Origin of the sequence: Rhodococcus baikonurensis, from assembly GCF_040489275.1 — a bacterium.
Lineage (GTDB): Bacteria > Actinomycetota > Actinomycetes > Mycobacteriales > Mycobacteriaceae > Rhodococcus_F > Rhodococcus_F baikonurensis.
On the sequence record NZ_JBEUOQ010000004.1, the window covers coordinates 228,038 to 458,723 of the forward strand.

Here is a 230,686-nt window from a genome sequence, read left to right on the forward strand (position 1 = left end):
AATGCGACGCGGATGTCGTCGGCAACGATCGCCGCTCTGGCCGCCCGTATCTCGTGGAGAAACAGCTTGAGCCACAACTCGCTGGTCTGGTGCTGAATGATGAACAGAAGTTCGTCATGGTGTTCGGGCTCGCTCACCGGGTGCTGCGAATCCAGAAGGGTGTCGAGTCCGAGGTAGGCCCCGTAACTCATCTTCTCGGAAAAATCGGTGACGACGTCGTCTTCGATCTTTCGTGTGCCGTCAGTTGCCGACATCTTCGGTCTCCTTCTCAGAATTTCGCCGGGGTCTGCGGAACGATCATGGCCACCAATGCGGCAGCGCTCGTCGCTCCGACCAGGACTCCGAATGCAGCCATGTACGAGAACTGGTCCACCATCCATCCCATCACGAGCGGAGTGATGAAACCGGCGAACTGACCACACCCGTTGATCAAACCCATTCCGGAACCGAGGAATTCGGAGGGAAGCGCCCGCAACGGCATCGCGAAGATCGACATCGAGCACAGACCGCTGATGCCGAGAGCCAAGGTCTCGTAGAACGTGAACATCGCGACGGTGTCAGCAGTCGTCATCAGGAACAACAGGACGGCCGACGTGGCCATACACGGAACCAGAAGAATCCGAGCCCGGTCGTGGAAGTACTTGTCCACCAACCGCCCGCCCACAATCGTGGCCAGCGCCGTGACGATGAAGGGGATCGCGGCAAAGATTCCCGTGTCGATCAGCGAGAGTCCCTTGTCGTTGAGCAGATAACTCGGCACCCAGGTCATCAGCCCGTACGCGGACATGTTGGCCAGACAGAACAGAATCGCGAACTTCCACACCGACGCGGACTTGAACACCGCGGCGCGAGAATGCTCACTCGCCAGGGGTTGCAGCGCAGCCTCCGGATCTTCCGAGATTTCGGTGTCCAACGGCGCCGGCAGCACCAACCACACCACCGTGCCGATCACGGCGCCGACGATCGCCACCAGCCAGAACGCGTCACGCCACCCCACGGCCATGAGGACCGGCGCGATGATCAGCGGTGCGATGCCGGGGCCGAGGTTGTTGGCGCCGAGCATGAAACCCATCGCGGTCGCTCTGGTTTTCGGACGCGTCCGCTCAGCCAAAGCCTTGAACGACGCCGCCGGAAAGAGCCCCTGGCTGATGCCGAACATCGCACGCATGACCATCAACGAGATGAGCCCCCACGCGAACCCTGTCAATGCTGTGAACACCGACCACAGGATCAAAGCAACGATCAACAGCGGCCTGGGTCCGAAGCGGTCGGCCAACATTCCGCCGGGAACCTGCCCGAGCATGTAGAAGATCGCGAAGACCGAGACCACGCCACCCAACTGCGTACTGCTGAGCGAGAATTCGTCGCCGATCATCGGAAGCGCAAGCCCGATCATGACGCGATCCACCATGTCGATCAACCAGATAGTACTGAGCAGCCCCACCGTAACGGTGGTCGTGCGACGAATCGACTTGTTGTCCATCATGTTTCGAACCGAACCGTCGACCCGCGATGATTCTTCCACTGTGACGCGTTCCGCCTTCATCAAGCCTCCCGAATTGTCTTGTGCCGCATGGACTGGAACATTGAAAGACTGATGAAGTGTGACAGCGAACACGTCTACCGCATTGGTCCGTTTCACCAATACCCGAAGCAACGTTTGGTTGTTCGGAACATGTTCTGCCCCAGGAGATGACAAATGCCGCCGACGCACACGGCGTCGGCGGCATTTCGCGATAGAGTCGCTACTTCATTACGTGCGATTGGCGACTGCGATAATCGTCGAGACACCTGCGGCTGCAAGCCGAGCATTGACAGTGATCAGACCGAGAATGTCGTCTACGCTACCGAGCGTGTGCGAAATCGTGCGGTCCGAAATCCGTCGCGAGCCGGGAACAGCCTCGGCGAGTTCGGCTCCCGTCGTGGTGGGGTGAACGATCTCGAGGGTCCATTCGTCACGCAGCTCGACCGGCTTCAGTGTGTCGGCCTTGCGCACTGCACGCTCGGCGCCTGCTCGGATCTGCTCGCACGCCAGCGAAGGCGGCAGCGAATTGGTTGCCGACCATCCGTGCGCCTTCTTGACCTCGACGGTCTCGGTTGTCGGCGAGGCCGCATCCACCAGGCCACAGATGATGTCGTCACCCGTCACCAACCCGACGGGAACGCCCTGCGTGGCGGCATAGAGGGTGTTGACGTCGGTCTCGGAGACGGACTTACCGTCGAGGCGGACGTCGGCGAACAAGCTCGAGAACGTGTGCGCCAGAACGCCGGGGCCGCCGGCAGGTGCGTGGTAGCCGACAAACAGTGCGACGTCGTGATCGGACGTCAGCCCCTCCGCCATGCACTGCATCTTCGGTGTTCCGAAGATCAGACGCGCCCGCGGATCCAGGTCTGCGTGAAGCAGGTTGTCCATCGTTCCGTGGCTGTCGTTGACCAGGACGCTCGTCGCACCGGCGTCGAACGCACCCGCGATCGCAGCGTTGGTCTCGGCGGTCATGAGCATCTGCGCACGGTGGTAGCCGCCACCGCCACGGATCGTCTGATCGAGCGTCGCGATACCCGCGATACCCTCCATGTCCACCGAAATATAGACGTGCATTTCCTGTCCTCCATCGATCTCAATCGGCCGAATTGATAACTTCGCTTTCACCTTCACACTCGGCTGCATTCGTTTCTTGTCCGGTCGAACGGTGAGTCGGCCTCCATTTGGGACGTTCACACCAGATTCCGCTACCCGAGCCGTGAAACCATCGGGACATTCGCCGGGCCAGGCGGTTCGACCAACGACAGGAGTGCAGCGCTGATGCAGGTCCACGACATCGTGTTCACCGGCGGCCGCGTCGTCGATCCCGCATCGGGGACCGACGAGGTTCGGGGTATCGCGATCACCGGCGGCAAGGTCTCCGCGTGGGGTCACGACGCGATCGAAGCCCGGCAGACGATCGACGTGACCGGTCAGGTGATCTGCCCCGGATTCATCGACCTGCACAGCCACGGGCAGGAAATCGCCGAGCAGCGACTTCAAGCGTTGGACGGAGTCACGACGGCCCTCGAACTGGAGGCCGGCGTCATTCCCGTCGCGAAAGCATATGCGCGAGCCGGTGCCGAGGGACGCCCGATCAACTACGGCTACGCGACGTCGTGGGCGCACGCCCGAATGATCGAGCTCTCGGGAGCCGATCCCGACGGCGACATCAGGACTCTCCTGCACCATCTCGGTTCCCCGAGCTGGCAGGGCGAGCCCACCGCCTCCCAGCGTGCACACATTCTCGAACTCCTCGAAAACGATCTGGCCGCAGGCGCTCTCGGCATCGGCGTCGTCGTCGGGTACGCCCCGAAATCCGATCCGGTGGAGTACTTGCAGGTGGCGGATCTCGCGGCCCGAGCCGGTGTCCCCACCTACACCCATGCGCGCCCGCTCATCTCGGCCGATCCGTCGAGCCCGGTGGACGGCGCCGTCGAAATCGCCCGTGCAGCAGCCGAAACCGGTGCACACATGCACTACTGCCACGTCAACAGCACCTCGGGGATGCACGTCGACCACGCGCTGTCGGTGGTGGCGCAGGTCCAAGCAGCCGGATCACGCGTCACGACGGAGGCGTATCCGTACGGTTCCGGGTCGACGGCCGTCGGAGCTGCGTTTCTCGATCCGGACAAGCTGCACCTGATGAATCTGACACCACGGTCGCTGACATTCGTGCCCACCGGTGAACGTATCGCGGACCGCAAACAGCTCGAACACCTTCGGGCCACCGACCCCGGTGGGCTGGTACTGGTGGAGTTCCTCGACGAAAACGACACCGTGCAGCGCGAATTCCTCGAACGGGCGATGACTTTCGACCGCGCCGCCATCGCGAGCGACGCGATGCCACTGACCTGGCCCGGCCGTACACCCGCCGATGCTTTGCAGTGGCCATTGCCCGAAAAAGCACTCGGTCATCCCCGCGGCGCCGGCACCTACGCACGCGCGATTCGTACGCTGTATCGCGAGCGTCAACTGCTGTCGTTGTCGGAGATCATCGCGCGCTGCTCGTTGATCCCCGCGCAGATCCTCGAGGAGTCGGTTCCCTCGATGGCGACGAAAGGTCGGATCAGCCCCGGTAGCGACGCCGACATCCTCGTTTTCGATCCCGAGCGGATCACCGACAACGCCACCTACATCGACGGCACCCGTCCCTCCAGCGGAATCAGCCGCGTGCTGGTCGGCGGAGTACCCGTCGTCGAAGGCGGTGTCGTGGTCGAGGACGCGCTGCCCGGTCGCCCGGTACGCCGCTCGTAGCCGAATCACGTTCTGACCTGCATAGTTCTGACAGAAAGTCACCACACATGAACACATCGTCTGCAATCAACGGCACAATCGATGCCATGACGGATTTCGCGAACCCCCCGATCGGTTGGCAGCACAAGGCCTTCGGCACCGACCTCGAAGGTCGCGACGGTTCAGACCTCGAGCCGCTGGGGATCTCGGCACTCGACGGCAACCTCCTGCTGCCGGTGATGACACTCAACCGTGCAGCGATCGCGCACAACATCGACCTCATGGCGCAGTTCTGCTCCGATCACGATGTGGACCTGGCGCCCCACGCGAAGACCACGATGAGCCCCGAACTGGTTCGTCGGCAACTCGACGCCGGGGCATGGGCTATGACGGCGGCAACCGTTGCGCAGGCACGCATCCTGCGTGAGTTCGGTGTGGACACCATCGTCATCGCCAGCCAGGTTCTCGATCCCGCCGGCATTCGGTGGATCTGCGACGCCCAGGCCACCGATCCCGATTTCTTCGTCACCACCCTCGTCGACTCCGTCGAGAGCGTCCGGTTGATGGAACAGTTGATCGCGAAAGTCTCACCGGCCAGCCGTATCCGGGTTCTCGTCGAGTTGGGCTACGACAGCGGGCGCGCCGGCGCTCGCACGGTCGAGCAGGCACTCGATGTTGCACGCGCAGCGTCGCAGGCTCCTTCGTTGATTCTCACCGGAGTCGAGGGGTTCGAGGGCATGATGCCAGGAGCCTCGGTAGCCGCCCGCCGTATCTCCGTCGATTCGTATCTCAAATCCGCGCGGGTGTTCACGGAAATCTGTGTGGCCGAGAACCTGTTCGAGAACAACTCCGCGAAGGCTCCCCGGCCGCTGGTCACTTTCGGCGGCAGTGCATTTCACGATCTAGTGGTGCGCGAACTGGCCGGGCGGTGGGCACTCGACAACGGCGTACGCGTCGTACTGCGCAGTGGTTGTTACATCACCCATGATCACGGTCTCTATGCCGAGACTTCGCCGTGGGCGGACGGTCCGCGAACTCTGCAGGGAGCCGCAGAAGTCTGGGGTGTCGTGCTGTCGATTCCGGAACCCGGCCGCGCGATCCTGGGTTTCGGGCGTCGCGATGTCGGTTCCGACGCAGGCTTTCCCATCGTCCTGTGGCACCGACGCGACGGATCCAACCGCTCGGCGCGAGAACTGACCATCACCGCGCTCAACGACCAGCACGCGTACGTCGACGTTCCGGCTGACTTCGACGTGACCGTCGGCGATCTGCTCGGTTGCGGAATCTCGCATCCGTGCACCACTTTCGACAAGTGGTCACTGATTCCCGAGGTCGACTCGGAATACCGCGTCGTCGGCACGGTGCACACCTACTTCTGAGAAACAGCTCCCTTAAGTCCTCGTCAGTCGTCCTTCGGGTCACGCGGCAATTCGACGCGGAACGTCGTTCCCAGCCCGAGGGCCGTCTCGACGCCGACGGTTCCGTCGTGCGCTGCAACCAAAGCCGAGACGATGGACAGGCCGAGACCGGCGCCCCCGGTCTCGCGGGTGCGAGAGGTGTCCGCGCGATAGAAACGCTCGAAGATACGCGCGGCATCCTCGTCACTCAAACCCTGACCGGTATCCGAAACTTCGACCACCGCGGAGTTCTCGGTCGTACCGACACGAACGGTGACCTGCGCATCGGGCGGCGTGTGTTTGATCGCGTTGCCCACCAGATTGGCGACGACCTGACGCAGTCTGGCCTCGTCACCGTGCACCTCGGGCAGCCCTGGGCCGCCGGTCATCTGAAGTTTGACAGTTCGATCCGGTGCAATCGCACGCGCCGCCTGCACCGAATCAGCCGCAACTGCAAGCAGATCCACCGGCTTGTTCTCGAGCGGTCGCTGTTCGTCGAGCCTGGCCAACATGAGCAGATCCTCGACCAGAAGTCCCATCCTCGACGCCTCGCCCTCGATCCGGTTCATCAGCGTTTCCGTATCGGTCATGGCCCCTTGGCGATACAACTCGGCGAATCCACGAATAGTCGTCAAGGGTGTGCGCAACTCGTGGCTCGCGTCGCCGACAAATCTACGCATCTTCTCCTCGGAACGCCGTGCTGATTCCTCCGAAGCCTCGGTCGCCGCAAATGCGTGTTGAATCTGCGCGAGCATTCCGTTGAGCGCCACGGACAGTCGGCCGACCTCGGTGCGGTCGTCACGCTCCGGAACGCGGCGATGAAGGTCGCCGGCGGCAATGGCAGCGGCAGTTTCCTCCACCTCGACCAGCGGACGAAGGCTCCGACGAACCACGAAATACGCTCCGCCGCCCAGGATCAGCAGGACAACCAGGCCGATGCCGAGTTGCAGACCGACCAAGTCGTCGACGGTCTGCTCGTTATCCGTCAGTCGCACACCGATAGTCGTGGTCGTGCCGTCGCGGACCGTCGTGAGAACTCGCCAGTTCACGTCCGAACCGTCACTCGATCCGACGGTGATCGGGCCGTTGGTGGAATCTTTCGACAGGTCGGGTTCCGTGGTCGTCGACCTGTCGTTCAGAATGATCACCCGTCCGTCCGGGGTCACTGTCCGGACGAAGAAGGGGCTGGGTGGGCGGGTGCCCGGGCCGACGTCACTGGGCGGCTGTAGATCTCTGGTGTGCGGCTTCGCCCAACCGTCGACCGCCTCGTACAGCGTTTTGTCGGTCCGCTGGGTCAGCGAATTCTCGAGAGCAGAAGTGACCGCCACGCCCGACGCCAACAAACCCAGCGCGGCCAACACCAGCAAAGCTGCAACCAGTGTGAAGCGCAGCGGCAGTGAATGGAGACGGAAACGACCCCGCTTCGGAAGCTGATCGTTTTCCGCGGCGGCGATCATTGCCGCGGTTCACGCATCACGTAGCCGACCCCACGCAATGTGTGAATCAGCGGTGTCTCCCCCGTATCCACCTTGCGACGCAGGTAGGACACGTAGGACTCGACAACTCCGACCTCCCCGCCGAAGTCGTAGTTCCAGACGTGGTCGAGAATCCGCGGCTTGCTGAGGACCGTCCCGGCGTTGACCATGAAGTAACGAAGCAGTGTGAACTCGGTGGGTGAGAGTGCGACCAGTTCGCCCTTCTTCCAGACCTCACGGGTGTCGTCGTCGAGTTCGATGTCGGCGAACTTCACGCGCGGCGACTGCTCCGGCGCGACACCGCGACCGGCACGGCGCAGGATGACCCGCAACCTCGTCACGACCTCTTCGAGGCTGAACGGCTTGGTGACGTAGTCGTCCGCGCCGAGGGTCAGACCACTGATCTTGTCGTCAAGCGAATCCTTCGCCGTCAGAAACAGGACCGGCGCGTCCACGCCGTCGGCGCGGAGGCGTCGAAGCAGACCGAAGCCGTCCATCCCGGGCATCATGACGTCGAGAACAATCGCGTCGGGACGGAAAGTACGTGCGACGTCCAGGCCTTGGGCGCCGCTCGAAGCAGTTGCCACCTCGAAACCCTGGAACCGGAGGCTCACGGAGAGCAACTCCACGATGGTGGGTTCGTCGTCTACGACGAGGATGCGGGCTTCAGGGGTCTTGTCGGTCACGAGAACCATCTTCTCCCTTGGCACTGGAATCCCGCTGTATGTTCCCTGGGAGCTTCCTGTGAACGGCCGAGTGCAGGTGAAAAGCTGAGTGCAGGTGAAAAGCTGGGGCGCAGGGCCCACGAACCGGAAGGACGCGGCATGTCACTGCCTCCACTGTGGAACAGAGACTGCTTGACCTGGCGCATTCCTCTGTTCACCAACAACACCGATCCCGGCGAGGATCCCGGCTTCGCGCCACCGGAGTCTTGGGCACAAGCCCTTGCTGCTGTTGCCCAAGATCTGCGTTGTCTGCGATTCGGGCCTGAAGTGGTTGTCGATCGTCTGATCTGGGAATTTTCGATCAACAGCGACTACAACGTCACGATCGGCTGGCAAGGCGCACGCGACATCGGCGGATTCAGCCACTTCGACGCAATGCCGATGGACGACGCAATGCCGATGGACGACGCAATATCGATGGACACTGCATTCGCGGACGCTGCGGTGTGGGTCGCCGATATCGTTCAGACCAAATTGGCCGGCTACGACTTCGTCCAGTGGCCGAGCCGAGGGCGCCATCTGCTTGTTCCTCGACGTCGAGACGGGGAACCGGTGTGGATGGATCCGCACGGTGACGTGACGGTCGGTCGCATCGGAGAGTTGTGCAAAAATGCGACCAACTATGCAGCAACCTAGCTCAGTTCAAATCGCTCAGCTCTATGGTCCGGTGGCGTCTGCGTTGGTCGGCGGCGTGGTGGCCGCATACGCAGTGGCCGAGTCGCGAGTGGACGACTTCTCGTTCTCCGACGACGGCGTTACCTCGGTGGTGATCACGCCGCAGTGGGCGGGAGCAACCGCCGCGGTAGTTGCCGCGGTCGGCGTTGCGCTACTGCATCGCTGGGGACGTGGCGGATTCGCGAGTGTCTTCGCTGCGGCCGGCGCCCTCGCCATCGCGCTACCGACCTTCGTTTCGATCTCCGCCCAAATGTCGGTGACTCTGAATGCAGTCGGGGCCGGCGCTTTCCTCGCGGCGGCGGCATTTCCGGCGAAGGGGCACCGCGGAGCACAAATCGCTCTCGCACTCGGGGTGATCACGACGACCCTGTACTTCGGCGCCGCGGACTTGTGGCGCGATCGCGTCGCGCGATGGTCACTCACACTTCCAGGTGATACCTATCCCGTGCCGTCCACGGTTCCCGTCTGGATTCTGCTCGCTGCAACTCTTCTCGTGGGCGGGGTCGCTTCAGTCGCACGCTCAGAGCAGGCACCGGACGACGTCGACACACGCCTGGTGACGCTGGGAGTTGTTCTGCCTCTGGCATTCTCGGCTCTCTATGTGTGGTTGGGCTCGCCGTCGACATCACATGGGTTCTGGTTGACTGCAGTGGGGATCGCGGTTGCCGCAACCGTCGCACTGGCTTGGCAGTTGCCCCCACTCGACGGTCGTTTCATACTCGTCGGACTGGCAGTCAGCGCGGTTTCGGTCGGCACGATCCGCTTTTCGTCCGACTGGACTTGGGCGATACCCGCGAGCGCTGCTGCCCTGGCGCTGGGCGTCGTCGTCGGCTGGAAAAGGCCGATGCCCCAACTCGGGCTGGGACTACTTGCCGTGACCACACTCTCGGGACTGCTGGGTGCCGCCCCGACCATGGTTGCCCACATCCTCGTCCTCCCGCTTGCGCTGGGACTGGCCGTCGCGTCATGCGTGCCTGTTGCGGTCGGAGCAGTTTCGAGCGGGGCCGTACTGCCCTTCGCTCTTACGTTGTTCTCGGTTTCAGCGACCTTCTTGGACCCGGCCGCGCAGGAATTCGGGTGGTCGAACGGTCCGTTCGCCGAACACGGCCCTGCCACGGTGAACACGTCGATTCCACTGGCCGTTCTCGCCGCGACGGCGACGATCGTGGTGGCCATGACGACCATCCATCTGAAGAGAGTTCGAACGGCGGTGGTGACCTAAATCGCCAGCTGATCGGGTCGGAACGCAGAATTCTGTTGCTATGGTTGGTTGGTCAACGACGACATCCGGACGAGCGCACCGTACCCGGCCAGCGAAAAGACGGTGCCTTGGGAGTTGTTCACCATGGCATGGATCGTGCTCGTCATTTCCGGACTTTTCGAAGCTGTCTGGGCTACCGCACTCGGTAAGTCCGACGGATTCAGCAAGATGTCACCCACCGTCGTCTTCGTCCTCGGCCTGATCGTCAGTATGGCTGGTCTGGCCTACGCAATGCGCACCCTTCCCATCGGGACTGCGTACGCGGTCTGGGTGGGCATCGGCGCTGCCCTCACCGTCGGATATGCGATGGTCACCGGCGCGGAGTCCACGTCGGTCGTCAAGATACTGCTGATCCTGGGCATCGTCGGTTGTGTCGTCGGTCTGAAGGTCCTTCACTGACCGGCGATCCTGGTGAGTGTTTGTGTGTTACCGGTTACAGTTAACGCATGAAACTGCTGGAGATGCTCACGCTTCCCCTACGCGCGGGCATTGCAGCCGCAGAGATCAGTTTGGGAATCGCGGAACTGACGGTCACGACAGTTCGTATCGCCGTCGGTAACACCGGCGCCGTGACAGCGGGTGCTGCCGGCCTGGCAAGCCCCCGCGGACCCATGCAGATGATCCAGCAGTTGTCATCGCTTACTGCAGACGATCGGCCCATCGGGCAGGCCTTGGCTCCCGGTGGGCCGCTCGATCGACTTCTCTCACCCGGCGGTCCGGTCGACAAACTGACCGCACCCGACGGCACTCTCGAACGACTACTCGCTCCCGGCGGACCACTCGAAAGACTTCTGGCCCCGGGCGGCCCGTTGGATCGAGTGCTCGCCGAGAACGGCGCTTTGGAGCGGCTACTCGCCCCGGACGGATTACTCGATCGAATGATGGCCGAGGACGGTCCGCTGGAACGCCTGACGGCACAGGACGGTGCCGTCGAACGCCTGACGGCAAAGGACGGCGTCATCGATCGCGCACTGGCCGAGAACGGCATCCTCGAAACACTCCTGGCAGAGAACGGCGCCTTCGAGCGGCTCATCGCCGAAGGCGGCCCGCTTGACCAGATCGTTGCACTGTCCGACACCTTGACTTCCCTCGCCCCCAACCTCGAGCGAATGAGCGCAAGCATCGAGGTACTTCAAGAAACCGTCGGAATCCTCAGTGCTGCAGTCGGTCCACTCGGAGAACTGGCCGGCAAACTTCCCAATCGGTGGCTCAAGAGCAAGAGCGAGCGCCCAGGGCCGGACCTTCCGATCGAGTCGGCATAACGAAGGGTTACTCGCCGATTACGCGGTCAGTTGTTGATCACGATATTGAGATTGATGATGATTCCGCCGAAAGTCAGGATCGTGTTGGCCAAGCCAACTGTCATTCCGCTGTTCAGAGCCGCGATCAGTCCGTTCATCGTCGTATCCCCTTCACTGTCTACGGGTTACGCGTACAAGATTGTGCGCTGGCGCTGACAATAGGCCAAGTTCGCGACCTGCGCGCCATTGCGGAGAAAACTTGTACCCCGATCGCAGTTTTCACGTTAACTGTTGCAGGACAACATAATTCCAAGATCGGCGCACTACCCGCTAACGGCCGAATCAAACATCACGATTGGGCATACGGAGCCCACTCCGCATAACCGTCCGTCTCATCAGACACTTGTCCACCCAAACAGAGTGCACAACAGTTAGTCCGGTGCAACAATAAGACGAATCGGACATGCCTGCGACGTGATGGGGAAGGGTGGTTGAAACAATGACGGCGCCGCGCATTGCCAGGGAACACCGCGGCCCCACCGGGGGCCGAAATTCCGCGTCGCAGGACAGCCTGGACGCCGCCTCGGACGCCTTGCAATCGCTCTATGCGCACCTCGATCCACACGCTCAGGCAGAGCAGTTCCTCGAACAGGTCTGCAAACACGCCGTCGACCTCATCGCCGACGCGGACATGGCCGGAATTACCATCGGCGGTTCGGATTCGACGTTCCGAACCGTAGCCGCCACCCACCAACTTGTTCGCACCGTCGACTCGATTCAATTCCGACTGGACTACGGACCGAGTGTGACGTCCTCACGCACAGGAACGGTTGTCCGCGCACATGCCAGCGAAGCTCACAGCCGGTGGCCTCAATTCGCAAGCGCGGCAAAGGCAGTCGGCGCCGTCAGTTTCTTGTCGATGCCGTTGCCCGGTAGAGATCGCCCGCTGGGGACCCTCAATCTCTACAGCCACGACCTCCGAGGTTTCACCGGAGCCGACGTCGCACTGCTTCAACTGTTCGCCGTGACCTCGGCCTACGCACTGCACAGCTCGCAGCGCCTCGACATCGCCAGAAAGCACGCGATGGACCTCGAGCGAGCACTCGAATCGAGAGGCGTCATCGAACAGGCCAAGGGCATCATCATGGGCACTCATCGCGTCGACGCCGACCGAGCCTTCCGCATCCTCATCCAGGACTCGCAGCGCAGCAACGTCAAACTGCGAGTGATCGCCCAGCAGTATATCGACGGCGCGATCGACCCGCGTCAGGCTACGAACAAGCCTGAGACCAACTGATCCGGGCCTGCTGAACCGGGCCGGCAAACACAGAGGCACCCACCAAATTCTCGGTGGGTGCCCTCTTCGATGGAGCCTCCTGTCGGGATTGAACCGACGACCTTTCGCTTACAAGGCGAGTGCTCTACCACTGAGCTAAGGAGGCGAAGACCGACGCGTTCCCGCGACTGACTTTGCGGAGCCATCATATCCAAGCCGTCACGGTGGCCGCGCCCGGGTCACGTTAGATAGCGTGGGCCCCATGCGCAACTCCCACTCCGCCCCCTGATGGCGAAATTCACCGAAGTACTCACACGCCTGACGGGTAACCGCCAAGCCACCGTCGACACGGTCACGTCGGCTCCCGCACCGCTTCAACCGATCGACCTCACCGACGACGCCGTCGTCGCAGAAGTCCTGGACCTGGCGGTTCGGGTCGGCGAAGTCCTCCTCGCATCCGGGACCGCGGCTATGGACACGGCGGAGCAGGTGCAGTTCATCGCCGCTACCTACGGCCTTGCCCAGTGTGACGTCGACGTCACCTACAACTCGATTGTGCTCTCCGCCTATCGCGGCCCGACGCGACCGCCGGCGAGCACGATGCGCATCGTCCACTACCGCTCGATGGACTTCACACGTTTGGCGGCTGTCGACCGACTGACGCGTCGTATCCGTCGTGAGGCGATCACCCCGGACCAAGCGCACGACGCGCTCACAGCCATCACGACAGCGCCCCACCCGTACAACCGATGGACCGCGACCATGGCCTGGGCTGCGATGGCGGCTTCGGTCTCCGTCCTGCTCGGCGGCGGGTTTCTCGTTGCCACAGTCGCGTTTCTGACGACGATGGTGATCGACCGCGTCAACCGCGTACTGAACCGTTTCGGGTTGCCGTTCTTCTTCCAGCAGGTTGTCGGTGGTCTCATCGCGGCTGCGCCCGCAGCGACGCTCTATACCTTTCAAGACCAACTGGGGATCAGTATCCGGCCGTCGTTGGTGATCGCGGCCGGAGTGGTCGTCCTGCTGTCCGGGCTGTCGTTGGTGGGCTCGGTCCAGGACGCGATCATGGGTGCGCCGATCACGGCTGTCGCGCGATTCTTCGAAGTGGTGATGATGACGGGCGGCATCATCGCAGGCGTCGCGATCTCGTTGCGGATGACCGGAATGCTGGGTTCGACGCTTCCGCCGATCAACGTGGAAGTCTCCACCATCACCCAGTTGCCGATCCTCATGCTCTCCGGTGCGTGTGCTTCAGTCTTCTACGCGCTTGCCTGCTATGCCGAGCGCCGTGCACTGACCGCGGCGTTCCTGGGCGGCGCGGCCGGCAGTGGTGTGTCGATCTTCGTGCAGACACTCGACGTCGGCCCTGTGATCGCCGCCGCGATCGCCGCAACCGTGGTCGGTCTTGCCGGTGGTCTGATGGCACGCCGCGCCCTGACGCCTCCGCTGGTTGTCGCGGTCGCCGGCATCACTCCCCTGCTCCCCGGTCTGTCGCTGTATCGAGGCCTGTACGCATTGCTCAACGACCAGGTACTGATCGGCCTGACTGCCTTGCTGTCGGCCTTCGGTATCGGCTGCGCCCTGGCCGCGGGCGTGACGCTCGGCGAATGGGGAGCGCGCACGCTGCGTCGTCCCCGAATCCTGATGCGCGTCGACTCGCTACGCCGGCCGATGGTCCGCAAGCGCAGGCGCAGGGTTCCCGTCACCGAGAAGTAGAGAGATACGAGCAGAAAGAGCTGGGCACCTGACGGTGCCCAGCTCTTTCGGTTCACTCGGGGGTTTCCGAATGGTGAGAATCAGCTCTCGACTGCATGCTTTCCGCCGGCAGCCTGATCGGCTTCCATGGCCTCGCGCAGGCTCTTCGGACGCATGTCGGTCCAGTTCGCCTCGACGTATTCGAGGCACGCCTTGCGGCTGTCTTCGCCGAACACCACGCGCCAGCCGGCGGGGACCTCGGAAAACGTGGGCCACAGCGAGTGCTGGTCCTCGTCGTTCACCAGCACGTAGAAGCGGCCGTCTTCGTCATCGAAAGGGTTAGTGCTCATCTCGCCTCACTCGTTACGTACGTGTCTTGTGCGCCCAGACTAGCAAGCGCACCAGTTCGGTTCTGGTGGCTCAGTACCGACGCCAGAATCTCCCCCGCCCGCACTGCCACGTTCGACAGCAGCGACGACGTCAATCCGTGAGTCTGTTCTGTCCCACCCTGCAGATAGATACCGCCTGTCACGTCCTCCGTTACAGCCAGTCGATAATCCCGACTGACGTTACGCGGAACGGACGAATCCGGCACGAGTTCACCCAACAAATTGTCCAGCGGTGCCGGGGTGAAACCCGTGGCCAGAATGAGTGCGTCGCACGACAGCGTGTCGGTCAAGCCGTCGAGGTTGCTACGGACGGCCAGTTCGATGCCGGATTCCGTCTCGACAGCGCTCGTGATCTCCGAGGCCCGACGCATGAACAGTCGCCGCGGCCCACGAACCATCTCCTGATACTCGGTGGCATACAGCTTGTTGATCAGTTCGATGTCGACGACCGAGTAATTGGTACTGCGGTGCAAATCGAGCAGTCGACGTCGTTCCGCGGCGTCGGCGCCGTGCAGCTGATCGACGGCTTCGGGATCGAAGATGCGGTTCGCGTACGGACTGTCGTCTGCCGGGCTGTAGCCGTAGCGGGCGAAAACACTGTGAACTTCGGCGGTCGGGTAGTTCGTGTGCAGGTAGTCGACGATCTCTGCGGCACTCTGGCCGGCGCCGAGAACGACAAACCGGTTGTGTACGGGCTCCGGCATGGCTTCGAGGTGAAAGAGGAACTGGTGATTGTGGAAGCACCGGGACGACGGCGTTGCCCACTCCGGGATCCGCTCTTTCAGCCCGGCTCCGACGACGATGTTGCGCGCGATCACCGTGTCACCGTCGGCTGTGCGAACCGCAAAGCGATCGACCACGCCGTCGGAGTTCTTGATGCCCTCGACCCCGTCGACGGTTGTCCCGAACTGCACGTCCGCGTCGACTCGTCGAGCTGCCCAGCACAGGTAGTCGTTGAATTCGTGGCGTGTGGGGAAGAAGGTCTGGTGGTTGACGAAGTCGACCAGTCGACCCTGCTCGAACAGATACGAGAAGAAGCTGTATCCGCTCTGCGGGTTGCGGAAGGTCACCAGGTCCTTCGGAAACGCGATCTGCATCGTGGCACCGTCGAGCAGCATCCCGGGATGCCACGCGAACTGAGACTGCTTTTCGAAGAACCGCGCGTTCACCCGATCAACGGCTGCACAATTTGCATTGTGTTCTTCGACAGCGATGGCCAACGCGAGGTTGGCCGGCCCGAACCCGACGCCGACGATGTCGACAATGGCAGGTTCGGCGCTGGAGTCTCTCGGTGATTCACTCATTACAGGTAGTCCATCCCCGACGGGACGACCTGATACGGTCGCCAATCGATGTCCCGAAGTAAGTAGCAAAGGCTACCCTTAATGAGGTGAGGGTATCAATACTGTGAGCCCTCGTATAGCGGTCGACCCCGCGGAGCGATGCGACGTATGTCATAGTTTCGCCGCCTCCCTCACGTCGCCCCCGTCGACGATGGCCGCAGCCTCGATCACGTCGACCAGCTGACCTGCCCATTCACGGACTGCGACCGCGTCGACGCGGTCGGCACGGAACCCGAGAGTTGCAAAAACAGGCCCTTCGCCAACCGGCTCGTAAAAACTCAACGTCACATCCGCATCGGGTACTCCCACCGGAATCGGTACGAGAGAACCGAAGTCGCCGAGCCCGTCCAAATCCGCCTGTTGGTGATGGATCACCATCACCTGAGGTCTCATGGACGCCGGATTACCCAGAGCCTGCTCGACATACACATATGAGACGTCCTGATTGCTCAGCGCTTCCAGATTCCCCTCCCTCACCCGAGCCAGCAATTCTGCGAACGTCGGACTACCGGACGTATCCGTGCGCAGGAGAACAACATTGAAGAAGGATCCGATCATCGGTTCGAGACGGGGATCCGACCTACCCGCAACCAGCGAACCGATCGGAAGATCGGTACCGGCCCCAGCCTTCGTGAGAACGGCGGCCAGCGCGGCTTGCAGGACCATGAACATGCTCGTGCCGGTGCGCGCGGCCAGTGCGTCGATCCTGGCGTGCAGATCCGCGTCGATGTCGACAGAGACCACGTCGCCCCGAGGTTCCGAGTCATCTTCCGGCAACGGAAGATTCACACTGGTCGGTATTCCGTCGAGCGCATCCTGCCAGTACGCAAGTTGCTTCGACGCACGGCTGCCCACGTCCAGGGGGTCTCCCAAGAGTTCGTCCGACCACACGGTGTAGTCGGCGTACGTCAACGCAAGCTCGTCCCAGACCGGTTGATCTCCCTGCGACCTGGCTGCATAAGCAGAGACCAGATCTCCCAGCAGCGGCACTACGGACCACTCGTCGACGGCGATGTAGTGCATGACGAGAAGCAGTGTCCGAGAACCGTCTTCACCGAGCACGAGGTGCACTCGCAACGGCGGTTGCTCACGCAGATCCATCGGAAGTTGAGCCAGCTCGAACACCGCTCGGCCCAGGTCGCCGGCACCGACATCGACGACATCGACAGTCGGCCGAACCGATTCCCTCGCCACGACGATGCCGTCGACCTCGACGAATGTGGTCCGCAGGGGTTCGTGCCGCGATGTCACATCGTCCAATGCGTGCCCGAGAATCTCCGGATCGATCTTCGATTTCAGGGTCAGTGCCAGAGCATGGCTCGCTTGCGGATGTGCGCCGGCAGAACGGAACAACTCCCACTGACGACGTTGCGGCGCAGACAGACCCATGGTCTCCGGACGCCTCACCGCCGGTGCCAGGACCGGGCGTCCACCTTCCGAACGCGCAACGACTGCCGCCAAATCGGCCACGCTCGGTGCGTCGAACACGTCTCGAATACTGATGTCCACTCCGAATGCTTCACGAATGCGACCGACCAGTTTCATCGACGCCATCGAGTGCCCACCGAGTTCGAAGAAACTGTCGTGGACTCCGACGCTCGGGAGTTGCAGTATGTCCGCGAAGGCAGCCGCAACGGTGGACTCCACGACAGTGCGAGGAGCAACATCACCTGCCAGCTCCGACCAGTCCGGAGCGGGCAACGCCTTGCGGTCGAGCTTTCCGTTGGGTGTCAACGGCAGCGGGCCGTCGAGGGCGACGACCATCGTCGGAACCATGTAGTCGGGCAACGACACTGCAGCGAGATTGCGCACTGCCGTCGTGTCCACCACCACGCCGGGCTCGGGTGACACGTAACCGACCAGACGCGTGATTTCGCCCTGCCGATCCGCGACGACCGTTGCCTGCTTCACCGTCGGATGGGCACTGAGGGCTCCGATGATTTCGCCCAATTCGATTCGGAAACCACGGATCTTGACCTGATCGTCCACACGGCCGAGGAAGTCGATGTTCCCGTCAGCCCGCCACCGCGCTCGGTCACCGGTGCGATACATGCGATCGCCTGCGGTGAAGGGATCAGCAATGAATCTCTGGACCGTCAGATCGAATCGGCCCAGATAGCCTCTCGCCAGGCCGCGGCCCGCGATGTACAGCTCGCCGGATACTCCCGGCGGAACCGGACGCAGTTGATCGTCGAGCACGTACGCCTGTTCGTTGGGGTCGGGGATTCCGATGGGCACGGCGCCGTTCCAACCTGGCTCCGCCTGCCACAGTGTGTTGTTCACCGTGGCTTCGGTGAGTCCGTACGCGGCAAGCAAATTCAGCCGCTCTGCCCATCGCCCGATCAGCTCCGGCGGCACCGTCTCGGTTCCGACCAACACGGTGCAGCCTCGCGGTACTTCACATCCTGCCGGAAGGGCTGCCAGCAACGAGGGCGGGATGATCGCGTGGGTGACACGATTGTTCGTCATGAATTCGGTCAGCGCCGGGCCGGCAACCCGGGCGCTCTGCGGCACGATCACCAGGGTGCTGCTCGTGCACAGAGCCATCGCCAGTTCGAATACCGCGACGTCGAAGCCGACCGAAGCGAACTGCATCACCACCGAACCCGGTACCAGTCGCATCCGAACCTCGGCTGTGGCAACAAGACTCGGAATACCGTCGTGGGACAGCACGGCTCCCTTCGGCTTGCCGGTCGAACCCGAGGTGTAGATGACGTAAGCAGCGTGGCTGACGCCAACTGGTGGCCGGGGAGTTTCCACGATCGCTGCCTCGTCCAGTTCTGCACGGATCAGCGGATCGTCCAGGAGGATTCGCTCGACGCCGACCACATCCTCGATTCGAGAACTCTCCTCGGAGGTGGACAGCAGTACCGAGGAGCGAGAATCGGTGAGCATGTACGTGATGCGCTCGCTCGGGTGACTCAAGTCCAGGGGTAGATACGCTGCCCCCAGCTTGAGCACGGCGAGGACCGACGCGACCATCTCCACCGAGCGCGGGACGGCAAGTCCCACCACGTCTTCGACCGAGACCCCGCGCCGATACAGCACACCGGCTATCCGATCACACTGCTCGGAGAGTTCGCGGTACGTGGCCTGCCCCGCTTCGTCGCGCACCGCAATCGCCTCGGGCGTAGCAGCGACTCCACGCGCGAAAGCGTCGTAGAACGTCTCTTCCGGCACGTCGACGGCGGTGTCGTTGAACGCGGTGACAACCTGTTCGAGTTCGCCTGGCAAGAAGATGTCGATGTCACCGATCTCGATGTCGGCCGATTCCACGACTGCAGAGATCACCGATTCCAATCGGTTCGAAATTCGCTGTGCGGTTTCGCGATCGAAGAGGTCACTGCCGTATTCGAGCCGGACGTCGATGCATCCTTCGTCGCCCAGGTACTCGGTGAAGTTGAACACCAGATCGAACTTGGCCGTGTACTCCTCGAGTTCGAACGGATCCCCGCCCGTCTCCTCGCGGCTGTGATAGCCGACCATGACCTGGAACAGCGGGTTGCGTGCCAGGGTGCGCGACGGATTGAGGCGTTCCACCACAGTTTCGAACGGAACGTCGGCGTTGGCGAAGGCCTCGAGATCTCCCTCCCGAACGCGATCCACCAACTCCCGGAACGTCGGGTTACCCGACGTATCCGTGCGCAGCACAATGGTATTGACGAAGAAGCCGACCAAGTCGTCGAGCCCCTGTTCACTACGTCCGGCTACCGGAGCGCCGAGGGGAAGGTCCTCACCTGCTCCGAGCGCAGTCAACAACGCCGCCGACGCCGCGTGCAGGACCATGAACATCGAACTCTGGCTCTCGCGCGCCAGACTCCGCAATGCAGCAGTTGTCTCCATGCCCAACCGTGTCACCACTGCCCCACCGGAGAAACTCGGTCTGGCTGGTCGACTCCGATCGGCGGGAAGCAACAGTTCTTCGGGGGCGCCGTCCAAACTCTTCGCCCAGAAGTCCAACTGCGTGCTCAGGACGCTCGACGGATCGTCGGCGCTGCCGAGTAATTCCCTTTGCCACAGGGTGTAATCCGCGTACTGCACCGGAAGCGGTTCGAAAGCTGGCTCCTCGCCCTGAATCCGAGAGGAGTAGGCAGACATCAGATCCCGAAGGAACGGTCGATCGGACCATTCGTCCGTTGTGATGTGATGCAGAACGATCACGACGACTACTGCATCGTCCACCCGGATCAGACGGGCACGAATCGGAATCTCGTTCGCAAGGTCGAACGGACGGCCCACCGCCGCTGCAACCTCACCGGCGACGCCGGCTTCTCCTGAATGAACTGTCTCGACCGGAACCGTCGCCGATTCGAGAATTATCTGTTCCGGCGTTCCGTCGACCAACCGGAACACAGTACGCAAGGATTCGTGTCGTTCGACCACGTCGTCCAGCGCCGCGGCGAAGACGTCCGCGTCCAGTGCACCGTCCAAGCGGAGCACGATCGGGAAGTTGTAGGCCGCGGAGTTCTCCTCCATCTGTCCGATCAGCCACAATCGCTGTTGAGCGGCAGAAAGGGGGAGGTGGTCCGGTCGCGGCTTCGCGACCAGCACCGGTCGCGTCGATCCCTGCTCGGCCGCAATACGTTCCGCGAGTTCCGCGACCGTCGGTGCTTCGAAGAGATCACGCATGGTCAGAGCGTTGGGAATGGCGATCCGAGTCCGGCTGATCAGTTTGGTGGCCAGAAGCGAGTGACCACCGAGGTCGAAGAAGTTGTCGTCGACACCGATGCCGTCGACGTCCAGCACGTCGGAGAAGAGTTCGCAGAGGACCTCTTCCGTACGGTTTCTGGGCGCGATCGCTACCCCACTGCGCTCCCCCAGCACCGAATCGGCCGTGGGCAGCGCCTTGACGTCGAGCTTTCCGTTGACGGTCATCGGCAATGTCTCCACCTCGACGACCACGGCCGGAACCATGTAGTCGGGCAGGAGAACGCGCGCCCGCGCGCGGTAGTCGTGCGCGACGCCGAGGCGCACCGGTGTCACGTAACCGACGAGTCTCTTGACTCCACCCGCCCCGACGTCGACCACCACCGCTGCTTGCCGCACGTGTTCGTCGGATTCGAGAACGGAGACGATTTCGCTCGGCTCGATCCGGTGACCTCTGATCTTCACCTGATCGTCGGTGCGGCCGAGGAAGTCCAGGTTGCCGTCACCGCGTCGCCGCACCAAGTCACCGGTGCGGTACATACGTTCTCCGGTCCCAGCCGGATCGGCGACGAAGCGCTCGGACGTGAGCGCGAAGCGTCCGAGGTAGCCGCGAGCCAAACCAGCTCCGGCAATGTACAGTTCGCCGGCAACTCCGTCGGGGACCGGTCGCAGCCAGCTGTCGAGAATGTGCGCCGTGGTGTTCCAGATCGGCTTACCGACGGTCGGGGTGTCACTGTCGGCAGTTCCGCCACCGAGGGTGTTGATCGTGTATTCCGTCGGACCGTAGAGGTTGTAGCCCACGGTTCCCTCGGTGTCGCGCAGCCGGTTCCACACCGAATCCGGAACGGCTTCACCACCGAGCAGGACCAGTGGCGGGCGGTGGTGCCCCACACCGTCGTCGAGAAGTCCGCTGTCGATCAGGTGCGTCGCGTAGGTCGGTGTCACGTTGACGACGTCGATGTCCTGAGCGTCGCAGTATGCGACGAGCGCCTCGGCATCACGACGCAGATCCTCGTCGCAGATGTGCACCTCGTGGCCTTCCACGAGCCACAGAAGTTCCTCCCACGACATGTCGAAGGCGAAGGACACGGTGTGCGCGATCCGCAGGCGCCGGCCCGCCGCGGCGATGACCGGTTCGAAGATCGCCTCGCGGTGGTTGAACTGCATGTTCGTCAAGCCGCGGTATCCGGTGACCACGCCCTTGGGCTTGCCGGTCGAGCCGGAGGTGTAGATGACGTACGCGGGGTGGTCGAGTCGATGCGGTGCCCCCGGGGCGAATGCTCCGAGTTCCGACGCGGAGAGCGCCCGTGCCGAGATCGTCAGTCTCCTTGCCGCAGTGTCCGGCTCGTCGATCACGATAGTGCGGACGTCCGCGCCGTCGAACTTCGGTGAGGCGGCAACGGTGGTCAGCAACACGACGGGCCGCGCGTCGTCGATCATCACGGCCAACCGTTCGGCTGGATGGTCGAGTTCGAGTGGTAGGTAGGCCGCGCCGGTACGCAATACGGCGAAGAGCGCGACAACCATGTCCACCGATCGTGGTAGACCAAGGGCCACAATTCTTTCCGGACCGGCCCCGTAGTTGATCAGCAACCGCGCCATCCGGTTGATCTCGCCGTCGAGATCGGCATAGGTCATCCGACGCTTCCCGAACACGAGTGCCGTGTCGTTCGGTTGCACCGACGCCACCTCTTCGAACAAGTCGGCAATGGTGCGCTCCGGCAACTCTCGGATCTGCGTCTGCTGCGCCACTACAGGCGCGGGAGTCGCAACAACCGAACCTGTCATGTCCTGCGACCAACTCTGCAGCAGGTCGACGAAGTGACCGAGCAGGTCCTCGGCTCGACGCGCGGTCACCAGATGCGGATGGAACTCGAACTTGACGTTGACGGTGGTACCCGGTGTGACCACGACGGTCAGCGGATAGTGCGTGTGATCGATACTGTCGCTGCCGCTCACGTCGTGAGCGGCATTGAGTGCGTCGACTTGTTTCTCGTCCACGAAGTTCTGCAGGACTATCAGCACGTCGAACAGTTGACGATGCTCGGACAGACGTTGAATCGAGGCCAAGCCGAGGTAGTCGAACGGCATCAGCGATAGACGATCCGCCTGCGTGCGGCGAAGAAGTTCGTCGACGCTCTCGTTCGGATCCAGTTGCAGCCGAACGGGAACGGTGTTGAGGAACATTCCCACCACGGTGTCGATTCCCGGTACCTCGGGAGGCCTTCCGGCAACGGTGGAGCCGAAGACGACATCCTGTCGACCGGTGGCCGACGCCAGCACCAGGGCCAGCGCTGCGTTCAGTACCGTGTTGAACGTGACGCCGGACGCGGCGGCACGCTCACGCAGGGCGCGCGAAAGCGATTCCGGCAGAACCACATCTCGGCGATCCGGAAGCTGACGTTCGGCGTCCGGCGCCGGCACGGCGACAAGCGTCGGCTCCTCGAGGCCTGCCAGCGCTCCGCGCCACGCCTCGTCGGCGGCAACACCGTCGCGATCGGCCAACCAGGCGAGGTACGTCTCGAACGACCCCTCGGGTTCACCGAAGGCGCTGTCGTCGCCACCGGTATCGTAGAGCGCCAGAAGCTGGCTGACGACAAGGCCGTTGGACCAGCCGTCCCACAGCAGGAACTGCCGGTTGATCACCAGACGATCGTGCCCGCCGGGCAGATGCAGCACGCTCATACGCCACAGCGGCGGTGCTGTCAGATCGAATGGAGTAACTCTGTCCAGGGCAGCGATATCCTCGGCGCGCTCACGAGCCGCCGAGTCGTCGAGTTCACGGAGATCATGGACGGCAACGGGAACGTCGAGTCCCGCGCTGAAGAACTGCACGGGCTCGTTCAGTCCTTCGCTCACGAACCCCGCTCGCAAGGTGGGATTTCGTCGTTGAAGTGTCCGAGCAGCCTCAGCCAACCTGTCCACGTCGAGCGTGTGCCCGAAGTCCATCGAGAACTGTGCCGTGTAGATGTCCCCGCCAGTGCTTTCACTGCTGTCCGAGTATCCGGCCTGGAAGTACAGGCCTTCCTGCAACGGTGACAGCGGCAGGATACGGCTCACACCTGCCGGGCTCGCATCGGCTATCGCGTCGATCTCGGCCTGACTCAGGTCGAGCAAGGTCACATCGGACGGAGTCAGGAAGGGCGGACCGTCGTGACGTGCGGCCGCAGCCGCCAGATCGCCGAGTGCCGAAACCCAGCCCTCGGAGAGTGCCAGCGCGTCAGTATCGGACAAATCTTCACTTGCCCAGGCGAAGTCGGCGCGAAGCTCCGAATCGACACTCACGACATTGACGATCAGCCGGTACGGGCCTCCCATGTCCGCGTCGGGATCGGTGGACATAGCGTCGGATTCCGCCGCCAGAGACCATGCTGTCGATCCAGGAGCCGTCGCACGTCCCAGATAATTGAACAGCACCTGAGATTCGGAACGCCCCGCCAATATCGTTGCCGTGCGGGCATTCACGTACCGCAGCATCCCGTATCCGATGCCGCCGTCCGGTGCACTTCGCAGGCTCTCCTTCACCTCACGCAAGGTATCCACCGGATCGGTTCCGCTGTGCAGTCGCATGGGCGCGATGGTGGTGAACCAGCCGACTGTTCGCGACAGATCGTTTCCCGGCGCCAACTCCTCCCGGCCGTGCCGTTCGAGATCGACCAGCAATTCGTACTCACTGCGGCCGGTGGAGCGACGCCAGCGATCGACGGACATCGTCAGCGCTGCCAACAGAACATCCGTTCCCTCGGCACCCACCATTGCCGCAACCGATCCAAGTGCTGCCTCGGAGATTGCTCCGTCCACCGTGACCGTGCGCCTCGAGCCTCCGGATACGACGGCATCGCCCGCGGCATCGGGGATCAACTGTGCGCCCGGAGCGGTCACGGTCAGCCAGTGATCGAGTTCGGCGAATCGATGAGCACTGTATGCGTGTTCGGCCACCGTGCGGGAGAAGGTACGCAGCGAAGTTCCGACGGCATCCAGTGCGGCGGGCTCTCCGGCTTCGACTGCCACCCAGGCCATCGCGAGATCCTCGAGCAGGGTTCCCCAGGAAACCCCGTCCACGACCAGGTGGTGCGCGACTATTGCGAGCCGGCCCAGATTCTCCGCGCCACAATCGAACCAGACCACCGAGACCATCCGCCCTGCAGACGGATCCAATCGACTGGTCGCTGCTTCGGAGTGCTCCGCAATGAGCGTTCGCAAATCGCCGTCGTCCAGTCCTTGCGCGTCGACTCGGGCGACCACGTCCGCTGCCCGGACACTGCCGGGTTCCTCGACCCGCGCCGACCACATGCCGCGGTCATGTCGGATCAAGGTTTGGCGAAGCCCGTCGTGGTGATCGAGCACCGCCTGCAACGCACCGGTGATCGAACCGAGAGATGTTGCCGGAGAGTGGATCAGAACTGCCTGGTTGAAGCGATCGGTACCACCCGCCCATTCGGACAAGCGGTGAACCACCGGCAGCGGTACCAGCTCACCCACACCGATGTCGGCCGAGGCGGTGGTAACCGAGGTGGCGTCATCACCCACCGTTGCGGCGATCGCGGCGGGAGTGCGCAATTCGAAGATCTGACGCGGGGTCAGCACTACCGAATCACGACGAGCCAGGTTGACCAGTCGGATCGCCAGGATACTGTCGCCGCCGAGAGTGAAGAAATCGTCGCGCACCCCGACACGGGGCAGTCCGAGAACCGTCGCGAAATGCCCGGCGAGAAGGTCTGCGACGCCCGAGGAAACTACTCCCGTCGAGTCGCTCACCTGTGCCGCGAAATCCGGTGCAGGTAGTGCTTTTCGGTCGAGCTTGCCGCTCGGGCTCAGCGGCAGTGACTCGAGTCGCACAAAGGCGCTGGGCACCATGAATTCCGGTAGCACCGACAGCAACTGAGCGCGAACCGCAGCATCATCAACATCGCCGACCAGATAGGCAACCACCTGTGCGCGGTTGCCAGGGCCGTCTGTTCGGACGATCACGGCACTGGCCGTGACTCCGGGGCACAGCGCCAACTGTGCTTCGACTTCACCGAGCTCGATGCGGAATCCACGAACCTTCACCTGCTCGTCCACGCGGCCGAGGTACTCGAGGACGCCGTCGGCATTCCACCGCACGATGTCACCGGTCCGGTACATCCGCGAACCGCCGTCGCTGTACGGATTCGCCACAAATCTTTCGGAGGTGAGTCCCCCACGTCCGTGGTAAGCACGCGCCAGTTGTGGTCCCGCCAAATACAGCTCACCGGTGGCACCGGCCGGGACGTTCTGCAGGTAGGGATCGAGAACGAACAGGCCGGTGTCGGCTGCGGGCACGCCGATCGGGACACTGACGGCGTCTGCCGGAGTTTCCTGCACGGACGGCTGCCAACTGACGTCGACGGCGGCCTCGGTGGGGCCGTAGAGGTTGTCCACCAGAACGTTCGGCAGGATCTCGGCGACCTTGCGTGCAACGTGAACGGGCAGTGCCTCACCGCTGCAGTTGACGATCTCGAGGGAAGAGCACAGTGCTGCTTTCGGCTCTGCAAGAAACACTTCGAGCATCGACGGAACAAAATGCACTCGGGTCACGGACTGTTCGACGATGACGTCGGCCAGATAGCCCGGGTCCTTGTGCCCGTCCGGCTCGGCCATCACCAGGGTTGCCCCCACCAGGAACGGCCAGAAGAATTCGGGAACGGAGACGTCGAAGCTGGACGGGGTCTTCTGCAGCATCCGGTCGGAAACGTCCATCGGACGTATCTGCTGTGCCCAGAGCAATCGGTTGACCACACCCTCGTGGGTGACGACAACACCTTTGGGACGACCGGTCGAACCCGAGGTGTAGATCATGTACGCGGCATCCGCGGGTGATCCTGGGGCACTCAGCGGATCGGCTGGGAACTGCGCCGACTCCGATACGGTCACCCGCGGAACCGAACCCGAATCGAGTGAAGAGTCTTCCGACACCACGACGCACACCGGATCGGCGTCACCGAGCATGTACGTCAGCCGCTCCGCCGGGTAACCGGTGTCGAGCGGAACGTAGGCGCCCCCGGCCTTTCCGATGCCGAGTATCGCGACCATCAGTTCGATGGAGCGCGGCAGGGCAACGGCCACCAACGATTCGCGTCCGACGCCACGTTCGCGCAGCAAGTGCGCGAAACGATCAGCGCGAGAGTGAAGTTCGGCGTAGGTCAACGACTCTTCACGGAAGATCACTGCGGTGGCTTCGGGCGTACGCCCGGCTTGATCACGCAGCAGCTCGGTCAGCGTTGCGCGCGGCCGATCCAAGGCCGTGCCGACGCTCCCCGGCTGTGCGGGTGCCAGCGCGATCCGGCCGATGACCTGGTCGAGATCGCGAGAGAGCTCGGCGAGTACGACTGCGAGAGCTTCGGCCAGCGACGCAGCGGCATCGCCGTCCACCTGAGCGGCGTCGTACTTGAGCTCCAATGCCAACCGATCGCCGGGGACGACGATCAGCGTCAGCGGGTAGGCCGGCCGCTCGTCGAATCGAATTCCCGTCAGTCGCACCGAGTTCGTCGGATCGGCGATAGCGGTGTCACCGAGTGGATAGTTCTCGAACACGACCAGTGATTCGAAGTTCTGCTCCAGTCCGCCGGTCCGCCGCAGTTCGGGTAGACCGAGGTACTGATGGTCGAGTAGTTCCGATTGTTCCCTCTGCCAACGAGAAAGTGCTTGCGAGGCTGTCTCTGCCGGATCGAAACGCAATCGCGCCGGCACAGTGTTGATGAACAGGCCCACCATGGTCTCGATGCCGGGCAGGTCTCCACCGCGTCCCGATACTGTTGATCCGAACAGCACGTCGGTTCGGCCGGCCATTCGGCCGAGCACCAGTCCCCAGGCGCCGTGCACGAGCGTGCTCAGTGTCAGTCCGTGTGAGCGTCCGTTGGTCACGAGTGCGCGCGTGTCTCGGTCGGTCAGTTCGACTCGGGTAGCGTGGATCCCGCTGCTGCCCGCACTCGGCGCGGGAAGTTCGACCGCGGGCCCGGGAGAGTTCAGAGCTTTCCGCCACACCGCCGCCGAAGCGTCGTGATCGTGACCGGCCAACCATTCGAGATAGCTACGGTACGGCGCCGGGTTCGGGAGCACGACGCCGGAATCGGCAACGCTGTACGACGCCATCAGCTCCCGCAGCATCACCGGGACCGACCATCCGTCTGCGACCGCGTGGTGAATCGACTGCAGAAGAAGGAACTTCTCCGAGGAGGCACGGACCAGCGTGTAACGGACGAGCGGCGGATGCGCGAGGTCGAACCCGCGCGCGCGGTCGACTGAGAGCAGTTCGTCCACGTCGGCGCCGGCATCCGTGACTACTGTCATCTCCACGACGACGCTCGGGCGCACCACCTGCACCACTCGACCGTCGCCCAGGACCGAGAATCCGGTGCGCAGCGCCTCGTGCCGATCCACGACGGACTGCAGCGCACGGCGCAGCGATGCGCTGTCCACGGCACCAGTCAGTTCCACAACCTGTTGCACGACATACTGATCCGATCCCGGATCGGCAAATGCCGAATGGAAGTAGATCCCTTCCTGCAACGGAGTGAGCGGGAGAATCTCGTCCGCCTTCGGCAACCCGTCCACGTCGGTCTGAGTGAGCGCCACCAGAGGGTAGTCGGACGGTGTGGCTCCGCCGAAAGCGGCGAGCCCGGCCACGGCCTTGAGCGAGTCCAGCCACAGCCGCGCAAACCTGTCGATGTCGCTACGCAGGAAGATGTTCGACGCCCAGGTCAAGGTGGCTCGCAGTCGTGGACCACCCGCAGCGTCCTCGGCTACGACGTCGACCGACAGTGCGTGCCCCAACGGCATGGACGGATCGGCAGCACCGTCCACCGACACCGGGAACCAGTCCCCCTCTGCAGCTGCAGTGCGCCCCAGATAGTTGAGCACCACCTCGGGTGCTGCGACGCTACGCAACTGACCCGAGCCGCCGAGGTATCGCAATGCTCCATATCCGAAGCCGGCGTTCGGGATGCGTCGAAGTTGCTCCTTGACGTTCTTGAGAACCCCCGCCAACTCGCCGCTCGCTTCGAGGTCCGGAGCGGCTGCACCGATCTCGAGTGCCACCGGGAACACTGTGGTGAACCATCCGACAGTTCGTGTCAGGTCGACGTGGGCAGCGCCGTCGCCGCGAACGACGTCCTCGTCGCGTCCGTGACCTTCCAAGTCGATTGTCACCGATCCGGCACCGCTCCACTTGGTCAGCGCAACGGCCAGTGCGGTGACCAGTACTTCGCTCACGTCGGCCCCGAATGCCCTTGGAACACTGCCCAACAACCGATCGGCGAATTCCGGAGACAGGGTGATCGATCGCGCCGCAGCGGTGCGCGCGAGGTCAATTGCCGGGTCGAGTGCCCGACGGCCGAGGGGTGACTGTGGTGCCGACGTGACCGAGTCCCAGAACTCGATTTCCGAGTCCAGTCGCCCGGCTCCGACCGCCTCCGAAACGAGTTCGGCATACCGTCTCACGGAGGTACCGACCGGAGCGAGTGCGGGTTCGTCGCCATTCATCGCTGCGATACCGGCGCGCGCGAGGTCTTCGAGGATGATGCGCCAGGAGACACCGTCGACCACCGCGTGGTGGATGGCAAGCAACAGTCGCCCAGGACCTGTCGCAGTAGTGAAAAGAACAGCACTGACCATCGTTCCGTCAACCGGATTCAGACGCCTGACGGCTCGCTCGGTCTCGGCGACTATCAGCGGCCCGCATTCTTCGAGCGGCACCGGTAGCGCCCGGGTCTCGAAGACCACAGCGGCTTCGTTTGTGGCCGGAACAAGCAGCGTTCCGTCGGGAGTCAATTTCGCACGAAGCGCATCGTGGCGTGCCACGAGGATGTCGAGCGCCGCCGCGACGTGTTCGGACGTCAAAGCCGACTGGGTCTGAATCAGCGCTCGCTGATGGAAGGTTCGTACTGCGTCCGGTGTCCCGAGGACCCTGGCAGCGATGGGCGTCGTGGCAACGTGACCGATCGGTTCGTCCGCAAGATCGACGATCTCAGCCGTTCGGCCGGATTGGGCACGCGCCATGGCCTCGGCGGTGCGCAGTTGGAACACCTCGCGTGGACTGATCGACAAACCGGCTGCACGAGCCGCGGTCACGAGCGAGATCGCGACGATGCTGTCCCCGCCCAGTGCAAAGAAATCGTCGGTCACGCCGACCGAATCGAGACCGACTGCCGACGCGATCAACGTGCAGAACTGTTGTTCGACTTCGTTTCTCGCAGCGACATGCGCGCTCAGTTCGGCTAGATCGGGCTCGGGAAGCGCTCGACGGTCGAGTTTGCCGTTGGCCGTGAGCGGAAACTCGTCGAGGACGGTGACGGTGGTCGGGATCATGTAGTCGGGCAGCTTGCTCGCCGCCCACTCGCGAATGTCCCGCGAGTCGATCGCACGGTCAGTCCCCGACGCTGCGCTCACGTAAGCGGCGAGATACTTTGCCCCTGTGGGCGCTTGACGCACCAGAACTGCCACATGCCGCACTCCAGGGTGCGAGATCACCGCGGCTTCGACATCTTCGAGTTCGAGGCGCATGCCACGAATCTTCACCTGATTGTCCGTGCGTCCGAGGAAGTCGAGGGTGCCGTCCGGGGCCCATCGGGCCAAGTCACCGGTGCGGTACATCCGGGATCCGGCCAGATCACCCGTGACAAAGGGATCCGCGACAAAGCGAGATGCGGTCAGCGCCGACGCGCCGACGTATCCGCGTCCCAGCAGGAAGCCCGCGGCGTAGAGTTCGCCGCCGGTGCCGACCGGAACCGGCTGCAGGTCGCCGTCCAACACGTACAGGCGAGTGTTGGGGTTCGGCCGACCGATGGAGGTCGCGATTCGTTCCGCGTCCTCTCGGTAGATCACATGGGAGACACCGATGGTCGCTTCCGCCGGCCCGTAGCCGTGATACAGCGTCGTGGACAGTTGGGCGCGGAACCGGTCGAAGAGTTCAGGCGTGAGAACCTCACCGCCGCACCACACGTGCTTCAACGAATCGAGCTGATCGGTCTCGTTCGCCAGGTCCAGCAGTATGTCGAGCATGGACGAAACCAGGTAGACGAAGGTGACCGATTCTCCGGCGATCAGGTCGAGTAGGTATTGCGGGTCGCGTTCCCCCTCGGGCTTCGCGATCACCAATCGACCGCCGGACACGAGCGGGAGCAGGATCTCGTTGATCGAGATGTCGAACGAGAGTGGGGCTTTGAACAGCGAGGCATCGCTCGATCCGAACCCGAGAACCCGCTCTCGCTGCCACAGCAACCGTGCGCAGATCGCCTCGTGGCGGATCATGGCGCCCTTCGGGCGTCCGGTCGAACCGGACGTGAAGATGACGTACGCCAATTGGGCACCGTGAATACGAACGTCGGGCGTCATGATCTCGGACAGGACCGACGGCCCGTCCTCGTATGCCCACGCGGTCAGATCGACCGGAACGGAGTCGTCTACACCGTCCGAGGTGAGCACCAGTGTGGCGCCCGCGTCGGCGAGTACCGATTCGCGGCGTTCCGCAGGCCATGACGGATCCAGCGGAACGAAGGCACCACCGGCACACATGACGGCCAACAACCCCACCACCATCTCGGCGGATCTCGGAAGCCCGATCGCCACAACGGTTTCGGTCGCAACACCGCGAGAGATCAAGTGCGCGGCGAGCTGTGATACCCGACTTTCGAGTTCGCCGTAGGTCAGCCGGACGTCCCCGTCGACCACGGCGACAGCGCCCCGATCGGCAGAGAAGCTGCTGCGCAACAAATCCGGCACCGTCGTGACGGGTTGCGGCTCTGCGGTGTCGTTCCACCCGTGGAGCACGAGTTCTCGTTCCGCGAGCGACATGGGGTCGAGTGCCGAGATCGGAAGCTGCGGCTCGGCTACGAATCGATCGAGGAACTGTTCGATTCTCGCGGTGTGATCGGCCAACTCCCTGTCGAATCCGGCCGGGGCGCGGACGTCGATCTCGATCGGCTCCCCGTCCTGACCGCCGCGCACACTCAGATCCAGGTCACTGACTCGACCGGTTACCGAATTACGCACGCGCACCGGGCATCCGCCGAAGGTGAGTGTGTGTTCGAACATCATCGAGTTGATGCCGGGACCGAAGACCTGACGGTCGGGATCGATCGCCCGAATGTCGCGAGCGAGATCCTCTCCCCGGTAGCGCCCGTGCTTGAGAATCGAGATCAGGGCGGTGTCGAGTCGAGTTGCCAACTGGCCGATGGTTTCCGAGCGTTCTACTCGAATACTCAGCGGAAGAATCGTCGACGCCATCGAGGGAATGCGACGCATGTTGCGCCCCACCCGAGCCGCCATCGGTACCGAGACGACAACGTCGTGCTGTCCCGTGGTTCGTGCGATGTACGCGATCAGCGCGGCCATGGGCAGGCGAGTTCGCCGAATCCCGGCGTCGGCCGCATAGCGATAGAGCTGTGCCGCACGATCGGCATCGAGCGTGAGCACTGCCGAGATCGGGGGCAGCGAATCATCGACCTGCCCATGCAGAATCCGCGTCGCTTCCGGTCCTGATTCGACTCGCTGCACCCAGTACTGACGGTCGAGCTCGAACCGCGGAGAGTTCCGGTAGTCCTGATCGGCTGCAACCACTGCATCGAGTGACCATCGCGGTGCGTCAGTCCCCAGATTCGGATTGTCGTATCTTTCTGCGACGTCGGCGACGATGAGCGAGATGCCGTAGCCGTCGACCACACTGTGGTGATAGCGCTGATACCAGATGACTCGGTCGTCGGCCGTCAGCAGAAGTGTCTGACGGAAGAGTAGATCGTCCGCACCGAAGACCCGGGCCATGTCGGTGTCCATCCACGACTGCGCTGCCGAATCGGGATTCGCCTCGGCCCGAAGGTCGAGAATTTCCACGTCCCAGCGTGCATCCGGAATCGGCACCTGGATCAGCTGGTTGTCGGCATCGACCTCGAAGTGCACGAACAGCGCTTCGACGCGTCCGACGCTGGCCTCGATCGCCGCTGCCGCGCGCTCGATGTCGATCGTGCCGTCGACCTCGACGACAAGTCCGATGTTGTAGACCGGACTGCTCGGATCGACGTTCTGAGCAACCCACACCTCACGCTGAGCGGCCGTCGCCGGGAGCGCTGCGTCCAGATCGGCACCGCCCGATACCGCCGGGTGAGCTACCTGAGAGTGGTCAGACATCAAGAATCCGATCATCGTCGTTCATGCTCATCGAACGACGAACACCCTCGCAAGTTTAGGGTAGGCTACCCAGGAACGTGAAGGTGCGCTCCCCCCCCTGGTCAGACCTGTTCCCACGGACCGAATTCGAGCAAAACGTCAATTGCCGTCTTACCGTCCTGCGGCCGAACGACATGTTCGAGGGCATAGACCCTCGATCCCTCCGCAGCGCGAGCGAGATCGGAAATACCGGGCAGAATGGTCGGTTCGGGTGGACCGCCCACACCACGATGGAAGTTCTCGATGGAATGCCCCAAATAGAGGACCCGTCCGCCGGGCGTCAGCCACTTCCCGACGCGATTCAAGGTTGCGGCCAGATGGTCGACCTCGAGGTGAAGAAAGCTGACCAACACCAGGTCGACCAGCCCTTCCGGCTGCCACTCGGTCGCGTCGCCGACCTGCCAGTCGACAGCCTTGTCCCCGTCACTCGCCCGTGCCAGATCGATCGCCACCGACGAGTAGTCGACCGCAGTCACCGACCAACCTTGCGCAGCCATCCACCGCGCGTGACGGCCGTCGCCGCAGGCCAGATCGATCGCGGTGCCCGGTCTCAGATCGGAAATTCTTGTTGCGACGGTTCCCGCCGGGTCGACTCCCCATGGCTCCGTCACCGCTCGGTATCGCTCGTCCCAGTCGCGTGCGTCCATGATTGCTCTCCCATATCCGTTTCACCGTCACAGATCGGACGGTGCCCCCAGCAGCATAGAGAACCCTCGAATGTGACAGATCGATACCCCTGGGGGTATACAGGTGACGGACAGGAATACCCCCACCCGTATCAGGAGCGAAGATGTCAGCGACCAGAACAGTCACCGCAGACCCACCCACCCGAACCGGCGGCATACTCGCGCGCCTCGGTCGATCGATGGCGGAGCACACCGGCCTCGTTCTCGGTGTCTGGTTGATCGCGCTGGTTGCCCTCGGCGCCGCAGCACCCAGCGTCTTCACCTCCTTGGCCGGCGCAGGTTGGCAGGCGAACGGATCCGAATCAGTGCAGGTACGCGAGTTGGCCGAGCAGCATTTCGGTGGAAACTCCTCCGCCGCAGTGCAGGTGGTCGTTCACTCGGACTCTCTGCCCATCACGGATCCGTCGATGCAGCAAACGCTGGCCGCGGCAACTGAAATCTTTTCCGCGGACCCACGTTTCGGTGAAGTCGTCACTCCGCAGCCCGGAATGACCATCAGCCCGGACGGACATACCGGCATCATGATCGCGGGCGCAAACGCAAGTACCGACGAGATGGTCAGTGCGGTAGACGAACTCGGCAAGGAACTCACTGCATTGTCCACGGACACCATCGAGGTGTACCCCACCGGCGCGTCGGCTTTGTGGAGCGATTTCAACAAGGCCAATCACGAAGCGATGATCAAGGCCGAAATGATGTCATGGCCCGTCACTCTCGCGATCATGGTGTTGGCCTTCGGTTCCCTTGTTGCCGCGGGACTTCCACTGCTGCTGACGCTCGCGGGGCTGGTCGCATCCGCGGGTGGGCTCGTGATCCTCAACGAGATCACGCCGATTTCCGTGTGGGCCATGAACTTCGCGATGATGTTCGCTCTCGCACTCGGCATCGACTACGCACTCTTTCTCGTCGCCAGGTTCCGGGACGCATTGCGAACCAATGCGGATCCGCGGACGGCCGTGGCTCAAACCATGGACACCGCCGGCAAAGCTGTGGTCCTATCCGGCCTCACAGTTCTGGTCAGCTTGTCTGCGGTGCTCATCGTTCCAGCCCCGGCCGTACGCACGATGGCTGTCGGAATCATGCTCGCTGTGATCTTCGTCCTCGCCGCAACACTCACCCTGCTACCGGCCGTGCTCGGCAGGATCGGCGCCAAGGTCAACGGCGGTTCACTACCGTACGCAAAGCGCCAGCAGCACCGCTCCCCGATGTTCGCAGCTTGGGCATCACTGCTGCACAAGCACCCGTGGCCTTTCGGCATCGGCGCCTTCATCGTCCTGATCGCACTCGTTGTTCCGGTCTTCGGCCTGAAGGTGGCAATGCCCTCCATCGCCGTGGTTCCCGAGGACGCCCCAGTTCGACAGGGCTATGAACTGGTGCAGCAGCAATTCGGTGACGGAGCGCCCGGAATGCTGCAGATCGTCACCTCCGCCGACGATGCAGCAGACACCTCGCGTGTTGCCATGAGCGTTGACGGCGTCGCCATGGTCACCCCGGCGCAACAAGCGGCCGACGGATCCGATCTGGTTATGCTGCAAGCAGTTCCCACTGTCGATCCGTCGGATCCTGCGATGGACACCATCCTTGCCGACCTTCGGTCACAACTGCCGGAATCGGCGCTCGTCGGCGGCGCTCCGGCCGAAAATCTCGACCTCCAGCAGGCACTCGACGACTACCTTCCCATCGTCGTGGTCGTGATTCTGACGCTCGGATTCCTGTTGCTGCTGATCGCCCTCCAGGCACCTCTGATCGCCTTGATCGGCACGCTGGTCAGCCTGCTGTCCACCGGGGCCGCATTCGGAATCGCGAAGCTGATCTTCCAGGATGGTCACGGCGCAGGCCTACTCGGCTTCGATCCCCAGGGTTTCCTCAACGGGTGGGGTCCGGTCTTCTTCTTCGCCATGATCTTTGCCATCGCGATGGACTACACGGTATTTCTGCTCTCGAGCGCCAAGGAGCACTACGAACGCACAGGTGACCCCGCGATCGCACACATCGACGGCCTGGCACATTCAGGTCGGGTCATTGCGGCGGCAGCGGCGGTGATGGTTGCGGTCTTCTTCACTTTTGCGCTCGCAGATCCCTTGCCACCCAAGGAAATGGGCATCATTCTCGGTGTAGCCGTCCTCCTGGACGCAGTGCTCGTCCGCTTGGTGCTGCTGCCCGTTCTCCTGCGTCTCACCGGCCGGGCAGCCTGGTGGGCGCCGGTATGGCTACGTAGCGTCCTGCCGAACATCAGCTTCTCGCATGGCTGATCGTGTACCCGACATCACTGTCCTACTGATACCCCCAGGGGTATGATGGGGACAAGAGAAATCAAAGCCGGCGACAGTGACAGCCCACGACGAGGAGTGCGCAATGACAACACCCACAGAACCGATAGCGATCGCAACCAAGGTCACCGGAACCTTCGACGACGTCGTCACCCGCACGCGTGGCGCTCTCGCCGAGCAGGGCTTCGGCATCCTGACCGAGATCGACATGCAGGCAACACTCAAGGCGAAGCTGGACGAGGACATGGAAAAGTACCTGATCCTGGGTGCCTGTAACCCGCCGTTGGCCCATCGGGCAGTTTCGGTGGATCGTCAGATCGGCCTCCTGCTGCCGTGCAACGTCGTCGTCCGCGAAGATACGACTACCGAGAATTCGTTCTTCGTCGAAGCGATGAACCCTGCTCTCATGGTTCAGGTTTCCGGCGAACCCGGCCTCGAGTCCGTGGCAGCCGACGCAGCCGTCAAGTTGCGCGCGGCCGTCGACTCGCTGATCTGACACCGCAGTCGGATCAAACACTGAATCAAGCAGTGACATGCCCCCAGGGGTACCCTTGACCGCAGCACGAACACTCGAGAAGGGGCCACCATGACCGGCGACGAAGAGAGCATTGCGCTCGTATTGAACAGACTGCGTCGTGCCCACGGCCAACTTGCCGGGGTCATCTCGATGATCGAGAACGGCCGCGACTGCAAGGACGTCGTCACGCAACTCGCCGCCGTGTCCAAGGCGCTGGACCGAGCAGGGTTCAAGATCGTCGCTTCCGGGCTGCGTGAATGCCTGAGCGGTGACAGCGCGGAAGGTCAGGAACCGATGACCGAGGCCGAACTCGAGAAGCTGTTCCTGGCACTGGCCTGAAACATGAGAAGGGCCTGACCTGCAGTTAGCAGGTCAGGCCCTTTCTCGCGTGCGGAAAACTACTTCGCCAGGAAGTCGATCAGCACCTTGTTCACGGCCTCCGGACGCTCGAGGTAGCCGTAGTGCCCGGCGTCGGGAATCTCTTCGTACGACGCCGTCGCAATGCAGTCCGCCACCTCGCGGGAGAGGTAGGGCGGGATCATGCGGTCGTCGGCGAAAGCGACGGACAGGCACGGGCGCATGATCGACTTGTACGCACCCCGTCGATCGAAGGCGCGGTCCATACCGAGCTGTGCGCGAACACCCGGTGACGTTGCGCCGCCGGTGAACTCGAAGATATCCATCCAGTCGCGCGCCGAGTGATCGTCTGCCAGCGTGGCCGGCGAAAGGTTCATCACCGCGGTCACTGCGGCACGGTACTTGGCCGGCAGAGCGACGCCACTGTCGAACAACTGGCGCTCGCCCTCGGTCAGGACCTGCTGGAAATGATCCATCCGGGCGTGGCCGGCGAGGAACACTGCTTTGCGAACCAGATCGGGCCTGGCGAGCGTCAGTTCCTGCGCCACCCGGGCGCCCATCGAGGTGCCGATGACATGGGCCGGACCGCCACCGAGGTGCTCGATCAGTCCGGCGGTATCTGCGACCATGTCGGGCATCGTGATGCCGCCGAGGCTCTCGCCGGACGGTGCGATTCCGCGGTTGTCGAAGGTGCAGACTCGGTAGCCGGCGGCCACCAGCGCCGGGGTCTGGTGCAGATCCCAGACGCGGCCGGGGCTGCCGGTCCCCATGATGAGCACCACCAGATCTCCATCACCCTTGACCTGGTAATTGATGGGGATTCCGTTGATTGTGGCGACCGTCATGTCAGCCTTCCTCCTCGTACGTGTGATCAACAATTTTGGTTGGATAGCCTAAGCTGATGGGCGGTCGTGTGACCGCAACCCCAGCCCATGCTCGTCCAGGAGGACCCCCGTTGAGAGTCGCTACGCTCGGATACCAAACCTGGGGCCACCGTACCCTGCAGGCCTTGATCGACTCCGATCACGAGGTCGTGCTTGCAATCACACACCCGAAGAGCGAACACGTCTACGAACAGATGTGGGCGGACTCGGTTGCAGATCTGGCGGCCGAGAACGGTGTACCCGTTCACGTGGCGAACAAGCCTGACGACGCCTTCAAGGCCGCGCTGGCCGAAGCAGCTCCCGACATCATCGTCGCCAACAACTGGCGTACCTGGTTGCCTGCGGAGGTCTTCGACGCACCCAAGTACGGCACCCTCAACATCCACGATTCGCTGCTGCCCAAGTACACGGGATTCTCCCCGCTCATCTGGGCTCTGATCAACGGCGAAGAAGAAGTCGGGCTCACGGCGCACCTGATGGACGAGGAACTCGATGCGGGCGACATCGTGCTGCAGCGTTCGACGACGGTCGGCCCGACCGACACCGTCACCGATCTGTTCCACCGCACGATCGACATGATCGGCCCCATCACACTCGACGCCCTGGATCTGATCGCATCCGGGCGGACGGACTGGACGCCGCAGGACCGATCGCAGGCCACGTTCTTCCACAAGCGCGCACCGCAGGACAGCCACGTCGACTGGTCCTGGCCCGCCGAGGTCATCGAGCGTTTCGTCCGGGCACAGTCCGATCCGTACCCCAACGCTTTCGCCGAGTTCAAGGGCCAGCGCATCCGCATCCTGAAGGCGTCCGTCTCACGCGGGCACTACGGCGGAACCCCCGGCCGAGTGTTCATCCAGGAAGACGACGGCATGGTGATCGTCGCGGGCCCCGACGCGTGGTCGGGCAAGAACAAGGGACTGCGGATCGAGCGCGTCCGACTCGACGACGGCAGCGAGTACACCGCCGCCGAGTTCTTCCCCCACGGCGGCGGGTACCTCACCTGATCGTCTGAACGCTCTCAGTCGCGCCCCTCCCAGGCCGCCCACAGTTGTGCGTAACGCCCGCCCGCGGACACCAGTTCGCGGTGCGGGCCTTCTTCTACGATCTGTCCGTGTTCGAGCACGATCACTCGGTCGGCGCCCGCAGCCTGCGTAAGCCGGTGTGCGACAACCAGAGTGGTGCGGCCCTCCGTAGCGGCGTCGGCAGTCGCTTCCAGTTCCCGCGCTCCGGCGCTGCCCGCCTCCGCTGTTGCCTCGTCCAGTACGGCGACGGCGGGATCGGCCAACACCAGTCTCGCCAAAGCCAACTGCTGCGCCTGCGCCGCTGTCATCTCGTGCCCGCCTTCGCCGACTATGGTCAGCATTCCCTCGTCGAGAGCCTCCACCCACTCGTACGCGCCGACCGTCCGCAGTGCCGCGGCAACGTCCTCGTCCGAGGATTCGGGAGCCGCCAATCTCAGATCCTCGATCAGAGGTCCGGCAAAGACATGAACCTCCTGACTCACGATCGCGATGTGGCGTCGTAGGTCATCGAGGTCGGCAAGCGGGACACCGCCGATCGACACCCGGCCCGACGTCGGAGTGATCGAACCGGCAACGATCGCCGCGAGCGTCGTCTTTCCGGCTCCGGTCGAACCGACGAGCGCCACGCGCTCCCCCGCACGCAGTGTGAGGCTCACTCCGTGGAGAACCTCATGACCACCGTCGTAGCTGTGCCGAATGTCATCCAGACGCAGCGAACCGTCGGCCGGAACGGAACCTGCATCCGTCGAAGGCTCCGTTTCCTCGATCTCGACGACGCCGACCAGTCGCGCGAGGCTTGCGCCGGCCGACTGCACTTCGTCGAAGGTGTAGAGCAGTGAGCCGATCGGGTTGAACAGGCGATGGAACAGCAGGGCAGCAGTCGTCGTCTGGCCGACTGTCACGACGTCCTCACGGACCAGCAGGAATCCGACGACGAGAATCATGGACAGGCCCACGAATTCGGCGCGGTTACCTCGACCGGCGAACCTCGTGAACAGGCCGAACACTCCGACTGCCAGATCGCGCGCTTTTGCCGACGCCGCATCGATCTGCCCGAGGTGTTCCTTCTCGAGGCTGTACGCGCGGACCGTCTTCGCACCCTGGAGACTGCTGATCAGCGCTTGTGAACGAGCGCCCATCGCTACCCGCTCGGCAGCGTAAACGGGAGCCGATCGTGGCAGGTACCACTTGAGTGCCAGCGCGTACATCGGCAGCGCGACCATGCCGGCCAGACCGAGTCGCCAGTCGAGTCCGAGCATGGTCACCATGCTCAGAGCCACGAGCAGAACCGCCGCGATCATGCCGGGAACCACATCGGACACGGCCTTGGCGATCACCGAAACGTCGTCGCCGACTCGTGAGAGCAGATCGCCCTTGCCGACCTTCTCGACGGTCTGGATCGGCAGGCGCAGTGCCCGGTCCACGGTCCGCTCGCGCAGATCCGCCAGGATCGTCTCGCCTAGCCGCTTGATCAGATAGGCGGCCACACCGGTGAACACGCCACCCACGATTGCGGCAGCGGCGATGATCACGACCACCCCGACGATCGTCGACGTGGGCGCGTTGTCCCGGACCCGGTCGACCAGGACACCGAAGACGTAGATCGGCACCAAGGCCATCGCCGACGCCGAAGCCGCGACGATCAGGACCAGCAGGCTCTGCATCCGGTGCTCGGCCAGCGCTGCCCGCAACCACTTCCAGGTCTGGCGACCACTCGCGATCGGCAACAACTCACGCTCGGTCACCTTCTCCGCGTTCTCCCCGGCCGGCATACCGGTTGTCATGTCCGTGGCCGTCACCGCAGCACCGCTCCTCGGTAGTTCGCGTCGCCGCGAGAGAGTTCGGAATGTGTGCCCGTCGAGGCGATCACTCCGTCGTTCAACACGATCACTCGATCCGTCACGGCCAACAAGGCCGGGCTGCTGGTGATCAATACCGTCGTGTGGATGCCGCCGGCACCCTCGTGCCGCAGTTCTGCGATTCCTTCGGCGATCGACGCCTCGGTCACCGCGTCCACCGCCGTCGTCGGATCGTGCAGGACCATCACAGGTGCCTGTGCCACCAAGGCCCGAGCCAGGGCAACGCGTTGCCGCTGACCTCCCGACAAACTCGCGCCCCGATCGGTCACTTCGAGATCGAGACCGTCCGGATGTGCGTCGACGACATCCGCCGCTGCCGACGCCACCAGAGCGCTCTGGATGTCGAGACCGGCAGCATCACCGGCGCCCGCAGTCACGTTCGACGCGAGCGATCCGGAGAACAGATCGGTGATGTGCGGCTCCACCAGCACTGTGCGGCGCGCCAATCGCAAGTCCATGTCGGACAGGCTGATTCCGCCAACCCTCACCACTCCGCGATACGCGTCTTGCGCCAGCTGGCCGGACAGGACCGCGACAAGAGCGTCGGCGTCCTGCGGCTGGTAAGCCACGACGCCCAGCAGTTCCCCAGCGGGCAGATGCAGATCGATGCCCTTGAGGGACTTGTACTCGACTCCGTCGAGAGTCAGGTCGGTGCCTTCGAGCTCGGTCTGCGAACCCGCTCCCCGCAGCGGCTCCGCGTCCAAGACCAGTGCCAGTCGATCAGACGACGCCCGCGCCACTGCGAAGTATCCGGGAATGGACGCAAGCAATCCGAGCGGTTCGATGATGAACTGCGCAAGCCCCACCACGGTGATCAGTTCACCGACCGTGATCCTGCCCTGCAACGCGAAATATCCCGCGAAACCGGCAACACCGACTGCGAGCAACGCACTGATGGTCGCGGCGACGCCGGTGTAGATACCCGTTGCCTTCGCCGTGCCGATCGTGGAAGCGAGCGCCTGACGGCTGACGGTGCGGTAGCGCGCCGACGCGGTCTTCTCGCCGCCGATCCCGCGCAGCGGACGCAATCCGCTGACCAGATCCGTAGCCATCGCCGACGCTCGCGCGATCGACGCCTGCTGACCGGTGGCCCTCGACGTGATGAGCGGCGCCGCCAGTTGCAGCAGACCGAGAATCACCGGCGTTCCGATCAGAACGGCCAGTCCCAGCCAGAGGTCGATCCACACCAACGCCACCGCCGACGCCACCGCAGCGGTCAGGGCGGCGGCGGCGCGCGGAACGATGTCCGCGATCCACGACGTCTGCTCGGCGTCCGATGTCGAAACGGTCAGCAGTTCACCTGATCGCAGATCGGTGCGCACCCCACGCGGATCGAGGACACGGTGCGCCACCTCGAGCCGGAGCCGATGAGCCTCCTGCTGCATCGCAGTGACGATGAACCGTGCACCGAAACGCCACGCGGCCGTCAGAACGAGAAACAGAGCCGCGAGACCCACGATGGAGACGATCAGGGCCGTGGTGTCCGAAGTCTCGACCGCACGGTCGATGATCACACCGATGGAGATCGGCACCGCCGTCTCGGTCAGTTGGTGCAGACAGACCAGAACCGTGCCGATAGCGAGCGGGCCACGGTTACGGACGAGGACGCGTCGCAAAATCGCAGCACCGCTGTGATTGCCACTATCCGGCTCGTCCGAGTCGACGGTCACACTCGAGGGGGTCGAACTCATGGAACTCCAAGCATCGATGGAAGCGATAAAGTTGAGTACAGAGATAAGTAAGTCGACCCTAATACATGAGCAACTAGCGTCGACACGCCCAGTTCTCATAGAGTCGCGAGTAAGAACCATTGCTTGCGCCGTGCAGGCAAGCACGAGAGGAACATGATGGCTGAGAACACGACCGTCGAAACCGAGATCGCGGACGAGGACCTCGAGCCCGTAGCGGACGAAACTGCTCGTCAGGCACAGCGCGTCGTCGCTGCCTACGCGGAAGATGCCGACGAGTGCAGGATGCTGCTCTCGATGCTCGGTATCTCCCCCGCCGCCAAGCTCGACTGAATCTTTCCCTCACCGACCGAGAAGGAACCACGTGCCTGTCAGTCCGGATTCGACCAGTTCAACCCTTTCTGACAGCGCACCTGCTTCTTCGACCGGTGACGCCGTGTCCGGGCAGGCTGAGTTCGTCGTCGTAGCGAACCGCCTGCCCGTCGACCTGGAACGGCTTCCCGACGGCACCACCCGATGGAAGCGAAGCCCCGGCGGACTGGTCACCGCTCTCGAGCCGATCCTGCGCAGCAATCAGGGCGCCTGGGTGGGCTGGGCGGGCGTGGCGGACGCCGATCTCGACCCCATCGTCGAAGACGGGCTCGAGCTCTACCCCGTGCCGCTGAGCGCCGAGGAAATCAACGAGTACTACGAGGGATTCTCCAACGCCACCCTCTGGCCGCTCTATCACGACGTCATCGTCAAACCCGAATACCACCGCGAATGGTGGAACGCCTACGTCGAGGTGAACCGGCGGTTCGCCGAAGCCACTTCCAAGGCAGCGGCACAGGGCGCAACCGTCTGGATCCAGGACTACCAGCTGCAGTTGGTACCGAAGATGCTGCGGATGCTGCGCCCCGACCTCACCATCGGCTTCTTCCTGCACATTCCGTTCCCCCCGGTCGAGTTGTTCATGCAGATGCCGTGGCGCACCGAAATCGTCGAAGGCCTCCTCGGCGCCGACCTCATCGGATTCCACCTCCCAGGTGGCGCACAGAACTTCCTGTACCTGGCCAGACGCCTTGCCGGGCAGCAGACTTCACGCGGAACCGTCGGCGTCCGCTCCAAACTCGGTGTGGTGCAAGTAGGTTTCCGTAGCGTCCGCGTCGGCGCCTTCCCCATCTCCATCGATTCCGGCAAGCTCGACGAACTCTCGCGCACCAAGGCAATTCGGGACCGCGCCAAGCAGATTCGCAAGGAACTCGGAAACCCCAAGCACATCATGCTGGGCGTCGACCGCCTCGACTACACCAAGGGCATCGACGTCAGGCTCGCCGCGCTCCACGAACTTCTCATTGAGAAGCGCATCGATCCCGCCGACACGGTCATGGTGCAGCTGGCGACCCCGAGCCGCGAACGCGTCGAAAGCTACGTACAGATGCGCGGAGACATCGAGCAGAAGGTCTCCCGCATCAACGGCGAGTTCAGCGAAGTCGGCCGCCCTGTCGTCCATTACATCCATCGGCCGATCCCGCGCGACGAATTGGTCGCGTTCTTCGTCGCCGCCGATCTCATGTTGGTCACGCCACTGCGTGACGGCATGAACCTCGTCGCGAAGGAATACGTCGCCTGCCGCAGCGATCTGGGCGGTGCATTGCTGCTCAGCGAATTCACCGGTGCCGCAGCCGAACTCCGTCAGGCTTTCCTGTGCAACCCCCACGACCTCGACGACGTCAAGGATTCGATGGAGAAGGCCCTCAATCAACCGCGAGAGGACGGCCGACGCCACATGCGCGCGTTGCGTCGTCAGGTCCTGACGCACGACGTCGACCGCTGGGCTCGCTCGTTCCTCGACGCGCTCGCACACGGCGGTGCTGCAGGCCCGGCGCTGATCGCTCCTGCTGAATCCCGAGAGCCTTGAGGCCAGTACGACAAGGCTGGGGCCGCGGAGAGTAAATCTCCGCGGCCCCAGCCTGTTTCATGCCCGGATCCAGCCCTTGGTGTGTTTGATCAGAAGGGTTGGACGTTGTTCACGAGCCAACGCCCGTCCTGCTTCTCCAGACTCATCTTGACGCGACTACCACTGGCGACGGCTTCAGGTGATTCCGAAGACGTGGTGATCTGATTGAGGAACAGCATGGTTGTCGCGCTGTCCGCCTCCGCGTCGAGAACCGCAGCGCCCTGGACGACTACCTGAACGGTCAGCGACTTTTCCTTGGCTCCCGGAATGATCACCGATTCGATCAGATTGGTGAACGTGCCCTGGAAATCGCCCGTCAAACCGTCTGTGGCCGCGTGCAACTGCTGGTCGACGTTGTTGTAGTCGTACTGGAACATCGCAACCGCCTGATCGGAAGAGGCCTGTGCCACTTCGTCTCTGGTCTGATCGATCGCTGCCGTGTCACGCGTTCCGCCCGGACCGAAGTAGAGATACGCCGACACTGCTGCCAACGCGATGGCCACTGCGCTGATGACGCACAGAACGATGGCGAGCGGTGAGACGCGCTTGGGCTTGGACGTCTCTGGGATTACTTCTGGGGTCATGGCACAAACTCCACATTCGAGGCAAGCAACTGCCCGTCGACGTCGCACATGGTGATTCGGAGTCGGTAGTTGCGTTCAGCGGGCGCTTCGTCGCCGTTCTTCTGCATCGCACGCACCGCGACCAATGAAGTCCCGCAATCACCGTCGGACTTCTCGAACCCGGCCTCGAGCACCTCGCCGTCGGTCTGAACTCCGGCCTGCCCGAGAACGTTGACAAACGAATCCTTGCGTCCGTCGAACTGCGACTTGAACTCGTCGGTAGTGCCGGCGAGAAACTTGTCGAGGTCGGCGGCCGCTGTATCCGCGTGCAGCGTCGTCAGATTCAGTGCGGTGGTCCGGGCACCGGCCACGTAGCGGGCTCGGTCCTCGTCGGCGTTGGACGCCTTGTTCCGGTCGACGAGGAGAAACACCGTCAGGGCCGCAAGAGCTACAGCGATCACCGAAGCAACGGCGATCCCGACTACCAGCCCAGCCTTGGGCTTCGAACGAACAGGAGTGTCCACAGCAGTTTCTGAGGGGGTTTCGGCGGTGCCGGCCGGCTCGGCCTTGGTCGCGACCTGATCACCGCTGACGACCTTCTCCGGTGGAGTATCGGGCTTGCCCAAATCAACTGGGGCCGCCGCCTTCTGCTCGGCCGACTTCTGCTCAGCCGACTTCTGCTCAGCTGGCTTCTGTTCGGCCGACTTCTTTTCGGTGGGCACTACTACCGCGGCAGCGTCTGCATCCGCACCCGTGGGTCCGGCGCTGCGAGACGCGCGACGGCGCACCCGCTGCCCGGCCTGTGGATCTTCGTCTGTCATCAACCCTGCTGACCCTTCATGAACTGTTCGAGACTGACGTCGCCGCCGCCGAGGTTCGGTTGCGAGTACGTCCTTCCGTCCGGCCCGATGTACGTGCCTGTAATCGGATCGTACCGACGAGCCGAGACCGAAGGCGTCGACGTGTACGAGCTCGGGGTCGCGGTAATCGGTTCCGGAGGCCCGGATTGCGGGTTCGTGCCCAACGGGACGTAGCCGGAACGGCACTGTTCGACCGTCGGCGCACGACGTCCCGGATACTCCTCGCAGGGAAGGTTTCTCGCGCCTCGCACCGCGATCGGCGAATCCTGGGCAACCTGGCAGAAAAGATCCGACGGTGTCTCGATCGGTGATTCGTCCTTCGGACTGCGCCACTGCTCTGCGGGCAGGAATCCGGTAGTGCACGGCGGCGGGTCGTTGACCTCCATGTGGAAGTCCACCAGAGCGCCGTCCGCAGCCGGGCCGGAGCCTGCCACCGTGACCAGCGCTGCGGCCAGCGGCGGGTAGATGACCAGAATCTGCTCGATCGCGTTGTTGTAGATCACGCCGACCTGTCCGACGGACACGAGGTTCGCCAGAAGAATCGGCAATGTCGGCTGCATGTCTTGCAGAAGAGCATTCGCCTCCGCCGCGGCCGCCGGCCCCTTCTGGATGACGGCACGCAGATCAGGATCGCTGGCTCGGAGCTGATCGGTGAACGTCACCAGATTGCTTGTCCACGAACGGATGGCGTCGCTGCTGACCACCTGAGTGTCCAGGAGTGGACCGGCCTGCTCGATCAGGGTCTTGGTCGCGTCGGAGTTGTTGTTCGCCTCCTCGACGAACAGCCGAGCCGAGTCGATCAGCTTCTGCAGATCCGGGCCGGCACCGTTGAACGCCTTGAAGGATTCGTCGATGACGGTCTTGAGCTTGGTGTCGGAAATGCTCTGCAGCAACAGATCTGCCTGATCGAGCATCGCGCCGACATCCTGCGGGATGCTGGTTCGGTCTTCGGGAATCACCGATCCGTTTTCCAGATGCCCGTCGACCACGATCGCTCCGGAGCTGTCGGTGTGCGGAATCAGATCGACGAACTGCTCGCCGATCGCCGACACACTCTTGACCGCGGCGTCGACGTCCGACGGAACCTTGACGCCACTCTCGAGAGACAGTCGCGCATTCACACCCGTCTCCGAGAGCTCCACCGCGTTCACGACACCGATGGTCTGACCGCGGTAGGTGACGTTCGAGTTCTTGTACAGCCCACCGGTCGCGGGCAATTCGACGGTGACGTCGTATCGGCCGATACCGACCATCGCCGGAACACGCACGTACTGAGTGGCCATCACGATCAAACCGACGACCGTCAAGACGGCGAAGATGATCAGCTGGATGCGGACGAACTTTGTGAGCATCATGGTGCCGGTGCCCCCTGGGGAAGTCCTGGAATGTTGATCGGCGGAAGTCCCGGAATCTGAATGGTATTCGGATCCGCTGACTTGTCCTCTCCTGCGGGAGCCTGTCCGGCAGGAGCCTGGGCGGGCGGTGCGGCAGGCTTGAGCGGATCACTCAACGGGTTGCCTGTCTGCCCGGCGAGCCCGGCCTGCTTGCCCAACACACCTTCCGGCCCCGAGAGCGTTCCGGCCAACGGAGTTCCGGTGAGGAAGTTCGCATCTAGTCGGGGCAGCGAGATGTCGATGGTCATCGCCAAGTTGGCGTAGTCGCCGCGGATGACGTTGTCGATTCCGTTCTGTGGGAACGGGAACGTCAGGAGAACGCCGAGAACCTGGGTGAGAGCGTTACCGGAATCAGCCAACGCCTTCAGGGTCGGTGACAGCGCACGAACATTGGTCGCGAAATCGTCACCACTCTCCTGGATGACACGGCTCGCCACCTCGCTGAGACCTCCGAGCGAGGTCAACGCGTTGGTGATGTCCTGACGCTGAGCGACAAGAACCTCGAGTGCCGGCGGAATACCTTCGAGCGCTTTGTTCAAGGTGTCGTGCTGTGCCTGGACCGTCGAGGACAGGCGATCGAGTCCTTCCATCGCCGAAACGATGTCGCCTCGTTGCTTGTCCAGACTGCCGACCAACTGATCGAGCTGAGGTAGGAGGTCGCGAACGGAGTCTTCACGCCCACCGAGAGCGGCGTTGAGTTCCTTCGTGATGTCTTGAACCTGCGCGAGACCGCCGCCGTTGAGAACAACCGACAGAGACGACAGCGTCTGTTCCGTCGTCGGGTAGGCGCCCGCCCGCTCGATCGGAATCAGGTCACCGGCTTCGAGTCTGCCCTCGGGCTCTTCTCCGACCGGCGGCGCCAACTCGATGTGCTGAGAGCCGAGCAAGCTGGTCTGGCCGATTTTTGCCGTCGCGTTGGCAGGTAGCTGAACGTCAGGATTCAGCGACACCGTCACCAGAGCGTGCCAGCCCTGTACCTCGATGTTCGAAACGCTTCCCACTGCCACGTCGTCCACCCGGACGGGCGAATTCTGCGACAGCGTAGTCACGTTCGGCATCTCGATCTGGACCTCGTACGCGCCTTCGCCCCGGCCCTGAGTGCCTGGCATCGGCACGGAGTTGAGCCCGTTCCATTCACAGCCGCTGGCGCCGAGAGCCACTGCCGTGGCCAACACGGCAACCGTGGTCTTGCGAGCTACCCGCATCAGTTCCCTCCGCCCATGTTGAAGAGTTCGGCGAGATCCTTGGGAACACTCGTCATAGGAGCACCTGACATCGGTCCTGCGACGGTTTGCGGCTGATTCTGACTTGCCGCTTCCAATCCCGGTTCGGTGTAGACGATCTGATCCGGGAAAGCCTGCACGCCCGCGACCGGGTTGAACAGGAATCCGGGGTAGTTGCCGATCATGGTGCTGAGCACCGGTCCGAGGTACTGCTTGCACAGATCGGCACTGTTCTGGGAGTTACCACTGTCGATGCCTTCGATGGAACCACAGATCCACTGGATCGGATTCTTGAAGTTACTCAGCGCAATTGCGCCGGTCATGCTGCCCTGAGCGGGCTTGTAGATCTGGTAGAAGTTGGCGAGCGACGTCGGTCCGGAGTGCAGAACCTGCTCGATCTCCGGGCGCTTGTCCGTCAGCACCTGGGTGGCATCGGCCAGACGCGCGACCGATTCGCTCAGTCCCTCGCTGTTGTCCTTGACGAACCGCTGAACGTCGCCCACCGCCAGGTCGAGATCGCTGAGGGCAGTACCCAACTCGTCGGAACTGCTTGCGAGAACGCTTGTCACCGAAGCGAGGTGACCACTGAACTGCACGATCTGCTCGTTGCTCGAGGACAATGCGGTGACGAACGCCTGCAGGTTCCGAATGGTGGAGAACAAATCGGTCCGGCCTTCGGACAGCGTGTGCATCGTGGCCGAGAGTTCGCGCAGCGTCGACCGAATGGACTCACCGTTGCCGTCGAGGTTCGTTCCCACAGTGTCGATGAATCGGCCGAGGGAACCTTGATCGTCCAGACCTTCCGGTCCGAGGGCGTCCGACAGTTTGGTCAGTTCGGTCTTGATCTCGTCCCACTCCACCGGAACAGCCGTGCGCTCGATCGGGATCTCGCCGCCGTTGGGCATCTGTTCCCCGCCGGAATACACCGGAGTCAACTGCACGAAGCGTGCGGACACGAGGCTTTGAGCAACGATGAGCGCCTTGGCATCTGCCGGAACGTCGACGCTCGAGTCGATCTTCATCTCGACGTAGGTGTCTCGATCACGCGGTTCGATCTTGGTCACCTTGCCGACGTTGACACCGAGCACTCGCACGACGTCGCCCTCGTACAGACCGGTGGTCGAGACGAAGTGCGCGGAGATCTTGGTCTTGCCCAGGCCTGGGACGAAGAGGTATGCCGCGCCGGCGACGAGCAGCGCGACCAGCACACCCGCTCCGATCAGCACCCACTTCTTGCGTGGGTTGGTGGAGCCCTGTGGATCCTGTGAAGTCATGGTCTCGGTCATTCTCCCGGCCCCCTGATCGTCGGTGGAATGCCGGGGAAGAAGTCTTCCAGGTCGCCCGGAACCTGCTCGGGCGCGACGCTGGTGTCCACCAGGGTCTTCCACCAGTTACTCGGCAGAATGTTGATGATGAAGGCATCGAAGAACGGGCCGCTGGCCACGGTCTCACCGAGCGCGGTGATGTACGGTCCGAGGCCGTCGAGCGCCCCGGCGATGTTGTCCTTGTTCTGCTGAAGAACCTCGGCGACGGAATTCAGTTTCTCGAGGGTCGGCCCCATCTGGGCCTCGTTCTCCTGTACCAGCGCTGACAGTTGGCGTGAGACTGCGCCGGTGTTGACGATCAGTTCGCTGATCGCGTCACGCCGCAAGCTCAGTTCGGCAAACAACTTGTTGCCGTCGACCAGCAACGAATCGATCTGACCGCTTCTGTCAGAGAGGATCTTGGTGACATCTTCGGCCCGCGAGAGCAATTGGAGCAGGCTCTCGTCGCGCGAGTTGATGCTCTGCGAGAGCCTCGTCATTCCGTCCAGCGCGGTGCGAAGTTCTGGCGGAGTATCGGCCAGCGTGTCCGAGATCGCGTTGAGCGAATCGTTGATCTGATCCGTGTCCAGCTCGGACACCGTGGTCCCGAGGTCGCCGAGTGCGTCGTTGAGCGAGTACGGCGAGTTGGTGCGTTCGACCGGAATCGGCGTGTCCGTCCGCAACAGTCCGGATCCTTCCGGCCGTACCGCCAACGACTTTCGGCCGAGAACCGTGTTGGTCTTGATGTCGGCCGCGGTCTGCTCGCCGAGGGCGACACCGTCCTGAACGGTGAAGGTGACCAGCACCTTCTGGTCGTCGAGTTCGACGTCACTGACCTTGCCGACCTTCACTCCGGCCATGGTCACGTCGTCGCCGGTGACCAGGCCGCCGGCATCTTGGAAGTACGCCGAGTAGCGAATGCCGCCGTTGATGAACTGGAGCTGATCGTATTGCAATGCGGCACCCACGGTTGCCACCGCCAGGACAAGACCGATGACACCGATCTGTACCGGATTGCGTTCACGGGTAGGGGTCATGAGACTTTTGCGCACCTTCCCGTGTCCTGCACTGCCGTGGGCAAGATGATCGTCGTTCCGTCAGGTCCGGAGAACTTGAAAGTGTTGGCGCACAGATAGAACTGGAAGAACGCTCCGTACGTGCCCACTCGGATCAACTTCCGGTAGTCGGACGGCAGACGATCGAGAGCGGTGTTGATGTCGTCCTTGCCCAGGTCCAGCTGCGTCATCGTTCGGTTGGTCTCCCCGATCAGCGTCTGGATGTCCGGACGTGTCGCCTGCAGCAGCGAAGCGAGATCCCCCGTGGCACCGGCGATCTCGGTGATCGAGTTACCGATCGGGCCACTGTCCTTCGCCAATCCACTGACCAACTGCTGGAGCTGATCGATCGTGGTGGAGAACTGATCGCCCTTGTCGTTGATGGTGCCGAGTACGTCGTTGAGGTTGGTGATGACGTCCCCGATCAACTGGTCTCGGTCCGCCAACGTACTGGTGAACGAACTGGTGTTACCCAGCAACGAAACCAGCGTTCCGCCCTGGCCTTGCAGGACCTGCAGCAGCGCCCCGGAGAGGTCGTTGACCTGCTGAGGGTCTAGCGAGCGCAGGAGCGGCTTGAATCCGCCGAGCAGAAGATCCAGATCGAGCGCGGGTGACGTCTGGTCGACTGGAATCGATCCACCCGACGGCAGCGTCTCGGTGGACCCGGCGCCCTCGAGCAGTTCCATGTAGCGATCGCCCACCAGGTTCTCGTAGCGCACAGTCGCTTTGGTGCTCTTCATCAGCGAGTACTTGGTGTCGACGTCGAATTCGACCTCGGCCTGGTTGGAGTCACCGATGGACACTCCGGTCACCGACCCGACCGGAACACCGGCGATACGCACCTTGTCGCCGGACTTGAGTCCCGAGACGTCCGAGAAGGTCGCGTGAAATCCGTTGCTGCTGCTGAAGCGCACCTGACTGAAAACGATCGCCAGTCCGGCGAAGATGACCGCCATGACGACGGTGAAAATCAGCAGCTTGACCGTGGTCGGTCTCATCACTTCCCGTCTTCCTGCTCGTAGGAGTCACCGAAGAGGTACTGGAAAATGGTCGGCACGGTGACGCGCAGTTCGGTGTTGGGAACGAAAGGCACGTTGCCGGTGTTGGTGACTGCGAACGGTGCATGCCCGTCGACCTTCGGATCGAATTCGGGCAGACCATAACAATTGGGTCCGCCGGAGGCCGCGACCTTGGGGAGAGATTGTGGGTTCTGGTACGCCTCGGCGCCGTACATGAAGCTCGCACTCAGCATCAGCGCCGCTTTGTCCCCGGTGCCTGCCAGTGGCTCGAACTTGATCCGGCCGTCGTTCAACCCGACGATGAAGCACGTCAGACCAGACGAGTACTTGTCGAGCAGGGTCGTTGTCGCGGTCAGAGTGTCGAGGGCGGTGGTCAGGTTCTGCTCGTTGTCGGTCAACAACGCGTTGCCCGTGTCCGCGAGGCCGGTGACGTTGAGCAACAGCAAGTCGAGGTTTGCCTGCTCGGCCACGATCGATCCGCTTGTCGCGGTGGCATTGTCGAGGATGCGCATCAGATCCGGTGCCACGTCGGCGTAGAGATTGGTGACATCGGCGGCACCGACCAAGTCTTCCTGGAGCTGCGGCAGAACCGGATTCATCTTCTTCAGATAGGTGTCACCGAGCTCGAGAACCTCACCGAGCGACTCGCCGCGCCCGTTCAAAGCGGTGGAGATCGCGCCGAGTGTGGCGTTGAGCTTTTCCGGTTCGATCTTCGCGAGTACGTCCGAAAGATGTTCGAAGACACTGTTGAACTCGACGGTGACGCTGTCCGAGGCGATGACAGCACCCTCCTGGATCGGCTGGGTCGAGGGATCGTCGGGAATCACGATGTTGACGTACTTCGCACCGAACACCGTGGTGGTCTTGATTTCCACCCGGGCGTTCGACGGAATCTTCGACATCTGGCCGGGATCCATCGCCAACTTCAGGTTTGCCTGGTCTCCGACGAGGGAGATCGATTCGACACGGCCGACCTGCACTCCGCGCAGCTTCACCTTGGCATTCGGTTCCATGACCAGGCCGGCACGCGTGGACGTCACGGTGATGGGTGTGCTCTTGGTGAACCCACCCGAGAACATGGTCAGGGCAACGGCGACGATCGCCACGAGTCCGAGGACGAGGCCGGCTGCGGCCAACTTCTTGTGCCATCTGGGTACGGTCATCGCTTGCCCGCCTATCCCGACAGGTTGAAGTTGCCGGACCCGCCGTAGATGGCGAGTGAGATGAGCAGGGTGACCGTGACGACCGCGATCAGCGAGGCGCGCACTGCGTTACCCACCGCGACGCCGACACCCACCGGGCCACCGGTTGCGTTGAAGCCGTAGTAGGTGTGGATGAGCATGACGGCCAGCGCCATGACTATCGCCTGGGCGAACGACCACAGTATGTCCGTGGGTATCAGGAAGGTCGTGAAGTAGTGGTCGTAGACGCCGCCGGACTGGTTGTAGAGGAACACCGTCGCAAAGCGGCTGGCGACGAAGGATGCGATCACCGCCAGTGAGTACAGCGGGATGATCGCGATCATGCCGGCCATGACGCGGGTGCTGACCAGATACGGAATCGACGGGATCGCCATCGTCTCGAGGGCGTCGATCTCTTCCGAGACGCGCATCGCACCGAGCTGCGCGGTGGAGCCGGCGCCGATGGTCGCGGCGAGACCGATTCCGGCGATGACCGGCGCTGCGATGCGAACGTTGATGAAGGCGGCGAAGAAGCCCGTCAGCGCTTCGACACCGATGTTGCCCAGCGAGCTGTAGCCCTGAACGGCGATGGTGCCACCGGTGAACAGTGTCAGGAATCCGACGATCACGACTGTGCCACCGATGACGGCGAGCGCACCGGTGCCCATGCTGATCTCGGCGATCAGTCGCAGAGTTTCACGTGGATAGCGCATCAGCGCCTTGGGAGCGTGACCGAGAGCCTTCGCGAAGAACAGCGCTTGATCACCGATGCTGTCGATACTGCGAGAGATCGAGCCGATCTGTCGACGTGTGCGCGGGAAGCGTCCCGCTGCGGCCAACGCCATCAGATCTCCTCCCGTTCGTCGTTTGTCGTTCTGTCCACTTCGATCTCTCCGACTGCCGTGTGCCTCATCCGGCCGTCAACTTGATACCGATGGTCGTGATGAGCACGTTGACGACGAAGAGCGCCATGAACGCGAACACGACGGTCTGGTTGACCGCGTCGCCGACGCTCTTGGCGCCGCCTTTGACGTTGAGTCCGAGGTAGGCCGCAACCAGGCCGGCGATCATGCCGAACAGTCCTGCTTTGACCATGGAGAGCATGAGCTCACCGAATCCGGTGAGCAGTGTGATGCCGTTGACGAAGGCGCCGGGGTTCACGTCCTGGATGAACACGGAGAAGACGAAACCGCCGAGGATGCCGATGGTGCAGACCAGTCCGTTGAGGAGCAGCGCCACTCCCGTCGACGCGAGTACCCGGGGAACGACCAACCGGTGGATGGGATTGATACCGAGCACCTTCATGGCGTCGATCTCTTCGCGGATGGTTCGGGCCGAGAGGTCTGCGCAGATGGCGGTTGCGCCGGCGCCGGCGACGATCAGCACGGTGACGATGGGGCCGACCTGCGTGACGGTGCCGAGAGCAGCTCCGGCACCACTGAGGTCGGCTGCACCGATCTCGCGCAAGAGAATGTTGATGGTGAAGCTGACAAGCACCGTGAACGGGATCGCGACCAGCACCGTCGGAACCATCGACACTCGGGCCACGAACCAGGCCTGATCGATGAACTCTTGACGCTGGAAGGGGCGGGAGAAGACTGCCCGCAGGGTTTGGGCGGACATCTGAAAGAAGCCACCGACCGCTCGTAATGGCACCTCGACGAGGTCTACCATTCGCCCTCCTCGTCCTTGGTTGCCGCAGTACTGTCTGTTCTCATAGTCCAGCCCCCGACAGCTTGTGACTCAGGTCATATTAACTAGAACGTGTTCACCTGTCAAAAACAAGTGTCCAACTCTAAGAAGTAGCCTCACGGCGCCGATCCGAAACCGGAAGATCCGGAACATGGGAAGCATCCCTTTTCGGCGTGATTTTCGCCGAAATATCCTGGAAATTAATACTTTTGAATGATCGACGCTTCTCGGATCCAAGTTCGAGATTCAGCTATGCGAGAGCCTTGACCGGGCACGCCGATCGAATATCGCATCGTCCACAGGAATGCAAAATTGGAACACAGTCCAGTTTTTTCGAGACCGTTGGTCTCGTTTCAGAACGCAGGCAGATTACCGCGCCCACCGACTCGTGAACACGCTATTTCTACCAGGAAGTGGACACGTAGACCCGCCTATGTGTGAACGACGGTTCTACGTGTCGCGAGCACTGGTCAGCCCAGCGCCCTCAGGGCCGCCGATGCCGAGAACATCTTTGCCGGGTCACGGTCCGCGAAATAGTCACCCATCACTGCTGACAGCGCTTCCGGCGACCAGGAGTCACCGTCTGCGTCGAACCGTTGCTCGACGACGGGCGCCGCCATCAGCGCAACGATCGGGCCGTACACCACGAACACCTGACCGTTGACGGCGTCGGCTGCCGGTGATGCCAGATACGAGACGAGCGATGCCACGTGCTCGGGCGAGAGTGGATCGATGCCGTCGGCCGGCGCGTCGCCGAACACACCTTCGGTCATCGACGTCCGCGCCCGCGGGCAGATCGCGTTGGCCCGAACGCCGTAGCGCGAGAGCCCACGTGCGGCCGACAACGTCAGCGCCGTGATTCCGGCTTTTGCAGCGCCGTAGTTGGGCTGCCCTTCCGGTCCGAGGAGACCCGCCTCCGAAGAGGTATTGACGATGCGCCCGTACACGGGCGCCCCGGCTTCCTTGGATTTCGCCCGCCAGTAGGCAGCGGCGTTGCGGCACAAGAGGAAATGGCCGCGAAGATGAACTTCGAGTACCAGATCCCAGTCTTCGTCCGACATGTTGAACAGCATCCGGTCGCGCACGACACCGGCATTGTTGACGACGATGTCGACACTGCCGAACTGCCCCTGCGCTGCTTCCATCAGTGCGTCCGCAGTAGAACGCTCACCGACGTTGCCTGCCACGAATTCGACCTTGGCGCCCAGGCCGCGGATCTCTTCGAGCGTCGCTTCGACGGCCTCGTTCGGGGCCAGATCGTTGACGACCAACGACGCACCGGCCTTCGCCAGACCGATAGCCTCGAACTTTCCGAGCCCCGATCCGGCACCGGTCACGATGGCGACCTTGCCTTCGAGACTGGTTTCTGGGCTGTTCACAGCATTCATCGAAGCGCTCTCCCGGTTCTCTGCGGTCGTGTGTCGAGTTACCCGGCTCGATTGCCGTGACCCACGAGTTCGCAACTTTAGAACGTGTTCTTGTTTTGGGCAACCATCGTCACGGATGTTCGGTCAGCGCCGCACGCGGGCACTGAGCGATCGCGGAACGGACATCTTCCCAACGATCCTCCGGCGGACGCGCAGAACTGATCACGAGCTCCTCGTTGTCGTCGAGGTCGAAAATATCGGGCGCGATCCCGACACACACACCGTTTGCCTCGCAACGGTCCAGATCAACCCTGACCTCCATGGCGATTCCTCTTCTCTACTCACAACTACTGGCGCGAACACGGATACGAAACGAGTGCCGCAGGGCTGTGCCGCACACCGTTCCTGGCGATAACACTAGAACCTGTTTCAGTCGTGTGCAATGATTCGAAAAAGTACCGAGAACGGACGTCGAACGATCCGCTGGACACAGCGAAGGCGCCCCTTGTCGCCGATGTACGCATCGATAGAACCTGTGTCAATCGAATGGTTGGCGCTTTGATTCGTATCTCTATGGAGAGGTAACCATGCACATCACCTACACCCCTGAGCAGCAACAGCTCCAGGAGGAGTTGCGTGCCTACTTCGCACAACTGATGACTCCCGAGCGGCGTGAAGCGCTAGCCGCCACGACGGGTGAGTACGGCGAAGGCAATGTGTACCGCGAAGTCGTCGCGCAGATGGGCCAGGACGGCTGGCTCACTCTGGGTTGGCCGAAAGAGTACGGCGGGCAGGAACGCTCCGCGATGGATCAGCTGATCTTCACCGACGAAGCCGCCATCGCCGGTGCGCCCGTGCCATTCCTGACGATCAATTCCGTAGCGCCGACAATCATGCATTTCGGTACGGACGAGCAGAAGGCCTTCTTCCTGCCCAAGATCTCTCGCGGTGAGCTCCACTTCGCGATCGGCTACTCCGAGCCCGAGGCAGGCACCGACCTGGCGTCTCTGCGCACCTCGGCTGTCCGTGACGGCGATGACTACGTCATCAACGGGCAGAAGATGTGGACGAGCCTGATCCAGTACGCCGACTACGTGTGGTTGGCCTGCCGTACCGATCCGGAAGCCAAGAAGCACAAGGGAATCAGCATGCTGATCGTCCCCACAACGGCAGAGGGCTTCTCCTACACCCCGGTTCACACCATGGCCGGCCCCGACACCAGCGCCACCTACTACCAGGACGTACGCGTTCCGGCGTCGTCGATAGTCGGTCAGGAACACGGTGGCTGGGCACTGATCACCAACCAGCTCAACCACGAGCGTGTTGCCCTCACCTCGGCGGGACCGATTCTGACCGCGCAGCGTGAGGTCCGCGAGTGGGCACAGAACACCAAGTTGCCCGACGGCCGACGCATGATCGACCAGGAATGGGTGCAGATCAATCTCGCTCGCGTGCATGCCAAGGCCGAGTACCTGAAGTTGATGAACTGGGAAATTGCCTCCGCAACCGATCATGCTCCCGGACCCGAAGCCGCGTCGGCCAACAAGGTGTTCGGTACCGAATTCGCCACCGAGGCTTACCGCTTGCTGATGGAGATCCTCGGATCCTCCGCCACGATCAGGCAGAACTCCCCCGGCGCTCTTCTGCGTGGCCGCATCGAACGTATGCATCGTTCTTCGCTGATCCTGACGTTCGGCGGCGGTACCAACGAAGTGCAACGCGACATCATCGGAATGACAGCTCTGCGGCTTCCCGCATCGAAGCGATAAGGACCAACGATCATGGAATTCACCCTTACCGAGGCCCAGCAGGACCTGTCCGGTCTGACACGATCCGTCGTCACCGAACTGGTCACCAATGACCGCCTCCGTGAACTCGACGCCGCCGAAGACCGCTTCGACGCCATCTTGTGGAACGCTCTGGCCTCGGCCGGCGTCCTCGGCGCAGCTCTTCCGGAATCGGTGGGCGGCGACGGATTCGGTGTCCTCGAGCAGTGCAGCATCCTGGCCGAACTCGGGCGCGGTGTTGCAGCCGTTCCGTTCCTGACGTCCATCGTCGGATCGGCCGCGGCGATAGCAGAATTCGGCTCGGACCAGCAGCGAGACGAATGGGCGAGCGCTGCCGCCGCCGGCGAGAAGATACTGACTGCGGCCCTCGCCGAGGAATACAACGACGACCCGGCCCACCCCGTCACGCGTGCCGAGAAGACCGCCGACGGCTGGCGCATCGACGGAGCGAAGATCACCGTCGACAGTGCGCCGCTCGCCGATCTGTTCCTCGTCCCCGCCATCACCGAGGACGGCGTCGCGGTCTTCCTCGTCGAACCCTCCGACGCGGGCGTGCGCATCACCAGGCAATCGACCACGGATTTCTCGAGTGCGGCCCTGGTCGAGTTCGATTCGGTGCAGATTCCGGCCGATCGTGTTCTCGGGTCGGTTGCCCAAGGATCCGACATCGCGGCGTGGATCGTCGAAAGAATTCAGCTAGGTTCCAGCGCCTACCAGTACGGGGTGCTCGATCAGGCACTGAAGCTGACCGCCGAATACGCCTCCGAGCGTGTGCAGTTCGGCCGTCCGATCGGTAGTTTCCAGGCCGTGGCACAGCGCCTCGCCGACGGATACATCGACGTCAAGGGCGTCCGTCTGACTCTCTGGGCCGCAGCGTGGCGTCTGAGCGAAGGACTTCCGTCCGACGGGGCAGTGCAGACGGCCAAGTTCTGGGCTGCAGATGCGGGACACCGAGTCGGGCACACTGCTGTTCACGTTCACGGCGGCGTGGGTCTGGACGAGGACCATCCCGTTCACCGCTACTTCCTCGCGGCCAAGCATCACGAGTTCCTGCTCGGCAACGCAACGGATCAGCTTCGCGCACTGGGCAAGGAACTTGCCGCAGTTCCTGCCTGAGTGCGTCCCACCGAGTGGAAATCCATGACCTGGTCCGAGACGAATCGATGATGATGCAGCTATGAGTCAGAGCCCCACTGTTTCCGATCTACTCCTCGGAGTCAGCGAGATCGACGACCGCGGTATCCGTTTCGAGGACCAGGTCATCACCTGGCGCGAGCACATTCAAGGCTCGTTCGATCGAGCAGCGCTGCTGGACACGCTGCTCGATCCAACGCGCCCCCGGCATTTCGGTCTTCTGATGGAGAACGTCCCCGAATTCTCGCTATTGCTCGGCGCAGCATCGTTCTCGGGTTCGGTTGCCGCCGGACTGAACACGACCAGGCGCGGCCCGGCATTGGCGCGAGACATTGCGCTCTCCGACTGCCAGGTCATCTTCACCGAGAACAACCAGGCGCATCTACTCGACGACGTCGATCTCGGCGACGTCCGGGTGATCAACGTGGATTCTCCGGCCTGGACGGAATTGTTGGCGCCCTTCGCCGATACGCCCGCCTACGCGTCGACGGCGCAACCCGACGATCTGTTGATGCTCATCTTCACTTCCGGAACCAGCGGTGATCCCAAAGCGGTTCGGTGCACGCACCACAAGTTGGCCTCTCCCGGGGTCATGCTTGCCGATCGCTTCGGGCTCGGCGCCGACGACGTCGTCTACATGGCGATGCCCATGTTCCATTCCAACGCCATGATGGCGGCGTGGACGGTCGCGCTACACGCGCGTGCGGGAATTGCCATGCGACGCAAGTTCTCCGCTTCGGGTTTTCTGCCCGACGTTCACAAGTACGGAATCACGTACTCCAACTACGTCGGAAAGCCGTTGTCCTTCATCGCTTCCACCCCCGAGGTGCCGAACGAGCGGGACAACACCTTGAAGATCATGTACGGCAACGAGGGTTCGGCGCCCGCCGTCGCCACCTTCGTTCGGCGCTTCGATGCCCGCGTCATCGACGGGTTCGGGTCCACCGAGGGCGGTATTTCGATCTCCGCGGCGCCGGTTCCCCGGGCCGGCGCCCTGGGACTGCTCCCGGACGGCGTCAAGATCCTCGATCCCGAGACCGGAGCACCCTGCCCGCCTGCCGTCTTCGACGCCGACGGCCGGATCACCAACGCCGACGAGGCCACCGGTGAACTGGTCAACGTCACCGGCCCAGGCACGTTCGCCGGGTACTACAAGAACCCGGAAGCCGACGCCGAGCGAATGCGCAACGGCCAGTACTGGAGTGGCGATCTGGCGTACACCGATGCCGACGGCTACGTCTACTTCGCGGGACGCAGTTCCGGTTGGCTACGCGTGGACGGCGAGAACATCGGCGCCGCACCCATCGAACGCTCCCTGGTCGGTTACCCGGGCTTCGCGCAGGTGTCCGTGTACGCGGTCCCCGACAGCGACGTCGGCGACCGCGTCATGGCGTCGGTGATTCCGGTCGGCGACGTAGACAATTTCGACCCGGTCGCCGTAGCCGAATACATCGACTCCCGGCCGGAACTCGGTCCGAAGCAGAAGCCGACCTTGATCCGAGTGTGCAGTGAGTTCCCGAGAACGGCGACGTTCAAGGTGGTCACTCGAACGCAGAGTGCCGAACGCTGGAACACCTCCGATCCGGTGTGGATCCGCCGGCGCGGAGAATCCGACTTCCAATTACTCACTCCCGAACTGGCACTCGGCCTCGAGAAGACGCGAGAGTCCGTCTAGTCCGGTGTCTCAGTAGCGCTGAGCAAGCGGTTTGTGCGCCGACACCGTTTTGTAGAACTCGGTGAGCCGAAGCTGTGATGCCGCTGCCTCGTCGATTACCACCGTCGCGTGTGGATGCAACTGGAGGACCGATGCCGGGCACACCGCGGCCAGGGGCCCCTCGACGGCAGCGGCAATCGCAGCGGCCTTGTGCTCGCCGGTCGCGATCATCACCAGATGCCGTGCTTCGCAGATAGTTCCGAGGCCCTGGGTGATCACGTGCCGTGGTACGTCGTCCGGACTCTCGAAGAACCGGGCATTGTCGGTTCGAGTCTGTTCCGTCAGCGTCTTGACCCGCGTCCTCGAATTCAGCGAGGACGTCGGTTCGTTGAAACCGATGTGCCCGTTGCCGCCGATGCCCAGGAGTTGTACGTCCACCGGACCATTCGACCCAATCGCCCGGTCGTAGGCTGCCGCGGCGGCAAATGGATCCGGCGCGGTTCCGTCGGGGCTGAATACCCTTGACGCGTCCAGGTCCAGGTGATTCACCAACTCGGTTCGAATCACCTGGGCATACGACTCCGGGTGACCTTCCGGCAGACCGACGTATTCGTCCAACAGGAACGCCTGCAGGCCGACAAAACTCAACCCGTCCTCGCGGTGACGGCGCGCGAGTTCGCGGTACACCGAGAGCGGTGAAGACCCCGTCGCCAGGCCCAAAGTCCGTGCACCTGAATGCACCGCGTGTTCGAAGATGTCGGCAACAACGGTGCCGGCCGCCTCCGCACTGTCGACAATGACAATTTCCATCGGTTGATTCCTCAGCTTTCGGTGTAGTTCATGAGCCAGGTGTCATGAGCCAGTTCCCAGCGGCCATGACGGCGCGGGTTTCGAGTTCGGGACCGGTGACGATCAGATCGGCGCGGCAACCCGGCACGAGATCGCCGACAATTCCGGCCAGCCCCACCAGCGAAGCAGGCGTTGCCGTCGCTGCGATGACAGCCGAAAGCAGATCGACGCCCGCGTGATTGACCGCCCGGCGGACTATGTCCATCAACCGACTCGTCCCGCCGGCGATGGCCGTATCGCCCTGGCCGGCCAATCGCGCCACGCCACCGACCACGTCGACGTCGAGAGGCCCGAGTGGGTAGCGGCCGTCGGGCATTCCGGCGGCAGCCATGGCGTCGGAGACCAACGCGATCTGATGCGGACCGACAAGATCGAACACCGTCGCTACCGTCTCGTCGGCCAGATGTACTCCGTCCCCGACCAACTCGACCACCATCTGTCCTCTGGCGGCCGCGGCAAGACACGCCGCCACTGCGCCGGGAGCGCGATGATGCATCGGAGCCATTCCGTTGAACAGGTGAGTGGCGCTGAGCGGTGCATGCGCCGAGTGTGCGATCGAACGGGTCGCGACCGGGTTGGACGCATCTGTGTGTCCGATACTCACGACGGCACCGTGACGTTCCATCAGTGAGGCAAGTTCGTCGAAGTGCGCTGTCTCCGGAGCGATAGTCATCGAGCGAATGTGCCCGCGGCCGGCTTCGAGCAGCGACTCGAGCAGAGCCGGGTCGCCATCGAGAATGCTGTCGGGATCCTGGGCGCCACAACGGAGTACCGAAAGGAATGGACCTTCCAGGTGAATTCCGGCCAGCGTGCCCTCGTCGACCAGTCTTGCCAGGAGTTCGATGCGAGTGCGCAGGATCTCCGGCGGCGCGGAGACGAGCGAGCCGATCACCGAGGTCGTGCCGTTCGTCCGATGGTGATCGGCAGCCGCGGTTGATCCGAACTCGTCTGCCTCGGGGAAACCGAACCCGCCGGCGCCGTGGCAGTGAACATCCACCAACCCCGGAATGATCGTTGTCCCCGCAGCCGCCCGTTCGGGTAACGGGTCGGTTCGCTGCGACGCCGGCCCGGCCCACACCACACGATCACCGGCGATCTCGACAACCCCGTCCGAGAGCAGTCGACCACCGGTCACCAATTGTCCACGCAGAATTTGTCCACGAAGTATCACGACATCACCTGCGGTACAACGGGAACTTCGGTATCTGCGATCGACAACTCACGGAGCACGGCGTCCGCGAGCACGTAGTGCCCATGTTCGTTCGGATGGAACGCGTCAGCCAGGAGCGCCGGCGGTGGGCCCTCGGGAGAATGGGCCGTCCACTGCGCGTAGTGGTCGACGAACACCACGCGCGTCGAGGCGGCTACTTGCCGCACGACCTCGACGTACTGAACCAATCCTGCTCTGGTGGGCGCGTTCTCGACGTCGATCGGCGGCGGCGTCTGCAGGATCGGCACCGCGCCGATCGCTCGCGTCCGGAATATCGTGTCCGAGAGGTCGTCTCGAAACCGTTCCAGTCCTTCGTCGCCGTCCAATGCGTCATTCGTACCGAGCATGATCAACACCACCGAGGGGTCGAACACTTCGATGCGGTGCGCGAAACCTGCACGCACGTCGGAGGATCGATTGCCACTTATTCCGGTGTTGACAAGGACGTGATTGAACAGGGAAAGCTCACCACGGACGCGCTCGGCGCAGTGTTCGACGTAGCTTCGATGACCGTCGGTGTGCGTCAATCCCTGAGTGATGCTGTCACCGGTGAAGACCCACCGGATCGGCGTCAACGAGTCTACGAGCAAAGTCTCCAGTCGGATCCGTTCAGCAGTCTTGGACTTCAGAGCCTTCGACGTCGGCGTCATCCCCTCTGCCTTTCGGCGCCCGATACTGCCGCCGCGAACTTCGACGTGATGAACGCCGGGTCCGTGATTGCGGTTCCGACAACCACCGAGTCTGCACCCAGGGCGATGGCGCGTGCCGCATCCTCCGGGCTGTGGTAGCGCCCTTCGGCGATGAGGACCGCATCTGGAAGTGCCTGCCGCAGTTCCGAGATCAGCTCGAGATCCGGACCTGCCAGCCGTCTGCTGTTCTCGGTATATCCCGCGAGTGTGCTGGAGATGACGTCGGCGCCCGCCGCAGCGGCAGCGATACCGTCTTCGAGAGTCCCACAGTCGGCCATGACGAGGCCGCCGCGATCATGGACCGCGTCGACGGTGTCGGCGAATGTCAATCCGTCCGGACGCGTTCGCAGAGTGGCATCGGCGGCCACGATCTGCGCACCGGTATCGACAACTTCGAGAGCTGATTCCCTTGTCGGCGTGATGAACACGCCCTCGGAACCGATCTTCGTCAAACCGATCACCGGTACCTTCACTGCCGACACGACTGCGGCGACATCCGGGGTTCCGCCCACACCGCCACAGCGGATCGCCACTGCTCCTCCGTCGACCGCGGCGCGGGCCATCCTCTCGATAGTCCCGGTGTCACGCAGGGCATGGCCGTGTCCGGCCTGACAGGACACGATCAGCTTTCCGCTGATGATCGTGAGCAACTCTTCGACAGTCACGGTGTTACCTCGATTCGTGTTGCGGCGGCCAGGAGCGCAGCTCCGACGAGCGGCGCATCGGTGCCCAGACGGGCTGGAAGAATGGCGGTTTCGGCAATGGGACCCATCGCTTCCACCCGGAAAGCGGACGTCAGCGGCGACAAGAGGTCGGCTCCGATCTGAGCTGCGCCGCCGCCGATGACGATCACCTCGGGATCGAATGCGGTGGCGACGCCAGCCAGGACTCGGCCGAGCAGAGTACCGGCGTCGGCGACCACGGCACGGGCGATCGGATCGCCCGAGTGCATGAGCGCCACCACTGCCTGCAACGGTTGAGTGGGCACGCCCGCCCGCGCTGCGTACTCGGCTGCCATGGCCGGACCGGACGCGACTGCCTCGAGGTGATCGGTTCTGCCGCAACCGCAACCTATCGCCCCGGAGACCGGAACCAGCAGATGCGCGAGTTCGCCGGCTGTTCCGTGGGCACCGTGGTACAGCTGACCGCCCACGGTCAACGCGCCACCGATTCCGGTACCGATCGAGACGAACAGTGCAGAGGTTCGACCGCGACCGGCGCCGATCATGTTCTCGCCGTGGGCCATCGCGCGCACGTCGTTGTCCACCGTCACCGGTAGGCCTGAGTGCGCCTCGAGTTCTCCGCGAACCTCGGCGCCACTCCATCCGGACAGAATGTCGGAGGCGAAGACGACGCGGCCACGCACCCGATCGATGATTCCCGGTGCACCGACTCCGATTCCGGCTACCGTGTGATTCGCCCTCAGACGGTCGACCAACGCGGTAGCGGTCCCGAGAACGGCTTCCCTACCCGCCGTCGGTGTTGCGGCACGAACGGTGTCGATCACGTCTCCGTCGGACGTCACCACCGCGGCAGCCACTTTGGTGCCGCCGATGTCGATACCGATCCATCGCTTCTGCCCAGATGTCATGTCAGAGGAGCCCGGCCCGTTCGAGAACGACCTTGATCGTTGCGGTCTCGGACTCGTCGAGCGAGAGCATCGGGGCGCACATCGTGTTGCCGGTTATGACGCCGCGCAGGGCCAGAGCCGTCTTGAACGCGCCCAGACCCGCGGCACCGGCACTGACGCGACCCGGTGTCGGCGCCTCGACGATGGAGAACAGATCGGTGAGTCGATCCTGCTCGGCCTTCGCTGCGGCCCAGTCTCCTGCCTGCGCGGCGCGCCACAGTCGCACGTAGCCGTGCGGGTCCACGTTGGCCAGGCCGGGCACTGCGCCCGAAGCACCCATCAGCAGGCATCCGTCGACGACTACCTCGTGCCCGGTGAAGACGGCAAAGTTTTCGAGCTCGGCCGACTGACGGAGCAACATACGGAAACTGACGTCGTCGCCGCTCGAATCCTTCACTCCGGCGATGACTCCCTCGCGGCCGAGTTCGACCAGCATTGCCGGGTTGAGCTTGCTGTGGACACGAACCGGCACGTCGTAGGCGAACAACGGAAGATCCACTGCGGCGTGGATGGATCGGAAATGCGTTGCCGTCTCGGCCGCGTCGGTGATCGCATAGAACGGCGCCGTCGCGACGATGGCATCCGCACCCGCTTCACGCGCCTGCTCGGCGACGGCGATGACCCGGTTGGTGGTCATGTCGTTCACTCCGACGAGGACCGGGACCTGCCCGCCGACGTGACCGATGGCCGTCTGCACCACCTGGGCGCGCTGAGCGTCGGTGAGGTAACCGACCTCACCCGAGGAACCGAGGACGAACAACCCGTCGACTCCGGCTTCGATCTGCAGTGAGAGCAGGCGTTCGAGCGACGTGGTGTCGACCTCGCCCTCGAGCGTCAGGGGTGTGACGATGGGCGGGACGATTCCGCTGAAGGTGGTGGTTTCCGTGCTCATGGGGTCTCCATATGTTGGTTGTCGGATTGAGTTGTGGGTGCGGCGGTCAGGGAGAACTGTCAGGGAGAAACGGAGACCGGCTGACCGCTCGAGGCGGACAGATAAGCAGCGTCGATCACGCGCATCGACGCGCGGGCGTCTGCCACGGTGTAGTCGGGTTCGGTCCGTGTGGGGAGTCGATCGAGCACGTGAGAGAGAAAGCTCGACACCGCGTTGTCCGACCCGAAGCCGCCGATGGGTGATGCGGTCACGTCTCCCGAGGCCGCGAAGTGTGTCACCGCGGGTTTGTCGTCGTCGGAACTTGCGTATCCGTGGGAGCCGAGGACCCGAACCGTCGCGGTATTCGCACCGAAACCCGGTGCTGCGGGGATTCTTCCGACGGTCACCGTCGCAGTGACGCCGTTTTCCAGAGCGAGCGAGATCAACGCTGTGTCTTCCACACCGAATTGCTGGTGGGCGCCGCCGTAGAGCGTGCTCGTCTCGGCGTACACCTCGGTGACGTCCAGACCGGTGAGGTATCTGAGGTAGTCGGCGGCGTATCCGGCGAAGTTCACCACTTCTCCCCCGCCGGACAGCGCCGGATCCACCACAAGTTCGGGACGCTCCACCGAGGTGGCGAAATGTGTTCCGCTTGCCAGGAACTCGATGTCCACGTGGCGCGGCAGTCCGAGACTTCCGGCATCGATCCAGCGGCGCAGTCGTCGCAGCGCAGGTGAATGAGTGCGGTTCACCACCGTACAGATTCGCCCGTTCGACCGTGCGGCTTCCTCCACCGCCGCGGCCTCCGCCTCGTCGACGCCCACCGGCTTGTCCACCAGGACGTCGAGTCCCGCGTCCAATGCGGCAATCGCAAGCCGTGCATGCCTGGTCGGCTCACTGCAGATGATCGCCAGGTCTATCCGTTCGGGGTCGAGGAGCTCGCCGAGTTCGTCGATCCACTCGATGTCTGCGGCCTTTGCCATCGCGATCCCGTCCTCACGAATCCAATCGGGGACCGAGGATTCGTCGGAGGCCCCGACCACGCTCACTCGAGGATCGGAACGCAACAGGTCCGCGTAGGAACCGGCATGCCTGACGCCGCTGACAAATCCGACGCGGATCGAACCGGTGCCGGTCATCGGTGTTCTCCGATCGAGATCGCACGGCCGGTGTCAAGTGATTGCTGGGCAGCGATGGCAGTCGCGAGAGCTGCACGCACCTGCCAGTTCTCGACTATCGGGCTCGCGGAACCGTCGAGTGTGGCGATCCAGTGACGCATCTGATGCGACATCGCGTCCTCGATCGACGACGGCGGCGCGTTGGTCGTGTCCGTCATCAGTCCCGGGTCGTCGCCGGTGTCGTGCGCGAGCGTGCCGGAAGTTCCGGACACCACGATCCGGCGCACCATCTTGCCCGATTGTGGTAGTGCGTAAGCCAATTCGATGAGTGCCAGCGATCCGTCCTCGAAGCGAACGGTCAGATGGAAGCTGTCGTGCACGGGCATCCCCGCTGCGAAGGTGGGGAAACTACGAGCGAACACGCGGATCGGACGACGACCGATCAGCCACGTCACCAGATCGAGTGCGTGGGTTCCGTTGTGAACGGGGTGACCACCCGAGCGTTCCTTGTCGTGTTGCCAGCCTCGCCAGCCCCCTGGCCAGACATGCCCGGTGTACCAACTGAGGTGGATCAACCGGGGGTCCCCGATGGCGCCTTGTGCAACCGAGTTTCCGATCGAGGTGATCGACGGCTGGAATCGTACGGTCTGTCCGACCATCAGGGACGTGCCGCCACCTTCGGTGGCCTCGACCATCGCGTCGAAGTCCGCGACTGTCAGCGCAGCCGGCTTCTCCACGTGCACATGCTTTCCCGCACGGCCGGCGGCTATCGTCACAGGCGCATGGTCGGGAGTGGCTCCGACGACGTTGACCGCGTGCACCGTCGGGTCTGCGAGAATCTTCGCCAGATCGGTACTGGCCTTCGCGCCCGGCGCCAATGCCGCAACCGATGCGGCCCGGTCCAAGTCACTACCGAATACGTAGGCGACTTCGACCGCTGGAATGCGCGCCAGAGCGCTGACGTGATCCCGGGCGATTCCGCCACTGCCGATGACGGCTACACGCACGGTCACTTCGCACTTCCCGACAGCGCTGCCGGTTCGCCGCCACCGAGTCGCACCTGTTCGGCGACGACGAGTGCGCGTTCGCGTGCGTATGTCAACGGCGAGTCGGCATCAGCCTTGCCGTCGAGAACTGCTGCCATCTCGTCGATTTCGTGGCGAATCGCAGCCTGCATCCACAGCGAGGATCCACCGTTGCCCGAGTTGTACTTCTGCGTCCTGCTGGCAGCGTCGATCAACGATTGGTTCTCGGCGTCGAGGTCGAAGATCGGCCACGACTCTTCGACCCGTCCCCCGCGCAGTCGGCTGACCCGGCCGGTGTGGAAGTCCGCGTGGACCGAGCCTTCGGCGGCATCGACCGTCAGCTCCCACGAAGAAGTGTGTGAACGCGTCGAGATGGTGTGTCTGCCGATCGCGCCGCCGGCGAACGACACCACTGTGTTGCGGAAGCCGTCGTCCGCGGTGGCGATGCTCGACACGGCAGTCACCTCGCCGCCGAGCCAGCACATCAGGTCCAGTTCGTGAATCTCGTGAGTCAGTTCTCCACCCGTCCGGCTCTTGTCGAGCTTCCACCACTGTGGATCTGCGCCGCCGGTGTCGATCCATCGTGAGCGAGACGTTTCGATCGCAGCGACCTCGCCGAGCTCTCCCGAGGTCAGCAGGTCCGCCAGACGTCGTACACCCGGCATCATCCGCATGATGTGACCGACCATCAACGGCGAACCGCTCGCGTCGGCGCTCGCGATCATGTTCTGCGCATCGACCAATTCGACGGCGAGTGGCTTCTCCACAAAAACTGCCTTGCCGTGCTCGAGTGCCGCGATGGCAGGTTCGGCGTGCGCGTGATTGGGCGTCGCGACGACAACGAGGGCCAACTCCGGGTGAGCGGCCACCACGTCGTGGTCGTCTGTCGGGGTTGCCGAGAACTCTGCGGCGACGTCCTTAGCCCGCTCGAAGTCACGGTCGCACAGCATCGCCAGTTCGAAACGTGGATGGGCAGCCAGCTCGCGAGCGAGGGAACTACCGAAGAATCCGCAACCGACCACACCGACTTTGTATCGGGTCATGAAGTCTCCAAAGATTGGATGAGGGATGTCCTATGTTATACGGGCGGCGCCTTCACCCGTCAATTCGACTTCGGTAACACAGTCTTCATCCATGCAGGTAAACGCACTATTTTTGATTCCAAACCTCTCGGAACTCGAAGTTCCGCGGCGCGAGTTCCGAAGATTCTCTAGACGCTTTCTGATCCACAATGTAAGTTACGCAACATCGGACGTCGAACATAGGACATCCCCTATCCACTCCCCCGATGTCCCGCTCCCCGCCTTGGAGGCCGCCTTGAAGAACGAACGACCGCTGAGCTCCGCGTTCACCCGCCGAGACCTGTTCCGGTACACCGGGCTGTTGGGAGCTGCAGCAGGTATCACCGCGACTCTCGCGGCTTGTGGCGGCGGCCCGTCGTCGACCTCGGTAGTCGGCGGTTCCGCGAGCACCGGCGATCTGACCACCGCCATCGGATACGGCAACGACCAGAGCTTCGACCCGATGCAGACTGCATCCGGTTTCCTCATGGCGGCCGTCAACCACGTCTACGAGGGACTGCTCGAAAACGATCCCGGCACCGGTGAGACGTATGCGGCGCTCGCACAAGCCGTCCCGACCGACGCCACCGCCTCGAGCTGGACCATGAAGATCCGCGACGGTGCAACCTGGCACGACGGCACTCCGGTCACCTCGGACGACGTCGTCTTCACCTTCGATCGCATCCTCGATCCACAGCAGAACGTACTGATCCGCTCCTTCTTCTCCTCCTGGTTGCAGTCCGTCACCAAGGTCGACGACCAGACGGTGACCCTGAACTTCAACTACCCGTTCAGCGCTGCCGCACAGCGTCTCTCGATCGCCAAGATCATGCCCAAGCACGTCTTCGACGGTCATTGGGACGAGGCCAAGTCCGGCGCGCTGGTCGTCGGTTCCGGTCCGTACAAGCTCAAGAGCCACACCCCCAAGAGCAACACAGCTTTCGAGGCCTACGAGGCGTACAACGGGCCGCGTCCGGCCAACTTCGCGACGATGAACTGGCTGTCCATCGTCGACACTTCCTCACGCATCGCACGCGTCTCGGGCAACAATGCCGGTGCACAACTCGCCGACAACATCCCCGTCGCCAACGTCCCCACGCTGACCTCCGGCGGGCGCACCGTCGAGGGCAACCCGGGCATGAACCTCATGTACCTGCTCTTCGACACCACTCAGGCACCGTTCGACGACGTTCGTGTTCGCCAGGCGATGTTCTATGCGATCAACACCCCGAAAATGATCGAGATCGCCCTCGGCGGCAAGGCAGCACCGGCCACGAGTTACCTGTACGAGCGCAACCCCGACTACGCGCGGGCGTCCACCGTCTACTCGTACGATCCGGACAAGGCCCGCTCACTCCTCGCTTCCGCCGGTGTCAGTGGCCTCGACCTGACGCTGCTCTCCACCAACGTCAGCTGGTTGGCCGACTGCTTGCCGACCATCAAAGAGTCCTGGGACGCAGTCGGATTCAACACGACGCTCGAACCGCAGGACACCAGCGCCATGGTGAGCAAGCTCAACAGCGGCCAGAAGTTCCAGATCGCTGCGGGTACGTCCAACCCCCAGGCATTCGGCAGCGACGTCGACCTCCTCGTCCGCTACACGTACAGCAAGGGCGGCTTGTGGACGAAGACCTACGCCAAGTGGGACGACACCCCCGAGGCGCAGAAGATCTACGCCACCATGGACGAAGCCACCCGCGAGACCGACCCGGCAAAGCGCAGCACCCTCGTGCAGTCGTACCTGAACCAGATCGCCGAAAATGCTGTCTACTACCCGGTTCTCCATCAGGAACTCCTGACTGCGTGGGATCCGAAGAAGATCGCCGACGTCACTCCGCTGCCGTACCCCGGCGTCAACCTGCTTCAGGCGAAGCCGGCCTGATACCCGTGTGCTCGGCCGTTTCCCACAACTGAGAGATCCCCCGATGGCAAGAGTCCTCCCCATGCTGATCAGGCGATTACTGATACTGATCCCCCTGATCCTCGGCATCATCGCGTTCGTCTTCATCGTGATGCAGTTCGCGCCCACCGATCCCGCAACCGCGGCGTTCAACGGCGGCAACCCGACTGCGGAACAGTTGCAGCAGTTCAAGGAAGAGAACGGACTGCTCGATCCGCTTCCTCTGCAATACGTTCACTTCGTGACCGATCTGGTCAGCGGCAACATGGGTGACAGTCTGATTTCCGGTACCCCGGTGTTGGATTCGATCTCCACCGCTCTGCCACTGACCATTCAGCTCACGGTTCTCGGACTGGTGATCGCCATCGTGCTCTCGCTGATCTTCGGTGTCACCAGCGCACTGTTCCGCGATCGTTGGCCGGATCAGGTCATCCGAGTGATCTCCCTCGGTGGTGTGGCAGCACCGTCATTCTGGTTGGCACTGCTGATGATTCAGTACCTTGCTGTCCAACTCGGATGGTTCCCTACCGGTGGCTACGTCAATCCGAGCGACTCCGTCGGTGACTGGCTCTGGTACATGGCGCTCCCTGCGCTGTCTCTGTCACTGCCCGTCGCGGCGCAACTGACGCGAATCATCCGCACGTCCATGGTCGAGGAGCTGGACAAGGACTACGTCCGTACCGCAATCGGCAGCGGCCTGCCCTATCACGTGGTGATCGGACGGAATGTGTTGCGTAACGCGCTGATCAACCCGCTCACCGTTCTGGGCCTGCGTGTCGGTTACCTCCTCGGCGGCGCCGTGGTCATCGAGCAGATCTTCGGTCTTCCCGGAATGGGTCAGCTCATGATCAACGGCGTCACCAACGGTGATCCCGCAGTCGTTCAGGGTGTTGTCATCGTGATCGCGGTCGGCTTCGTCGTCGTCAACCTCGCCGTCGACATCCTCTACCTGCTCGTCAATCCACGACTTCGGAGCGCAGCATGATGAGAAGAAAACTCACCGAGAAGCTTTCGCGACCCGGTATCACCTTTTCTCGCTTCCCCCTCTCGGCCTGGCTGTCGATGGCGGTTCTCGCGATCATCGTGCTCGCCTGCCTCTTCGCGCCGCTGATCACGCAGTACACCCCACTCGAACAGGCGGTCGGTACCGCGGGCCCCAGCGCCGAGCACTGGTTCGGTCAGGACAGTCTCGGCCGAGATCTGTTCAGCCGCTTGCTCTACGGCGGACGCTGGTCGCTGACCATCGGTCTCGGCTCCACCTTCCTCGCACTGTGCGCCGGCGCTCTCATCGGATCGGTGGCCGCAACGAGCCGAAAAGGCGTCGACGAGACCATCATGCGTGTGCTCGACGTAGTCATGGCGTTCCCGGGCATCGCGCTCGCTGCCGTACTCGTCGCAGCCTTCGGTGGTTCGATCCCGGTTCTGATCGTCACGATCGCGTTCCTCTACACGCCGATGGTGGCCCGCGTCGTTCGCGCGAACGTTCTCGCTCAGTACGGCGAGGACTACGTCGCGGCCGAAAAGGTCATCGGTGCAAGAACTTCACACATCGTCGTCAAGCACGTCGTAGCCAACTGTGCTGCGCCCGTTCTCGTCTTCTGCACTGTCATGGTCGCCGACGCCATCGTGCTGGAGGCCAGCCTGTCGTTCATCGGCGCCGGTGTCCGTCCCCCGGATCCGTCGTGGGGATCGGTGATCGCCGACGGCAAGAACATGGTCCTTCTCGGTGGTTGGTGGGCAACGGTATTCCCCGGACTGCTCATTCTTCTGACGGTGCTCTCCCTCAACGTGCTCGCCGAGGGCCTGACCGACGCGATGGCAGATCCGAGTCTGAAGAAAACCAAGAAGACGCCCTCCGCACTGGAAGCAGCGCAGACTGCCGCAGCGGAGGAGACCTCCAACGAGCTCATTCTGGAGGACGAAGCTGCAGTCACCGAGACCCCGGAGTTGATCGACGACTTCGCCGACTCCAGCGTCGTGAAAGATGTTCTGAAGCCGGCCGCCGAGCCGACCCCTCTCGAAACTCACCTGAAGATCCTGGCGGAAACCGAGCGGTCTCGGTCCGATCGTCTTGTGTACGAGGGCGATGCAGCGCCCCTCCTCGAGGTCCGCAATCTCACGATCCGGTTCCCCGAACGCTACGGAGACACCGCGATCGTCGACAACGTGAGCTTCACCGTCCGCCCGAACGAGACGATGGCACTGGTCGGCGAGTCCGGTTGCGGAAAGTCGCTCACTTCGCTGGCGATCATGGGTCTACTGCCCAAGACAGCAGTGGTGACCGGCGAGATCCTGTTCGACGGCGTCAACGTCCTCGAACTGAACAACCGGGAGCGAAACAAGCTGCGCGGACACGACATGGCGATGATCTACCAGGATGCGCTGAGTTCTCTGAACCCGGCGATGCTGATCCGCGCGCAGTTCAAGCAGCTCACCAAGCGTGGCGGTACCCGCACAGCCGAGGAGTTGCTCGAACTCGTCGGACTCGATCCGGTGCGCACTCTCGCCAGCTACCCACACGAGCTTTCCGGTGGTCAGCGTCAGCGCGTCCTGATCGCGATGTCGCTCACCCGTAGTCCGCGGTTGATCGTCGCGGACGAGCCCACCACCGCCCTCGACGTCACCGTCCAGGCCCAGGTCGTGGACTTGCTCAACGACCTTCGGGAAAAGCTGGGATTCGCGATGGTCTTCGTCAGCCACGACCTGGCCCTCGTCGCCTCCCTCGCCCACAAGATCACGGTGATGTATGCCGGTCAGGTCGTCGAGTCGGCGCCGACGAGTGACCTGCTCGTCGATCCCCGCCACGAATACACTCAGGGCCTTCTCGGTGCCGTTCTCTCCATCGAGGACGAAGCGCCGCGACTGCATCAGATCCAGGGAACCGTTCCGTCACCCGGAAGCTTCGCGCCGGGAGACCGTTTCGCCGAGCGTTCCACCCGCCCGGATTCCGATCCCCTCCGTAAGCCGGAGATGGTCCGTATCGACGGGACCGAGCATTTCTTCGCGAACCAGTCCGCGACTCCCGCACACGCAGAATCGGAATTGGAATTGGAGAGCGTGCGATGACTACAGCTGAAGCACCCATCCTGGAACTGAAGAACATTCACGTCGTCCACAAGACCCGTTCGGGATCACTGTTCAAACCCGGCACGGTTCACGCGGTCAACGATGTCAGTATCGCGGTACGACGAGGGGCGACGATCGGCATCGTGGGCGAGTCGGGTTGCGGTAAGTCCACTCTGGCCAAAGTCATGGTCGGACTCCAGAAACCGACGTCGGGCGACGTGGTCTTTCGCGGCCGACGGGCTCTGACCCGATCGGCGGGCGTGCGCAAGGAGTTCGGGCGGGCGATCTCGATAGTGTTCCAGGATCCGGCTACCGCACTCAATCCGCGAATGACGGTGGCCGACATCCTCACCGATCCGCTCGACGTCCACGGCATCGGCAACCGCGCGAGCCGAACAGCCCGCGTTCGCGAGCTGGTTGGTTTGGTGGGGCTCCCTCAATCCGCACTCGAAGTCATCCCGAGTCAGATCTCCGGCGGTCAGCGTCAACGTGTCGCGATCGCGCGTGCGCTCGCGCTCGAACCCGACGTCATCGTCGCCGACGAGCCGACGTCGGCTCTCGACGTCTCGGTGCGAGCGCAGATCCTGAACCTGCTCAGCGACATCAAAGCTCGACTGGGGCTCGGCATGGTGTTCATCTCGCACGACATACAAACGGTGCGGTACGTCTCCGACACCATCGTCGTCATGAACGCCGGGCGGATCGTCGAGCAGGGAACGGCGCAGGAAGTATTCGACAACCCGTCGGACGCGTACACGGCCAAACTGCTGGGTGCGGCGCCCAGTCTCCTGCAACGCACCGTTGACGTGGGTTGACCAATGGAGCGGATGACCGGACATAGGATGAAGGACGTTCGTATCAGAAAAGGGGAATCGATGTCTGTCCGGAGTGGCACACAGGGCGCTCGTTTCAGCGCGCAAAACCGCATGCGCGCACTTCAGACGGACATCATGAACTTGATCCTCGAACGCAGACTCTCCCCTGGCGACCCGATGCCCACCGAGGCCGAACTGTCCGAGGAGTTGGGAATCGGCCGGAACACGCTCCGCGAGGCACTCAAGGTTCTGCAGGCCTTGGGCGTCGTCGAGATCCGTCACGGCTTCGGAATGTTCGTCGCCCCGAGCAACTTCGACGCTCTCGCCGACGGCCTGACCTTCCGCGGCCGGTTGTCGTTGCAGGGCACCGGGCACGAGGCGATGGAACTGGTCGACATTCGTCAAGCACTCGAGACCGGATTGATCGGTGCGGCAATGGCCGAGATGACGTCGGCCGACCACGCCGACCTCGACGAACTCGTCACCGGTATGGAGGTTCGTGCCGCCGCCGGGAAAAACTTCTCCGACATCGACGCGACCTTTCACTCCCGCCTGTACTCCCCGCTCGACAACCAGGTCCTCGCTCAGTTGATGGACGTCTTCTGGCAGGTGTACAGCGAGATTCAGCAAGCCATCGGGCATTCGGACACGCCACTGATCGACATCGCGTCGAAGCACCGTGCGATTCTCGACGCGATCCGTACGGGTGATGCCGTCGAGGCGGCGCACACTCTCGATGTGCACTTCGGTGGCCTGCGCGAGCGGATCGCCAGTCTCCATGCGTCCGAAGCGCAGTAATCTCGAAACACGTGATTTTGCTCCGCTGCCTCACCATCGCGCCCGTTCTTCCGGCAAAATTACGGGTATGAAGAACCCGAACCTGACGCCTTCGCGCGTTCTCGCAGTTGTCCTCGCTGCCGCCCTCGTCATTTTCGTGATCGCACGTCGCCGCGACGACGGCGCCCTCAGCCGCGGAGAATGGTTGTCGGACAGCGTCGGACCGGACGACCTCGCCGGCTGAAACGACGTATGCCCTCGGCCGAAACTCGGCCGAGGGCATACGTACGTGTCATCTACTACTTCATCGAATCCAGTCGGGTTCGCGCGTCCTCGAACCCTGACACCAGCTCTGCCATGACCTCGGCGACGGGGCGGATCTCGTTCATCCGGCCCACGATCTGGCCGACGGGCATTGCCACAACTTCCGGGTTCTCCGATGCAGCGATTCTCTGATGAGCGTCGCTGACCAGCAGGTTCTGCAGCGGCATCGGCAAGGGCGCCGGTGCTCCCGGGTTCGACCAGGCTTCCGTCCACTTGGTCTTGAGCAACCGAGCGGGCTTACCCGAGTAGATGCGCGAACGTACGGTGTCGGCCGACGTCGCGCCCAACAGTGCACGCTGAATAGCGGACGGGCCCTCGCCCGACGCACTGCCGAGTTTGTATTCGGAGGTGGTGAGCCAGTACGAGCCCATCCACACTCCGGACGCACCGAGTGCGAGTGCAGCAGCCACCTGACGGCCGCTGCCGATACCGCCGGCAGCCAGTACAGCAGCTGAATCACCCAGTGCATCAACGATTTCCGGGACCAGAACCATCGAAGCGATCTCGCCCGTGTGACCGCCGGCCTCGTAGCCCTGCGCGATCACGATGTCGACGCCGTTCTCGACGTGACGACGTGCGTGCTCGACGGCGCCGGCCAGTGCTGCTACCGGAACGCCCTTCTCGTGCGCCTGATCGATGACGTCTTTGGGCGGCGATCCCAGCGCATTCGCGATCAGCGCAATCCGATGCCCCAGAGCAACATCGACATGGGACCGCGCCACCGAGTGAAGCCATCCCAGTACGCCGGTCGCATGCTCGACGTCGTCGGACAGCGGCGGCACCCCCAGTTCGTCCAGCGTGCGATTGACGAAGGCGCGGTGCTCCTCCGGGATCAGCTTGTCGAGATCGACGGCACCACCCTCGGTCGGCACCTTGGCCGGCATGACGATGTCGACGCCGTACGGCTTCCCGTCGGTGTTCTCGTCCATCCACGTCAGTGCAGCTTCGAGCTCTTCCGGGTCGTTGAACCGGACGCAACCGAGAACGCCCAGACCGCCTGCGCGACTGATCGCGGCGGCGACGTGCTCGGAAGGAGTGAATCCGAAGATCGGGTATTCGATGCCGAACTTGTCGGCCAGATCCGAACGCATCAGGCTTCCACGCTTTCGTTTGCGGACGCCACAGGAGCGCCGTTTCCGTTGTGATCGTCAGCCTCGCGCGATTCCGTCTCGGCCTTGGCCCAGCGGTAGTCTGGCTTGCCTGCCGGATTGCGCTTGATCTGGTCGACGAACCACACGCTGCGCGGAACCTTGTATCCGGCAATCTCTTTGCGCGCTGCGGTGGCGATGTCATGCAAGGTCGGTGACGTGCCTTCACGTACCTGAACCACTGCGGCAACCCGCTGACCGAAGCGCTCGTCGGGGATACCGACCACCAGCACGTCGAAGATGTCCGGGTGCGCCTTCAAGGCGCCTTCGACCTCTTCCGGGTACACCTTCTCGCCGCCGCTGTTGATGGACACCGAACCGCGGCCGAGCATCGTGACCGTGCCGTCGGCTTCGACCTGCGCGTAGTCGCCGGGGATCGAGTAACGAACGCCGTTGATGGTGCGGAAGGTTTCGGCCGTCTTGACCTCGTCCTTGTAGTAACCGAGCGGAATGTTGCCCTTGCGAGCGAGCATGCCGCGCTTGCCCGATCCGGGTTCGACCTCGTTGCCGTCGTCGTCGAGAACCGTTGTGGAGGCGTCGATCTTGACCGTCGGGCCGCCGGTGTGCTTCTGGCCCTTGCTCAGCACTGCCAGTCCACCGAAGCCGGTCTCGGACGCGCCGATGGAGTCGGTCAGCAAGCGGTTGGGCAGCAGTTCGAGAAACTGCTCCTGGATACTCGGCGAGAAGAGTGCAGCACTGCTGGCCATCACGTAGAGCGTCGAAAGATCGTACGGCTCACCGGTCGCCGGGTTTCCGGCGATCAGTGCGTCGAGCATCGGGCGGCCCATCGCGTCACCCGTGATGAAGATCAGGTTGACCTTGTGCTTGTCGATGTTCTGCCACACCTCGTGGGCGTCGAATTCCGGGTGCATCAAACAGGTTCCGCCGCCGAAGAGGCTGTGGAACACCGCAGACTGCGAACCGCCGTGAATCATCGGGGGGATCGGGTAGCGGATCATGCTCGGGTTGGCAGCGCCGACCTTCGCCATCTCGTACTCGTCCTCGACCGGAACGCCGGTCACGAAGTTGATGCCGCCGCCGAGCACACGCCACCAGTCCTCGTGACGCCACATGACGCCCTTGGGACTTCCGGTGGTGCCGCCGGTGTAGAGCATGAAGATGTCGTCGTTGCTGCGCTCTTCGAAATCACGCTCACCCGAGCTCTGCGCGAGTGCGTCCTCGTAGCCGATGCCGAAAGCACTGAAATCCAGATCGGTGCCGTCCTCGACCACGATGACGGACTTGACCTTGGGAGTGTTCGGCAGGACGTTCGCAACCTTGTCCGAGTAGCGGCGCTCGTGAATGAGTGCCACCATGTCGGAGTTGTCGAAGATGTACTGCAACTCGTTCTCGACGTACCGGTAGTTGATGTTGACCATCACGGCCCGGATCTTGAAAACGGCGACCATGGCCTCGATCGCCTCGATGACGTTCCGGCAGTAGATGCCGACCTTGTCACCCGGCTGAACGCCATGTTCACGCAGGTAGTGGCCGAGGCGGTTTGCTCGGTCCTCCAACTGCGCATAAGTCATCTCGCGGTTGTCCGAGACCAGCGCAACGCGGTCCGGAACGAGGTCGATTGCGTGCTCTACGAAGTCTGCGATGTTAAGGGCCACGAGTTCAAAGTAGAACGTGTTACCGTTTCTGGCAAGACCCAATTTGAGAGCCAGCTCACAGACCCGCCAGGAGCCATCAGTGTCCACTTCGACGACCGAAAAATCAGACATTTCGGAAACCGCGCCGCATTGCCTCGTGGAGAAGCGCGGCCACGTTCTCATCGTGACCATGAATCGCCCCGAGCGTAAGAACGCCATCACCGGCGAGATGATGGCGATCATGGTCGACGCCTGGGACCAGGTCGACAACGACCCCGAAATCCGTGTGGCGATCCTGACCGGAGCAGGTGGCGATTTCTGCGCCGGCGCCGACCTCAAGAACATGTCCGCCAAGCCGCCGGGAGATTCCTTCGCGGGCGGCGGCGTCGACATGTCCAAGATCGAAGGCCTCCTCAAGGGTCGCCGGTTGACCAAGCCGCTGATCGCCGCGGTCGAGGGTGCAGCCATCGCCGGCGGAACCGAAATCCTGCAGGGCACCGACATCCGCGTCGCAGGCGAGAGCGCAAAGTTCGGCGTCTCCGAAGCCAAGTGGGGGCTCTTCCCACTCGGCGGTTCCGCAGTGCGTCTGGTGCGCCAGATTCCGTACACGATCGCGGCGGACATCCTGCTCACCGGTCGTCACATCAAAGCGCCCGAAGCCAAGGAGATCGGGCTGATCGGCCACGTCGTCCCGGACGGCCAGGCCCTCGACAAGGCACTGGAGCTCGCCGACCTGATCAGCGCCAACGGCCCCCTCGCCGTGCAGGCGATCCTCAAGACCATCCGCGACACCGAGGGCATGCACGAGGAAGAGGCCTTCCAGATCGACGCGCAATTGGGCATGAAGGTGTTCATGAGCGCGGACGCCAAGGAGGGCCCGCGGGCTTTCGGTGAGAAGCGGGCACCCCAGTTCAAGGGCATCTGAGTAAAGGTTGTCTGACCCACCCCGTCTGACCCACCCCCTCTGACCCACCCTGTCTGACCCACGCCCTTTTCGAGCGAACGTACCTTTCGGCGCCTTCAGTGCGCCGAAAGGTACGTTCGCTCAGCCGGTTTCGTCCATTTTCACCCACCTCGACCTCGCGAACACCTGAGGCCGAGGACGGGATTGCGCCAATCTGTAGTGCGCACGCAGGTCCTCGATCACGCGATCAGGGTCCGTTCGCAGTGCACTGGGCACCGTCGGCAACACGATGATTCCCGCATTCTGCATTCGCGTCCGACGTTCCACCGTGCGCTTGTAGTCCGTCGGCGCGGCATGCCATTCCAACGAGTCGATGTCCCACGCGAAGGCAACCGAATCGATCCATCCGTCCGGAATTGCGATGAAGTCTCCCTTCGCATCCCGGATCTCATGGTTGAACAACATTTCCGGCAGACCGCTCCGCTGCCACAGTTTTCGCGCGTGAACCTCCGGAACCGAGTGGACGTTCGCGTTCACTTCGCGCAACACGACCCGAGGTAGCGCGGACCCCCGACTGCTGCCCGCCTCGAGTTCCTTCGCAAGTTCGCGCACCGAGACGTCGCCACGCTGAACGACCTCGGCAATGAGTGCCCGTGTGGGATCGAGGGCCCTGCACCGCCTCGCAGCGTCGAGTAGTGCCCTCGGCAGCGGCGCACAGCGCAGACCGTTGTGAATCTCCGACTCAGGCAGTCGAACAGTGCGCTCCACCGTGACGAACCCAACCGATTGAACACGACGGTCGATGGGGATGAGCACCTGCACATCCCCGGAATGCATCCGATATCCGTACTCCGACATGGCAGATCGCCCGGTCAGCAGAGACTCGTCACCGCTCAACATGAGCGCAGCGATCGATCGTTGACGCGGCGTCGGCTGACCATTTCGGAGCAGGATGACTCCTGGCAAAATGCGCTGCCAGGGTCCACCCACTCGGCACCGGGTGTGCACGGCGGAGTTGGACACGCCCAATCGCGCCAACTCCGCCGTTCGGATCACTCCGCTTCTACTGACGCGGTAGATCGCGTCCAGATCATCGCCCCACGTTCCACGCCGCATGGTTGCAGCATGACTCGAGTAGCAGCGCGGGCTCCGGAGGCGACCTGGGGTTTTGGTGGCCCTGTGGATAACTTTCGGCGAGCGAACGGCGCGTTCAGCGCCTCAGATGCGCTGAACATGCCGTTCGCTCGAAAAAAAAGGGGGGTCCCGCTCGAAAAAAAGGGGGCGCCCCGCTCAACCACCCACCGCGGCCGCGAGCTCTCGCACATGGTCGGCGTCGCGGCAGGTCACCAGCAGCATCGTGACTCCGGCTTCCTCCCAACGCTTCACGTCGGCGCGCACCTCGTCGACGTTGCCGATGATCATGGTCTCGGTGACCATCTCGTCGGGGACGACGGCAGCGGCTTCCTCCTTGCGGCCCGACATGAAGAGACGACCGATCTCGTCGACCTCCTTCTCGTAGCCCATCCGCTTGTAGACCTGCGCGTGAAAGTTCAACTCCGGGGCGCCCATTCCGCCGACGTAGAGGGCGGTCATCGGCTTGAGAGCGGCGATGGCGCCTGCTCGGTCGTCGGTCACGATGACCTGGCACGTGGCGGCAACCTCGAAGTCTTCGCGGCTACGACGGGCCCCGGCGCGAGCAAAGCCTTCGTCGAGCCACTTGTTGTACATCGGGGCCAGGCGCGGGGTGTAGTAGATCGCCAGCCACCCGTCGGCGATTTCGCCGGCAAGCGCGACGTTCTTCGGCCCTTCGGCGCCGAGCCAGATCGGGATGTCCGCACGCAGCGGGTGCGTAATGGGCTTGAGCGGCTTGCCAAGTCCCGAACTGCCCGGTCCCGCATACGGCAGAGGGTAGTGGGGACCGGGACTGGTGACGGGCGCTTCACGGGCAAGGACCTGGCGCACGATCGAGACGTATTCACGGGTGCGTGCGAGCGGTTTCTCGAAAGGCTGGCCGTACCAACCTTCGACGACCTGTGGTCCGGATACGCCGAGCCCGAGGATCGTTCGTCCGCCGTTCAGGTGGTCGAGGGTGAGCGCGTGCATGGCACAGCTGGTCGGTGTTCGCGCCGAGATCTGTACGACTGACGTACCGAGCCGAACCTTCTCGGTGCGTGATCCCCACCAGGCGAGCGGAGTGAAAGCGTCCGAGCCCCACGACTCCGCCGCGAAGACCGCGTCGAATCCCGCACCTTCCGCAGCCTCGATCAGTTCCGGGGCGTTTGCCGGCGGCTGTGCGCCCCAGTATCCGAGTTGCAACCCAAGCTTCATCGCAGGCCTCCACATTGCCGGTGATCAGAAGTGACTCTTGCCACAATCTCTAGAACCTGTTCTACTCGATCTTGTGACCATCGGAAAGAGCGGGGTGGCCGACAAGCCCCTGAGCGCACCATTGAATCTCCATTTCGACTACACCAGATCGACGGGACCGACCATCGGCGCGTTCGTGACTGCCCTGCGTGATCGCAAGGTGATCGGCGCACGAGGGTCGAACGGTCGTGTCTTCGTTCCGCCACCGGAGTTCGATCCGGACACGGCCGAACCACTGACCGACTTCGTCGGAGTCTCCGACGGCGGAACGGTCGTGAGTTGGACGTGGATGCCCGAACCCATCGAGGGTCAACCACTGACGAAGCCTTTCGCGTGGGCCCTGATCAAGCTCGACGGCGCGGACACGTCCATGCTCCACGCGGTCGACGTCGACTCCCCCGACGACATCAGCACCGGCCTGCGGGTTCGTGCTCGCTGGGCGTCGGAGCGGATCGGGCAGATCAAGGACATCGAGTGCTTCGAACCAGGTGAGAGCGAAAACGGCATCGCGACAGTCGATCCCAGCGCCGATCCTGTCACCATGATCACGACGCCTGTCGACCTGCACTTCATGCATTCCGCTTCAGCCGAGGAGAGTTTCTACCTCCGCGGTCTCGCCGAGGGCAAGCTGATCGGTGGTCGTAGCGGACCCGAAGACAAGATCTACATCCCACCGCGCGGCGCCAATCCCACCAACGGGAAGCCGACGAGCGAGCAGATCGAACTGCCGGACAAGGGAATTGTCACCACCTTCTGCATCGTCAACGTCCCGTTCCTCGGGCAGCGGATCAAGCCGCCCTACGTGGCCGCCTACGTGCTTCTCGACGGGGCCGACATTCCGTTCCTGCACTTGATCCTCGAATGTGATGCCGCGGACGTACGGATGGGCATGCGCGTCGAAGCCAAGTGGAAGCCTCGCGAAGAGTGGGGTTACACCCTCGAGAACATCGAATACTTCCGGCCGACAGGTGAACCCGACGCCGAGTACTCCACCTTCCAACACCACCTGTGAGGCTCCTGAAATGACTTCTGCAGACATCGCAGTCGTGGGCTTTGCTCAGGCACCCCACGTCCGCGAAACCAACGGCACCACCAACGGCGTCGAGATGCTCGTCCCGTGCTTCCAGCAGCTTTACAGCGATCTGGGAATCACCAAGTCCGACATCGGCTTCTGGTGCTCCGGATCGTCCGACTACCTGGCCGGTCGCGCGTTCTCCTTCATCTCGGCCGTCGACTCCATCGGAGCGGTACCGCCCATCAACGAATCTCACGTCGAGATGGACGCTGCGTGGGCCTTCTACGAAGCGTGGATCAAGATCTTGACCGGCGAGGTCGAGACCGCGCTGGTGTACGGATTCGGCAAGTCTTCCGCCGGGCACCTGCGCAAGATCCTGTCCATGCAGCTCGATCCGTACCTCGTCACTCCGCTGTGGCCCGACTCCGTCTCGATCGCAGGGCTTCAGGCCCGACTCGGACTCGACGCGGGTAAGTGGACGCAAGAGGACATGGCGGAGGTGGCAGCTCGCAGCCGTCGTCACGCGCTGAGCAATCCGAAGGCTCAGCTCGCGGGCGAGGTCGACGTCGAGGCACTTCTCGCCAGCCCCTTCCTCGCAGATCCGTTGCGCGCACACGATTGTGCGCCTATCACCGATGGTGCGGCAGCAATCGTCCTGGCCTCGGGTAACCGCGCCCGCGATCTCTGCGAGCGGCCGGCGTGGATCACCGGACTCGAGCATCGCATCGACTCCCCCAACCTGGGCGCACGTGACCTGACCACGTCGCCGTCCACTACGTCGGCGGCCAAGGCGGCAACGGGCGGCGAGGTCGGCAACATCGACGTCGCCGAACTGCACGCACCGTTCACTCACCAGGAATTGATCTTGAAGGAAGCGATCGGCCTGACCGACGCCACCACGATCAACCCGTCCGGCGGACCGCTGAGCGGCAACCCACTGTTCGCCGGTGGTCTGGAACGAATCGGCCACGCCGCCAAGGCGATCTTCGACGGCCAGGCGAATCGCGCTCTGGCCCATGCAACAAGCGGCCCTGTGCTGCAGCAGAACCTGGTAGCAGTCTTGGAGGGACGGAACTGATGGCCGGAACGCCTCAACTCGCGGCCGTGCTCGGCACCGGCCAAACTCACTACGTCGCAAAGCGTCACGACGTCTCGATGGCGGGCTTGGTCCGTGAAGCCATCGACGCAGCGATGCTCGATGCCAACGTCGGCTGGGACGACATCGACGCCGTCGTCATCGGAAAGGCCCCCGACCTGTTCGAGGGTTCGATGATGCCCGAACTCGCCATGTCGGATGCCCTGGGCGCCAACGGAAAGCCGTTGCTGCGTGTTCACACAGCCGGCTCGGTGGGCGGTTCGACGGCTATCGTCGCCTCCAGTCTGGTCAAATCCGGGGTCCACAAGCGGGTTCTGACGGTTTCCTGGGAGAAGCAGTCCGAGTCGAACGCCATGTGGGCGCTGTCCACACCGGTTCCGTTCAACATGCCCGTCGGCGCCGGTGCCGGTGGATACTTCGCCCCGCACGTCCGTTCGTACATTCGTCGATCGGGCGCACCGGAGCACATCGGCTACCTCGTCGCGGTGAAGGATCGGCTGAACGGCAGCCTCAATCCTTATGCGCACCTGCGGCAGCCGGACATCACCTTCGAATCGGTGAAGGCATCTCAGATGCTCTGGGATCCGATCCGCTACGACGAGACGTGCCCGTCCTCGGACGGCGCGTGCGCTCTGGTGATCGGCAACGAGGAAGCTGCTGCACAGGTGGAGGCCGAGGGTCGTTCCGTCGCCTGGATCCACGCGACGGCCATGCGCACCGAGCCGACCTTCTACGCCGGACGCGATCAGGTCAATCCGCAGGCCGGCCGCGACGCCGCGGCCGCGCTGTGGAAGTCAGCGGGAATCACCGATCCGCTCAACGAGATCGACTGCGCCGAAATCTATGTCCCGTTCTCGTGGTTCGAGCCGATGTGGCTCGAGAACCTCGGCTTCGCGGAGGAAGGTCAGGGCTGGAAGCTGACCGAGGCCGGAGAAACCGCGATCGGCGGCAAGCTCCCGGTCAACGCCTCGGGAGGCGTTCTCTCGTCCAACCCGATCGGCGCCTCGGGCATGATCCGGTTCGCCGAGTCCGCGATGCAGGTCATGCACCGCGCCGGCGATCACCAGGTGGCCGACGCCCGCAAGGCTCTCGGCCATGCCTACGGCGGTGGCTCGCAGTACTTCTCGATGTGGGTCGTCGGCTCCGAACGCCCCACCACGTAAGCAGCAGCACACACGCCGATCAGGAAGAGGCCGAAGATGAAGTACACCGTCGGGGTTGCCATGAACCCCTTGGACCAGTTAGCCGGTATCGCCAAAACGGCCGAGGAATGCGGCTTTTCGTCGATCGCTCTCCCCGATTCACTGTTCTTCATGGAAACGCAGGCGGCGGATTACCCGTACACCCCGGACGGGTCTCGGATGTGGAATGCCGAGACCCCCTGGGTCGATCCGCTGATCGCCGCGGCCGCAATGGGCGCGGTGACCGAGAAGATCGAGTTCTACACCCAGGTGCTCAAGCTGGGTAGCCGCAATCCGGTCCTGCTCGCGCGGCAGGTCGGATCGGTGGCGGCACTGACGAACAACCGCTTCGGCTTCGGCGTCGGAATCGGTTGGGCTCCGGAAGAGTTCGAGTGGTGCGGCGCTCCGTACAAGCGTCGGGGCGCACGTGTGGACGAGATGATCGACGTTCTCAAGCTGATTCTCGGCGGCGGCATGGTCGAGTACCACGGTGAGTTCTTCGATTTCGATCGCCTGCAGATGAGCCCGGCTCCCACCAAGCCGGTTCCGTTCTACGTCGGCGGCCACACCGAGGTCGCACTCAAGCGAGCTGCACGAGTCGGCGACGGATGGACGTCGGCGATGATCAAGTTCGACGACCTGGTGGGTGTGATCGCACGACTGCGCGAATTGCGCGCCGAGTACGGCCGCGAGAACGAGCCGTACGAAATCCAGACGGTGTGCATCGACCGTTTCGGCAAGGACGGTTACGCAGAACTCGAGGACGCCGGCGTCACGGACATCATCACCGTGCCTTGGGTTTTCGACGGAATCGGATTCGATGCCCCACTCGAGGCAAAGCAGGATTCGATGCGCAAGTTCGCCGAACAGTACATCAACTGAGGAGCTGCGATGACCGACGAGCACCCCGCCCGCGTCGCGGGTAACGCATCGCGCGCCGCCGCGAGTGGCAAGAACAAGGAAGCCTGGCTGGACCTCTTCGCCGAGGACGGCTGGGTGGAAGATCCGGTCGGGCCGTCGGGTTTCGACCCCGAAGGCAAAGGCCATCACGGGCGTGAAGCGATCTCCAAGTTCTACGACATGACGATCGCCAACGCGGACAAGCTCGAGTTTCTGATCGACGATTCCCTGGTGTGCGGCAACGAGAACGTCAACATCGGCAAGATCCGTACGACCATCGGCGGCTCGATCATCGACGCCGAAGGCGTGTTCGTCTACCGGGTGAACGACGACGGCAAGATCGCGTCGCTTCGAGCATTCTGGGAAGTGGACCGTGCGATGAAGACGGCGCGCAAAGCCTGAGAACCCCCCCCAGTACGAGAGCGGCCCCGGTCATCGACCGGGGCCGCTCTCGTCGTAGTCGAATCAGCCTGTCGTACTTGCACCGAGAACCTCGAAATGGTTTCCTGGTTCCCAACGTCGCGTGTCGATGACGGACTGCGTCAGGCATGGAGGCGTCGTACTGCAAGGGGTCACTCATGACCATTTCGTTCAATCACACCATCATCGCCGCAAAAGACCGACAAGAGTCTGCGTGGTTCTTCACTCACATGTTCGGTCTGCCAGGCCCGGTCGAAGCCGGTTACTTTCTCGGCGTTGAACTCGAGCACGGCGTGACACTGGACTTCGCACAGGTGGAAGAGGGCGCCGAGGTGGCGTCTCAGCACTACGCTTTCCTCGTCTCCGAAGATGACTTCGACGGCATCTACCAGCGAATACAGGCGTTGAAACTTGATCACTGGGCCGATCCGCGCCAGTCGAGTACCGGCTTCAACACCAACGACGGTGGGCGTGGTGTCTACTTCCTCGACCCGTCGGGACATTTCCTGGAAGCGATCACCAAACCGTACGGCGGCTGAATGAGAGAGTGAACTACAAACGGCGGCGCCTACGGGAGATGAGGGATCCCGCAGACGCCGCCGCAGTTCCAGGTTGCCAACGAGTGGCTCCCCGGAACGTCTACTGTAGTTCTGCGTGTTCGAGAGTGCCGAGGCAACTCCCGAAAAGCTTCACAGAACCTACTCGCCGGTTACCAGGTCAGTATATGTCCGGATCAGTGTTTGACCGGGCAGCCCGATGTCTTGTAATCAACCTGAAACTCTTTGATGCCGTTGAGCCAGCCCGAGCGCAGGCGGCGGGGATCGCCGAGCCTGGTGATGTCGGGTAGGTGATCGGCGATCGCGTTGAAGATCAGATCGATTTCCAGACGGGCCAAGTTGGCGCCGATGCAGTAGTGCGCACCGGTGCCGCCGAATCCGAGGTGCGGATTGGGGTCACGCATGATGTCGAACTTCATGGGGTTCTCGAAGACGTCTTCGTCGAAGTTGGCCGACGCGTACATCATCACGACGCGATCGCCCTTCTTGATCTTCTGTCCGCCGAGTTCGGTGTCTTCGAGCGCGGTGCGCTGGAAAGACGTCACCGGGGTGGCCCAACGAACGATCTCGTCGGCCGCCGTCTTGGGACGTTCCTTCTTGTACAGCTCCCACTGGTCGGGATTGTCGAGGAAGGCAACCATGCCGTGTGTGATGGCATTGCGAGTGGTCTCGTTACCCGCGACCGCAAGCAGGATCACGAAGAAGCCGAATTCCTCTGGGGAGAGCTCATTTCCGTCGATGTCCGCTTCGATGAGCTTGGTGACGATGTCATCGGCGGGACACTTCTTGCGCTGATCCGCCATCTGGTACGCGTATCCCAGAATCTCCATCGACGCCGCCTGCGGGTCGATGTCGAACTCGGGGTCGTCGTACGACGTCATCTGGTTGGACCAGTCGAAGAGCTTCATTCGATCTTCCTGCGGCACACCGAGAAGTTCGGCGATGGCCTGCAGCGGAAGCTCGGACGCGACCTGCACCACGAAGTCTCCGGCACCGCCGGCAGCCGCGGTCGTGACGATCTTTTCGGCACGCTCGGTCAGTTCCTCGCGCAGGCTGTTGATGGCGCGCGGGGTGAATCCGCGGGAGACCAGCTTGCGCAGCTTGGTGTGCTCCGGAGCGTCCTTGTTGATGAGAATGAACCGCTGCATCTCGACGTTCTCACGCGGGATGTCGTCGGCGAAGCGAGGAATCGCAGTGTTCTCGTGGGTCGAGAAGATGTCGCTTCGCTGCGAAACCTCCTTGACCTCTTCATGACGGGTGACCACCCAGAAGCCCTCGTCCTGGAATCCACCGATTTCCGGGGGCTGCGGATTCCACCACACGGGGGCCGTCTTCCGGAGTTCGGCGAACTCCTCGAACGGCATGCGTTCCGCGTAGATGTCGGGGTCCGTGAAGTCGATTCCCTCGGGGAATGCGGGCTGTGCCACTGATGTCTCCTGCCCTAAGCCTTTTCATCACAGGGGTGATGGGGATCCGTGATGTGTAACACGTTCTACTCTCATTGAAACACAAGCCTGCTTACTAGGAAAGGAAACGTCGACAGGTCTTGCTTCCCGCAGAGAACCTGTTCTACTTTTTCATTACAAGGAAAGGAGCCCGCTGTGGGCACACCAGTAATCGTCGAGGCTGTCCGTACACCGATCGGCAAGCGCGGAGGTTGGCTCGCCGGTCTGCATGCCGCCGAGATCCTCGGAGCGGCCCAGAAGGGCGTTCTCGACCGGTCGGGTATCGACCCGCTGCTCATCGAGCAGGTGATCGGCGGCTGCGTCACCCAGGCCGGCGCTCAGTCCAACAACATCACGCGCACGGCATGGTTGCATGCAGGTCTGCCGTGGCAGACCGGCGCAACGACCGTGGACTGCCAGTGCGGTTCCGCTCAGCAGGCGAACCATCTGATCGCCGGACTGATCGCCACGGGCGCCATCGACGCCGGCATCGCCTGCGGCATCGAAGCCATGAGCCAGGTTCCCCTCGGCGCAAACGTCGGCGATCAGGCCGGACCGCGTCGACCCGCGACGTGGGACATCGACATGCCCAACCAGTTCGAAGCTGCAGAACGTATCGCACGCCGACGCGGTCTTACTCGCGACGACGTCGAAGCTCTCGGCGTCCGCTCGCAGGCGCTGGCCAAGCAGGCTTGGGAGGAAGGGCGTTTCGACCGCGAGGTTCTCGAACTCTCGGCACCCCAGGTCGACAAGGAAGGAAACCTCACGGGCGAGACCAAGCTCGTCAATCGCGATCAGGGCCTGCGCGATACGACGGCGGAGTCCCTTGCCCGTCTGAAGCCCGTCCTCGAAGGCGGGATTCACACGGCCGGAACGTCTTCCCAGATCTCCGACGGTGCTGCCGCAGTCCTGCTCATGGACGAGGACAAGGCTCGCGCGCTCGGATTGAAGCCGCGTGCCCGCATCATCGCCCAGGCGTTGGTCGGCTCGGAGCCGGAATTCCACCTCGACGGACCGGTGCAGGCAACCAGCCGCGTTCTGGAGAAGAGCGGAATGAAGATCGGCGACCTCGATCTGTTCGAGATCAACGAAGCATTCGCATCCGTCGCACTGTCCTGGGCTCAGGTTCACGAACCCGACTTCGACAACGTCAACGTCAACGGCGGCGCGCTCGCTCTCGGCCATCCGGTCGGCAGCACTGGATCTCGACTGATCACCACCGCTCTGCACGAACTGGAGCGTCGCAACGGCTCGACGGCTCTGATCACGATGTGCGCCGGCGGCGCGCTGGCCACCGGAACCATCATCGAGCGTATCTGAGATGACCACTCCCCCAGCCAAACCCAAGGGACTCGACGCTCCGGCGACGGTCAAGATCATCAAGTGGATGTCGAAGGCAAACGTCGCCATGTATCGCGCCACCGACGGGAGGCTGGGTAGCAAGTGGCGGGTCGGCAGCGCGTTCCCACGCGGGCTGCCGATCTGCCTGCTCACCACCACCGGTCGCAAATCCGGCGAGGAGCGGATCAGTCCGCTGCTGTTCCTCGAGGACGGCGAAGACGTGATTCTGGTGGCGTCGCAAGGTGGTCTTCCGAAGAACCCGATGTGGTACCTCAACATCAAGGCGGATCCGGTGGTGACGGTGCAGATCAAGTCTCGGATCCGCTCGATGAAAGCCCGCGTCGCCACCGAGGACGAGCGCGCTCGGCTGTGGCCGAAGTTGACGGCGATGTATCCGGATTTCGACAACTATCAAGCCTGGACCGACCGGATCATTCCCGTCATCGTGTGCGAGCCACTGAAGAACTAAACGAACTGTTTACAACACAACGTTTACACCGACCCGGGTTCGTGCCACCCTGGGTTCATGACCGATGACCAGTTCAGACCGATCGATTCCGGCCGCGAACGCGCACATCGCGAGTACGCCGGGCTCTTTCGGATCAGCGAGCGCCACGGCGCGATCCAAAGCCAGCGCGCACGGCAATCCCATCCGGAGATGCTCGAGCCCTACGGCGCGGTGCGCGTCGTGGCTCGTCTTGCCGGCGGAACCGACACACCGCAGCCGAACGAACCCGAGGTCGACGACGCCGACGTCATGGCTGCGTTGACTCTGATCCCCAAGGCCCGAGCCGAAATGGAACAGCTGGAAGCGCTGTTCCTCGGAATTGCTCGCGAACGTGGCATGACCTGGCAGGATATTGCCTTCGGACTCGGGCTCGGCAGCACTCAAGCCGCCCGCCAGCGCTACGAACGGCTCGTTCGCCGCACCGGAGGCTGAACGCGTGCCATAACGGGCGAGTTGGAGCACTATTGACTCGTACGGTCCGCACGGCGTTTCGACAGAGCCTCGAACACAGCAAGGAGTCGCATATATGACGACGCATATTCAAGATCAGATCCTGGACCGACGCGAGATCACTTCCGCACTCGTGCGTGCGCTGGAGCGTCGCCACGAGGTGCTGGATGCAGTGGTCGACAGCAAGGACCACCAGGAGGCACTGACCACCGTCGCGGAACTCCTCGGCACGTCGGAAGCAAATGCCGAAGCAGTTCTGAGCCTCAAGTTCAGCGCACTGACCAAGGCTGCACGCGATCGCATCCAGGGCGAGCTGGAGAATCTCGACGCAACACTCGAATGGACGACGCTCGATCGCCCCGCAAGCAGCGGGCAGAACTTCAGCTTGCGTCCGTTCAGCGACAGCGCAGAGGACAAGTCGCTGTTCACGATTCGTTCGGGCGAGCAGCTCGGCGAAGACGGCAATCCGTGGAGCGAGGATCGAATCGAAGCCGAGCGCGTCGGCGGTCTCGGTCGTATCGACGACGAGAGCGCTGCCTGGTTCGTCGCCGAGGACGTCTCCGGCGACAGCCCGAAGAGCGTCGGTCTGGTGTTCGGCGAACTCGACGGCCAAGAGGTCAACGTCGCGATCTGGATTGCACCCGAGTCCCGCAAGAAGGGCTACGGCACCGCCTGCGTGAAGCATTCGCGGCGCGAGCTCGCAGCAGAGTTCCCCGGCACCGTGCTGGTGGTTCGGGCGCCTGCGTAGGCGGCACGCCTGTGAGTGGTTAAGGAGTCCCTGCACTCCTTAACCACTCACGGGGCCGGAGGCCCTACGCCCCGTACACCGGCGTCGGAATCTCAGCCTTCTGCAACAGCGCTGCCACGACGGGCCCGATCTCCTTCGGGTCCCAACGGTCACCCTTGTCCTCGCTCGGGCCGTGACGCCAGCCCTCCGCGACGGTGATCTTTCCGCCCTCGACCTCGAATACCCGGCCCGTGACGTCCTTGGCCTCGGCGCTGCCGAGCCAGACGACCAGCGGCGAGATGTTCTCGGGAGCCATGGCGTCGAAGCCCTCTTCCGGAGCTGCCATCGCTTCTGCCATCGCCCCACCTGCACCGACTGTCATGCGCGTGCGCGCAGCAGGTGCGATCGCATTGACACTGACGCCGTAATTCTTGAGCTCGGCCGCGGCCTGGATGGTCATCTCGGCGATACCGGCCTTCGCCGCTGCGTAGTTGCCCTGGCCGATCGAACCCTGCAGTCCTGCACCCGAACTGGTGTTGATGATGCGTGCGTCGACGGTCTTGCCTGCCTTGGCTTCACCGCGCCAGTAGGCAGCAGCGTGACGCAGGGGCGCGAAGTGCCCCTTGAGGTGCACACGGATTACCGCGTCCCACTCGCCTTCGCTCATGCCGACGAGCATGCGGTCACGCAGAAAGCCTGCGTTGTTCACGAGTACGTCCAGGCCACCGAAGGTGTCGATCGCGGTCTTGATCAGATTTTCGGCGCCCGCCCAGTCGGCGACGTCGTCTCCGTTGACCACTGCTTGGCCACCTGCAGCGATGATCTCCGCGACAACCTGCTCGGCCGGACTTTCGCCGGTCTCGGAACCGTCGGCACCCGCACCGATGTCGTTGACGATGACCTTGGCCCCCTCAGCCGCGAACGCCAACGCATGCGCGCGTCCGATACCTCGACCTGCCCCGGTGATGATGACTACGCGTCCGTCGACCAATCCACTCATTTTTGTCTCCTAATGCACTCTGCTCGGGCTTGTCGGCTCCGCTTGTGTGCTAACTTACCAAGCAATCGCTTGGTTTGGTACACAGACGTAAGGAATCCCGATATGGGCATCAGCACCTCCTCCGACGGAACCGGCATCACCACGGTCACCATCGACTACGCGCCGGTCAACGCAATCCCGTCCAAGGGATGGTTCGAGCTTGCCGACGCCATCCTCGACGCGGGCAAGGATCTGAACACGCACGTGGTGATCCTGCGAGCCGAGGGACGCGGTTTCAACGCCGGCGTCGACATCAAGGAGATGCAGGCCACCGAGGGATTCGACGCACTGGTCGCCGCCAACCGCGGTTGTGCCGCAGCCTTCGCTGCCGTCTACGACTGCGCTGTGCCCGTCGTCGTGGCAGTCAACGGATTCTGCGTCGGTGGCGGCATCGGACTGGTCGGGAACGCGGACGTGATCGTCGCTTCCGACGACGCGATCTTCTCCCTCCCCGAGGTCGACCGCGGCGCACTCGGCGCTGCCACACACCTCTCGCGCCTGGTGCCGCAACACATGATGCGCACGCTCTACTACACGGCGCAGAGCGTCGACGCCCACACACTCAAGCAGTTCGGCAGCGTCTACGACGTGGTTCCGCGCGAGAAGCTCGACGAGTGCGCTCGCGAAATCGCCGCGAAGATCGCCGCCAAGGACACCCGCATCATCCGGTGCGCCAAGGAAGCCATCAACGGCATCGACCCGGTCGACGTCAAGGGCAGCTACCGCCTCGAGCAGGGCTACACCTTCGAACTCAACCTCCTCGGTGTGTCCGACGAGCACCGCGACGAGTTCGTCGCCACCGGCAAGCCGCGCGAGAACGCAACCCAGAAGGAAGGCTGAGAAAAACATGGCTAGCAAGCGTGACAAGACGAAGTCGCTCGACGAGGTAGTCGGCGAACTCCGCAGCGGAATGACGATCGGCTTGGGCGGCTGGGGATCTCGCCGCAAGCCGATGGCCTTCGTGCGTGCGATTCTGCGTTCGGACATCAAGGACCTGACCGTGGTCACTTACGGCGGACCGGATCTCGGACTGCTGTGCTCGGCCGGCAAGGTCAAGAAGGCGTACTACGGCTTCGTGTCCCTGGACTCCGCGCCGTTCTACGATCCGTGGTTTGCCAAGGCGCGCACCGCCGGTGAGATCGAAGTGCGCGAGATGGACGAAGGAATGGTCAAGTGCGGCCTCGAAGCCGCTGCCGCCCGTCTCCCCTTCCTCCCGATCCGCGCCGGCCTGGGTTCGGACGTCCGCAACTTCTGGGGCGACGAACTCAAGACCGTCACCTCCCCGTATCCCGAGGCCGACGGCCGTTCCGAGACCTTGATCGCGATGCCTGCGCTCAACCTCGATGCGTCGTTCGTCCACCTCAATCTCGGTGACAAGCACGGCAATGCCGCGTACAACGGCGTCGACCCGTACTTCGACGACCTGTACTGCATGGCCGCCGAGAAGCGTTACGTCTCCGTCGAACGCATCGTCGAGACGGAGGAACTGGTCAAATCCGTTCCACTGCAGAACCTTCTGCTCAACCGCATGATGGTCGACGCCGTCGTCGAGGCACCCAATGGTGCACACTTCACGTTGGCCGGCGAAAGTTACGGCCGCGACGAGAAGTTCCAGCGTCACTACGCCGAGTCCGCCAAGACCCCCGAGTCGTGGCAGGCGTTCGTCGACACGTTCCTCTCCGGCAGCGAAGAGGACTACCAAGCCGCAGTAAAGAAGTTTGCCGATTCATCAAAGGCAGGGGAGCAGGCAAAATGAGCGAATCCACCGTCACCCGCGCAGAGTACGTCGTTCTCGCATGCGCTGAAATATTTTCCGGTGCAGGCGAAATCATGGCCAGCCCCATGTCGACGTCGTCCACCATCGGCGCTCGCCTGGCTCGGCTCACCACCGAACCCGACCTGCTGATCACCGATGGTGAAGCCCTCATCCTCGAGGACACTCCGGCAGTCGGAACGAAGGGCCCCGTCGAAGGATGGATGCCCTTCCGCAAGGTGTTCGACGTCGTCGCTTCCGGCCGTCGCCACGTTGTCATGGGTGCCAATCAGCTCGATCGCCACGGCAACCAGAACCTCTCCGCTTTCGGCCCGCTTCAGCAGCCGACGCGTCAGATGTTCGGTGTGCGCGGCGCCCCGGGTAACACCATCAACCACGCGACGAGCTACTTCGTCCCCAAGCACTCCAAGCGAGTGTTCGTCGACAAGGTCGACGTGGTGTGCGGTGTCGGCTACGACCAGATCGACCCCGAGAACCCGGCATACAAGTACCTGAACATCCCCCGCGTCGTCACCAATCTCGGTGTCTTCGACTTCGGAGGTCCCGGAAACACGTTCCGCGCGTTGAGCCTTCACCCCGGCGTCACGGCGGAAGAGGTAGCCGAGAACACCTCGTTCGAGGTTGCCGGACTCGCCGAGGCCGGTATCACCCGCGACCCCACCGCCGAAGAACTCCACCTCATCCGTGAGACCCTCGATCCGCGCAACCTCCGGGACCGTGAGGTCTCGGCATGACCCCCACCCTGAAGACCGCGCTGACCGAACTGGTCGGTGTCGAGTACCCGATCGTGCAGACGGGTATGGGCTGGGTTTCCGGGCCCGCACTGACGTCGGCGACGGCTAACGCCGGTGGTCTCGGCATCCTGGCTTCGGCCACGATGACCTACGACGAGCTCGAGCACGCGATCAAGAAGACGAAGCAGCTCACGGACAAGCCGTTCGGCGTCAACATGCGTGCCGACGCCACCGACGCCCCGCAACGCGCGGACCTGCTGATCCGTGAGGGCGTCAAGGTCGCGTCGTTTGCCTTGGCTCCCAAGAAGGAACTGATCGCCAAACTCAAGGACCACGGCATCGTCGTCGTACCTTCGATCGGTGCCGCGAAGCATGCGGTCAAGGTTGCGTCCTGGGGCGCGGACGCCGTCATCGTCCAGGGCGGCGAAGGTGGTGGTCACACCGGCGGTGTGGCAACGACATTGCTTCTCCCCTCGGTTCTCGACGCGGTCGATATTCCGGTCATCGCCGGTGGCGGATTCTTCGACGGCCGCGGGCTGGCTGCCGCGTTGGCGTACGGCGCTGCCGGTGTCGCGATGGGGACGCGTTTCTTGCTCACCAGCGACTCTTCGGTACCCGATTCCGTCAAGCAGGAGTATCTCAAGCGCGGACTGACGGATACAACAGTCTCTCGCAAGGTCGACGGCATGCCTCACCGCGTGCTCAATACCGACTTGGTCAACAGCCTCGAAGGTTCCAGTTATGCAACCGGTTTGATCGCCGCAGCCAAGAACGCCACCAAGTTCAAGGCCATGACAGGCATGAAGTGGTCGACGCTCGCCAAGGACGGTCTGGCGATGAAGCGCTCGGGTGACCGCACTCTGATGCAGATCATCATGGCCGCCAACACCCCGATGTTGCTCAAGGCCGGACTGGTCGAGGGCAACACCGAAGCCGGTGTTCTCGCGTCGGGTCAGGTTGTCGGCATGATCAACGATCTGCCCAGCTGTAAGGAACTGATCGAAAGCATCATGGAAGGTGCTGTGGGGCGTATCGACGCGCTTGCGGCTCTTCGCTGACCCAGATTTGTCCGAGTGCGTCTCCCCCACTGCGCTTTACGCGTAGTCGAGGGAGGCGCACTCTGTGCGTTGCGGGGCACTACCCGGTCTGCCGGTGACGACGGTCCGGCACCTCGAAATACTGGGAGATTGCCACGGCGGCCATCTGCACGGGTGCAACGTGCCGATCGTCGATCTTGCCTCGAACCAGCGGGCCACTGATCGACAGACCGACTTCGGTCCCTCCCAGTGCACCGACCCGTACTCCGATACAGCCGAGTCCCGAAGTACACGTGCCGAATACGACGCCGCGCTGACGGTGGGCAATTTCAGAAGGCTGCGCGAGCGGCGAACGGCGATCCGCCGCCAAGAGCGCTTTGCCTATGGCCGAGGACCGTGCAGGAATTCGAGTGCCGACGCCTGTCTGGAGTTCGGGTATCGCCCGGCTGCCGATCTTCTGGACGTAGCGCACGTTGCTTCCTTCGAGGACTCCGAGATGGACAGCCTGATCCGTGACGAGGTGCAGGTTGTACAACAACGGCACCACCACTCTCTCGAACTTGTTTCGATACAACGAAATTGCCCCGAGGTCACCGAGCTTGTCTCCAACTTCGTACTCGAGCCCTTCTCGTCGAAGCCAGTCCATTCTCACAAGCTTCAGAAGCATCCTGTGCACGGACGACCGCGGAATTCCGGTTCGACGAGCCACCTCCCCCAGCGTCAGTCGAGGTGTGTCACGAAAGCAATCCATCACCATCGCCAGTCTGTCGAGAGTTGACATGGGTATGGGCTCTTCGGTGATCGGTCCGACCAACATGGATGTCTCCGTTCCGGTGATCCGTCCGTCGAGCGGGCACCGCTGGGCGATGTGTTCGCTGCCGACTGCCAATCTCGGCTCAGTCGGCGCGCTCCGCCAGGGCATTTCCCACCGTGCGGGAGACGAACCCGCCTGGTCACTGCCACCTGCACCTATACCGATCACCGGTTGCGCCCGTTGAACCTGAGCTCACTCCTCGCCACAGTGGCACGGACAGACCCCTGAACAGAGGACGGCGTTATGACCACAATGGACCTGGGCGAAGTCGACGAATTCCGCGTCATCGACGAAGGCGTTACCCCTGAGCGGTTTGCCCGCGGCTGGCACTGCCTCGGGCTCGCGAACGATTTTCACGACGGAAATCCACATCCGATCGAGGCCTTCGGCACCAAACTTGTCGTATTCGCCGACAGCCAGGGCGAGGTGAAGGTCCTCGACGCGTACTGCCGACACATGGGTGGCGATCTCAGTCAGGGCACGATCAAGGGAGATTCGATCGCGTGCCCATTTCACGACTGGCGCTGGGGAGGCAACGGAAAGTGCACGGCGATTCCCTATGCCCGCCGGGTTCCTCCGCTTGCCAAAACCCGCGCCTGGACCACGCTCGAACAGGATGACCTGCTCTTCGTCTGGCACGACCCCGAAGGCAATCCGCCTCCTGCCGAGGTCGCCATTCCGATCATCAAGTCTGCGGAGCACGAGTGGACCGATTGGGTGTGGAAGTCGATAGTCATCGATACCAACTGCCGAGAAATCGTCGACAACGTCGTCGACATGGCGCATTTCTTCTACGTGCACTTCTCGTTCCCCACCTATTTCAAGAACGTCTTCGAAGGTCACGTCGCGATCCAGGAGCAAAGTGGCATCAACCGCGACGACATCGTGACCTGGACCGACCCCGACGTGCCGAAGTTGGTCTCGAACCTCTCGGTGGCCGCCTATCACGGGCCGTCTTTCATGGTCGACGATCTGGTGTACCAGTACGAAACGTTCAAGGTGGATTCGGTTTTGATCAACTGCCACTACCCGATCAGCCCGAACAAGTTCGTCCTGATGTACGGCATCACCGTCAAGAAGACCGACGAACTTCCCGCCGGAATAGCGGACCAAACCGTTGATGCGATGATCGGTTACATCGGCGTCGGGTTCGAGCAAGACATCGAGATCTGGAAGAACAAGACTCACATCGACAACCCGCTGCTCTGCACCGAGGACGGTCCGGTCTATCAACTGCGACGCTGGTACGAACAGTTCTACGTCGACGTCGCCGACGTCACGCCCGAGATGGTCGATCGCTTCGAATTCGAAATGGACACAAGCAAACCCATCGAGGTGTGGAAGCAGGAGGTCGCGGACAACATCGCTCGCAAAGCCGCTGCAGGGGTGGACCGATGACCATGGAACCGCTGGACTGTGAGCGGTGCGGAGCATACGTCCTCGTCGAGAAGAACAGTTGGCACCACACGTCGACTCAGTGGCGATCAGATTCTCGCACCACATGTTTGGAGTACCGCGAACACGTCGCACCGACGAGCATTCGATCCGGAAGCTGCTCCGAGTTGAGAAAATCCATCAACAGAGCCGCAGTCGACGGGCGCATAACCGTTCCCGAATGACACTCGCCCTCGCGGCCACGACGGCTCACGCAAGGGCGGCGGACAGATCCCGAGACAGCGTGCCCTTGTGCTCCACCTCGATGGTCTCGCAGCCCTGCCAATGCGCAGTTCTGCGAAGGAGTTCCGCCAACCGGGGAGCAGTGTCGGCGTCCGCGGTGGGTTCGGCCCACGCCGCGCGCACCAGCAGCCGACGGTTCTGACGGTCGTTCTTCAGATCGACTCGGGCACAGATCTTGTCGTCGATCAGGACCGGGAGCACGTAGTACCCGTGAACTCGCTTGTGGGCTGGAGTGTAGATCTCGATCCGGTAGTGAAAGTCGAAGAGCCGCAACGCTCGATCGCGTGCCCACACTACCGGATCGAAGGGGGACAACAACGCTTCCGCACGGATGGACCTGGGACGCTTCGCTTGTGGATCGATCCACACTTCTCGTGCTTTACCTCGACGCTCCCAGCCGTCGACGGATACCCGGCGCACACTGCCGGCCTCTTCGAGTTCCTGCAACGCGGTTCGTGCTTCTGCGCTGGGCAGACGAAAATAGTCGGCGATGTCGTCGAGTGTGCCCAGACCATGTGCCCTCACTCCCCGCAGCACCAGCTCGCGTATCGCCTCCGACCGCTCGACCCGTGCGTCGAGTATCTCGGGTTCAAGCATCTGCTCGGCCAGGCCGTAACGACGCTCGAAACCGGCGCGCCCCGCCGAGACCACCTCGCCCCAACGGAACAGCGTCTCGAGCCCGACCTTCACATCGGACCACCCCCACCACGGACCGCGTCGCGTGTTCGCTTCGTGTTCGATCTCGCTCGCCGCCATCGGACCGTTGTCGCGCAACTCCTGCCGCAACCAATCGAGGAAGACACTCCGATCGGAAGCCCACCCGTCCTTGTCACCGAGTGCTTTGGCGCGAAACTGATCCATCCGCCAGCGGAACAACGGCCACATGTCCACCGGCAAGAACGTTGCCTCGTGGCCCCAGTATTCGAGGTAACCCGAGCCGGGGGCGAAGGCGAGCTGATCGAGTCTGGATTTGTCGTACGCCCCCAACCGAGCGTAAACCGGCAGGTAGTGACTGCGCTCGAAGACATTGACCGAGTCGATCTGCAGCACCTGCAACCGGTCCATCACGCCGACCAGATTGCGACGCGTGACCGTCGTGGGATGCGATTTGCCGAATCCCTGAGCGGCAAGCGCTATGCGACGGGCAGCTGCCAGTGACACGACTTCGCTCATAGTGGGCCAGACTACGCACACCCACCGACACGTTTCAGGAGGCCGATGTTCCGCGGCGCGTGGACACGGTCGAGGCGGCTTGACGGCCGAACAGTACTGCCGTCATGAACATCTGCAACCTGGCCGCGTTCTCCGCGGCAGCGTCGAATTTCATCATGCGGCCGACGTCCGGAACCAGGTTGAGCGCAGCATGAACCACGAACTTCGCCTCTACCGCCGACAGTTCAGGCCGGATTTCGCGGAGTACCCGCGCCCATTCGACCACGTAAAGCTTCTGGCGATTCTTCAGATCGCTTCGATGACTCGGCAGAAGGTTGTTCATCTCGGAGAAGTAGACCGACATCAATTCGTGCTGTGCGAACGACAATTCCACGTACATCGCCGACAATGACCGGAGCGCTTCTTCGTGTGAGTCAGCGGAATCGAGCACCGCTGCAGTAGCCAAGTCCAAGCGATCTGCGGCTCGATAGAATACGGCGCCGAGAAGCTCGGCCTTGCTGGGAAAGTAGCGGTACATACCGGAGGCGTTCAAGCCGGCGGCCGCAGCGATCTCTTCGATGCTGACGTCGTGATACCCGCGAGAGTCGAAGAGTCGCACGGCTTCCTGCAGCAGACGTTCGCGTTTGTTCGTGGTCACCGTTCTGGGCAACGAGGACTGCTCCAGGCGGCTCGCGGTGGTTGCGCCCTCGCCGTGACCTATCGCCAGACACGCCTCGAGCAGAACCTGCTCCATCACCCGCTGGGGCAGTAAGAGATTATGGACGGTGATGCTGCCGATCACGCTGAACATCGCTGCCACGACGAGGGTCTTTTCACGCGCCGTCATTGCCGGATCGGAGCGCGAAAGATTCCGGGTTACCCGGCGATTGACCGCGCTGGCTTGCGCTCGAACGGATTTCCGATCGTCGGCTTCGAGAAACCGGCTCTCCCACCGGTAGATTCCGGCCGTACGCCGATTGCGAATTGTGGTTCTTATCACTGCAATTAGATCTTCGCGCAACCGCTGCGCGTCGGTCGCTGCAGGCGCAACCGAGACGACGTCCAGGGCACTGGCGAGCGCTTCGGTCAACTCCAACGCCGCGTGGCGGAACATCGCGTACTTGTTCGGAAAGTGCCGATAGAGCGCCGAACCCGAAATACCCACAGCCGACGCGATGTCATCGACACTGACAGCTGGATATCCGCGCTCACTGAACGCGATTGCCGCCGCTGCCGAGATCTGCGCCTTGCGATCCTTCGGGCGCCTCTTGACGGAATCGGACCTCGCCTGCCGAACAATCCCACTCGACGACTGCGCGTCGACGAACTGCTCGCTCGGGCTCACCGTCTACCCCACTCTCCAGCCTTCACGCTCGAAGTACCTCGATCCGCCTGTCCGGCAGACGAGAATCAGCATAAGCATGATTCCGAGGATTCACACACATTCTTCAGCACATTGCGTTTCTGCCGCCAGATAACAGCTGGTGAAACGTCGTTCGATCACGACATACAACTTCGCCCTGGCGCCAGCCGACGAGCCCCTCACTGAGAATTTCGGTTAACAAAACGTTGCCCGAAGCCGCCGACAATGGGTAGGGTCACCGCTCGAAGCTCAGTCCCTACGGCCGCGAAGCAATCCGCCTGACAGATTCGGAATATTCGTAAACATACACGGGGCGGTGGCATGAACGGCCCCGATACTTCCACGTCAAAAGCAGAAATTCGATCAACACTGCAGACAAGTCGACGAGAATTTCGGTTCACATAATGCTTGCTTGGACACATATATGTGTGAGATGCTTCACAGGCAGTTCGCTCGACCGCCAGCGCTCGAACAGTTCGAACTCCGTGCCGAACACTGTTGATCTGCAAAGGAATTCAATTAGATGACGTACGAGCTACCAGCCGCGAAGGGCCCGGTGCGAGACGTAGCGTTACAGGGGGGCTATCTGATCGGATTCTCGGTTCAGGCACTCTTCGGCCTGTTCACGGCAATCCTCCGCAGACGACTCTCGTTGCACGAGACGGTTACTCAGACCCTGTTCATCGGCCGCGTCAGCACCGGCCCATCGTTGCTTCTCATGATTCCGATCGGTGTCTTCATCGCCGTGTCGGTCGGCGAACTGGCAGGCAGGATCGGCGCTGGTGGCTATTCCGGGGCAGTCGTGGCTTTCATCATCGTCGGTCAAGCCGCGGCATTGGTGTGCGCATTGATGATGGCCGGTGTCGCAGGATCGGCGATCTGCACGGATCTGGGTTCACGAAAGATCCGTGAAGAGATCGACGCGATGGAAGTGATGGGCATAGACGTGATCGAGCGCCTGGTCGCACCGAGATTGGTTGCAGCAGTGATCGTCTCCCTTGCACTGTGTTCGATGGTGACCTTCGGCGGTGTGATCGCGTGCTACCTGTACCACATCTACGTCCAGCATCTTCCCGCCGGAACGTTCATGGCAACGTTCAGTCAGTACGGTCGATCTTCCGACTTCGTCATGGCTTTGGTGAAGGCGGCAATCTTCGGCCTCGCTTCGACTTTGGTTGCCACCTTCAAAGGTCTGCATGCAAAGGGCGGCCCTCGCGGCGTTGCCGACGCAGTCAACGAAGCGGTCGTCATTGCGTTCGCGCTCGTCTTCATCGTCAACACGGTGTTGTCCGCGTTGTACACCGTGATCGTGCCGGCAGTCGGTGAATTCTGATGTCACTCGTCGATCTCCGGATCCGAGCGCGTCAGGCCGGCAGGCCGTTACGGACCGCAGGCGACGGCTTGGTATCGCTCGGTCAGCACGTCACCTTTTACATCCGCACCATCGCCTCGATACCTTTCGCTCTCACCAAGTACCGCAAACACGTGCTCGGACAGATCAGCGAAGTCAGCTTCGGAACGAACTCGCTGTTGTCCGGCGGCGGAACCATCGGCATCGTGTTCGCGATGTCTCTCGCCGCCGCGATGATGCTGGGTGTGGAGACACATCGCGGTCTCGAACTTGTCGGCATGACTTCGCTCTCGGGCATGCTGTCCGCGGTTGCCAACACACGCGAACTTGCACCTGTTGTCGTCGCTATCGCGTTGGCAGCCAAAGTCGGAACGGGTTTCACTGCCCAGATCGGGGCCATGCGTATCTCCGACGAGATCGACGCCCTGGACTCGATGGCGATCCGATCGATCCCGTTCCTCGCCGGTACGCGGGTGATCGCTGCCATGATCTGCGTCATCCCGATCTACATGATCGGACTCTTGGCCAGCTACCTCTCGACCCGACTGGTCGTCGTGTTCTTCAACGGCGCGTCGGCAGGTACTTACGACTACTTCTTCCATCTGGCGATCTCGCCGCAGGACCTCCTGTATTCGGGACTCAAGGCGGTGGTCTTCGCCGCCGTCGTCGCGCTCGTGCATTGCGCGTACGGCTACTACGCCTCGGGCGGACCGGCGGGTGTCGGTCAAGCTGCCGGCCGCGCGCTTCGGACCGCCATCCTTGCGATCGGAATCCTCGACGTGCTGATGACTTTCGGCCTGTGGGGCCTCGTCCCCCAGATCCCGGGAATGGGGATCTGAGCCGTGGACAGACTCACTACACGCACGAAGATCGTCTATGCACTGCGCGGCACCATCGCCATCGTGGTGGCCGTCGTGGCAGCAGTGACGATGGTGCTGCGCGGATCCGGAAACCTCGAGCAGAGCACCGACGTGTTCGTCGCGGTTCCGGCCACGGCGGGCCTGATCAGCGGCGAGGCACCGGTCCGGTACCACGGGGTCAACATCGGCCGAATCGGTGAAATCGAATCAGGAACAACAGAATCCGTTGTGCAACTACAGATACAGACTGACGATGCATCAAAGATTCCCGCCGACGTGATGGCTCGCGTCGTTCCACGTACGTTCTTCGGTGACATCTACATGCAACTCGTGGACGACCCGACGCGACAGGCCCGAACGACCCTCGCGGACGGTGACGAAATCCGCATGGACGACGGACCCGAGGCCGTCGCCCTCTACGACGTGTACACCAAGCTGGTCGGAGTCCTCACAGCGATGCAACCCGAGAAACTTCAAACGGCTCTGACCGCACTCGGCCAAGCTCTGGACGGAAACGGAGCCGAGATCGGTACCACGATAGACAATCTCAGCGCCGCTTCCGGTGCACTGGCTCCTGCCGCCCACCAATTCCTGCAATCCACTCCGGAATTCCGAACTGTCGTCGACGCACTGGACCGCGCGACCCCCGACATTCTCGATACCCTCGCCGCAGCCACATCCGTCTCGAACAACATGGTCGCCAACAGGGCGAACCTCGAGACCTCGATCGGCGCGGCGGCCGTATTCGCCGCGACCGTCGACGATTTCGTCGCGACGAACAACAGCAACATCATCACTGTGATCGATTCCGCCGGAAAGATACTCGCGACCACCGCCGCCAATCCCGACGGACTGCGTTCCACTCTCGCCAACGCCAGCACGTTCGGCGCCGCCGGAGCTCGGGTCTTCGCCACCGGAAAGTTCGACATCACAGCAGTCGCCACGTTCGCCGAACCGCTCCCCTACACGGGCGCCGATTGCCCGCAGTACGGAGACTCGCGCGGCGCGCAATGTTCCGGCGCCAACCTGACGCCAATGCAACCCGTCAGTGCCCCGGTCGCGGGCGGCGAAGCCGAGGCTGCCACGCTGCGATACCTCGAAGACCAACTGCAGGGCGGCTCGCCGGAGCAGTCGGACACCCCCAACCCGGCAACAACACTGATGTTGGGGCCGCTGGTCAGAGGTAACGAGGTGACCGTCCCGTGAAGGTCCGTCCTGGCCAGGTAATTCGGTTGTCACTCTTCTGCATCACCGGCGTCGCCTGCGCGTCGTTCGTGGTGAACACGTTGTCGGTTCCGGTTCGCGGAAGCACTGATTCGTACTCGTTCGAGTTCACCGACGTCGAAGGACTCAACCCGGGTAACCCTGTCACCATGTCGGGTGTGCGCGTCGGCCGCGTGGACTCGGTCGCGTTTGCCGACAACGGCGGCGGTACGAGCAAGGCGATCGTCGACGTCGAAATCGAATCACAGTATTCACTCGAGTCGGATGTCCGTGCCGCAGTTCGTTACGGCGACATGCTGGGTGCTCGATACCTGGCACTGACCCAGGATCACAGTGCGACAACGGTATCCGCACAACAGCTCGAACCAGGTGACACGATACCGCTGGCGCAGACAACTCCGCCGATCAACTTGACCGCACTGATGAACGGCTTCAAACCGTTGTTCGCCGCACTCGAGCCCGAGCAGGTGAACACCCTCACGCGGAGTTTTGTCGAAACCTTCAACGGTCAGGGCCAAGCAATGACCACACTTCTCGATCAGATCGCGGCCATGAGTTCCGGCCTGGTCGACCGTCAGGACGTCTTCGCGCAACTACTCACGAACATGAACACTCTGCTCACCTCCGTGGACGAGCGCCAACCCGAATTGGTCAGTCTGCTGGACGGTTTGAACAACCTGAGCACCGCCGTCGTCGGTCAGAACGATCAACTGGTCTCGCTCTTGGACCAGGGAAACCGCACTGTCTCGTCGTTGGCTCAGATCATGGCCGGGTCGAACGGCGCATTCGGTCAGACCGTGCAACAACTCGAAAGTGTCACCGGCAGTTGGATTGCGAGCACCGACGAGTTCAACAGGCTGGTCACCAACCTTCCCCAGTTCGCCGACGCCGCCAACCGTATCGGCAGCTACGGAAGTTTCATCAGCCTGTATCTGTGCAATTTCACTCTGAAGGCAGGCGACATGGAGGCCAACATCTTCGGTCCGACACATTCACCGGTGTGCTCATGATGTTCCTGGTCAAACTGATCGACGTGTTCGTCGGCATCATGCTCTTCCTGTTCAAAGGGGATCGCCGACGCAGCGGTAGCGGAACAGCTCTCGCGCTGGGTAGTCTCGGAATCTTCGTTCTGGTGGTGGGACTCGCCGCCGCACTGGGCATTCCGAAACTCTGGTACAACGTCCGCACGTCGGCATACACAGCCGAGTTCGCCAATGCCAGCGGGCTCTCCGACACAGACCCCGTCTATGTTGCCGGGGTTCCCGCGGGCCGAGTGGATTCGATCGATCTTGCCGGCGACCACGTGGTCGTCAACTTCCGCTTGGACAAGGATCAACCCTTGGGAAACCAAAGCACAGCGACTGTGAGACTCAAGACGGTCCTGGGCAAGCGCTACCTGGAGATCGTGCCGGCCGGCGTGGTCGACGACTCCGACGGGCGAGTCATTCCGCTTTCCCGCACTACGGTGCCGTACAGCCTCGACGACGTCAGCAGTGACGCCACCAATGCTGCCACGGGTGTCGACCTAGCGGCGATGGAGTCCATGATGAACACCCTTTCGCAGGTGATTCCCACGGATTCCGATCAGGTGGGCCGGGCTCTGGCCGGAATCAGCGGCGCCTCGGCTGCTTTCGCGCAGAATGGTGAGCAGATCGACCAGATTCTCAGCATGTCCCGCGAGCTGTCGGACATGGCTGCGGCACAAACCGATTCGATAGTCGGTACTGCGGCCAATGCTCAGACGATCGTTCGTACTCTTGCGATGCGCAAGGACGCCTTGACTCAACTGGTCGACAACCTGACAATCATCATCTCGAAGCTCTCGACCACCTTCGTCGATCGTCAGGAAGAGTTCGGGGCCATGACCGACAACCTGGTCGCGGTCACCACCACGCTGAAGAACAACGCAGATCAGATCGACCTGCTGCTGACTCGTCTTCCTTCCGCTCTGCGTTCGGTCACCGACTCCACCGGCACCGGTAATTGGACCGACGTCAACGCGCCGGCGGCCGTGATCCCGGACAACCTGCTCTGCGCGCTCGGCATCATGGAGGGCTGCAAGTGAACACACGAAAAGCTGTCACTGCCATGCTGGTCGTGACCCTGGCTATTGCACTCCCCGGTTGGTACATCTTCGGACGAACCGATCAGTCCAAGACCGTCTACGCCGATTTCAGCTACGTCGGCGGGATCTACGAGGGAAGCAAGGTCACCGTCCTCGGAGTCGGCGTCGGGACAGTCACGTCGGTGGAACCTCGCGGAACTTCTGTTCGAGTGGCGATGTCGATGCCCAACTCCGTCGATCTGCCCGCCGACGCTTCGGCCTATGTTCTCAATCCGTCGGTTATCAGCGATCGCCACATCGAACTCGGTCCGGCGTACACCGGCGGAGAGACGCTGAAAGACGGCGATCAGATTCCGATCGAACGGTCCCACTCCCCCATAGATTTCGACGGGTTGATGGGAAGCGTCAGCACTTTGGCCGACGCATTTGCCGGGGACGGAGGCAATCTCGGTGATCTCGTGAGCCGCGGCGCCGCCGGATGGCAGGGCCAAGGCGATCAATTCAATACCGCAATTCGCAACCTCAGCACGGCAACCGGAGTTGTCGGCGCACGGTCGGAAGACATCGGTGCCCTCGTCGACAATCTCAACACGTTGATGAATGCTCTCGACGCGCGGCAGGTCAGCCTGGACGAACTTGTCGGTGACCTCGGCGTATTGGGTGATCAGTGGGCGGGCCAGAACATGGACATCTCACAGCCTCTGCAGGATCTGCAGGTCGTCTTCGACCAGTTGAACAGTTTCATGACAACTCACGGCGACGATGTCGGCGCAATAGCCGACAACGTGCGAGTTCTCGGTGACACTCTGGCTTCCAAACAACCTGGCCTCGCCGAGTTCATGGACCTGGTGCCGTTGATGATGCAGAACCTCTCCCAAACTATCGGCCCTGATCAGCGCGGGCGCATCCGGCTCAACGTCTCGACTGCATTGACTCAGTTCGCGGTTGCAAAACCGTTGTGCGACACCTACAAGTTGCCGATCTGCACCGGTGCCGGGTTCACGAATCCGATTTCCTTCCCCCTCAGTACTTCTGATCCGCTCGGCATCGCCTCCGCGATTTCCGGCGGAGCCGTCCCCGGAGGTGGCAATTGACGCGGCACTCGGTTCGAATAGTCGCCGGTGCCACGATCATCGGTGTGGGTTGTGCGGCCGTGTTCGCCTTCGGCGGCTGTAGCGCAGGCATTCAGGACCTTCCGCTGGGTCGTTCGGCCGACGGTGACGCGTACAACGTGGCGCTACAGTTGGCCGGCGCCGACGGTCTGGTGCTGGGAGCAGACGTCCGCAGCGGCCAGAAAGTCATCGGTCGAGTATCCGCGCTGTCAGCCGACGTCGTCGGAGCCGACGTGACGCTGAGTCTGGACGCCGCGACGCAGTTGCCGGACAATGTCGAAGCATCCGTCGAACTCCCGTCCGCACTGGGAAACCCTTTCATCAGACTTCGGGTGCCGGAAGTTCCGTCCGGCTCCACGCTCAGCGACGGCGACACGATTCCGGAGTCTCGCACCGAGATCGGTCCGCAGGTCGAAAGTGCACTTGCCACCCTCGGCACGGTTCTGACCGGAAGCGGTATCGATCAACTCGACACCGTTGTACGCGAACTGAACACCGCGTTTTCCGGGCGCTCGGGTGAAGTTCGTTCTCTGACCGAGACCCTCACTTCGCTGATGGCAGAGGCAAGCAGTCACCGCAGCGAGTTCGACGAGGCCGTCGACCTCGCTGCCCGGGTCTCCTCCCAACTGGCTGGGCAACGGGTAGTTGTCGACAACTACCTCGATTCCGTTCCACAGGTGGTGTCGATTCTCGTCGGACAGAAGGATCAGATTGCGAGCCTGTTGAACTCGACCGTTCAGCTCGCCACCAACGCAAACACCATCCTCGATTCCTCACCCAACGGGCTCGACGCGATGCTGCACGATGCGTCGACCGTTGTGGGAACTCTGGATTCGTTCAATTCGGAGATCGGCCAGACACTGGCGAACATGAACGGGTTGCTCGAAAACTTCACCAGGGCAGTCCAAGGTGACTACCTCGTGTTCGACGGCGCTCTGGATATTCCGGGAACGATCGACAAACTGTGGAGCGGCGGTATGGCAGGTCAATCGATCGCGCCGGCGGGAACTCTCACCGATCTACTTCAGGGAGGTCCACGTTGAGTCGCCTTGCGCTTGTTCAACTCGTCCTGTTCGCTCTGATCGCCGCTGTAGTCATCCCTTTCGGAATCGTCTACGTGGTCGGCCCTCAGGGTTTCGGTGGCCAAATCCGGCTGCACGCCAACATGTCCGACGCCTTCGGACTTACCAAGGGCACGGTCGTCACGTATCGCGGAGTGCAGGTGGGGAAGGTGAGCGAAGTCGAACTCGACGCAGGCACCCGCTCGGCTCGGGTGGAACTCTCACTCAACGACAACACGGAGATACCCACCGACAGCGTCGCCAAGGTGACGATGGGTACAGCCGCCGGAATCCAGAACGTCGACATCTACCCCACCACGGATCACGGCCCCTATCTCCGAGATGGCGACGAGATCGCCATGCCCGCGGATCAGCAGCCGGTGCAGATGAGCCAGTTGATGCTTCAGGCGTCCGGTGTCCTGGAAGGGATTGATCCACAAGCGATCAGCGACATCGGGACCGAATTGGGGAAATCGTTCAACGGGCTCGGCCCGAGCTTGGCGACGATGATCGACAACGGTGGGACCATGTCGGCGCAGTTGAACGACCAGTCGGCCGAACTCGCCGCGCTGCTGTCGCGAACCTCCACGTTGGTGGACTCCATGGCGACACAATCGGATTCGTTTGTCCGAGGAATGGCGGCTGCCAAGAACTTCACCGAACAACTCGAATCCAACGCTCCGGTGCTGATCTACCTCACCGATCATTCGCCCGCCGCCCTGAACAGCGCTCAACAGTTGTTCGACAAGTACCACAACACTTTCGGAGCGGTCCTGGCCAATCTCGTCACTGTCGCACCGATCATCTCCGACCGCACGGACGCCCTGGAAACCGGACTGGTCACGATCCCCGAAGGACTTGCCAAACTGGCATCCATCGTCAAAGGCGATCGCGCCGATTTCGCGTTGGTTGCCACGCAAGGGCCGGTGTGCAACTACGACACTCCCAGGCGAGAGGTAGGCGATCTCTCCCCCACCAGTCCGAGTCTGGCGATGTACTGTCCCCCCGCCGACGACCTCGTCCAACGCGGAGCACAGAATGCTCCCCGCCCGAACGACCTCGGATTGCAGAACTCGACGGTCCCTGGCACGCCGATCGGACCGCCCGTCGTCCCAGATCCGATTCTGATTCCGACCGGAGTCGACGCCCTGAACTACTGGAGATTGATGTTGGAAGGACTGGGAAATGGCACACGGTGACAACGCACTACTCGACGAGGCAGAAGCCGAGGTGGCCGAACATCCGACTTCTCCGTCGCTACTTCGCCGCCTGAAGGAGCCACGCAACGCACTGATCTCACTAATGGCGGTAGCGCTGGTCGCAGCATTGGTGGTTCTCGGATTCCAGATGTACTCGGCGAATCAGGAAGACACGCTGCGGCAGGAAGCGCTGGACACCGCGAGGGAGTACTCGACCATCATGTCCTCCTTCGACTATCAGAACCTCGATGCCAACAAGGACACCATCGCGTCGATGTCGACCGACGAATTTGCCGGCACCTACCGAACCATGGTCGATTCACTGCGCGAGGTTGTCGCTGGAGGCCAAGGTCAGGCGAGCGCGACAGCGACAGACGTCGGCATCGACACGCTCGAAGATTCGTCGGCCGAAGTACTCGTGTTCGTCGACCAGCAGGCCAAGAACGTTGCTGCGCCAGAAGGTAATACACAGAAGTACCGGATGGTCATATCCCTGGTCCGCTCGGACGACCGGTGGCTCGTGAGCAACGTCGAGACCAAGTAACTCACCCCTCACGGAGGAAGATCGATGCCCACTCACTACCTGGATTCGGAAAAGTCCGAGTCGTCTCTTCGAACCGATCGGACACGCATCACCGTCACGGCCGAGCGTAGGCGGTGGGCACGTAAACCCGCACACATCACCGACGCACTCGATTTCTGGTCGTTCGCCGGAGCCGCTGCCAACGTCATCCTGCAACTCGGTTGGCCCGAGGTGGCATACGGCGTCATGGAGAGCAAGGTCGAATCGGGTGCTCTGACAGTGCATCCGTGGAAGCGCGCACGAACCACGACGCAGTACCTGACGGTCGCGATCCTGGGTAACGAGGAAGAGCGAAAGGCTTACCGCGAGGCCGTGAACTCGGTGCACCGACATGTGAAGTCGGATTCAAACAGCCCGGTCAAGTACAACGCCTTCAATCGCGAACTCCAATTATGGGTTGCTGCATGCCTGTTCATCGGTTTCGAAGACAGTCATCAGTTGCTGCACGGCAAGATGTCCGAAGAACAGGCGGAATCGTTCTATCAGTCCGCATCAACGTTGGGAACGACGCTGCAGGTCACCGAAGAGATGTGGCCGGCCACCCGCGCCGACTTCGAGCGCTACTGGAACCTCGGTTGTGAACGCGTCGTCATCGACGAACGCACCAAGCAGTATCTGGTCGACCTCGTCAACCTTCGAATGATCGCGTGGCCGATACGCCTGGTGTTCCGAAACTTGCTGCGGTTCCTGACGGTCGGATTCCTACCACCGATCTACCGCGACCAACTCGACCTCGAATGGACCGAAGACGATCGCCGCCGATTCGAACACCTCTTCATTTTCGTGTCGTTCGTCAACAGGTTCATCCCACGCTCCATCCGTCAGGCCGGCAACACCATTCAGATGCGCGACATTCGCCGTCGGATCAAGGCGAGCAAGAATCTCGTTTGAGCCCAGGACCGGCAGCGCGATGATCGTTTCAATTCTGCTGCGCTGCAGGTAAATCGGGTCGGTCGGTCGACAACCGATCACGGCTGGACAGGGGTTCCAGAGCGACTGAAATCGGGTCGAAAAGCCGACAAACCGGGCCGATCGAGCGACACATTCGCCGCGCAGCGACGCCGTCGAGGCGCTTTTGAAGTGACTTGCATCACACTTTATCTCGTTTATGTAACGCCATGAGAGGTGGCGTATCGCAACGCGACCTGGGAAAACACTCTTTGATGCATTTCTGTTGCACAAACATGTGTCGACACGCCGACCCGTGACCAATCCGTAATCATCTCTTATGGTTGGTGACAGCCCGATCAACCGGGCATTACCGAATCGCCACCGCCCGTCCCACCCCGCGGTTCGGACTCGACAACATTCCTAGTGGTGGGAGCGGAGCTGAGACGGTCACCGTCCTCCGTCGGCGGGACTCGAGAGGATTTACAAAAAATGACCAAGACCACCGTTACCCGTGCCCTTGCCTCTGTCGCCGCAGCCGGAGCTCTCGCAGCCGGAGCCGTCGGACTGACCGCCGGCACCGCATCTGCAGCCACCCACGACTGGTCGGGTGTCGCAGAATGCGAATCTTCGGGCAACTGGGCTGCGAACACCGGAAACGGCTACTACGGCGGACTCCAGTTCAGCCAGAGCACGTGGGAAGCCTACGGCGGAGCGGGCAGTGCCGCCAACGCCAGCCAGGCAGAACAGGTCCGCGTCGCGGAAAACGTCCTCGCCGGTCAGGGCGCCGGCGCGTGGCCGGTCTGCGGACAGTACCTCCGCTGATTCCAGCTCACGTAATGCGTCACTGCCCGGTGTTCGTCGAATTCTCGACGAACACCGGGCAGTGTCTTTCAACCGACAGTTATCTTCCGCTGCCACTGCTGTTGAAAGAAGTTACGTCAGTGCGTGATCCATCAGGATGCCGCGGCGCGAGCGAGGTGTACCGGCTGGCCTTACTGTCACCCATCAACCTACGAAGCCGCATCCACCATCGTTGGAGCATCCGTCGGACCCGGCTACCCGAAGTGACCGGCGCCGCCGTAGACGCGTACGGGATGGGTTCCTTGCGCACATAGTGCTCCATAACCCCAGCTTAGCCCTCTTTCGATGCCCAAAGGCTCGATTGCAACCACTGCCTCGCAGCCCTTACAACGACCGAACAAACCGTTCCGGCGAACTCGGTGGCCCATCCTTGACCAGGCGGGCGAAGCGGTCGGGTAAATCTCGTGGCCCGAACACTTCTCGACCTTCGTGTGACAGAAGGCGGTCAACGCTCCACCACTCGAAGTGCTCGACAAACTCGGCGGCAAGCGCTTCGCGCCCCCAACGACCCACAGGGCTCGAATGCAGCCTCCACCGGCACGAGGAAGTAGTCGTTGATCGCACCGTCCCAACCCGGCAATACTGTCGGATCACGGATCTCCTCATGCCACACGTGGGTGGCGGCGCCGTAGTCGCGCAAGCCGATCTCCTCGTCCAGTTCGCGCGCGAGCGCCTCGGACGGGATTTCGTCTCCTTCCAAGCCTCCGCCCGGAGGACACCAGACCGTCAGCCCGCCCCCGGGTGCGATGAAATCGATAGAGCAGAAGACGGGACTGGTCGTCAACGACCAACCCCCTGGCCGAATGCCTCAGATGCATGAGTGCCACTGTAAGGCGGCAGGTCAGGCCATAACGGCCAACTCCGGCAACCCTGCAACCACAACCGCAAGGTTGTAGCCGGACATCCGCAGTTCTCCGTTGTCCCCGGTCCTCGCGTACTCCGCATGCCCGAAAGCCCGCTCGTGTTTGACCCCGTCCGGGGTGACTCCTTCAGCCGTGGACAACCGATGAAACTCGGTGCGCGTCGGATCGCCGCCGAAACGACCGAACCCCGCGATGCTGTCGCCTTCCGCTTTCATGACGTAGACGTGGCGGTCGGCGATACCGAGGTCCGATTCCACCTTGGCCCGCACGCCGGGTGAACCGTAGAACACCACGTCGTCGACTGCTGCGCTTGCTCCGCGCTGCAGCGCAAGAGATGTCGCGAGCGATCCGTAGGAATGGCCCAGCGCTGTGATGTGGACGCGGTCGTTGACCGACGCAGCACGAAGGCCGTGAAAGAAGCTGCCCAATGCGTCGGCGGCTATGCCTGCTTTGGACGATCGACTGACGTCGAAGCTGGCCCGACCGATGTCGAACTTTCCAGGCCCGATCACCTGTGGCGCGTCGTATCCGATCCAGGCGATGGTGGCCACGCTTTCCCTTCGGCCGGCCAGTTCGAGTTGGCGCATCGCCTCGGCTCGCAATCGTGTTGCCTCGCTGACCATTCCGCGCATCGAGTCCTTGACGTTGGTGTTCAATCCAGGAATCGTCACGGAGATGTGATCCGCGGTGTCCGGATCACCGATCGCAATTGCGGCGAAGCCTCGTTCACCCGAGCGCATGTCCATCAGCAGCAATCGTCGACAAGGTTCGGCATGGAACAACTCGTCGAGCGCGTCCAAATCCTCGAGTTTACGTTCGGCGTACCACTGGCCGGCCCCGGTGTTGCTCAGTCTGCCGCCGAAGAACTCTCGGTGAAGTTCTTGCGAGATTCGCACCGAATCATCTTGCAGCCGTGCTCGTTCCGATTGAATCCGATCGAGATTGGCAGGACTGCGAACCGCTGCAGGAATTCCGTCGAGGTTGGCGATCAGATCGGGTGCATGGCGCAACATCTGACGCTGCCGATCAGGGCTGAACGCTCGCCACTCCTCCCCCACGCGCACAGCTTTGTCACGGAGGTCGGTGCCGACCTGGGACCGCAGCGACAACGCATGATGAAGATCCGCGCTGACGAGCAATGCCTCACCGATCAGTTCTCGCACTGCAACCTCGAGCAACTGGGCGTGCACGTGGAGCGGGTGACCGTCGGCGATGGGCGCAACGGCAGAGACGGTTCCGTCCTGACGAATATGCAAGTCGTCGGCGACGGCTTCTTTGCGCAGAGTGGTCAGTCGTCGACGGATGTCGCGGACGCGGTGAGCGACCAGAACGCCTTCCAACCCAGCGGACAGCTGATCCAAGGCTTCGACGTCCCATACGTCGATATCTGTGAGATCCACTCGGGTCAGGACGAACGAGCAGCGATCCGAGCCTGTACTTCCGGGCGACGCAACGGCGGGACGGTCTGCGGCGGCTGCCTACGAGGCGGCAGGGCGCTGAGCAGGCGTGTCGTCGTTTCGGTTACCTCACGCACCGCTTGCTCGAAGGCGTCTCGATTGGCGTCGGACACCTTGGCTATCCCGCTCACCTTACGTACGTATTGGCGAGAGGCTGCCTCGATCTCCTCCGGCGTAGCTGCGGGCTCGAGTCCACGAAGTTCAGTGATGTTTCGGCACATAATTCGACGATAACCCTGCTCACCGACGCCGTCACGGTTCGATACATCAATGTATCCAAACTGCCACGCAGATTCGGGCATCACGGTAGTTTCAGTGAAATTCCCCCAGTGACTGGAAGTAGCCACTAACTCATGGACTCTGCACTCACCTCCGTCGGCCTACCCGCCGCACTCGCCATCATCATGTTCGGCCTCGGGCTTTCCTTGACGGTCGGAGATTTTGCCCGCGTGGCAAAAGCGCCGAAAGCCGTCTCGATTGCCCTGATCTGTCAGTTGTTGTTGCTCCCGGCTGCGGCCTTCGGCCTGGTCACGTTGTTCGACCTCGACCCTCTGCTCGCCGTCGGCATGATGCTTCTCGCCGCATCACCGGGCGGGACGACGGCAAACCTGTTCAGCCATCTGTTCCGCGGCGATGTTGCTCTCAATGTGACACTGACTGCGGTCAATTCGGTGATTGCGGTGGTGACCCTTCCGCTGATCACCAACTTCGCGCTGGGGTACTTCGAACCCGAAGACGCGGACGGCACCCTCGGACTGCAGTTCACAAAGGTACTTCAGGTCTTTGCCGTCGTACTGATTCCTGTCGCCCTCGGAATGTGGGTTCGATTGCGCTCGAGCGCCTTTGCCGAGCGCATGGACAAGCCCGTCCGCATCGGATCTGCGGTGGTTCTGGCACTGGTGATCGTCGGAACGGTTGTATCCGAACGCGAGAACATCGCGGACTATCTCGTCGACATCGGCGCCGTCGCTGCGTTGTTCTGTCTGCTGAGCCTTTCGATCGGTTACGTCGTTCCCCGGATATTCGGCATCGAGGACCGACAAGCCATCGCCAGTTCCATGGAAATCGGCATCCACAACAGCACGCTGGCGATCACCATCGCCGTCAGTCTTCTCGACAATGTGCAATTGGCAGTACCGGCGGCGGTGTACGGCGTTCTGATGTTCCCGCTCGCCGCGGCCTTCGGCGCCACTATTACCCGCAAGTCACGGACAATGGCCGAAATCGACTAAGATAAGGCGGTTTTCGATATAGGTGATCTGGTATCGCCGACCCTACGATCGATACGGACTCAGACCGAAGGGTATCGAAAAATGCTGACCACCACACCTACCGTGCCGGACGAACGCGCCTGGCAAGAACTAGTCGACGCACTGACCCGTCGCCAATTCGGCATCGGAGCCGGGCTGGCAGCAGTAGCAACAATTCTGTCGTCCTGCAGTTCCAGCGATGGTTCAAATGCCCCTGATGATGCTCAAATGCGCACCGTCACCACGCCGTTGGGAACTTACGACATACCGACCAACCCCAAGCGGGTCTTGGCCGTCGACGCCCGAACCGACCTCGAGCTCGCCATTGCCCTCGAACTACCGGTCTTCGGATACAACATCTCACCCGCCACCGAGTGGGTTCCCATCGACGGCTCGGCCGAATACCTCAGCGACAAGCCCAATCTGGAGCAGATCCTCGGACTCGCACCCGATCTCATCATCTGCGTCAACGCCGACAACGAGTACTGGCCCGCTGCAAAGCTTCAAGCCATCGCTCCTGTCCTGACGACCGAATCGAAGCAAACGTGGCGGGAGAACCTAACCCGCCTCTCCGATTGGTTGGGTCGAACACCCACCATGGATCGCCTGAACACCGACTACGACGCTCTGATCACCGACATTCGCTCTCGACACGCTTCGGCGATCGCGGGAAAGACCGTCGCAAGCTTGTCCTACAGTCCGGACAAGGCCACGATCTACATCGACAGCCTTCCCGTGTCGGAGGAAACTGGCAAGAAGAATCGCCAACCCACCGACATGACGCTCGCCGACATCGGCGGAAGAACTTTGAACACAACCGGTTTCGACAATCAGGGACGGCTGAGCATCGAGGAGATGGATCGCCTTCGCGATTGCGACGCGTTCATGGTTTCCGTCACCGACAGCAGCGACACCACCTTCGATCAGCTCTCGGACAACAAGTTGTGGCAACGACTTCCAGCCGTGCAGTCCGGGAACGTCACCGTTCTGCACGGCAGTACGTACTACGGATCCATCTACACCAACACGTACGTCGCCAAAGGCTGGGACGAACTCTATTCGACGCTCGACTAGTCGGACTTGTTCGTAGAGATGCCGGCTGCTCCCGAGCGGTCGGCATTTCACGTTTCGAGGTCGATACCCAATGCTCCGGAGAGGGTCCGCAGACAGATCACTCTCAACTCTTCCTGCGGTATCGAAGGTTGATCGAGCCAGTCGAGGCAGACGGCCCGGACGAAAGCGATCCATCCCCGCACTGCGACGGCAGCGATCTGTCTTTTTTCGCCCTCGAATTCCAGTGCGTCGAGGATTCGAATCTGCTGCTGTTCGAGTTCCCGTTCGACGATCGCTCGGATGCCGGCCTCGGCTGAGAGCGTGCCCACGTTGATGGCGCGCACTCCCCTGCTGTGCGACTTCACGTACGCGAAGTACGCATCCAACCCGGCTGCCACTTGTTCGCGCACCGGCAGCGACGCGTCGGGTGCGGTCACCTCGAGCAGGTGCTGCGATTCGCGCTCGACGATTGCGGCGAAGAAGTCTCGCTTGGTCGGAAAATAGTGGTACATCAACCCTCGCGAGACGCCCGCAATCTCGGCAACCTCTTCGATCCACACGTCCTCGTACGAGCGGTCGGCAAAAAGTTGCGCGCCGATGTCGAGCAACTGCGTGCGCCGCTGCTCTCGGTCCAGGCGTTTTCGTGGTGCAACCATAGGCAAGTCAGATTACTACTTGACACCGATTCAGTAAGGCGTACTTTGCGTACTAGACACCAATTCAGTAAGCGATCTCACCCGGGGGACACATCATGAGCGTCGACACCACTCCAGAGGCGACGACCGATGCTCGGATCCCGCATCCGGCGTGGCGCCTGCCAGTTCTCGGCGACGTCCTCGGGATCAACATCCGGACGCCTCTGCAGAACTCCGTGAGCATCGGCCGAGAACTCGGGCCGATCTTCGAAAGAAACGTCCTGGGCAATCGCTTCGTCTTCGCCTCGGGCGCGGACATGGTGGCAGAACTGTCCGACGAGTCCCGGTTCGCGAAACACCTCGCACCCGGGGTCAAAGCGCTACGCGGAATCGGCGGCGACGGACTGTTCACGGCGTACAACCACGAGCCCAACTGGGGCAAGGCGCACAATCTCCTGGCACCGGCGTTCAGCCAGACTGCGATGCGCTCGTACCACCGCACCATGCTCGACGTGGCCGGCGAGTTGGTCGACCACTGGGACAGTCGTGAAAGTGACTCCCCCGTCGACGTCTCCGCTGACATGACCAAGCTGACACTGGAGACCATCGGACGCACTGGATTCAGCTACTCGTTCGACTCTTTCGAACGTGAAGAGCAGCATCCGTTCGTCAAGGCGATGGTCGGCGCACTCTCCCATTCACAACGCACGACGTTCCTGAAGTCGACCGCCCTCGGGCGAGTGCTCGCTCGTCGCGCTGATCAACGTGACGAGGTCCGCAAGGCGTACATGGCCGAGGTTGTGGACGAAGTGATCCGTGCCCGGCGGACAAGTACCGAACCGGGGCCTGAAGATCTCCTCGAACTGATGCTGCGGGCGGCACGCGAAAACGATCCCAACCGTATCGACGAACTGAACATCCGCCACCAGGTCGTGACCTTCCTTGTCGCCGGACACGAAACCACCTCCGGCGCATTGTCGTTCGCGCTCTACTACCTCTCGCAAAACCCTGAGGTGCTGGCCAAGGCTCGAGCCGAGGTCGACAAGGTGTGGGAGGGTGAGGAACCCGCCTTCGAGAAGATCGCGAAACTTCGATATGTGCGACGCGTCCTCGACGAATCGTTGCGTCTGTGGCCGACCGCTCCCGCCTACGGCCGCGCGGCACTCGAAGACACCACGCTCGTCGGCAAGTATCCGATGAAGAAGGGTGATTGGATGCTCGTCCTCATCCCCTCACTTCATCGCGATCCGGTGTGGGGCAACGATCCCGAGGCGTTCGATCCGGATCGATTCTTGCCCGCCAACATCAAAGCCAGGCCGGCGCACGTGTACAAACCCTTCGGGACCGGTGAACGTGCCTGCATCGGAAGACAATTCGCCATTCACGAAGCGGTCCTCGTATTGGGCACCATCTTGCAGAAATATACGATCGAAGCTGATCCGGCTTACGAGTTGAAGGTAGCCGAACGGCTCACCCTGATGCCCGAAGGCTTCAACTTGACGGTCCGCCGACGCTGACCTCGGAAAACTGCGCCGAGTAAGTCGGTTGAACAGTCCCGAATGCGGTAATCCCAGTTGGCAGCAGCAAGCACCGGCGCACTCTGGGAGTTCACATGGCAAAGAGGCCTGCAGTTGGAATCGTTCTACTCTCGGCGGCATTGGCCACGGGAGCGTGCTCGGCAAGCGTCGGGACGCCGCAAGTGGACAAGTCCGAAGTCGCAAGTCAGATCTCCACTCAACTCGCGGAGAAGATCGGCGAGCCACCCGACGACGTGACGTGTCCGGAGAACCTCGACGCCGAAGTCGGCGCATCGATCACGTGCATCCTGACCGAGCAGGGCACCGAATACGACGTCACAGCTACCGTGACCAGCGTTGACGGTGAAAGTGCGAACTTCGATATCAAGGTCGCGGATGTGCCGAACAACTAACTGCTGTGCGCCTTTATTAACCGCCCGCGGTTAATAAAGGCGCACAGCAAGGCGTCAGAGCCGCTCGATAATCGTCGCGTTCGCGGTGCCGCCACCTTCACAGATGGTCAGCAGGCCGTAACGACCGCCGGTGCGCTCGAGTTCGTTGAGCAGCGTCGCCATCAGCTTGGTACCGGTCGCGCCGAGCGGGTGGCCGAGTGCGATCGCGCCGCCGTTGACGTTGACCTTGGCCGGATCTGCGCCGATTTCCTTGATCCAGGCCAGGACGACCGGGGCAAAAGCTTCGTTGATCTCGACGAGGTCGATGTCCTCGATGCTCAGACCGGCCTTCGCGAGAGCATGCTTCGTGGTCGGGATCGGCGCGCTGAGCATGAAGATCGGGTCGTCGCCGCGAGCGCTGAGATGATGAATCCGGGCGCGGGGCTTGAGGTTGTACTTCTCCACCGCTTCCGCCGACGCCAGCAGCAGCGCACTCGCGCCGTCGGAGATCTGGCTTGCCACCGCTGCGGTCATGCGACCGTCTTCGACGAGAACCTTGAGCGTCGCCATCTTTTCGAGGCTGGTCTCGCGGGGTCCTTCGTCGACGGTCGCGTCACCCATGGCGACGATCTCGTTGTCGAAACGACCCGCGGCGATTGCAGCCTTGGCGCGCTCATGGCTCTGCAGTGCCCACTTCTCGAGCTCTTCGCGGCTGATGTCCCACTTCTCGGCGATCATTTCGGCGCCCTTGAACTGCGAGACTTCCTGGTCACCGTAACGCTCGGTCCAACCGACCGAACCCGAAGTCGGCGTGTCGAATCCGTACTGTTGACCGACGATCATCGCTGCCGAGATCGGAATCTGGCTCATGTTCTGAACGCCGCCGGCAACGATCAGATCCGCGGTGCCCGACAGGATGGCCTGAGCACCGAAGTGCACTGCCTGCTGGCTCGAACCACACTGACGGTCGACCGTCACACCGGGTACGTGCTCCGGGAATCCCGCTGCGAGCCAGGACATGCGGGCGATGTTGCCGGCCTGGCCGCCGATGGCGTCGACGCAACCGAAGATCACGTCGTCGACGTCACTGGGATCGATACCGGTGCGCTCGACCAGTGCCTTGACGACGTGCGCACCGAGATCGATGGGGTGCACGCCGGACAGCGCGCCGCCCCTCTTGCCGATCGGTGTTCGAATGGCGTCGACGATGTAAACCTCGGACATAGCGTTAGCTCCTAGTTTCGTTGTGCAGCAATAGTTCTTGAAGTTGATTCAGCAATAGCGTCTGAAGTTGTTGCCGGATCGGATAGCCCGTCGAGCACGATCGCGAGATATTGAGCCGCGACGGCGTGAGCCGAGAGGGATCCACCCGGGCGGTACCAGCGAACCGCGACCCACACGGTGTCGCGCATGAAGCGGAAGACCAATTCGACGTCGATGTCGGACCGGAAGGTCCCGTCCGCGACGCCGGCTTCGAGGACGCCGACCCACAGGTCCCGGAACTCGGTGTTGCGCTCGGCCAGGTAAGCGAAGCGCTCGTTCCCGACGAGGTGCTTGACCTCGTCCTGGTAGATCGCAACAGCCGAATGTGAGGCGTCGATGGCCTCGTACGAAGTCACGACCAGAGCTTCGAGCGTCGCGCGACTGTCCAACCCCGCCGCGACGATCTCGCGGTATTTTCCGAAGAGTTCGTCGAGGAACTGGTGCAGGATCTCGTCGACCATCGACTCCTTGGAATCGAAATGGTGATACAAACTGCCGGAGAGGATCCCGGCGGCGTCGGCGATATCGCGGACCGTCGTCGCGCGCACTCCGCGATCGGCGAACAGCCCGGCCGCGATCTCGAGCAGTTCGTCGCGGCGCCCTGACTTGCCGGTTGATTCGTCGGAATTTCGAGGTGGCGTCATGTATTCAATCCTATCCAGGGCCCTCCCCTGTGCGCGGTCAGCGAGTCCAGGGACTCCTTAACCGCGCACGGGGACGCTAGGCCCTCTGCGAAGAAACGGAGACGATCTCGCCGGTCATGTAGGTGGAGTAATCGCTGGCGAGCATCGCGATGACCGTTGCAATCTCCCAGACCTCCGCGGCGCGGCCGTAGGCCTCACCGGAAGCCAACTGGTCGAGCAGTTCCTCGCTGGTGACCTTCGCCAGAAACGCATGACGCGCAATGGAGGGCGAGACCGCGTTGATCCGGACTCCGTACTCCGCTGCTTCGATGGCGCTGCACCGAGTCAGTGCCATGACGCCGGCCTTGGCTGCGGCGTAGTGCGCCTGAGAATGCTGCGCCCGCCAACCCAGAACGGACGCGTTGTTCACCAGAACACCGCCGTGCGGAACGCTCTTGAAGTACCGCAGCGCGGCGCGCGTCGAACGGAAGGTGCTGTTGAGGGTGATGTCGAGAACGCGATCCCACTGATCGTCCGTCATGTCGACGACGGGAGTCTCACCGCCCAGGCCTGCGTTGTTGACGACGATGTCGATACGCCCCAGCTTCTCGGCCGCGCCGACGAACAGCGCGTCGACCTGCTCGGTGCTGGACACGTCGCAGATGATCGACTCGACCTGCTGACCGGGGAATTCGGCCTTCAGCTTCTCCACCGTCTCCCCGAGCCGGCGCTCGTGGAAGTCGGAGACGAGAACATCGCCGCCCTCGAGAAGCACCCGGCGTGCAGTCGAGAAGCCGATGCCGGTTCCGGCTGCGGCGGTGATGATCGCCTTCTTGCCCGCGAGCAGTCCGTGGCCCGGGGTTTCCTCCGGCGCAACGGAAAGCGGGGACGCGGCTTTGGTGTCAGACATTAACGAGCCTCTCGGGGAAGACCGAGCACGCGCTCGGAAATGATGTTTCGCTGAATTTCGTTGGAGCCGCCGTAAATCGTGTCGGCGCGGGTGAAGAGGAAGAGGCGCTGCCACTCGTCGAGCTCGAGATGCTCGGGATCGGTGATGTCCGAGGCATTGCCTTCGGAATCGGCCCACGGTGCAACCAACGACGACGCACCTTGCACGTCCATCGCCAGCTGTCCCAGATCACGATGCCAGTTGGCCCACAACAGTTTTGCGACGGACGCCTCTCCGCCACCGGTTCCGGCGTCGACCGCGTCGAGAGTACGCATCGCGTGGGCGCGCATCACGCGCAGTCCGACCCACGCGCGGGCAATCTTTTCGCGGATGTGCGGATCCTGTTCACTGCCATTGGCTTTCGCCAGGTCGACGACGCCTTGGAGCTCGCGGGCAAATCCGATCTGCTGTCCGAGCGTGGACACACCGCGCTCGAAGGTGAGCAGCCCCATCGCGATCTTCCAGCCCTCGCCGGGTTCCCCGACCACGAGATCGGCGTCGGTGACGGCGTCGTCGAAGAAGACCTCGTTGAACTCCGATGTGCCGGTGAGCTGCTGAATGGGCCGAACTGTCACACCGGGCTGATCCAACGGGACCAGCAGGAAGCTCAACCCCTGGTGACGCTTGGAGCCCACCTCGGTGCGGCAGACCACGAAGCACCACTGCGCGACGTGAGCGAGTGAGGTCCACACCTTCTGGCCGTTGATGATCCACTTGCCGTCTTCGAGGCGCGCGGTGGTGGAGACGTTCGCGAGGTCGGAACCGGCGCCGGGCTCGGAGTAGCCCTGCGACCACAGTTCGCTGACCGTGTTGATGCCAGGAAGGAATCGGCGCTTCTGCTCGTCGGTGCCGTACGCGATCAGCGTCGGGCCGAGCAGCTCTTCACCGATGTGGCTGACGCGAGCGGGCGCACCGGCCTTCGCGTACTCCTGATGGAAGATGACCTGCTGGGAGATGCTTGCTCCCCGCCCGCCGAACTCCTTCGGCCACCCGAGGCACGTCCACCCCGACGCTGCGAGGTGCTTGTCCCACTCGAGTCGTTGCTCGAAGAACTCGTGCTCACTGCCGGGGCCGCCCTTACCCTTGAGCTGGGCGAATTTGCCCGTCAAGTTCTCGGCCAACCACTGCGCGACCGTGGCCGCAAACTCGTCGTCCGTCATCTGCCCGTCCGGGCTCTCGCTCTGGTCCACATATGTAAGATAACCTACCAAGCACTTGCTAGGTAGCGTGTCAGGTAGGAGTCCAGTGACCGAACAACCGAGAACCATCCCATCAGCCCTCATCCGGGCCGCCGAGGAGTTCGGTGAGCGCGCGGCTATCGCCGATGGCGACACCCGACTGACCTTCGCACAGCTACATCAGCGCGTCCGCGATTTCGCCGGCGCACTGATCAACCGCGGGGTGAAGGCAGGCGACCGCGTCGTCATCTGGTCGCCCAACACGTACCACTGGGTGATCGCCCTGCTCGGCGCTCAGTACGCCGGAGCAGCCATCATCCCGATCAACACCCGATACACCGGCACGGAAGCGCTCGACATCATCGAGCGCGTCGACGCAGCTGCCCTGGTGGTCGTCGGCACGTTCCTCAAGACCGATCGGTACCAGCAGTTGCTCGACGCCAACCCGGACCTGTCGATCCCCACCGTCATCCAGGTACCGATCGACGGGAACGACGACCGTGACGGCGTCATCGAGTTCGAGGACTTCCTCGCGCTCGCCACCGACGCCGCTCGCACCGAAGCCGACGCGCGTGCTGCGAAGGTACAGCCCGACGACGTCAGCGACATCCTCTTCACCTCCGGCACCACGGGACGCAGCAAGGGTGCGATCACCGCGCATCGTCAATCCATCGCCGTCGCGAAGTCGTGGGGTGAATGCGCCGAGGTCACCGCCGACGACAACTTCCTCATCATCAGCCCGTTCTTCCACACCTTCGGCTACAAGGCCGGAATCCTGGTCTGCCTGTTGAACGGTGCGACGATCGTGCCGGTGTCCGTCTTCAACATCGACGACACCCTCGCGCTGGTCAACAGCGAGAAGATCAGCATCCTGCCGGGCGCCCCGACGATCTACCAGACCATCCTCGATCACCCCCGCCGCAGCGAATACGACCTGTCCTCGCTCCGCATCGCGATCACGGGCGCAGCACCCGTGCCGGTTGCTCTCGTCGAGCGCATGCAGGCAGAGCTTTTCGACGCCGTCCTCACGGCATACGGTCTGACCGAAGCCGTGGTTGCGACCATGTGCCGCACCGACGACGACCCGGTCACCGTCTCCACCAGTTCCGGCCGCGCGACAGCCGATTTCGAGGTCAAGATCGGCGATCAGGGTGAGATCCTGCTTCGTGGACCGAACGTCATGCTCGGGTATCTCGACGACCCCGAATCCACCGCCAAGGCAATCGACGCCGACGGCTGGTTGCACACCGGAGACGTCGGAACCCTCGACGAGCGTGGGTATCTCGACATCACCGACCGTCTGAAAGACATGTACGTCAGCGGCGGATTCAACGTCTACCCCGCCGAGATCGAGGGCATGTTGGCTCGCCTGCCCGGCGTCCACGAGTCTGCCGCCATCGGCATCCCCGATCACCGGATGGGCGAGGTGGGCCGCGTCTACATCGCCCAACTCGACGGTGCCGACCTCACCGAAGAGTCGGTGATCGCCTTCCTCAAGGAGAAGATCGCCGGCTTCAAGGTGCCCCGCGAAGTACGCTTCGTCGATCACCTGCCCCGTAACCCTTCAGGCAAGGTCCTCAAAACGGTTCTGCGCGAGGAACAGTCATGACCGTTCCTTTCGAAGCCGACGTCGTGACCTACGAGGTTCGTGACTCGGTCGCCGTCGTGACGTTGAATCGCCCCGACTACCGCAACGCCCAGAACTCGGTCGTGACGTACGCACTCGACGCGGCTTTCCAGCGCGCCGTCGAGGACGACGACGTGAAAGTGATCGTCCTGGCAGGCAACGGACCTCACTTCAGCGCCGGACACGATCTGGGAACTCCGGGACGCGACCATCACGTCGAGTACGAGAACAAGGCCACCATGTGGTGGGATCACGTCGACAAGCCCGGCGGTGACCAGCGTTTCGCCCGCGAGATGGAGGTCTACCTGGGCATGTGCCGCCGTTGGCGGGAGATCCCCAAGCCCACCATCGCGATGGTGCAAGGCGCCTGCATTGCCGGTGGGCTCATGCTCGCCTGGGTCTGCGACATGATCGTCGCGGCCGACGACGCCTTCTTCTCCGATCCCGTTGTCCGCATGGGCATCCCCGGCGTCGAATACTTCGCGCACCCGTGGATGGTCGGTTCACGTTTCGCGAAGGAAATGCTCTTCACCGGCGATCGCTTCACCGCGCAACGCGCCTACGAAATCGGCATGGTCAATCGCGTCGTCGCCCGCAAGGATCTCGAGAAGGAGACGTTCGAGCTCGCCGGACGTATCGCCGAGATGCCGCGCTTCGGACTGGCTTTGACCAAGAAGGCCGTCAACCAGTGCGAAGACCAGATGGGGATGCGCAACGGCATCGACTCCGTCTTCGGTCTGCATCACTTCGCTCACGCTCACAACGCCGAGGTCGGCAAAGACTCGCTTGGTGGTCTCGACGCCAAAGCCATGGCTGCCAGTGCTCGCGCACCGCAGGAAGGAACAAACTAGTGGATCTCGTATTCGACGACGCCACAACCGCATTCCGTGACGAGGTCCGCTCGTTCCTGGAAGCGAATGTGCCCGCGACTCCCCTGAAGTCGATGGATACCGCCGAAGGCTTCGAAGAGCACCGTCAGTGGGAGCACACTCTCGCCGACGCCGGCTACGCCGTCGTCTCCTGGCCCAAGAAACTCGGCGGACGCGATGCGTCCCTGCTCGAATGGGTCATCTTCGAGGAGGAGTACTACCGCTCGGGCGCGCCCGGCCGCGTAAGCCAGAACGGCATCTTCTTGTTGGCTCCCACACTGTTCGAGCATGCAAATGCCGAGCAGTTGGCTCGCATCATGCCGCGCATGGCTCGTGCCGACGACATCTGGGCCCAGGCCTGGTCCGAGCCCGAATCGGGTTCCGACCTCGCCAGCCTGCGTTCGAGTGCGAAGAAGGTCGACGGGGGCTGGCTGCTCAACGGTCAGAAGACGTGGAGCTCACGCGCAAGCTACGCGGACTGGGGCTTCGGCTTGTTCCGCTCCGATCCGGATGCGCAGCGCCACAAGGGCATCACGTATTTCATGTTCGACCTCCGATCGAAGGGCGTCACCGTTCGCCCGATCGATCAGCTCGACGGCGAGCCCGGCTTCGCCGAGATCTTCCTCGAAGACGTCTTCGTTCCGGACGACCCGGCCAACCCCGGCGAGTCGGGTGTGATCGGCAACGTCAACGAAGGTTGGCGCGTCGCGATGAGCACCGCGAGCAATGAGCGCGGCCTCTCGCTGCGCAGCCCCGGCCGTTTCCTCGCCACCGTCGACCGCCTGCTCGAGCTGTACAAGTCCAGCGGACGAACCGACGACAGCGCTCTGCGTAACCAGGTTGCCGACGCCTGGATCGGTGCACGCGCCTACCAGCTCAACACTTTCGGTACCGTCACCCGTCTCACCGACGGTGGACAACTCGGCGCCGAGTCCTCGATCAACAAGGTCTTCTGGTCCGAGTGGGATATCGCCACCCACGAGACCGCTCTCGAACTGCAGGGCCCGGAAGCCGAGCTGGCCGACAACTGGATGGACGGATACCTGTTCTCCCTGTCCGGCCCGATCTACGCAGGCACCAACGAGATTCAGAAAAACGTCATCGCCGAGCGTCTGCTCGGCCTACCGAAGGCGGACCGATGAGATTCGCGCTCGACTCCTCCCACCAGGACTTCGCTGCAAGCATCGATGCACTGCTGACCAAGTCCGACATGCCCTCCGTCATCCGCTCGTGGAACGACGGTGACACCGAGCCGGGCAAGAAGCTCTGGCAGCGCCTTGCCGAGACCGGTGTCAACGGCCTCGTCATCTCCGAAGAACACGACGGACTCGGCGCCGACGCCGTCGACCTGGTCGTTGCTCTCGAACAGCTCGGTCGGCACGCAGTACCCGGACCGGTTGTCGAAACGATCGCCGTGGCACCGACGCTCCTGGCTTCCGTTGCACCGGAACGTCTCTCTGCTCTCGCCGAGGGTTCGCTGGCAACCGTCGCCGCTCCCCCACACACACCGTTCGCGCTCGATGCCGATGCGGTGGATCTGGTTCTGCTCGTGCAGGACGGCTCCGTATCACTCGGCGTCCCTGGCGAAGCCAAGGCATCGGTGGATCTCTCCCGCAAGCTCTACGAGGTTTCTGCCGGCGAATCGCTGGGCTCCGCCGACTTTTCGGCCGCCTTCGACATGGGCGCGCTTGCCACTGCCGCGCAGTTGCAGGGTCTCGGCCAGACACTGCTCGAGGTCACCACCGAATACGCGAAGCAGCGCAAGCAGTTCGGCAAGGTCATCGGACAGTTCCAGGCAATGAAGCACCACCTGGCCGAAGTTGCCGTCTCCCTCGAAATGGCTCGCCCCCTGCTCCACGGTGCCGCTCTGTCGGTTCGCGATCAGTCGGCCGACGCTTCCCGTGACATCTCGGCGGCCAAGGTTGCGTGCGGGGATGCTGCGTACAAGGCCGCTCGCGTCGGACTTCAGGTTCACGGCGCCATCGGCTACACGATGGAACACGATCTCTCCTTGTGGCTCACCAAGGTACGAGCACTGCTCACCGCGTGGGGCACACCGTCCGAGCACCGCGCACGCGTCGTCGAAGCTCTGGTTGCATCATGAGCATCGACACCGAAGACCAGGCAGCACTGCGTGCGTCGGTACGCGATCTCCTGAGCAAGCATTCCGACTCCGCTGCCGTCCGCGCTGCCATCACCACAGAGATCGGCTACGACGCCGCCCTGTGGAGCAAGCTGTGCGAGCAGATCGGCGTCGCCGCGCTGGCGATTCCCGAGGAGTTCGACGGCGTGGGAGCAGGTTTGGGGGAGGTACACGTGGTCCAGGAGGAACTGGGCCGCACGCTGACCCCGTCACCGATGCTGGGTTCGGCGATTCTTGCCGCACAGGCACTGCTGCTTTCCGGTGACAACGACGCATGCTCGCGCCTGTTGCCCGGTGTCGCATCCGGCGAGAGCACGCTGGCTTTGTGCTGGGCAGGTGCCACAGGTTGGAGCACCTTCGGCGTCGAGGCAACCGAGGATGCGTTGACAGGCACGGCGTCGTACGTCCTCGACGGCCACGTCGCAGACACCCTGCTCGTTCTGACAGCCGACGGGTTCTACGAAGTGGATCCCGCGGCCGAGGGCGTCTCCCGCCGACGCGTCCCCACCATGGATCCCACGCGAACGCTGGCAGAGGTCACGTTCTCCGGTGTTCGCGGTCGTCCACTGCAGTGGTCCGAAGATCTGGTCGATCGCATCCGAACCGTCGTTCTGATCGCGTTGTCCGCGGAGCAGGTCGGAGCGGCCGCGGCGATCGTCGAACAGACCGTCGAATACACGAAGTCGCGCAAGCAGTTCGGCCGCGCGATCGGTTCCTTCCAGGCCCTCAAGCACCGGATGGCCGACATGTACACGTTGGTCGAGACGGCGCGGTCGATGACGTACGCCGCCGTGGCGACGCAGTCGGCGGACGACGCGGCGGTAGCGAAGGTGTACTGCTCGGAAGCGTTGCAGCAGATCACCTCCGAAGCGGTTCAGTTGCACGGCGGAATCGCGATCACCTGGGAGCACGACGCTCAGCTGTACTTCAAGCGTGCACACGGCAGTGCTCAGCTCTTCGGTCAGCCGAGCACCTACCTGCCGAGCCTCGCTCGGGCCGCGGGTCTCTAAGACACATCGGTGCTTGTTCGCTCGGGATTTCGAGTGAACAAGCACCGATGCCGCCCAGTCAGTGGAATGCTCCGCAGATTTATGCGGCTCGATCACGCAGAATCGGTCACCAGACAGCTGTCCATCTCACAGACCGGAGTTTTCTCGTGAATCGATTCGACGACAAGCGCGTCCTCATCAGCGGCGCAGGATCCGGAATCGGCCAGGCCACCGTTGCCCGCATCCTGGCAGAAGGTGGCACCGTCGTCGCCGCCGACATTTCCGAGACCGGCCTCGAACAGACATTGAACGCTGCGAAGGACGCAGGCCATGCCGATCGCCTGACCACGGTGAAGGTCGACATCTCCAGCGAAGAGTCTGTTCGCGAACAGGTCGGCGCTGCGATCAAGGCTCTGGGCGGTCTCGACGTGTTGATCAACGCGGCGGGCATTCTGCGCTCCGCGCACACCCACGAGATGACGCTCGATTTCTGGAACACCGTCATCGGGGTCAACCTCACCGGAACATTCCTCATGACGAGGGAGTCCCTGCCGGCACTGCTCGAAAGCGGAGCAGGCGTCGTGGTCAACTTCAGTTCCACGTCGGCCACGTTCGCCCACCCCTACATGACGGCGTACGCAGCGTCGAAGGGTGGAATCCAATCCTTCACGCACGCACTCGCTCTCGAGTACAGCAAGCAGGGCCTCCGCGCCGTGGCCGTCGCTCCCGGCAGCATCGCTTCGGGCATGACGTCCGATCCCGGCTTCCCGGCCGACATCGACTTCACGCTGCTCGGCAAGCTGGCGCCGGCAATCGGCGAGGGTTTCGCTCCCCCGTCCGCGGTCGCCGGCGTGATCGCGATGCTCGCCTCCGAAGACGGCTCGTTTGTCACCGGAACGGAAATCCGCATCGACGGCGGCACGCATATGTGACCACTTGCTGTGCGCCATTATTAACCCCCGGCGGTTAATAAAGGCGCACAGCAGCAAGCGGCATACTTATCTGGTCGCGCGGAACCGGTCCGGCGGTACGGAGTGCGGTGGGGAGCCAGCGGTGAGCGAATCAACAGGCGGTACGAACCTCGAGCCTGTGCTGATCAGTCCTGTTGTCGGCGGAATGATTCGCACGTGGTCCGAGGACGAGACCCGCTTGTGGAGCGTCGACGATCCCACCGCGCTCGGCGCACTGCTCGGACAGGGCCTCGTAGCTCGCACCGCCTTGCCGGACAACAAGTTCCGAGAAGTTGCGTTTCTGAATCCCCAGACCCAGACCCTCACCGTGCAGCCGCGCTTCGCCTCACAGGACAGCGCTGCCCTCGCCGCACCGTTCGAGCTCACCGCCGCGACTGCCCCGACCGGCGGCGCCTGGGGAGATCTCGAGGCGGTACTCGCCTACATCGCGATCTCCGCAGCCGGTCGCGGCGAATTCTGGCTCGCGGAACTCGGCGGGTGGGAGTCTCCCCACGAACCGAACTGCCTCTTCACGACCGTCGACGAATCGGGACTGGCCAACGCAGTCATGGAAGCCACCCCCGCACCCGTGGGCACCGGCGTCTGGCCGGAGGTTCCACACGGACAAGCCGGTGTTTCGGTTTCGGCACCAGCTTCACAGGACACAATCGAGGCTGCCGGAATCTTCGCGGTATCAGCCATCGAGACGTGGGGCGTCACTCCGTGGGACATCAACCTCACCTTCGGCAAACTGGTTGATTTCGCCTGATCAAAGGCACCGACACGCGGCGGTGAGTTGTACGTCTCCCCTCAGCCGACGGCTCACGGTTCGTCACAACACGCCCGATGGCCACGACATCGGCCCCCTCGATGGGCATACTGAGGGAACTGGGGTTACTCCCGGTCACAAATACCCGTGGATCCGCGTCGGGGCGGGTGCGGTCCGACAACACGCGAGCAGCCACAGACACTGGCAGCTCCGAAAGGTTCAATCATGGCAACCGACCAATTACAGACGGTTGTATTGCACGGCGACCAGCTCAAATACGTCGACCAAGGCAGTGGCCCCGTTGTGGTGCTCATTCACGGCCTACTGGGCGCGCACTCCAACTGGGAGCCGCAGATCGAGACGCTCTCGCGCCACTACCGCGTCATCGCTCCTGATCTCTTCGGACACGGCGCGTCGGACAAGCCTGCCGGCGACTACTCACTCAGTGCTCACGCCGCCACCGTTCGTGACCTCCTCGAAGCCCTCGATATTCCGTCGGCCACCCTCGTCGGTCACTCCCTCGGTGGTGGGATCGCGATGCAGACGCTGTACCTGTTCCCCGACCGGGTGGAGCGGCTGTGCCTGGTGGCCAGCGGCGGACTCGGCCCCGAGGTGAGCCCACTCCTGCGCGCGGCGACTCTGCCCGGCAGCGAACTGGTACTTCCCGTTCTCGCGTCCAGGACGCTGACCGACGTGACGGACAAAGCGCTCGGACTTTTCAACAAGATCGGCCTGTTCAAGCTCGGTGCCAGCGCGAGTGAGGCCCGTAAGAGCTTTGCTTCGGTATCGGACGCGTCGACACGTCAGGCATTTCTGGCGACCGCGCGATCGGTCATCAACTACAACGGCCAAACCGTCAATGCCACTCCGCATTTCGCCAACTTCAAGAACCTGCAGGCACTACTGGTGTGGGGCGAGGAAGACACCATCATCCCCAACGCCCACACCGAGAACGCTCGCGCCGAACTACCGCTGGGGCGGGTGGAGATCTTCAAGCGCGCCGGGCATTTCCCGCACCTTGACTATCCGGATCGCTTCGACCGCGTCTTCTCCGAATTCATGACGGACTGCGGAGTCGGTATCGGCACCGGACCCAAGGCCGTCAGCAGCTGAACTAGCTCCCCGCAACCAGCTCTTCGAGGTAGCTCGCCACCCCGTCCTCGTCGTTCGTGGGCAAAATTCGGTCGGCGAGCTCGATGACCTCAGCTCTGGCGTTGGCGGGCGCCAGAGCCGTTCCGGCCCAGGTCAGCATCGCAACGTCGTTGAAGGCGTCACCGGCCGCGGCCACTTCCGACGCGTCGATGCCGTCGATCGCGCACAACTGCGCGAGAGCGCTGGCCTTCGAGACGCCCGCCGCTGCCATTTCCATGTACGGGGCCCCGGAGTGGGTCAACTCCACACCCTCGATACCCGCAGCGACCGCAGTTCGGTACAGGTCGGCGCTGGGAACCTCGGCATGCCGGGCCACGATCTTGACCATCGGCTCCACGTCCAGCGGCAGCGTATCGGCGAGCACCATCTCGTGCAGGTGCCGGTGATGGTCCGCGAACTCGCACAGAGCGGCATACTCCGGCTCGGCAAAGAACTGCGTGGGTCCGACGTTCGCGAACACGACGCCCGGAATCAGAGCGCGAACCTGCTCCATAGCCGTTGCAGCCAAAGATGTTTCGATCGAAATGGTGTCGACGATCTCCGGAGTCCCGTCCGCCAGGTCGAGAATGACAGCTCCGTTGGCACACACAGCTTTACCGCGAAATCCGCACGAACTCGCCAACGTGTGTACCGAATGCCTGGCCCGGGCCGTCGCCCACACAACTTCGATCCCCGCGAGCCGCGCGTTCTCCATGGCCTGCGCGGTGCGCGCCGAAATCGTTCGGTCGGAGCGCAGCAGGGTGCCGTCGAGGTCGGTTGCGAACATACGAATACGGGTCACCAGACAATGATGGCAGTCCGTTCGCAGCCCTCACCAACTACGTGGCATGGGCCGTTGCTCTGTCAATTACTTGCTTGGGCCCCCAGAAGGTGCCGACGCATCTCACCGAAGACCACACCCAGCCGCTCGACATCTCGCGGGCTCAGCAGGTCGAACATGCTCTCCCGTACAGCGGCCACGTGCGCCGGGCTTGCCGACGCCAGTTTCTCGGCACCCAAGTCGGTCAGCTCCGCATTAGCGCCCCTCTTGTCATCGACACACTCGACCCGGCGCACCCACCCGGCACCGACCAGGCGATTGACGGCCCTGGTCACACCACTTCGCGTAGCCATAACAGCGTCGGCGAGCTCACTCATGCGCAGTTGCCGCCCGGGCGCTTCGGCGAGAGCGACCAGCAGTTCGAAATCAGTGAAGGAAATGTCGGAGTCTCGCACCAACTGCTGATCGAGAACACGCTGGAGCAGTCGGGTCGAGTCCAGGTAAGCCCGCCAGGCCGTTTGCTCCGAGTCGCTCAACCACCGCGTCGATTCCATGGCGCCAGCATAGCTGAAGTAGTTGACAACAAAATCAAATGATCTATTCTCAATGTAGTTGATCAGTCAACTACCTGTTCGAAGAGAAGGTTCAACCGGGAGGCGGGCGCCATGAGCGACAACAACGCAGTGCAGTTCGACAACGCAATGCAGTTCGACAAAGCAGCGCAGTTCGACAAAGCAGCGCAGTTCGAGGAACGCCGTGCCGAGATCAGAGATCGACATCTGATCCCCGCTGACAAACGACCATCATCGATGGCACGCGGGCTGCACCATACTGCCCTGGTCAGCAGTGACGTCGAGCGAACCGTGAAGTTCTATCAAGATCTCCTCGGCTTCCCACTCACCGAGTTGATCGAGAACCGTGACTACCCCGGGTCGTCGCACTTCTTCTTCGACATCGGTAACGGCAACCTCCTGGCCTTCTTCGACTTCCCGGGTCTCGACGTGGGCCCGTACCAAGAAGTACTCGGCGGCCTCCACCACGTCGCGATCAGCGTCGAACCTGCCAAGTGGGCAAAGCTGCGCACCCAACTGACCGAGGCCGGCGTCGAACTGATCGAGCACAGCGAGGTTTCGTTGTACTTCCGCGATCCCGACGGCGCTCGACTCGAGCTGATCGCCGACCCGCTCGGCGAGATGTACGGCAGTCACATCCTCTGAAAACTTGCTCTCCCCACACCACTCGGAAGGCACACCATGACCTCCACTCTGTCGCAGCCGAACCTCGATATCCGTCGATCGGGCGATCGCTTCAAGTCCAATGCCGGCTGGCTGGACTCGAAGCACTCCTTCTCGTTCAGCAATCACTACGACCCGAAGAACACTCACCACGGCCTTCTCCTGGTCAACAACGACGACATCGTCACGCCGGGAATGGGATTCGACACCCACCCACACCAGGACATGGAGATCGTCACCTGGGTCCTGAGAGGCTCTCTCGTGCATCAGGATTCGATGGGTCATTCGGGTGTCATCTACCCCGGCCTCGCCCAACGGATGAGCGCCGGAACTGGCATCCTGCATTCCGAGAAGAACGACTCGTGGCGACTCGGTGACGTGGCCGGCACGCATTCCGCCAAGCACAGCGACCCGGTTCACTTCATCCAGATGTGGGTTATCCCCGATGAAGCCGGAATCACCCCCGGCTACGAACAGTTGGAGATCGACGCCGAATTGCTCGCCGGTGGACTGGTTCCCGTCGCGTCTGGCATGGACGCGTACGCCGATCACTCGGCAATCCGGATCAAGAACAAGTACGCCGCTATGCACGTTGCGCGTCTGCAACCCGGACAACCTGTGACCCTGCCGGATGCACCGTTCCTGCATGTTTTTGTCGCCGACGGTCAGGCCGCCATGGAAGGCGTCGGCGTGCTCGAAGAAGGTGACGCGGTACGCGTATCCGGCGGCGGAGGTCAGCAGGTCAGCTCCGATACCGGGGCTGAGGTTATCGTCTGGGAAATGCACGCCACCGTTTCGCAAGGATGACATGAAGTCCTTCTCGTACGACGCTTCACCGGCTCGAATTGTCTTCGGTCAAGGGACGATCGACACGATCGCCGAAGAAGTGCGGCGGCTCGGCCGTAGTCGAGTGATGGTGCTGGCAAGTCGTCGACTGAACGCGGTTGCCGCCGCCGTCACCGCATCCCTCTGCGACATGGTGGTGGCCCGCTTCGACGGCGCTGTGATGCATACTCCGATCGAAGTCACGACAGCCGCGCTGAAACTTGCCGAGAGCCATCACGTCGACGTCGTCGTCGCGATCGGCGGCGGGTCGGCAACCGGGTTGTCCAAGGCACTCGCACTACGAGCGGGGTTCGATCAGATCATCGTTCCGACGACGTATGCGGGGTCAGAAGCCACTCCGGTGTTGGGTGAAACGGAGAACGGACGCAAGACAACTCGCTCGTCGCCCCACATCAGACCGGAAACCGTCATCTACGACGTCGACCTCACCCTCGATCTGCCGCTCGGCACCACCGTCACCAGCGCCGTCAACGCGATGGCGCACGCGGTTGAAGCGTTGTATTCAGCCGAGTCCAATCCGATCACCGACTCGATGGCGATCGAAGTGATCTCCGGGATCGCCCGTGCGCTGCCGAGCATTGTCGATGATCCGAAAAATCTGGAAGAGAGGGCCGAACTCCTGCAGTCGGCCTGGTTGGCCGGAACCTGCTTGGGCACAGTCGGTATGGGGATTCATCACAAGGTGTGCCACACCCTTGGCGGCAGCTTCGGTTTGCCGCACGCCCCTACCCACACCGTTGTCCTCCCCCACGCAATGGCGTTCAACGCGTCTGCCGTCCCGGAAGTGATGTCGCGAATAGCGACTGCCCTGGGTGTATCCGATGCCGCTACCGGCGTTTTCGACCTCGTCACCGCGTGCGGCGGACCGACGTCTCTGCGAAAACTGGGAATGCGTCACGATCAAATCGAAAAGGCAGTCGAACTCGCGACCGCGGCCGCTTATCCGAACCCGCGTGAGATCACCGCGGCAGGCCTGAACGAACTCCTCGATAACGCCTGGTCCGGGCGTCGACCCGCCATCGGGTGAGAACAAATCAGGCAGTACCGCCACGAGGCCTGACATGTTCGAAGATCAGAATCGTCTCGGTCGCAGCAACCGCCGGGTGTGCCGAGAGATTGTTGACGACGAAGTCACGCAACTGCGCCGAATCCGTCGTCGCGACGTGCAGCATGTAGTCGTCGACACCGGCAACGAAGTACACGTTGAGGACGGAGTCCAGCTTGGCGAAGTCGTCACCGAGCCGGTTGAGGTGCGACCGTGCGTTGGCCTGCAATCGAACAGCGATCATCGCCTGCAGATCCATTCCGAGAGCGGCGGGGTCGATGTCCGCGTGAAATCCCCTGATCACACCGTTGTCCACCAAGGCGCGCACACGGCCGAGGCATGTCGACGGTGCGATTCCCGCGATCGCGGCCAACGCATTGTTCGGAATCCTCGCGTCTTTCGCCAGCTCTTCGAGCAGAACCCGGTCGACCTCGTCCAACTTCACGGCAGCCCGAACATGCTTCGGCGAGGCGGCCGTCTGAATACCGATTTTTGAACTTTCGCGCACCATGGATACAGCCTAGAGAATTATCTTCACTTCTCTTCACTATCTGGCGACGAAACTTCATGCTTGGCACCTGCCATTCGAAGAAACAACAGACTCAGTTCGGAGCCGTGTCATGAAGGTCGGAATCCCCCGCGAGATCAAAAACCACGAGTACCGCGTGGCCATCAGCCCAGCAGGCGTCCACGAACTGGTCGGCCGAGGGCACGAGGTCGTCATCGAAACGGGCGCAGGCGTCGGCTCCTCGTTCAGTGACGAGGATTTCAAGGCCGCGGGCGCACAGATCCTCGGATCTGCCGATCAGGTCTGGACGGACGCAGATCTACTCCTGAAGGTCAAAGAACCTATTGCAGAAGAGTATTCGCGGCTCCGCAAGGATCAGGTGCTCTTCACCTACCTTCACCTGGCGGCGTCGAAGGAATGCACCGACGCACTTCTGGCGTCGAAAACCACCTCCATCGCCTACGAAACCGTTGTCGGTTCCGACGGTTCACTGCCCCTCCTCGCCCCGATGAGCGAAGTAGCCGGACGCCTGGCACCGCAGGCCGGCGCCTACCACTTGATGCGTCACGGCGGCGGACGCGGAGTTCTGATGGGCGGCGTTCCCGGAGTGCGCCCCGCCAAGGTCGTGGTGATCGGTGCGGGAGTCTCCGGTAAGAACGCCATCGCCGTGGCCTACGGCATGCAGGCCGACGTCACCGTTCTCGATCTGTCGATCGCGCGCCTGCGGGAAATCGACGAGCTGTACCACGGCCAGGTCAAGACCATCACCTCCAACAGCCTCGAACTGGAACAGGCAGTACTCGACGCCGACCTTGTCATCGGCGCCGTGCTGGTCCCCGGGGCGAAGGCTCCCACTCTCGTGTCCAACAGCCTGGTGGCGCGCATGAAGCCGGGCTCTGTCCTGGTCGACATCGCCATCGATCAGGGCGGCTGCTTCGAGGATTCGCACGCGACCACGCACGCCGATCCGACGTACCAGGTACACGGTTCGGTCTTCTACTGCGTTGCGAACATGCCCGGAGCCGTACCCCGTACGTCCACCTACGCACTCACCAACGCGACACTTCCGTACGTCGTCGCATTGGCCGACAAGGGGTGGAAGGACGCGGTCGCCACAGTTCCCGGTCTGGGGTCAGGACTGAGCACACACGACGGTCTACTCCTGTCCGACAGTGTTGCAGCGGCGCACGGGTACTCGGCTACGACTCTCTGACCCAGGCGGCTCTGACCCAGGCGAGGACAGCTCGAGATCGCTAGCCTTGATCCATGAGCAATCCTGACATCACGCTGAATTCCGGAACCACGATCCCGCAACTCGGCCTCGGAGTCTGGCAGGCCACCAACGACGAAACCGAGCATGCAGTGCGGTTCGCACTCGACGAGGCCGGCTACCGGCACATCGACACTGCCGCCGCCTACGGAAACGAAGAGGGCGTCGGACGAGGTATCGCCAACTCGTCCGTCGCACGAGAGGACATCTTCCTCACCACGAAGCTGTGGAATGCAGATCAGGGCTACGAGCCGGCATTGAAGGCTTTCGACAGCAGTATCGACAAGCTCGGCGTCGACTACGTCGATCTCTACCTCATCCACTGGCCGCTGCAGGACAACGACCGACTCCTCCGCACGTGGGAAGCGCTCGAAAAGATCGCGGAATCGGGCCGCGCCAAGGCAATCGGGGTGTGCAACTTCGAGCCGCATCATCTGCAGCTCCTCGTCGATCGCGGCGGAATGTTGCCCGCCGTCGATCAGGTGGAACTGCATCCGCACCTCACGCAGCACGCTATTCGCGACAAGGCCGCCGAGCACGGGATCAAGGTCGAATCGTGGAGCCCACTCGGCGGTACCAGCAACGCAGGTTGGGGTAAGGCGTCCAAGCCCAACACCCTGCTCACCGACCCGATCATCACTCGAATCGGCGATCGCCACAGCAAAACTGCCGCGCAGGTCCTGATCCGCTGGCACCTTCAGAACGGCCTGATCGTCATCCCGAAATCTGTACACGATGCTCGGATCGCTCAGAACATCGACGTATTCGACTTCGAACTCACCGATCTCGATCTGAGCGAAATCGACACGCTCGACGACGGTACCCGCGTCGGAGCGCATCCCGATGAGCTCAACATCGGTGCGCCGAGCTGATCAAGCCGCTCGTTTGGTGGGGCGAAGCGCATCGAGTCCGTTTCGCCTCACCATCGTTCCGAGGGTCTTCCACCACGGCCGAGCCGGATCCGGCTCGCTTCCGTCGCCCATTCGGTGCAATTGATCGGTGTGCCACTGCAGGTCGAGTGCACCGTCGAGCATCGAGATGTCGGCAACCTTCCCCAACAACTTCCGCGCGCCGAACTCCACAGTCGGGACGTTCAATCGTTCCCGATCCGATTCCAGGAGAACGGTTGCCGCGTCCGGGATCGTGATCGTCGGCCGGCCGAGACCGATAACATCGCACGCGCCGGAAGCGAGTGCCTCGACCATCGCCGATCGCGAGCGGAAGCCGCCGGTGACCGCCAAGGGAATGTCGCCGGCAATCGCTCGGACTGTCTCGGCATACTCGAGGAAATATGCCTCTCGATCGCGAGTGCTCTGCTTCTGCGCCTTACCCATCATGGCCGGCGATTCATAACTGCCACCGCTGATCTCGATGAGATCGACGGATTCTTCGGTCAACGCGCGCACTACTTCTCGCGACTCGTCTTCCGAGAACCCGCCGCGCTGGAAATCAGCCGAGTTGAGTTTGACCGACACCGCGAATCCCGGCGCAACGGTAGAGCGTATGCGCCGAACGATCTCGATGAGAAAGCGTCGTCGACGCTCAGGATCTCCGCCCCACTCGTCCGTCCGCTGATTGGACAACGGCGAAAGGAACTGCGCAACAAGATAACCGTGCGCTGCGTGTATCTGCACGCCACCAAATCCGGACGACTCGGCGATGCGAGCAGTTTCCGCGAACTTGTCAATGATCTCGCCGATCTCGGCAGTCGAGAGTTCTCGCGGCGTCGCCATGCCCGGAATTTTCAGCGCGATCGCGCTGGGGGCGACCGGTCGACCTCTGCTGGCAATCGGGTTGGATTGTCGCCCTGGGTGGTTCAGCTGCATCCAGATCTCGGCGCCGCCGTTCTTGGCAGTCTTGGCCCAGGAAGTCAGCGCTTCGGCATCTCGATCGTCGTCGACGACGACGTTGCCCGGTTCGGCGATCTGCGTTCGATCGACCATGACATTGCCGGTGATCAGCAACCCGAACCCGCCACTGCCCCAACGCCCGTACAGCGTTTCCAAGCGGGTGGACGGTCCGTGTGCCCGGTCACCCAGGGCCTCGCTGAGCGCCGCTTTCATGGTCCGATTCCGCAGGATCTGCCCGCAGGGCAAAGTCAACGATTCTCCGAGCGTGGTCATGGATGCCTCTCGCGACGAATAGGAAAAGAAGGTCAATGGCGGGGCGCAGAACCGAAGTGCCGCTTGGTATCGCGCACGAAGCTCGAGAAGATCAGTGAGTTGACCGGTAGGCCACCGCGTACCGCGAGCGACAGCTTCGGACGCGGTGAGAATGCAAAGGTCCACTGCAGTCTCGAGCCGACTGCGAGTTCGTCGACGCGATAGTCCTCGGCAAAGGATTGGAACAGCGGCACATTCGATTGTTCGACGTAAAACGAGTGCCGACGCGTTTCGTCGTCCCAGGTGATGAACTTTTCGCGCATCTGCATTGCACCGCCGCCCACCTCCGCGATTCGTCGCGTGCCGACACCGTACGGGCGAGGCGAGGTGTAGTGAACTTTGGTGAGCAGCCGGCACCACGACAACGGTTCGTCCGCGGTCAGACCAGCCCAGACGTCATCCGGTTGGGCGGTGAGGTCGATCGAATACGTGAAGATATGCGGTGCCGTGTCGAAAAAATCGGCACCGACCGGTTCGAGGTCGAACCAATGTGTCATCGCCTACTCCTGCCCAATTAGCCGTTACATGAAGTTACGGATACTTGACGACCGAAGTCAACCCCCGAAGGCTCAGTTGGACCGAGCTTCAGAGCGCGAGAGCCCCTGCAGCGAAGCGATGACCTGTTCGAGCGGCTCGATACTTCGAGTCGTCTGGCACACCGCCACTGCACCTTCGACCGACGTGATCGTCAGGTTTGCCATCGATTTTGCCTGCGCTGCAGGATAACCCGCAGTTTCGAGTTGCGATTCGATCAACTTCTGCCAACCCAGCATGACCTCAGCCGACACTTCCGCGACTTCGGGTTCACTGGCACGCGCCAACCCGCCGGCAATCACCGGGCAGCCGATCGCAAAGTCCGAGCGCGTGAGATTGAGCCGCCAGATGTCTCCGACCGCTTCGATCACGTCGGCTGTGGAACCGGTAGCCGCGGCCGAGCTGATTCGCCTGGTGATGATCGCACCGGCCGCGCGTACGGCTTCGACCATCAGCTCGGTCTTACCGCCTGGAAAGTGATGGTAGATCGACCCTCGAGGCGCGCCACTGTGCTTGATGACTTCACTGAAGGACGTCGCATCGACACCGTTGCGACTGATCAATTCGACCGCACTGCGAATCATGCGATCACGTGAGCTCAGCTCTGCCATGTCACAGATCCTTCGGCCGTCGGTACACCTGTCGACTCATACGCTACGTTATGTATGACGACCTACATAGTGATGGGATGAAACAATGAGTGACGAGACAACCGCGACCGTCGACCCGGCGCAGATGACAGGCCTCGAACTTCTCCGCTGGATGGGGACACAGGTCAACGACCGACCCAGCATCGGACGCCTCCTCGGCATGGAGATGCGCGAGGTCAACGAAGGATCCGTGAGCTTCGCCCTGACCCCGCGCGCCGATTTCAGCAACCCCCTCGGCACTGTCCACGGCGGCATTTGCGCAACGCTGCTCGATTCGGTCATGGGCTGCGCGGTACACACGATGCTTCCGGCGGGCGTCGGATACACGACCCTCGAACTCAAGCTCAACTACATCCGCACGGTGCCTCTCGACGGTGACGAACTGACAGCCCACGGCAGTGTCATTCATGTGGGTGGGCGTACCGCGACCGCAGAGGGCAAGGTGCTGGACAAGAACGGCAAGTTGGTGGCGCACGGAACTACGACGTGCATGATTTTTCGCTAAGCCCGACGTGAGCAGGGTGCGAGTGCCGATGTACGATCGGGTCGTGACCCTGCTCACTGCGCACCTCTGGTGGCCCGACCGCTGACGGTCAGCCGCAACTGCGTGCTGCCCGGACCGATATCGGGTGGTCCAGCAGGCTCCTCTCAGGATCCCCGATCCGGCAAATGCCGTACGCGTCGTCGCTACGACCGCCAAGATCAGGTACCGAATCCACGAAGGAGAGTTAGTTGACCACCACCCCACTCAACCGTTCGCTCGAACCTTTGGGCGTCTCCATCCCGTCGAAAGTGCCGACGCACTGGTACAACCTGGCGGCTGACCTCCCCGAGCCTGTTCCCCCGCACCTGCATCCGGGCACGCGTGAGCCGCTCGGCCCCGAGGACTTGGCGCCGCTGTTCCCGATGAACCTCATTGCGCAGGAAGTCGCAACCGAGCGCTACATCGAGATCCCGGAGACGGTTCGCGAGATCTACGGCATGTGGAGGCCCTCTCCCCTGTTCCGGGCGCATCGACTCGAGCGCGCTCTGGGCACACCTGCTCGCATCTACTACAAGTACGAAGGCGTGAGCCCGGTCGGTTCACACAAGCCGAATACTGCTGTCGCGCAGGCGTACTACAACGCGATCGAAGGAACCACCAAGCTGACCACCGAAACCGGTGCGGGCCAGTGGGGTGCGTCGCTGTCGTTCGCGGGTGCGCTGCTCGGACTCGACGTCGAGGTGTGGCAGGTTCGCTCCTCCTTCGATTCGAAGCCGTACCGACGCATCCAGATGGAGGCATACGGCGGAATCTGTCACCCGTCGCCTTCCGACCTGACGGAAGCCGGACGCGCACTGTTGAAGTCGCATCCCGACACCACCGGCTCGCTTGGTATGGCGATCAGTGAGGCCGTCGAGGTCGCTGCGCAGGATCCGAACACGCACTACTCACTCGGCAGCGTGTTGAACCACGTCATGCTGCACCAGACCGTGATCGGTCAGGAAGCAATGGTTCAGCTCGAAGAAGCCGGCGACGCCGTCCCTGACACCGTGTTCGGTTGCGCCGGCGGCGGTTCCAACCTCGCGGGACTCACCTTCCCCTTCCTGGGACGAAACCTTCGCGAAGGCACCAAGACTCGCCTGGTCGCCTGCGAGCCATCGGCATGCCCGTCCCTCACCCAGGGCGAGTACCGCTACGACTTCGGTGACGTCGCCGGTCTGACGCCGCTGCTCAAGATGCACACTCTTGGCAAGGACTTCGTTCCCCCGGCCATCCACGCCGGTGGCCTCCGCTACCACGGCATGTCGCCGATGGTCTCGCATGCGGTCAACCTCGGCCTCATGGACGCGATTGCCGTCGATCAGGACGACGCACTCCAGGCCGGTCTGATTTTCGCCCGCGCCGAAGGAATCATCCCGGCTCCGGAATCAACCCACGCGGTTGCCGGCGCCATCGCTCACGCCCGTGCCGTCACAGAACCCGAGGTGATCGTGATCGGACTGTCCGGCAACGGTCAGTTGGATCTGCCGGCGTACTCGCCTTACGTCTGACACGGTCGGTGTGGTGGTCTCGTGTATACGGGGCCACCACACTTCGTCACACCGATCACGATCCCTGGTCGGATCCCAATTCGTCGACCGAACCGTCAGAAATCGAAACTTGCCCGGCCCTGACGCGACAGGCAGTGGCTCGATCTCGAGGCACGGATCCAGCCAGCCACCTCCGAAACGAACCGTTCAGTTTGCTCGATCGGTTACGGTCTTTCGATGCAGCTTCGGTTGAAGGAACACTGGAAACTGGTCGCCCTCGGACTCGCGTTGATCGTGGCAATCGCTTTCATCGTCGTATCGGCACTCTCAGACTCGAACGAGGTTGCATCGCCGAAGACAGGCGGTCCGATCGTCGAACAGGGCGTTGTCGACGTGGACCTCTCCGATCCTCCGCAACAAGCCTGGGAACTCGATGTCCGAGCGCTCACGGACAACCCCGGGGACGTGCTGCTGTCGATGCCTTCCACGCTCGATAGCTACTACGGCTACGGCAACACGTACCAAGTCGGTGATGTGCTGGTGGCCGCGACTGCTTATCCGCTTCCCAAGACCGACGAGTCTTCGTCGAGTCAGGGAGTCGGTGCCGTCACACTCGTCGGGGTGAATCCCGACGACGGAAATCCGCTGTGGAAAACGCGAATCGGCGGAGTCATCGGCCAGTGCAGTCAGCAGAACGAATCCACGATCATCGCGTGCTGGGGCGATCGACGGATGATCTTTGTCGATACCGCGACCGGAACTCTGATGTCCGACCTCGGTACCGACTTCGATCTCAATGGCGCCACCATCACAGGAGACACCGTGTACACGTCCGGCGAAAGGACGGACGGAACCGTTCGGACGCGAATTCTTGCCAGCGGCACCACAACCAATTTGACGGCCAACTTCGTGCGTACCTTCGAACCAAGTGAGAAGTTCGGAGCCGTCTACACGGTCCCTCACACCGACACTGTCATTTCCATGGAACAGGGCGACGGCGGGGACCCACAGTACCGCTATCGAATCTACGATCTGCAGTCCGGCGCCGAACGATTCCGATTCGAGGGCGATTCGCTTGTCCCGGCCGGGAATGGATTGTTCCTCACCAGTGTCGGCGGCAGGTCAGGTTATGCAGGAACCCAAAACCTCTTGGCTTCCGATGGATCCACGATTCGTGCGATACCGATTCCCTCGTACTCATCGTCGTCCTACCCAAATAAGTCCTCGACGGGCCTGCCGATGTTTCTCGGCGACGGCGCCTACGACCCGAACTCCGGTGACGAACTTTGGCGCAGTTCACAAATCGTCAACACCGCGATGGCCGGGACGGGAAGCGCCATCGCCGCCGTGGTAGGAAAAACAATCCTCGTCACGTCTCCCGAGACCCGCACAATCTCCGGTCTCGACATCGAGAGTGGTCGACAGTTGTGGCAGACACCCTGGCAAGACGCGTACTGGGTTCGCAGCGGGGCAACCGATGGCGACCACTTCGTCTTCAGCGACTACACCGGAATGCATTCGATCAGGGCCCGCGACGGAAAGATGATGTGGTCGGTTCCCCTTCCCCCAGAGGTCGATCCGCGCGGAGTCGTCGTCTCGAATGCCGGCAAAAACGTGTCGTTCTCCTGGCAAAACCATTTCACCATTTGGCGATAGGCCGGCAACATCGCCGATACCGTGTCGTACTGACGAGCCAGCTCAGCAACAAGTAAGCGGATCGACGAGCAGCCATCAATGGCCACAATCCAGTCTTCCGCATTTGTTCAATTTCGGAAGAACGATCTCGAACAACTACACATATCTCCACGCCTCCAATTTCGGAAAGATCAGACCAGACCTGCAGTGAAGAGGTGCGTAAAAATCGCACCGACTCACGTATCTGATCCAATCCAACCGTAAAGGGAGCCAACGGGAATGGACGCGAATTCCTCTGTTTGCAGTCAGCAACAAATAGTCCAGTTTGCGCGTAACCATCTACGTACCGGGGGACCGAGCTCAGACCAAATTCGTCGTCATTTCGGTTTGCACAAACGCGCGTTCTTCACGCAGCTCGACACCCATCTGGACGATTCTGCACTTTCAATGCCCGAAAAAGTTGCACTCCGCCGCATCTGCCGACAGGAAGACAGAAGATGCCCGATCACACGTATGAACGTCTCAGCAGGTCAAGTTGGCCCACCCCGGCCGATGTACGACGCGCTTCCTTTCCCACCCCAGAACCATCCCGCTTGACGATCGAAAGCCGCGAACTACGTTGAGCCGCTGAATTCTTCCGCAGCCCCCTCTTCTTGGTTGGGATCATCGGAGATCTAACAACCGCGCGACTTTCAGACTCAAATGCAATGCCAACCGGTCGTCGCCGTTTGCCAAGTCTGCGCGTGTAATCTCCTGAATTCGCCGCAAACGATAGTACAAGCTCCCTCGATGCACACAGAGCGCCTCGGACGTTCGCTTTACGTCACCGGCATTGTCCAAAAAGCTCTCCAGCGTCGCGAGAAGAGCCTCGCTTTTTGAGTCCTCATGGCAGAGCAAGGACTGCAAACCTGAGTGAATACTGTTCTCGAGTCGATCCTCCGACAGTTCGGCCAGAAGTCCGTAGACGCCGAGATCCCGATAACGCACAACATTTCCGAGCACCTTGACAACCTGGGCTACGTCTGCAGAACGTCTGGACTCTTCGTAGGATTCGCGCACGTCTGCAACCGAGGTTCGCGGTTCACCGATACCAACCCAACATTCGATGTTCTGGCGCCCACTTTCAGACAAGACTCGTTCCCTGGCTGCCACGATCAGCGAGTCCAGATGGGTTTGAGTCGAGCGTTCGGCCACCGATACGATCAACAGACTGTGGTCGGGGCGGTCGAGTTGGATTGCACTGTTCCGCGGGAGCCTCCGCCGAAGCTGATCGACGCCGACGGCAACACTCAGACGATCTCTTTCGGTCAATGTCGACCGGTCCACGGGGCGGAGCAACATCGTCACCGCGACTGCTGGACCCGCAACCATCAAGCCCTCATCAGCCAATCTGCTTGCCGCGTCCTCACGCAGCGACCGCTCGCCCGACAGCACGTCTCGAGTGAGTTCCCGCTCCCGACTTCGGGACAACTCGTCCAGCAACTGTTCGCGATGAAGGATCATCGCCGCCGCATCAGCCGTGTGCCTCAAGACCTCGGCCTGATCCTCGTCAACTTCGCCCTCTGAAATCAACAGCCAGACGAAGCCCAGCAGCGCATTGCGGTATCGGATCGGCATCCCGACCCGGCCAAGGGTCAGCCCTAGTTCTTCGTTGACGGGAACAGTGAAGAGATCGAGGGCCTTGCGGCCTCCACTCGCGTAGATGAAGTCCACAATCTCGCGTGAAACATTCCGCTGTAGAACCGAATTCATTCTGACTGAATCGACGGCGCTGTCGTGCGAGTTGTACGCGAGTAGACGGATCTGGGCGTCATCGATTGCAACGGAACGGTCCAGTCGACGCCCGGTAGTATCCACCAGATGCTGTAGTTCTCCAGCCATGGTCGAACTGTACGAGTCGAACTCTCCGCTTTGCAACATATGACCAAATTCGTCCGCGGCAATTTGAACAAATGACAGTGATGCAACTAACTTTCGCGCCATAAGCTCGCTACATGCCGAAGCACATGAGAACCGGAACGTGTTCGTTCGGCCAGCGACCAGGCATACCCAGCACCGACAGGTTGCACGACAGCGGCGAGATTCGTTGCAGCCGTGCGATTTGCATTGAGGACCGAAGCCAGCCGACGCGCTCTCGCGCGAGAAAACGTCGTCCCTGATCCGGAATCGATCGCAACCTCCGGTTCGCCAGATCAACGTGGGTCCGGTCGGCCTCTTCGATTTCGCATGCCCCCCCCCGAACGACATCGACCACCTTGACGTCGCAAAACCGTTGCCATTCAGCATATCCCGAGAGGAATCATCATGACCGGCACAGCAAATGCTCCTGTAGAGCATCAAATCGAGACTTCACCTGGACGTCGATCGGCGCGCCGTAGAGCCCTGATTGCCGGCGCGACAGGCAACATCGTCGAATGGTTCGATTTCACAATCTACGGTTTCACTGCCGCAGTTCTCGCGACAGTGTTCTTCCCTCCGGAGTTCGGCAGTGGCGCACTGCTTGCCACCTTCGCTCTTTACGGAGTCGCATTCTTGGCCAGACCTGCCGGCGGCATATTCTTCGGAAGACTGGGTGACCGCCTCGGCCGACGGAGGTCACTGTCCCTGGCAATTACGCTCATGGGCTGCTCGACAGCGGCTATCGGCCTCCTACCGACATATGCTTCGATCGGTGTCGCCGCACCGCTGTTGCTGCTGCTCTGTCGCTTGGTTCAAGGATTCTCAGCCGGTGGCGAATACACCGGAGCGGCAACCTTCGTCGTCGAGCATGCGCCGTCCCACCGCCGAGGCTTGTACGCAGGGATAATCAGCTCTTCGTCATTCGTCGGCAGCATCTTGGCCACGGTCACAGTCTTGTCATTCAGCTTGGTCGGCGCTGAGCACTTCGCCGACGGAGGATGGCGCTGGCCGTTCATCATCGGAGGCGTTGTCGCCATGGTGGGTCTGTTCATGAGGCTTGCCGTCGAGGAGACTCCGGCGTTCAAGGAAATGCAAGAAAACGATTCCCTTCCCACTCGCCCACTCGCAGATCTGTTCCGCAATCACTGGCGGACTCTGCTCACGTCCTTCGTGTATTTCGCCTCGCTCGGTGTCGTTACTCATATGCTGCTCGGTTACATGCCGACATTCCTGGTTATTTCAGCCGATGTTCCGAGCACGGTTGCCCTGCTGATGACAACCGGCGCTTTGGTTCTCGCAGTCCCGCTGTTCATCTTCTTCGGCGCCACAGTCGACCGAATCGGCCGGAGACCTCTCGTCAGAATCGGCATGGTGATGTCAGTTTTCGTATCGGTACCCAGCTACCTGCTCATCGGCACCGGGAATGCTTTCGCGATTGCCGTTGCCCTGGCCGCTCTGGTCGTCGCGCTCTCCCTACTTGCTTCCGCTTTGCTGGTAATTCTCGAAATGATGCCGACGCACGCGAGATTCACCGGCACGGCAATCCCTTATAACGTTGCGTATGCACTCTTTGCAGGAACTGCGCCTCTGGTGTGCGCGTCGTTGGTCAATGCCACAGGAAGCAATCTGTCCCCGGCCTTCTACGCAACCGCCATCGCTTTGATCGCACTTCCCATTCTGTGGAGAGGGATTCCGGAAACGAAAGACTGGTCAGCCACGCAGGGCAGTGCGACGAAGTAATTCTGACAATGGGCGCGCCATGGGTGCGATTCTTTGCGCAGCTGTCGATAGCGTTCCGACGGCCGCCGAGCGAAAGTTGAGGATGACGATCTTCTGGGCCTCCAGGTGCGAAATCAAGCAAGGCAGAGCGCATCCTCCAAGAAGTTGAGGTACGGCTCTCCGGAGGAGGTCCAAGTCGTCAGGCTTACCAAGAACCCAAGCTCGCCAGTCGAAGGGATGCGCATTCGATCTGGCGCAGTCACAACAAGGAGGGGCCGAAAGTGCCTACCAACAAGACCGACGCAGTTGTGGTCGGAGCTGGAGTAATCGGCAGCTCCATCGCCTACGAATTGGCCGCTAGAGGCTACGAAGTCCTGGTCATCGACAAGTCTGGTGGTCCGGGCTACGGCTCGACCAGTGCATCCAGTGCGGTTATCCGGTTCAACTACTCCACATTCGACGGTATGGCTGCGGCTTGGGAGTCGCTGCATTGCTGGCAGAACTGGAACGAGCATCTCAACGCGACAGTCGACGGTGCGCTTGCGAAGTTTCGGCAATGCGGGATGGCGCTGCTCGATGTCGACGTCGCACCTCACGCGCGCACGATTGGCCTATTCGAAAAGATCGGAATCGACTACCAGCTCTGGGACGCAACGACACTCGTCGAAAAGATTCCCGGCATCGACTCCGGCAAATACTATCCGCCGAAGCCCGTCGACTCGGAGTCGTTCTTCGCAGATACGACAACCACGCTCGGTGCGTTGTACACACCTCAGGCAGGGTTTGTCGACGACCCGCAACTGGCCGCCGCGAATCTTGCTGCGGCAGCTCGTTCGCACGGTGCGGTTTTCACTTACAACACGCGTGTAGTGGCAGTCGAGCAGTTGGCTGACGACAGCTGGCAGCTAGGGCTCGACGACGGGGAAATTGTGAAATCCAATATTGTCGTCAACGCTGCCGGCCCCTGGTCGGGAGCATTCAACAAGCTTTCGAATGTCGGGTCCGACTTCAAGGTTTCGGTTCGGCCCTTGCGTCAGGAAGTCCATCATGTCACCGCACCCACTGGGTACAACGACGGCGAGATCCTCGGCCCGATGATCGCCGATTTGGATCTCGGAACCTACATGCGAGCCGAACCCGGAAACGGCTTCCTTGTCGGCGGAACCGAACCGGAGTGCGATCCGCTCGAGTGGATCGACGATCCTGACACCGCGAACCCGAATCGCACTGTTGCCCGGTTCGAAGCGCAAGTTTTCCGCGCCGCCAGACGTTTCCCCAGCTTGGACGTCCCGTCACAGCCGAAAGGTATTGCCGGCGTGTACGACGCAGCATCTGACTGGACCCCGATCTACGACAAGACAGACAGACGAGGGTTCTACGTCGCCATGGGCACCAGCGGAAACCAATTCAAGAATGCACCCATCGCTGGACGTCTCATGTCGAGGATCATCGACCAGGTGGAAGCCGGACACGATCACGACGCTGATCCCGTGACCTACATCGGAATGCACACCGGGCTCGAAATCAACCTCGGCGCATTCTCCCGGCTTCGGGCACCCAATGCCGAGTCGACCGGGACAGTCATGGGTTAGAAGTGTTGTCCGGCTTGGAGAATCGATAGCCGCGACAACTGAATAGACACGGCTGTGGGTGTCCACCACGTGGTGGACACCCACAGCCGACTTCTTCTTCCACGGAATCGACGGAAAATCGACGATCGAACGTGTCAGCGTGGACATCGTCTCCGGGACGAGCAGCTACCGTGCATGGCATTTCTTCAAGTAGCTCAGGAACGATGCCTGCAGCCCGGTGACGTGCGTCTCGTGCAACAACGCGGTCGAAACATCCTGCGACCACCCCTTGCCGTGCAGCTCCTCCACGACAGCGAGAACGTTTCGTGCCAGTCCGCGGTAGATCGGAATGGGCCCCGTCAGTTCGGCTTCGTTCAGCGTGACGTGCAATTGCGGCACAACTGAGCCCACGCCACGCGTTGGCAGGGTCTCGACCATTGTGTGGATCTGGCTGTCGGCGTTCACAACTCCGGGGCTACCCGCACCGAAGGTCGCGAATGGAGTCGCGTCACGTAGCCATGAGTAGAGCGCGAAAAGACCTCCGTAGGAGTAACCGAAAAGGCCGTGCCCAGACTCGCTGACGCGCAGCTTCGACGAGCACAGGTGAGGGTGGAGTTCGTTGGTCAGGAAGGCGAGGAAGACGTCCGCATGGGTGTCTGCGAGCTCCTCGAGATAGGCGTCTACGTATTCCTGGGTCATTGCACCGGAGTCGCGAGCCGCGGCAAGAGTAGCCACCATCTCGGCGCCTACCGGTTCCCCCGGCGGCACGAGATCGCGGTTGCGTAGCCGTGCCCAGTTGGCGGCTTCCTCACCGGCATAACCGACGCTGACCTGAATGTACGGTGCGATTGTCAGATACGGGTCTTCCTGCGTGACGATGAGTGGGGCGGTCAGACCCACAGCCCAGTTGCCGTCCATCACGTAGATCAGCGGTAAGGGATCCGTGGAGTCCGCGTAGCCGGGTGGTGTGGTCACCCAGACGCCGTAGCGGTGCCCCGATTTCGCCGTTATTTCGAAATACTCCGTGTCTGCAAAACATCCGTGCAGCATTGCGCTCATCGAACCTCTCCCTTCACTACCTGGCCGGATTTCACGACGAGTACAGCCATGTCCGGATCGGCGAACACCTTGGCGTCGCAGAGCGGATCTCGTCGCCAGGCGACCATGTCCGCCTGCATTCCGACGCGGATCGTCCCGACGGTCTCCCCGATACCGAGGATGTCGGCGTTGACGCTGGTGGCCGACACGAGTGCGTGCATCGGCGACTCCAACTCGGCGCGCAAGCGCAACTCCTCGCCTCGGCGCTGCTGGTGCGGCCCGATGAGGTCCGAGCCCAGGCCGATCCTCAGGCCTGCTGCGCGAGAGACCTCGAGTGCCGAGGCCATGCGCTGACGTACTCCGGCGGCGCGGTCTCGTATTGCAGGGTCCAGGTCCATGCTCGCGGTGTCCGTCAACTGCTCCACCACGGCGAAGGTGGGGACCAGAGCCACGTCGTGCTCGCGCATCAGCTGGGCGGTCTCCGCGTCGATGTCGGTGCCGTGTTCCACGCACCGGACTCCCGCCCGCACTGCGTTGCGAATGCCCGCATTGTTGTGCGCGTGCACCGTGACGTAGGTGCCGCGCGACGCTGCCTCTTCCACTGCCACGGAGATTTCCTCGACGGTGAACTGTGTGTCGGTGAGGCGGTCGTGGCCTCCGACGACACCGCCGGTGACGCACAGTTTCAGGAATGTTGCGCCTCGGCGGAACGACTCGCGCACGTTGCGTCGTAGCTCGTCGGCGTTGCCGGACATCAAAGACAAGGCGCAGAGCCCGGGGAGGTGGTGCATGTTCCACAGCTCAGTCGGTTCCCACGAAGCCCCGTAGTAGCCGTGCCCACCGGTCTGGCACTGCACCGGACCACACGAGAGGACACGCGGACCACGAACCTTGCCGCCGGCGATGACGTCGACGACTCCGCCGTCGATGCCACCGACGTCTCGCACCGTGGTGAAGCCTGCGTCGAGGGCCTGGCCGGCAGCGCCGAAGATGTCCGCAGCGAGTTCGGCCGCCGAGAGCTCAAACCCGAATTGCCGTCGTATCGGGCTCGAAAGGCCTAGGTGGACATGGGCATCGATGAGCCCCGGAGTCAGAAGCATGCCGTCGAGGTCGACTGTCCTCGCACCCGACGGCGCCTGTCCGATCGCGGTGACAATGCCGTCGCTCACGCACACGTCGACTTCGACCGGGTCGGTGCCCGATCCATCCGCGACCTTGCCGCCGGCAAACCATACGTCAGTCAAAGGGACCTCCCGAGCATGAGAAAACCTCTTTCCTAAACACTGGTGAATTCGATATGCGGTACCGTACTCAACAGTGGTGAACCCGTCAATGGAGGTAACGTGAGATCGCCGGTTGGGGAGGGTCGAGAGCGACTGTTACAGGCACTGTTCGACGAGTTCGGTGAAACCGGCCCAAGTCCGAAGCTGTCGATGCGCCAAGTAGCGGAGCGACTCGGAGTGCACCACACGCTGCTGACTTATCACTTCGGATCACGACCGGGTCTCCTCAGCGCCGTGCTGTCGGAAGCGCGCCGCCGTGACAACCTCGTCATCGCCGCGATGGGCAAAGATCTCGGATTCGCGGCCCTGTGCAGGGCGATCTGGAGCTTTTACTCGAACGCCGAGCACGAAGACCGAAGCCGCACCTTTTTTCACCTGGCCGGACTTGCGGTCTACGAGCACAACGCATTTCAAGATTTCGCCGCCGACCTGGACGAATTGGCCCACCTCCTCGAAGCAGCAGCCCTTCGCGATGGATTCACCGTGGTGGATGCACAGCAGCAGAGCGTCATTGCAACCGCATGTCTGCGAGGACTGTTGCTGCAGAGGTTGCTCACCCCTGATGCCGAGGTCGACGCCGCAGCCGAGCGCTTCATCACCTCGTTGACCACGACCATTACCTGAGGCCCCACAACCGATCACCCTCGTTCGAAATCACCGACGCGGGGCCGTTTACCATGGGCTCGCTCATGTTTCGGCGCGAGCCGGGTCTCTGATCCCCGGTTGAGTGGTGGTCGATCGCCCTTTCGACATCTGTACGAGCGAACTGCCGAAAGATGCGACAAGTGAACCTATCTCGGCGCAGCGGACACACGACATCATCGACAAGTCCGATGATTCACGCGAGATACGAAAGTCAGGATCAGATAGTGACCATTACCTTCCGCGCCGCAGAGTTGGACAGCGCAAACGGGATCTTTCAACAAGCACTGCTTGGCCAACCCAGCGCCGAACCACTCAGCGGAGACATCATCACGCGCGCTGACGTCGAGTTCACCAGCGACGACGGGCGCATTCAATCCGGAGTCTGGGAGAGCGAACCAGGAAAGTCGCGGTGGGAGTTCCTCACCCGCGGCGAGATCATCACCATCGTCTCCGGCGCCATGACCGTGGAGGAGGACGACGGCGATCCCGTACATCTCGTTGCCGGTACGAGTGCAATCTTCCCAATCGGATGGAAGGGTATGTGGACGGTCACCGAGACCGTACGCAAGGTGTTCGTCGTATACAACGTATGACCAAGGGAAACCGCAACATCCGACGTTCACGGCCCGTCGTGCGGTCGGATCTCACGACGCAGCCCACTTGCCCTGAGTACTTGACGCTGCACTCCCGCCCGCACGGAATCCTCGGTGCCGATTACTCTCACATGGTTTCTGGCGCGAGTGATCGCCGTGTACAACAACTCCCGAGTCAGCAGTGACGACGCCTCGGCCGGCAGCATCACCGATACCGTGTCGTACTGGCTGCCCTGGCTCCGGTGAATCGTCATCGCGTAAACGGTCTGCACCGACGAGAGTTGGCTCGGGTGAATCAGAAACGCATCACTCCCCCGCTGGAACGCGGCAATGGGAACGCCATCCTCACGCTGCACGATCACACCGGCATCCCCGTTGTAGATCTTTGCCTCGTAGTCGTTGGCCGTCACCAACAGGGGTTGGCCCGGATACCACCTCGTCGGGTCCAGGAATTGCCCTGATGCCGTGCCGACCCACTCCATCGCCTGCTGCGCCCACCTCCCGACACCGTACGGTCCGTCACGGTGGGCGCACAGAAGGCGGTGCGATTCCAAGCCTTTCAGCGCGTCGATCGCATCACCCACTTCCGCCGACGCCGTCACCACCTCTGAACTCGCAACGATGTCGGCGCGCAATGCGTCGACGTCCTCGGGAGAATGGAAGGAGACGGCGGGATCACCGCTGCGCAGGATACGCAGAACCTCAGCGGAATCTCCCGCTCGAACTGCCCTGGCCAACGACGCGATGGTTCCGTCGAAGCGGCGCCCGCGTGAGAGTTGAATGATCCCGCCCCGCAGACGATCCTGCTCGTCCACACTCAGTGCCTCTTCGGCCCCGGTTGCCGCGAGATCGTCACCCACCAACTGTGACAGCGCCGGATTTCCACTGACTTCTACCGGGCGGGCGACAAGATCAGCAAGAACAGCGCCGGCGTCGACGGAGGTCAACTGATCGGGATCGCCGACGAGCAGTAGCCGGGCATCGGGGCGAACGGCTTCGAGCAGGCGCGCCATCAAGGTGAGGGAGACCATCGACGTCTCGTCGACGACGACCACGTCGTAGGGAAGTCTGTTGGTCGCATTGTATTTGAAACGACTCGAACTCCCCCGCTGCCAACCGAGTAGCCGGTGCAAGGTCATGGCCGCGAGTTCCTCGGGAAGGCCAAGGCTCGCGGTCTGCTCACGTACGGACTCTTGCAGACGTGCTGCGGCCTTGCCCGTCGGCGCTGCCAACCCGATGCGAGCATTCGAACCCAGTTCCTCCGACAGGAGAGCGAGAATACGTGCGACCGTATGGGTTTTGCCGGTTCCGGGCCCACCGGCGATGACCGTCGTCCACTGTGTCGCGGCGAGAGCAGCTGCTATTCGTTGACGATCAGGGGCGGAGGTCGGCCCGTGCTCGTCGACGAACAACGAATCGAGGCGCGTTCGGACCGCTTTCAGGTCGGCGGGCGGCCACGTGGACGCACGCTCGTCGAGCACTCGCCGAATCGTCTGCTCCTGCAGAAAGTACCGATCGAGGTAGAGAAGCTCACCGTCGTCGGTGTCGACCAACCGGAGCGGTCTGAGAGGTCCGGCGTTGCCGCCGATCACCAGAGGGCTCAGCCGAAGGGCGGCAACGATCTCCGACGGTTCGGGCCACGGCAACGACGCAAGTTCGTCTTCCGTCGCATTGTCGACGCTCACATCACGCATCCGTCGGAGATCGAGGCACACCGAACCTGATCGCACGGCCCGAACTGCCAACGCCGCGGCCAGCATCACTTTCTCGGAAGTTTCACCGCCCAGGCTGCACACCCGCGTCGCGACATGGACGTCAGCGGCAAGCAGAACCCCAGCTTCGTTGAAGATTCGCACGATCCCTTTGGCGCGCTGCGCCAATTGCGCCTCGGTCATCGGGTCTTCTCCCCTGCCGTGTTGGATGCATCGAGACCGGCCAGCAGATCCGATAGTTCAACCGTCAGCTGAGCAGGCGGTTTCCATTCGAATACACCACATTCCGGCGGACTGTCCGGGCCGAGCATCCCACGCACGAATTGATACTGCGCTCCTCCGAGATGGCGATGCGGATCGTAGTCGGGCAGTCGCCACCGCAGATACCGATGCAGCGCAACCGAATACAGCAAAGCCTGCAAGGGATAGTGCGAGCGCATCATCTCCGTCGCCATGAGTTCACGCGTGTAGTTGGCAGCCGTCAGATCGCCGCGGCCGAGCCGGTTGGTCTTGTAGTCGACGATCACGAACGACGGGCCCGGGATCCGGAGGACGGCGTCGATACTGCCCGTCAGGAACCCGCGCATCGGTGACGTCTCGACGCGGTCGAGATGGTCGGCGTAGGACGCAAGGATGTCGTCGGAGGGAAGGTGGCGCCTCAACAGTTCCGACACTCCGCGAAGTGTGACACTCATCGACACCGGATCGTCGCCACCGGCCAGTGGGAGTTCGAAATCGAGTTCGGGAAGGCGATCTTTCGGCGCGATCGTTGCCAAGGTTCCGAATCCCAGTGGAGTCTGCATCACCAGTAACAACGCATCCGCGAGTGCTTCGGAGTCGACCTCGGCCGCCCGAACCGAGACCGCCTCCGCGCAGCGCATACCGAGTTCCGCTCTCAGGTCTGAAGCAGCCGTGTCCACCACCTCGAGCACCTCGTGCACCAGCGTGCCGAATGCGGCGCCCGCCGGAAGGCCGTTCATCGGTGAAGCCAGCGCCTCCAAGGGCGAAGGGGTGACAGTCCCGATGTCTACGGAATCCTCCGGCTCGTCGTCCTTTTCGGGATCCTCTACCTCACTGTCGGTGCTCGTGACCGCGTGGTGCGCTCCGGCGGTCAGTGCCGAGTACGACGTACGACGCCACAGAGTGTCCAGGTCGCGATCGAAACGCGCCGCGGCCAGTTCGTTCACTTCCGCGGCCGCACCGGACCACAGGACAGGCGACGGCGGATGTGGACCTACCGGTTCCACCGAGATCACGTCGGACGCTGCTGCCGGCCACGTCGCGAGTCGTGCTGCGGTCGTACCGTCGTCGAGCACCTTCACTACCCGAGCAGGTTCGGCGATGCCGGGCGTACGTCCGAGCATCAACCGGTGCAGTGGCGAGCGGGAGGTCCCGTAGCTGGGTGCCCACCAGAGCACGAGTTGGCACTGTGCTCGGGTCAGCGCCACGTACAGCAGTCGTAGTTCTTCGCCTGCTTCCTCAACCTCCGCAACAGTCTTTCTGGCGTTGTACCCCGGACCTTCCTGTCCACCGACGTCGAGGATGCGGCGCCCCTCCGGATCGTGCAACAGCTGCGTCGGCGAGTTGAAGCCTCCCACGCTCTCCCAACTGAACGGGACGTAGACGATCGGGAACTCCAGCCCTTTGGTGGCGTGCACGGTTGCGATTTGCACTGCGGCAGCGTCACTGTCGAGGCGACGGCTTCTGTCGGTCGCACTCCCGGACGTCGGATCCTTGATCCGGTCGGAAAGCCAGCGAACCAGTGCGCTCAACCCGAACGCTTCCTCGGTGGCGACGCGACCGAGGAGTTGTGCGACGTGCCGCAGATCGGTGAAATCTCGTTCGCCGGACGGGGCCGCGAGTACACGCTTCTCCAGATTCGTTTCGGCGGAGATCCTTTCGAAGACGGCCGCGAACCCGACGCGTGCGAACAACCCGGAGTACGAGCGCAGTTGACCCGCCAGTTCCGCGACGACGTTGTCGCCGTCAGCGTCCAGTTCTTCGGAGGTGCGTCCGAAAATCGGCGAAAGCGCGGTCAACCGGACGCGATCCGACCGGTGCGGCTGCTCGATCGCCTGCAGCAGCCACAGCCACTGCGTCGCACTGGGTGTTGCGAAAACACTGGACCCGCCGGTCAATACGGAAGGTACACCTACGGCATCGAGGGCATCACGGATCATCGCCACCTGCTTGTGGGTGCGCACCAACACCGCGACGTCCCCCGGCTCGACCGGGCGAGGATCACCGTCGACGGCCAAGCGGGCATCGCTGCCCAGGAGCCCGACCACGTCTGCTGCGACGTCGTCCGCGACGCGACTGCGCAGTCTGCCTACAGCCGGAAATCCTGAACGATTGAGCGGCCCGGCACCGGTTCGCGGCAGATGGCGTACACGCATCGGCACCGGGCCGAACAACCGAGACTTCTTGTGCGAAGCCTCCACTGGATGCGCGACGATGCCTTCGTTGCCGAGTGCGGCACCGCCGTAGAGGTGTTCGAGTGCCGCCAACAACCCTGGATCGCTACGCCAATTGGTGGTCAACTCCTGGTGCGCATCAGCCTGATCGACCGCATCGAGATAGCTCAGAACTTCTGCCCCGCGGAACGCATAGATAGCTTGCTTGGGATCACCGACCAGGACAAGTGTGGTGTGACCGTGGAAGGCCAACCTCAGGATGTCCCACTGCAATGGATCGGTGTCCTGGAACTCGTCGATGAGCACGACTTCGAACTTTTCCCGCACCCGACGGCACGCGACGGGACCGTATTCCGGATCGGTCAATACGCCGTGCAACAGCGTCAGGAGATCGTTGAAGTCGCGAATTCCTTTGGTTCGCTTACGTCGCTCGACCTCGAGACGAGCAGCATCCGCGAAGAGGACTCGCTGACCAGGCGCGGTCTCCTCCTCGCCGTCGGGTTCGAGAATTGCCTGACCATCGCCGACTGCGCTTCGGGCAATAGCCAGCGCGTCCTTCGTGGAGAACGGTGGAGACGAGTCCGTTCGGCTGTAGCGGCTGAGGTACAAATCCGAAACGACTTCACTGATCAGGTCGTCGACCGATTCCACGAAAGTCGTGTCCGGCTCACGTTCCCCGGCGATACCGAGGCCGTCGAGCATCCGCTGGCAGAAACTGTGGGTGGTCGTGATGGTACCGGCGTCGAACTCCGCGAGAGCGCGCAGGAGTCGACGACGCCGCACACCGATCTCCTCGTCGTCCGCCGTTGCGAGGTATGCCACCAGATCATCGTCCGACCGCCTCGCAGTCTCCGGATCAACCAGTGCTGCAGACACTCCGGCGAACCGTTCTCTTGCACGCTCACGAAGTTCCTGAGTGGCGGCCCTACTGAATGTCACCAGCAGAACTTGCGATATGTCGGCGAGACCTTCGGCAACACAACGAGTCGCGAGTCCGACGATCGCGTAGGTCTTGCCGGTTCCGGCGCTCGCTTCCAACACCGTAGTGCCGGTAGGCAGTGGCCCCAAGAGATCGAAGTCCACGGGTTACTCCGCTCTTTCGTTGGTCAGCAACGGATCCCACAGCCGTCGGGCGAGAACTCCGAACCGAGTCGGTTCCTCGGCCCAGACGAACTCGTCGTCCGACGGCGGGTCCGCGGAAAGCTCCGCAAGTGTTCGAGCTTCTCCGAAAACATAAGCGTTGCTTGGATCGATCATCTCGCCGTACTGCCCGGTCCACTGGGTGTCCGCACCGTTTGTCGCATCGTCGACCGATTCACCGCCAAAGCGTCGGCGCGCGTATTCGGCTGAGGTAGCGGCCCACATCGGCAGCGGGCGATGCAGTCCCCGCTCCCGTAGGTCCACCAATTGCTGCAGGATCTCGATCGCATTGACTGGCGCATCGAGCACCGACCGTGCCGCTGCGATCTTTCCCCGACCCCGTCCGATGGAGACTGCATCGAGCGCTCCGGGTCGTCCGTGCGCTTTCAGAGCGAGCAGGTTGATCCAGGCCGTCATCCGATGTTTAGGCGCCAGTGAGGAATACGACGCCCGCACCACTGAATTGCCGTGCACCCCGGTTACCGTTCCGGTGAGACGATGCCCGTCACCGAGGTCGATGTCCACGTCGACGGCTTCGGAGTCGCCGTCGAAGTGCGGCAAGGCAAGTCCGGCAATCTGATCTACCACCCATTCGACGTTGCCCAGAACCGTGGCGCCCAGGTTGTAAGGCGGCAAAGTACCGCGGCGCCACTCCGCTGCACGGAAATCTGCAGAGTTCCGACCAGCCAAGCGCGAGAGAAGCATTCGATCACCCAGAGCCCAGGTGGACAGTGGATCGAGCTCGGTTGCCAGCGAATCCGCGATGTCGTCGTCGAGTTCCGGTACCCGGACGCCGAGGCGTTGGCGCAGAAAACCACGCGCGGGATGTACGAGGAAGCTCACCAGGTCGGCGAGGTTCACTTCCTTCGGATGCACCTCTGGTAGCTCGGCCGACAGAACTGTCGGCAATTCGACCGGTGTTCCGGAGGCAGCCCTCGCACCGGCCAGCGCTGCCGTGTCGAAGCTGAACGGCTGATCCGGCGAGAAGTTTCGATTGTCGAACGACTGCAACGGATGTCGTGTCAGCACTCCGTTGATCGCTTCCGGACCCACCGTCGCACTGAGTACGTCGAGGAGGCCACTGAGGGGGATCGCCGGCGGTCTGACGACACCGGTGACCGGATCGGCACCGGTATACAACAAGATCAGATGCTCACCCGCAGACATCACGGCGTCGAGAAGCAGTTGCCGGTCTTCACTGCGCAGATCACGCTCCCCCACAACGGGATCACGGGACAAGATGTCGTCGCCGTCGACTCCACCGGTTCGAGGGAACACCTCGTCGTCGAGCCCGATCAGCACGACCACGCGATGCGGCACCGAACGCATCGGAACCATCGTGCACACCGTCAGTTCGCCGGTTCGGAAGTTGGCGCGCGTAGGTCTGCCCGCGAGGCTTCGCGAGAGCATCGCGCGAACATCAGCCAGACGTAACACCGTCTCTCCGCCGAATTCGACAGCAGCTGCCAGTTCGCGGTGAGCCCCTGCGCTCTGCCACGAATCAGCGGGCGCTGTGTCGGTCAGCAGATCCAGGGCCCGCATCAGCACACGAAGCCATTCGGCCGGCGAATGTGGGCCGACAAGATCGCGAAGCGAGACGGCCAGGCGGTCGACGAACTCTGCGAAACGTCCACTCAGGTCGATGTCGGTGCCGTCCACGTCATCGAGTGGCAGCGCGAGATCCAACCAGGCATTTTCCGATTCGTCCGCGCTGACCCCCAACAAGATTCGATCCATGGCGGTGTTGAAGGTGTTCTGCGGAAATGCGTCGAGACCGAATGTTGCACGCTGCCGACTACCGATTCCCCAGCGAGCACCCGCTTCCGTCGTCCATTCCCGCAGTCTTTCCAACTCGTCGTCGCCCCACGAAAAACGTGTGCGGACAGGCTCGGTCGCGGCAAGGTCGAGAACCTCACTGGCTGTGGCCCGGCCGTCGGCCAGGTCGAGAAGAGAGCCGAGAACAGCCAGGACAGGATTGGTCTGACGTAATCCGCGGTCTGCCAGCCTTACTCGAAGAAGATGCCCGGGGTGGCCATGGACGCCTTGCCCGAACGCTGCACGAACCAAGGGTGCATACGTTTCGACGTCCGGGCACATCACGAGTACGTCGCGCGGCTGCAATGTCGGGTCGTCCTCGAACAATCGGAGCAGACATTCGCGGAGCACCTCGACCTGCCGTGCCGGCCCGTGGCACGCGTGAACCTGAACTGTCCCATCGGGTTCCGCTGAAACGCTGGGAGCACGATCGGCGATGACATCGGCTTTGACCGTTGCCAGGAGGGATTTCGGGCCGGCTGGTTCGTGAAGATGCACCGTCTCGAACTCGACGGCACCGAGGCTGATCTGAAGTTCACGAACGTCGCGAGCGAGGCTCGACAGCAACGGATTGGCGGATATCAGCGCCGACCCGTCTTCCGAACGTCGGATGGTGCTCTCGCTTCGAGGTTGCATGCGCGAGCTCATCGTGGCCCACAGCGCGGGGCTGGGGTGCGGAAGCCAGATGTGCACGTCCCGATTCGCGCTGAGTGCGCTCAAGATCATTCGCTGATCGACCGGCAGCCGTGTCGGCCCGAAGACCGACAGACGTTCCGGCAGGTCGACCAAAGCCGGGTCCTCGACCAGCGCGCTGCTCACGTGCCCCAGTCGCTGTGCCGGCCCCGGAACGTCGATCTTGTCCGCGACGATGCACCACAGGCGTGCCTGCCATTCGAAATCCTCCGACAGAGCCGATCCGTGTCCGTCGGTCAACCGCCCGGCGGCCCAGTCGATCAGCATCTGCGGGCGTTGCGCGGCGTAACTGCGGAAGAGTTCGGTGACGTGCGTAGCGGAGGCAAACCGTCGACCTTCACGATGGCCTTCGAGATGCTTCGCCAGGACTCCGCACCAGGGCTCGCCGATGGACTCGTCGATCACATCGAGAACCGTCCACACCAATCGTGTCGGCGACCATGGGTCGTCGTCAGCCGTGATTCCACTGACCGCGGCCACGGACTCCGCGACCAGGCGCGCGGGTGAAGGAAACGCGATGTTCGCAGAAATTCCGTCCACTGCCGACGGCCCGGACGTGCCTAGCTGGGAGGACAGCCGCTGATTGAGCCAACGCTCGACGCCCTTGGCCGGCACCGCAACAGTTTCTCGGGCGAAGGGATCCGACAGCGGTGTACGGAGGAGCTTGGCCAACGCCGAGACCAAGGTGTCCGAACGCTCGGCCCGGTACAACTTCAGCAATCTTCGCTCCCCTCACTCCGTCCAGACGTCCATCTCACCACGGCGCTGTGACATGCCACGCCGAACCAGCCTCACGCAGCGGTGACGCGCAGGCAACATGACCGCAACCGGACGTTCGTACTGTGCGGGAATGACCAGTCCCGTCACCACACCTCGCCCCGCTGGAACCGGTCTCGACATCTCCGGCCTCGGCAAGACCTTCGAGATGGGTCGTCGGTCGGTGACCGCGCTGACCGACGTGTCCCTTCAAACCAGCGAAGGCTCCTTTCTGTCTCTGCTCGGGCCGTCCGGATGCGGGAAGTCCACCGTTCTCCGCATCCTTGCGGGCCTCGATACTCCGACGTCGGGAACAGCACTTGTCAACGGACAGTCGCCCGCCGAGTTACGCAAGCGCCGCGAACTCGGAATCGCCTTCCAGGATTCGGCTTTGCTGCCGTGGCGAACAGTGGCCTCCAACATCAAACTGCCGCTGCAGGTTGCCGGCATCGATCCCGACCCCGGGCTGATAGCCGATCTGATCGCGCTCGTCGGCCTCGAGGGATTCGAGAAAGCCAAGCCCGCCCAGTTGTCCGGCGGTATGCGTCAGCGTGTGTCGATCGCGCGATCACTCGTGGTCAAGCCGAGTGTCCTCCTACTCGACGAGCCGTTCGGCGCGCTGGACGACATGACCAGACAACGACTTAATATCGAATTGCTCAGGATCTGGACCGAGAAACCGGCGACCACGTTGATGGTGACGCACGGTATCGCCGAGGCTGTGTTCCTCTCCGACGTCGTCGCCGTCATGACGCCGCGGCCCGGACGCGTCCTCGAAGTCGTGCCGATCGACCTGCCGCGCCCACGGACACCCGAGATGATGCGGACACCTGAGTTCCACGAGATCCACGACTACCTCTCCGGCCTGCTCTTCGGAAAAGCAGGCGTCGCATGACCATTACCGATATCGAGAACGTGGCGACCGCGGCGGCGCAGCCATCAGCGCCGCGCCGGATCCGATTGAAGCGTCCGACGTGGTTCGGCGGTGCAGTCGGTATCTGCGGACTGATCGCACTCTGGTGGATTCTCGCGGCGGCCGGTGTTGCGGGAGGCACGATTCCGACGCCGTGGGTGGTTGTGTCGACGATGTTCGACGACGGCTGGTCGCTGTACGGACCCAATTTCACCGTCACGGCTTCCGGTGCGCTGCAGGGCTTTATCTGGGGAAATCTGCTGGCGATCACGCTTGCCGTGCTTGTCGTTCTCATTCCGCCTATCGAGGGATTGGCCACACAATTGGCGATCCTGAGTTACTGCACACCGCTGTTGGCGCTCGGCCCGATCATCCTGGTCGTCTTCGGCGGCCGGACCCCCACAATCTTTCTCGCCGCGATGTACTGCTTCTTCACCACGATGGTCGGCACACTCGCAGGCCTGAGATCGGCAGACAAGACGAGCCTCGATCTCGTCGCCGCCTACGGCGGTGGGCGTTGGCAGAAGTTCACCAAAGTTCAACTGGTGAGCGCACTTCCGAGCACCTTTGCCGCTCTCAAGATTGCTGCACCCTCCGCTGTACTCGGCGCTATCCTCGGTGAGTATCTCGGCGGGGTGGACAGCGGGATCGGCGTCGCACTCACAGCCGCTCAGACGTCGTACAACGTCCCGCGAACGTGGGGAATGGCCATCGCCGCCGCCTTGCTCGCCGGCCTGGGATATGCCGTCGTCGCAGCGATCGCCCGGCTCGTCACCCCGTGGACAAGCGCTCCGGGAGCACAGAAATGACCGCGGTCCGAGGAACATTGAGATTCCTCGCTCCGATTGCCATCGCCTCGGCTCTGTTGCTTGTCATATGGGTGGTCTTTCTCAATGCCTTCCCCCAGGTGGGTCCGCGTGTGGGAAAGACGCCGGCCGACGTCTGGGAGTATCTGTTCTCCGGTCCTAAATCCGCCGACGCTCGTTCGGGCATCATCGACAACCTGTTCATCACTCTGCGCGACGCCGGTGTCGGTTTTGCCGTCGGAATGACTGCCGCGCTCGTGGTGGCATCGATCTTCGTCGTTTCCCGCACTGTCGAACAGACTTTCATGCCCGTTGCAATGCTTCTACGATCTGTTCCTCTCGTTGCGATGACTCCGATCATCGTCCTGATATTCGGCCGCGGAATCGTGGGTGTGACGGTCATGGTTGCGATAGTGGTGTTCTTCCCGGCGCTGGTCATGATCATGGTCGGTCTACGTGCCGCTCCAGTTCAGGCGCAAGATCTCATTGCCGCGTACGGCGGGAGTCGTTGGACCGCATTGCGAATGGTGTCCGTACCGTCCGCACTTCCCGCGGTGTTCGCCGCCGCTCGAGTATCCGTGCCCGGCGCCTTGATCGGCGCCCTGATCGGCGAATGGCTCGGTAGCGGTCAAGGCTTGGGTTCGAGCATGATCAAAGCCATTCCGCGCTATCAGTACAACGAACTGTGGGCATCTATCGTGGTGATCACCGTGGTGTCGATCATCCTCTACGCCGTGGTCGGAATCTTCGAAAACATCGCCCTGTCTCGTTTCGGGCCTTCTGCCGGCAAGTCGTGACATCTGTTAACACGACCTCAACAAACTCTGTCTCCCAAGCAAACTGAACGAAACCGACTGGCCCTAGTGTTCCGATTCATGACGCCATTCAAGCCCGTCCGCCAGCTGGACCGCAGGGCCTTCTTCCGATACTCCGCGCTGACCGGCATCGCAGTCGCCGGTAGCGCGTCATTGCTCGCGTGTAGCAGTGATTCCAGCAGTTCGAGTGGCGGAACCTCGGACGACGGTTCCGAATTCGGAACAGTTGCAGTGCAGTTGTCCTGGATCAAGAACATCGAGTTCGCCGGCGAGTACTTCGCTCTGGACAAGGGGTACTACAAGAATGCCGGGTTCGGGAATGTCGACCTGGTGGCAGGTGGCGCAGCCGGTACCGGCGTCGAAGCCGGCTTGGACACCGGCAAGGTCTGGATCGGAATGTCCGCACCGCAGCTCACAGCCCCCGCTGTACTCGACGGGCTGGACGCAAAGATCGTCGGTGCGACATTCCAGAAGAACCCGTTTGCAATTGTCAGTTCTGCTGCGGCACCGATCAACTCGCCGCAGGACATGATCGGCAAGAAGATCGGCGTCCAGGATTCCAATCAGCTCGTCTTCGGAGCTCTCCTGGCAGCAAACGGCCTGACCGAAAGCCAGATGACGATCGTGCCCGCGCAGTTCGATCCGAGCCCCTTGGCGAACGGCGAGGTGGACGGTTGGGTCTCCTACGTCACCAACGAGCCGATCACGCTGGCCGCCAAAGGTTTCCCCAACGCCCACTTCCTCTTCGCGGACTACAACCTTCCGTTGGTCGCCGAATCGTTCACGGTTCTCCAGTCCACCATCGACAACGAGAGGGACAAGCTCAAGGCATTCCTGAAGGCCGAGATCCAGGGCTGGAAGGACGCGGTCGCCGATCCGGCAGAGTCGGCACGGCTCGCCGTCGAGGTCTACGGCAAGGACCAGAACCTGGAACTCGACGAACAGATCAAGGAAGCCACCGCACAGAACGATCTTGTGGTGTCGGCAGATACCAAAGCGAACGGGTTGTTCACGATGACACCCCAACTGATCGAACAGAACATCGCAGCGCTGTCGAAAGCGGGACTGGAGATCACGGCGGATCAACTGTTCGACATGTCGATCCTCGAAGAGGTGTACGCCGAGAATCCAGATCTCATCTGACGGTGCCGAGCGTCAGCGAACCTCTTGCGCGAGTATGCCCGAGATGAATAGTTGTACAAGGACCTCGGCCTTGTACCGGTCATCGGACCCAGCACCGATACAAAGGTTCCCGATGCCTTTGAGCACGTTGTACGCATCGACCCGCGAAGCATTGCCAACGGACTCGAGCGCTGCCGCGAGGAGGGAGTCACATACCGGGACGAGGCGGTCGACGAAGTAGGTATGCAGAGCGTCGGACCCGGCGCTGTCTCCTTGCAGTGCACCGGCGAGCCCATGCTTGGTTACCAGGAACTCCACGAACAAAGCCACCCATGCCCGCAAAGCCGCCTCGGGCGTTGCACTCTCCGCGAGCATCTGTGGGCCCGCGTCCGCACACGCCTCGACTTGGTGTCGGTATACGGCGACCACCAACTCGGGACGCGTCGGGAAGTGGCGGTAGATCGTCCCCATGCCGACGCCGGCCTTCGCCGCAATCTCCCGCACCGGAGCGTCGACCCCGGACTCCACGAACACTGCTGCCGCCGCGTCGAGCAGCGCCTGCTCGCTTCGACGTGGGCGACCGACTTGCTTGGGCGACACGACGCGCGACTGCTCGTCCTGGGCATCAGCCATGTGCACTCCTCGCTGACTCACGACATATGTTTGCATTACGGAACACAGTTCCGTAATGTTGCGGAGCGACGCTCCGATAACCAGTATCGCAGGGTGCAGCCTCAGCAAGGAACTTGCCATGACCTCATCAATGATCAACACGCTGAACGGCATCATCGGCGCCGGCACCCCGGTCGTCTCCGTTGCCCCCGTCGCGTTGTTCGCCCCCGATCGACCAGTCCCGCTGGAAGTACGTGTGTCTGCTCCGGCGGCAGGCACGAACCTCCCCGTTGTGGTGTTCTCCCACGGCAACGGGTGGAACCTCGATGGATACTCGCCACTCACGGCATTCTGGGCATCCCACGGATTCGTGGTGATCCAGCCGACACACCTGGACTCGCGCCGGAACGGTTTCGGGTTCGATCACCCGGTGTTCCCGACGATCTGGACCGAGAGGATCGCGGATCTCACACGTATCCTTGATCAGCTCGACACCATCGAATTTGCCGTGCCCGGGCTTGCCGGCCGCATCGACCGCAGTCGAGTTGCCGCCACGGGTCACTCCTGGGGCGGGCAAACCGCTCAGTCGCTCCTCGGAGCACGGATCTTCGACGAGGCCGGCCAGGCCGGCCAGGACATGTCCGACAGTCGCGCCACCGCGGGAATCCTGTTCGCAGCAACCGGTCTCGGCGGCGAGAACCTGCATCCGTTCGCGCAGGCGAACTTCCCGTTCATGCGCCCCTCGTTTCAGGAACTGACGACGCCGACACTCGTCGTCGCGGGCGACCACGACCAGTCCAAGATGTCCAGCCGCGGACCTGACTGGTTCACCGACGCCTACACGCACAGCCCCGGAGCCACCGACCTCCTGACCTTCTACGGTGCCGAGCACGCACTCGGCGGAATCGTCGGATACGAAGTCGCCGAGACCACTGACGAGAACCCAGAGCGGGTCGCCGCCATCCAACGGATGAGTACTGCCTACCTTCGGACCGCGTTGCGCATCGATGAGACCAGCTGGCCAGCGGCCCGGGCCGCGTTCAGCGACAACGCCGACCCGATCGGCCGAGTCGACACCAAGTAATGCGGCAGTGATCCAACTTATTGGCCGAAGTTGAACCTGAGATTCGCATTTATCAAGGTGTTGAGCCGCTTTCGCATTCTGACAACCTCCGCCTCGGGCGGTATCGGATCGTCCAAGAAGAGCGTCCAACGCAGCATCGTGCTGTTTCCGACCGCCTCGATGTCGAATCGGATGACGGCGTCGGGGCGGTCCGGCCAGATCGAGGACCAGATCACCAGCTCCGGTTCCTCAGCCCTGACGATCGCCGGTGCGATCTCGCTCTCGAGCAGTTCCAGCCAGTGCCGAGCGGGCTGGCGGTACGGATCGATCAATGCCTCGAACATGAAGCGCGCAGGCGGCGGCTGGCTCCGGCGCCTCGTCGCGACTTGCTGCATGGCTCGAGCGTAACCGCCCCTAGGAGATACACCTCTACCTTCACCGTGCTGGATCCACGAAAACTGGGATAAACCGGGCACTGGCGGAGGACACTCAGGAGCACATCCGTCTGGGAGGGCCGCTCATGCGTAAACGCCATCAAATCCTGCTTGCAGTGTCCGCAGCGATCGGGCTGTCGCTGACGCCGATCAATGCGTCGGCAACACCGAGCACAGGGGTGCACGGTGAAATCCTCGGGCAGGTGACTTTCGACGGCAAGGATTACATCCTGCGCCAGATCACCATCGACCCCGGTGGTTCCACCGGTTGGCACTTCCACGACGGGACGCTCTACGCACTGATCGCGCAGGGCACGCTGAGCCACTACCGATCCGATTGCTCCGTCGACGGGATATACAGCGCTGGAAATACATTGATCGAACCCAGCGGTTCTGATCATGTGCACATCGGAAACAACTCTCAGACAACACCATTGGTGCTCGAGGTCATTTACGTCAATCCGACGGGTAGCCCCCTCTCCGAGGATGCTGCGCCGCCCAACTGCCAACTACCCGGCTGACGGGGCAGAAGAGGTAAACCGCACCGGCATCGATTCGAGTCCGGACACGAAGTTGGCGGCACGCCGCGGCAACGGCGCGTCGGTGGCAAGTTCCAGGTCCGGCAGCCTGGCGAACAGTTGCTCGAACATGATTCTTCCCTCGAGCCTGGCCAGCTGATTGCCCAGACAGAAGTGAGTTCCGAAGCCGAAGGCCACGTGTGGGTTCGGTGTGCGGCCGATATCGAACTGTTCGGCGTTGACGAACACGGATTCGTCGAAATTTGCAGACTCGAAGAGCAGCAGCATTTTCTCGCCTGCCTTCAGCTGCGCACCGAAGAAATCGGTATCACGTGTCAGGGTTCGAGCCATGTTCTTGATCGGCGACGACCACCGCAGCATCTCTTCCATCGCCAGAGGAATGGCATCGGGATCGTCGACCAGTTCCCGATGCTGGTCCGCATGACGCAGCAGCTGTTCCATGCCACCGCTCAGGACGTGCCGCGTGGTCTCGTCACCGCCGATGAGAATCAGTAGGGACTCGTTGACGATTTCCTGATCGGAGAGAGCCTCTCCGTCGACCTCACTGTGTATCAACGTGCTCACCAAATCGTCGGCCGGCTCGCTCCTCCGCTCGGCGATGGCTCGCATCATGTACGCGGTGAAGTCGACGTACGCAGTCATCATGGCTTGCAGCTGATCCTGGGAAGCGTTGCTTCCCAGTGCTTTCACCAGATCGTCCGACCACCGCAGAAACAACGCGCGTTCTTCCGGACGGACACCCAACATGTCGCCGATGACGGCCATAGGCAGCGGTGCCGCCAAGTCTGCGACGAAGTCGGCTTCTCCTTTCTCACAGACGGCGTCGATCAGTTGATCGCAGATCTCCCGGATACGCCCGGCCTTGGCTTCGACCTTCTTACGTGTGAAACCCGCGTTGACCAAGCGTCGACGCGTGAGGTGCTGCGGGTCGTCCATGTCGATCATCTGCGGCAACGGACCCGTTTCGGGACGGATGCCGCCGGCGTTGGAGAACAGTTCGGGATCCCGCTCGGCTGCGACGACGGCGTCGTAGCTCGCTGCCGCGGTGATTCCGTTGGCGTCGTCTCGGTACACGGGCTCGTGATCGCGCATCCAGGCGTAGGCATCGCGAACATTCCCGAGGTCTCCGCTGTAGAAGCGCCCGTCGATCAAATCGAAGGTCGGTCTGGTAGCCATCACTCCGCCTCTCACACAACCCTTGCCTCAATAAGTAGAACCTGTTCCTATATAGCGTGGGGCGTTTTCACCGAAGCCGAACCGGAAAACCTCCAGAAGCAGCACGCGCGCCCGCCGGAGCAACGACCAGGAGACACGCATGGACGACGACACCGCCTCAGCGGGCATACCCACTTTCACCGGCAGATCGATACTGGTGACCGGCGGCGGTAGTGGCATCGGCCTGGGCATCGCTCGTTCGCTGGTTGCGGCCGGCGCTCACGTGACGATCTGCGGACGCAACAAAGAGAAACTGGATGCTGCTGCCGAATCGATCCGGCAGTCGAATCCGGCAGGATCGGTCGGCGTCTCCTCCGCCGACGTCACGATCGAGGCAGACGTCGTCGCCGCTGTCGCCGCAGCGGTGTCCGTCACCGGAAAGCTCGACGGAGTGGTGGCTTGCGCCGGTGGGAACGAAACCATCGCCCCGGTCACGCAACTCGACGTCGACGCGTGGCGCCGCACCGTCGACCTCAACGTCACAGGGACCATGCTGACGATCAAGCACGGCGCCCGGGCACTGGTGGCAGGAGGCGGCGGATCCATCGTCGCGATCTCGTCGATCGCCAGCAGCAACACACATCGCTGGTTCGGCGCATACGGCGTCTCGAAGTCCGGCGTCGACCACCTGGTGCGGTTGGCGGCAGACGAACTGGGCGCCAGCAACATTCGTGTCAACGCGATTCGGCCGGGGTTGACCCGAACGGATCTGGTCGCGCTCATCACCGAGGGTGGCCCCATCCTCGACGACTACCTGGCCAACACTCCACTCGAACGCGTCGGTGAAGTCGAGGACGTCGCCGGACTCGCTTCCTTCCTCCTCGGACCGCAATCCACCTGGATCACCGGGCAGATCATCAACGCGGACGGAGGCCAAATGCTGCGCCGCGGACCGGATTTCCGCTCGATGCTCGAACCCGTCTACGGCTCCGACGGACTCCGCGGGGTGGTCGCGCCATGAGCTACACGATTCTGGGCAAGAAGGTCGAGATGCCGGTCGAAGTTCGCACCGCGTCGGCCTTCATGGCGCTGTACTCGGTACCCAGCGCAACCGCGCAGTCGATCATCGACTACACCGGCTTGACGGTGCTCCAGTACCGGCCCGGTCGGGCGCTGTGCGGGTTGGTTTTCGTCGACTACATCGACGGAGATCTGGGCCCGTACAACGAATTCGGAGTGACGTACATGGTGCGCAGCCACACTGCGCCTCCCGAAACCTCGGTGCTGGGAGATCTACGTTCACTCGCTGCGGGAACTGCGGGGGCGCTCATTCACGAGTTGCCGGTGGACGGCGAATTCACCAAGGCCGCCGGCCGGGAAATCTGGGGGTTCCCGAAGGTGCTTGCCGAATTCGACACCGAGCACGTCGGCTCGGTCAAGCGCGGATCCGTCTCGCGCGACGGCAAACTCATCACACAGTTGAGTGTGAAATCCGGCGTCAGCGTGCCGGGTGGCGGAGCCAACATGTCGTTGGCCGCGTACTCACATCTCGACGGCGTCACCAGGTGCACGTCGTGGGACATGGCGCCGACCGGCGTCAAATCGCGACCTGGTGGAGCCGAGGTGCAGCTGGGCAGTCACCCGATGGCGGCGGAGCTTCGGAAACTCGGACTCCCCCGCCGGGCCTTGATGACCACGACCATCAAGAACCTGGCGATGACGTTCGGGGAGGCGACAGCGATCTGAGTGTCAGCCGACGGCACCCCTTTCGGTCACGTGTGACTCGGGCTACACTCCTGGACGGTTGACCAACTCGCGTCAGACCGCCCGAAAGGACACTCGTGCAGATCACCCGACGCACCGTACTGGCAGGCGCTGCCGCCGCACCTGCGCTCGCCGCTCTGTCGACGAACCAGGCCGTCGCAGCTTCGCCGGCACGCACCGTTTCACCCGCACGTACCGACAAGTCATCGTCGTTGCAGGTGGGCGTCGGGATCTCCGATGTGACCGGACCGGTCGCCGAAGTCGGCATGATGGGCTACTCGAGCTTCGACCAACGCGCCGAAGGTCTGCACCAGCGAATGCGCGCACGCGCCTTCATCTTCGAGTCCGGCGGGTCGCGGGTCGTCTACGTCTGCGTCGACAACTGCATGATCTTCCAGTCCGTGCACGACGAGGTTCTGCGCCGGCTGGCCGGAAAATTCGGCGATATCTACACCGAACGCAACGTCATGTTGACGGCCATCCATTCACACGCGGCATGTGGTGGGGCCTCGCACAACTACGCCTACAACCTCGCAGTTCTCGGCTTCGAATTGCAAGTGTTCGAAGCCGAGGTCAACGGCATGGTCGAGGCGATCAGCGCTGCCCACGAGAACCTGGCGCCCGGCACGGTACGTTTCGGCCGGTCCGATCTCACCGACGCGAGCGTCAACCGATCACGAGTGGCGTTCGATCTCAATCCCGAAGAGGACAAGGCCTACTACCCCGGCGGCAACGATCACCACATGCGGGTCATGCGAATCAGCCGGGGCAGCAAAGACATCGGGGCGATCAACTGGTTCGCCACCCACTGCGCCTCGCTCACGAACGAGAACCATCTCATCTCCGGCGACAACAAGGGCGCCGCGGCGTACTTCTGGGAGCACGACGACCAGGGCGTGCGCTACCTCGACGGCGACACCAGCTTCATCGCCGCATTTCCGCAGACCAACAGCGGCGACATGTCACCCAACCTCTTCCTCGAACCCGGACGTGGACCGACCGACGACGAATTCGAGAACGCACGCATCATCGGACTGCGCCAGGTCGCGGCGGCTCAAACTGCCTTCCACGCGGCGTCCGAAACCGTCACCGGTGGCGTCGACAGTCGGATCATGTACCTGGACATGGCAAATCAGGTGGTGAGTGGGAGATTCACTCCGGATGGGCGCGAGCATCGCACCGCGCCGGCAGCGATCGGCGCGGCGATGAGCGCCGGAAGCGTCGAGGACGGACCGGCAATTCCGATCTTCCCCGAGGGCACCAGGAACCCCATGATCGACGCACTGGGCGGCATGGATGCCCCTGTGCCTCAATGGCTTCAGGATGCACAGGCCCCCAAGCTCGTAGTCGTTCCGGTCGGCCTGTTGCCACCGGGCGGATGGGTACCGAACGTACTGAAGATCCAGATCCTGCGGATCGGCCAGTTCTACATCGTCGGGGGCCCTGCGGAATTCACCATCGTCTCCGGATTACGAGTGCGTCGAACCGTCGCCGACGAGCTTGGGGTTCCCCTCGAGAACGTCATCTTCCAGGGCTACGCGAACTCGTACTCGAGCTACTGCACCACCCCACAGGAATACGATTCGCAGCAGTACGAGGGCGGCTCGACGATGTTCGGCCGTTACACACTGCCTGCCTATCAGCAGGGGTACGCCGCTCTCGCAGCCGCGATGCGCGACGGCACCGAACCTCCTCGCGGCCCCGCGCCGGCCGACCTGTCCGGGTTCCAACCCAGCTTCGGACCTGGCGTCGACTTCGACGAACCTTTGCCGGGAACACAATTCGGCGATGCGACCGTCCAGCCAGGCGACAGCACACCAGGCGGACAGGTTGCCGTCGAGTTCGTCACCGGCCACCCCAAGAACGACACTCACCGAAACGGGACCTTCTACGAGATCCAACGCAATACCGGCGGATCCTGGACGCGCGTGGCCGACGACAACGACTGGTCCACCAAACTGCACTGGCGCCGGGTCGGGAGCAACGGTTCCGTCGTACGCATCACGTGGGATGTTCCGGCCGATACTCCGGCGGGTACGTATCGAGTCCAACACTTCGGTGCGTCGAAGGCTCGGGGTACCGGCGCGATCACGCCCTTCTCCGGGGTGACCGCCGAATTCCGACTCACCTGACCCGCGCGGTGGCTGGGTTCAGGCTGCGGTCGGATGCAGCGAGGTGCTCGGCGCCGACTGCTCTGACGCTGCCGGGCGGTCGATCTTCGCCGCGACGATCAGAACCAGCAGACCGGCGACGGTGACTGCCGCTCCCATCCAGATCGGGGAGGTGAAGCCGAGCCCCGCAGCGATGGTGATTCCGCCCAGCCATGCCCCGAGTGCGTTGCCGACGTTGAAGGCGGCGATGTTGGCACCCGACGCCATGGTCGGTGCGGCCGACGCGTAGTTCATGATCCGCATCTGCAGGCCGGGAACCGTCGCAAAACCGAAGGCGCCCATGAAGAACAGCGAGATCACAGTCATGACCTTGCTCTCCGCGGTGGCGGCGAACACGATCAGAACGACGGTCAGGATCGCGAGAATCCAGACCAGCGCCTTCGTGAGCGAACGGTCGGCCGCCTTGGCGCCGAGGAAGTTACCGACGAACAGGCCCGAGCCGAAGAGGATGAGCAGCCACGGAACGCTGGACGTCGCGAAGCCGGTCACCTCGGTGAGGGTGAAGGCGATGTAGGTGAACGCTCCGAACATTCCGCCGTAGCCGAGGATGGTGATGACGATCGAGAGCCATACCTGCTTGTTGCGGAACGCCCCCAACTCTCCGCGCAATCCGCCGCCGGTCGTGCTGGCGGGTGTCGTCGGGACGAGTGCTGCAATTCCGATCAGGGCGATGACGCCGATGACGGTGATGGCCCAGAACGTCGAGCGCCACCCGAGTTGCTGGCCCAGCAGCGTGCCGAACGGAACGCCGAGGACGTTGGCGATGGTCAGGCCCGCGAACATCATCGCGATGGCGCCGGCGCGCTTGTTGGGCGCGACCATGTCGGCGGCAACCACCGAACCGATTCCGAAGAATGCACCGTGGCACAGCGCCGCGACGATGCGGCCGCCCATCATGACCTCGTACGACGGCGCGAGCGCGGACATCAGATTGCCGATGATGAACAGCACCATGAGCGAGAGAAGGACTTTCTTGCGCTCGAAGCGGGTGACGGCAGCGGTCAGGAGGATCGCACCGATCGCCACCGACAGTGCGTAGCCCGAGATCAGGTAGCCCGCGACGGACTCGGTGACCTCGAAGTCGGCTGAGACCTCGGGCAGGAGGCCCATGATGACAAATTCGGTGAGGCCGATTCCGAACCCGCCCATAGCGAGGGCAATGAGACCCAATGGCATCTCGATGTTCCTTTCACAGATTTACGCGTAAGCCGTTAGCGGGCGTGTGCAGTAGTTGCAGGCGCGCTATAAATAGTTGCACGCGCGCGCTACATGCGCAAGCTGGTAACCTGGAGCCGCAGGAAACGGACAAGGAGAATCACATGGGGATCGCCGACGACGCCGTCGAAATCCGTTCGCAAGGGTGGCGCACGCTCGCAGCACTGCACGGCGCCCTCGACACCGAACTGGAACGCGCGCTCCAGCGTGAGCACAAACTGTCCGTCGTCGAATACACCGTGCTCGACGCGCTGAGCCGCCAGGACGGCTGGCACATGCGCATGGCCCAGCTGGCCCGCGCTGCCGCACTGAGCAGCAGCGCCACGACGCGCTTGGTGAACCGACTCGAAGATCGAGGACTACTGACGCGCATCCTGTGCGCCGACGACCGTCGAGGCATCTACACCGAGTTGACGCCGGCCGGCCGCGAGCTTCTCGAAAGCGCACGGCCGACGCACGACGCCACCCTCGAGGCCGCGCTCGACGAGGCATGCAAAACGCCTGAACTCGCGCCACTGGTGCGCGCCCTGCACGAGTTACCCGTCGGCTAGAAGTCTGCCGGAAGCAGGGCACGCTCCGCGATGCCCGAGACCACCTGAGCGACAAACACACCCGCGTCGACCTCCGCCCGCCCACCACGCGCGGGGACCAGAACGTCGACGGTGCCGCCGTGCACCTCGTTGTCCCCGATCACCGCGATGTACGGGTCACGGTGAGTGCGCGCCTCGCGGATGCGACGTCCCAACGATCCGTCAGCTGCGATCGCCACTCGAACATCGTGAGCCTCGAGATCGGCCCGCAAACGCTCGGCCGCATCCCGATGTCGGTCGCCGACGGGCAGGATCGAGACTTGGTTGGGTGCCAGCCACGGCGGCATCCGTCCTTCGAACCTTTCGATCAAGAGCGCAGTCATGCGTTCCATCGACCCGAGCAAGCCCCGATGGATCATGACGGGGCGAGCCTTGGATCCGTCCTCAGCGGTGTACTCGAGGTCGAACCGCTCCGGTTGATTGAAGTCGAGTTGGACGGTGGAGAGTGTTTCCTCGCGGCCGTGCGCGTCTCGCACTTGGACGTCGATCTTGGGACCGTAGAACGCTGCCTCTCCCTTCGCTTCCACGTACTCGATCGAGCGTGCATTCAGTGCTCCGCGAAGGTGATCCTCGGCGTCCGCCCACTGCTCGTCGGTGCCGAGGTACTGCCCCTCTCCCCCTCTGATCGAGAGTCGGTACCCCCGTTCGGCAATCCCCAGAGTCGAGTAGCAGCGCTCGATCGCGTCGAGCGCCACGATCACTTCCGCTTGCACTTGTTGACGACTACAGAAGACATGTGCGTCGTCGAGATTGATCTGTCGGACTCGACTCAATCCGCTGAGAACTCCGGAGAGTTCGCTACGAAACATCGATCCGAGTTCACGAACGCGGAAAGGTAGCTCGCGATAACTACGACCGCGAGCGGCGAATACCTGAGCGTGATGAGGACAGTTAGCCGGACGAAGGAGAAAGGACTCTCCGCCTATCTTCATTTCAGGGAACATGTCGTCCGAGAACTTGGACCAATGCCCAGATCTCTCGTACAACTCTTTCTTCGCCATAACGGGGGTATAGACACTCCGGCACCCGGATCGCGCTGCTTGCTCGGCGGCGAACTTTTCGAGTTCGCTCCTGATGATCGCGCCGTCCGGTAACCAGAGTGGGAGGCCTGCTCCGACAATGGGGGTGGTGGCGAATAACTCCAGCTCGCGCCCGAGTTCACGGTGGTCAACGCTCATGAGAGATCTCCAAATCGTTCAAGGGGAGACGCACACGGAGCGAAGAAACAAGAAAACCCCGGGGCGATAACTCCCGGGGCTGAAAGGGTTCGGTCAGCAGTTGCTAAACGATGCGCCGGAAGAGAACCGGCGTCGTCGTGCTGTGCGCAATACTGACCATGTACGTGAGGTTACATCAACTTCCGACCCACCTACAGCCCGAATTGTCGGGCCTCTATGCTGACGCAACTGGGAAGGCGCAGCAGTAGCCAACGAAACACCCACGAAGAGCGAAGTTTCGGCAATCATGTCCGAACGTGAGGTTCTCGGATATGAGGAGGATGTGCGACGGTGCCGGACCACTTGCTCGAACAGTTGATCACCATTCCTTTGTTCACGGGAATCATCGGGTACATCACCAATTGGTCGGGCGTCCTGATGCTTTTTGCGCCGATCAACTTCCACGGGATCAAAGTGCCCGGCCTCAAACTGCTCTTCCCGTTCCTCCCCCGGCGCGTCCAGGTGATCCCGGCGATCACGAGCGACGGCCGATTCGGCTGGCAAGGCATCGTCCCCTCGAGGGCGGAGAAGATGGCGTCGATCGCCGTCGACAAATCCCTCGCGAAAGTCGGCAGCATCGCCGACTTCTACCGCGTTCTGGACCCGGACAGCATCGCCGAGCACTTGGTGAACATCTCGCGCAGTGAAGTGCGCGGTGTGGTCACCAGAATCATGACGGCCGAGAATCCTCAGCTCTGGCACAACCTTCCGACGTCGGTGAAGGAAGCCGTCTTCCGCAAAGTGGAGGACGATCTGCCGGCCAGCGTGCGGATGATCACCGACCGCATCGAAGAGGACATCGACGAGTTCATCGACGCAAAGCTGATGGTGATCCGCTACCTCTCCTCGCACCCCAAACTGCTCAACGACATCTTCCGCACGATGGGCAACAAAGAACTCCGGTTCATGCAGAACTTCGGCTTCTACTTCGGCTTCCCGATGGGCTTCGTGCTCGTCGGGATCCTCCACCTGGTTCCGCAGTGGTGGGTGCTTCCCGTCGGCGGTGTGATCATCGGATACATCGTGAACTACCTCGGCATCACGATGATCTTCGAACCGATCACCCCGAGCCGTTGGGTGCCGTGGCGGCAGGGACTCTTCCTGAAACGCCGCACCGAGATCATCGCCGGGTACGCAAAAACCCTCGCCGATCACGTCGTGACGCTCGAGAACATCGGCACCGAACTCCTCGAAGGTCCCCGCTCGGACCGAACGCGGCGGATGCTCGATCAGGTACTGCGCGAATCCGTCGACGACGCAGCCGGCTGGGCAAAGTCGGTGGTCAAGATGACCGTCGGTTCGCAGAGCTACAAGCGTCTGCCCGGACTGGCCACCACCGAAGTGCTCGACTTGTACCCAAGGGTCTTCGAGGACGCGGAGTTCGCCGAGAACCAGTCGGAGAAGATTCGTGTCTTCGTCACCGAACGCATGAGCATCCTTTCACCGGAAGATTTCAGCGAACTACTACGCTCAGCCGTCAAACAGGACGAGTGGCTGTTGTTCGTACACGGGGCCGTGCTGGGCTCGTTTGCCGGTTTCCTACACCTCGCAATATTCGGAGTATGAGCATGAGTGAGCACGACCATCGCATGATCGTCGAAGCGGAATCGTACGACTGGGCTGCGGACATCGCGCCGGTCGAATCCGTCGAAAAGCGTCTGATCCGTAGCCTTGTCGGGCTCACTGCCACGACGACGCTCACGTCGATCAAGCTGACGGGTTGGGCTTTCGGAACGGCGAAGGAGGCGACGCGGCAGATCGTTCAGGCTGCCGCCGAAGCCGCGGCAGAAGCTGCTGAATCCGCCAACGTGCAATCCGAACGTCGGGCCGAGAACTCCAACGGAGACGGCTCGCGGACGGAGAACCTGCGGGCTGCAATGGCGCCTCGTACCAACCGCAAACAGAGCGTCGAGGCCACTCTCGCGGCGCTGCGGGCACGCGGCGACAGGTTGCTGGACCGTTCCGCGGACGTGACCGATCGCGACGATCTGCACCCGGCCTACGACCGGATCCTCGACGAGATCGCGCCGGACGAAGCTCGAATTCTCCGGCTGTTGGCCACTTCAGGTGCGCAACCGAGCGTGGACGTACGCACGGCGCGTCCGTTCGGCGTCGGCTCGGAGATGATCGACGAGGGTTTGTCGATGATCGGAGAACTAGCGGGATGCCGGCATCTGGATCGCATCAGCGCCTACCTGAACAACCTGCATCGGCTCGGTTTGGTGGCGTTCTCACGCGAGCCCGTCGAGGCCGACCGGTACCAGGTGGTCGAGGTGCAGCCGTCGGTGATCGAGGCGGTCAAGCGCGCGGGACGATCCAACAAGATCGTCCGTCGTAGCATCCTGCTGACGCCGTTCGGTGACGACTTCTGTCATACCTGTTTTTCTCTGTAGGGCCTCCGGCCCCGTGAGTGGTTAAGGAGCCCCTGGACTCCTTAACCACTCACGGGGGCTTGCCCCTACAGCCAGGTATCTTCTGTCGTGGTCGTCAGGAACGCTTCCAGATCGTCACGCCAGGTAGCCGGAACAGTCTTGTCCGGCTCGATGCCCGTGTACTGCCCGCGATAGAAGAGCAGCGGGCGTTCGGTCTTGATCTCACTCATCGACGACACCCGACCGAAGACGACGTAGTGATCGCCGCCGTCGTGGACGGTTTCCACCGTGCAGTCGATGTGTGCGAGAGATTTGTCGATGATCGGCGAGCCCAGAGGTGATGGCGTCCAATCGATACCGGCGAACTTGTCCGGCTCACGTGACCCGAAACGAGCACACACCGCCTGCTGTTCCTCCGCCAACACGTTGACGGCGAACTTCCCGGTCCGCTCGATCGCCGCCCACGACCGAGAACCCTTGGTGGGGCAGAACAGCACCAAAGGCGGGTCGAGTGACAGGGCGGCGAAAGACTGGCACGCGAACCCGACGGGCTCACCGTCGTCGACTGTCGTGATGATGGTGATACCCGTGCAGAACTGCCCGAGAACCGTGCGGAACTGGCGTGGATCGATCGCCTGCTCCGCACTCACCGACGCGTCGGGCGAACTCACGGCTTCATTCCCACCGTGAAGTCGTGACCCCACAGGCTCACGGCCGTGCTTTCCCTCGCGATCCAGTTTTCGTCCTCGACCTCTAGCCCCTCACAACCGAATTCGATGTCGAACCCGCCCGGAGTCTTCATGTAGAACGAGAGCATCTCGTCGTTGACGTGGCGACCGAGCGTCGCCGACATCTTGACCTTCTTGCGCAGTGCTCGGTCGAGGCACAGTCCGACGTCGTCGGAGTTCTCCACCTCGAGCATCAAGTGCACGATGCCCGTCGGGTTGGGCAACGGCAGGAACGCCAAGCTGTGGTGACGCGGGTTGCAGCCGAGGAACCTCAGCCACGCCGGGTCGCCGTCCGCGGGTCGGCCGACCATCTGCGGAGGCAGACGCATCGAATCGCGAAGCTTGAATCCGAGTACGTCGCGGTAGAACCGGAGCGAAGCATCGTCGTCGTCGGTGGTGAGCACAACGTGGCCGAGCCCCTGCTCCCCCGTCACGAACCTGTGCCCGTACGGGCTCACGATTCGGCGGTGTTCGAGCGCGGCGCCGTGGAACACCTCGAGGGAGTTACCCGAGGTGTCCTCGAACGCGATCATCTCGACGACGCGACGGTCCTTGAGTTGCTCCGCCGTGCCTTCCTTGAACGGAACACCGGCCGCCGACAACCTGTCACGGATATCCTGCAGCTCAGCCGCATTCGCGGTTTCCCACCCGGAGACGAGTAGGCGATCCGTGTCATTCGGAACGATGACAAGACGCGCCGGGAAGTCGTCCATACGCAGATACAGCGATTCCGCGTCGACGCCCTTGCCCTCGATCATTCCGAGGATCTTGAGTCCGTACTCGCGCCACGCAGCCATGTCGGTGGCCCCGATGCGCATGTACGCCAGAGATCGAATACCCATCATTTACCTCCGTCGAGCAGGAAGTCGGTTGCAAGCCGGTTGAATTCGTCGAACTTCTCGAGCTGCGCCCAGTGACCGCAACCGCCGAAGACGTGGAGCTGCGCGCGCGGGATCATCTTGAGCGCAACCAGCGCGCCGTCGAGAGGGTTGACCCGATCCTCACGGCCCCAGATCAGCAACACACGCTGACGAAGCTTGTACGCCTCGCGCCAGAGCATGCCGAGCTCGAAGTCACCGCTGGAGAAGGACTTACCCATCGCCTTGGCCGCAGCCAGCGACTCGGGAGTGCTGGCCGCAGCAAAGCGTTCGTCGACGAGTTCCGGCGTGATCAGCTTCTGATCGAAGACCATGATCCGCAGGAATGCTTCGAGGTTCTCACGTGTGGGCTGGTAGCTGAACTTCCCGAGGTTCTTGACGCCCTCGGTGGGGTCCGGCGCAAACAGGTTGACACTGAGACCGCCGGGGCCCATCAGAACGAGGCGACCGGCACGGTCCGGGTAGTCGAGCGCAAAGCGAACGGCAGCGCCACCGCCGAGCGAATTGCCCAGCAGATCAACGCGACCGGTGATCTCGAGCGTGTCCAGGAGATCATTGAGCGCCGACGCACTGTGCACGAAGTACTGCGGATGCTCCGTCGGCTTGTCGGACTGCCCGTAACCGGGCTGATCGACCGCGATGACGTGAAAGCTCTTCGCCAACACCGGAATGTTGCGGGCGAAGTTAGACCACGACGACGCGCCTGGGCCACCGCCGTGCAGCAGCACGATGGTCTTGTCGTTGCCGACGCCTGCCTCGTGGAAGTGCAGTTTCAGATCGGGGCGCACTTGCGCGAACCGCGAAGTGGACTCGTAGGTGAGAGCTTCTTCGGTGGTTGTCACTGAGCCTCCTCTAGACCATCGTGTCGGTGATCGGCAGACCGAATTCGCCGGTTCCGAACATGACGTATGCGCGTTCGGGATCGTTCGCGGCGTGGACGCGACCAGCGTGTGCGTCACGCCAGAAACGCTGAATCGGAGTGCCGTTCTGCAGTGCCGTGGCACCGGAGTTCTCGAAGAGCTTGTCGATCGAGGCGATCGCACGGCCAGTGGCGCGCACCTGGTCGCGTCGAGCACGCAGGCGTAGTTCCATCGGAACCTCTTCGCCCGCAAGGATCAACGCGTACTCGTCGGCGACGTTGCCGGAGAGCTGACGCCACGCGGCGTCGATGTCGCTGGACGCCTCGGCGATGCGCACCTTGGCGAACGGATCGTCCTTCGACTTCTCTCCGGCGAACGCAGCGCGAACGCGCTTGCCCTGGTGCTCGACGTGCGCTTCGTAAGCGCCGTACGCCATTCCGACGATCGGTGCCGAGATCGTGGTGGGGTGAATGGTTCCCCACGGCATCTTGTAGACCGGTGCAGTGTTCTTCTCGAGGCCCGGGGCGGTCAATTCGCTCATCGCCCGGAAGCTCAGAACGCGATGCTTGGGAACAAAAACATCCTTGACCACAACGGTATTGGAGCCGGTTCCACGCAGGCCGACCACATTCCACACGTCGTCGATCTGGTAGTCCTCGCGAGGAATCAGGTAGCTCACGAAATCGACTGCGCGGCCGTCCTTGAACACCGGACCACCGAGAACGGCCCAGCTGGCATGGTCACAACCCGAGGACCACGCCCACGCACCGTTGACCTTGTATCCGCCCTCGACTACTTCACCCATACCCATCGGAGCGTAAGAGGACGAGATGCGCACGTCAGTGTCGTTGCCCCACACGTCTTCCTGCGCCTGCTGAGAGAAGAGGGCGAGGTGCCAGTTGTGTACGCCGATGATCGAGGAGACCCACCCTGTGGAACCGCACGCGCTGGCGATCTTCTTGACCGCGGAGTAGAACAGCACCGGATCGGCTTCGTATCCGCCCCACTGCTTCGGCTGCAGCAAGCGGAAGAAGCCTGTTTCCTGGAGTCCCTTGATGGACTCGTCGGGGATACGACGCAGATCCTCGGTCTCCTGTGCGCGCTCGCGCAGTGCCGGCAGTAGTGCGTCGAGCCTCTGCATCACCTCGTGGCTGTCATGGTTACCCACTTCGACGCTCCCGTCTTCCTCGATCGGTTGGTTCACTTACACTTGAGACTAGAACACGTTCTCTTTTCTGTCGAGACGCTGACAAAGGTCCCGTTTGTGGCCGCAATGCTGTAACAAGTGCCCCCAAAATCTGGCGGAACCGGATCGAGTTCTATAACGTGTTCTACTAACAGCTAGAAGGGATGTGAGGTCACAATGGCGCAGATTCGCGAGATCGACGTCGGAACGGTGCAGACTCGTTTCGCCCGCGGTTGGCACTGCCTGGGTCTACTGAAGACCTTCAAGGACGGCAAACCGCACGCGATCGAGGCTTTCGGTACGAAGCTCGTGGTGTTCGCCGACAGCAAGGGCGACATCAAAGTTCTCGACGGATACTGCCGTCACATGGGCGGTGACCTCACACAAGGCGAGGTCAAGGGCGATTCCGTCGCCTGCCCCTTCCACGACTGGCGCTGGGGCGGCAACGGAAAGTGCACCGGCATTCCTTATGCCCGCCGCGTGCCCCCGCTCGCACGTACCCGCGCGTGGACGACCCTCGAGCAGAACGGTCAGCTCTTCGTCTGGAACGACCCCGAGGGCAATCCGCCGCCCGAGGAGATCGTGATTCCTCGTATCGAGGGTGCGTACAGCGACGAATGGACCGACTGGACCTGGAACTCCATGGTCATCGAGGGTTCCAACTGCCGCGAGATCATCGACAACGTGGTCGACATGGCGCACTTCTACTACATCCACTACGCCTTCCCGACGTACTTCAAGAACGTCTTCGAAGGTGAGATCGCCACTCAGTACCTCAACACCACCGGCCGTCCCGACATCGGAATGGCCTCCCAGTACGGCGGCGACACGCTGCTTCGCTCCGAAGCTGCGTATTACGGGCCGTCGTACATGGTCAATCCCCTGTGGAACAGCTACAGCGGATACGAGGTCGAGAGTGTTCTGATCAACTGCCACTACCCGATCAGCCCGGACTCGTTCGTGCTGCAGTGGGGCGTGACGGTCAAGAAGCCGACGGGCGTCTCCGACGAGATGGCCGACAAGTTGGCCGGCAAGTTCACCGAGGGCATCAGCGAGGGCTTCCTACAGGACGTCGCGATCTGGAAGAACAAGACCAAGATCGAAAATCCCCTCCTCTGCGAAGAAGACGGCCCCGTCTACCAGCTACGACGCTGGTACGAGCAGTTCTACGTGGACAAGGCCGACGTCACCGAGAAGATGACGCAGCGCTTCGAGTTCGAGGTGGACACCACCAAGGCAAACGAAGCCTGGCACGCCGAGGTCGAGGAAAACCTCGCACGCCAGAAAGCCGAGAAGGAAGCCGCAGCAGAAGCGGCAAAGAAAGAAGCAGAGGTCTAATCGTGAGCGCCTCGATCGGAACCGACGCACGGTGGGCTCGCTGGGCCAAGGCACCGGACTTTGCCGGGCAAACGGAACGGCTCGAGGCGATCGCGGCCCAGACGATCGAGGACAAGCACGAATACCTCGACTCGGGTCTGCAGGAAGTCGACTGCAAGGCATGCGGTGCCTGCGTACTTGTTCGCAAGAACACGTACAAGCACACCAGTGTTCAGTGGACTTCCGACCCGGCGCTGCGTTGCCACACCTTCAAAGAGGCAATTGCTTCCGGGCAGTCGACGGCGTTGAAAGACGGTTGCCCGAAACTGCACGACAGCATCGCCGACGCAGTCAGGGACGGCACCATCACGGTGCGTGATCCCGAGGTCAGCTGACCCGATTGTGCAGAACGAGGGCCGACCTACCACGGGTCGGCCCTCGTTGTGCGTTCCGGCAACTGTGCGTCTGTCAGGCAGGCGGTCGCACTTTCCGTGCAGCCACCGCATAGACGTCGCTCGACGTGGTGAGCGAGTTCTTTCCGCTGACTGCCGGCACTCCCCCACGGAGATTCACCGCCCAGTTGAGCGCACCCAGTGGTCCGCATCCGCTAGCCCCCGGCGCCGCAAACGCAGCATCCGAATGTGGGACTGCCGGAAACACTGCACCCGGGAAATCACCGATGGGTTCCGATGGCGGGTTGCCTGTTGTCGTCAGATGAAGGTTGATCGGATTCGAGATCGAACCGATGTAGCAATCGTCGCCCAGCAACGGATTCGACAGTTTCAAGCGGACCGGCATCGTGAGTTCCTGCTCGAGGACCTTCAGATCCGGGACTCCCACCGATTCGACTGTCGCGCTGATCTGAGTCAATCCGAGCGGAGTATCGATCCCGAGCGCACCCCCTGGCACCGAAATCGGGTTGGAATAGACCCCGTTGGACCCGTCCTGCTTGGCGACGAAGGTCTCGACGAAACTGTTGTCGGGCTGGATCGCGTATTTCACCCCGCCCGCAACCTTGAGACTGCCGTCCGGGATCGGCACCGAAAGTGCACCCAATTTCATGGTCCCTCCCCGCACCACGACGGTGGCGCACGTCGTCACCTCGAGATCCTCGATCGGGCACGTGCCCCAACCGTCGAAGGTCAACGGATCAATCTCCGGCGCACTGGAGGAACCGAGTGATCCTCCCCCGGAGGACCCTGACGAGGATTCGTCGGCGACTGCCACACCTGCCCCGGCCATGACAAACGATGCAATTACCACAACGGTCGACAACACTCGAGATTTATTGCGGCTCTTCATCTTCGAATTCCTCCATCGTTGACGGAACGTCACGAGAGCCACCCCTGCGGATCGCACCTCGATCTACGCCCGGCACGCTACCGAGAAGTGAGACGCGGATTCACACATAACGGCGATATTTCCCACCAAAGAACTACGGCGATCACGCTCGATCGAACTTCCGTCCTAGCTCGGAAACCGTATCGATCCCGTTGGCTCAGTTCGGTTCGACTGCTCCCGAACCGATGACCTGATCGAGGAACGGCCCGAACATCTCTCCCAGGTTCTCGGCGATCTGATCGGGAGCACCGAAGGACAACGTCACGTGACTGATCGCGAGACGCACTATCGTGCTGCCGAACATCTCGGCATGGACGCGGTCGACGTTCGCCCAACTGGTCATGAAGATCTCGGCCAACCTCGCGCTCGCATGTTCGAGCAGCGGAGTCCCGTCAGTGGTGACCAAGCTCAGCAGGTCGTGCTGCGGCCGGGGACCGACAATGCTGACCACCATCGGGTCCCGGGCACCGGCGTCGAAGAAGGCACGGAAGGCTGCCGAGACCGCGCCCCGCGGATCCGAATGATGCAGCGTTACTTCGCGTTCCACTTCTTCGAGAAACTCGTCGACGAAACGGATGAGGTATCCGGACGCCAATCCCTGGCGGGACGTGAACTCCTTGTACAACGTCTGCCGGCTCATACCCGCAGCTTCCGCGATATGCGCCATCGTGATGTCGTTCCACGATTTCTCGGTCAAGAGTTCGCGTGTGGCGTCGAGCGCTGACGCACGGAGGAGTTGACGGGCTGCCTCGTGGTACGGGACACGGGCACGAGCGGTGGACATATCGGGAAGATTTCCATCGCCCGTGCTCGGTGTCAAAACGGTGGACACGCAAGCAACAGAAGTCACGAACTCAGAGCACCGGTAAGGCGACAAGACCCGCCGCAAGTTCGGTCAGATCCCTGTTCGAATCGGCGAGTACGTCGACGCTGATGTCCGGGGAGCGTTCGATAAGGGTTCGGACGGCGCGAATGTCCTTCGGCCGGCCCACGCTCACAGCACCGACGATATTTCCATCGCGCATGCAGATCGCGGTGAAATCGTAGGAGTCCAGGTCCCCTCGGACGATCACGGTGTCGTCCGCGCCTGGCCAACCAGCTACTTGAATGTTGCGGCCGAATTGGTTCGACCAACTCCATGGGACGGATTCGAAGGGTTCTTCCTTCCCGACGATGGTCTTGGCAACTGCGACGGCGTGGTCCTGCGCAGTGTTCCAGTGCTCACCACGGTGCATGCCGCCGAGAAAACCGTTGGGCACGTTGGCTACATCTCCGATCGCGTACACACCATCGACAGACGTTCTGAGGTATCGGTCTACCGTAATCCCGTTGTCCACCGCAATACCCGCAGCAGCAGCCACATCGGTATCGGGCAAGGATCCGATTGCGACCACGGCCAAGTTCGCTGTCCACTCGCGTCCGTCACGCGCACGTGCGGTGACGCCGTCGGCACCCGTCGTGAGCGTCTCGAGGTCGACTCCCGTCTGCAAGGCGACGCCGCCCAAATTGTGCAGCGCGGCGATCTTCTCCGCTATCGACGGTGGAAGCAGCCTGGACAGGGGCACCGGTTGCGCTTCGAGAACCTGCACACTGCAACCCAAGTCGCGTGCGGTCGATGCCACCTCGGATCCGATCAATCCGCCACCGACAACCAGCAGCGAGGATCCTTCGGCCAGCTGAGATTGCAAGCGTCGCATGTCTGCGATATCCCGAAGATAGTGAACGCGCTCGGAATCGTCCGCGGCCAACCGTCGGGACCGTCCACCCGTGGCAAGAATCAGAACGTCGAAGTCGATGCTCTCGGCGTCGTCCAAATGTACTGTGCGGGTATCGGTGTCGATACTCGTGACAGTCTTGCCGATCCGGAGGTCGATGCCCTCCTCGCTCCAGAACGTCGAGGGCCGCAACCGAACCCGATCGATCGACGCTTTCCCGGACAGTAGCTCCTTCGACAACGCCGGGCGTCGGTACGGCTCCTCGGGTTCGCTGCCGATCAGGATGATGCTGCCGCCGAACCCTTCCTTGCGCAGGGCCTGCGCCGCACCGGCACCGGCGATGCCCGTGCCCACGATCACCACGGTGCGTGTGTCGGACTCGCGGACCGCTGTCATCAGCGGTCCACCTCGACCATCTCGAAATCGACTTTGGCAGCACCACAATCAGGGCAGGACCAGTCTTCGGGAATCTCGTCCCAGCGAGTGCCCGGCTCGATACCGTCGTCGGGCCAGCCGATCGCTTCGTCGTATTCGAACCCGCACTGGAGGCAGCGGAACAATTTGTAAGCAGTGGCAGTCTCGGACATCGGTTTTCCTTTCGTCGGTGGGTAGTTCGATCAGGATTGCGCGACGAGCGTGAAGTCGACCTTCTCGCGGACGCCGCAGTCGGGGCAGCACCAGTCGTCCGGGATACTCGACCATGGCGTGCCGGGCGGAAAGCCCTCTCGCGCAGCACCTGTCGATTCGGTGTACGTGTAATCACAGATCGGGCAGATGTAGGCGTTCATGCGTTCACCCCGTAGGCCGCGAGGATCTTGGCCCGCTTCTTCGGCGCGATGTTGACCTGGGTGATGTCACCTCGGTAGTGCGCGAGGACGCGGTGATCCATCACCTTGCGCCACAGGGGCGGAACTGTGGCGAGCATGATCATGCTGGCGTACCCGCTCGGGAGCTGAGGTGCCTCTTCCATGCTGCGAAGCGCCTGGTAGCGACGCGTCGGGTTCGCATGGTGATCGCTGTGCCGCTGCAGGTGATAGAGAAAGACGTTGGTGCAGATGCGATCACTGTTCCAGCTGTGCGCCGGCGTGCATCGCTCGTACCGTCCGCTTGCGGTTTTCTGACGCAGGAGTCCGTAGTGCTCGAGGTAATTGATCGCTTCGAGCAGCGAGAATCCGATGAAGGCCTGGATCACGAGGTACGGCGCAATACCGATCCCGAACACTGCAAGCGCGACACCGAACAGAACAACCGACATGAGCCAGGCGTTGAGCACGTCGTTCTTGATGCTCCAGTGCGTGGTGCCCAAACGCTCGAAGCGGGTCTTCTCGAGATGCCACGCCGACTTCAATCCCCCGGCGACGCTGCGCGGCCAGAAACCGTAGAGGGTCTCACCGAAGCGCGAGGTCGCCGGATCTTCCGGAGTCGACACTCGCACATGGTGGCCACGGTTGTGCTCGAGGTAGAAGTGACCGTAAGCACTCTGCGCGAGAACGATTTTGGACAACCAGCGCTCGACGCTCTCCTTCTTGTGCCCGAGTTCGTGGGCGGTATTGATGCCGATTCCGGCCGTCACACCGATCGTCACTGCGAGTCCGATATTGGAGAGAACGCTCAAATCCCAACGCGCCCAGATGTAGCAGGACAGGAAGAAGGCCGTGTACTGCAGCGGCAGATAGGCGTAGGTGCACCACCGGTAGAAGCGGTCGTTCTCGAGTTCGTCGATCACCTCGTCGGGCGGATTTTTCCCGTCCTCGCCCGCCAGAATATCGATGACAGGAATGAGGGCAAAAGCAATCAGCGGGCCGGTCCACCAGAAGACATTCCATCCGGTGGCGGTAACAAGCCCCACGGCGATGAAAGTTGCCGATGACGGAATCAGCGCCAACAGCCATAAGTAGCGTTTCCGGTCTCTCCAAGTTGCGAGCCGACCATCTGGCTCGGTGTACACCAACGCCGCCATCGAATTCTCCAGTTCTCGTTCGAATCAGTGAGTGCGTCCTGCGCGGCAATCCGCGACACGAACAACATCTATGTATAGAGAGTGGACAAATAACGGTCTTTTGTCAACGATTTTGAAGGTAAAAGTTTTACAAACACGCAGATTTGTACAAAGCAGCGATCTTTCCAGCCGGGCTGATCGCAAATCTTCCACCACCGGGCCACGCTCGGTACAAAAGCGGAATGGGGACGTCAAAGTGCGCCATATGCGCCAAGCACCGAGGAACAGGTCCGCTCGTCAGCCCTCGAATTTTCGAGGACGACTTCGTCGTTGTCACCCATCGACCCCCTCCACCACACGGACGTTCGGTTCCTGGATATGTGTTCGTCGAGACCCGTCGACACGTGTCCGGGTTGCCCTCACTATCCGAGCCTGAAGCACTCGCCATCGCACGCGCGGTCAGGCGCGTCTCACGTGCTCTCGACTCGGAATTAACTCCGGAATTCGTGTTCTCCGCGATCGCCGGGCTAAGCGTCCCCCACTTTCATCAGCACGTTTTCGTCAGGCCTTTCGGCGCTCCGAGTTCACTGAGTTGGAACGACGTTGATTCATGGGACGACGCGCCACGCGTCGGCGAGGCCGAGCTCGCGCTCCTGTGCGGGCGAATCTCAGCTAGCTTCGAACCCGAGCACTAGCGCAAGACAATCGGAGCGCGTTCGGACCGTCCAGTGAGAGACACAAGCTCTCGATGTCCGATTTGCGCGAATTTCCCCAAAACAAAAGTTCGCTTACCCATACTGAAATGACCGACTGTCCCCGACGTGAGTGGGTCCTCATGGATACCGACGTATTGGTAGCGGGCGCCGGCCCGATCGGATTGACCACCGCGATCGAGCTGCGCAGACGCGGTATCTCATGTCGGATAATCGACCCCCTCGACGAACCGCGGCAATACGCGAAAGCCGTCGGGATTCAGCCACGCACTCTCGAACTCTTCGAGAACATGGGGGTGCTCCGCCAGGCGCTTGATGCCTCGACATTGATGCGCGGTCAAATCATGTACACGAACGGCGTCGAGGTCGGCCGCGTCGACCTCACCCTCCCCGAGGACGTCCCTTACTGGTTCCTCTGCCTGCCCCAGTATTCGACGGAGCGCATCCTCACCGAGCGCCTCGCCGAATTGGGGACAACCGTCGAACGCGGAGTCGGCCTTACCGCATTCGAACAATCCGACGACGGCGTCACCTGCACACTCAGCGACGGCAGCACCGTGACAGCCCGGTACCTGGTGGGTTCCGACGGCGCTCACAGCGTGGTCCGCAAAGGGCTTGGCCTGAGCTTCGAGGGCGGTGCGTTTGCCGAAAGCTACATGCTCGGCGACGTCGAAGTCGACTGGTCGATCCCCAGCGGCTACTCCGTCCGAGCCAACCACACCGCCGACGACGGAACCACCGACGACCTACTCGTGTGCATCCCGCTCCCCGGACACAAGCGGTACCGCATGTCGATGCTCGTTCCGGATGAGTTGATGCCGGATGAATCGTCGAACAAAGCCGTACAACATGGCTTTTCAACCGGGACGACACCTGAGCTCCATCACATCCAAGCAGTGCTGGACAGACTGTCTCCAGAACCGACAACCGCCTCGACGCTGCGGTGGTCCTCGGTATTTCGCATCAGCCACCGCATCGTCGACGCCTACGGTCGCGGGCGGGTTTTCGTCGCCGGTGACGCCGCACATATCCATCCCCCGACTGGCGCGCAAGGTATGAACACCGGGATCCAAGACGCCCACAATCTCGCGTGGAAGGTAGCGCTCGCTGTCAAAGGTGTTGCAACAGAAGATCTTCTCGCGACCTATGACGCCGAAAGACGGCCGGTCGGTGAGGAGGTCGTCGGGATGACGGTCCGCAACGCCCGTGAAGGAATCGGTTCGGGAGAGTCCTCGATCGACACGGCCATGCGGCGCCAGGCTCAACTGTTGATCGACTACTCGGAGAGTCCGCTGAACACCGGGCGTGATTCTTCGAGTCCACACGTCCAACCGGGCGAGCGTGCACCCGATGCACGCGGAATGCGCCGAGACGGTGTGCAGTATCCAATTCGGTTGTTCGACTTGCTGTCCGGAGTCGACCACACGTTACTGCTGACTTCGGACGGATCCGCAGAGAGCATCAACAGCCTCGAGAAGGTCGCCGACGCCGCCATTCGATCAGCGCACGGCATGCTGGACGTCTACGCGATAGTGCCACCGGGAACCGTGACCGTCGATTCGTTGGTGCCTATCATCGAGGACAACGACTCGCAGCTATGCGCCGCGTATGGGGTCGAAGGTACGGCGGCGCTGGTCATTCGCCCCGACGGCTACCTCGGATTCCGTGGTCACCCGGAGAACGTTTCCGACTACTTCGCGAAAGCGTTTGCCGTCAATCAGGAATGAGCGAAGCGAACATCAACCGGATCTCGGGTGAGAGCTTCATCAACTCGACGTATCCACCCAACGGCCCGGCGTCGAGGTAGGAGAACTCCATGCCGGCGCCCTCTACCCGACCCTGTTGCACCACCGGCATTTCGCGACGCTCGGCTTCGATCAGCGTGGCCTCGTAATCGTCTGGAACCCAGGCCATGTGATGAACTCCGACGCCGTGGGCCTCCAGGAACTCCGTGTACAGGTTGCGTCCGGACACTGGTTGGATCAACTCGAGCTGTTGGCTGCCCGCATATCCGATCGACACGTGAACGACATAGTCCGCGGGCTCACCTCGATACGTTGTGGTCTCGGGACCAAAGGCGATGTCTGGCATACGTAGCCATCGCTCCACTCCCCACTGCCGAGTGAACTCCTGTTCGGCGGCCTCGATGTCCTCGACCACCCAGCAGATCTGGAAGATCGGTCCCGAGACCAACGGGGTCATGCCATTTTTCCGTTGTCCACCGAGTAGACGGCCCCGTGTATCGCCGAGGCGTCGTCGGAGGCCACGAAAGCCACCATCTTCGCAACGTCCTCGGCTTCCATCAAGCCACGCGGCGATGCAACCTTCATGACGAGATCGAAGTCGACTCCGTCGGGGAAGGTGAACCCGGTGACTTGAGGAGTCATCATGCCGCCGGGGCAGATTGCGTTGACACGCAGAGATTTTCCGGTGAACTCCATCGCCATCGCTCGGGTCAGCCCGATGAGTCCGTGCTTGGCAGCGCAGTATCCAGCCGAGTACGCCTGCCCTTCCAGCCCCGCGATCGAGGAGACGTTGACGATGTTACCGCCCCGTTCCAGCAAGTGCGGCAGTGCTGCTCGGGAAAGGAAGAACGGTCCGTTCAGATTGACCGCAAGGTCATGTGCCCATTCGGAATCCGCAATGTCTGCCGTGTGGCGCAACGAGTGCGATCCCGCCACGTTGACGAGGATGTCGATACCACCGAGTTCGTCGACACACGCTTGCACGGCCACATCACACTGAGCAGAATCCGAGACGTCCGTCGCCGCGTAACGACGCTCACCGTCCGCGCCGACCACCTCGACCATCGACTGCCGCAGCTTCTCCTTGTCGCGGGCGATACCGAAAACCTGTGCGCCCCTGCTGTGGAGTATCTCGGTGACGGCGCGCCCCAGCCCTGAGGACGCGCCGGTCACCAAGGCCATTTTTCCGGCCAGTACGTCTGCCATGGGCTAGGAAGCCGCTGCTTCGCGCTGGAGTTCCAGTGCGATGTCGATCAACTGATCTTCCTGGCCGCCGACCAACTTGCGCTTGCCTGCGCGTACCAACAGCTCCGCGGACGACACTCCGTACCGCTCGGCCTGACGCTCGGCGTGCTTGAGGAAGCTCGAGTACACGCCGGCGTAGCCCATCATCAGTGCCTGACGATCGAGCAGGCATTCCTGCGGCATTGCCGGGCGCACAACGTCTTCGGCTGCATCGGCGATCGCGAAGAAGTCGATACCGGTCTTGACACCGATCTTGTCGCAGACACCGACGAAGGCCTCGACCGGGGCGTTGCCGGCACCGGCACCGAACCGACGGGTGCTGCCGTCGATCTGCTTGGCTCCCGCACGAACTGCCGCGATGGAATTGGCGACGCCCAGGCCCAGGTTCTCGTGGCCGTGGAAGCCGACCTGAGCGTCGTTGCCGAGTTCCTGAACCAGCGCCTCGACGCGGTCGGATACCTGCTCGAGTACCAGCGCGCCGGCCGAGTCGACCACGTACACACACTGGCAACCCGCGTCGGCCATGATGCGGGCCTGCTTGGCCAGCTTCTCCGGCGGAATCGAGTGAGCCATCATGAGGAATCCGACGGTTTCGAGTCCACGCTCACGCGCGAGACCGAAGTGCTGGATGGATACGTCCGCCTCGGTGCAGTGAGTTGCGATGCGGCAGATGGACGCACCGTTGTCCTGCGCAATGACGATGTCGTCCTTGATGCCCAGCCCGGGCAGCATCAGGAAGGCGATCTTCGCGTTGGTCGCCGTCTCGACTGCAGCTTTGATCAGTTCCTGCTCGGGAGTCTTCGAGAAGCCGTAGTTGAAGGAGGACCCGCCGAGGCCGTCGCCGTGAGTGACCTCGATGACCGGCACTCCGGCTCCGTCGAGGGCACCGACGATGGCCCGTACTTCTTCGACGGTGAACTGATGACGCTTGTGGTGGGAGCCGTCGCGCAGCGATGTGTCGGTGACGCGGATGTCCCAGCTCGAATCGAAATGAATCATGTCGCTCATGCCTTCACACTCAGAAGCTTCTGGGCGATTTCCTCGCCCACCTTGGTGGCTGCTGCCGTCATGATGTCGAGGTTGCCCGCGTACGGCGGCAGGAAATCGCCTGCGCCTTCGACCTCGACGAACGTGGTGACCGTTGCATAGCCACCGGAAACGACGCTCGGTTCGTCGAACTGCGGTTCGTTGAGCAACCGGTAGCCGGGCACGTACTGCTGGATGTCCTTGACGACGCGGTGAATGGAGTCGGTGATCGCGGCCTGATCGGCGTCTTCGGGGATAGCGCAGAAGATTGTGTCGCGCATGATCATCGGCGGGTCCGCGGGGTTGAGGATGATGATCGCCTTGCCGCGCTGTGCGCCGCCGATGGTCTCGATACCGCGGCTGGTGGTCTTGGTGAACTCATCGATGTTCGCGCGAGTTCCCGGGCCGGCGGACAACGATGCAACGGAGGCGACGATCTCGGCGTACGCCACGTCGACGACACGTGATACCGCGTAGACGATCGGAATGGTTGCCTGCCCACCGCAGGTGATCATGTTGACGTTGGGTGCGTCCAGGTGCTCACGCAGGTTCGCGGGCGGAACCACAGCCGGGCCGACCGCGGCCGGCGTCAGGTCGACGGCACGGATACCGGCGGCCTCGTAGCGTGGTGCTGCCTCGCGGTGCACGTATGCCGACGTCGCCTCGAAGACCAGGTCCGGTTTCTCCGCCTGGCTGAGCAACCAGTCGACGCCCTCGGCGGAGGTCTCGAGTCCCATCTTGCGGGCGCGTGCCAATCCTTCACTCTCGGGATCGATTCCGATCATCCATCGCGGCTCGAGCCACTCGGAGCGCTGCAGTTTGTACAACAGATCGGTGCTGATGTTTCCCGATCCGACGATCGCCACACTTGCCTTGGTCATGACTACTCCTACGTGAACTGAAGAGAGACGGAGCCGAGGCCGCTGAACTCGGCTCGGAAGTTGTCGCCTGGATGAGCGTCGATCGCTCGCGTGCACGAACCCGGCAGAACGATGTCGCCGGCCTTGAGCCGAACCCCGAACGTGTCGACCTTCTGCGCCAACCACGCGACAGCGGTGACCGGGTTCCCGAGAACCGCATCGCTGCGCCCCTCCGCAATCCGCTCGCCGTTGCAGGTCAGCACCGCGTCGATCGCCTTGATGTCGATGTCCGACGGGCGAACTCGTTCCTTGCCGAGGATGAACCCCGCCGAGGAGGCATTGTCTGCGATGGTGTCCGAGAGGCCGATCTTCCAGTCCTTGATCCGGCTGTCGATCAATTCGATGGACGGCGCATAGGCGACAGTGGCGTCGATGACGTCTTGTTCGGTACACCCGGCGCCCGGCAGATCTGCTCCCAGAATGAAGGCGACCTCCACCTCGACGCGTGGGAAGCAGAACCGCGACGTGTCGACCGGACGGTTCTCGTACTCTTCCATCTCGGCGAGCAGGTGACCGTAATCGGGCTCGTCGACGCCCATCATCTGCTGCATCGCCAGTGACGAGAGCCCGACCTTGTGTCCGACCACCTTTGCACCACCGGCAACTCGACGCCGGATGTTGATGAGCTGGATCTCGTAGGCATCGACGACATCTATTTCCGGATAGTCGGCGATCAGCGGACTGATCGGAGTGCGGTCCCGTTCCGCCGAATCGAGATGGTCGGCAAGTTCGCCGCGGATCTGCGTCGAGAGCATCGATCAGGCCTTTCCGGCTGTTGCGAATGTGGCTGCATGCTGGCCGGCACGACGGCCGGAGAACACGCAGTCGGCGAGCGACAATCCGCTCACATACGAGTTGGAACAGATACCGACGGCGGTACGGCCGGCGGCATACAGGCCGGGGATACCCTCCCCGGCCTCGTTTTTCACCATGCCGGACGATTCGTCGACCACCAATCCACCGAGCGTGAGCATCGGGCACGGATTCATCATGTTGGGCTTGATCGAGACGTCGTACATCGTGAACGGCGCAGACAGTATCGGCCTGACGAAGTCCGACGGTTTGCCCATCGGATCAGGTTGTCCGGCAGCGGCGGCGGAGTTGTGCGCGTCGACTGTGGCTTGAAGGCCGGCGACGTCTATCCCCGCTTTGCGGGCGACCTCGGCAATGGTGTTGCCACGGACGGCGGTACGCATCATGCCGGTGGTCTGTACTCGCTGGAACCACATCGACTGGTCACCGATCTGCGACTTCGCTTCACCAACGAGTTCGGAATCTGCCAGCAACCAACCGATTCCGCGGCTCTTCTCCGCCATCGCCTGACCAAGTGCGGCGCCGTAGCGGGACTCGTCGACGATCCGCTCTCCGGATTCACCCACCAGAACCGAACCGAGAAAAGCGCTGGGCGGGACGATGAATCGCCAGGCTGAGACATTGCCGAGTTTGTCGGTCGCTCCCCCGGCCTCGATGCCGAGGTTGATGCCCTTGCCGTCGTCGCCGGAGGTGCCGAGCGGGATACCGCCCTTGTAGGCAGGGGCATGGGTGCGCATCATCTCGCGATTGGAGACGAAGCCGCCGGCGCTCAGGATCACGCCTCCGCGCGCCTGGATGCGAATCCGCTTGGCGTACTTCTTCTCGATCTTCGCGATGAGTGCGTCGAGAATCGTGCGCAACTGCGGCGCGTAGACGCCGGGCTTGGAGGACAGGGATCCGAGCGTCGCGTGCCGGCGCCGAACTCCGGCAGGAGCGTCACGAAGCGTCAGTGCTTCGACGCCGATCACCCGGCCGTCCTCGATGATCAGCCGGTCAGCTCGCGTCTGGCCGAGTAACTGGACGCCCTTGGCTTCCGCGGACTTCGCGAGCGGGCCGTACAGCATCTTCCCCGAGGTGCCACGCCCCTTGGCACGATGACCGCGCGGAGCAGGCTTTGCGATGTCACGGAACCCACCGGCAGATTCGCTGCCCGAGAAGTAGAGGTAGTGCTTGTTGCTCGGGTACGACGTCTTGTAAGGACACAGTGAGGCCTCGAACGGCACTCCGTGACTGCGCAGCCAGTCGATCGACGCCGGGCTCTCGTCGACGAACCGGCGCAGGGTCTGCGGCGTCACCGCGTCACCGACCTCGCGGTTCAGGTAGGCGAGCATGGCTTCGGGACTGTCCTCGATGCCGGCTTCCTTTTGAATCACGGTGCCGCCACCGGCGTAGTAGATTCCTCCGGAAATCGTGCTGGCACCACCACCGAGCGCTCGATCGATCGCCAGAACCGACGAACCGGCCGCTACCGCTTCGAGCGCCGCGCTGGCGCCCGCCACACCGAACCCGACGACAAGGACGTCAACCGAAGTATCCCAGGTCACACCGCACCATCCTCAATCCCACTGCAACGTGTTTCGTTATCAATGACAACGTCCGGAAATACTTCCTGGCAGAAAGCATGGACTGACACCCCCATCATTCTATAACGTGTTCTACATGAGCAAGCAGGAATACGACATCGTCGTCGTCGGCAGTGGTGCCGCAGGTATGACAGCGGCCTTGACCGCAGCCCACCAGGGCTTGAGTGTGGTCATCGTGGAGAAAGCCGCCCACTACGGCGGATCGACCGCCCGTTCCGGTGGTGGGGTCTGGATCCCCAACAACGAGGCACTTCAAGCGGACGGTGTCACCGATACACCGGAGGCCGCACGTTCCTACCTGCACAGCATCATCGGCGACGTCGTCGCTCCCGAACGCATCGACACCTATCTCGAGCGCGGCCCCGAGATGCTCTCTTTCGTGTTGAAGAACAGCCCGCTCGAACTGCAGTGGGTTCCCGGCTACTCCGACTACTACCCGGAAGCTCCCGGCGGACGCCTCGGTGGCCGCAGTGTCGAGCCCACCCCGTTCGACGGCAACAAGTTGGGCGCCGACCGCAAGAACCTCGAGCCCGACTACGTCAAGGCCCCCAAGAACTTCGTCATCACCCAGGCCGACTACAAGTGGCTCAACCTGCTGATGCGCAATCCTCGCGGACCCCTGCGCGCCATGAAGGTCGGCATGCGATTCCTCGCCGCCAAGGCCACCAAGAAGGATCTGCTGGTTCGCGGCCAGGCACTGGTCGCCGGTATTCGACTCGGACTTCAGTCCGCCGGAGTACCCATCCTGCTGAACACCCCGCTGACCTCCCTGTACACCGAAGACGGCGCAGTTCGCGGCGTCAACGTCCTCGTCGACGGCGAGGAGCAGGTCATTCGCGCCCGCCACGGAGTCGTGTTGGGATCCGGCGGATTCGAGCACAACAAGGAAATGCGTGAGAAGTACCAGCGCGCACCCATCGGCACCGAATGGACCGTCGGCGCGAAGGCCAACACCGGCGACGGCATCCGCGCGGGCCAAGAAGTCGGCGCTGCAGTCGATTTCATGGACGACGCCTGGTGGGGCCCGTCCATTCCACTGACCGGCGGCCCGTGGTTCGCTCTTTCCGAGCGCACCCTCCCGGGCTGCATGATGGTCAACATGTCGGGCAAGCGCTTCGGTAACGAGGCCGCTCCGTACGTCGAGGCAACCCATGCGATGTACGGCGGTGAGTACGGTCAGGGCGAAGGCCCCGGCGAGAACATCCCGACGTGGATGATCCTCGATCAGCGCTACCGCAACCGCTACACGTTTGCCGGTATCACTCCCCGCTCCCCCTTCCCCGGCCGCTGGCTCAAGGCCGGCATCGTGGTCAAGGCAGGAACCATTGCCGAATTGGCCGAGAAGACAGGGCTTCCCGTCGCATCGCTGACCGAGACCGTCGATCGGTTCAACGGCTTCGCGCGCAACGGCAAGGACGAGGACTTCGGACGTGGCGACAGTGGATACGACGCGTACTACGGCGATCCCCGGCTGAAGAACCCCAGCCTCGCCGAAATCAGCAAGGCTCCGTTCTACGCCATCAAGATGGTTCCGGGTGACCTCGGTACCAAGGGCGGAATCTGCACCGACGTCAACGGCCGAGCACTACGCGAAGACGGAAGCGTCATCGACGGCCTCTACGCCGCGGGCAACGCGAGCGCTCCGGTCATGGGCCACACCTACGCCGGACCGGGCGCGACCATCGGTCCCGCAATGACTTTCGGTTACCTGGCCGTGCTCGACATCGTCGAGCGCGCAAAGAAGGCCGAGACCACCGGAGCAACGGCATCAGCTGCGACTGAAAAGACGGCGGTCGACCATGCCAATTGATCCGAAGATCGCGATCGGCGCCGAGCTTGCCCCACAAGAGTTCTCGTGGACGCCGTCGGACGTGCAGCACTACCACTTGGCACTGGGCGCTGGAGCACGTCCGCTCGATCCGAGCGAACTGCGCTACCTCGACGACGAAAAGCCTCAGGTACTACCCACCTTCGCCACCGTCGCCGCCAACTTCCACGCCACCGAAGCCCCGAAGGTCTCGTTCCCCGGCGTCGAAATCGATCTGGCGAAGGTAGTCCACGGAAGCCAGGAAGTCACTGTCCATCAGCCGATCCCGGCAAGTGGAAGTGGCCGCACCACAACTCGAATCGCCGAGGTCTGGGACAAGGGCAAGGCCGCCGTGATCGTGCAGGAATCCGTCACGGTCGACGCCGAAGGCAACCCTCTCTGGACCGCTCGATCGTCCATTTTCGCCCGCGGCGAGGGTGGTTTCGGGGGTGAACGTGGTCCGTCGGAGTCGATTTCGCTTCCGGATCGCGAACCAGATGAGACAGTGGTGACGCCTGTGCTTCCACAGCAGGCTTTGCTGTACCGGATGTGTGGTGATCGGAATCCGTTGCACTCGGATCCGCAATTCGCCTCCGCGGCAGGCTTTCCAGCGCCTATCCTGCATGGACTGTGTACTTACGGAATGGTCTGCAAGACCGCAGTGGATACCATGCTCGACGGCGACAGCAGTCGGGTAGCCGGATTTCGGGCCCGCTTTGCCGGGGTCGTATTTCCCGGCGAGAACTTGAGTATCCAGATCTGGAAAGACACTGGGCGACTCCTGATCTCAGCTTCTGTACTGGAGCGCGAAGCTCCTGCTCTGGCTGACGTAGTTCTCACTCTTGTCTGATACCAACCTGTCTGATACCCACCTGTTAGAACTCACCGCAGTTCTCGAACCCGATGGAGTAGCCCGAAGATGACGGCACAAGACGAAAAGTTCCGACTGTCCCGACGAGGTTTCATGGCGGCTGGAGCCGGCGCCGTGGCAGCGACTGCATTCGCCGGCTGGACGCCCGCCTATGCCGTCCCCGCCGGCTCTTCCGGCTCCGCGGGTGGTCCCGTCTCCACCCTCACGCCGCCGCCTGCCTTCCCCGAAGGCATCGCGCTGTACCAGCAGGCATATCAGAACTGGTCCAAAGAGATCATGCTCGACGCGATCTGGACCTGTTCGCCCAAGACGCCCGAAGACGTAGTCCGCCTCGCGAACTGGGGTCATGCCAACGGTTACACCATTCGCCCCCGCGGTGCCATGCACGGTTGGACACCGCTGACCATCGTCAACGGCGCGCCGGTCGACAAGGTCATCCTCGCCGACACCACGGTCCACCTCACCGGCGTCTCCGTCAACGCCGGCGGCAGCCCGGCTACCGTCACCGCAGGACCCGGCGCGACCCTCGACGCCATCACCACCGCACTGCAGGCACAGGGCCTCGGATTCGCGAACCTGCCGGCGCCCGGTGTGTTGACCATCGCCGGCTGCCTCGCCGTCGACGCTCACGGCGCAGCTCTTCCCGCCGAAGGCGAAGCGCATGTTCCCGGACAGACTTTCGGCTCACTCTCCAACCTCGTCACCTCCCTGACCGCGGTGGTCTGGAACGGTAGTGAATACGCACTGAAGACGTATGCACGTAGCGACGCGGCGATCAAGCCGCTGCTGACTCACCTCGGACGCACCTTCCTCACCTCCGTCACCTTGCAAGCCGCTCCCAACTACCGCATGCGCTGCGTCAGCCACACCGACATCGGTTGGCAGGAACTCTTCGGCGCCCGCGGCGCGTCAGGACGCACCTTCGAGAAGTTCGTCCGCGAAAACGGTCGCGCAGAAGCAATCTGGTACCCCTTCACAGAACGCCCGTGGATGAAGGTGTGGTCACTTGCCCCCACCAAGCCGCCGTTCTCGCGTGAGGTGACCGGACCGTACAACTACATCTTCTCCGACAACCTCCCGGAGCCGGTCACCGACATGATCGGCCAGATCAACGCCGGAAACCCGGGCATCGCACCGGCATTCGGCCAGATCATGTACGCCACCACCGTTGCCGGACTCGCCGCCACCTTCTCCAACGACCTCTGGGGATGGTCCAAGGACGTACAGTTCTACATCCGGGCCACCACCCTGCGCCTGACCGAGGGCGGCGGCGCCGTCATCACCTCCCGCGCCAACATCGGCCAGGTCATCCACGACTTCACCCAGTGGTTCAACGGCCGCATGGAGTACTACCGCTCCATCGGTCAGTTCCCCCTCAACGGCCCCGTCGAAATCCGCTGCTGCGGCCTCGATCAACCGTCCGAGGTCGAGGTCGACTCGGCAGGCGCCCCCACCATCTCGGCCATGCGCCCCCGGCCCGACCATCCGGAGTGGGACACCGCCATCTGGCTCAACGTCCTCGGCGTCCCGGGAACCCCCGGCATGTTCGCGTTCTACCGCGAAATGGAACAGTGGATGCGCAATCACTACAACAACAACGACGCCACCTTCCGCCCCGAGTGGTCCAAGGGCTGGGCGTTCGGCCCCGACAAGCCGTACACCGACACCCCGATCATCACCCAGGGCCTCCCCCAGACCTACCGCGACGGCGTCCCATCGAGCGACAACTGGGACACCGCCAACGCCGCATTCAACGCGTTGGATCCGCACAAGGTCTTCAGCAACACGTTTCTGGACCAGTTGTTGCCCTGAGGTTCACGAACCACCTACACGCTCTGACAACTCGACGGTCGTCGCCACTCCCAGCATTCGGGAGTGCGGCGGCCGGCGTGCGTTGGAGCGACGGACATGAGAAAGCCCTCCGCATGCCGACCAGGCGCCCGACTCAATCGCGATCGGGATGGATCGCCTCGTGCATACTTTCCACTGCCCTGGCATGAGTTGAGAGATCGGATCTAGCCGACCGAATCGTGGCGCTGTCGCTGCGTGCCCCCGGCTCGGACGACGACGAGTCCTCTCCGGGGCTCGACGCGCCTCCTCCGGGCTGCTCGGAGGAGGCGGTGCGCTCTTCCCTCTCCGCGCGGGCACGCAACAACGACTCGGACTTCGGGGTATTTCGCATCGGAGCATTGTCCCAGATCCATCTCCTACGACTCACACGGAGCGCTCTCACCCCCGGTGAGCGGGTCGTTCCTGAACATCGATACCTGGAAAGTTCGCAACAAAATATCTACAGCGGTCAGGGTAGACATTCTCGCGGGGCTGTTGTATCTTTTTTCTCGTAGCAAGGAACGAGTCAAGAGATGCGGGAGAGATGAACTACCCGCAAGCAGTACCGCAGGGCAGGGACGTGCCGGGGCCGAATTCGTGTGTGAGTGTGCAGTCGGACCCGGCACCCCCCTTCAAAGCGGCTACCGGATGTCTTGTGCGAGTCCGGAAGTTCGAAAGAATGCAGTTATGTAAGTAAGTTCAACCCCATCCGGCCCCCGGCGCACCTCGCGCCGGGGGCCCCGTCCGTTCAGCGAAAGAAGCGAGCCATTCCGGCAGATACACCACCGGGGGACCCCTCCGGCAGATTCGACGACGAGAACTATCCTGCGTACAGCATGGGACATGCGGCCGAGATCCTCGGCGTCAGACAAGCTTTCCTTCGTAGCCTCGATGCCGCGAAACTGCTTACCCCACAACGCTCTGAGGGCGGACATCGCCGCTACTCCCGCTACCAGCTGCGCATCGCGGCCCGCGCGCACGAACTTGTAGCCAATGGCACGGCGCTCGACGCGGCTTGCCGCATCATCATCCTCGAAGACCAACTCACCGAGGCTCGTCGCATCAACGCCGAGCTTCAGCAAGCGCAGGACCGACGAGCGGAATCGGACGCGACGCCAGACTGAGGACTGACGTGATCAGGCACTGGGAGTAGCAGTCGCCCCTGACCGTCAATCTGTTCACTCCCCCTTCGAACTGCTAAATTCAGACAATTGGGACATTGCTCGGCGTCGGTTGCTCGATTTCCACATCGAAGGGATCGCAGGCATGAATTCCTCCCACCACCGCCGCCGGGTGCGACTGGCTGCTCTGTCGATCACCTTGTCCGTTGCCATTGCAACCGCTGCGTGCAGTTCCGACGAGGACGCGGCAACAAGCACGAACAGCGCAACTCCCAGCACCACGAGCAGTCAGGAATCCACCGAGATCGTGGACATCGTCCGCCGTCAGGTGGCCGACCTGGGCCTCAGCGCCGCGGTGTTCGGTGTATGGCGGGGCGACGACGAGGTTGCTCTCGGCGCCGTCGGAGAGTCCCCTGTCGGAGTTCCGGCTACAACCGACATGCAGTTGCGCGTCGGCCAGCCGATGGAACCGATGCTCTCGACAGTCCTGCTGCAACTCGACGAAGAGGGAACGCTCCCCCTCGATCAGCCGATCGCGAAGTGGGAACCGAACTTTCCACGCGCAGAGACCATCACTCCGCGAATGCTGGCCAACAGCACGTCGGGTATCTCCGACTACGTGACAGATCCACAGTTCCTCAAACTCTTCACGGACAATCCGATGAAGGGCTGGACTTCTCAGGAGATCCTGAATCTTGCCAACTCTCGTCCACCTCTGTTCGAACCCGGCACCAGTTGGGCGTACGCGCACAGCGACCTGACGCTGCTCGGCGACGTCATGGAGAAAGCGACTGGAAAACCGCTGGGTGACCTACTTCAGCAGCGCGTCTTCGATCCACTCGGGATGGATAACAGCAGCGTTGTGCTCACGCCGCAGATGGACGAACCGATCCTGCACGGCTACACCAATGAACGCGGAGTGTTCGAAGACTCCACCTTCTGGAATCCGACTGCTTTCCTGCACAGCGGAAACATGAACGCGCCTGTCGCCGACGTCGGAAGGTGGGTTCGCGCACTCGGAACGGGAGAGTTGCTCTCCGACAAGGCTTTCGAGCAACAGATGGCGCCGACGACTGCGGGCTTGGGAAGTATGACGGCGGACAAGTTCTTTTCCTTCGGGACCGGGCACCTCGACGGCTGGCTGGTGATGAACCCGTCGTACGGCGGTTACAACGGTCTGGCGCTGTACTACCCCGACTCGAAGACGACGATCGTCGTCTACGCCACACTCGGGCCGACAACCAACGCGGACCTCAACAACGCCGTGTCGATGGGGAAGGAGATCGGAACCCTCCTCGAGCCGGATCACCCGCCGCAGGTACCGACACCGTGACGCCCCACACACGCTGGTAGTAAACAGCGCCGGTCGGCAACTTCCTGTTTACGCACGGATTACCTCCAGGACTTATCGCCCCATCACCATTCTCTTCAGTACCGAACGAAACGCGTCGGACCGCGGGTTGTCTCGCCAGTGAACGAGAACGTAGATAGATGGGGACCTGCCCGATGAGGAAATACGCGATGTCAGTGGCATGCACGGTTGCAGTCACAGCGGGGGTGACTCTTGTGATGTCGGTGCCTGCCGGAGCGGACCCGAATGACGGTGGGTCGTGCCCGGCCGGTGCGGTATTCGCGGTCGGCGGAACGTGGGATCCGACAGGACAAACGACACAACCAGTCACCGACCGCTACGTGGCCCAGGGCTATGCCGCCAAGCCGGTGACCTACCCCGCCAGTTTCTGGCCGCTCGGCGATCAGACGTACGACCAGAGCGTTGCCGCCGGCGCCCAGACACTTCGCACCGAAGTCAACGCATTCCACGCTCAGTGCCCGGGCAGCGAGATCGTTGTCACCGGATACTCGCAGGGAGCGCGGATTGCCGGCGACGTGCTCGGTGACATCGCACGCGACGGATCCATTCCGCAGTCGCAAGTCGAAGGCGTCCTCTACGCCGACCCTCGCAACTCGGCCGGGGGCATCGAAACCGTAGTGCCCAATGTCGTTCCGGGAGCGACGATGTCCGGAGCACGCGGCGGATTCGGCGACATCGCAGTACGGGAAGTCTGCATCGAGGGTGACGGCATCTGCAACATGCCCAAGCCGCGTGATGCTCCCGAGGTGTTCGTGGATTCGGTCTTCGGCTACTTCACGAAGCACAACACCTATACGCCGATGATGTCCGAGCCCGCTCCGCCTGCTGCCCCGGCATTGCCGGAGACACCGTCGGTACCTCTGCAACCCGCTGACATTGCCACTGCGATCGTGACGCGGGTCGTCGAGAACATCACTCCGTATCTGACCGCTGCACTCACCACCGTGCTGACGAAGTAACGCGACAGCGCTTGTTCGACTGACTGAAAGTCGACCGATTCGTACAAGTCGAGAGCCACCGCATCGAGCACCATCGATCACATGCTCACCTTCATCGTCAGATACGGGTACGTCCCGTTCATGCTCTTGGGAATCAACGGAGCCGCAATCGCGCTGGCGGCATCCGGCGCACCGAAATGGTCACTGGTGGCATTGATTCTCTTCGCAGTGGTCTGCTCTTTCGCGGCCGAACGGGCGCTTCCCTACGAATCCTCGTGGAATGCCCCGGGACCGGACAGGTTTCGCGACGCTGTCCATGCGTTTGTCAACGAATCCCTCATCTTGGTCAGCGTCGCGGTAATCCCGTTGATGGCCGCGGTGATTCCGTTCGACGGGCTGTGGCCGAGCGGTCTTCCGTTTGCCCTTCAGGTTGTCTTCGCAGTGTTGGTTGCCGATTTCGGCATCACCGTGGTGCATTTGATCAGCCACAAGGTTGGATGGTTGTGGCGTTTCCACGCGGTTCATCACAGCCTCGAACGGTTCTACGGTATGAACGGACTGATGAAGCACCCCGTGCATCAGACTTTCGAAACCGCCGGTGGCGTCCTGCCACTGATCCTCCTCGGGATGCCCGTCCCGGTTGCCTCGGCGCTCGCGGTTTGTGTCGCTGTCCAACTCCTGCTTCAGCATTCGAATGCCGATTACCGCATCGGCCCCCTGCGTCCGATACTCGCCCTCAACGCCGGCCACCGATTCCATCACCTGAAGTGGGCGGGAATCGGTGACGTCAATTTCGGTTTGTTCACGCTGATCTGGGATCACCTGTTCCGCACTTATTCTTTCGATCCGGGAAAGCGCTTCAGCAGTGACGATCTCGGTATGGCGGCAAAGCCCGACTACCCGGACGATTACCTCGGCCAGTTGGCGGAACCGTTCCGGAGACAGACCTGACGGACAACGGGTCGAGATTCAGCCCGCGAGTACCCGTCGCATGACGGGCTTGGCTGCGAACGCACTGGCCAACACCAACGCAATCCCCACTGCCAGGGTGAGGCCCAACTGAACGAGTGCCATCGGAGTGGTCAGTACGACTGCCCCTGCCAGCGGGAAGAGGAACAGCAGTGCGGCGCCGGCGCCGGCCAGCGCCATTACGATCACGGGAGTGCGAACGTGACGCATGCGGGCACTGTCCATCACCTCGACAGGTGTGCCGGCCAGAGTCAGACTCCGATAGAGCTCGCGGTTGTCGAGGATCCCGGATACCTGGGTGAGTGCAGACGAGACAGCTGCCAACGTGAACGTTGCTCCGAGCGTGAACAACACACCGGTTCTCATGTCGGCGAACAAGAATTCCTGTCCCGGTTGCAGTTCCTGACCCTCTCCGTTGCCGATCGCTGCGAGCAAAGACGTGCCGGCGGCAACAAAACTTGCCATCGTCACACCGCTGACCGTGCGCCACACGGCCTTCGGGTTGTCCAGGACCCGACGTGCCGCGATCAACGAAGCACCGTCCCTCGCGAATCGGAGCATGATCCGTCCGAGCAACGAGATGACGAACGGACCGACCAGCGCAACAACGCCGAAGCAGAGACCAAGTCCCACCAGAATTGCCGCGATGCTCGCCGCGGCACCACCGAATGCACTCCATCCCAACAGAACCCCGACGCCCGCGACAGCGAAGATCATCTTCGGCGCGGCACTGGGATTGCCCGCCGTGACTCCCAAGGGACTCACGAACACCTGACGCATACCGAGCATCGACGTCAAAGCCGCCAGTACGGTCATTCCGAATACGATGCCCACCAGAGGAAGTGCGCCGACCCACAGCTCACCCCACTCGAAGGTGCGACCTTGAAATCGCAAGAGCGCCACGAGCGGCAACGCGAGGAAGTACCCCAGCGCGCCGATCAACGCACCGGCCAAGCCCTGGACACCCGATTCCGCAGCGCACAGCGCAACAATCTGACGAGGTGTGGATCCGATGAGTCGCAGCGCGGCCAGACGTTCGTCTCGGCGACGGGCGCCCAAGCGGGCCGCCGCCAGACCGAGAGTGATCGCCGGGACGATCATCAGCACCGACGCAACCCCCGCGAGCGCAAGATAGGCCTCCGACTCGGGTTCACTCGTTCTGCCGGCAAAGGCACCGTAACCACCGAGAACCGTGAGCAGCAAGGTGGTCGACGCGGCAAAGGCCGATACGGGGAGCGCGAAGGTACTCAACGCCTTTCGTCCCTCGCCTCGCACCGTCATCAAGGCGACACGCGCTGTGGCCTTCATGCCGCCACCTGTGTCCCGACGAGCGAACCGGCCTGCATCGTCATCGTACGATCACACCAGCGAGCGACCTCGGCGTCGTGAGTGACGACGACCAATGCCGAACCGATCTGTTGCGCAGAGTCACGCAACACTCTCATCACTTCCCAGCTTGTCTGTGCGTCGAGGGCACCGGTCGGCTCGTCCGCGAACAGAACTGCAGGTTTGGTCACCAACGCTCGGGCGATCGCGACACGTTGGGATTGTCCTCCCGACATCTGACCTGGGCGCCGGTCCTGCAATCCCTCCAGACCCAAAGGTGCGAAGAAACCGTGCGCCGTCCTCTTCGCTTCCGCGATGGACAAACCGTTGAGCACCAAAGGCAAAGCGACGTTCTCGATCGCCGGAAGCTCCGGCAACAGCTGACCCGACTGGAAGACGAACCCGTAGGACTCACGCCGCAGTCGACTTCGATCGTTCTCACCGAGGTTTTCGATATGTCTACCGCCCAACATGATTGCGCCTGAGTCAGGTTTCACGATTCCTGACATGCAGTGCAGCAGCGTCGACTTACCCGATCCTGACGGTCCCATGATCGCCGTGGCAGTGCCCGCACGGACTTCCAGCGACACACCACGGAGCACCGGAACATTGCCGTACGACTTGCCCAGCGAGTGGACCGACAAGACTGCGGGTGATTGTGCGTTGTTCATGAGTACAGCCTCTCTCGAACCCCTCGCCGACACATCGGCCCAGCGCACGATCTTCGAACTGCCCACGGTCCTACCGGAGGATGACCGGACCCCGAGGTCTGTCAGGGTCGTCACTATGATTTCCGGCATGACCTGGTCCGGTGACGTCCACATGCGGCCCGGCATTCTCATGTTCGCCGGAGCCGTCGGGTCAGCACACACGCACGCGCATGCCGCTGTTCAGATCATGATCGTCGACGACGGGGTCGTCGCGGTCACGGACGGGAACGGCCACAGGGAAGTCGTGCGATCCGTGGTCATTCCGTCAGGGGCGGTGCACTCGTTGTCCGCCTCGGAAGGCGCGCGAGGACGGGCGATCTATGTCGATTCCACCATCGGGATGGGCCGACGCATCCAGCCGCCTGAATCCGACCTCGGCGGTGTGGCCGAATGGTCGAATCGTGGACGGACGGCCGTGGCGATGACCGACCGTGGCGATGATTCTGATCTGGAATACGCAGCGAGGCTCGTCGATTCACTGTCCGGAGGCAAACAGCCGTCGAACCTACGTGATCTTCACCCTGCGCTCGAACATGCTCTGACGATACTGCCCGAGCGCCTTTCGGGGCCGATCACGCTGGCGGACACCGCCGCGCGGGTCTCCATCTCGTCCGGACGCTTGGGAAGAATCTTCAACGATCAACTGCAGATGAGCTTTTCGACGTACATCCGTTGGTTGCGGCTACGGCGCGCCATGGAAGTTATGAGCAGTGGCGCAAGTCTGACAACCAGTGCCCACGAGGCCGGTTTCACCGACAGCGCCCATCTCAACCGCATCTGCCACAGCATGTTCGGGCTCACGCCCAGCGCTGCGACCGGCGATCTCACCTGGAATTGATGCTGCTCCCTGAACCAACGCTGTCCGTCTCCGTCCTCGCCAGTAGCGACAGACGACTGTAGAGGCGCGCCAACCCGGGCACGTCCCGGAGGCTGCCTGCTACTTCTCCGACGCAAGCGTCGGCATACACCGTCAGCCGCGCATCGACGTCGTACAGAACATCGACGACGTTACCGAAGCGGCGGACTGCAAATTCCGATGCTTCTTCGAGAACTGGGACCCCGAAGATCACCCAGTCGTCGAAGCGAGAGGCAAGCTCGAGGTAGTCGGCGGCCGAGGTCGAACCGCCGCACAGCACCGCGAAATCGAACCACACGACACCATCTCGAATCGCCGAGCACGCCAATGTGCGTGTACCGATCGTCAATTCGCCACCCTCACTCGACGGCCTCACAATTTCCGAGTCGACGAGGAATTCTCCTGTCGCAAAACGGTAGTCCCCGGCACTTGGTTGTCCTGCGGTCCGGTAGTCGATAGAGCCACCCAACTCGATCACCTCGAGAGTCAACTCGATCAACTCGATCGACGGAACGAACTGCTCGTGAAAAAGCGGATTCGGAAGAAGCTCGGTCGGCGGGACATTGGACGTGACAACAACAGTCACACCTTTCGCGACGATTGTGTCGAGAACCCTTGCCATGAACATTGCGTCGGCAACGTCGTCGATGTGGAACTCGTCGAAGCAGAGCACACGGATTCCGTCTGCGACGTGGTCCAACGCCGAACCCATCGACCCGAGTTCGTGCGCCCGTGCGTGCAGGTCTGCAAAGAACCGATGAAAGTGAATGCGCCGCTTGCCGACTGGGATGCTGTCGTAGAACTCGTCCATGAGCATCGTCTTCCCGCGGCCGACGCTTCCCCAGAGATAGATCCCGCCCCCGGTCTCACCGCCGGATATCCGGACCCGCAGGGCATCGAGAGCTTCACGTGCCGCCAACTGCTCTTCGTCCAGTAGCATTAGACTCCTCTACGTCTGTAGAGTCGAGGCTAGCGATCGAAAGCAAATCGAGTCAATGTGACCCTCACGACGCACCATCAGCAGCAAGGAACGACATGAAGCCCGACCGCAGAGCTCTCATCGCGGCATCCGCCGTCATGATCATCGCCGAGCAGGGCCCGCGTGCACTCACCCATCGGGCGGTTGATCAGTCGCTGGAACTTCCCGCCGGTTCGACGTCCTACTATTTCCGCACTCGCGAGACACTTCTCGACGCGACCGCACTGCACATCGTGCAACGATCGCGTTCCACTTTCAGTGGACTACTCGAAAGCCACGGAGACCCTGCCACCCTGACGGCCGAGTATCTCGACGATCTTCTCTCGCAACGCCGAAACGAATTGATCGCGCGATATGCACTGCTCCTGGAGACTCCCCGAGATTCGACATTGCACCAACTCCTCGAAGGAAGTCTGTTTTCGCTGGAGAAGGCAATACCCATCTTCGAAACCATCGGCGTCGACGATCCCGACGTCGCTGCCGCCAATTTCCTGAGCCTTCTGGAGGGCTTGATCTTCGATTACTGCCTCGGATCACGCAGCCGAGATCCTCGCTCCACCGAAACCGTTCGGCAGCTCAGGATCCCGATCGACATCTACCTGCACGGAGTGCACGCCAACTGAAAGACGTTGTTCAGCAGAGGCTTCCGGTGCATGGTCGTTGACCGGAAAACAGTGCCGCAACAAAGGGAGTGCTGTCTGGAACCGAAGCTGGAACGGTTCCCAGATGATCAGTGGGATAGGCATGGAATGCAAAGTCCACACCGTTTGCAGCGAGGTCAGCCGCGAACTTCAGTGTCAGCGGTGCCGGAACATCGATGTCCGACAACCCCTGACCGATGAAAAACGGGCGGTCGTATCCTGCGGTCGGCACAGTGAGCAGTTCACGTGCAGCCTCCATGAATACCGGATTGTCCAGCGACTTCGTCAGCACCTGCCCGAGCGTGACGGTTCCGTACTTCGCGCGCGCCTCGGTGTAGCACATGTTGTTCTCGACATCGTCGAGGATGGTCTTGCCGAGCGGGGTCAGATACGAGTCGATGTCGATGTCCGGCCACGAAGCACGCAGTCCGTCAAGAACGTTCGCGATGTAGACCGTCGTACCCTTGAGCGGAAGCGCCGGGAAGGCCGGACCGCCGAGCGGTAGGAGATTCTCGATGTTCGAGGGGACACCAGTGGCGACTGCGCCGCGGTAGTCCAACTCCGGCGCGTAATCAGTGGCAAGCGAAGCGGTGAACATAGTCGCCTGCCCGCCCTGCGACTGCCCCATCGCAACCCATTCGCTCGACAAGTCACCGTCGACCGCACGAGCGGCACGCACCATGTCCACGACGCTGTGCGCAGCGGAACGACCGTCGAGATACGGGTGAACACCGGGTGTTCCGAGTCCCACGTAGTCGGTGGTCACCACCGCGTATCCCTGTTCCAGCCAGTGCCCCAGATGCGTCGCGGTCCGCTCGAGCGGAACGCTATTGCTCGGCGCGCACTGATCCGCGACACCCACCGTTCCGTGCGCGTAGGAGATGACCGGCCAACCGCCCTCGGGCGGAGTCCCCTCGGGGCGATACACCACACCGCTACTCGTCATCGGTGCATCCTGCGGGCCCGTGGACCAGTACGTCACCTTCGTTGCGCTCACAGCACCCTTGATGACCCGATCCGCACCGAGCGACTCCTGGCCCACCACGGCGCCAGGGGCATTCTTCGATTCCGCCGCGGCCGGTGCGGTGACGGTCAACGCCACCAACGCGCTCGCACCCAATCCGACGAGCGTTCTACACAGCCGCTTGCTCACGTGCCTTCTCCTACCGATTGCGTTGACAGTGCCGTATGTGGCGATCAGCCCCACATCAGCCAGCCGATCGAGTTCAGACCTTAGAACAGCCTTACCAATTGGTCAACCTAAATTCCCGCTCCACATTTCCCGTTGTCACGCGACTGCTCCGGTAAGGTGGCGGTGTTCTATACATGCAGGTCCCCCGCGAGTTCAGGAGGCCGAAGGGCTCTCTCATGTCAGCGCCTGATCTCCCGACGTTCCCCCCGTCGCAGCAGAATTCGGTGGCCGCGATCCTCCGAGCGGCAGGCTGTGTGTTCGCCGAAGACGAAGCTCGCCTACTTCTCCACACTGCACGCTCTCGCGACGAACTCGACGCGATGATCGATCGACGAGTTGCCGGCGAACCACTCGAGCCTGTCATCGGCTGGGCAGAATTCTGCGGACTACGCATCCACATCGACCCTGGAGTATTCGTCCCCCGCCGACGCACCGAACTCCTCGCCCGCCAGGCCTGCGCACTCGTCGGCGCGGGAAGCGTCGTCATCGACATGTGTTGTGGTTCAGGAGCTGTCGGGGCCTTCGTGCAGGCGATGATCGATGCTGTCGATCTCTACGCGGTGGACATCGAACCGGCCGCCGTTCGCTGCGCTCGTCAGAACATCACACCGCCCGAGCGTGTTCTCGAAGGCGATCTGTACGGCCCACTGCCGACGGCATTACGAGGTCGTGTCGACGTCGTCGTCGCCAATGCGCCCTACGTCCCCACAGACTCGATCCGGCTGATGCCGCCCGAAGCGCGACTTCACGAACCGCGCGTCTCGTTGGACGGCGGCGCCGACGGCCTGGACCTACAGCGTCGCATCATCGCCGATGCTGTGCCGTGGCTACGACCGGGCGGTCATCTGCTCGTCGAGACAAGCACGGAGCAGGTCGAGATGACCGTCGAAACCTTCACTCGGGGAGGGTTTCTCACGCGGGTAGCAACCTACAGTGAGACCGCGTCAACTGTGGTGATCGGTCAGTGTTGAAGGCGATCGGATCATGCAGGCGTGGACCACTCCCGAGCGCGGGCGGCAAAGCCGTCGACAAAAAGCCCGAACGCACGATCGACGCGGGCCCGATCCCCCGTGGCCAGAAGATCCAACGACAGACCCCGCATTTGCGAGAGCAACAGAGTAGCGACAGAGGCAACATCGTCCTCGGGGCAGCCCGCTTGCCGTAGACCGGCTTCCAGTGCCTCGATCCAATCGCCCACGAATCGATCCAGGAACCGTCCGTAGCGTTCACGATCGCCGAGCGCGAGGGCGTAGATCTCGACCATCACTCGGAACCGCGGCAGGACCTCCGGCGTCGTACGCTCGGTCCACCACGCGGTCAGCACTGTCGCCGGATCGACCCCCGGTTTCATCGGGACCGCAATCGGAATGGACTCACCACGCATGTTCTCGATGACCTCGGAGAGCAGATTCTCCTTGCTCTCGAAATGGTTGAGCAACGACGCATGCGACACACCCACGGCCTTGGCGAGCTGCCTCACCGTCAGTTCCCCGACACCGTTGTCGATAACGTAGCGGGTCAGCGCGTCGAGCAACTCCTCACGTCGCCCGGCGTATCTCAGGCTGCGTTTGTCGATGCGTTCGGGCTCCGGCACATACTCACCCTACCGGCCGGAATCACCAGGTCAGCGGCTGACTGCCTTCTGATACCGACGAATAGCGAACGGCACGAAGACGATCAGCAAACCGAAAGTCCACAACAACGACGCGATGACCGGGTTCTGAAGTGGCCACGCATCCGGAACTGTCATCGCAGGATTGGTATTGCCGAACAATTCACGGACCGCCTGCGTCACCGCCGACACCGGATTCCATTCGGCGATCACCTTGAGCGGCCCGGGAAGGTTGGTGGTCTCCACAAAAGTGTTCGCGATGAACGACAGCGGAAAGATGACGATGAAGCTCGCGTTGTTGAAGACCTCCGGCGTCCGGATCCACAGCCCCACAACAGCCATGACCCATGACAGCGCGTACGCGAAGAACAGCAGCAGCGCATAGCCTGCCACCGCCTCGAGGAAGCTGGAATGAATGCGCCACCCCACCAGAAGACCGGTCAACGACATGACCACCAAGCTGATGACGTTGATCAACACGTCACTCGACGTTCGGCCGGTGAGCACGGCAGACGGAGCCATGGGCAGCGATCGAAATCTGTCGATGATTCCTTTCTGGATGTCTTCGACCATCCCCAGACCAGTCCAGGTTGCACCGAATATGACTGTCTGCGTGAAGATTCCGGCAATCAGGAATTCTCGATACGACGTGCCCGGGACAGAGATCGCGCTGCCGAACACGTAGGCGAACAAGAGCACGAACATGATCGGCGACAACGTGGTGAACACCAGCAGATCCGGAACGCGCTTGATCTTGATCAAGTTTCGCCTGGCGATGGTCAAACCGTCTTCGAGCGCCATCTGCACGGTCATTTCTGATCCTCCAGTTCAGCCTGGTGCCCGGTCAGTGTGAGGAAGACATCGTCGAGGGTGGGTCTGCGAAGTCCGACGTCGAACACCCGGATGCCGCGTGCCGACAGAAGATTGAGCGCCGCAACCAAGGCATCGGTGCCGTCGTCGACAGGAACAGTGACGCGACGGACATTCTCTTGAACCTGAATGTCCCCCACGGCAAGCGAGCGCAATTCCTCTCGCACGATGTCGAGATGTTCGACCTCGTGCACGCTCAGTTCGATGCGCTCACCCCCGACCCGCGCCTTCAACTGATCTGCGGTACCGCGCGCGATGACCGAGCCGCGGTCGATGACCGCGATCTGGTCGGCCAGCCTCTCTGCTTCTTCCATGTATTGCGTCGTGAGCAACAGTGTTGTCCCCTGCGCCACCAACCCTTCGATGACATCCCAGAGACCGAGTCGCGCCCGAGGATCGAGGCCGGTGGTCGGCTCGTCCAGAAACAACACCTGCGGCCGAGCAACCAATGCGCCCGCGAGATCGAGACGTCGCCGCATTCCACCGGAATAGCCCTTGACCGGCCGATCTCCGGCCTCGACAAGATCGAACTGCTCGAGCAATTCACGCGCTCGGGCCTTACTGCTTCGGGCGCCGAGGTGATACAGCCTCCCAACCATGTCCAGATTCTCGTAGCCCGTCAGGTACTCGTCGACCGCGGCATATTGGCCAGAAGCACCTATCTTCGACCGCAACGCCCGCGCATCCTCGACCACGTCCAGCCCGGCAACCTCGGCGCGACCACCGTCCGGAATGAGCAGCGTCGTGAATATCCTTACCGCGGTGGTTTTTCCGGCACCGTTGGGACCCAACAGTGCCATCACCGAACCCTCGCGCACTTCCAGGTCGATACCGTCCAATGCCGTGACGTCGCCGTACTTCTTGACCAACCCCTCGGCCACAATCGCTTCGGCCATGAGCCCTCCCGCGTCGGTTGTCCGTCGGTAGTCCGTTCCCCAGTGTGACCCAGGAGGCCGACACATTCCAGGAAATTTCGTCAGATGCCGGGCTGCAATCACCTCCCTGGTTTCGCCGGTGCCTTTCGGTCACGAGGTACGGAACAGAGCACACGTCCCAGTCCTGTCCAATACAGCCGAAAAATTTCACCGACCTTTCGACGGATATACACCGGAAAGAAAAACCCGAAATTCTTGAACCAAGACCACTTTCGGGTATTCACGATGGGTGCGGCAGCGTTACACTCGTACAGCAAGTGACACTCGGGCCGATGACGGTTGACATATGGTGTCAAATCTCGAATTCAGAATCAGGCAGAGGCCGAAAAGAATTGAATCACCGATTCAGTGCATGCGGGGACGAATCACACTTCGGGGGATCAAGAAAGGCTGACTGTGGCATGAGTATCAGAACTCGATACATCCGAACTCCGTGGATCCGAAAAACGGCGGAATATTCATTCGAAACCATCTGCTTCACATTGGCCGTGATTGTCGTGGCCGCACTGATCGCCGCATACAACACACAATCACGCTCCGCGCCGACGTACACGCCGACCTCGCTCTCCGCGAATCCTGAATCTGCAGCGCTGCCCTTCGACATTCCACCCAAGTCAGCACTCAACGGAAAGTTGGTCTTCGCTCACTACTTCCCGCCCTATCCGGTATCGATCGACAATGCGAATCCGTCCAGCGATTACTATGCGACGCAATATCTTACGGTCAACGGCGAGAACAACAAGCACGTTCGCTACGGAGGATTCCTCCGTGACCGGCCCACACCGCGGCAACCCATCGCCGATGCTCAGTGGCGCCAACGCGACCTCGAAAACGAAGTTCGTTCGGCAATCGCCGCGGGCATCGACGGATTCTCCGTCGACATCATCGCCAAGGCAACCGACACCAGTTGGTGGGGTTCCACCGTGCCCACCGCCCTGATCAAAGCGGCCGCGGCAGTCGATCCGAATTTCAAGATCATGCTCATGCCTGATATGAACGGCGCGTTCAAAAACATGACCGCAGCTCAAATGGCAGCAGAGATGAAACCTTATTCGACCATGGCATCATCGTTCAAATTGAACGACGGACGGCTCGTGATATCTCCATTCCTTGCCGAGAACAAGACTGCGGGCTGGTGGTCGGAGTTCATCACCATTATGAAGAATTCTTACGGAATAAATGTGGCATTTGTTCCGGTTTTCCTCGACGCCGCAGCCAACCGGAATTCTTTTGCATCGATCAGCTACGGGATGTCGAATTGGGGTAACCGAAATCCGGCAGGAAACCCGCTCTCGGGATCGAACCCGAACTCTCCGATGGGACTTGCCGCCGCCGCTCACTCCTTGGGAAAGATATGGATGCAACCAGTCGCCTTCCAAGATGTTCGTCCAAGTCAGTCGATCTACGACGAGGCACAGAATTCACAGAACCTGCAGAACATGTGGCAGATCGCGATTGCGTCCAACAGCGAATGGGTACAACTCGTCACCTGGAACGACTACAGCGAGGGAACGTCGTTCGCGCCCAGCGTCGGCCACGGACGCGCGTTGCTCGACATGAGTTCCTACGGGTTGTACACCTTCCGCACCGGCGCCTCACCTGCAATTGTCCGTGACACCGCGTATCTCGTCTATCGCAATCAGCTGGTCTCCGCGGTCCCCGTCAATCGCTCTGCTGCCCCTATGACACTGCGCCAATGGTCATCCCCCGCTCGCGATACCGTCGAAGTCCTTTCCTTCTTGACCGCGCCTGCGGTCGTCAAAGTGACGGTCGGAACCACGACAACCACCTGCAATGCCCCGGCCGGGATGAGCAGCTGCATAGCATCGTTGAAGGTTGGTGCTGTCAAAACCACAGTCGTTCGCGGTGCGACGGAAGTCGCGAAAGTCAGCTCTCACACATCGGTGACAGCCACACCGTACAACCAGAATCTCGAGTACCTGGTCGATTCCAGTCGGAGATAACGGTGACGAAGATCGGGTAAGTCCGTCGACTCACCCGATCTTCGTTGCGCCGTCGGTTTCAGCTGCAATTGGTAACTCGGGCAGCGATACCGCCCCCGTCCGCTCCACCCTCACCGCCAACGTCACCGCGGCGGCCAGCGCCGATACGCCCGCTCCGATCCAGTACAAGACCGCGAACGAATGGAGAGTCGGCACAGTGCTCGCACCGATCACCACCGTCGAACTGGCCAATACCGCTGCCGCAACGGCGCTTCCGGTGGAGGTACCGACCGAACGGAGCAGGCTGTTGAATCCGTTGGCCGAGGCAGTCTGATGGATCGGTGCAGATTCGGTGATCAAGGTCGGCATGGCTGCCAGGGAAAATGCCACACCTGCCGATACCACGGCAGCGCCGATCACGATATTGACCAACGTCGGCGCCAACAGCACACGCAAGACATAGCCGATTGCAATGACGATTGCACCCGACGCCAACGTAGCCTTCGCTCCCCATCGTCTCGTCACTTTCGCCGACACCGGTGCCAACCCGATCATCAGGATTCCCCCCGGCATCATCGCAAGCCCGGCTTCGGCGGCCGAGAGTCCGAGACCGTCCGCCGACGCCAGGGGCAACTGAAGTTCCTGTGTTGCCGCCAACGCGCTGATGAACATGGCAAAACCGAGTAATACTGCGCAGACGTTCGAGACCAGAATCGGAGCACGAAGGGAAGTCCGCAGGTCGACCAACGGTGCCGGCGTGTGCAGTTCCCACGGAATCCATCCACAGAGCAAGACCACACCGGACGCGATCAGAACCAGAACCTCGGGGCTTGCCCATCCCCATTCGGTTCCCTTCGAGACAGCCAGCAACAATGCCGTCATGGCGAGTGTGAGGACTGTGGCTCCTAGAAAGTCGAAGCGTCCGCGACTCTTCACAGCCGATTCCGGCACCACCAGCGGCAAGACGACTATCAGTACAACCCCGAATCCACCAGTGACCCAGAAGAGCGCGGGTAGTCCCCAGTGCGCCGAGATCACCCCGGCCATCGGCATGCCGAACATGCCGCCGATCCCCAGGGTCGCACTCATGAGCGCGACTGCACCACTGAGCTTTTCCGGAGGAAGGACATCGCGCATGATGCTGATTCCGACGGGCAGAAGCGCCGTCGCGAAGCCCTGCAACGAACGTCCGAGGATCAGGAGCCAGAAACTCTGACTGAGCGCCGCAACCATGCAGCCGACGATCATCACGGCAAGGCAGACGAGCATCATCGCCCGCTTGCCGAACATGTCGGCAAGCCGGCCGATGAGAGGGGTCGCGACGGCACCGGTCAGCAACGTCGAGGTCACCAGCCAGGAGGCGGTGGCCGACGAAACTCCCGATGCCGTCGCGAACGCAGGCAGGACCGGCACCACCAGGGTCTGTTGCAGCGCGACCACCACACCGCTCAGACTCAGGACGCCGACGACCCACCCGGTCCGCGCTTTCGCGCGAACAGTCTTGTCCGTCAAGCGTTCGAGCGAGCGGCTACTCCGGCGTCGACAGGAACCACGATGCCACTCATGTGGGCACTCGCGTCGGCGGCGAGGAACAGGACTACTCGCGTGATCTCGAAGGGATCCAGCCAACCGATCGGCTGCGCGTGCAGAGTCGCGTACACAGGTTCGACGTCGTCTGCCGTCGGCGATTCGAGGTCAGGCCGCATCATTGCGTACATCATGTCGTTGTGAATCATCGGCGTCGAGATATTTCCCGGTGCAATAGCATTCACGGTCACACCCGAGTTGGCCAGTTCGAGTGAGACGCTCTTCGTCAAACCGATGACGCCCCATTTGGAGGCGCCGTACGCCGCCATCTGGGTGCCACCGGATCGACCCATCATCGAGGAGATCGTGATGATGCGACCGTAGCCACGTTCCGCCATTCCACCTGACACGGCCGCAACGGTATTGAACACACCGGTCAGGTTCGACGAAATGACTTCGTTCCACTGTGCCGACGTCATCGACGTGATCGGAGCGGGCACGGAGACACCGGCATTCGCGACTGCAATGTCGACGCGGCCGAATTCGGATTCCGCGCGGGCAACGAGCGCGTCCATTGCTTGACGATCAGCCGTGTCGGCCTTGACTGCAATACACCGGCGGCCCGTGGCTTCCACCAAACGAACGGTTTCCTTCAGATCCTCCTCGGTTGCGAGGGGGTAGGCGACGACATCACTGTTCTCGCACCGATCGCAGATCACGATGTCCGCGCCACGCTCCGCGAATGCGATAGCGTGGGCGCGCCCCTGACCGCGTGCGGCGCCGGTGATCAGTGCAACTTTTCCTTCGAAGCTGCCTTCGAGGCTGTTCATGCCGTCTCCTAGTTCGTCGTATGCCAGCGTGCGCTGTACTGCATGCGTACTCCGAACCCGCCCGAAAGAAACAGTCGATCCCGGACAGCGGGAATCTAGCCGATCACTGGTAAACGGCGGTCTCGAACTCCAGGTATCCGTTGATGGATCCAGCGTCCGCGAACGGCAGAATCTGCGTTGCCCAGAACCCTCCGACGCCGGTCTGCCGGTCGATCCAGTAATAGAGGTTGGCCAGACCCGCCCAAGCCAACGATCCGGCCGGCCTACCGGTGGGTGCCACCTCTTCATTTGTCATGAAGGAGTATGCCCATCCCTTGGGTACACCGGGGAAGAATTCCGCATCGTTGGACAGTGTCGGGAGAACTCCGGGCAACAACCCCACGTGCTGGCCTTCGAGCCCGTTCTGAACGGCTGCAGCTACCGTCTCCGACGACAACACGCGACCCGAAGTGCCCACGCCGTCGTTCAGCCACATACGAATGAACTTCATGTAGTCGCCGACAGTGCCGTGCAAACCGTGACCACCCATGTGCACCTCGGGTTCGGACGGAAGCTCGAATCCAATGAGCGGAGTGAGGCTTCCGTCGCTCTCGCGCTGATGGATCGGTGCAAGTCGATCCTTCATCGACGGGCTCATCGTGAATGCCGTATCCGTCATCTCGAGCGGTTCGAAGATGCGCTCGCGCATGACATCGCCGAGTCGCTGACCTCGAATCGACTCGACGACCTGTCCGGCCCAGTCGATGTTGGTGCCGTACTCCCACTTCTCACCCGGGTCGAAGAGCAGCGGTGTCGTGAGCGCCGCTTTGCTGCACGTGATCACGCTGGGCTGCCCATGTTCCTGCGAGAGCCGATTGTACGACTCGTTGAAGAAGTCGTAGCCGAACCCTGCAGTATGCAGGAGCAACATGCGAGTGGTGATGTCGCGCTTGGGTTCCCGAAGAACAGGGTTTCCGCCGGCGTCGAAACCGTCGAGGACCTTCAGCTCACCGATGTCCGGAACATAGGTCGCTGCAGGTGCATCGAGATCGAGCAACCCCTCCTCCACACATTGCAGGACAGCAGTACCGGTGATCGCTTTGGTTGTGGAGAAGAGCGCAAAGGTTGTATCGAGGGTCATCGGAACGCCGTAACCTAGTGTCCGCTCACCCGCAGCACCCTCGTAGATGTTGCCTTCTCGATCCGTGATCATCGCAACCACACCCGGGACGCGATCGGCCCCCTGAGTTGCTCGCGCCAGCACGTCGTCGAGGCGCTGCTTCGAAAGGGGCTTCCGCGCAATATCTTCGATCGTCACTGCATTTCTCCATCCGACTTGCAACTTGTCTTGTCGAACAGAATGTAACGGCGATCACACACCCGGTTCTGCCTCGAAACGGCAGGAAAACTGTCTCGTTTCGGCAGAACCGGGCAGAGCCTGGAATCAGCTCTGGGGCGCTCCGATATTCACCAACCAGGAAATGCCGAATTTGTCTGTACAGGAGCCGAATTCGTCTCCCCACATCTGCTTCTCGAGCGGAACGCTGACCGTACCCGTTCCCGACAACTGCTCCCAGTACCCGCGCAGCACATCGCCGTCGTCGCCACTGAGGCTGACTGTGATGTTGTCGCCGGGGTTGTACGGCATGCCGGGCGGAGTGTCGGCACCCATCAGGGTGTATCCCTGATCGGTTTCGAGCATTCCGTGCATGATCTTGTCCCCGCCTTCGCCGGGATTGCCGAATTCACCGAACGTGCTCAGCGCCAGCGTGCCACCGAAAATGCCCTTGTAGAACTCCAACGCTTCTCGGGCATTGCCGTTGAAGCTGATGTACGGATTGAGTCGAGTTGCCATGACGTACTCCTAGCTCGTTGGATAGCTGTCACGTTCGATTTCAATCCTTGCAGACTGCTCCGACACGAAACAACGGATCGTGGCAGTTCATCCAGTGCGTAAACCGATCGTCATGACCGTTCAAACAACTGCCCTCGGAGTGGGTTCCGAGTCTCGGAAGGCAACTCTCCGAACCGTTTCCGGTAGGCGGCCGCAAACATGCCCAGATTGACGTAGCCCCAGGCGTTGGCGATTTCCGAGACGGTTTTCCCATCGGAACGCAACAGTTCGCTGCGTACCCCCTCCAGCCGGCGCGCGCGCAATCGTTGCCCCGGCGTGGTGTCTCGGTACCGTCGAAATCCCGCGGTGAGCGCCCGGACACTGACACCCACCGCAGCCGCGATCTCCGATGCCGTCGGCACCGAGCGAGCGAAGGTATCGATGTACTCCTCTGCCGATCGCACGTAGGCCGGTTCGGCAGAAGCGACGTCGACGCCGAGCTGCAACCCGGCCTGCGTCGCCCACTCGTCGAGAAGCTGAGCCGTAATGAGTTCTTGAACCCTGGCACCGAGCCTTTCGCCCGACATCGCGTCGGGCGACTCTGCGATCGCGCGAACAACGTAGTCCATCAATGCGAGCCAACTCGAGCCACGCCCGCCGATGGTGCACTTGTGCCGCCAGAGACGGTCGTCGGGAACTGTCCCGTACCACTGCAGGGCATGGTCAGCGACAAGCTGATGCGGCACAGTGAGATTCAGCTGCAGATGGTCCTCGTCGAATTCGACGAAATAGTCGGTCCGACTGCAGTCTGCGACAAAGGTCTCCCCCACTCCGGTATTCGCCGCAGCGCCCCGGCCAAGAGCATGTCGACCGTTGCCTCTGATCGTCGTCAGGACCAGAATGTTTCCGGCTTCAGGCGAACATTCACCGACGGAGACCGGAATTCCGTAACAGAATCTGGTGACGTCGATCTTGCCGACCGCCGCGGAGTACATGTCCGAAGCCGGCTTCAACCGACTTCCGATCGGCGTCACCGTGTAGGGCATGTAGATGTTGTCGGACCACTCCTTGATGCGGTCCCAGTCCCGAGAAAAGGCCTGGTGATGCTGCATGGTGGGCCGGCCGGCCGCGTCGATGAGCAAGGCATCCTCGAACATGATTCGAGTATCGCATCAGGGTCCGGGAAGGTCACGCAAAGTCAGCTGAGGCGATCTCTGGCTGAACAGCGGCGAAAAGCAACGAATCCACCACAGTCCCCCGGATAACCATGTGCGCCCTCATCCGCCCCTCCTCCACCATTCCGATTTTGGTGAGTACCGATGCCGACGCCGAGTTCTCCGGACGACACGTTGCCTGCACGCGTTGCGCTCCGAGTCGAGCAAACGCGAGTTCCAGAACCGCGCTCCCCGCTTCGGACGCATAACCCTGCCCCTGGAACTTCGGGTTCACGACAAAACCTAGTTCCGCCCGCCGGTGCGCGGCGGATACTTCCCACACAGCTACCGAACCGATGACCGTTCCGTCGACCTTCGACGTGATCGCCAGGGTGAATGATCGACGCTCGACGCCCGCGGCTTCCAATGTCGCGTCGGCCAGGAATTCCCTGGTCACTGCGAGGGTGTTCGGACCCCAATCCACATATCTACAGACGACGGGGTCGGAGGCGTACTGATGGACGGCATCTTCATCCCCGAGTGTGAAGTCTCGAAGGACGAGGCGTTCGGTAGTCAACGTGAACATCCAGCGATCGTAAATTAACCACGAAAAGCATATTGACTCGAACTGGTGTTCGAGTATTGTTGGGGGTGGGGATCGGGGGATTCAATGAATGTTCTGTCATCGGATGTGGTGTCTGGCTCTGCGGTGGGGTTACGCGGACGTCTGTGGCGGTTGTCGGCTGCTGAGTTGCGGGCTGCTGCGGTGTCGGCGAGTGCGGAGATACTGCGCCTGGAAGCCGTTCGGGTGGCGGTGGTCGACGAGCTGTCGTTGCGTCCGGATGATCAGGTGATCGCCAGCCGCGGGGTCGGTGCGTGGTTGGCGTCGAACACGATGCTGCAGGTGCGGGATGGGAAGAAGATCGCCGCGTTGGGTGCGGCGCTGCGGCCGTTTCCGGCAGTGGCAGCCCGGTTCGATTGCGGGGATTGTTCGTTCGATCATGCCGTGTTGATCGTCTCGTTTTGTGAGTCGCCGCCGAAGGGGATGCCGGAGGAAGCGTTACCGAAGTGCATCGACTTGTTGTTGGCTGCCGCTTCCGGTGTGGAGGCCACGACCACGAAGGTGCGGAACGTCATCGCGACGTTGGAGCGAATCTTCGAATCCGATGAAATTCCGCCCGCCGAAGATATCGACCGCAACGAGTTGAGGATCGCGTCGACGTTGAATGGTCGAGTGGTGGTGCGAGGGGATTTCGATGCCCTCACCGGCGAAATGCTGCTCTCCGCTCTGTCGAATTTGACGATGCCCACCCCGGCACCCGATGGAACCCCCGATGCCCGGTCCGCGGCGAAGCGGACCGCGGACGGGTTCACCGAACTGATCCGCCGCTATCTGGACTGCGCCAAGACCGGCATGGATGGTGGCCAGCGCCCGCACGTGAACGTGCACATCAATGCCCGTGATCTAGCCGAGCACCGGGACTGCGCCGCGACACCCACTGATGGTGGTGGGTCTGTGTCGGATCTCGATGTGGGGCATATGCCGTGGCTCGGGCCACTGTCGGTGTCGCAGACCAGACTTCTCGGGTGCGACTGTTTCCTGTCCACTGTTCTGCTCGACGATCACGGCGCACCGTTGGATGCGAAACCCGGGAAGCGGTTGGTCACCGCCGAACAGAGAGTGGCGTTGATCGCCCGCGACAAGGGCTGCGCGTTCCCCGGCTGTACGTGTGTTCCGGCGTGGACGGATGCGCACCATATTCGGCACTGGGCGAACGGTGGTCCGACGGTGATGAACAATCTTGTCTTGCTGTGCCGTTCGCATCATCGGTTAATGCACCGAAAATCCGGGTTCGTCGGGAAGTGGGAGATCCGGATCGGGGTCGACAACAAACCCTGGTTCATCCCACCGCCCTCGATCGACCCGCAGCAGCACCCCAGGCCGGCGAACACCACCTTCAAAACCTGAGGACAACACCCTCTCGTAGACAACAAAATACGGCCCGAGCACCGCATCGAAGAGATCCTCCGATGCGGTGCCAACAGGCCGTGACGCGGGACGGAGCTGCGCCCTCGATCAATCAGCGAGTCAGCACAAGCCCCGATGTCGGAACTCCCGTGCCCGCAGTCACCAGTACATTCTCGACGGAGTCGACCTGGTTGACCGAAGTACCGCGGATCTGCCGAACTCCCTCGGCGATACCGTTCATCCCGTGGATGTATGCCTCGCCGAGCTGTCCACCGTGGGTGTTGATCGGAAGCTTGCCGCCGAGTTCGATTGCGCCACCGGCAATGAAGTCCTTGGCCTCTCCCCTACCGCAGAAACCGAGTTCCTCGAGCTGCATCAGAACATAGGGCGTGAAGTGGTCGTAGAAGATCGCCGTCTGCATGTCCGACGGGCGCAGCCCACTTTGTGACCAGAGTTGATCGCCGACAAGGCCCATCTCCGGTAGGCCGGTCAGACCGTCACGGTAATAGCTGGTCATGATGTATTGGTCTGCCCCACTGCCCTGTGCAGCGGCAGCGATAACGGCAGGGGTGTTCTTCAGATCTTTGGCTCGTTCTGCCGAGGTGACGACGATGGCGATGCCTCCGTCGGATTCCTGGCAGCAATCGAGGAGATGCAAAGGTTCGGCGATGAATCGCGAGTTCTGATGGTCCTCGAGGGTGATCGGTTTTCCGTAGAAGAACGCCTTCGGATTGGTGGCTGCGTGCTTACGGTCCGCGACGGCGATTCGACCGAAGTCCTCGCTGGACGCTCCGTATACGTGCATGTATCGCTGCGCGACCATCGCGACAAACGATGCGGGAGTACCCAATCCGTGAGGATAGGAGAATGCGTTGTCCGTCCCCGACGAATTGACCTGCGCCACGAGGCCGGAGTTCACCTGCCCGAAGCGCGCACCCGATCGCTCGTTGAACGCGCGGTATGCGACGACGACGTCTGCGACGCCAGTGGCGACCGCCATGGCCGCCTGCTGAATCGTCGCCGCAGCGGCCCCGCCACCGTAGTGAATACGACTGAAGAACTTGAGGTTCGGGATACCCACCGAACGAGCTACTGCGACTTCGGTGTTGGTGTCCATGGTGAACGAGGTAAGACCGTCGACGTCAGCGGGTGTCAGACCGGCGTCGTCCAACGCGGCTTGAACAGCCTCGGCGGCCAGGCGCAGTTCACTGCGACCGGAGTCCTTCGAGAAATCCGTGGCTCCGATTCCGACGATCGCGGCCTTGCCGGACAGTGCGCTCATTCAATGTCTCCGTTTTCAATGTCTCCATTCGAACCCGACGCCGGAAATGCCAGTGTGACCTGCGCGGTGATGTGATCTCCCAGACTGTTCTTGCCGACCACCGCGAGCGAAACGAGATCCTCGTCGTAGGAGGTCACCGTTCCGGAGAGCGTCAAAGTGTCGTAGGCGTACCAGGGGACCCCGAGGCGGAGCTTGATCGACGTGAGTACTGCCCGCGGTCCTGCCCAGTCGGTCACGAATCGCTGCACCAGGCCGGTATCAGTGAGGATGTTGACGAAAATGTCTTTCGAGCCGCGTTTCTGTGCGAGATCACGGTCGTGGTGAACATCTTGAAAGTCGCGGGTAGCGAGCGCTGCCGAGACCACAAACGTCGGGTCGCCGTAGATCGAGAGCTGCGGAAGAACCTCTCCCACAGTGATATCCGTCGTCAAAGTCATCGTCACTCCTTCACCGCAGAAACCGCAGAAGCCCCAGACACATCAACCGGCTGCCACGCGTACAAGGTCCAGGGAGTTCCCCCGGTCTCGTCGTCTCCGGGGAAGTCGAGGTAGATCGCCTCCACCTCCATTCCGATCGACACACTCGAGGGATCGACACCGCGCAATTCGCCGAGCATCCGCACACCCTCGGGCAGTTCGACCAGGGCAACGACGAACGGCAACGACCGACCAGGAACCTTGGGCGCGTGGTGAACGACAAAACTGAAGACCGTTCCCCGTCCGGACGCGACCACGTAGTCGGTCTGCTCCGACTTGTCCTTCCAGATCGCGGGCACCGGCGGGTGCTGCACCGAACCATCCGAACGCAGTTGAATACGCAGCTCGTGTGCGGCAACACCGTCCCAGAAGAATTGTGTGTCGAGAGACGGCGTCGGGCGCAGCATCCGCGATGCGTCCAGGTCAGCAGGGACGTCAGTCGAAGGCAACTCGCTGACTGGCGGCGCGAACTTCAAGATCCGGAACATCATCTCCGAGACCAATTCTTCGCCGACCCGCCAGAAGCTGCGGGTAGTGAAGAACCATCCTTCGCCGAGACCTGTCTTCTTGGGTCCCACAACGTCTTCCAACACCGAGGAGATGGTGACTTCTTCACCTGGTTTCAAGTAGCGGTGGTAGATCTGATCGCAGTTGGTCGCGACGACGGAGGTGAATCCGGCCTCGTCGAGAATGTCCGTCATCCGGCCCAACGGATCGTCGGCTTCTCGAACCGCCCCCAGACCGCGCATCGTCCATACCTGCGCCATCGCCGGCGGTGCGACTATTCCGTCGTGCCCGGCAGCGCGGGCGGCCGATTCGTCGACGTAGATCGGGTTCTCGTCACCGATCGCCTCGACCCAGTTGCGGATCATCGGCAGGTTCACGGGGTCCCGGCCGGTGCGAGGAGCGCTCGGCCCGTCCTCTCGAACCCGCTCGGCAGCAGTGAGAATGGGATCTGACACGATTTGTTTCCTATCTCGGAACGCGGGGAAGCTTCAGGCCGGCGGTAGCGATCAATTCGCGCATCACCTCGTTGACTCCACCGCCGAAGGTGATCACAAGGTTGCGCTTGATCTGCATGTCCAGCCACTCCATGAGATCAGCCGTTTCGGGATCGATCGGATTTCCGTACCGTCCGACGATCTCTTCCGCCAGTCGACCGACTCGTTGGATGCGTTCGGTCGCAAACACTTTGGTCGCCGAAGCGTCGGCGATGTCCACCGAATCCGAATCACTCGACGCCACTTGCCAGTTGAGCAGTTCGTTGAGGCGATACGTCGCGTGAATCTCGCCGAGCGCGCGCCGTACGTCGACGTGATCGAGCAGGTTTTCACGCTTGGCCCAATCGAAGACGTGGTCGTAGATCCCTGCGACACGACCTGCCGGGCCGAGCATGACGCGCTCGTGGTTGAGCTGCGTCGTGATCAGGCGCCAACCCTGATTCTCCTCACCCACAAGCATGTTCACCGGAACGCGAACATCCTCGTAGTAGGTGGCGTTGACATGATGCGCGCCGTCGCAGGTGATGATCGGCGTCCAGGTGTAACCGGGATCTTTGGTGTCCATGATCAGGATCGAGATGCCGCGGTGCCGCGAATCAGCGGAACCTGTTCGCACGGCGAGCCACACGTAATCGGCGTCATGCCCGCCAGTGGTGAAGATCTTCTGACCGTTGACGATGTACTCGTCTCCACTTCGAACTGCCGAGGTACGCAGCGCTGCAAGGTCGGTGCCGGCCTCCGGTTCGGTGTAGCCGATCGCGAAATGCACTTCACCGGCGAGGATTGCGGGCAGGAATTTCTGCTTCTGCTCCTCGCTGCCGTACTTCTGCAGAGTCGGGCCGACGGTCTGCAGTGTGACCGAAGGCAGTGGGACATCTGCCCGCACAGCCTCGTTGACAAAAATCTGCTGCTCGACCTCGCCGAACCCACGTCCGCCGTACTCCACGGGCCAGCCGACGCCGAGCCAGCCGTCCTTGCCCATACGACGGATGACCTCGCGGTAGGTAGGGCCATGCCGCTCCACACGCATGATCTTGGCCTCCTCGGGCGAGATCAGCGTCGAGAAGTAGCGTCGAAGTTCAGCTTGCAATGCGCGCTGACTGTCGGTCAGATCGATGAACACCGGGCCCCCACGAGGTCGAGTCGCTGCGAAGCGCCGCCGAGCAGGCGCGCCAAGTCTTTTGCAGTCGAGTAGTAACGATGAAGCGGATACGTGACGTCGACGCCCAGACCGCCGTGCAGGTGGTGAAGCACCTGCATCGTGGCGGGTACTTCCTGGGCGATCCAGTACGCCATGACGTCGAGGTCCGACTGGGCATCCAGGCCCTCCGACACGCGCCAGGACGCCGACAACGCCGCGACGTGAAGAGTCCGCGAGGTGACATAGGCGTCGGCGATCTGCTGTGAGACCGCCTGGAACGTGGCGAGCGGCTTGCCGAATTGCTCGCGTGAGCCGACATGTGCCGCAGTGAGATCGACGGCACCGGACACCAAACCGTCTGCAACGGCTCCGATACTCGCCGTAGCGATCCGGTACAGCGTCTGGACGGCTTCCTCGCCGGCACCGAGAAGTTCACCGACTGCCTCGTCCATGGTGACTGCGAACTCCGGACTGCCGGACGCACTGGGTGTCGGCGTCAATGCGACGCCGGCAGCGGTCGGATCGACGAGCACGACTCCGGCGTCGGTGGGCACAAGAATTCTGTGTGCGCTCGCCGCGAAGGGCACCGCAAGCACGGTCCCGCTGACGCGATACCAGTCGCCCGACTGCTGCGCGGTAGTCGACGGCTGCTTCGGGAACTGCTGCCCCGGTTCACCGAGGGCCGCGGTGAACACCCGGCCATCGCTGACTCCGGTGAGCAATTCGTCCTGCTGCGCGTCGGTCCCCAGAGCAACGATGGGGAGTACGCCGAAGCCCAGGGTCGCGAGAGCCGGAATGGGTGCAGCGGCCCGGCCGACCTCGACGAGGAGGGAACCGACGTCGGTCACCGAGAGGCCCTCACCGCCCAGACGCTCGGGCAATGCCAACGTGAGCAGATCGGCTTCGGCGAATGCCGCCCAGAGCGCGTCCGGCTCCAGTTCACGGGCAAGGAGCGCGGTAGCCACCTCGGCTACCGCTTCCTGGGTTTCATCGGGAGTGAAGTCCACGCTGGCAATCCTGTCTCTGATATAGAACGTGTTCTAGTTGTATCACCAACGTGGACATTTCTAAAGGCCTCTACTCACGCCGTCTAGTCACGCGGCAGGCCTAGAATTCTCTCCGCGGCGACGGTCAACAGAATCTGCGTGGTTCCGCCGGCAATCGACAGGCATCGCGTGTTGAGGAACTCACGCGAGAGCGGACCCTCCACCCATCCGGCCGGCCCACCCAATTCCATGGCGAACTCTGCGACATTCTGACGCTGACGCACGCCTACCAGCTTGCGGACGCTCGACGCCGGGCCCGGATCCTGACCGTCCAACTGCCGCAGTGTCGTACGCAATTCCAGCAACGAGCCCACCATGGCGGTTCCGATCAGCCCACCGAGCTTGTCTGCAACCACAGGATCGGGATCGCCGGCCAGCTCGAGCAATTCCTCCATCGCACCGCCGAGCGAAGACCCTCCGCTCATCGCGACTCGCTCGTTGGCGAGGGTCGTGCGGGCCAGTTTCCAGCCTCCGCCAAGTTGGCCGACGACACACTCGTCCGGCACGAAGACGTCGTCGAGGAAGACTTCGTTGAACAGGGCGTCGCCTGTTATCTCACGCAGCGGCGAGATCCGAATCCCAGCCGTCTTCATGTCGAGAAGGAAGTACGTGATGCCCTTGTGCTTGGGAACATCGCGATCGGTCCTGGCAAGGCAGATGGCCCAGTCCGCCTCACGCGCAAGCGAAGTCCACACTTTCTGGCCGTTCAGCTTCCAACCACCCTCGACCTTTTCCGCGGTCGTGCGCAGCGCCGCAAGATCCGAACCTGCACCGGGTTCACTGAAGAGCTGGCACCAGGTGATCTCACCCTTGAGCGTCGGAGTCGCAAATCTTTCGATCTGCTCCGCACTGCCGTGCTCGAGGATGGTGGGAACGGCCCACCAGCCGATCACGAGATCGGGTCGGCCGATACCGACGGCCGCCAACTCTTCTTCGATCAAAATCTGTTGTGCGGCCTTGGCGCCCCGGCCGTACGGCTTCGGCCAGTGCGGTGCAAGGTAGCCGGATTCGGCCAGCGCGTTGCGCTGTTCGGATTCGGGTAGCGCCACCAGTTGCGCTACCTCTTCGCGAATGTCGGACCGGTCGGATTCCAGTTCACTCAAGTCGATCTGAAGGTGACGCCGTGCGCCACCGATCGTCAATTCCGCGACGCGTGCGCGCCAGAAAGATGATCCGCCCAGAATCTGCCGGAGTGACAGTGCTCGACGAAGGTAGAAGTGCGCCTCGTGCTCCCACGTGAATCCGATGCCGCCGAGCACTTGAATGCAGTCTTTCGCCGTCTCGACAGCGGCGTCCAGAGACACCGCGGCCGCCACCGCCGCCGCGATCGGAAGCTCGTCGCCCGACTCTGCAGCGACCGCGGCGTCCCAGGCGACGGCTCCGGCATTCTCTACGCGACACAGCATTTCGGCACAGATGTGTTTGATCGCCTGGAACGAGCCGATGGGCTTTCCGAATTGTTCGCGAATCTTCGCGTACTCCACCGCAGTACGCAGGCTCCACGCCGCGATTCCGGCCGCTTCGGCAGCCCCCAGCACCGCCGCGAGATCGGAAACCGATCCTGGGGCAATGTCATCGAGGATTCGGTCGGCGTCGACTGTCACTCGGTCGAACGAGACTCGTGCCAGTGGTCGCGACTTGTCGATGGTGTCGACCGCTTCGTAGGTCACGCCTTCGCTGTCACCGTCGACGAGAGCCCAGACGACACGCGAACCGTCGGCTCCGGACACCACGCCCGCCGGAACGAGTACCGATACACCCGAATCTGCACCCCAGGCGTAACCTCCTTCGCCATGAAGCTCGATGCCGCCGGACGCATTCGCCGTTGCCGTAACTGGACTTTCGTCCAATACGACGGCACACGGCAGCGCACCGTCGGCGAGCGTTTCGGACCACCGTTTGGCAGCGGGCGACGAACTACGCCCCACCACCAGAGCGGCCAGCGCAGTCGTGAGAACAGGACCCGGCACGAGTTCGATTGCCGCCTGCTCGAGCATGGCCGCGAGATCGACGATTTCGGCTCCGGCTCCGCCTACCGCTTCAGGAACGGCGACCGAAAAGATCCCGAGAGACGCGAACTCGGACCATTTCTCCCGCCACGAAACTGCTGGTCCACGGCGTACCATGTCCATCGGCGTGGCCGAGCGCGCCCAGGCCTCTATCGATTCCTGGACCGCCCGCTGTTCATCGGTCGTGGCGATTGTCACAACTGGTTCCCGCCTCTCGATAAGTGACACAATTGTTTAGAACGTGTTCT

General features: G+C 62.3%; 205 protein-coding genes, 1 tRNA gene, 2 pseudogenes and 1 riboswitch (1 of these 209 only partly in view). Of the genes and pseudogenes, 103 read left to right on the forward strand and 105 right to left on the reverse strand.

From position 1 onward, the window contains the following. The 3 genes from ABWI03_RS11880 to ABWI03_RS11890 all read right to left on the reverse strand — a co-directional run. Positions 1-254, reverse strand: the beginning of a protein-coding gene (locus ABWI03_RS11880) for a tryptophan 2,3-dioxygenase (protein WP_124568804.1). The gene continues 604 nt to the left of window position 1, outside the view; 254 of the gene's 858 nt are visible here — the first part of the coding sequence; its start codon is at positions 252-254; the stop codon falls past the left edge of the window. A gap of 14 nt (positions 255-268) precedes the next feature. Next, positions 269-1,546, reverse strand: a complete 1,278-nt coding sequence (locus ABWI03_RS11885) for an MFS transporter (protein WP_235171349.1) — start codon at positions 1,544-1,546, stop codon at positions 269-271. Positions 1,547-1,753: 207 nt separating this feature from the next. After that, positions 1,754-2,599 (reverse strand): M55 family metallopeptidase, encoded by an 846-nt coding sequence (locus ABWI03_RS11890; protein WP_050655401.1) that lies wholly within the window; start codon positions 2,597-2,599, stop codon positions 1,754-1,756. A gap of 204 nt (positions 2,600-2,803) precedes the next feature. On the opposite strand from ABWI03_RS11890, the gene ABWI03_RS11895 reads away from it, so the two are divergent. Further along, positions 2,804-4,279: an amidohydrolase family protein gene (locus ABWI03_RS11895; RefSeq protein WP_124568805.1), complete on the forward strand. Its 1,476-nt coding sequence runs from the start codon at positions 2,804-2,806 to the stop codon at positions 4,277-4,279. 47 nt (positions 4,280-4,326) lie between these two features. Beyond that, positions 4,327-5,637 carry an alanine racemase gene (locus ABWI03_RS11900; protein WP_283376605.1) on the forward strand — a complete coding sequence of 437 codons (1,311 nt, stop codon included), beginning with the start codon at positions 4,327-4,329 and terminating at the stop codon, positions 5,635-5,637. 23 nt (positions 5,638-5,660) lie between these two features. Here the strand turns inward: ABWI03_RS11900 and ABWI03_RS11905 are convergent, their stop codons facing one another. Both ABWI03_RS11905 and ABWI03_RS11910 read right to left on the reverse strand, forming a co-directional pair. Further along, positions 5,661-7,112: a sensor histidine kinase gene (locus tag ABWI03_RS11905; protein ID WP_283376604.1), complete on the reverse strand. Its 1,452-nt coding sequence runs from the start codon at positions 7,110-7,112 to the stop codon at positions 5,661-5,663. After that, complete coding sequence (locus ABWI03_RS11910) at positions 7,109-7,825, reverse strand: response regulator transcription factor (protein WP_007734368.1); 717 nt, start codon at positions 7,823-7,825, stop codon at positions 7,109-7,111. Before ABWI03_RS11910 ends, ABWI03_RS11905 begins: the two co-directional genes overlap by 4 nt. A 129-nt stretch (positions 7,826-7,954) precedes the next feature. Between ABWI03_RS11910 and ABWI03_RS11915 the strand changes: the two genes are divergently transcribed. The 5 genes from ABWI03_RS11915 (at position 7,955) to ABWI03_RS11935 (ending at position 12,329) form a co-directional block, all read left to right on the forward strand. After that, positions 7,955-8,491, forward strand: coding sequence for a hypothetical protein (locus tag ABWI03_RS11915; protein ID WP_283376603.1), 537 nt, complete (start codon positions 7,955-7,957; stop codon positions 8,489-8,491). A gap of 31 nt (positions 8,492-8,522) precedes the next feature. Further along, a complete protein-coding gene (locus tag ABWI03_RS11920) occupies positions 8,523-9,752 on the forward strand; it encodes a hypothetical protein (RefSeq protein ID WP_298779312.1) in 1,230 nt (409 codons plus the stop codon). 46 nt (positions 9,753-9,798) lie between these two features. Continuing rightward, positions 9,799-9,861, forward strand: a riboswitch (guanidine-III (ykkC-III) riboswitch). 14 nt (positions 9,862-9,875) lie between these two features. Beyond that, positions 9,876-10,190 carry a DMT family transporter gene (locus tag ABWI03_RS11925; protein WP_095971489.1) on the forward strand — a complete coding sequence of 105 codons (315 nt, stop codon included), beginning with the start codon at positions 9,876-9,878 and terminating at the stop codon, positions 10,188-10,190. A 47-nt stretch (positions 10,191-10,237) separates the two neighbouring features. Continuing rightward, a complete protein-coding gene (locus ABWI03_RS11930) occupies positions 10,238-11,053 on the forward strand; it encodes an ABC transporter (RefSeq protein WP_095971455.1) in 816 nt (271 codons plus the stop codon). A 478-nt stretch (positions 11,054-11,531) separates the two neighbouring features. Further along, entirely contained in the window at positions 11,532-12,329 is a 798-nt protein-coding gene (locus ABWI03_RS11935; RefSeq protein WP_095971456.1) for a GAF and ANTAR domain-containing protein, read from the forward strand. A gap of 70 nt (positions 12,330-12,399) precedes the next feature. Here the strand turns inward: ABWI03_RS11935 and ABWI03_RS11940 are convergent. Continuing rightward, a tRNA-Thr gene (locus ABWI03_RS11940) sits at positions 12,400-12,474 on the reverse strand. A 122-nt stretch (positions 12,475-12,596) separates the two neighbouring features. Between ABWI03_RS11940 and ABWI03_RS11945 the strand changes: the two genes are divergently transcribed. Beyond that, entirely contained in the window at positions 12,597-14,024 is a 1,428-nt protein-coding gene (locus tag ABWI03_RS11945) for a threonine/serine exporter family protein (RefSeq protein ID WP_007734361.1), read from the forward strand. Between the two features lie 80 nt (positions 14,025-14,104). On the opposite strand, the gene ABWI03_RS11950 is transcribed toward ABWI03_RS11945, so the two are convergent. The 4 genes from ABWI03_RS11950 to ABWI03_RS11965 all read right to left on the reverse strand — a co-directional run bounded on the left by ABWI03_RS11950 (position 14,105) and on the right by ABWI03_RS11965 (position 33,209). Beyond that, entirely contained in the window at positions 14,105-14,353 is a 249-nt protein-coding gene (locus ABWI03_RS11950; RefSeq protein ID WP_003945538.1) for an MbtH family protein, read from the reverse strand. Then, a complete protein-coding gene (locus ABWI03_RS11955) occupies positions 14,350-15,696 on the reverse strand; it encodes a lysine N(6)-hydroxylase/L-ornithine N(5)-oxygenase family protein (RefSeq protein ID WP_095971457.1) in 1,347 nt (448 codons plus the stop codon). The genes ABWI03_RS11950 and ABWI03_RS11955 overlap by 4 nt, the downstream gene beginning before the upstream one ends. 150 nt (positions 15,697-15,846) lie before the next feature. Beyond that, positions 15,847-32,538: an amino acid adenylation domain-containing protein gene (locus tag ABWI03_RS11960; RefSeq protein WP_435054138.1), complete on the reverse strand. Its 16,692-nt coding sequence runs from the start codon at positions 32,536-32,538 to the stop codon at positions 15,847-15,849. A gap of 86 nt (positions 32,539-32,624) precedes the next feature. Continuing rightward, positions 32,625-33,209: a class I SAM-dependent methyltransferase gene (locus tag ABWI03_RS11965; protein ID WP_353798724.1), complete on the reverse strand. Its 585-nt coding sequence runs from the start codon at positions 33,207-33,209 to the stop codon at positions 32,625-32,627. A gap of 143 nt (positions 33,210-33,352) precedes the next feature. Between ABWI03_RS11965 and ABWI03_RS11970 the strand changes: the two genes are divergently transcribed. From ABWI03_RS11970 to ABWI03_RS11980, 3 genes are all read left to right on the forward strand, one after another. Beyond that, positions 33,353-35,500, forward strand: coding sequence for an MMPL family transporter (locus ABWI03_RS11970; RefSeq protein WP_298779292.1), 2,148 nt, complete (start codon positions 33,353-33,355; stop codon positions 35,498-35,500). A gap of 103 nt (positions 35,501-35,603) precedes the next feature. Next, the gene (locus ABWI03_RS11975; RefSeq protein ID WP_003945447.1) at positions 35,604-36,014 is read left to right on the forward strand and encodes a DUF302 domain-containing protein; all 411 of its coding nucleotides are present in this window, start codon (positions 35,604-35,606) and stop codon (positions 36,012-36,014) included. Positions 36,015-36,104: 90 nt separating this feature from the next. Beyond that, positions 36,105-36,374 carry a metal-sensitive transcriptional regulator gene (locus ABWI03_RS11980; RefSeq protein ID WP_007734349.1) on the forward strand — a complete coding sequence of 90 codons (270 nt, stop codon included), beginning with the start codon at positions 36,105-36,107 and terminating at the stop codon, positions 36,372-36,374. A 59-nt stretch (positions 36,375-36,433) separates the two neighbouring features. Here ABWI03_RS11980 and ABWI03_RS11985 read toward each other — a convergent pair whose 3' ends face one another. After that, the gene (locus ABWI03_RS11985; RefSeq protein WP_003945829.1) at positions 36,434-37,237 is read right to left on the reverse strand and encodes an alpha/beta fold hydrolase; all 804 of its coding nucleotides are present in this window, start codon (positions 37,235-37,237) and stop codon (positions 36,434-36,436) included. Between the two features lie 110 nt (positions 37,238-37,347). On the opposite strand from ABWI03_RS11985, the gene ABWI03_RS11990 reads away from it, so the two are divergent. Continuing rightward, positions 37,348-38,283, forward strand: a complete 936-nt coding sequence (locus tag ABWI03_RS11990) for a methionyl-tRNA formyltransferase (RefSeq protein WP_007734348.1) — start codon at positions 37,348-37,350, stop codon at positions 38,281-38,283. A gap of 14 nt (positions 38,284-38,297) precedes the next feature. Here ABWI03_RS11990 and ABWI03_RS11995 read toward each other — a convergent pair whose 3' ends face one another. Beyond that, on the reverse strand, positions 38,298-40,085 hold the full coding sequence (locus ABWI03_RS11995; protein WP_435054139.1) for an ABC transporter ATP-binding protein: 1,788 nt from the start codon (positions 40,083-40,085) through the stop codon (positions 38,298-38,300). Between the two features lie 11 nt (positions 40,086-40,096). Continuing rightward, positions 40,097-41,851, reverse strand: coding sequence for an ABC transporter ATP-binding protein (locus ABWI03_RS12000; protein WP_095971465.1), 1,755 nt, complete (start codon positions 41,849-41,851; stop codon positions 40,097-40,099). Positions 41,852-42,007: 156 nt separating this feature from the next. On the opposite strand from ABWI03_RS12000, the gene ABWI03_RS12005 reads away from it, so the two are divergent. Continuing rightward, a complete protein-coding gene (locus ABWI03_RS12005; RefSeq protein WP_164490548.1) occupies positions 42,008-42,181 on the forward strand; it encodes a hypothetical protein in 174 nt (57 codons plus the stop codon). A gap of 103 nt (positions 42,182-42,284) precedes the next feature. Next, a complete protein-coding gene (locus tag ABWI03_RS12010) occupies positions 42,285-43,748 on the forward strand; it encodes an alpha,alpha-trehalose-phosphate synthase (UDP-forming) (protein WP_298779280.1) in 1,464 nt (487 codons plus the stop codon). 89 nt (positions 43,749-43,837) lie between these two features. Here ABWI03_RS12010 and ABWI03_RS12015 read toward each other — a convergent pair whose 3' ends face one another. The 12 genes from ABWI03_RS12015 to ABWI03_RS12070 all read right to left on the reverse strand — a co-directional run bounded on the left by ABWI03_RS12015 (position 43,838) and on the right by ABWI03_RS12070 (position 55,767). Beyond that, positions 43,838-44,371, reverse strand: coding sequence for a twin-arginine translocation pathway signal (locus ABWI03_RS12015; protein WP_095973520.1), 534 nt, complete (start codon positions 44,369-44,371; stop codon positions 43,838-43,840). Next, complete coding sequence (locus tag ABWI03_RS12020) at positions 44,368-45,171, reverse strand: Rv1363c family protein (protein ID WP_296555876.1); 804 nt, start codon at positions 45,169-45,171, stop codon at positions 44,368-44,370. Before ABWI03_RS12020 ends, ABWI03_RS12015 begins: the two co-directional genes overlap by 4 nt. Continuing rightward, positions 45,171-46,565 (reverse strand): MCE family protein, encoded by a 1,395-nt coding sequence (locus ABWI03_RS12025; protein ID WP_095973522.1) that lies wholly within the window; start codon positions 46,563-46,565, stop codon positions 45,171-45,173. The genes ABWI03_RS12020 and ABWI03_RS12025 overlap by 1 nt, the downstream gene beginning before the upstream one ends. Further along, complete coding sequence (locus tag ABWI03_RS12030; RefSeq protein ID WP_095973523.1) at positions 46,562-47,809, reverse strand: MCE family protein; 1,248 nt, start codon at positions 47,807-47,809, stop codon at positions 46,562-46,564. The genes ABWI03_RS12025 and ABWI03_RS12030 overlap by 4 nt, the downstream gene beginning before the upstream one ends. Continuing rightward, a complete protein-coding gene (locus ABWI03_RS12035) occupies positions 47,809-49,113 on the reverse strand; it encodes an MCE family protein (protein WP_095973524.1) in 1,305 nt (434 codons plus the stop codon). The genes ABWI03_RS12030 and ABWI03_RS12035 overlap by 1 nt, the downstream gene beginning before the upstream one ends. Further along, positions 49,110-50,168 carry an MCE family protein gene (locus ABWI03_RS12040; protein WP_020906317.1) on the reverse strand — a complete coding sequence of 353 codons (1,059 nt, stop codon included), beginning with the start codon at positions 50,166-50,168 and terminating at the stop codon, positions 49,110-49,112. The genes ABWI03_RS12035 and ABWI03_RS12040 overlap by 4 nt, the downstream gene beginning before the upstream one ends. Further along, positions 50,165-51,184, reverse strand: coding sequence for an MCE family protein (locus tag ABWI03_RS12045; RefSeq protein ID WP_007734337.1), 1,020 nt, complete (start codon positions 51,182-51,184; stop codon positions 50,165-50,167). The genes ABWI03_RS12040 and ABWI03_RS12045 overlap by 4 nt, the downstream gene beginning before the upstream one ends. Next, positions 51,184-52,368 (reverse strand): MCE family protein, encoded by a 1,185-nt coding sequence (locus ABWI03_RS12050; RefSeq protein ID WP_003945815.1) that lies wholly within the window; start codon positions 52,366-52,368, stop codon positions 51,184-51,186. Before ABWI03_RS12050 ends, ABWI03_RS12045 begins: the two co-directional genes overlap by 1 nt. Before the next feature lie 11 nt (positions 52,369-52,379). After that, entirely contained in the window at positions 52,380-53,231 is an 852-nt protein-coding gene (locus ABWI03_RS12055) for an MlaE family ABC transporter permease (protein WP_003945759.1), read from the reverse strand. A 64-nt stretch (positions 53,232-53,295) separates the two neighbouring features. Continuing rightward, the gene (locus ABWI03_RS12060) at positions 53,296-54,060 is read right to left on the reverse strand and encodes an MlaE family ABC transporter permease (protein WP_003945687.1); all 765 of its coding nucleotides are present in this window, start codon (positions 54,058-54,060) and stop codon (positions 53,296-53,298) included. A 488-nt stretch (positions 54,061-54,548) separates the two neighbouring features. Then, positions 54,549-55,466 (reverse strand): 3-oxoacyl-ACP reductase, encoded by a 918-nt coding sequence (locus tag ABWI03_RS12065; RefSeq protein WP_298779272.1) that lies wholly within the window; start codon positions 55,464-55,466, stop codon positions 54,549-54,551. Between the two features lie 109 nt (positions 55,467-55,575). Next, positions 55,576-55,767, reverse strand: a complete 192-nt coding sequence (locus tag ABWI03_RS12070) for a ferredoxin (protein ID WP_033232296.1) — start codon at positions 55,765-55,767, stop codon at positions 55,576-55,578. 265 nt (positions 55,768-56,032) lie between these two features. Here ABWI03_RS12070 and ABWI03_RS12075 point away from each other — a divergent pair, with 265 nt between their 5' ends. From ABWI03_RS12075 to ABWI03_RS12085, 3 genes are all read left to right on the forward strand, one after another. Next, the gene (locus ABWI03_RS12075; RefSeq protein WP_003945878.1) at positions 56,033-57,214 is read left to right on the forward strand and encodes an acyl-CoA dehydrogenase family protein; all 1,182 of its coding nucleotides are present in this window, start codon (positions 56,033-56,035) and stop codon (positions 57,212-57,214) included. Between the two features lie 12 nt (positions 57,215-57,226). Further along, positions 57,227-58,348 (forward strand): acyl-CoA dehydrogenase family protein, encoded by a 1,122-nt coding sequence (locus tag ABWI03_RS12080; RefSeq protein ID WP_095973526.1) that lies wholly within the window; start codon positions 57,227-57,229, stop codon positions 58,346-58,348. 61 nt (positions 58,349-58,409) lie between these two features. After that, positions 58,410-60,041, forward strand: coding sequence for a long-chain-fatty-acid--CoA ligase (locus tag ABWI03_RS12085; protein ID WP_283376593.1), 1,632 nt, complete (start codon positions 58,410-58,412; stop codon positions 60,039-60,041). A gap of 9 nt (positions 60,042-60,050) precedes the next feature. On the opposite strand, the gene nagB is transcribed toward ABWI03_RS12085, so the two are convergent. From nagB to ABWI03_RS12130, 9 genes are read right to left on the reverse strand one after another with little or no spacing between them, the layout of a single operon-like run. Further along, positions 60,051-60,830 carry a glucosamine-6-phosphate deaminase gene (gene nagB / locus ABWI03_RS12090; protein ID WP_166813759.1) on the reverse strand — a complete coding sequence of 260 codons (780 nt, stop codon included), beginning with the start codon at positions 60,828-60,830 and terminating at the stop codon, positions 60,051-60,053. A 28-nt stretch (positions 60,831-60,858) separates the two neighbouring features. Further along, on the reverse strand, positions 60,859-62,040 hold the full coding sequence (locus ABWI03_RS12095; RefSeq protein WP_283376592.1) for an N-acetylglucosamine-6-phosphate deacetylase: 1,182 nt from the start codon (positions 62,038-62,040) through the stop codon (positions 60,859-60,861). Further along, positions 62,037-62,729, reverse strand: coding sequence for an SGNH/GDSL hydrolase family protein (locus ABWI03_RS12100; RefSeq protein ID WP_283376591.1), 693 nt, complete (start codon positions 62,727-62,729; stop codon positions 62,037-62,039). The genes ABWI03_RS12095 and ABWI03_RS12100 overlap by 4 nt, the downstream gene beginning before the upstream one ends. After that, entirely contained in the window at positions 62,726-63,433 is a 708-nt protein-coding gene (locus ABWI03_RS12105; RefSeq protein WP_095973530.1) for an N-acetylmannosamine-6-phosphate 2-epimerase, read from the reverse strand. The genes ABWI03_RS12100 and ABWI03_RS12105 overlap by 4 nt, the downstream gene beginning before the upstream one ends. Further along, entirely contained in the window at positions 63,430-64,359 is a 930-nt protein-coding gene (locus tag ABWI03_RS12110; RefSeq protein WP_095973531.1) for an ROK family protein, read from the reverse strand. The genes ABWI03_RS12105 and ABWI03_RS12110 overlap by 4 nt, the downstream gene beginning before the upstream one ends. Before the next feature lies 1 nt (position 64,360). Continuing rightward, positions 64,361-65,290 carry a dihydrodipicolinate synthase family protein gene (locus ABWI03_RS12115; RefSeq protein ID WP_095973532.1) on the reverse strand — a complete coding sequence of 310 codons (930 nt, stop codon included), beginning with the start codon at positions 65,288-65,290 and terminating at the stop codon, positions 64,361-64,363. Between the two features lie 59 nt (positions 65,291-65,349). After that, positions 65,350-66,408 carry a Gfo/Idh/MocA family protein gene (locus tag ABWI03_RS12120; RefSeq protein WP_235171335.1) on the reverse strand — a complete coding sequence of 353 codons (1,059 nt, stop codon included), beginning with the start codon at positions 66,406-66,408 and terminating at the stop codon, positions 65,350-65,352. Beyond that, positions 66,405-67,400 carry a Gfo/Idh/MocA family protein gene (locus ABWI03_RS12125; RefSeq protein WP_298779256.1) on the reverse strand — a complete coding sequence of 332 codons (996 nt, stop codon included), beginning with the start codon at positions 67,398-67,400 and terminating at the stop codon, positions 66,405-66,407. Before ABWI03_RS12125 ends, ABWI03_RS12120 begins: the two co-directional genes overlap by 4 nt. After that, positions 67,397-68,455 (reverse strand): Gfo/Idh/MocA family protein, encoded by a 1,059-nt coding sequence (locus ABWI03_RS12130; RefSeq protein WP_296555894.1) that lies wholly within the window; start codon positions 68,453-68,455, stop codon positions 67,397-67,399. Before ABWI03_RS12130 ends, ABWI03_RS12125 begins: the two co-directional genes overlap by 4 nt. A 274-nt stretch (positions 68,456-68,729) precedes the next feature. Between ABWI03_RS12130 and ABWI03_RS12135 the strand changes: the two genes are divergently transcribed. The 6 genes from ABWI03_RS12135 (at position 68,730) to ABWI03_RS12160 (ending at position 75,275) form a co-directional block, all read left to right on the forward strand. Continuing rightward, positions 68,730-70,355, forward strand: coding sequence for an ABC transporter substrate-binding protein (locus ABWI03_RS12135; protein WP_296555895.1), 1,626 nt, complete (start codon positions 68,730-68,732; stop codon positions 70,353-70,355). Between the two features lie 43 nt (positions 70,356-70,398). Further along, entirely contained in the window at positions 70,399-71,358 is a 960-nt protein-coding gene (locus ABWI03_RS12140; RefSeq protein ID WP_029254514.1) for an ABC transporter permease, read from the forward strand. Next, positions 71,358-73,439, forward strand: a complete 2,082-nt coding sequence (locus tag ABWI03_RS12145; protein WP_298779723.1) for a dipeptide/oligopeptide/nickel ABC transporter permease/ATP-binding protein — start codon at positions 71,358-71,360, stop codon at positions 73,437-73,439. The genes ABWI03_RS12140 and ABWI03_RS12145 overlap by 1 nt, the downstream gene beginning before the upstream one ends. Further along, on the forward strand, positions 73,436-74,254 hold the full coding sequence (locus tag ABWI03_RS12150) for an ABC transporter ATP-binding protein (protein ID WP_200313750.1): 819 nt from the start codon (positions 73,436-73,438) through the stop codon (positions 74,252-74,254). Before ABWI03_RS12145 ends, ABWI03_RS12150 begins: the two co-directional genes overlap by 4 nt. Positions 74,255-74,314: 60 nt before the next feature. Next, positions 74,315-75,052 (forward strand): FadR/GntR family transcriptional regulator, encoded by a 738-nt coding sequence (locus tag ABWI03_RS12155; protein ID WP_007734278.1) that lies wholly within the window; start codon positions 74,315-74,317, stop codon positions 75,050-75,052. A gap of 67 nt (positions 75,053-75,119) precedes the next feature. Then, entirely contained in the window at positions 75,120-75,275 is a 156-nt protein-coding gene (locus ABWI03_RS12160) for a hypothetical protein (protein ID WP_019746984.1), read from the forward strand. A 55-nt stretch (positions 75,276-75,330) separates the two neighbouring features. Here the strand turns inward: ABWI03_RS12160 and ABWI03_RS12165 are convergent, their stop codons facing one another. Both ABWI03_RS12165 and ABWI03_RS12170 read right to left on the reverse strand, forming a co-directional pair. Then, the gene (locus ABWI03_RS12165; protein ID WP_003945863.1) at positions 75,331-76,446 is read right to left on the reverse strand and encodes an NAD(P)H-dependent flavin oxidoreductase; all 1,116 of its coding nucleotides are present in this window, start codon (positions 76,444-76,446) and stop codon (positions 75,331-75,333) included. Next, positions 76,446-78,119, reverse strand: coding sequence for an acyl-CoA synthetase (locus ABWI03_RS12170; RefSeq protein WP_298779248.1), 1,674 nt, complete (start codon positions 78,117-78,119; stop codon positions 76,446-76,448). The genes ABWI03_RS12165 and ABWI03_RS12170 overlap by 1 nt, the downstream gene beginning before the upstream one ends. A 79-nt stretch (positions 78,120-78,198) precedes the next feature. On the opposite strand from ABWI03_RS12170, the gene ABWI03_RS12175 reads away from it, so the two are divergent. Beyond that, positions 78,199-79,023 carry a crotonase/enoyl-CoA hydratase family protein gene (locus tag ABWI03_RS12175; RefSeq protein WP_070796348.1) on the forward strand — a complete coding sequence of 275 codons (825 nt, stop codon included), beginning with the start codon at positions 78,199-78,201 and terminating at the stop codon, positions 79,021-79,023. A gap of 120 nt (positions 79,024-79,143) precedes the next feature. On the opposite strand, the gene ABWI03_RS12180 is transcribed toward ABWI03_RS12175, so the two are convergent. Together ABWI03_RS12180 and ABWI03_RS12185 are read right to left on the reverse strand one after the other, a co-directional pair. Next, positions 79,144-80,118, reverse strand: coding sequence for a hypothetical protein (locus ABWI03_RS12180; RefSeq protein ID WP_298779244.1), 975 nt, complete (start codon positions 80,116-80,118; stop codon positions 79,144-79,146). A 174-nt stretch (positions 80,119-80,292) separates the two neighbouring features. Then, positions 80,293-81,330, reverse strand: coding sequence for an LLM class F420-dependent oxidoreductase (locus tag ABWI03_RS12185; RefSeq protein ID WP_095971001.1), 1,038 nt, complete (start codon positions 81,328-81,330; stop codon positions 80,293-80,295). 73 nt (positions 81,331-81,403) lie between these two features. Here ABWI03_RS12185 and ABWI03_RS12190 point away from each other — a divergent pair, with 73 nt between their 5' ends. The 6 genes from ABWI03_RS12190 (at position 81,404) to ABWI03_RS12215 (ending at position 86,520) form a co-directional block, all read left to right on the forward strand. Continuing rightward, positions 81,404-82,381, forward strand: coding sequence for a Zn-ribbon domain-containing OB-fold protein (locus ABWI03_RS12190; RefSeq protein WP_172436585.1), 978 nt, complete (start codon positions 81,404-81,406; stop codon positions 82,379-82,381). A 10-nt stretch (positions 82,382-82,391) separates the two neighbouring features. After that, positions 82,392-83,462, forward strand: coding sequence for a thiolase family protein (locus ABWI03_RS12195; protein ID WP_124568833.1), 1,071 nt, complete (start codon positions 82,392-82,394; stop codon positions 83,460-83,462). Next, positions 83,462-84,643 carry a thiolase family protein gene (locus tag ABWI03_RS12200; RefSeq protein ID WP_095970999.1) on the forward strand — a complete coding sequence of 394 codons (1,182 nt, stop codon included), beginning with the start codon at positions 83,462-83,464 and terminating at the stop codon, positions 84,641-84,643. Before ABWI03_RS12195 ends, ABWI03_RS12200 begins: the two co-directional genes overlap by 1 nt. A gap of 36 nt (positions 84,644-84,679) precedes the next feature. Further along, a complete protein-coding gene (locus tag ABWI03_RS12205) occupies positions 84,680-85,543 on the forward strand; it encodes a TIGR03619 family F420-dependent LLM class oxidoreductase (RefSeq protein ID WP_095970998.1) in 864 nt (287 codons plus the stop codon). A 9-nt stretch (positions 85,544-85,552) separates the two neighbouring features. After that, positions 85,553-85,963, forward strand: a complete 411-nt coding sequence (locus tag ABWI03_RS12210) for a nuclear transport factor 2 family protein (RefSeq protein WP_007734269.1) — start codon at positions 85,553-85,555, stop codon at positions 85,961-85,963. A gap of 176 nt (positions 85,964-86,139) precedes the next feature. Beyond that, a complete protein-coding gene (locus ABWI03_RS12215; RefSeq protein WP_020906296.1) occupies positions 86,140-86,520 on the forward strand; it encodes a VOC family protein in 381 nt (126 codons plus the stop codon). A 194-nt stretch (positions 86,521-86,714) separates the two neighbouring features. Here the strand turns inward: ABWI03_RS12215 and ABWI03_RS12220 are convergent, their stop codons facing one another. Continuing rightward, on the reverse strand, positions 86,715-87,965 hold the full coding sequence (locus ABWI03_RS12220) for a cytochrome P450 (protein WP_298779232.1): 1,251 nt from the start codon (positions 87,963-87,965) through the stop codon (positions 86,715-86,717). Positions 87,966-88,139: 174 nt separating this feature from the next. Here ABWI03_RS12220 and ABWI03_RS12225 point away from each other — a divergent pair, with 174 nt between their 5' ends. From ABWI03_RS12225 to ABWI03_RS12240, 4 genes are all read left to right on the forward strand, one after another. Continuing rightward, positions 88,140-89,303 carry a steroid 3-ketoacyl-CoA thiolase gene (locus ABWI03_RS12225; RefSeq protein ID WP_095970996.1) on the forward strand — a complete coding sequence of 388 codons (1,164 nt, stop codon included), beginning with the start codon at positions 88,140-88,142 and terminating at the stop codon, positions 89,301-89,303. A gap of 1 nt (position 89,304) precedes the next feature. Then, positions 89,305-89,793: a nitroreductase family deazaflavin-dependent oxidoreductase gene (locus tag ABWI03_RS12230; protein ID WP_095970995.1), complete on the forward strand. Its 489-nt coding sequence runs from the start codon at positions 89,305-89,307 to the stop codon at positions 89,791-89,793. A 57-nt stretch (positions 89,794-89,850) separates the two neighbouring features. After that, positions 89,851-90,264 (forward strand): DNA-binding protein, encoded by a 414-nt coding sequence (locus ABWI03_RS12235; RefSeq protein WP_298779224.1) that lies wholly within the window; start codon positions 89,851-89,853, stop codon positions 90,262-90,264. Positions 90,265-90,358: 94 nt separating this feature from the next. Next, the gene (locus tag ABWI03_RS12240; protein ID WP_095970994.1) at positions 90,359-91,030 is read left to right on the forward strand and encodes a GNAT family N-acetyltransferase; all 672 of its coding nucleotides are present in this window, start codon (positions 90,359-90,361) and stop codon (positions 91,028-91,030) included. Positions 91,031-91,094: 64 nt separating this feature from the next. Here the strand turns inward: ABWI03_RS12240 and ABWI03_RS12245 are convergent, their stop codons facing one another. Next, complete coding sequence (locus ABWI03_RS12245) at positions 91,095-92,009, reverse strand: SDR family oxidoreductase (RefSeq protein ID WP_353798722.1); 915 nt, start codon at positions 92,007-92,009, stop codon at positions 91,095-91,097. A gap of 102 nt (positions 92,010-92,111) precedes the next feature. Here ABWI03_RS12245 and echA20 point away from each other — a divergent pair, with 102 nt between their 5' ends. The 4 genes from echA20 to ABWI03_RS12265 are packed head-to-tail and all read left to right on the forward strand — an operon-like array spanning position 92,112 to position 95,614. Next, a complete protein-coding gene (gene echA20 / locus ABWI03_RS12250; RefSeq protein WP_003945611.1) occupies positions 92,112-92,888 on the forward strand; it encodes a (7aS)-7a-methyl-1,5-dioxo-2,3,5,6,7,7a-hexahydro-1H-indene-carboxyl-CoA hydrolase in 777 nt (258 codons plus the stop codon). Between the two features lie 7 nt (positions 92,889-92,895). After that, complete coding sequence (ipdA, locus tag ABWI03_RS12255; RefSeq protein WP_003945662.1) at positions 92,896-93,804, forward strand: cholesterol ring-cleaving hydrolase subunit IpdA; 909 nt, start codon at positions 92,896-92,898, stop codon at positions 93,802-93,804. Next, entirely contained in the window at positions 93,801-94,556 is a 756-nt protein-coding gene (locus tag ABWI03_RS12260; protein ID WP_003945796.1) for a CoA-transferase subunit beta, read from the forward strand. Before ipdA ends, ABWI03_RS12260 begins: the two co-directional genes overlap by 4 nt. Beyond that, positions 94,553-95,614 carry an NAD(P)H-dependent flavin oxidoreductase gene (locus ABWI03_RS12265; RefSeq protein WP_075832222.1) on the forward strand — a complete coding sequence of 354 codons (1,062 nt, stop codon included), beginning with the start codon at positions 94,553-94,555 and terminating at the stop codon, positions 95,612-95,614. The genes ABWI03_RS12260 and ABWI03_RS12265 overlap by 4 nt, the downstream gene beginning before the upstream one ends. 79 nt (positions 95,615-95,693) lie before the next feature. Here ABWI03_RS12265 and ABWI03_RS12270 read toward each other — a convergent pair whose 3' ends face one another. Together ABWI03_RS12270 and ABWI03_RS12275 are read right to left on the reverse strand one after the other, a co-directional pair. After that, a complete protein-coding gene (locus ABWI03_RS12270) occupies positions 95,694-96,239 on the reverse strand; it encodes an IclR family transcriptional regulator domain-containing protein (RefSeq protein ID WP_235172392.1) in 546 nt (181 codons plus the stop codon). A 39-nt stretch (positions 96,240-96,278) separates the two neighbouring features. Then, positions 96,279-96,350, reverse strand: a pseudogene (locus tag ABWI03_RS12275) (helix-turn-helix domain-containing protein); the annotation flags it as partial. On the opposite strand from ABWI03_RS12275, the gene ABWI03_RS12280 reads away from it, so the two are divergent. Both ABWI03_RS12280 and ABWI03_RS12285 read left to right on the forward strand, forming a co-directional pair. Next, a complete protein-coding gene (locus ABWI03_RS12280) occupies positions 96,325-96,591 on the forward strand; it encodes a hypothetical protein (RefSeq protein WP_185564883.1) in 267 nt (88 codons plus the stop codon). The pseudogene ABWI03_RS12275 and the gene ABWI03_RS12280 overlap by 26 nt on opposite strands. Positions 96,592-96,650: 59 nt before the next feature. After that, complete coding sequence (locus ABWI03_RS12285) at positions 96,651-97,805, forward strand: 3-ketosteroid-9-alpha-monooxygenase, oxygenase component (RefSeq protein ID WP_298779189.1); 1,155 nt, start codon at positions 96,651-96,653, stop codon at positions 97,803-97,805. A gap of 246 nt (positions 97,806-98,051) precedes the next feature. On the opposite strand, the gene ABWI03_RS12290 is transcribed toward ABWI03_RS12285, so the two are convergent. Further along, entirely contained in the window at positions 98,052-99,257 is a 1,206-nt protein-coding gene (locus tag ABWI03_RS12290) for a winged helix-turn-helix domain-containing protein (RefSeq protein WP_298779185.1), read from the reverse strand. Between the two features lie 34 nt (positions 99,258-99,291). Next, positions 99,292-100,581 carry a TetR/AcrR family transcriptional regulator gene (locus ABWI03_RS12295; RefSeq protein WP_298779182.1) on the reverse strand — a complete coding sequence of 430 codons (1,290 nt, stop codon included), beginning with the start codon at positions 100,579-100,581 and terminating at the stop codon, positions 99,292-99,294. A gap of 541 nt (positions 100,582-101,122) precedes the next feature. Here ABWI03_RS12295 and ABWI03_RS12300 point away from each other — a divergent pair. The 11 genes and pseudogenes from ABWI03_RS12300 to ABWI03_RS12350 form a co-directional block, all read left to right on the forward strand. After that, positions 101,123-101,932, forward strand: coding sequence for an MlaE family ABC transporter permease (locus tag ABWI03_RS12300; RefSeq protein ID WP_095970986.1), 810 nt, complete (start codon positions 101,123-101,125; stop codon positions 101,930-101,932). After that, entirely contained in the window at positions 101,932-102,789 is an 858-nt protein-coding gene (locus ABWI03_RS12305) for an ABC transporter permease (protein ID WP_095970985.1), read from the forward strand. The genes ABWI03_RS12300 and ABWI03_RS12305 overlap by 1 nt, the downstream gene beginning before the upstream one ends. Before the next feature lie 3 nt (positions 102,790-102,792). Then, positions 102,793-104,016 (forward strand): MCE family protein, encoded by a 1,224-nt coding sequence (locus tag ABWI03_RS12310; protein WP_298779177.1) that lies wholly within the window; start codon positions 102,793-102,795, stop codon positions 104,014-104,016. Beyond that, positions 104,013-105,044 (forward strand): MCE family protein, encoded by a 1,032-nt coding sequence (locus tag ABWI03_RS12315; protein ID WP_298779174.1) that lies wholly within the window; start codon positions 104,013-104,015, stop codon positions 105,042-105,044. Before ABWI03_RS12310 ends, ABWI03_RS12315 begins: the two co-directional genes overlap by 4 nt. After that, entirely contained in the window at positions 105,044-106,099 is a 1,056-nt protein-coding gene (locus ABWI03_RS12320) for an MCE family protein (RefSeq protein WP_124569050.1), read from the forward strand. Before ABWI03_RS12315 ends, ABWI03_RS12320 begins: the two co-directional genes overlap by 1 nt. Further along, the gene (locus tag ABWI03_RS12325; RefSeq protein WP_298779171.1) at positions 106,096-107,193 is read left to right on the forward strand and encodes an MCE family protein; all 1,098 of its coding nucleotides are present in this window, start codon (positions 106,096-106,098) and stop codon (positions 107,191-107,193) included. The genes ABWI03_RS12320 and ABWI03_RS12325 overlap by 4 nt, the downstream gene beginning before the upstream one ends. Continuing rightward, complete coding sequence (locus ABWI03_RS12330) at positions 107,190-108,254, forward strand: MCE family protein (RefSeq protein ID WP_298779169.1); 1,065 nt, start codon at positions 107,190-107,192, stop codon at positions 108,252-108,254. The genes ABWI03_RS12325 and ABWI03_RS12330 overlap by 4 nt, the downstream gene beginning before the upstream one ends. Further along, positions 108,251-109,471 carry an MlaD family protein gene (locus tag ABWI03_RS12335; RefSeq protein WP_283376576.1) on the forward strand — a complete coding sequence of 407 codons (1,221 nt, stop codon included), beginning with the start codon at positions 108,251-108,253 and terminating at the stop codon, positions 109,469-109,471. The genes ABWI03_RS12330 and ABWI03_RS12335 overlap by 4 nt, the downstream gene beginning before the upstream one ends. Beyond that, positions 109,458-110,015 carry a mce associated protein mas1a gene (locus tag ABWI03_RS12340; protein WP_235171323.1) on the forward strand — a complete coding sequence of 186 codons (558 nt, stop codon included), beginning with the start codon at positions 109,458-109,460 and terminating at the stop codon, positions 110,013-110,015. The genes ABWI03_RS12335 and ABWI03_RS12340 overlap by 14 nt, the downstream gene beginning before the upstream one ends. Before the next feature lie 24 nt (positions 110,016-110,039). Beyond that, a complete protein-coding gene (locus ABWI03_RS12345; RefSeq protein ID WP_298779165.1) occupies positions 110,040-110,945 on the forward strand; it encodes an oxygenase MpaB family protein in 906 nt (301 codons plus the stop codon). Between the two features lie 489 nt (positions 110,946-111,434). Further along, positions 111,435-111,761 (forward strand): annotated as a pseudogene (locus tag ABWI03_RS12350) (transglycosylase family protein); the annotation flags it as partial. A gap of 490 nt (positions 111,762-112,251) precedes the next feature. Here the strand turns inward: ABWI03_RS12350 and ABWI03_RS12355 are convergent. The 3 genes from ABWI03_RS12355 to ABWI03_RS12365 all read right to left on the reverse strand — a co-directional run bounded on the left by ABWI03_RS12355 (position 112,252) and on the right by ABWI03_RS12365 (position 114,347). Beyond that, on the reverse strand, positions 112,252-112,506 hold the full coding sequence (locus ABWI03_RS12355; protein WP_298779162.1) for a hypothetical protein: 255 nt from the start codon (positions 112,504-112,506) through the stop codon (positions 112,252-112,254). Between the two features lie 141 nt (positions 112,507-112,647). Next, on the reverse strand, positions 112,648-114,069 hold the full coding sequence (locus tag ABWI03_RS12360) for an alpha/beta hydrolase (RefSeq protein WP_298779159.1): 1,422 nt from the start codon (positions 114,067-114,069) through the stop codon (positions 112,648-112,650). Positions 114,070-114,074: 5 nt separating this feature from the next. Continuing rightward, positions 114,075-114,347: a DUF2277 domain-containing protein gene (locus ABWI03_RS12365; RefSeq protein WP_003945457.1), complete on the reverse strand. Its 273-nt coding sequence runs from the start codon at positions 114,345-114,347 to the stop codon at positions 114,075-114,077. A gap of 132 nt (positions 114,348-114,479) precedes the next feature. Between ABWI03_RS12365 and ABWI03_RS12370 the strand changes: the two genes are divergently transcribed. Together ABWI03_RS12370 and ABWI03_RS12375 are read left to right on the forward strand one after the other, a co-directional pair. Further along, positions 114,480-115,358 (forward strand): bile acid:sodium symporter family protein, encoded by an 879-nt coding sequence (locus ABWI03_RS12370; RefSeq protein ID WP_298779154.1) that lies wholly within the window; start codon positions 114,480-114,482, stop codon positions 115,356-115,358. 81 nt (positions 115,359-115,439) lie between these two features. Then, the gene (locus ABWI03_RS12375; RefSeq protein WP_298779151.1) at positions 115,440-116,450 is read left to right on the forward strand and encodes an ABC transporter substrate-binding protein; all 1,011 of its coding nucleotides are present in this window, start codon (positions 115,440-115,442) and stop codon (positions 116,448-116,450) included. A 47-nt stretch (positions 116,451-116,497) separates the two neighbouring features. Here ABWI03_RS12375 and ABWI03_RS12380 read toward each other — a convergent pair whose 3' ends face one another. Further along, entirely contained in the window at positions 116,498-117,085 is a 588-nt protein-coding gene (locus tag ABWI03_RS12380) for a TetR/AcrR family transcriptional regulator (protein ID WP_124568848.1), read from the reverse strand. 95 nt (positions 117,086-117,180) lie between these two features. Between ABWI03_RS12380 and ABWI03_RS12385 the strand changes: the two genes are divergently transcribed. Both ABWI03_RS12385 and ABWI03_RS12390 read left to right on the forward strand, forming a co-directional pair. Then, entirely contained in the window at positions 117,181-118,581 is a 1,401-nt protein-coding gene (locus ABWI03_RS12385) for a cytochrome P450 (RefSeq protein ID WP_283376571.1), read from the forward strand. Positions 118,582-118,676: 95 nt separating this feature from the next. Next, positions 118,677-118,994 carry a DUF4333 domain-containing protein gene (locus ABWI03_RS12390; RefSeq protein WP_124568850.1) on the forward strand — a complete coding sequence of 106 codons (318 nt, stop codon included), beginning with the start codon at positions 118,677-118,679 and terminating at the stop codon, positions 118,992-118,994. A 54-nt stretch (positions 118,995-119,048) separates the two neighbouring features. On the opposite strand, the gene ABWI03_RS12395 is transcribed toward ABWI03_RS12390, so the two are convergent. The 4 genes from ABWI03_RS12395 to ABWI03_RS12410 all read right to left on the reverse strand — a co-directional run bounded on the left by ABWI03_RS12395 (position 119,049) and on the right by ABWI03_RS12410 (position 122,998). Continuing rightward, positions 119,049-120,197, reverse strand: coding sequence for an acetyl-CoA C-acetyltransferase (locus tag ABWI03_RS12395; RefSeq protein ID WP_298779147.1), 1,149 nt, complete (start codon positions 120,195-120,197; stop codon positions 119,049-119,051). An 11-nt stretch (positions 120,198-120,208) separates the two neighbouring features. Then, on the reverse strand, positions 120,209-120,880 hold the full coding sequence (locus ABWI03_RS12400; protein WP_095970970.1) for a TetR/AcrR family transcriptional regulator: 672 nt from the start codon (positions 120,878-120,880) through the stop codon (positions 120,209-120,211). Between the two features lie 76 nt (positions 120,881-120,956). Further along, complete coding sequence (locus ABWI03_RS12405) at positions 120,957-121,769, reverse strand: SDR family oxidoreductase (RefSeq protein ID WP_003945582.1); 813 nt, start codon at positions 121,767-121,769, stop codon at positions 120,957-120,959. After that, the gene (locus ABWI03_RS12410; RefSeq protein WP_298779143.1) at positions 121,769-122,998 is read right to left on the reverse strand and encodes an acyl-CoA dehydrogenase family protein; all 1,230 of its coding nucleotides are present in this window, start codon (positions 122,996-122,998) and stop codon (positions 121,769-121,771) included. The genes ABWI03_RS12405 and ABWI03_RS12410 overlap by 1 nt, the downstream gene beginning before the upstream one ends. 55 nt (positions 122,999-123,053) lie before the next feature. Here ABWI03_RS12410 and ABWI03_RS12415 point away from each other — a divergent pair, with 55 nt between their 5' ends. The 8 genes from ABWI03_RS12415 (at position 123,054) to ABWI03_RS12450 (ending at position 131,446) form a co-directional block, all read left to right on the forward strand. Continuing rightward, a complete protein-coding gene (locus tag ABWI03_RS12415) occupies positions 123,054-124,595 on the forward strand; it encodes a FadD3 family acyl-CoA ligase (protein WP_298779140.1) in 1,542 nt (513 codons plus the stop codon). Continuing rightward, positions 124,592-125,464 carry an enoyl-CoA hydratase gene (locus ABWI03_RS12420; RefSeq protein ID WP_019746945.1) on the forward strand — a complete coding sequence of 291 codons (873 nt, stop codon included), beginning with the start codon at positions 124,592-124,594 and terminating at the stop codon, positions 125,462-125,464. The genes ABWI03_RS12415 and ABWI03_RS12420 overlap by 4 nt, the downstream gene beginning before the upstream one ends. After that, positions 125,464-126,624 (forward strand): acyl-CoA dehydrogenase family protein, encoded by a 1,161-nt coding sequence (locus tag ABWI03_RS12425; protein WP_298779137.1) that lies wholly within the window; start codon positions 125,464-125,466, stop codon positions 126,622-126,624. The genes ABWI03_RS12420 and ABWI03_RS12425 overlap by 1 nt, the downstream gene beginning before the upstream one ends. Continuing rightward, a complete protein-coding gene (locus tag ABWI03_RS12430; protein ID WP_124568853.1) occupies positions 126,621-127,586 on the forward strand; it encodes an acyl-CoA dehydrogenase family protein in 966 nt (321 codons plus the stop codon). The genes ABWI03_RS12425 and ABWI03_RS12430 overlap by 4 nt, the downstream gene beginning before the upstream one ends. Beyond that, the gene (locus ABWI03_RS12435) at positions 127,583-128,635 is read left to right on the forward strand and encodes an acyl-CoA dehydrogenase family protein (RefSeq protein ID WP_298779132.1); all 1,053 of its coding nucleotides are present in this window, start codon (positions 127,583-127,585) and stop codon (positions 128,633-128,635) included. The genes ABWI03_RS12430 and ABWI03_RS12435 overlap by 4 nt, the downstream gene beginning before the upstream one ends. A gap of 146 nt (positions 128,636-128,781) precedes the next feature. Further along, positions 128,782-129,546 carry an SDR family NAD(P)-dependent oxidoreductase gene (locus tag ABWI03_RS12440; protein ID WP_298779129.1) on the forward strand — a complete coding sequence of 255 codons (765 nt, stop codon included), beginning with the start codon at positions 128,782-128,784 and terminating at the stop codon, positions 129,544-129,546. A 121-nt stretch (positions 129,547-129,667) separates the two neighbouring features. Continuing rightward, the gene (locus ABWI03_RS12445) at positions 129,668-130,333 is read left to right on the forward strand and encodes a hypothetical protein (RefSeq protein WP_298779125.1); all 666 of its coding nucleotides are present in this window, start codon (positions 129,668-129,670) and stop codon (positions 130,331-130,333) included. Positions 130,334-130,558: 225 nt separating this feature from the next. Beyond that, positions 130,559-131,446, forward strand: coding sequence for an alpha/beta fold hydrolase (locus tag ABWI03_RS12450; RefSeq protein WP_003945464.1), 888 nt, complete (start codon positions 130,559-130,561; stop codon positions 131,444-131,446). A 1-nt stretch (position 131,447) separates the two neighbouring features. Here the strand turns inward: ABWI03_RS12450 and ABWI03_RS12455 are convergent, their stop codons facing one another. Both ABWI03_RS12455 and ABWI03_RS12460 read right to left on the reverse strand, forming a co-directional pair. Then, positions 131,448-132,266, reverse strand: coding sequence for an HAD family hydrolase (locus ABWI03_RS12455; RefSeq protein ID WP_124568856.1), 819 nt, complete (start codon positions 132,264-132,266; stop codon positions 131,448-131,450). A gap of 62 nt (positions 132,267-132,328) precedes the next feature. Beyond that, positions 132,329-132,799: a MarR family winged helix-turn-helix transcriptional regulator gene (locus ABWI03_RS12460; protein ID WP_298779121.1), complete on the reverse strand. Its 471-nt coding sequence runs from the start codon at positions 132,797-132,799 to the stop codon at positions 132,329-132,331. Between the two features lie 147 nt (positions 132,800-132,946). On the opposite strand from ABWI03_RS12460, the gene ABWI03_RS12465 reads away from it, so the two are divergent. The 3 genes from ABWI03_RS12465 to ABWI03_RS12475 are packed head-to-tail and all read left to right on the forward strand — an operon-like array spanning position 132,947 to position 135,353. Further along, a complete protein-coding gene (locus ABWI03_RS12465; protein ID WP_298779719.1) occupies positions 132,947-133,462 on the forward strand; it encodes a VOC family protein in 516 nt (171 codons plus the stop codon). A 36-nt stretch (positions 133,463-133,498) separates the two neighbouring features. Beyond that, entirely contained in the window at positions 133,499-134,287 is a 789-nt protein-coding gene (locus ABWI03_RS12470) for a pirin family protein (protein ID WP_166810705.1), read from the forward strand. 1 nt (position 134,288) lies between these two features. Next, entirely contained in the window at positions 134,289-135,353 is a 1,065-nt protein-coding gene (locus ABWI03_RS12475) for a maleylacetate reductase (protein WP_298779118.1), read from the forward strand. Positions 135,354-135,360: 7 nt separating this feature from the next. Here ABWI03_RS12475 and ABWI03_RS12480 read toward each other — a convergent pair whose 3' ends face one another. Next, on the reverse strand, positions 135,361-135,882 hold the full coding sequence (locus ABWI03_RS12480; RefSeq protein ID WP_019746936.1) for an Lrp/AsnC family transcriptional regulator: 522 nt from the start codon (positions 135,880-135,882) through the stop codon (positions 135,361-135,363). Positions 135,883-135,991: 109 nt separating this feature from the next. Here ABWI03_RS12480 and ald point away from each other — a divergent pair, with 109 nt between their 5' ends. Beyond that, the gene (ald, locus tag ABWI03_RS12485; protein WP_019746935.1) at positions 135,992-137,092 is read left to right on the forward strand and encodes an alanine dehydrogenase; all 1,101 of its coding nucleotides are present in this window, start codon (positions 135,992-135,994) and stop codon (positions 137,090-137,092) included. 53 nt (positions 137,093-137,145) lie between these two features. After that, complete coding sequence (locus ABWI03_RS12490; protein WP_095970959.1) at positions 137,146-138,021, forward strand: aldo/keto reductase; 876 nt, start codon at positions 137,146-137,148, stop codon at positions 138,019-138,021. On the opposite strand, the gene ABWI03_RS12495 is transcribed toward ABWI03_RS12490, so the two are convergent. The 3 genes from ABWI03_RS12495 to ABWI03_RS12505 all read right to left on the reverse strand — a co-directional run bounded on the left by ABWI03_RS12495 (position 138,022) and on the right by ABWI03_RS12505 (position 140,456). Continuing rightward, a complete protein-coding gene (locus ABWI03_RS12495; RefSeq protein ID WP_298779114.1) occupies positions 138,022-139,272 on the reverse strand; it encodes an NADH:flavin oxidoreductase/NADH oxidase family protein in 1,251 nt (416 codons plus the stop codon). 32 nt (positions 139,273-139,304) lie between these two features. Further along, positions 139,305-139,808, reverse strand: a complete 504-nt coding sequence (locus ABWI03_RS12500) for an SRPBCC family protein (RefSeq protein WP_095970957.1) — start codon at positions 139,806-139,808, stop codon at positions 139,305-139,307. Positions 139,809-139,880: 72 nt separating this feature from the next. Then, the gene (locus ABWI03_RS12505; RefSeq protein WP_298779111.1) at positions 139,881-140,456 is read right to left on the reverse strand and encodes a TetR/AcrR family transcriptional regulator; all 576 of its coding nucleotides are present in this window, start codon (positions 140,454-140,456) and stop codon (positions 139,881-139,883) included. 85 nt (positions 140,457-140,541) lie between these two features. On the opposite strand from ABWI03_RS12505, the gene ABWI03_RS12510 reads away from it, so the two are divergent. The 3 genes from ABWI03_RS12510 to ABWI03_RS12520 all read left to right on the forward strand — a co-directional run bounded on the left by ABWI03_RS12510 (position 140,542) and on the right by ABWI03_RS12520 (position 144,164). Beyond that, positions 140,542-141,000, forward strand: coding sequence for a PaaI family thioesterase (locus ABWI03_RS12510; protein WP_003945940.1), 459 nt, complete (start codon positions 140,542-140,544; stop codon positions 140,998-141,000). A gap of 227 nt (positions 141,001-141,227) precedes the next feature. Further along, positions 141,228-142,529, forward strand: coding sequence for a TrpB-like pyridoxal phosphate-dependent enzyme (locus ABWI03_RS12515; RefSeq protein ID WP_003945451.1), 1,302 nt, complete (start codon positions 141,228-141,230; stop codon positions 142,527-142,529). 216 nt (positions 142,530-142,745) lie between these two features. Continuing rightward, on the forward strand, positions 142,746-144,164 hold the full coding sequence (locus ABWI03_RS12520) for an outer membrane protein assembly factor BamB family protein (protein WP_298779108.1): 1,419 nt from the start codon (positions 142,746-142,748) through the stop codon (positions 144,162-144,164). A gap of 642 nt (positions 144,165-144,806) precedes the next feature. Here the strand turns inward: ABWI03_RS12520 and ABWI03_RS12525 are convergent. Continuing rightward, positions 144,807-146,339, reverse strand: a complete 1,533-nt coding sequence (locus ABWI03_RS12525) for a PucR family transcriptional regulator (RefSeq protein ID WP_298779105.1) — start codon at positions 146,337-146,339, stop codon at positions 144,807-144,809. 108 nt (positions 146,340-146,447) lie between these two features. Here ABWI03_RS12525 and ABWI03_RS12530 point away from each other — a divergent pair, with 108 nt between their 5' ends. The 3 genes from ABWI03_RS12530 (at position 146,448) to ABWI03_RS12540 (ending at position 149,546) form a co-directional block, all read left to right on the forward strand. Continuing rightward, the gene (locus ABWI03_RS12530) at positions 146,448-147,782 is read left to right on the forward strand and encodes an MFS transporter (RefSeq protein ID WP_235171304.1); all 1,335 of its coding nucleotides are present in this window, start codon (positions 146,448-146,450) and stop codon (positions 147,780-147,782) included. A gap of 260 nt (positions 147,783-148,042) precedes the next feature. Then, positions 148,043-149,353 carry an NAD(P)/FAD-dependent oxidoreductase gene (locus ABWI03_RS12535; RefSeq protein WP_298779101.1) on the forward strand — a complete coding sequence of 437 codons (1,311 nt, stop codon included), beginning with the start codon at positions 148,043-148,045 and terminating at the stop codon, positions 149,351-149,353. Positions 149,354-149,411: 58 nt separating this feature from the next. Continuing rightward, entirely contained in the window at positions 149,412-149,546 is a 135-nt protein-coding gene (locus tag ABWI03_RS12540; RefSeq protein ID WP_267910365.1) for a hypothetical protein, read from the forward strand. On the opposite strand, the gene ABWI03_RS12545 is transcribed toward ABWI03_RS12540, so the two are convergent. Together ABWI03_RS12545 and ABWI03_RS12550 are read right to left on the reverse strand one after the other, a co-directional pair. Next, positions 149,519-150,391 (reverse strand): alpha/beta hydrolase, encoded by an 873-nt coding sequence (locus ABWI03_RS12545; protein WP_283376560.1) that lies wholly within the window; start codon positions 150,389-150,391, stop codon positions 149,519-149,521. The two genes, ABWI03_RS12540 and ABWI03_RS12545, sit on opposite strands and share 28 nt — an antisense overlap. Next, positions 150,388-151,614 carry a metal-dependent hydrolase family protein gene (locus ABWI03_RS12550; RefSeq protein WP_298779097.1) on the reverse strand — a complete coding sequence of 409 codons (1,227 nt, stop codon included), beginning with the start codon at positions 151,612-151,614 and terminating at the stop codon, positions 150,388-150,390. The genes ABWI03_RS12545 and ABWI03_RS12550 overlap by 4 nt, the downstream gene beginning before the upstream one ends. 99 nt (positions 151,615-151,713) lie before the next feature. Between ABWI03_RS12550 and ABWI03_RS12555 the strand changes: the two genes are divergently transcribed. Both ABWI03_RS12555 and ABWI03_RS12560 read left to right on the forward strand, forming a co-directional pair. Beyond that, complete coding sequence (locus ABWI03_RS12555; RefSeq protein ID WP_166810715.1) at positions 151,714-152,277, forward strand: TetR/AcrR family transcriptional regulator; 564 nt, start codon at positions 151,714-151,716, stop codon at positions 152,275-152,277. A gap of 245 nt (positions 152,278-152,522) precedes the next feature. Continuing rightward, positions 152,523-152,891: a cupin domain-containing protein gene (locus ABWI03_RS12560; RefSeq protein WP_166810716.1), complete on the forward strand. Its 369-nt coding sequence runs from the start codon at positions 152,523-152,525 to the stop codon at positions 152,889-152,891. A 26-nt stretch (positions 152,892-152,917) separates the two neighbouring features. On the opposite strand, the gene recD is transcribed toward ABWI03_RS12560, so the two are convergent. The 3 genes from recD to recC are packed head-to-tail and all read right to left on the reverse strand — an operon-like array spanning position 152,918 to position 161,385. Beyond that, positions 152,918-154,786, reverse strand: coding sequence for an exodeoxyribonuclease V subunit alpha (gene recD / locus ABWI03_RS12565; RefSeq protein WP_298779093.1), 1,869 nt, complete (start codon positions 154,784-154,786; stop codon positions 152,918-152,920). After that, positions 154,783-158,100 carry a UvrD-helicase domain-containing protein gene (locus ABWI03_RS12570; RefSeq protein WP_298779090.1) on the reverse strand — a complete coding sequence of 1,106 codons (3,318 nt, stop codon included), beginning with the start codon at positions 158,098-158,100 and terminating at the stop codon, positions 154,783-154,785. Before ABWI03_RS12570 ends, recD begins: the two co-directional genes overlap by 4 nt. 3 nt (positions 158,101-158,103) lie before the next feature. Next, the gene (gene recC, locus ABWI03_RS12575) at positions 158,104-161,385 is read right to left on the reverse strand and encodes an exodeoxyribonuclease V subunit gamma (RefSeq protein ID WP_298779088.1); all 3,282 of its coding nucleotides are present in this window, start codon (positions 161,383-161,385) and stop codon (positions 158,104-158,106) included. A gap of 97 nt (positions 161,386-161,482) precedes the next feature. Here recC and ABWI03_RS12580 point away from each other — a divergent pair, with 97 nt between their 5' ends. From ABWI03_RS12580 to ABWI03_RS12595, 4 genes are all read left to right on the forward strand, one after another. After that, complete coding sequence (locus ABWI03_RS12580; protein ID WP_054188057.1) at positions 161,483-162,316, forward strand: ABC transporter ATP-binding protein; 834 nt, start codon at positions 161,483-161,485, stop codon at positions 162,314-162,316. Next, complete coding sequence (locus ABWI03_RS12585) at positions 162,313-163,143, forward strand: ABC transporter permease (RefSeq protein ID WP_298779081.1); 831 nt, start codon at positions 162,313-162,315, stop codon at positions 163,141-163,143. The genes ABWI03_RS12580 and ABWI03_RS12585 overlap by 4 nt, the downstream gene beginning before the upstream one ends. After that, positions 163,140-163,937 carry an ABC transporter permease gene (locus ABWI03_RS12590; RefSeq protein ID WP_124568870.1) on the forward strand — a complete coding sequence of 266 codons (798 nt, stop codon included), beginning with the start codon at positions 163,140-163,142 and terminating at the stop codon, positions 163,935-163,937. Before ABWI03_RS12585 ends, ABWI03_RS12590 begins: the two co-directional genes overlap by 4 nt. 78 nt (positions 163,938-164,015) lie before the next feature. Further along, the gene (locus ABWI03_RS12595; protein WP_235171297.1) at positions 164,016-165,098 is read left to right on the forward strand and encodes an ABC transporter substrate-binding protein; all 1,083 of its coding nucleotides are present in this window, start codon (positions 164,016-164,018) and stop codon (positions 165,096-165,098) included. A gap of 12 nt (positions 165,099-165,110) precedes the next feature. Here ABWI03_RS12595 and ABWI03_RS12600 read toward each other — a convergent pair whose 3' ends face one another. Next, positions 165,111-165,710 (reverse strand): TetR/AcrR family transcriptional regulator, encoded by a 600-nt coding sequence (locus tag ABWI03_RS12600; protein ID WP_124568872.1) that lies wholly within the window; start codon positions 165,708-165,710, stop codon positions 165,111-165,113. Positions 165,711-165,828: 118 nt separating this feature from the next. Here ABWI03_RS12600 and ABWI03_RS12605 point away from each other — a divergent pair, with 118 nt between their 5' ends. Beyond that, positions 165,829-166,773, forward strand: a complete 945-nt coding sequence (locus ABWI03_RS12605; RefSeq protein ID WP_124568873.1) for an alpha/beta hydrolase family protein — start codon at positions 165,829-165,831, stop codon at positions 166,771-166,773. 17 nt (positions 166,774-166,790) lie between these two features. On the opposite strand, the gene ABWI03_RS12610 is transcribed toward ABWI03_RS12605, so the two are convergent. Continuing rightward, positions 166,791-167,147 carry a hypothetical protein gene (locus tag ABWI03_RS12610; RefSeq protein WP_260395707.1) on the reverse strand — a complete coding sequence of 119 codons (357 nt, stop codon included), beginning with the start codon at positions 167,145-167,147 and terminating at the stop codon, positions 166,791-166,793. A gap of 125 nt (positions 167,148-167,272) precedes the next feature. Between ABWI03_RS12610 and ABWI03_RS12615 the strand changes: the two genes are divergently transcribed. Further along, positions 167,273-167,707 (forward strand): cupin domain-containing protein, encoded by a 435-nt coding sequence (locus ABWI03_RS12615; protein WP_095970944.1) that lies wholly within the window; start codon positions 167,273-167,275, stop codon positions 167,705-167,707. Here ABWI03_RS12615 and ABWI03_RS12620 read toward each other — a convergent pair. Further along, entirely contained in the window at positions 167,696-168,901 is a 1,206-nt protein-coding gene (locus ABWI03_RS12620; protein ID WP_124568874.1) for a cytochrome P450, read from the reverse strand. The two genes, ABWI03_RS12615 and ABWI03_RS12620, sit on opposite strands and share 12 nt — an antisense overlap. Before the next feature lie 139 nt (positions 168,902-169,040). Between ABWI03_RS12620 and ABWI03_RS12625 the strand changes: the two genes are divergently transcribed. The 3 genes from ABWI03_RS12625 to ABWI03_RS12635 all read left to right on the forward strand — a co-directional run bounded on the left by ABWI03_RS12625 (position 169,041) and on the right by ABWI03_RS12635 (position 172,776). Next, positions 169,041-169,901: an SDR family oxidoreductase gene (locus ABWI03_RS12625; RefSeq protein ID WP_298779066.1), complete on the forward strand. Its 861-nt coding sequence runs from the start codon at positions 169,041-169,043 to the stop codon at positions 169,899-169,901. Then, on the forward strand, positions 169,898-170,626 hold the full coding sequence (locus tag ABWI03_RS12630; RefSeq protein WP_124568876.1) for an acetoacetate decarboxylase family protein: 729 nt from the start codon (positions 169,898-169,900) through the stop codon (positions 170,624-170,626). The genes ABWI03_RS12625 and ABWI03_RS12630 overlap by 4 nt, the downstream gene beginning before the upstream one ends. A 95-nt stretch (positions 170,627-170,721) precedes the next feature. Beyond that, positions 170,722-172,776, forward strand: coding sequence for a neutral/alkaline ceramidase (locus tag ABWI03_RS12635; protein WP_283376543.1), 2,055 nt, complete (start codon positions 170,722-170,724; stop codon positions 172,774-172,776). 18 nt (positions 172,777-172,794) lie between these two features. Here ABWI03_RS12635 and ABWI03_RS12640 read toward each other — a convergent pair whose 3' ends face one another. Next, complete coding sequence (locus tag ABWI03_RS12640) at positions 172,795-173,991, reverse strand: MFS transporter (protein ID WP_095970939.1); 1,197 nt, start codon at positions 173,989-173,991, stop codon at positions 172,795-172,797. Between the two features lie 143 nt (positions 173,992-174,134). Here ABWI03_RS12640 and ABWI03_RS12645 point away from each other — a divergent pair, with 143 nt between their 5' ends. Beyond that, the gene (locus tag ABWI03_RS12645) at positions 174,135-174,581 is read left to right on the forward strand and encodes a MarR family winged helix-turn-helix transcriptional regulator (RefSeq protein ID WP_003945852.1); all 447 of its coding nucleotides are present in this window, start codon (positions 174,135-174,137) and stop codon (positions 174,579-174,581) included. On the opposite strand, the gene thrS is transcribed toward ABWI03_RS12645, so the two are convergent. Then, positions 174,578-175,798: a threonine--tRNA ligase gene (gene thrS, locus ABWI03_RS12650; protein ID WP_298779054.1), complete on the reverse strand. Its 1,221-nt coding sequence runs from the start codon at positions 175,796-175,798 to the stop codon at positions 174,578-174,580. The genes ABWI03_RS12645 and thrS overlap by 4 nt on opposite strands. A gap of 330 nt (positions 175,799-176,128) precedes the next feature. On the opposite strand from thrS, the gene ABWI03_RS12655 reads away from it, so the two are divergent. After that, positions 176,129-177,403, forward strand: a complete 1,275-nt coding sequence (locus ABWI03_RS12655) for a DUF445 domain-containing protein (RefSeq protein ID WP_298779051.1) — start codon at positions 176,129-176,131, stop codon at positions 177,401-177,403. A gap of 2 nt (positions 177,404-177,405) precedes the next feature. Next, entirely contained in the window at positions 177,406-178,230 is an 825-nt protein-coding gene (locus tag ABWI03_RS12660) for an Abi-alpha family protein (protein WP_298779048.1), read from the forward strand. 65 nt (positions 178,231-178,295) lie between these two features. Here ABWI03_RS12660 and hsaB read toward each other — a convergent pair whose 3' ends face one another. Genes hsaB through hsaA form a run of 4 tightly spaced genes read right to left on the reverse strand, consistent with a single transcriptional unit; the run spans position 178,296 to position 181,843 of the window. Next, positions 178,296-178,880, reverse strand: coding sequence for a 3-hydroxy-9,10-secoandrosta-1,3,5(10)-triene-9,17-dione monooxygenase reductase subunit (gene hsaB / locus ABWI03_RS12665; protein WP_003945677.1), 585 nt, complete (start codon positions 178,878-178,880; stop codon positions 178,296-178,298). Continuing rightward, complete coding sequence (hsaC, locus tag ABWI03_RS12670; RefSeq protein WP_003945585.1) at positions 178,877-179,779, reverse strand: iron-dependent extradiol dioxygenase HsaC; 903 nt, start codon at positions 179,777-179,779, stop codon at positions 178,877-178,879. Before hsaC ends, hsaB begins: the two co-directional genes overlap by 4 nt. Further along, a complete protein-coding gene (gene hsaD, locus ABWI03_RS12675; RefSeq protein WP_003945808.1) occupies positions 179,779-180,657 on the reverse strand; it encodes a 4,5:9,10-diseco-3-hydroxy-5,9,17-trioxoandrosta-1(10),2-diene-4-oate hydrolase in 879 nt (292 codons plus the stop codon). Before hsaD ends, hsaC begins: the two co-directional genes overlap by 1 nt. A gap of 10 nt (positions 180,658-180,667) precedes the next feature. Then, positions 180,668-181,843 carry a 3-hydroxy-9,10-secoandrosta-1,3,5(10)-triene-9,17-dione monooxygenase oxygenase subunit gene (gene hsaA, locus ABWI03_RS12680; RefSeq protein WP_031332838.1) on the reverse strand — a complete coding sequence of 392 codons (1,176 nt, stop codon included), beginning with the start codon at positions 181,841-181,843 and terminating at the stop codon, positions 180,668-180,670. Between the two features lie 195 nt (positions 181,844-182,038). Between hsaA and ABWI03_RS12685 the strand changes: the two genes are divergently transcribed. After that, positions 182,039-183,199, forward strand: a complete 1,161-nt coding sequence (locus ABWI03_RS12685; RefSeq protein WP_095970936.1) for a 3-ketosteroid-9-alpha-monooxygenase, oxygenase component — start codon at positions 182,039-182,041, stop codon at positions 183,197-183,199. A gap of 2 nt (positions 183,200-183,201) precedes the next feature. Further along, positions 183,202-183,573, forward strand: coding sequence for a hypothetical protein (locus ABWI03_RS12690; protein WP_007734099.1), 372 nt, complete (start codon positions 183,202-183,204; stop codon positions 183,571-183,573). Between the two features lie 73 nt (positions 183,574-183,646). On the opposite strand, the gene ABWI03_RS12695 is transcribed toward ABWI03_RS12690, so the two are convergent. The 6 genes from ABWI03_RS12695 to ABWI03_RS12720 all read right to left on the reverse strand — a co-directional run bounded on the left by ABWI03_RS12695 (position 183,647) and on the right by ABWI03_RS12720 (position 188,194). Next, positions 183,647-184,480, reverse strand: coding sequence for a hypothetical protein (locus ABWI03_RS12695; RefSeq protein ID WP_298779006.1), 834 nt, complete (start codon positions 184,478-184,480; stop codon positions 183,647-183,649). A gap of 196 nt (positions 184,481-184,676) precedes the next feature. Then, positions 184,677-185,303: a TetR/AcrR family transcriptional regulator gene (locus ABWI03_RS12700; protein ID WP_298779002.1), complete on the reverse strand. Its 627-nt coding sequence runs from the start codon at positions 185,301-185,303 to the stop codon at positions 184,677-184,679. Positions 185,304-185,373: 70 nt separating this feature from the next. Next, positions 185,374-186,630, reverse strand: coding sequence for an NAD(P)/FAD-dependent oxidoreductase (locus ABWI03_RS12705; protein ID WP_298779000.1), 1,257 nt, complete (start codon positions 186,628-186,630; stop codon positions 185,374-185,376). Continuing rightward, positions 186,630-186,821, reverse strand: a complete 192-nt coding sequence (locus tag ABWI03_RS12710; RefSeq protein ID WP_007734094.1) for a rubredoxin — start codon at positions 186,819-186,821, stop codon at positions 186,630-186,632. Before ABWI03_RS12710 ends, ABWI03_RS12705 begins: the two co-directional genes overlap by 1 nt. Before the next feature lie 30 nt (positions 186,822-186,851). Further along, positions 186,852-187,022, reverse strand: coding sequence for a rubredoxin (locus tag ABWI03_RS12715; protein WP_042449409.1), 171 nt, complete (start codon positions 187,020-187,022; stop codon positions 186,852-186,854). Further along, the gene (locus ABWI03_RS12720; RefSeq protein WP_124568882.1) at positions 187,019-188,194 is read right to left on the reverse strand and encodes an alkane 1-monooxygenase; all 1,176 of its coding nucleotides are present in this window, start codon (positions 188,192-188,194) and stop codon (positions 187,019-187,021) included. The genes ABWI03_RS12715 and ABWI03_RS12720 overlap by 4 nt, the downstream gene beginning before the upstream one ends. Positions 188,195-189,008: 814 nt before the next feature. Between ABWI03_RS12720 and ABWI03_RS12730 the strand changes: the two genes are divergently transcribed. Continuing rightward, on the forward strand, positions 189,009-190,613 hold the full coding sequence (locus ABWI03_RS12730; protein ID WP_298779717.1) for an FAD-dependent monooxygenase: 1,605 nt from the start codon (positions 189,009-189,011) through the stop codon (positions 190,611-190,613). Here ABWI03_RS12730 and ABWI03_RS12735 read toward each other — a convergent pair. From ABWI03_RS12735 to ABWI03_RS12760, 6 genes are read right to left on the reverse strand one after another with little or no spacing between them, the layout of a single operon-like run. Further along, positions 190,600-191,088: a VOC family protein gene (locus ABWI03_RS12735; RefSeq protein ID WP_298778982.1), complete on the reverse strand. Its 489-nt coding sequence runs from the start codon at positions 191,086-191,088 to the stop codon at positions 190,600-190,602. The two genes, ABWI03_RS12730 and ABWI03_RS12735, sit on opposite strands and share 14 nt — an antisense overlap. Continuing rightward, positions 191,085-191,837, reverse strand: coding sequence for an SDR family NAD(P)-dependent oxidoreductase (locus ABWI03_RS12740; protein ID WP_298778979.1), 753 nt, complete (start codon positions 191,835-191,837; stop codon positions 191,085-191,087). The genes ABWI03_RS12735 and ABWI03_RS12740 overlap by 4 nt, the downstream gene beginning before the upstream one ends. A gap of 3 nt (positions 191,838-191,840) precedes the next feature. Next, positions 191,841-192,884: a 4-hydroxy-2-oxovalerate aldolase gene (gene dmpG, locus ABWI03_RS12745; RefSeq protein WP_020906144.1), complete on the reverse strand. Its 1,044-nt coding sequence runs from the start codon at positions 192,882-192,884 to the stop codon at positions 191,841-191,843. Continuing rightward, positions 192,881-193,783 carry an acetaldehyde dehydrogenase (acetylating) gene (locus tag ABWI03_RS12750; protein WP_054826815.1) on the reverse strand — a complete coding sequence of 301 codons (903 nt, stop codon included), beginning with the start codon at positions 193,781-193,783 and terminating at the stop codon, positions 192,881-192,883. Before ABWI03_RS12750 ends, dmpG begins: the two co-directional genes overlap by 4 nt. Before the next feature lie 8 nt (positions 193,784-193,791). Next, the gene (locus ABWI03_RS12755; protein ID WP_298778964.1) at positions 193,792-194,577 is read right to left on the reverse strand and encodes a 2-keto-4-pentenoate hydratase; all 786 of its coding nucleotides are present in this window, start codon (positions 194,575-194,577) and stop codon (positions 193,792-193,794) included. A gap of 3 nt (positions 194,578-194,580) precedes the next feature. After that, positions 194,581-196,179: an FAD-binding protein gene (locus ABWI03_RS12760; protein ID WP_298778961.1), complete on the reverse strand. Its 1,599-nt coding sequence runs from the start codon at positions 196,177-196,179 to the stop codon at positions 194,581-194,583. Between the two features lie 115 nt (positions 196,180-196,294). Here ABWI03_RS12760 and kstD point away from each other — a divergent pair, with 115 nt between their 5' ends. The 3 genes from kstD (at position 196,295) to ABWI03_RS12775 (ending at position 200,708) form a co-directional block, all read left to right on the forward strand. Further along, positions 196,295-198,028, forward strand: coding sequence for a 3-oxosteroid 1-dehydrogenase (gene kstD, locus ABWI03_RS12765; protein ID WP_185564823.1), 1,734 nt, complete (start codon positions 196,295-196,297; stop codon positions 198,026-198,028). After that, positions 198,018-198,875 (forward strand): MaoC/PaaZ C-terminal domain-containing protein, encoded by an 858-nt coding sequence (locus tag ABWI03_RS12770; RefSeq protein ID WP_298778957.1) that lies wholly within the window; start codon positions 198,018-198,020, stop codon positions 198,873-198,875. The genes kstD and ABWI03_RS12770 overlap by 11 nt, the downstream gene beginning before the upstream one ends. Before the next feature lie 69 nt (positions 198,876-198,944). Then, on the forward strand, positions 198,945-200,708 hold the full coding sequence (locus ABWI03_RS12775) for a cholesterol oxidase substrate-binding domain-containing protein (RefSeq protein WP_095970925.1): 1,764 nt from the start codon (positions 198,945-198,947) through the stop codon (positions 200,706-200,708). A 133-nt stretch (positions 200,709-200,841) separates the two neighbouring features. Here the strand turns inward: ABWI03_RS12775 and ABWI03_RS12780 are convergent, their stop codons facing one another. Then, on the reverse strand, positions 200,842-201,078 hold the full coding sequence (locus ABWI03_RS12780; RefSeq protein ID WP_298778953.1) for a hypothetical protein: 237 nt from the start codon (positions 201,076-201,078) through the stop codon (positions 200,842-200,844). A 484-nt stretch (positions 201,079-201,562) separates the two neighbouring features. Between ABWI03_RS12780 and ABWI03_RS12785 the strand changes: the two genes are divergently transcribed. From ABWI03_RS12785 to ABWI03_RS12800, 4 genes are all read left to right on the forward strand, one after another. Continuing rightward, complete coding sequence (locus ABWI03_RS12785) at positions 201,563-201,850, forward strand: MerR family transcriptional regulator (RefSeq protein WP_020906139.1); 288 nt, start codon at positions 201,563-201,565, stop codon at positions 201,848-201,850. A gap of 142 nt (positions 201,851-201,992) precedes the next feature. After that, entirely contained in the window at positions 201,993-203,180 is a 1,188-nt protein-coding gene (locus ABWI03_RS12790) for a serine hydrolase domain-containing protein (protein ID WP_298778950.1), read from the forward strand. A 188-nt stretch (positions 203,181-203,368) separates the two neighbouring features. Continuing rightward, positions 203,369-204,178 (forward strand): PE-PPE domain-containing protein, encoded by an 810-nt coding sequence (locus ABWI03_RS12795; protein ID WP_095970923.1) that lies wholly within the window; start codon positions 203,369-203,371, stop codon positions 204,176-204,178. Positions 204,179-204,259: 81 nt separating this feature from the next. Further along, positions 204,260-205,108, forward strand: a complete 849-nt coding sequence (locus tag ABWI03_RS12800; RefSeq protein WP_298778945.1) for a sterol desaturase family protein — start codon at positions 204,260-204,262, stop codon at positions 205,106-205,108. An 18-nt stretch (positions 205,109-205,126) separates the two neighbouring features. Here the strand turns inward: ABWI03_RS12800 and ABWI03_RS12805 are convergent, their stop codons facing one another. Continuing rightward, positions 205,127-206,434, reverse strand: a complete 1,308-nt coding sequence (locus ABWI03_RS12805) for an FtsX-like permease family protein (protein WP_298778942.1) — start codon at positions 206,432-206,434, stop codon at positions 205,127-205,129. Further along, complete coding sequence (locus ABWI03_RS12810) at positions 206,431-207,276, reverse strand: ABC transporter ATP-binding protein (RefSeq protein WP_298778939.1); 846 nt, start codon at positions 207,274-207,276, stop codon at positions 206,431-206,433. The genes ABWI03_RS12805 and ABWI03_RS12810 overlap by 4 nt, the downstream gene beginning before the upstream one ends. Between ABWI03_RS12810 and ABWI03_RS12815 the strand changes: the two genes are divergently transcribed. Then, the gene (locus tag ABWI03_RS12815) at positions 207,251-208,000 is read left to right on the forward strand and encodes a helix-turn-helix transcriptional regulator (RefSeq protein ID WP_298778936.1); all 750 of its coding nucleotides are present in this window, start codon (positions 207,251-207,253) and stop codon (positions 207,998-208,000) included. The genes ABWI03_RS12810 and ABWI03_RS12815 overlap by 26 nt on opposite strands. Here the strand turns inward: ABWI03_RS12815 and zapE are convergent. Continuing rightward, positions 207,987-208,958: a cell division protein ZapE gene (gene zapE / locus ABWI03_RS12820; protein ID WP_298778933.1), complete on the reverse strand. Its 972-nt coding sequence runs from the start codon at positions 208,956-208,958 to the stop codon at positions 207,987-207,989. The two genes, ABWI03_RS12815 and zapE, sit on opposite strands and share 14 nt — an antisense overlap. A gap of 95 nt (positions 208,959-209,053) precedes the next feature. Between zapE and ABWI03_RS12825 the strand changes: the two genes are divergently transcribed. Beyond that, positions 209,054-209,620 carry a TetR/AcrR family transcriptional regulator gene (locus ABWI03_RS12825; protein WP_298778928.1) on the forward strand — a complete coding sequence of 189 codons (567 nt, stop codon included), beginning with the start codon at positions 209,054-209,056 and terminating at the stop codon, positions 209,618-209,620. Positions 209,621-209,630: 10 nt separating this feature from the next. On the opposite strand, the gene ABWI03_RS12830 is transcribed toward ABWI03_RS12825, so the two are convergent. Continuing rightward, a complete protein-coding gene (locus ABWI03_RS12830) occupies positions 209,631-210,791 on the reverse strand; it encodes a lipase family protein (protein WP_298778925.1) in 1,161 nt (386 codons plus the stop codon). 215 nt (positions 210,792-211,006) lie between these two features. On the opposite strand from ABWI03_RS12830, the gene ABWI03_RS12835 reads away from it, so the two are divergent. After that, positions 211,007-211,801, forward strand: a complete 795-nt coding sequence (locus tag ABWI03_RS12835; RefSeq protein WP_200313878.1) for a putative protein N(5)-glutamine methyltransferase — start codon at positions 211,007-211,009, stop codon at positions 211,799-211,801. An 11-nt stretch (positions 211,802-211,812) separates the two neighbouring features. Here the strand turns inward: ABWI03_RS12835 and ABWI03_RS12840 are convergent, their stop codons facing one another. The 3 genes from ABWI03_RS12840 to ABWI03_RS12850 are packed head-to-tail and all read right to left on the reverse strand — an operon-like array spanning position 211,813 to position 214,208. After that, a complete protein-coding gene (locus tag ABWI03_RS12840; protein WP_296554359.1) occupies positions 211,813-212,424 on the reverse strand; it encodes a TetR/AcrR family transcriptional regulator in 612 nt (203 codons plus the stop codon). A gap of 30 nt (positions 212,425-212,454) precedes the next feature. Beyond that, positions 212,455-213,255, reverse strand: a complete 801-nt coding sequence (locus ABWI03_RS12845) for an ABC transporter permease (RefSeq protein WP_003945537.1) — start codon at positions 213,253-213,255, stop codon at positions 212,455-212,457. Further along, on the reverse strand, positions 213,252-214,208 hold the full coding sequence (locus ABWI03_RS12850; RefSeq protein WP_095970915.1) for an ATP-binding cassette domain-containing protein: 957 nt from the start codon (positions 214,206-214,208) through the stop codon (positions 213,252-213,254). The genes ABWI03_RS12845 and ABWI03_RS12850 overlap by 4 nt, the downstream gene beginning before the upstream one ends. A gap of 440 nt (positions 214,209-214,648) precedes the next feature. On the opposite strand from ABWI03_RS12850, the gene ABWI03_RS12855 reads away from it, so the two are divergent. Next, positions 214,649-216,211: a glycoside hydrolase family 71 protein gene (locus ABWI03_RS12855; RefSeq protein ID WP_296554357.1), complete on the forward strand. Its 1,563-nt coding sequence runs from the start codon at positions 214,649-214,651 to the stop codon at positions 216,209-216,211. A 30-nt stretch (positions 216,212-216,241) separates the two neighbouring features. On the opposite strand, the gene ABWI03_RS12860 is transcribed toward ABWI03_RS12855, so the two are convergent. The 6 genes from ABWI03_RS12860 to ABWI03_RS12885 form a co-directional block, all read right to left on the reverse strand. Then, on the reverse strand, positions 216,242-217,702 hold the full coding sequence (locus tag ABWI03_RS12860) for an MFS transporter (protein ID WP_296554356.1): 1,461 nt from the start codon (positions 217,700-217,702) through the stop codon (positions 216,242-216,244). Then, the gene (locus tag ABWI03_RS12865; protein ID WP_166810754.1) at positions 217,699-218,547 is read right to left on the reverse strand and encodes a mycofactocin-coupled SDR family oxidoreductase; all 849 of its coding nucleotides are present in this window, start codon (positions 218,545-218,547) and stop codon (positions 217,699-217,701) included. The genes ABWI03_RS12860 and ABWI03_RS12865 overlap by 4 nt, the downstream gene beginning before the upstream one ends. Positions 218,548-218,650: 103 nt before the next feature. Continuing rightward, the gene (gene acmB / locus ABWI03_RS12870; protein WP_366054725.1) at positions 218,651-219,844 is read right to left on the reverse strand and encodes a methyl acetate hydrolase AcmB; all 1,194 of its coding nucleotides are present in this window, start codon (positions 219,842-219,844) and stop codon (positions 218,651-218,653) included. Between the two features lie 126 nt (positions 219,845-219,970). Further along, positions 219,971-220,381, reverse strand: a complete 411-nt coding sequence (locus tag ABWI03_RS12875) for a VOC family protein (RefSeq protein ID WP_021332374.1) — start codon at positions 220,379-220,381, stop codon at positions 219,971-219,973. Between the two features lie 110 nt (positions 220,382-220,491). Beyond that, positions 220,492-221,517, reverse strand: coding sequence for an AraC family transcriptional regulator (locus ABWI03_RS12880; RefSeq protein ID WP_283376526.1), 1,026 nt, complete (start codon positions 221,515-221,517; stop codon positions 220,492-220,494). Positions 221,518-221,548: 31 nt separating this feature from the next. Further along, entirely contained in the window at positions 221,549-222,100 is a 552-nt protein-coding gene (locus ABWI03_RS12885) for a GNAT family N-acetyltransferase (protein WP_124568904.1), read from the reverse strand. An 84-nt stretch (positions 222,101-222,184) separates the two neighbouring features. On the opposite strand from ABWI03_RS12885, the gene ABWI03_RS12890 reads away from it, so the two are divergent. Next, complete coding sequence (locus ABWI03_RS12890) at positions 222,185-223,483, forward strand: HNH endonuclease signature motif containing protein (protein ID WP_298778910.1); 1,299 nt, start codon at positions 222,185-222,187, stop codon at positions 223,481-223,483. Between the two features lie 112 nt (positions 223,484-223,595). Here the strand turns inward: ABWI03_RS12890 and ABWI03_RS12895 are convergent, their stop codons facing one another. The 6 genes from ABWI03_RS12895 to ABWI03_RS12920 form a co-directional block, all read right to left on the reverse strand. Then, positions 223,596-224,765: a lipid-transfer protein gene (locus ABWI03_RS12895; RefSeq protein ID WP_003945661.1), complete on the reverse strand. Its 1,170-nt coding sequence runs from the start codon at positions 224,763-224,765 to the stop codon at positions 223,596-223,598. After that, complete coding sequence (locus ABWI03_RS12900) at positions 224,762-225,202, reverse strand: MaoC family dehydratase (protein ID WP_020968404.1); 441 nt, start codon at positions 225,200-225,202, stop codon at positions 224,762-224,764. Before ABWI03_RS12900 ends, ABWI03_RS12895 begins: the two co-directional genes overlap by 4 nt. A 2-nt stretch (positions 225,203-225,204) precedes the next feature. Next, on the reverse strand, positions 225,205-226,206 hold the full coding sequence (locus tag ABWI03_RS12905; RefSeq protein ID WP_298779714.1) for a bifunctional MaoC family dehydratase N-terminal/OB-fold nucleic acid binding domain-containing protein: 1,002 nt from the start codon (positions 226,204-226,206) through the stop codon (positions 225,205-225,207). A gap of 7 nt (positions 226,207-226,213) precedes the next feature. Continuing rightward, positions 226,214-227,365: an acyl-CoA dehydrogenase family protein gene (locus ABWI03_RS12910; protein ID WP_166810759.1), complete on the reverse strand. Its 1,152-nt coding sequence runs from the start codon at positions 227,363-227,365 to the stop codon at positions 226,214-226,216. Then, the gene (locus ABWI03_RS12915; RefSeq protein WP_095970904.1) at positions 227,350-228,390 is read right to left on the reverse strand and encodes an acyl-CoA dehydrogenase family protein; all 1,041 of its coding nucleotides are present in this window, start codon (positions 228,388-228,390) and stop codon (positions 227,350-227,352) included. The genes ABWI03_RS12910 and ABWI03_RS12915 overlap by 16 nt, the downstream gene beginning before the upstream one ends. An 83-nt stretch (positions 228,391-228,473) precedes the next feature. Next, complete coding sequence (locus ABWI03_RS12920) at positions 228,474-230,636, reverse strand: acyl-CoA dehydrogenase family protein (protein ID WP_166810760.1); 2,163 nt, start codon at positions 230,634-230,636, stop codon at positions 228,474-228,476. Positions 230,637-230,686: the final 50 nt, after the last annotated feature.

Excerpts from the sequence above, each read along its gene's own strand:
- ABWI03_RS11885 (WP_235171349.1), bottom strand. The coding sequence starts at position 1,546 with ATGAAGGCGGAACGCGTCACAGTGGAAGAATCATCGCGGGTCGACGGT.
- ABWI03_RS11890 (WP_050655401.1), bottom strand. The coding sequence starts at position 2,599 with ATGCACGTCTATATTTCGGTGGACATGGAGGGTATCGCGGGTATCGCG.
- ABWI03_RS11895 (WP_124568805.1), top strand. The coding sequence starts at position 2,804 with ATGCAGGTCCACGACATCGTGTTCACCGGCGGCCGCGTCGTCGATCCC.
- ABWI03_RS11900 (WP_283376605.1), top strand. The coding sequence starts at position 4,327 with ATGAACACATCGTCTGCAATCAACGGCACAATCGATGCCATGACGGAT.
- ABWI03_RS11905 (WP_283376604.1), bottom strand. The coding sequence starts at position 7,112 with ATGATCGCCGCCGCGGAAAACGATCAGCTTCCGAAGCGGGGTCGTTTC.
- ABWI03_RS11910 (WP_007734368.1), bottom strand. The coding sequence starts at position 7,825 with ATGGTTCTCGTGACCGACAAGACCCCTGAAGCCCGCATCCTCGTCGTA.
- ABWI03_RS11915 (WP_283376603.1), top strand. The coding sequence starts at position 7,955 with ATGTCACTGCCTCCACTGTGGAACAGAGACTGCTTGACCTGGCGCATT.
- ABWI03_RS11925 (WP_095971489.1), top strand. The coding sequence starts at position 9,876 with ATGGCATGGATCGTGCTCGTCATTTCCGGACTTTTCGAAGCTGTCTGG.
- ABWI03_RS11930 (WP_095971455.1), top strand. The coding sequence starts at position 10,238 with ATGAAACTGCTGGAGATGCTCACGCTTCCCCTACGCGCGGGCATTGCA.
- ABWI03_RS11935 (WP_095971456.1), top strand. The coding sequence starts at position 11,532 with ATGACGGCGCCGCGCATTGCCAGGGAACACCGCGGCCCCACCGGGGGC.
- ABWI03_RS11945 (WP_007734361.1), top strand. The coding sequence starts at position 12,597 with ATGGCGAAATTCACCGAAGTACTCACACGCCTGACGGGTAACCGCCAA.
- ABWI03_RS11950 (WP_003945538.1), bottom strand. The coding sequence starts at position 14,353 with ATGAGCACTAACCCTTTCGATGACGAAGACGGCCGCTTCTACGTGCTG.
- ABWI03_RS11955 (WP_095971457.1), bottom strand. The coding sequence starts at position 15,696 with ATGAGTGAATCACCGAGAGACTCCAGCGCCGAACCTGCCATTGTCGAC.
- ABWI03_RS11960 (WP_435054138.1), bottom strand. The coding sequence starts at position 32,538 with ATGATCGGATTCTTGATGTCTGACCACTCTCAGGTAGCTCACCCGGCG.
- ABWI03_RS11965 (WP_353798724.1), bottom strand. The coding sequence starts at position 33,209 with ATGGACGCACGCGACTGGGACGAGCGATACCGAGCGGTGACGGAGCCA.
- ABWI03_RS11970 (WP_298779292.1), top strand. The coding sequence starts at position 33,353 with ATGTCAGCGACCAGAACAGTCACCGCAGACCCACCCACCCGAACCGGC.
- ABWI03_RS11975 (WP_003945447.1), top strand. The coding sequence starts at position 35,604 with ATGACAACACCCACAGAACCGATAGCGATCGCAACCAAGGTCACCGGA.
- ABWI03_RS11980 (WP_007734349.1), top strand. The coding sequence starts at position 36,105 with ATGACCGGCGACGAAGAGAGCATTGCGCTCGTATTGAACAGACTGCGT.
- ABWI03_RS11985 (WP_003945829.1), bottom strand. The coding sequence starts at position 37,237 with ATGACGGTCGCCACAATCAACGGAATCCCCATCAATTACCAGGTCAAG.
- ABWI03_RS11995 (WP_435054139.1), bottom strand. The coding sequence starts at position 40,085 with ATGACAACCGGTATGCCGGCCGGGGAGAACGCGGAGAAGGTGACCGAG.
- ABWI03_RS12000 (WP_095971465.1), bottom strand. The coding sequence starts at position 41,851 with ATGAGTTCGACCCCCTCGAGTGTGACCGTCGACTCGGACGAGCCGGAT.
- ABWI03_RS12005 (WP_164490548.1), top strand. The coding sequence starts at position 42,008 with ATGGCTGAGAACACGACCGTCGAAACCGAGATCGCGGACGAGGACCTC.
- ABWI03_RS12015 (WP_095973520.1), bottom strand. The coding sequence starts at position 44,371 with ATGACCCCAGAAGTAATCCCAGAGACGTCCAAGCCCAAGCGCGTCTCA.
- ABWI03_RS12020 (WP_296555876.1), bottom strand. The coding sequence starts at position 45,171 with ATGACAGACGAAGATCCACAGGCCGGGCAGCGGGTGCGCCGTCGCGCG.
- ABWI03_RS12025 (WP_095973522.1), bottom strand. The coding sequence starts at position 46,565 with ATGATGCTCACAAAGTTCGTCCGCATCCAGCTGATCATCTTCGCCGTC.
- ABWI03_RS12030 (WP_095973523.1), bottom strand. The coding sequence starts at position 47,809 with ATGCGGGTAGCTCGCAAGACCACGGTTGCCGTGTTGGCCACGGCAGTG.
- ABWI03_RS12035 (WP_095973524.1), bottom strand. The coding sequence starts at position 49,113 with ATGACCGAGACCATGACTTCACAGGATCCACAGGGCTCCACCAACCCA.
- ABWI03_RS12040 (WP_020906317.1), bottom strand. The coding sequence starts at position 50,168 with ATGACCCCTACCCGTGAACGCAATCCGGTACAGATCGGTGTCATCGGT.
- ABWI03_RS12045 (WP_007734337.1), bottom strand. The coding sequence starts at position 51,184 with ATGAGACCGACCACGGTCAAGCTGCTGATTTTCACCGTCGTCATGGCG.
- ABWI03_RS12050 (WP_003945815.1), bottom strand. The coding sequence starts at position 52,368 with ATGACCGTACCCAGATGGCACAAGAAGTTGGCCGCAGCCGGCCTCGTC.
- ABWI03_RS12055 (WP_003945759.1), bottom strand. The coding sequence starts at position 53,231 with ATGGCGTTGGCCGCAGCGGGACGCTTCCCGCGCACACGTCGACAGATC.
- ABWI03_RS12060 (WP_003945687.1), bottom strand. The coding sequence starts at position 54,060 with ATGGTAGACCTCGTCGAGGTGCCATTACGAGCGGTCGGTGGCTTCTTT.
- ABWI03_RS12065 (WP_298779272.1), bottom strand. The coding sequence starts at position 55,466 with ATGAATGCTGTGAACAGCCCAGAAACCAGTCTCGAAGGCAAGGTCGCC.
- ABWI03_RS12070 (WP_033232296.1), bottom strand. The coding sequence starts at position 55,767 with ATGGAGGTCAGGGTTGATCTGGACCGTTGCGAGGCAAACGGTGTGTGT.
- ABWI03_RS12075 (WP_003945878.1), top strand. The coding sequence starts at position 56,033 with ATGCACATCACCTACACCCCTGAGCAGCAACAGCTCCAGGAGGAGTTG.
- ABWI03_RS12080 (WP_095973526.1), top strand. The coding sequence starts at position 57,227 with ATGGAATTCACCCTTACCGAGGCCCAGCAGGACCTGTCCGGTCTGACA.
- ABWI03_RS12085 (WP_283376593.1), top strand. The coding sequence starts at position 58,410 with ATGAGTCAGAGCCCCACTGTTTCCGATCTACTCCTCGGAGTCAGCGAG.
- nagB (WP_166813759.1), bottom strand. The coding sequence starts at position 60,830 with ATGGAAATTGTCATTGTCGACAGTGCGGAGGCGGCCGGCACCGTTGTT.
- ABWI03_RS12100 (WP_283376591.1), bottom strand. The coding sequence starts at position 62,729 with ATGACGCCGACGTCGAAGGCTCTGAAGTCCAAGACTGCTGAACGGATC.
- ABWI03_RS12110 (WP_095973531.1), bottom strand. The coding sequence starts at position 64,359 with ATGACATCTGGGCAGAAGCGATGGATCGGTATCGACATCGGCGGCACC.
- ABWI03_RS12115 (WP_095973532.1), bottom strand. The coding sequence starts at position 65,290 with ATGAGCACGGAAACCACCACCTTCAGCGGAATCGTCCCGCCCATCGTC.
- ABWI03_RS12120 (WP_235171335.1), bottom strand. The coding sequence starts at position 66,408 with ATGACCGGCACCGGTTCGATCCGCGTCGGATTTGTCAGCGGCGTCAGG.
- ABWI03_RS12130 (WP_296555894.1), bottom strand. The coding sequence starts at position 68,455 with ATGACCCGATACAAAGTCGGTGTGGTCGGTTGCGGATTCTTCGGTAGT.
- ABWI03_RS12140 (WP_029254514.1), top strand. The coding sequence starts at position 70,399 with ATGGCAAGAGTCCTCCCCATGCTGATCAGGCGATTACTGATACTGATC.
- ABWI03_RS12145 (WP_298779723.1), top strand. The coding sequence starts at position 71,358 with ATGAGAAGAAAACTCACCGAGAAGCTTTCGCGACCCGGTATCACCTTT.
- ABWI03_RS12150 (WP_200313750.1), top strand. The coding sequence starts at position 73,436 with ATGACTACAGCTGAAGCACCCATCCTGGAACTGAAGAACATTCACGTC.
- ABWI03_RS12155 (WP_007734278.1), top strand. The coding sequence starts at position 74,315 with ATGTCTGTCCGGAGTGGCACACAGGGCGCTCGTTTCAGCGCGCAAAAC.
- ABWI03_RS12160 (WP_019746984.1), top strand. The coding sequence starts at position 75,120 with ATGAAGAACCCGAACCTGACGCCTTCGCGCGTTCTCGCAGTTGTCCTC.
- ABWI03_RS12165 (WP_003945863.1), bottom strand. The coding sequence starts at position 76,446 with ATGCGTTCGGATCTGGCCGACAAGTTCGGCATCGAATACCCGATCTTC.
- ABWI03_RS12180 (WP_298779244.1), bottom strand. The coding sequence starts at position 80,118 with ATGCGGCGTGGAACGTGGGGCGATGATCTGGACGCGATCTACCGCGTC.
- ABWI03_RS12185 (WP_095971001.1), bottom strand. The coding sequence starts at position 81,330 with ATGAAGCTTGGGTTGCAACTCGGATACTGGGGCGCACAGCCGCCGGCA.
- ABWI03_RS12195 (WP_124568833.1), top strand. The coding sequence starts at position 82,392 with ATGACTTCTGCAGACATCGCAGTCGTGGGCTTTGCTCAGGCACCCCAC.
- ABWI03_RS12200 (WP_095970999.1), top strand. The coding sequence starts at position 83,462 with ATGGCCGGAACGCCTCAACTCGCGGCCGTGCTCGGCACCGGCCAAACT.
- ABWI03_RS12205 (WP_095970998.1), top strand. The coding sequence starts at position 84,680 with ATGAAGTACACCGTCGGGGTTGCCATGAACCCCTTGGACCAGTTAGCC.
- ABWI03_RS12210 (WP_007734269.1), top strand. The coding sequence starts at position 85,553 with ATGACCGACGAGCACCCCGCCCGCGTCGCGGGTAACGCATCGCGCGCC.
- ABWI03_RS12215 (WP_020906296.1), top strand. The coding sequence starts at position 86,140 with ATGACCATTTCGTTCAATCACACCATCATCGCCGCAAAAGACCGACAA.
- ABWI03_RS12230 (WP_095970995.1), top strand. The coding sequence starts at position 89,305 with ATGACCACTCCCCCAGCCAAACCCAAGGGACTCGACGCTCCGGCGACG.
- ABWI03_RS12235 (WP_298779224.1), top strand. The coding sequence starts at position 89,851 with ATGACCGATGACCAGTTCAGACCGATCGATTCCGGCCGCGAACGCGCA.
- ABWI03_RS12240 (WP_095970994.1), top strand. The coding sequence starts at position 90,359 with ATGACGACGCATATTCAAGATCAGATCCTGGACCGACGCGAGATCACT.
- ABWI03_RS12245 (WP_353798722.1), bottom strand. The coding sequence starts at position 92,009 with ATGAGTGGATTGGTCGACGGACGCGTAGTCATCATCACCGGGGCAGGT.
- echA20 (WP_003945611.1), top strand. The coding sequence starts at position 92,112 with ATGGGCATCAGCACCTCCTCCGACGGAACCGGCATCACCACGGTCACC.
- ipdA (WP_003945662.1), top strand. The coding sequence starts at position 92,896 with ATGGCTAGCAAGCGTGACAAGACGAAGTCGCTCGACGAGGTAGTCGGC.
- ABWI03_RS12260 (WP_003945796.1), top strand. The coding sequence starts at position 93,801 with ATGAGCGAATCCACCGTCACCCGCGCAGAGTACGTCGTTCTCGCATGC.
- ABWI03_RS12265 (WP_075832222.1), top strand. The coding sequence starts at position 94,553 with ATGACCCCCACCCTGAAGACCGCGCTGACCGAACTGGTCGGTGTCGAG.
- ABWI03_RS12270 (WP_235172392.1), bottom strand. The coding sequence starts at position 96,239 with ATGGACTGGCTTCGACGAGAAGGGCTCGAGTACGAAGTTGGAGACAAG.
- ABWI03_RS12285 (WP_298779189.1), top strand. The coding sequence starts at position 96,651 with ATGACCACAATGGACCTGGGCGAAGTCGACGAATTCCGCGTCATCGAC.
- ABWI03_RS12290 (WP_298779185.1), bottom strand. The coding sequence starts at position 99,257 with ATGAGCGAAGTCGTGTCACTGGCAGCTGCCCGTCGCATAGCGCTTGCC.
- ABWI03_RS12300 (WP_095970986.1), top strand. The coding sequence starts at position 101,123 with ATGACGTACGAGCTACCAGCCGCGAAGGGCCCGGTGCGAGACGTAGCG.
- ABWI03_RS12305 (WP_095970985.1), top strand. The coding sequence starts at position 101,932 with ATGTCACTCGTCGATCTCCGGATCCGAGCGCGTCAGGCCGGCAGGCCG.
- ABWI03_RS12320 (WP_124569050.1), top strand. The coding sequence starts at position 105,044 with ATGTTCCTGGTCAAACTGATCGACGTGTTCGTCGGCATCATGCTCTTC.
- ABWI03_RS12340 (WP_235171323.1), top strand. The coding sequence starts at position 109,458 with ATGGCACACGGTGACAACGCACTACTCGACGAGGCAGAAGCCGAGGTG.
- ABWI03_RS12345 (WP_298779165.1), top strand. The coding sequence starts at position 110,040 with ATGCCCACTCACTACCTGGATTCGGAAAAGTCCGAGTCGTCTCTTCGA.
- ABWI03_RS12365 (WP_003945457.1), bottom strand. The coding sequence starts at position 114,347 with ATGTGCCGAAACATCACTGAACTTCGTGGACTCGAGCCCGCAGCTACG.
- ABWI03_RS12370 (WP_298779154.1), top strand. The coding sequence starts at position 114,480 with ATGGACTCTGCACTCACCTCCGTCGGCCTACCCGCCGCACTCGCCATC.
- ABWI03_RS12375 (WP_298779151.1), top strand. The coding sequence starts at position 115,440 with ATGCTGACCACCACACCTACCGTGCCGGACGAACGCGCCTGGCAAGAA.
- ABWI03_RS12380 (WP_124568848.1), bottom strand. The coding sequence starts at position 117,085 with ATGGTTGCACCACGAAAACGCCTGGACCGAGAGCAGCGGCGCACGCAG.
- ABWI03_RS12385 (WP_283376571.1), top strand. The coding sequence starts at position 117,181 with ATGAGCGTCGACACCACTCCAGAGGCGACGACCGATGCTCGGATCCCG.
- ABWI03_RS12390 (WP_124568850.1), top strand. The coding sequence starts at position 118,677 with ATGGCAAAGAGGCCTGCAGTTGGAATCGTTCTACTCTCGGCGGCATTG.
- ABWI03_RS12395 (WP_298779147.1), bottom strand. The coding sequence starts at position 120,197 with ATGTCCGAGGTTTACATCGTCGACGCCATTCGAACACCGATCGGCAAG.
- ABWI03_RS12400 (WP_095970970.1), bottom strand. The coding sequence starts at position 120,880 with ATGACGCCACCTCGAAATTCCGACGAATCAACCGGCAAGTCAGGGCGC.
- ABWI03_RS12405 (WP_003945582.1), bottom strand. The coding sequence starts at position 121,769 with ATGTCTGACACCAAAGCCGCGTCCCCGCTTTCCGTTGCGCCGGAGGAA.
- ABWI03_RS12420 (WP_019746945.1), top strand. The coding sequence starts at position 124,592 with ATGACCGTTCCTTTCGAAGCCGACGTCGTGACCTACGAGGTTCGTGAC.
- ABWI03_RS12430 (WP_124568853.1), top strand. The coding sequence starts at position 126,621 with ATGAGATTCGCGCTCGACTCCTCCCACCAGGACTTCGCTGCAAGCATC.
- ABWI03_RS12435 (WP_298779132.1), top strand. The coding sequence starts at position 127,583 with ATGAGCATCGACACCGAAGACCAGGCAGCACTGCGTGCGTCGGTACGC.
- ABWI03_RS12450 (WP_003945464.1), top strand. The coding sequence starts at position 130,559 with ATGGCAACCGACCAATTACAGACGGTTGTATTGCACGGCGACCAGCTC.
- ABWI03_RS12460 (WP_298779121.1), bottom strand. The coding sequence starts at position 132,799 with ATGGAATCGACGCGGTGGTTGAGCGACTCGGAGCAAACGGCCTGGCGG.
- ABWI03_RS12465 (WP_298779719.1), top strand. The coding sequence starts at position 132,947 with ATGCAGTTCGACAAAGCAGCGCAGTTCGACAAAGCAGCGCAGTTCGAG.
- ABWI03_RS12470 (WP_166810705.1), top strand. The coding sequence starts at position 133,499 with ATGACCTCCACTCTGTCGCAGCCGAACCTCGATATCCGTCGATCGGGC.
- ABWI03_RS12475 (WP_298779118.1), top strand. The coding sequence starts at position 134,289 with ATGAAGTCCTTCTCGTACGACGCTTCACCGGCTCGAATTGTCTTCGGT.
- ABWI03_RS12480 (WP_019746936.1), bottom strand. The coding sequence starts at position 135,882 with ATGGTGCGCGAAAGTTCAAAAATCGGTATTCAGACGGCCGCCTCGCCG.
- ald (WP_019746935.1), top strand. The coding sequence starts at position 135,992 with ATGAAGGTCGGAATCCCCCGCGAGATCAAAAACCACGAGTACCGCGTG.
- ABWI03_RS12490 (WP_095970959.1), top strand. The coding sequence starts at position 137,146 with ATGAGCAATCCTGACATCACGCTGAATTCCGGAACCACGATCCCGCAA.
- ABWI03_RS12495 (WP_298779114.1), bottom strand. The coding sequence starts at position 139,272 with ATGACCACGCTCGGAGAATCGTTGACTTTGCCCTGCGGGCAGATCCTG.
- ABWI03_RS12500 (WP_095970957.1), bottom strand. The coding sequence starts at position 139,808 with ATGACACATTGGTTCGACCTCGAACCGGTCGGTGCCGATTTTTTCGAC.
- ABWI03_RS12505 (WP_298779111.1), bottom strand. The coding sequence starts at position 140,456 with ATGGCAGAGCTGAGCTCACGTGATCGCATGATTCGCAGTGCGGTCGAA.
- ABWI03_RS12510 (WP_003945940.1), top strand. The coding sequence starts at position 140,542 with ATGAGTGACGAGACAACCGCGACCGTCGACCCGGCGCAGATGACAGGC.
- ABWI03_RS12520 (WP_298779108.1), top strand. The coding sequence starts at position 142,746 with ATGCAGCTTCGGTTGAAGGAACACTGGAAACTGGTCGCCCTCGGACTC.
- ABWI03_RS12530 (WP_235171304.1), top strand. The coding sequence starts at position 146,448 with ATGACCGGCACAGCAAATGCTCCTGTAGAGCATCAAATCGAGACTTCA.
- ABWI03_RS12545 (WP_283376560.1), bottom strand. The coding sequence starts at position 150,391 with ATGAGCGCAATGCTGCACGGATGTTTTGCAGACACGGAGTATTTCGAA.
- recD (WP_298779093.1), bottom strand. The coding sequence starts at position 154,786 with ATGACCGAGGCGCAATTGGCGCAGCGCGCCAAAGGGATCGTGCGAATC.
- ABWI03_RS12580 (WP_054188057.1), top strand. The coding sequence starts at position 161,483 with ATGACCGCAACCGGACGTTCGTACTGTGCGGGAATGACCAGTCCCGTC.
- ABWI03_RS12585 (WP_298779081.1), top strand. The coding sequence starts at position 162,313 with ATGACCATTACCGATATCGAGAACGTGGCGACCGCGGCGGCGCAGCCA.
- ABWI03_RS12590 (WP_124568870.1), top strand. The coding sequence starts at position 163,140 with ATGACCGCGGTCCGAGGAACATTGAGATTCCTCGCTCCGATTGCCATC.
- ABWI03_RS12595 (WP_235171297.1), top strand. The coding sequence starts at position 164,016 with ATGACGCCATTCAAGCCCGTCCGCCAGCTGGACCGCAGGGCCTTCTTC.
- ABWI03_RS12600 (WP_124568872.1), bottom strand. The coding sequence starts at position 165,710 with ATGGCTGATGCCCAGGACGAGCAGTCGCGCGTCGTGTCGCCCAAGCAA.
- ABWI03_RS12605 (WP_124568873.1), top strand. The coding sequence starts at position 165,829 with ATGACCTCATCAATGATCAACACGCTGAACGGCATCATCGGCGCCGGC.
- ABWI03_RS12610 (WP_260395707.1), bottom strand. The coding sequence starts at position 167,147 with ATGCAGCAAGTCGCGACGAGGCGCCGGAGCCAGCCGCCGCCTGCGCGC.
- ABWI03_RS12615 (WP_095970944.1), top strand. The coding sequence starts at position 167,273 with ATGCGTAAACGCCATCAAATCCTGCTTGCAGTGTCCGCAGCGATCGGG.
- ABWI03_RS12620 (WP_124568874.1), bottom strand. The coding sequence starts at position 168,901 with ATGGCTACCAGACCGACCTTCGATTTGATCGACGGGCGCTTCTACAGC.
- ABWI03_RS12625 (WP_298779066.1), top strand. The coding sequence starts at position 169,041 with ATGGACGACGACACCGCCTCAGCGGGCATACCCACTTTCACCGGCAGA.
- ABWI03_RS12630 (WP_124568876.1), top strand. The coding sequence starts at position 169,898 with ATGAGCTACACGATTCTGGGCAAGAAGGTCGAGATGCCGGTCGAAGTT.
- ABWI03_RS12640 (WP_095970939.1), bottom strand. The coding sequence starts at position 173,991 with ATGCCATTGGGTCTCATTGCCCTCGCTATGGGCGGGTTCGGAATCGGC.
- ABWI03_RS12645 (WP_003945852.1), top strand. The coding sequence starts at position 174,135 with ATGGGGATCGCCGACGACGCCGTCGAAATCCGTTCGCAAGGGTGGCGC.
- thrS (WP_298779054.1), bottom strand. The coding sequence starts at position 175,798 with ATGAGCGTTGACCACCGTGAACTCGGGCGCGAGCTGGAGTTATTCGCC.
- ABWI03_RS12660 (WP_298779048.1), top strand. The coding sequence starts at position 177,406 with ATGAGTGAGCACGACCATCGCATGATCGTCGAAGCGGAATCGTACGAC.
- hsaC (WP_003945585.1), bottom strand. The coding sequence starts at position 179,779 with ATGGGTATTCGATCTCTGGCGTACATGCGCATCGGGGCCACCGACATG.
- ABWI03_RS12685 (WP_095970936.1), top strand. The coding sequence starts at position 182,039 with ATGGCGCAGATTCGCGAGATCGACGTCGGAACGGTGCAGACTCGTTTC.
- ABWI03_RS12695 (WP_298779006.1), bottom strand. The coding sequence starts at position 184,480 with ATGAAGAGCCGCAATAAATCTCGAGTGTTGTCGACCGTTGTGGTAATT.
- ABWI03_RS12700 (WP_298779002.1), bottom strand. The coding sequence starts at position 185,303 with ATGTCCACCGCTCGTGCCCGTGTCCCGTACCACGAGGCAGCCCGTCAA.
- ABWI03_RS12705 (WP_298779000.1), bottom strand. The coding sequence starts at position 186,630 with ATGACAGCGGTCCGCGAGTCCGACACACGCACCGTGGTGATCGTGGGC.
- ABWI03_RS12710 (WP_007734094.1), bottom strand. The coding sequence starts at position 186,821 with ATGTCCGAGACTGCCACTGCTTACAAATTGTTCCGCTGCCTCCAGTGC.
- ABWI03_RS12715 (WP_042449409.1), bottom strand. The coding sequence starts at position 187,022 with ATGAACGCCTACATCTGCCCGATCTGTGATTACACGTACACCGAATCG.
- ABWI03_RS12720 (WP_124568882.1), bottom strand. The coding sequence starts at position 188,194 with ATGGCGGCGTTGGTGTACACCGAGCCAGATGGTCGGCTCGCAACTTGG.
- ABWI03_RS12730 (WP_298779717.1), top strand. The coding sequence starts at position 189,009 with ATGGATACCGACGTATTGGTAGCGGGCGCCGGCCCGATCGGATTGACC.
- ABWI03_RS12735 (WP_298778982.1), bottom strand. The coding sequence starts at position 191,088 with ATGACCCCGTTGGTCTCGGGACCGATCTTCCAGATCTGCTGGGTGGTC.
- ABWI03_RS12740 (WP_298778979.1), bottom strand. The coding sequence starts at position 191,837 with ATGGCAGACGTACTGGCCGGAAAAATGGCCTTGGTGACCGGCGCGTCC.
- dmpG (WP_020906144.1), bottom strand. The coding sequence starts at position 192,884 with ATGAGCGACATGATTCATTTCGATTCGAGCTGGGACATCCGCGTCACC.
- ABWI03_RS12750 (WP_054826815.1), bottom strand. The coding sequence starts at position 193,783 with ATGACCAAGGCAAGTGTGGCGATCGTCGGATCGGGAAACATCAGCACC.
- ABWI03_RS12755 (WP_298778964.1), bottom strand. The coding sequence starts at position 194,577 with ATGCTCTCGACGCAGATCCGCGGCGAACTTGCCGACCATCTCGATTCG.
- kstD (WP_185564823.1), top strand. The coding sequence starts at position 196,295 with ATGAGCAAGCAGGAATACGACATCGTCGTCGTCGGCAGTGGTGCCGCA.
- ABWI03_RS12770 (WP_298778957.1), top strand. The coding sequence starts at position 198,018 with ATGCCAATTGATCCGAAGATCGCGATCGGCGCCGAGCTTGCCCCACAA.
- ABWI03_RS12775 (WP_095970925.1), top strand. The coding sequence starts at position 198,945 with ATGACGGCACAAGACGAAAAGTTCCGACTGTCCCGACGAGGTTTCATG.
- ABWI03_RS12780 (WP_298778953.1), bottom strand. The coding sequence starts at position 201,078 with ATGCGAAATACCCCGAAGTCCGAGTCGTTGTTGCGTGCCCGCGCGGAG.
- ABWI03_RS12785 (WP_020906139.1), top strand. The coding sequence starts at position 201,563 with ATGGGACATGCGGCCGAGATCCTCGGCGTCAGACAAGCTTTCCTTCGT.
- ABWI03_RS12790 (WP_298778950.1), top strand. The coding sequence starts at position 201,993 with ATGAATTCCTCCCACCACCGCCGCCGGGTGCGACTGGCTGCTCTGTCG.
- ABWI03_RS12795 (WP_095970923.1), top strand. The coding sequence starts at position 203,369 with ATGTCAGTGGCATGCACGGTTGCAGTCACAGCGGGGGTGACTCTTGTG.
- ABWI03_RS12800 (WP_298778945.1), top strand. The coding sequence starts at position 204,260 with ATGCTCACCTTCATCGTCAGATACGGGTACGTCCCGTTCATGCTCTTG.
- ABWI03_RS12805 (WP_298778942.1), bottom strand. The coding sequence starts at position 206,434 with ATGAAGGCCACAGCGCGTGTCGCCTTGATGACGGTGCGAGGCGAGGGA.
- ABWI03_RS12815 (WP_298778936.1), top strand. The coding sequence starts at position 207,251 with ATGACCTGGTCCGGTGACGTCCACATGCGGCCCGGCATTCTCATGTTC.
- ABWI03_RS12810 (WP_298778939.1), bottom strand. The coding sequence starts at position 207,276 with ATGTGGACGTCACCGGACCAGGTCATGCCGGAAATCATAGTGACGACC.
- zapE (WP_298778933.1), bottom strand. The coding sequence starts at position 208,958 with ATGCTACTGGACGAAGAGCAGTTGGCGGCACGTGAAGCTCTCGATGCC.
- ABWI03_RS12825 (WP_298778928.1), top strand. The coding sequence starts at position 209,054 with ATGAAGCCCGACCGCAGAGCTCTCATCGCGGCATCCGCCGTCATGATC.
- ABWI03_RS12835 (WP_200313878.1), top strand. The coding sequence starts at position 211,007 with ATGTCAGCGCCTGATCTCCCGACGTTCCCCCCGTCGCAGCAGAATTCG.
- ABWI03_RS12845 (WP_003945537.1), bottom strand. The coding sequence starts at position 213,255 with ATGACCGTGCAGATGGCGCTCGAAGACGGTTTGACCATCGCCAGGCGA.
- ABWI03_RS12850 (WP_095970915.1), bottom strand. The coding sequence starts at position 214,208 with ATGGCCGAAGCGATTGTGGCCGAGGGGTTGGTCAAGAAGTACGGCGAC.
- ABWI03_RS12855 (WP_296554357.1), top strand. The coding sequence starts at position 214,649 with ATGAGTATCAGAACTCGATACATCCGAACTCCGTGGATCCGAAAAACG.
- ABWI03_RS12865 (WP_166810754.1), bottom strand. The coding sequence starts at position 218,547 with ATGAACAGCCTCGAAGGCAGCTTCGAAGGAAAAGTTGCACTGATCACC.
- ABWI03_RS12875 (WP_021332374.1), bottom strand. The coding sequence starts at position 220,381 with ATGGCAACTCGACTCAATCCGTACATCAGCTTCAACGGCAATGCCCGA.
- ABWI03_RS12880 (WP_283376526.1), bottom strand. The coding sequence starts at position 221,517 with ATGTTCGAGGATGCCTTGCTCATCGACGCGGCCGGCCGGCCCACCATG.
- ABWI03_RS12885 (WP_124568904.1), bottom strand. The coding sequence starts at position 222,100 with ATGTTCACGTTGACTACCGAACGCCTCGTCCTTCGAGACTTCACACTC.
- ABWI03_RS12890 (WP_298778910.1), top strand. The coding sequence starts at position 222,185 with ATGAATGTTCTGTCATCGGATGTGGTGTCTGGCTCTGCGGTGGGGTTA.
- ABWI03_RS12895 (WP_003945661.1), bottom strand. The coding sequence starts at position 224,765 with ATGAGCGCACTGTCCGGCAAGGCCGCGATCGTCGGAATCGGAGCCACG.
- ABWI03_RS12900 (WP_020968404.1), bottom strand. The coding sequence starts at position 225,202 with ATGACTTTGACGACGGATATCACTGTGGGAGAGGTTCTTCCGCAGCTC.